Annotated in this window: 188 protein-coding genes, 4 tRNA genes, 1 other RNA gene and 12 pseudogenes (1 of these 205 cut by a window edge); 118 read left to right on the forward strand and 87 right to left on the reverse strand. The window is 33.8% G+C overall.

From position 1 onward, the window contains the following. Positions 1-765: 765 nt before the first annotated feature. Entirely contained in the window at positions 766-1,221 is a 456-nt protein-coding gene (locus OPR29_RS01070; protein WP_007302039.1) for an Hsp20/alpha crystallin family protein, read from the reverse strand. Between the two features lie 372 nt (positions 1,222-1,593). Here OPR29_RS01070 and OPR29_RS01075 point away from each other — a divergent pair, with 372 nt between their 5' ends. Continuing rightward, positions 1,594-2,301, forward strand: a complete 708-nt coding sequence (locus OPR29_RS01075; protein ID WP_265025303.1) for a pyridoxine 5'-phosphate synthase — start codon at positions 1,594-1,596, stop codon at positions 2,299-2,301. Here OPR29_RS01075 and OPR29_RS01080 read toward each other — a convergent pair. The 3 genes from OPR29_RS01080 to rplM all read right to left on the reverse strand — a co-directional run bounded on the left by OPR29_RS01080 (position 2,294) and on the right by rplM (position 3,658). Beyond that, positions 2,294-2,605: an HU family DNA-binding protein gene (locus tag OPR29_RS01080; RefSeq protein ID WP_265025304.1), complete on the reverse strand. Its 312-nt coding sequence runs from the start codon at positions 2,603-2,605 to the stop codon at positions 2,294-2,296. The two genes, OPR29_RS01075 and OPR29_RS01080, sit on opposite strands and share 8 nt — an antisense overlap. A gap of 145 nt (positions 2,606-2,750) precedes the next feature. Beyond that, the gene (gene rpsI / locus OPR29_RS01085; protein ID WP_052264863.1) at positions 2,751-3,152 is read right to left on the reverse strand and encodes a 30S ribosomal protein S9; all 402 of its coding nucleotides are present in this window, start codon (positions 3,150-3,152) and stop codon (positions 2,751-2,753) included. A 47-nt stretch (positions 3,153-3,199) separates the two neighbouring features. Then, positions 3,200-3,658 carry a 50S ribosomal protein L13 gene (gene rplM, locus OPR29_RS01090; protein WP_006014941.1) on the reverse strand — a complete coding sequence of 153 codons (459 nt, stop codon included), beginning with the start codon at positions 3,656-3,658 and terminating at the stop codon, positions 3,200-3,202. Between the two features lie 104 nt (positions 3,659-3,762). On the opposite strand from rplM, the gene OPR29_RS01095 reads away from it, so the two are divergent. The 4 genes from OPR29_RS01095 (at position 3,763) to OPR29_RS01110 (ending at position 7,802) form a co-directional block, all read left to right on the forward strand. Continuing rightward, positions 3,763-5,013 (forward strand): TolC family protein, encoded by a 1,251-nt coding sequence (locus OPR29_RS01095; RefSeq protein WP_230608990.1) that lies wholly within the window; start codon positions 3,763-3,765, stop codon positions 5,011-5,013. A 10-nt stretch (positions 5,014-5,023) separates the two neighbouring features. Further along, on the forward strand, positions 5,024-5,539 hold the full coding sequence (locus OPR29_RS01100) for a PopZ family protein (protein ID WP_007302034.1): 516 nt from the start codon (positions 5,024-5,026) through the stop codon (positions 5,537-5,539). A 75-nt stretch (positions 5,540-5,614) separates the two neighbouring features. Next, the gene (locus OPR29_RS01105; RefSeq protein ID WP_064085440.1) at positions 5,615-6,193 is read left to right on the forward strand and encodes an RlmE family RNA methyltransferase; all 579 of its coding nucleotides are present in this window, start codon (positions 5,615-5,617) and stop codon (positions 6,191-6,193) included. 169 nt (positions 6,194-6,362) lie between these two features. Next, complete coding sequence (locus tag OPR29_RS01110) at positions 6,363-7,802, forward strand: magnesium transporter (protein WP_265025305.1); 1,440 nt, start codon at positions 6,363-6,365, stop codon at positions 7,800-7,802. Between the two features lie 588 nt (positions 7,803-8,390). Here OPR29_RS01110 and OPR29_RS01115 read toward each other — a convergent pair. Further along, positions 8,391-9,968, reverse strand: coding sequence for a lysine--tRNA ligase (locus tag OPR29_RS01115; protein ID WP_265025306.1), 1,578 nt, complete (start codon positions 9,966-9,968; stop codon positions 8,391-8,393). Between the two features lie 64 nt (positions 9,969-10,032). On the opposite strand from OPR29_RS01115, the gene OPR29_RS01120 reads away from it, so the two are divergent. The 9 genes from OPR29_RS01120 to OPR29_RS01160 all read left to right on the forward strand — a co-directional run bounded on the left by OPR29_RS01120 (position 10,033) and on the right by OPR29_RS01160 (position 25,523). After that, complete coding sequence (locus OPR29_RS01120; protein ID WP_006015054.1) at positions 10,033-10,329, forward strand: type IV secretion system protein VirB3; 297 nt, start codon at positions 10,033-10,035, stop codon at positions 10,327-10,329. A gap of 9 nt (positions 10,330-10,338) precedes the next feature. Further along, a complete protein-coding gene (locus OPR29_RS01125) occupies positions 10,339-12,744 on the forward strand; it encodes a VirB4 family type IV secretion/conjugal transfer ATPase (protein ID WP_010402460.1) in 2,406 nt (801 codons plus the stop codon). Continuing rightward, complete coding sequence (locus OPR29_RS01130) at positions 12,737-15,319, forward strand: TrbL/VirB6 family protein (protein ID WP_265025307.1); 2,583 nt, start codon at positions 12,737-12,739, stop codon at positions 15,317-15,319. The genes OPR29_RS01125 and OPR29_RS01130 overlap by 8 nt, the downstream gene beginning before the upstream one ends. 17 nt (positions 15,320-15,336) lie before the next feature. After that, entirely contained in the window at positions 15,337-17,709 is a 2,373-nt protein-coding gene (locus tag OPR29_RS01135; protein ID WP_265025308.1) for a TrbL/VirB6 family protein, read from the forward strand. Further along, on the forward strand, positions 17,706-20,687 hold the full coding sequence (locus tag OPR29_RS01140) for a TrbL/VirB6 family protein (protein ID WP_265025309.1): 2,982 nt from the start codon (positions 17,706-17,708) through the stop codon (positions 20,685-20,687). The genes OPR29_RS01135 and OPR29_RS01140 overlap by 4 nt, the downstream gene beginning before the upstream one ends. A gap of 81 nt (positions 20,688-20,768) precedes the next feature. Next, complete coding sequence (locus OPR29_RS01145; RefSeq protein WP_265025310.1) at positions 20,769-24,023, forward strand: TrbL/VirB6 family protein; 3,255 nt, start codon at positions 20,769-20,771, stop codon at positions 24,021-24,023. Next, entirely contained in the window at positions 24,007-24,636 is a 630-nt protein-coding gene (locus OPR29_RS01150) for a WD_0853 family protein (RefSeq protein WP_012481862.1), read from the forward strand. Before OPR29_RS01145 ends, OPR29_RS01150 begins: the two co-directional genes overlap by 17 nt. A gap of 104 nt (positions 24,637-24,740) precedes the next feature. Further along, entirely contained in the window at positions 24,741-25,289 is a 549-nt protein-coding gene (gene rsmD, locus OPR29_RS01155; RefSeq protein WP_007302024.1) for a 16S rRNA (guanine(966)-N(2))-methyltransferase RsmD, read from the forward strand. An 87-nt stretch (positions 25,290-25,376) separates the two neighbouring features. Then, complete coding sequence (locus OPR29_RS01160; RefSeq protein WP_164819305.1) at positions 25,377-25,523, forward strand: hypothetical protein; 147 nt, start codon at positions 25,377-25,379, stop codon at positions 25,521-25,523. Between the two features lie 484 nt (positions 25,524-26,007). Here OPR29_RS01160 and OPR29_RS01165 read toward each other — a convergent pair whose 3' ends face one another. Further along, positions 26,008-26,538 carry a hypothetical protein gene (locus tag OPR29_RS01165; RefSeq protein ID WP_214303240.1) on the reverse strand — a complete coding sequence of 177 codons (531 nt, stop codon included), beginning with the start codon at positions 26,536-26,538 and terminating at the stop codon, positions 26,008-26,010. 134 nt (positions 26,539-26,672) lie between these two features. Between OPR29_RS01165 and OPR29_RS01170 the strand changes: the two genes are divergently transcribed. Together OPR29_RS01170 and OPR29_RS01175 are read left to right on the forward strand one after the other, a co-directional pair. Next, complete coding sequence (locus tag OPR29_RS01170) at positions 26,673-27,281, forward strand: superoxide dismutase (protein WP_007302021.1); 609 nt, start codon at positions 26,673-26,675, stop codon at positions 27,279-27,281. 1 nt (position 27,282) lies between these two features. Continuing rightward, positions 27,283-28,557: a M16 family metallopeptidase gene (locus OPR29_RS01175; protein ID WP_064085407.1), complete on the forward strand. Its 1,275-nt coding sequence runs from the start codon at positions 27,283-27,285 to the stop codon at positions 28,555-28,557. On the opposite strand, the gene OPR29_RS01180 is transcribed toward OPR29_RS01175, so the two are convergent. From OPR29_RS01180 to nuoE, 3 genes are all read right to left on the reverse strand, one after another. Next, complete coding sequence (locus OPR29_RS01180; protein ID WP_265025311.1) at positions 28,554-28,871, reverse strand: WD_0736 family protein; 318 nt, start codon at positions 28,869-28,871, stop codon at positions 28,554-28,556. The two genes, OPR29_RS01175 and OPR29_RS01180, sit on opposite strands and share 4 nt — an antisense overlap. Before the next feature lie 104 nt (positions 28,872-28,975). After that, a complete protein-coding gene (gene tgt / locus OPR29_RS01185) occupies positions 28,976-30,187 on the reverse strand; it encodes a tRNA guanosine(34) transglycosylase Tgt (protein ID WP_265025312.1) in 1,212 nt (403 codons plus the stop codon). Further along, a complete protein-coding gene (gene nuoE / locus OPR29_RS01190; RefSeq protein ID WP_265025313.1) occupies positions 30,188-30,688 on the reverse strand; it encodes an NADH-quinone oxidoreductase subunit NuoE in 501 nt (166 codons plus the stop codon). A gap of 256 nt (positions 30,689-30,944) precedes the next feature. On the opposite strand from nuoE, the gene OPR29_RS01195 reads away from it, so the two are divergent. From OPR29_RS01195 to tnpA (OPR29_RS01205), 3 genes and pseudogenes are all read left to right on the forward strand, one after another. Then, the gene (locus OPR29_RS01195; RefSeq protein WP_265025314.1) at positions 30,945-33,176 is read left to right on the forward strand and encodes a hypothetical protein; all 2,232 of its coding nucleotides are present in this window, start codon (positions 30,945-30,947) and stop codon (positions 33,174-33,176) included. Between the two features lie 157 nt (positions 33,177-33,333). Next, positions 33,334-33,682, forward strand: an RNA gene (gene rnpB / locus OPR29_RS01200) — RNase P RNA component class A. A 194-nt stretch (positions 33,683-33,876) separates the two neighbouring features. After that, a pseudogene (gene tnpA, locus OPR29_RS01205) lies at positions 33,877-34,295 on the forward strand (IS200/IS605 family transposase). Positions 34,296-34,588: 293 nt separating this feature from the next. On the opposite strand, the gene OPR29_RS01210 reads toward tnpA (OPR29_RS01205), so the two are convergent. Then, on the reverse strand, positions 34,589-35,359 hold the full coding sequence (locus OPR29_RS01210) for a response regulator transcription factor (RefSeq protein ID WP_007302014.1): 771 nt from the start codon (positions 35,357-35,359) through the stop codon (positions 34,589-34,591). 323 nt (positions 35,360-35,682) lie between these two features. Between OPR29_RS01210 and OPR29_RS01215 the strand changes: the two genes are divergently transcribed. From OPR29_RS01215 to OPR29_RS01230, 4 genes are all read left to right on the forward strand, one after another. After that, positions 35,683-36,660 (forward strand): NAD(P)H-dependent glycerol-3-phosphate dehydrogenase, encoded by a 978-nt coding sequence (locus tag OPR29_RS01215; RefSeq protein ID WP_007302013.1) that lies wholly within the window; start codon positions 35,683-35,685, stop codon positions 36,658-36,660. Positions 36,661-36,736: 76 nt separating this feature from the next. Then, on the forward strand, positions 36,737-37,162 hold the full coding sequence (locus OPR29_RS01220; RefSeq protein WP_007302012.1) for a phosphatidylglycerophosphatase A family protein: 426 nt from the start codon (positions 36,737-36,739) through the stop codon (positions 37,160-37,162). Beyond that, entirely contained in the window at positions 37,152-37,943 is a 792-nt protein-coding gene (locus OPR29_RS01225) for a GNAT family N-acetyltransferase (RefSeq protein ID WP_019236659.1), read from the forward strand. The genes OPR29_RS01220 and OPR29_RS01225 overlap by 11 nt, the downstream gene beginning before the upstream one ends. A 35-nt stretch (positions 37,944-37,978) precedes the next feature. Continuing rightward, a complete protein-coding gene (locus OPR29_RS01230; RefSeq protein ID WP_265025315.1) occupies positions 37,979-39,115 on the forward strand; it encodes a hypothetical protein in 1,137 nt (378 codons plus the stop codon). Positions 39,116-39,118: 3 nt separating this feature from the next. On the opposite strand, the gene OPR29_RS01235 is transcribed toward OPR29_RS01230, so the two are convergent. The 6 genes from OPR29_RS01235 to OPR29_RS01260 form a co-directional block, all read right to left on the reverse strand. Then, positions 39,119-39,907, reverse strand: a complete 789-nt coding sequence (locus OPR29_RS01235) for a succinate dehydrogenase iron-sulfur subunit (protein ID WP_019236657.1) — start codon at positions 39,905-39,907, stop codon at positions 39,119-39,121. A gap of 54 nt (positions 39,908-39,961) precedes the next feature. Next, positions 39,962-40,420: an rRNA maturation RNase YbeY gene (gene ybeY, locus OPR29_RS01240; protein WP_007302008.1), complete on the reverse strand. Its 459-nt coding sequence runs from the start codon at positions 40,418-40,420 to the stop codon at positions 39,962-39,964. After that, the gene (locus tag OPR29_RS01245) at positions 40,414-40,812 is read right to left on the reverse strand and encodes an EVE domain-containing protein (protein WP_264336848.1); all 399 of its coding nucleotides are present in this window, start codon (positions 40,810-40,812) and stop codon (positions 40,414-40,416) included. The genes ybeY and OPR29_RS01245 overlap by 7 nt, the downstream gene beginning before the upstream one ends. Then, positions 40,812-41,996, reverse strand: a complete 1,185-nt coding sequence (gene ftsZ / locus OPR29_RS01250) for a cell division protein FtsZ (protein ID WP_213863995.1) — start codon at positions 41,994-41,996, stop codon at positions 40,812-40,814. Before ftsZ ends, OPR29_RS01245 begins: the two co-directional genes overlap by 1 nt. 238 nt (positions 41,997-42,234) lie before the next feature. Then, a complete protein-coding gene (locus OPR29_RS01255) occupies positions 42,235-42,729 on the reverse strand; it encodes a hypothetical protein (protein ID WP_265025316.1) in 495 nt (164 codons plus the stop codon). A 77-nt stretch (positions 42,730-42,806) separates the two neighbouring features. Then, positions 42,807-44,318, reverse strand: a complete 1,512-nt coding sequence (locus OPR29_RS01260) for a YifB family Mg chelatase-like AAA ATPase (protein WP_265025317.1) — start codon at positions 44,316-44,318, stop codon at positions 42,807-42,809. A 120-nt stretch (positions 44,319-44,438) separates the two neighbouring features. Between OPR29_RS01260 and OPR29_RS01265 the strand changes: the two genes are divergently transcribed. After that, positions 44,439-45,209, forward strand: a complete 771-nt coding sequence (locus OPR29_RS01265) for a polysaccharide deacetylase family protein (protein ID WP_264376914.1) — start codon at positions 44,439-44,441, stop codon at positions 45,207-45,209. 20 nt (positions 45,210-45,229) lie between these two features. Then, the gene (locus OPR29_RS01270; RefSeq protein WP_265025318.1) at positions 45,230-46,786 is read left to right on the forward strand and encodes a penicillin-binding transpeptidase domain-containing protein; all 1,557 of its coding nucleotides are present in this window, start codon (positions 45,230-45,232) and stop codon (positions 46,784-46,786) included. Positions 46,787-46,885: 99 nt separating this feature from the next. On the opposite strand, the gene lon is transcribed toward OPR29_RS01270, so the two are convergent. The 5 genes from lon to OPR29_RS01295 form a co-directional block, all read right to left on the reverse strand. Continuing rightward, the gene (lon, locus tag OPR29_RS01275) at positions 46,886-49,342 is read right to left on the reverse strand and encodes an endopeptidase La (RefSeq protein ID WP_265025319.1); all 2,457 of its coding nucleotides are present in this window, start codon (positions 49,340-49,342) and stop codon (positions 46,886-46,888) included. A 15-nt stretch (positions 49,343-49,357) separates the two neighbouring features. Further along, positions 49,358-50,635, reverse strand: a complete 1,278-nt coding sequence (clpX, locus tag OPR29_RS01280; RefSeq protein WP_007302000.1) for an ATP-dependent Clp protease ATP-binding subunit ClpX — start codon at positions 50,633-50,635, stop codon at positions 49,358-49,360. Further along, the gene (gene clpP, locus OPR29_RS01285; protein WP_265025320.1) at positions 50,635-51,261 is read right to left on the reverse strand and encodes an ATP-dependent Clp endopeptidase proteolytic subunit ClpP; all 627 of its coding nucleotides are present in this window, start codon (positions 51,259-51,261) and stop codon (positions 50,635-50,637) included. Before clpP ends, clpX begins: the two co-directional genes overlap by 1 nt. An 11-nt stretch (positions 51,262-51,272) precedes the next feature. Further along, positions 51,273-52,616, reverse strand: coding sequence for a trigger factor (gene tig / locus OPR29_RS01290; RefSeq protein WP_007301998.1), 1,344 nt, complete (start codon positions 52,614-52,616; stop codon positions 51,273-51,275). Positions 52,617-52,771: 155 nt separating this feature from the next. Next, positions 52,772-52,853 (reverse strand) — tRNA-Leu (locus OPR29_RS01295). 256 nt (positions 52,854-53,109) lie between these two features. Between OPR29_RS01295 and OPR29_RS01300 the strand changes: the two genes are divergently transcribed. Further along, on the forward strand, positions 53,110-53,709 hold the full coding sequence (locus OPR29_RS01300; RefSeq protein WP_019236651.1) for a BON domain-containing protein: 600 nt from the start codon (positions 53,110-53,112) through the stop codon (positions 53,707-53,709). A 211-nt stretch (positions 53,710-53,920) separates the two neighbouring features. Here OPR29_RS01300 and OPR29_RS06045 read toward each other — a convergent pair. Next, positions 53,921-54,103: pseudogene (locus OPR29_RS06045) on the reverse strand (IS5/IS1182 family transposase); the annotation flags it as partial. 325 nt (positions 54,104-54,428) lie between these two features. Next, positions 54,429-55,280 carry a peptide chain release factor N(5)-glutamine methyltransferase gene (gene prmC, locus OPR29_RS01310; protein ID WP_019236648.1) on the reverse strand — a complete coding sequence of 284 codons (852 nt, stop codon included), beginning with the start codon at positions 55,278-55,280 and terminating at the stop codon, positions 54,429-54,431. Between the two features lie 433 nt (positions 55,281-55,713). Between prmC and rpsL the strand changes: the two genes are divergently transcribed. From rpsL to OPR29_RS01370, 12 genes are all read left to right on the forward strand, one after another. After that, positions 55,714-56,088, forward strand: coding sequence for a 30S ribosomal protein S12 (gene rpsL, locus OPR29_RS01315; protein WP_010406837.1), 375 nt, complete (start codon positions 55,714-55,716; stop codon positions 56,086-56,088). Between the two features lie 5 nt (positions 56,089-56,093). Beyond that, entirely contained in the window at positions 56,094-56,570 is a 477-nt protein-coding gene (gene rpsG, locus OPR29_RS01320) for a 30S ribosomal protein S7 (RefSeq protein ID WP_006014699.1), read from the forward strand. A 21-nt stretch (positions 56,571-56,591) separates the two neighbouring features. Further along, the gene (fusA, locus tag OPR29_RS01325) at positions 56,592-58,667 is read left to right on the forward strand and encodes an elongation factor G (protein WP_006014698.1); all 2,076 of its coding nucleotides are present in this window, start codon (positions 56,592-56,594) and stop codon (positions 58,665-58,667) included. Positions 58,668-58,679: 12 nt separating this feature from the next. Next, a complete protein-coding gene (gene tuf, locus OPR29_RS01330; RefSeq protein WP_265025099.1) occupies positions 58,680-59,852 on the forward strand; it encodes an elongation factor Tu in 1,173 nt (390 codons plus the stop codon). 12 nt (positions 59,853-59,864) lie between these two features. After that, positions 59,865-59,937 (forward strand) — tRNA-Trp (locus tag OPR29_RS01335). Between the two features lie 19 nt (positions 59,938-59,956). After that, positions 59,957-60,157 (forward strand): preprotein translocase subunit SecE, encoded by a 201-nt coding sequence (gene secE, locus OPR29_RS01340; RefSeq protein ID WP_007301991.1) that lies wholly within the window; start codon positions 59,957-59,959, stop codon positions 60,155-60,157. After that, positions 60,147-60,983: a transcription termination/antitermination protein NusG gene (gene nusG, locus OPR29_RS01345; RefSeq protein WP_010406831.1), complete on the forward strand. Its 837-nt coding sequence runs from the start codon at positions 60,147-60,149 to the stop codon at positions 60,981-60,983. The genes secE and nusG overlap by 11 nt, the downstream gene beginning before the upstream one ends. Positions 60,984-60,985: 2 nt before the next feature. Further along, a complete protein-coding gene (locus OPR29_RS01350; protein WP_007301989.1) occupies positions 60,986-61,426 on the forward strand; it encodes a 50S ribosomal protein L11 in 441 nt (146 codons plus the stop codon). A 4-nt stretch (positions 61,427-61,430) separates the two neighbouring features. After that, on the forward strand, positions 61,431-62,084 hold the full coding sequence (gene rplA, locus OPR29_RS01355; RefSeq protein WP_265025321.1) for a 50S ribosomal protein L1: 654 nt from the start codon (positions 61,431-61,433) through the stop codon (positions 62,082-62,084). 12 nt (positions 62,085-62,096) lie between these two features. After that, a complete protein-coding gene (gene rplJ, locus OPR29_RS01360) occupies positions 62,097-62,615 on the forward strand; it encodes a 50S ribosomal protein L10 (RefSeq protein WP_007301987.1) in 519 nt (172 codons plus the stop codon). Positions 62,616-62,641: 26 nt separating this feature from the next. Further along, positions 62,642-63,043: a 50S ribosomal protein L7/L12 gene (gene rplL, locus OPR29_RS01365; protein WP_007301986.1), complete on the forward strand. Its 402-nt coding sequence runs from the start codon at positions 62,642-62,644 to the stop codon at positions 63,041-63,043. Between the two features lie 58 nt (positions 63,044-63,101). Next, positions 63,102-71,621 (forward strand): DNA-directed RNA polymerase subunit beta/beta', encoded by an 8,520-nt coding sequence (locus OPR29_RS01370; RefSeq protein WP_265025322.1) that lies wholly within the window; start codon positions 63,102-63,104, stop codon positions 71,619-71,621. Between the two features lie 34 nt (positions 71,622-71,655). On the opposite strand, the pseudogene dusB reads toward OPR29_RS01370, so the two are convergent. Next, positions 71,656-72,606, reverse strand: a pseudogene (gene dusB, locus OPR29_RS01375) (tRNA dihydrouridine synthase DusB). Positions 72,607-72,618: 12 nt separating this feature from the next. Continuing rightward, on the reverse strand, positions 72,619-74,106 hold the full coding sequence (locus OPR29_RS01380; protein WP_265025323.1) for a Ulp1 family isopeptidase: 1,488 nt from the start codon (positions 74,104-74,106) through the stop codon (positions 72,619-72,621). 136 nt (positions 74,107-74,242) lie between these two features. Between OPR29_RS01380 and serS the strand changes: the two genes are divergently transcribed. Beyond that, positions 74,243-75,523, forward strand: a complete 1,281-nt coding sequence (serS, locus tag OPR29_RS01385; protein WP_264336778.1) for a serine--tRNA ligase — start codon at positions 74,243-74,245, stop codon at positions 75,521-75,523. A gap of 33 nt (positions 75,524-75,556) precedes the next feature. Continuing rightward, a complete protein-coding gene (gene purD / locus OPR29_RS01390; protein ID WP_213864009.1) occupies positions 75,557-76,828 on the forward strand; it encodes a phosphoribosylamine--glycine ligase in 1,272 nt (423 codons plus the stop codon). Positions 76,829-77,057: 229 nt separating this feature from the next. Here the strand turns inward: purD and OPR29_RS01395 are convergent, their stop codons facing one another. Beyond that, a complete protein-coding gene (locus OPR29_RS01395) occupies positions 77,058-77,552 on the reverse strand; it encodes an RDD family protein (protein ID WP_264685579.1) in 495 nt (164 codons plus the stop codon). Between the two features lie 134 nt (positions 77,553-77,686). Here OPR29_RS01395 and icd point away from each other — a divergent pair, with 134 nt between their 5' ends. The 3 genes from icd to nth all read left to right on the forward strand — a co-directional run bounded on the left by icd (position 77,687) and on the right by nth (position 81,149). Continuing rightward, a complete protein-coding gene (icd, locus tag OPR29_RS01400; protein ID WP_214303269.1) occupies positions 77,687-79,105 on the forward strand; it encodes an isocitrate dehydrogenase in 1,419 nt (472 codons plus the stop codon). 82 nt (positions 79,106-79,187) lie between these two features. After that, entirely contained in the window at positions 79,188-80,489 is a 1,302-nt protein-coding gene (locus OPR29_RS01405) for a molecular chaperone DnaJ (RefSeq protein WP_213864012.1), read from the forward strand. A gap of 21 nt (positions 80,490-80,510) precedes the next feature. Then, positions 80,511-81,149 (forward strand): endonuclease III, encoded by a 639-nt coding sequence (nth, locus tag OPR29_RS01410; protein ID WP_007301977.1) that lies wholly within the window; start codon positions 80,511-80,513, stop codon positions 81,147-81,149. Between the two features lie 141 nt (positions 81,150-81,290). Here nth and OPR29_RS06050 read toward each other — a convergent pair. After that, positions 81,291-82,176, reverse strand: a pseudogene (locus OPR29_RS06050) (IS5 family transposase). Positions 82,177-82,652: 476 nt separating this feature from the next. After that, positions 82,653-84,173, reverse strand: a complete 1,521-nt coding sequence (purH, locus tag OPR29_RS01430; RefSeq protein ID WP_007301976.1) for a bifunctional phosphoribosylaminoimidazolecarboxamide formyltransferase/IMP cyclohydrolase — start codon at positions 84,171-84,173, stop codon at positions 82,653-82,655. A gap of 152 nt (positions 84,174-84,325) precedes the next feature. Between purH and OPR29_RS06055 the strand changes: the two are divergent. Next, a pseudogene (locus OPR29_RS06055) lies at positions 84,326-84,409 on the forward strand (WPE palindromic element domain-containing protein); the annotation flags it as partial. Positions 84,410-84,455: 46 nt separating this feature from the next. Here OPR29_RS06055 and OPR29_RS01440 read toward each other — a convergent pair. After that, positions 84,456-85,412 carry an IS5 family transposase gene (locus OPR29_RS01440; RefSeq protein WP_213863789.1) on the reverse strand — a complete coding sequence of 319 codons (957 nt, stop codon included), beginning with the start codon at positions 85,410-85,412 and terminating at the stop codon, positions 84,456-84,458. Between the two features lie 306 nt (positions 85,413-85,718). Here OPR29_RS01440 and OPR29_RS01445 point away from each other — a divergent pair, with 306 nt between their 5' ends. Continuing rightward, complete coding sequence (locus tag OPR29_RS01445; protein ID WP_264687506.1) at positions 85,719-87,506, forward strand: AAA family ATPase; 1,788 nt, start codon at positions 85,719-85,721, stop codon at positions 87,504-87,506. A gap of 242 nt (positions 87,507-87,748) precedes the next feature. After that, complete coding sequence (locus OPR29_RS01450) at positions 87,749-89,089, forward strand: ankyrin repeat domain-containing protein (protein WP_010406927.1); 1,341 nt, start codon at positions 87,749-87,751, stop codon at positions 89,087-89,089. Between the two features lie 914 nt (positions 89,090-90,003). On the opposite strand, the gene OPR29_RS01455 is transcribed toward OPR29_RS01450, so the two are convergent. Beyond that, positions 90,004-91,032, reverse strand: coding sequence for a class I SAM-dependent methyltransferase (locus OPR29_RS01455; RefSeq protein WP_026097238.1), 1,029 nt, complete (start codon positions 91,030-91,032; stop codon positions 90,004-90,006). 82 nt (positions 91,033-91,114) lie between these two features. On the opposite strand from OPR29_RS01455, the gene OPR29_RS01460 reads away from it, so the two are divergent. Beyond that, positions 91,115-91,507, forward strand: a complete 393-nt coding sequence (locus OPR29_RS01460; protein ID WP_007302103.1) for a hypothetical protein — start codon at positions 91,115-91,117, stop codon at positions 91,505-91,507. Then, complete coding sequence (locus OPR29_RS01465) at positions 91,508-91,789, forward strand: DUF2610 domain-containing protein (RefSeq protein WP_052264858.1); 282 nt, start codon at positions 91,508-91,510, stop codon at positions 91,787-91,789. Here the strand turns inward: OPR29_RS01465 and dapD are convergent, their stop codons facing one another. Further along, positions 91,790-92,632: a 2,3,4,5-tetrahydropyridine-2,6-dicarboxylate N-succinyltransferase gene (gene dapD, locus OPR29_RS01470; RefSeq protein ID WP_052264857.1), complete on the reverse strand. Its 843-nt coding sequence runs from the start codon at positions 92,630-92,632 to the stop codon at positions 91,790-91,792. Between the two features lie 38 nt (positions 92,633-92,670). Here dapD and OPR29_RS01475 point away from each other — a divergent pair, with 38 nt between their 5' ends. After that, positions 92,671-93,081 (forward strand): zinc-ribbon domain-containing protein, encoded by a 411-nt coding sequence (locus OPR29_RS01475; protein WP_007302100.1) that lies wholly within the window; start codon positions 92,671-92,673, stop codon positions 93,079-93,081. A gap of 208 nt (positions 93,082-93,289) precedes the next feature. After that, positions 93,290-95,089 (forward strand): succinate dehydrogenase flavoprotein subunit, encoded by a 1,800-nt coding sequence (sdhA, locus tag OPR29_RS01480; protein ID WP_264336878.1) that lies wholly within the window; start codon positions 93,290-93,292, stop codon positions 95,087-95,089. Here sdhA and OPR29_RS01485 read toward each other — a convergent pair. From OPR29_RS01485 to rpmE, 9 genes are all read right to left on the reverse strand, one after another. Then, positions 95,061-97,109 carry an ankyrin repeat domain-containing protein gene (locus OPR29_RS01485; RefSeq protein WP_265025325.1) on the reverse strand — a complete coding sequence of 683 codons (2,049 nt, stop codon included), beginning with the start codon at positions 97,107-97,109 and terminating at the stop codon, positions 95,061-95,063. The two genes, sdhA and OPR29_RS01485, sit on opposite strands and share 29 nt — an antisense overlap. 249 nt (positions 97,110-97,358) lie before the next feature. Then, complete coding sequence (gene gmk, locus OPR29_RS01490) at positions 97,359-97,967, reverse strand: guanylate kinase (protein ID WP_010406904.1); 609 nt, start codon at positions 97,965-97,967, stop codon at positions 97,359-97,361. A 35-nt stretch (positions 97,968-98,002) separates the two neighbouring features. Beyond that, positions 98,003-99,769 carry a pentapeptide repeat-containing protein gene (locus tag OPR29_RS01495; protein WP_265025326.1) on the reverse strand — a complete coding sequence of 589 codons (1,767 nt, stop codon included), beginning with the start codon at positions 99,767-99,769 and terminating at the stop codon, positions 98,003-98,005. Next, positions 99,753-100,727, reverse strand: coding sequence for an ankyrin repeat domain-containing protein (locus tag OPR29_RS01500; protein ID WP_265025327.1), 975 nt, complete (start codon positions 100,725-100,727; stop codon positions 99,753-99,755). Before OPR29_RS01500 ends, OPR29_RS01495 begins: the two co-directional genes overlap by 17 nt. Before the next feature lie 661 nt (positions 100,728-101,388). Continuing rightward, a complete protein-coding gene (locus OPR29_RS01505; protein WP_264375708.1) occupies positions 101,389-102,276 on the reverse strand; it encodes an aspartate carbamoyltransferase catalytic subunit in 888 nt (295 codons plus the stop codon). Positions 102,277-102,356: 80 nt separating this feature from the next. Further along, positions 102,357-103,373: an extracellular solute-binding protein gene (locus OPR29_RS01510; protein WP_265025328.1), complete on the reverse strand. Its 1,017-nt coding sequence runs from the start codon at positions 103,371-103,373 to the stop codon at positions 102,357-102,359. A gap of 123 nt (positions 103,374-103,496) precedes the next feature. After that, on the reverse strand, positions 103,497-104,669 hold the full coding sequence (locus tag OPR29_RS01515; protein WP_265025329.1) for a hypothetical protein: 1,173 nt from the start codon (positions 104,667-104,669) through the stop codon (positions 103,497-103,499). 91 nt (positions 104,670-104,760) lie between these two features. Then, positions 104,761-105,546: an NAD kinase gene (locus OPR29_RS01520; RefSeq protein ID WP_265025330.1), complete on the reverse strand. Its 786-nt coding sequence runs from the start codon at positions 105,544-105,546 to the stop codon at positions 104,761-104,763. Positions 105,547-105,567: 21 nt separating this feature from the next. Continuing rightward, positions 105,568-105,780: a 50S ribosomal protein L31 gene (rpmE, locus tag OPR29_RS01525; RefSeq protein ID WP_006013575.1), complete on the reverse strand. Its 213-nt coding sequence runs from the start codon at positions 105,778-105,780 to the stop codon at positions 105,568-105,570. Between the two features lie 125 nt (positions 105,781-105,905). Here rpmE and fabD point away from each other — a divergent pair, with 125 nt between their 5' ends. Next, entirely contained in the window at positions 105,906-106,874 is a 969-nt protein-coding gene (gene fabD / locus OPR29_RS01530; protein WP_265025432.1) for an ACP S-malonyltransferase, read from the forward strand. A 52-nt stretch (positions 106,875-106,926) separates the two neighbouring features. Then, positions 106,927-107,673 (forward strand): hypothetical protein, encoded by a 747-nt coding sequence (locus OPR29_RS01535; protein WP_265025331.1) that lies wholly within the window; start codon positions 106,927-106,929, stop codon positions 107,671-107,673. On the opposite strand, the gene gpmI is transcribed toward OPR29_RS01535, so the two are convergent. Continuing rightward, complete coding sequence (gene gpmI, locus OPR29_RS01540; protein ID WP_265025332.1) at positions 107,668-109,176, reverse strand: 2,3-bisphosphoglycerate-independent phosphoglycerate mutase; 1,509 nt, start codon at positions 109,174-109,176, stop codon at positions 107,668-107,670. The two genes, OPR29_RS01535 and gpmI, sit on opposite strands and share 6 nt — an antisense overlap. 195 nt (positions 109,177-109,371) lie before the next feature. Between gpmI and OPR29_RS01545 the strand changes: the two genes are divergently transcribed. After that, complete coding sequence (locus tag OPR29_RS01545; RefSeq protein WP_213864013.1) at positions 109,372-110,109, forward strand: leucine-rich repeat domain-containing protein; 738 nt, start codon at positions 109,372-109,374, stop codon at positions 110,107-110,109. 87 nt (positions 110,110-110,196) lie between these two features. Here OPR29_RS01545 and OPR29_RS01550 read toward each other — a convergent pair. Together OPR29_RS01550 and alaS are read right to left on the reverse strand one after the other, a co-directional pair. Next, positions 110,197-110,268: transfer RNA gene (locus OPR29_RS01550), tRNA-Asn, on the reverse strand. Positions 110,269-110,471: 203 nt separating this feature from the next. Continuing rightward, a complete protein-coding gene (gene alaS / locus OPR29_RS01555; protein ID WP_265025333.1) occupies positions 110,472-113,111 on the reverse strand; it encodes an alanine--tRNA ligase in 2,640 nt (879 codons plus the stop codon). Positions 113,112-113,329: 218 nt separating this feature from the next. Between alaS and OPR29_RS01560 the strand changes: the two genes are divergently transcribed. From OPR29_RS01560 to fmt, 6 genes are all read left to right on the forward strand, one after another. Then, positions 113,330-114,286 (forward strand): hypothetical protein, encoded by a 957-nt coding sequence (locus OPR29_RS01560; protein WP_265025334.1) that lies wholly within the window; start codon positions 113,330-113,332, stop codon positions 114,284-114,286. Between the two features lie 289 nt (positions 114,287-114,575). Continuing rightward, positions 114,576-115,325, forward strand: coding sequence for a hypothetical protein (locus OPR29_RS01565; protein WP_007302083.1), 750 nt, complete (start codon positions 114,576-114,578; stop codon positions 115,323-115,325). A 211-nt stretch (positions 115,326-115,536) separates the two neighbouring features. Next, positions 115,537-115,980: a PAS domain-containing protein gene (locus OPR29_RS01570; protein ID WP_019236701.1), complete on the forward strand. Its 444-nt coding sequence runs from the start codon at positions 115,537-115,539 to the stop codon at positions 115,978-115,980. Positions 115,981-116,078: 98 nt separating this feature from the next. After that, on the forward strand, positions 116,079-116,285 hold the full coding sequence (gene rpmI / locus OPR29_RS01575; RefSeq protein WP_006013548.1) for a 50S ribosomal protein L35: 207 nt from the start codon (positions 116,079-116,081) through the stop codon (positions 116,283-116,285). 21 nt (positions 116,286-116,306) lie between these two features. Beyond that, a complete protein-coding gene (gene rplT, locus OPR29_RS01580) occupies positions 116,307-116,672 on the forward strand; it encodes a 50S ribosomal protein L20 (protein WP_007302081.1) in 366 nt (121 codons plus the stop codon). Positions 116,673-116,691: 19 nt separating this feature from the next. After that, positions 116,692-117,591: a methionyl-tRNA formyltransferase gene (fmt, locus tag OPR29_RS01585; protein WP_012481877.1), complete on the forward strand. Its 900-nt coding sequence runs from the start codon at positions 116,692-116,694 to the stop codon at positions 117,589-117,591. Between the two features lie 87 nt (positions 117,592-117,678). Here fmt and OPR29_RS06060 read toward each other — a convergent pair. Next, positions 117,679-117,759: pseudogene (locus OPR29_RS06060) on the reverse strand (WPE palindromic element domain-containing protein); the annotation flags it as partial. A gap of 86 nt (positions 117,760-117,845) precedes the next feature. Here OPR29_RS06060 and OPR29_RS01590 point away from each other — a divergent pair. Together OPR29_RS01590 and OPR29_RS01595 are read left to right on the forward strand one after the other, a co-directional pair. Then, the gene (locus OPR29_RS01590) at positions 117,846-118,802 is read left to right on the forward strand and encodes an IS5 family transposase (protein WP_213863789.1); all 957 of its coding nucleotides are present in this window, start codon (positions 117,846-117,848) and stop codon (positions 118,800-118,802) included. Between the two features lie 164 nt (positions 118,803-118,966). After that, the gene (locus OPR29_RS01595) at positions 118,967-119,167 is read left to right on the forward strand and encodes an ankyrin repeat domain-containing protein (protein ID WP_230609266.1); all 201 of its coding nucleotides are present in this window, start codon (positions 118,967-118,969) and stop codon (positions 119,165-119,167) included. Between the two features lie 349 nt (positions 119,168-119,516). On the opposite strand, the gene OPR29_RS01600 is transcribed toward OPR29_RS01595, so the two are convergent. From OPR29_RS01600 to OPR29_RS01615, 4 genes are all read right to left on the reverse strand, one after another. Beyond that, complete coding sequence (locus OPR29_RS01600) at positions 119,517-120,107, reverse strand: COQ9 family protein (RefSeq protein WP_052264643.1); 591 nt, start codon at positions 120,105-120,107, stop codon at positions 119,517-119,519. An 18-nt stretch (positions 120,108-120,125) separates the two neighbouring features. After that, positions 120,126-121,658 (reverse strand): Mur ligase family protein, encoded by a 1,533-nt coding sequence (locus OPR29_RS01605; RefSeq protein ID WP_052264644.1) that lies wholly within the window; start codon positions 121,656-121,658, stop codon positions 120,126-120,128. Between the two features lie 150 nt (positions 121,659-121,808). Further along, positions 121,809-122,519 (reverse strand): triosephosphate isomerase, encoded by a 711-nt coding sequence (locus OPR29_RS01610; RefSeq protein ID WP_052264645.1) that lies wholly within the window; start codon positions 122,517-122,519, stop codon positions 121,809-121,811. Between the two features lie 24 nt (positions 122,520-122,543). Then, positions 122,544-122,616 (reverse strand) — tRNA-Thr (locus OPR29_RS01615). A 77-nt stretch (positions 122,617-122,693) separates the two neighbouring features. On the opposite strand from OPR29_RS01615, the gene rsmA reads away from it, so the two are divergent. Further along, positions 122,694-123,488: a 16S rRNA (adenine(1518)-N(6)/adenine(1519)-N(6))-dimethyltransferase RsmA gene (gene rsmA / locus OPR29_RS01620; RefSeq protein ID WP_019236635.1), complete on the forward strand. Its 795-nt coding sequence runs from the start codon at positions 122,694-122,696 to the stop codon at positions 123,486-123,488. A gap of 123 nt (positions 123,489-123,611) precedes the next feature. Next, on the forward strand, positions 123,612-125,099 hold the full coding sequence (gene guaB, locus OPR29_RS01625) for an IMP dehydrogenase (RefSeq protein WP_012481851.1): 1,488 nt from the start codon (positions 123,612-123,614) through the stop codon (positions 125,097-125,099). Between the two features lie 265 nt (positions 125,100-125,364). Here the strand turns inward: guaB and rho are convergent, their stop codons facing one another. From rho to OPR29_RS01640, 3 genes and pseudogenes are all read right to left on the reverse strand, one after another. Further along, the gene (gene rho / locus OPR29_RS01630) at positions 125,365-126,771 is read right to left on the reverse strand and encodes a transcription termination factor Rho (RefSeq protein ID WP_265025335.1); all 1,407 of its coding nucleotides are present in this window, start codon (positions 126,769-126,771) and stop codon (positions 125,365-125,367) included. A gap of 194 nt (positions 126,772-126,965) precedes the next feature. Further along, positions 126,966-127,571, reverse strand: coding sequence for a cell cycle transcriptional regulator TrcR (locus OPR29_RS01635; protein WP_007301964.1), 606 nt, complete (start codon positions 127,569-127,571; stop codon positions 126,966-126,968). A 103-nt stretch (positions 127,572-127,674) separates the two neighbouring features. Then, a pseudogene (locus OPR29_RS01640) lies at positions 127,675-128,447 on the reverse strand (IS5 family transposase). A 189-nt stretch (positions 128,448-128,636) separates the two neighbouring features. On the opposite strand from OPR29_RS01640, the gene OPR29_RS01645 reads away from it, so the two are divergent. The 5 genes from OPR29_RS01645 (at position 128,637) to trpS (ending at position 133,518) form a co-directional block, all read left to right on the forward strand. Further along, positions 128,637-130,436 carry a peptidylprolyl isomerase gene (locus OPR29_RS01645; protein ID WP_265025336.1) on the forward strand — a complete coding sequence of 600 codons (1,800 nt, stop codon included), beginning with the start codon at positions 128,637-128,639 and terminating at the stop codon, positions 130,434-130,436. Positions 130,437-130,570: 134 nt separating this feature from the next. Beyond that, positions 130,571-130,885, forward strand: coding sequence for a 30S ribosomal protein S16 (gene rpsP / locus OPR29_RS01650; protein ID WP_006015540.1), 315 nt, complete (start codon positions 130,571-130,573; stop codon positions 130,883-130,885). A gap of 10 nt (positions 130,886-130,895) precedes the next feature. Then, positions 130,896-131,882, forward strand: a complete 987-nt coding sequence (locus tag OPR29_RS01655; RefSeq protein WP_265025337.1) for a polyprenyl synthetase family protein — start codon at positions 130,896-130,898, stop codon at positions 131,880-131,882. A gap of 61 nt (positions 131,883-131,943) precedes the next feature. Further along, entirely contained in the window at positions 131,944-132,504 is a 561-nt protein-coding gene (locus tag OPR29_RS01660) for a nucleotide exchange factor GrpE (RefSeq protein ID WP_007301960.1), read from the forward strand. Between the two features lie 15 nt (positions 132,505-132,519). Beyond that, positions 132,520-133,518 (forward strand): tryptophan--tRNA ligase, encoded by a 999-nt coding sequence (gene trpS, locus OPR29_RS01665; protein ID WP_064085384.1) that lies wholly within the window; start codon positions 132,520-132,522, stop codon positions 133,516-133,518. 7 nt (positions 133,519-133,525) lie between these two features. Here trpS and OPR29_RS01670 read toward each other — a convergent pair whose 3' ends face one another. Beyond that, the gene (locus OPR29_RS01670; RefSeq protein WP_265025338.1) at positions 133,526-134,893 is read right to left on the reverse strand and encodes a hypothetical protein; all 1,368 of its coding nucleotides are present in this window, start codon (positions 134,891-134,893) and stop codon (positions 133,526-133,528) included. A 392-nt stretch (positions 134,894-135,285) separates the two neighbouring features. Between OPR29_RS01670 and OPR29_RS01675 the strand changes: the two genes are divergently transcribed. Both OPR29_RS01675 and OPR29_RS01680 read left to right on the forward strand, forming a co-directional pair. Beyond that, the gene (locus OPR29_RS01675) at positions 135,286-137,961 is read left to right on the forward strand and encodes a 2-oxoglutarate dehydrogenase E1 component (RefSeq protein ID WP_265025339.1); all 2,676 of its coding nucleotides are present in this window, start codon (positions 135,286-135,288) and stop codon (positions 137,959-137,961) included. Positions 137,962-138,113: 152 nt separating this feature from the next. Next, positions 138,114-138,407, forward strand: a complete 294-nt coding sequence (locus OPR29_RS01680) for a hypothetical protein (protein WP_264375694.1) — start codon at positions 138,114-138,116, stop codon at positions 138,405-138,407. Positions 138,408-138,629: 222 nt separating this feature from the next. Here the strand turns inward: OPR29_RS01680 and OPR29_RS01685 are convergent, their stop codons facing one another. The 3 genes from OPR29_RS01685 to OPR29_RS01695 all read right to left on the reverse strand — a co-directional run bounded on the left by OPR29_RS01685 (position 138,630) and on the right by OPR29_RS01695 (position 141,430). Beyond that, positions 138,630-139,223 carry a TIGR02217 family protein gene (locus OPR29_RS01685; protein ID WP_265025340.1) on the reverse strand — a complete coding sequence of 198 codons (594 nt, stop codon included), beginning with the start codon at positions 139,221-139,223 and terminating at the stop codon, positions 138,630-138,632. 53 nt (positions 139,224-139,276) lie between these two features. Beyond that, entirely contained in the window at positions 139,277-140,467 is a 1,191-nt protein-coding gene (locus OPR29_RS01690; protein ID WP_265025341.1) for an OTU domain-containing protein, read from the reverse strand. 222 nt (positions 140,468-140,689) lie between these two features. Then, positions 140,690-141,430, reverse strand: a complete 741-nt coding sequence (locus OPR29_RS01695) for a DsbA family protein (RefSeq protein WP_265025342.1) — start codon at positions 141,428-141,430, stop codon at positions 140,690-140,692. Between the two features lie 394 nt (positions 141,431-141,824). On the opposite strand from OPR29_RS01695, the gene OPR29_RS01700 reads away from it, so the two are divergent. From OPR29_RS01700 to OPR29_RS01715, 4 genes are all read left to right on the forward strand, one after another. After that, positions 141,825-143,708: a DUF3857 and transglutaminase domain-containing protein gene (locus OPR29_RS01700; RefSeq protein ID WP_265025343.1), complete on the forward strand. Its 1,884-nt coding sequence runs from the start codon at positions 141,825-141,827 to the stop codon at positions 143,706-143,708. Positions 143,709-143,755: 47 nt separating this feature from the next. After that, complete coding sequence (locus OPR29_RS01705) at positions 143,756-145,243, forward strand: UbiD family decarboxylase (RefSeq protein WP_052264652.1); 1,488 nt, start codon at positions 143,756-143,758, stop codon at positions 145,241-145,243. A gap of 40 nt (positions 145,244-145,283) precedes the next feature. Continuing rightward, positions 145,284-145,811 carry a phospholipase D family nuclease gene (locus OPR29_RS01710; RefSeq protein ID WP_007301949.1) on the forward strand — a complete coding sequence of 176 codons (528 nt, stop codon included), beginning with the start codon at positions 145,284-145,286 and terminating at the stop codon, positions 145,809-145,811. Positions 145,812-145,895: 84 nt separating this feature from the next. Continuing rightward, on the forward strand, positions 145,896-146,438 hold the full coding sequence (locus OPR29_RS01715; RefSeq protein ID WP_007301948.1) for a hypothetical protein: 543 nt from the start codon (positions 145,896-145,898) through the stop codon (positions 146,436-146,438). A 214-nt stretch (positions 146,439-146,652) separates the two neighbouring features. Here the strand turns inward: OPR29_RS01715 and lgt are convergent, their stop codons facing one another. The 4 genes from lgt to OPR29_RS01735 all read right to left on the reverse strand — a co-directional run bounded on the left by lgt (position 146,653) and on the right by OPR29_RS01735 (position 148,899). Further along, positions 146,653-147,444 carry a prolipoprotein diacylglyceryl transferase gene (lgt, locus tag OPR29_RS01720; protein ID WP_007301947.1) on the reverse strand — a complete coding sequence of 264 codons (792 nt, stop codon included), beginning with the start codon at positions 147,442-147,444 and terminating at the stop codon, positions 146,653-146,655. A 6-nt stretch (positions 147,445-147,450) separates the two neighbouring features. Further along, positions 147,451-147,900 carry an SsrA-binding protein SmpB gene (gene smpB, locus OPR29_RS01725; protein WP_007301946.1) on the reverse strand — a complete coding sequence of 150 codons (450 nt, stop codon included), beginning with the start codon at positions 147,898-147,900 and terminating at the stop codon, positions 147,451-147,453. Between the two features lie 88 nt (positions 147,901-147,988). Next, positions 147,989-148,378, reverse strand: a complete 390-nt coding sequence (locus tag OPR29_RS01730) for an ankyrin repeat domain-containing protein (RefSeq protein WP_406848650.1) — start codon at positions 148,376-148,378, stop codon at positions 147,989-147,991. After that, positions 148,375-148,899, reverse strand: a complete 525-nt coding sequence (locus tag OPR29_RS01735) for an ankyrin repeat domain-containing protein (protein WP_265025344.1) — start codon at positions 148,897-148,899, stop codon at positions 148,375-148,377. The genes OPR29_RS01730 and OPR29_RS01735 overlap by 4 nt, the downstream gene beginning before the upstream one ends. A gap of 103 nt (positions 148,900-149,002) precedes the next feature. Between OPR29_RS01735 and OPR29_RS01740 the strand changes: the two genes are divergently transcribed. Next, positions 149,003-149,524 (forward strand): Na+/H+ antiporter subunit E, encoded by a 522-nt coding sequence (locus OPR29_RS01740; protein WP_006015458.1) that lies wholly within the window; start codon positions 149,003-149,005, stop codon positions 149,522-149,524. Here OPR29_RS01740 and OPR29_RS01745 read toward each other — a convergent pair. Continuing rightward, entirely contained in the window at positions 149,517-149,933 is a 417-nt protein-coding gene (locus tag OPR29_RS01745; protein ID WP_007301944.1) for a hypothetical protein, read from the reverse strand. The genes OPR29_RS01740 and OPR29_RS01745 overlap by 8 nt on opposite strands. Positions 149,934-150,199: 266 nt before the next feature. On the opposite strand from OPR29_RS01745, the gene purN reads away from it, so the two are divergent. Further along, positions 150,200-150,766, forward strand: a complete 567-nt coding sequence (purN, locus tag OPR29_RS01750; RefSeq protein ID WP_265025345.1) for a phosphoribosylglycinamide formyltransferase — start codon at positions 150,200-150,202, stop codon at positions 150,764-150,766. On the opposite strand, the gene OPR29_RS01755 is transcribed toward purN, so the two are convergent. From OPR29_RS01755 to ribF, 4 genes are read right to left on the reverse strand one after another with little or no spacing between them, the layout of a single operon-like run. Further along, positions 150,760-152,082, reverse strand: coding sequence for a M16 family metallopeptidase (locus OPR29_RS01755; protein ID WP_265025346.1), 1,323 nt, complete (start codon positions 152,080-152,082; stop codon positions 150,760-150,762). The genes purN and OPR29_RS01755 overlap by 7 nt on opposite strands. After that, on the reverse strand, positions 152,069-153,397 hold the full coding sequence (locus tag OPR29_RS01760) for a M16 family metallopeptidase (RefSeq protein WP_012481845.1): 1,329 nt from the start codon (positions 153,395-153,397) through the stop codon (positions 152,069-152,071). The genes OPR29_RS01755 and OPR29_RS01760 overlap by 14 nt, the downstream gene beginning before the upstream one ends. A 4-nt stretch (positions 153,398-153,401) precedes the next feature. After that, a complete protein-coding gene (gene lspA, locus OPR29_RS01765) occupies positions 153,402-153,878 on the reverse strand; it encodes a signal peptidase II (protein WP_007301940.1) in 477 nt (158 codons plus the stop codon). Then, on the reverse strand, positions 153,875-154,807 hold the full coding sequence (gene ribF / locus OPR29_RS01770; protein ID WP_254229758.1) for a riboflavin biosynthesis protein RibF: 933 nt from the start codon (positions 154,805-154,807) through the stop codon (positions 153,875-153,877). The genes lspA and ribF overlap by 4 nt, the downstream gene beginning before the upstream one ends. 68 nt (positions 154,808-154,875) lie before the next feature. On the opposite strand from ribF, the gene OPR29_RS01775 reads away from it, so the two are divergent. After that, entirely contained in the window at positions 154,876-155,247 is a 372-nt protein-coding gene (locus tag OPR29_RS01775; RefSeq protein WP_006015443.1) for a glutaredoxin, read from the forward strand. 95 nt (positions 155,248-155,342) lie between these two features. Further along, entirely contained in the window at positions 155,343-156,215 is an 873-nt protein-coding gene (locus OPR29_RS01780) for a hypothetical protein (RefSeq protein ID WP_007301937.1), read from the forward strand. Positions 156,216-156,454: 239 nt separating this feature from the next. On the opposite strand, the gene lepA is transcribed toward OPR29_RS01780, so the two are convergent. From lepA to OPR29_RS01795, 3 genes are all read right to left on the reverse strand, one after another. After that, positions 156,455-158,251: a translation elongation factor 4 gene (lepA, locus tag OPR29_RS01785; protein ID WP_265025347.1), complete on the reverse strand. Its 1,797-nt coding sequence runs from the start codon at positions 158,249-158,251 to the stop codon at positions 156,455-156,457. A gap of 81 nt (positions 158,252-158,332) precedes the next feature. Continuing rightward, complete coding sequence (locus OPR29_RS01790) at positions 158,333-159,355, reverse strand: hypothetical protein (protein ID WP_265025348.1); 1,023 nt, start codon at positions 159,353-159,355, stop codon at positions 158,333-158,335. A gap of 85 nt (positions 159,356-159,440) precedes the next feature. Continuing rightward, complete coding sequence (locus OPR29_RS01795) at positions 159,441-160,817, reverse strand: malonyl-CoA decarboxylase (protein WP_019236618.1); 1,377 nt, start codon at positions 160,815-160,817, stop codon at positions 159,441-159,443. A 282-nt stretch (positions 160,818-161,099) separates the two neighbouring features. Here OPR29_RS01795 and OPR29_RS01800 point away from each other — a divergent pair, with 282 nt between their 5' ends. Next, complete coding sequence (locus OPR29_RS01800; RefSeq protein WP_026097226.1) at positions 161,100-161,792, forward strand: TerC family protein; 693 nt, start codon at positions 161,100-161,102, stop codon at positions 161,790-161,792. Positions 161,793-162,012: 220 nt separating this feature from the next. On the opposite strand, the gene guaA is transcribed toward OPR29_RS01800, so the two are convergent. The 4 genes from guaA to ccmC form a co-directional block, all read right to left on the reverse strand. Then, positions 162,013-163,575, reverse strand: a complete 1,563-nt coding sequence (gene guaA, locus OPR29_RS01805; protein WP_052265035.1) for a glutamine-hydrolyzing GMP synthase — start codon at positions 163,573-163,575, stop codon at positions 162,013-162,015. 227 nt (positions 163,576-163,802) lie between these two features. Next, positions 163,803-165,269: a type II secretion system protein GspD gene (locus OPR29_RS01810; protein ID WP_265025349.1), complete on the reverse strand. Its 1,467-nt coding sequence runs from the start codon at positions 165,267-165,269 to the stop codon at positions 163,803-163,805. Between the two features lie 564 nt (positions 165,270-165,833). Then, on the reverse strand, positions 165,834-166,430 hold the full coding sequence (locus OPR29_RS01815; RefSeq protein WP_241653902.1) for a hypothetical protein: 597 nt from the start codon (positions 166,428-166,430) through the stop codon (positions 165,834-165,836). 339 nt (positions 166,431-166,769) lie between these two features. Then, complete coding sequence (gene ccmC, locus OPR29_RS01820) at positions 166,770-167,480, reverse strand: heme ABC transporter permease CcmC (protein WP_007301928.1); 711 nt, start codon at positions 167,478-167,480, stop codon at positions 166,770-166,772. A gap of 142 nt (positions 167,481-167,622) precedes the next feature. Between ccmC and OPR29_RS01825 the strand changes: the two genes are divergently transcribed. Both OPR29_RS01825 and ykgO read left to right on the forward strand, forming a co-directional pair. Next, positions 167,623-168,441, forward strand: a complete 819-nt coding sequence (locus OPR29_RS01825) for a pyruvate, water dikinase regulatory protein (RefSeq protein ID WP_265025350.1) — start codon at positions 167,623-167,625, stop codon at positions 168,439-168,441. A 61-nt stretch (positions 168,442-168,502) separates the two neighbouring features. Next, positions 168,503-168,631: a type B 50S ribosomal protein L36 gene (ykgO, locus tag OPR29_RS01830; RefSeq protein ID WP_006015378.1), complete on the forward strand. Its 129-nt coding sequence runs from the start codon at positions 168,503-168,505 to the stop codon at positions 168,629-168,631. A gap of 212 nt (positions 168,632-168,843) precedes the next feature. On the opposite strand, the gene OPR29_RS01835 is transcribed toward ykgO, so the two are convergent. Beyond that, positions 168,844-169,032: a hypothetical protein gene (locus OPR29_RS01835; RefSeq protein WP_007301926.1), complete on the reverse strand. Its 189-nt coding sequence runs from the start codon at positions 169,030-169,032 to the stop codon at positions 168,844-168,846. 329 nt (positions 169,033-169,361) lie between these two features. Next, positions 169,362-171,401, reverse strand: coding sequence for an ATP-dependent DNA helicase RecG (gene recG, locus OPR29_RS01840; protein ID WP_265025351.1), 2,040 nt, complete (start codon positions 171,399-171,401; stop codon positions 169,362-169,364). Between the two features lie 144 nt (positions 171,402-171,545). Between recG and OPR29_RS01845 the strand changes: the two genes are divergently transcribed. Beyond that, positions 171,546-172,562 (forward strand): hypothetical protein, encoded by a 1,017-nt coding sequence (locus OPR29_RS01845; protein ID WP_265025352.1) that lies wholly within the window; start codon positions 171,546-171,548, stop codon positions 172,560-172,562. A gap of 326 nt (positions 172,563-172,888) precedes the next feature. Here OPR29_RS01845 and OPR29_RS01850 read toward each other — a convergent pair whose 3' ends face one another. Then, positions 172,889-173,137, reverse strand: coding sequence for a hypothetical protein (locus OPR29_RS01850; protein ID WP_007301923.1), 249 nt, complete (start codon positions 173,135-173,137; stop codon positions 172,889-172,891). A 363-nt stretch (positions 173,138-173,500) separates the two neighbouring features. Between OPR29_RS01850 and OPR29_RS01855 the strand changes: the two genes are divergently transcribed. From OPR29_RS01855 to OPR29_RS01865, 3 genes are all read left to right on the forward strand, one after another. Further along, positions 173,501-174,055, forward strand: a complete 555-nt coding sequence (locus OPR29_RS01855) for a hypothetical protein (RefSeq protein ID WP_264377991.1) — start codon at positions 173,501-173,503, stop codon at positions 174,053-174,055. Between the two features lie 219 nt (positions 174,056-174,274). Next, positions 174,275-175,501 carry a tRNA (N(6)-L-threonylcarbamoyladenosine(37)-C(2))-methylthiotransferase MtaB gene (gene mtaB / locus OPR29_RS01860; protein WP_265025353.1) on the forward strand — a complete coding sequence of 409 codons (1,227 nt, stop codon included), beginning with the start codon at positions 174,275-174,277 and terminating at the stop codon, positions 175,499-175,501. A gap of 59 nt (positions 175,502-175,560) precedes the next feature. Next, positions 175,561-176,475, forward strand: a complete 915-nt coding sequence (locus OPR29_RS01865; protein WP_265025354.1) for an outer membrane protein — start codon at positions 175,561-175,563, stop codon at positions 176,473-176,475. A 279-nt stretch (positions 176,476-176,754) separates the two neighbouring features. On the opposite strand, the gene secD is transcribed toward OPR29_RS01865, so the two are convergent. Next, entirely contained in the window at positions 176,755-178,269 is a 1,515-nt protein-coding gene (secD, locus tag OPR29_RS01870) for a protein translocase subunit SecD (RefSeq protein WP_265025355.1), read from the reverse strand. A gap of 263 nt (positions 178,270-178,532) precedes the next feature. Continuing rightward, the gene (locus tag OPR29_RS01875) at positions 178,533-178,739 is read right to left on the reverse strand and encodes a hypothetical protein (protein WP_265025356.1); all 207 of its coding nucleotides are present in this window, start codon (positions 178,737-178,739) and stop codon (positions 178,533-178,535) included. A 119-nt stretch (positions 178,740-178,858) separates the two neighbouring features. On the opposite strand from OPR29_RS01875, the gene hemC reads away from it, so the two are divergent. The 4 genes from hemC (at position 178,859) to pyrE (ending at position 182,451) form a co-directional block, all read left to right on the forward strand. Continuing rightward, complete coding sequence (hemC, locus tag OPR29_RS01880) at positions 178,859-179,737, forward strand: hydroxymethylbilane synthase (RefSeq protein WP_064085264.1); 879 nt, start codon at positions 178,859-178,861, stop codon at positions 179,735-179,737. Further along, a complete protein-coding gene (murB, locus tag OPR29_RS01885) occupies positions 179,728-180,612 on the forward strand; it encodes a UDP-N-acetylmuramate dehydrogenase (protein ID WP_265024785.1) in 885 nt (294 codons plus the stop codon). The genes hemC and murB overlap by 10 nt, the downstream gene beginning before the upstream one ends. A 68-nt stretch (positions 180,613-180,680) precedes the next feature. Next, positions 180,681-181,859, forward strand: coding sequence for a dicarboxylate/amino acid:cation symporter (locus OPR29_RS01890; RefSeq protein ID WP_213863765.1), 1,179 nt, complete (start codon positions 180,681-180,683; stop codon positions 181,857-181,859). Between the two features lies 1 nt (position 181,860). Continuing rightward, the gene (gene pyrE / locus OPR29_RS01895; RefSeq protein WP_213863764.1) at positions 181,861-182,451 is read left to right on the forward strand and encodes an orotate phosphoribosyltransferase; all 591 of its coding nucleotides are present in this window, start codon (positions 181,861-181,863) and stop codon (positions 182,449-182,451) included. Between the two features lie 81 nt (positions 182,452-182,532). Here the strand turns inward: pyrE and OPR29_RS01900 are convergent, their stop codons facing one another. Next, entirely contained in the window at positions 182,533-182,721 is a 189-nt protein-coding gene (locus tag OPR29_RS01900) for a hypothetical protein (protein ID WP_017531751.1), read from the reverse strand. A 223-nt stretch (positions 182,722-182,944) separates the two neighbouring features. Here OPR29_RS01900 and tnpA (OPR29_RS01905) point away from each other — a divergent pair. Beyond that, positions 182,945-183,363 (forward strand): annotated as a pseudogene (gene tnpA / locus OPR29_RS01905) (IS200/IS605 family transposase). A 16-nt stretch (positions 183,364-183,379) separates the two neighbouring features. Here tnpA (OPR29_RS01905) and OPR29_RS01910 read toward each other — a convergent pair. Next, positions 183,380-183,811 carry a hypothetical protein gene (locus OPR29_RS01910; protein ID WP_250147183.1) on the reverse strand — a complete coding sequence of 144 codons (432 nt, stop codon included), beginning with the start codon at positions 183,809-183,811 and terminating at the stop codon, positions 183,380-183,382. A gap of 154 nt (positions 183,812-183,965) precedes the next feature. Between OPR29_RS01910 and ligA the strand changes: the two genes are divergently transcribed. Continuing rightward, the gene (ligA, locus tag OPR29_RS01915) at positions 183,966-185,921 is read left to right on the forward strand and encodes an NAD-dependent DNA ligase LigA (RefSeq protein WP_213863763.1); all 1,956 of its coding nucleotides are present in this window, start codon (positions 183,966-183,968) and stop codon (positions 185,919-185,921) included. Positions 185,922-186,025: 104 nt separating this feature from the next. Here the strand turns inward: ligA and OPR29_RS01920 are convergent, their stop codons facing one another. Beyond that, on the reverse strand, positions 186,026-187,219 hold the full coding sequence (locus OPR29_RS01920) for a hypothetical protein (protein ID WP_265025357.1): 1,194 nt from the start codon (positions 187,217-187,219) through the stop codon (positions 186,026-186,028). 706 nt (positions 187,220-187,925) lie between these two features. Here OPR29_RS01920 and OPR29_RS01925 point away from each other — a divergent pair. Then, the gene (locus OPR29_RS01925) at positions 187,926-191,354 is read left to right on the forward strand and encodes an ankyrin repeat domain-containing protein (protein WP_265025358.1); all 3,429 of its coding nucleotides are present in this window, start codon (positions 187,926-187,928) and stop codon (positions 191,352-191,354) included. Between the two features lie 116 nt (positions 191,355-191,470). Here OPR29_RS01925 and OPR29_RS01930 read toward each other — a convergent pair whose 3' ends face one another. The 3 genes from OPR29_RS01930 to OPR29_RS01940 form a co-directional block, all read right to left on the reverse strand. Further along, the gene (locus OPR29_RS01930) at positions 191,471-192,427 is read right to left on the reverse strand and encodes an IS5 family transposase (protein WP_213863789.1); all 957 of its coding nucleotides are present in this window, start codon (positions 192,425-192,427) and stop codon (positions 191,471-191,473) included. A gap of 158 nt (positions 192,428-192,585) precedes the next feature. Further along, entirely contained in the window at positions 192,586-193,344 is a 759-nt protein-coding gene (locus OPR29_RS01935; RefSeq protein ID WP_007302888.1) for a cell division protein FtsQ/DivIB, read from the reverse strand. Then, positions 193,325-194,278: a D-alanine--D-alanine ligase gene (locus OPR29_RS01940; RefSeq protein WP_012481821.1), complete on the reverse strand. Its 954-nt coding sequence runs from the start codon at positions 194,276-194,278 to the stop codon at positions 193,325-193,327. Before OPR29_RS01940 ends, OPR29_RS01935 begins: the two co-directional genes overlap by 20 nt. Before the next feature lie 564 nt (positions 194,279-194,842). Between OPR29_RS01940 and OPR29_RS01945 the strand changes: the two genes are divergently transcribed. Then, positions 194,843-195,109, forward strand: a complete 267-nt coding sequence (locus OPR29_RS01945) for a hypothetical protein (RefSeq protein ID WP_007302779.1) — start codon at positions 194,843-194,845, stop codon at positions 195,107-195,109. A gap of 29 nt (positions 195,110-195,138) precedes the next feature. On the opposite strand, the gene OPR29_RS01950 is transcribed toward OPR29_RS01945, so the two are convergent. Then, a complete protein-coding gene (locus OPR29_RS01950; RefSeq protein ID WP_254229739.1) occupies positions 195,139-195,516 on the reverse strand; it encodes a ferredoxin family protein in 378 nt (125 codons plus the stop codon). 61 nt (positions 195,517-195,577) lie between these two features. Between OPR29_RS01950 and dprA the strand changes: the two are divergent. The 19 genes and pseudogenes from dprA to OPR29_RS02045 form a co-directional block, all read left to right on the forward strand. Next, positions 195,578-196,456 (forward strand): annotated as a pseudogene (gene dprA / locus OPR29_RS01955) (DNA-processing protein DprA); the annotation flags it as partial. 87 nt (positions 196,457-196,543) lie between these two features. Next, on the forward strand, positions 196,544-197,224 hold the full coding sequence (locus OPR29_RS01960; RefSeq protein WP_264376282.1) for an IS6 family transposase: 681 nt from the start codon (positions 196,544-196,546) through the stop codon (positions 197,222-197,224). Between the two features lie 47 nt (positions 197,225-197,271). Then, positions 197,272-198,117, forward strand: a pseudogene (locus tag OPR29_RS01965) (ankyrin repeat domain-containing protein); the annotation flags it as partial. After that, positions 198,117-199,949 carry a phage terminase large subunit family protein gene (locus tag OPR29_RS01970; RefSeq protein ID WP_265025361.1) on the forward strand — a complete coding sequence of 611 codons (1,833 nt, stop codon included), beginning with the start codon at positions 198,117-198,119 and terminating at the stop codon, positions 199,947-199,949. The pseudogene OPR29_RS01965 and the gene OPR29_RS01970, both read left to right, overlap by 1 nt. Further along, a complete protein-coding gene (locus OPR29_RS01975) occupies positions 199,942-200,166 on the forward strand; it encodes a gpW family head-tail joining protein (protein WP_007302777.1) in 225 nt (74 codons plus the stop codon). Before OPR29_RS01970 ends, OPR29_RS01975 begins: the two co-directional genes overlap by 8 nt. A gap of 26 nt (positions 200,167-200,192) precedes the next feature. Beyond that, on the forward strand, positions 200,193-201,224 hold the full coding sequence (locus tag OPR29_RS01980; protein WP_096097252.1) for a PDDEXK nuclease domain-containing protein: 1,032 nt from the start codon (positions 200,193-200,195) through the stop codon (positions 201,222-201,224). Beyond that, positions 201,224-202,630, forward strand: a complete 1,407-nt coding sequence (locus OPR29_RS01985; RefSeq protein WP_265025362.1) for a phage portal protein — start codon at positions 201,224-201,226, stop codon at positions 202,628-202,630. Before OPR29_RS01980 ends, OPR29_RS01985 begins: the two co-directional genes overlap by 1 nt. A 23-nt stretch (positions 202,631-202,653) precedes the next feature. Beyond that, on the forward strand, positions 202,654-203,685 hold the full coding sequence (locus OPR29_RS01990) for a S49 family peptidase (protein ID WP_265025363.1): 1,032 nt from the start codon (positions 202,654-202,656) through the stop codon (positions 203,683-203,685). A 142-nt stretch (positions 203,686-203,827) separates the two neighbouring features. Then, positions 203,828-204,199: a head decoration protein gene (locus OPR29_RS01995; protein ID WP_214303461.1), complete on the forward strand. Its 372-nt coding sequence runs from the start codon at positions 203,828-203,830 to the stop codon at positions 204,197-204,199. Positions 204,200-204,224: 25 nt separating this feature from the next. Further along, positions 204,225-205,229, forward strand: coding sequence for a major capsid protein (locus tag OPR29_RS02000; protein WP_214303341.1), 1,005 nt, complete (start codon positions 204,225-204,227; stop codon positions 205,227-205,229). Between the two features lie 82 nt (positions 205,230-205,311). Next, the gene (locus tag OPR29_RS02005) at positions 205,312-205,617 is read left to right on the forward strand and encodes a head-tail joining protein (RefSeq protein ID WP_265025364.1); all 306 of its coding nucleotides are present in this window, start codon (positions 205,312-205,314) and stop codon (positions 205,615-205,617) included. 1 nt (position 205,618) lies between these two features. Further along, positions 205,619-206,119, forward strand: coding sequence for a phage tail protein (locus OPR29_RS02010; protein ID WP_264374787.1), 501 nt, complete (start codon positions 205,619-205,621; stop codon positions 206,117-206,119). Beyond that, positions 206,116-206,589 (forward strand): hypothetical protein, encoded by a 474-nt coding sequence (locus OPR29_RS02015; protein ID WP_253308731.1) that lies wholly within the window; start codon positions 206,116-206,118, stop codon positions 206,587-206,589. Before OPR29_RS02010 ends, OPR29_RS02015 begins: the two co-directional genes overlap by 4 nt. Further along, a complete protein-coding gene (locus OPR29_RS02020; RefSeq protein WP_047759504.1) occupies positions 206,576-207,040 on the forward strand; it encodes a phage baseplate assembly protein V in 465 nt (154 codons plus the stop codon). Before OPR29_RS02015 ends, OPR29_RS02020 begins: the two co-directional genes overlap by 14 nt. After that, a pseudogene (locus tag OPR29_RS02025) lies at positions 207,037-207,283 on the forward strand (PAAR domain-containing protein). The gene OPR29_RS02020 and the pseudogene OPR29_RS02025 overlap by 4 nt, the downstream one beginning before the upstream one ends. A 2-nt stretch (positions 207,284-207,285) precedes the next feature. Further along, positions 207,286-207,621, forward strand: coding sequence for a GPW/gp25 family protein (locus tag OPR29_RS02030; RefSeq protein WP_264374786.1), 336 nt, complete (start codon positions 207,286-207,288; stop codon positions 207,619-207,621). A gap of 2 nt (positions 207,622-207,623) precedes the next feature. After that, complete coding sequence (locus OPR29_RS02035; protein WP_226080699.1) at positions 207,624-208,424, forward strand: baseplate assembly protein; 801 nt, start codon at positions 207,624-207,626, stop codon at positions 208,422-208,424. Positions 208,425-208,687: 263 nt separating this feature from the next. Beyond that, positions 208,688-209,854 (forward strand): phage tail protein, encoded by a 1,167-nt coding sequence (locus OPR29_RS02040; protein WP_265025365.1) that lies wholly within the window; start codon positions 208,688-208,690, stop codon positions 209,852-209,854. 168 nt (positions 209,855-210,022) lie between these two features. Then, complete coding sequence (locus OPR29_RS02045) at positions 210,023-210,688, forward strand: ankyrin repeat domain-containing protein (RefSeq protein ID WP_265025146.1); 666 nt, start codon at positions 210,023-210,025, stop codon at positions 210,686-210,688. On the opposite strand, the gene OPR29_RS02050 is transcribed toward OPR29_RS02045, so the two are convergent. Beyond that, positions 210,653-211,522, reverse strand: a complete 870-nt coding sequence (locus OPR29_RS02050) for an ankyrin repeat domain-containing protein (protein WP_265025145.1) — start codon at positions 211,520-211,522, stop codon at positions 210,653-210,655. The genes OPR29_RS02045 and OPR29_RS02050 overlap by 36 nt on opposite strands. Before the next feature lie 148 nt (positions 211,523-211,670). Next, positions 211,671-213,110 carry a hypothetical protein gene (locus OPR29_RS02055; protein ID WP_265025144.1) on the reverse strand — a complete coding sequence of 480 codons (1,440 nt, stop codon included), beginning with the start codon at positions 213,108-213,110 and terminating at the stop codon, positions 211,671-211,673. Positions 213,111-213,915: 805 nt separating this feature from the next. Here OPR29_RS02055 and OPR29_RS02060 point away from each other — a divergent pair. The 3 genes from OPR29_RS02060 (at position 213,916) to OPR29_RS02070 (ending at position 224,934) form a co-directional block, all read left to right on the forward strand. Then, a complete protein-coding gene (locus OPR29_RS02060; RefSeq protein ID WP_265025366.1) occupies positions 213,916-216,642 on the forward strand; it encodes a hypothetical protein in 2,727 nt (908 codons plus the stop codon). Then, the gene (locus OPR29_RS02065; RefSeq protein WP_265025367.1) at positions 216,627-218,714 is read left to right on the forward strand and encodes an ankyrin repeat domain-containing protein; all 2,088 of its coding nucleotides are present in this window, start codon (positions 216,627-216,629) and stop codon (positions 218,712-218,714) included. The genes OPR29_RS02060 and OPR29_RS02065 overlap by 16 nt, the downstream gene beginning before the upstream one ends. Positions 218,715-219,333: 619 nt before the next feature. After that, positions 219,334-224,934: an ankyrin repeat domain-containing protein gene (locus tag OPR29_RS02070; protein WP_265025368.1), complete on the forward strand. Its 5,601-nt coding sequence runs from the start codon at positions 219,334-219,336 to the stop codon at positions 224,932-224,934. A gap of 67 nt (positions 224,935-225,001) precedes the next feature. Here the strand turns inward: OPR29_RS02070 and OPR29_RS02075 are convergent, their stop codons facing one another. Both OPR29_RS02075 and OPR29_RS06065 read right to left on the reverse strand, forming a co-directional pair. Next, positions 225,002-225,982: an IS481 family transposase gene (locus OPR29_RS02075; protein WP_019078870.1), complete on the reverse strand. Its 981-nt coding sequence runs from the start codon at positions 225,980-225,982 to the stop codon at positions 225,002-225,004. 214 nt (positions 225,983-226,196) lie between these two features. Continuing rightward, positions 226,197-227,116, reverse strand: a pseudogene (locus OPR29_RS06065) (IS110 family transposase). Between the two features lie 650 nt (positions 227,117-227,766). Between OPR29_RS06065 and OPR29_RS02095 the strand changes: the two are divergent. From OPR29_RS02095 to OPR29_RS02105, 3 genes are all read left to right on the forward strand, one after another. Further along, positions 227,767-228,468, forward strand: coding sequence for a hypothetical protein (locus OPR29_RS02095; protein ID WP_265025369.1), 702 nt, complete (start codon positions 227,767-227,769; stop codon positions 228,466-228,468). Positions 228,469-228,689: 221 nt separating this feature from the next. Continuing rightward, the gene (locus OPR29_RS02100) at positions 228,690-229,493 is read left to right on the forward strand and encodes a hypothetical protein (RefSeq protein ID WP_264685015.1); all 804 of its coding nucleotides are present in this window, start codon (positions 228,690-228,692) and stop codon (positions 229,491-229,493) included. Positions 229,494-229,593: 100 nt separating this feature from the next. After that, positions 229,594-230,686, forward strand: the 5' portion of a protein-coding gene (locus OPR29_RS02105; protein ID WP_265025370.1) for a porin. The gene runs 68 nt beyond the window's last position; the window shows 1,093 of its 1,161 coding nt (coding positions 1-1,093); the start codon lies at positions 229,594-229,596; the stop codon falls past the right edge of the window.

Consider the following 230,686-nt stretch of genomic DNA (forward strand, 5'->3'; position numbering starts at 1 on the left):
AAATTTCAGCAAAAAATATATAAGTTTATTTTTGCTAGCTCTTTATTCATATAGGAGGGTTTATGTCTAGAATTCCTGATACTTGACTTTTATTTTTAAGTTAAAAAAACAATTGGCGCCTATGGTTTTCACATTAAATCATTTTAAATTGTTAAAGTTAATACGGGCTTTTTTTGCCTTTTTTTATTGGTATTTTTTTCATATTTTATTATATCATTATACTGTGGTACCATATAGACTTCAGTTTCATGATAAGGGGAGCAGGCTCCGTCTCAGCTATGGAATTAAAAAATGACTATGCATAAGATCTAATGGTGTGTCTAATCTATAGATAATTTTTTGTATTGCTAAGTTAATATTTTACATATCTGTTCAGCAAAGTGGTAAAATAAGGTAGACGAGAAAAGACAACTAAATGAGTGTCATGAAAGTAGCTTACACGTAGCTGTAGGAATTTCATTTTTTAAGGTAAATTACACAGCAAATATTGTCATTCAAGTAGCTGACACTGTAATTCCAGCTTCTATAATGTCATGCCAGTGCTCGACACTGGCATCGAGCAAAATTTATCACAAACAAGACAACATTTTCAATTAAAAAATCAGTGTCTGGGTGCTAAGATGACACCTTCATAAGGGAGCCAGCATCAGCTACTTTCATGACACTCATTTAGTTGTCTTTTCTCGTTTACCTTATTTTGCCACTCTGCTGAACAGATATTAAAATAGCAAGCCTCAAGGTCAGAAGCCTGCTATTACTTACTGATTACTTTACATCAATTTTCTTGATGTGTTTCTCTGATTTAGGTATGGTTACATGCAATACCCCATCTAAAAAGTTGGCAGATACCTTATCTTGCTCTACATTTGTTGGAAGTTGAATAGATCTATAGAAAGAACCATAGTACCTTTCTTTGTGGTAAAACTGCTTATCTTTTGATTCATTATCACATGTTTTTTCACCCTTCACTATTAAGTTATCGCCAGATATACTAATGTCTATGCTTTCTTTAGGAATACCTGGTAACTCTAATGATAGGCAATAGCTTTCCTTTGTTTCATAAAGGTCACAAACTGGTAGTAGGCTACTGCCTCTTTTAGAAAGCTCTGGGTTCCATCCTGTAAAGAAGCTATCAAATATGTCATCAACGGCTCTTTGTAACCCTCTTACACTAAAATTATCACGATTATTGTTTTTATTTAAATGAACTATATTACTCATGTTGTACCTCCTTTTACTAATACATGCATTACATAATCACTCCACTTATTAATTTCAATCCTAAATCTAAAATTTTTTAGATGCGAAAAATTTTCCCCGTTTACTATAACTTGATTATGAGAAAAAATCTTATTTGGATTACCACGAGTAGTTCTATAAACTAGATTAACTGTAAAAAAGGGCAAGTGTATGCAAATTTATTACTTCTCTTTCCACTTCCACAATCAAACAATTTTGAATGTTTCTTATTTGACTTGCCAACAATGAGAATTGGTATAACTGCTAGCTCCGTCTTTCAGCTATGGCATTAAACAATGACATGCATAAGATCTAATAATATGTATAATTTATAAATAATTTTTGAGGTAAATTGTGAAATTGGGCGTTAATATTGATCACGTTGCAACCCTTCGCAACGCACGTGGAGCTTCTTATCCAGATCCATTAAAAGCAGCAAAAATAGCTATTGATGCTGGAGCAGATTTTATCACCGTACACTTACGAGAAGACAGAAGGCATATCAGAGATGAGGATGTATTCAATCTAAAACAAAACATTAGCACTGAGTTGAACCTTGAAATTGCAGCTACGGAAGAAATGCTCAAAATAGCAAAAGAAGTAAAACCCTACTCGATTTGTATAGTACCAGAAAAAAGAGAAGAATTAACAACCGAAGGTGGCCTGAATATCGTGAATATGCACAGTAAACTTTCTGGTATAATAGAGGAAATGCATAGCTTTGACATAAAAGTCTCACTGTTTATCGATCCAAATATTAATCAACTAAAATATCTTGAGAAGCTAGAAAGAAAGCCTGACATAATAGAAATTCACACGGGGGATTACTGTGATAATCCATCAGAAGAAAAATTAAAACTTATTACTAACTCTGCAGAATACATTAATAAGCTAGGAATAGAATTCCACGCAGGACATGGCATAAATTATAAACATGCTAAAAGAATAAAAGAGATACCTCACATCTCAGCTCTTAATATAGGCCATTCTTTAATCAGCGAGGCTATATTTCATGGCTTACATAGTGTAACTAAAAAGATGAAAATGACAATATCTAAATAGCTGATGCTTTCTCTTTGTTATTTAAAGCACTTGAAAGAGCTTGACTTGCTTTAAACCTTACTCTTTTCCTTTCAGGAACGGTCATAATCTCACCATTTTGAGGATTACGGCATTGTCTTTCCTTACTTATAGCAGTAGAGAATGTCCCTATTCCATGCAAACGTATTTCACCTTTACGATTTAGATCGTTCTTGATTGTTTCCATAAAAATATCATGAAGCTTACCCAAACTAGCTTTTGTTATATCTATACCTTGACTAGAGCACTCTTGACTCAGTTGGTTTACTATATCTTCTTTACTCATAAATTACCTTAATATTGAAAAATTACATAAACAGCATATTATGCTAATACCAATAGTCAACTAAATTCGTCATAAAAAGAGAAAATGTCATAAAACCTTGTAAGAACTTGTATAATATTTACAAAAAAATACCATTATGAAACAATTATCTCTTAGAAAACTGACATTTTTTCCGAGCTTTATGTTGACCATATTTCTTACGCTCAACAACACGTGAATCTCTAGTTAGGAATCCACCCTTACGTAATATAGAGTGTAGATCTTGACTTATACTACTTAAAGCTCTGCTTATTCCATGAGCTAAGGCACCTGCTTGGCCAGATAGTCCTCCACCTTTTACAGTTGCAAACACATCATACCTATCTAACATAGAAGTTACTATGAATGGCGCTTTAATCATTTGACACACTGATTCTCTTTTAAAATAAGAAATTAAATCATCTTTTTTATTAACACTAAATTTTCCACTTCCTGGCTTTATCCATACTCTTGCTACAGATTCTTTCCTTCGACCTGTGGCATATGAACGACCAAGTGAGTCAATCATTGCCTTTTTTGGCTGATCATTATTATTTATTTTCACTTTTTACTCCATTATTTCTTATTTTTACGATTTAAAGAGGCAAAATCTATTTTTTCAGGTTGCTGTCCTTGATGCTTATGTTCTGAACCAGAATAAACATACAAATTTTCAAACCGTCTACGTGCCATAGGACCATCATCAAGCATTCTTTTTACTGCCATTTTTATCACACGCTCAGGGAATTTGCCATTTAAAATATTATCTGGAGTAGTTTTCTTTAAACCACCAGAATAACCTGTATGCCTATAGTAGATTTTATCTTTAAGTTTCTTTCCGGTAAAATGTACCTTTTCTGCATTAACAATAATTACATTATCTCCACAATCCATATGAGGTGTGTATTCAGGCTTATGCTTTCCACGCAATAGCGCTGCTACAAACGCTGCAAGCCTTCCTACTACTAATCCTTCTGCATCTATAACAAGCCATTTTTTATCGACTTGTTTCTCTTTTAAGAAAAAAGTTTTCATATATCAATACATAACAGTAGATTATGATACACTGAGTTGCTTGATAGTGTCAACAACATTAGTTATTGATTATTAAAGTAATTTATGCTAATAACTTAAACAACATGCTAGAAAGCAAAATGTTTCGATTGATTATTATACTTATAATTGCTTTTGGTACTATAGGTTGCTATGCAATCGATTTGGAAGAAGCCATAAGCAAAGCTATCAAAAACAGCTCAAAAATAAAGTCTCAGTTTTACCAATATAAGAGTGCTGAAAAACAGCTGAAATCTTCTGGATTGGCTGGATTTTTACCTGACATTAATTTACAATATAATTTCGATAGTAATTTTAATATTATTAACGATCGACAAAACTCTGGAAAGCGTCTAACATTAAGCCAAAGAATAATAGACGGTGGGGGCACTTTTGCTACATTTAGCCGATCAAGTCATCTTCTTAAAGCAGCAAAAATTAGATTTCAGCAGTCAAAGCAAGAAGTTGCACTCAGCGCTGTGAAAGCATATGTTAATGTTTTACAAAAGGCAGAAATATTAAAACTGGGGGAACATAAAGAACGTGTTTCTTTAGAACATTTGTCAGCTATGAAAAAACGCTTTTCTCTTGGAGAAGTTACTAATGCTGAGGTTTTATTCGCAAAAGCAAAATTTTCATCTTCTATATCCAAAAGAGTTGATGCTGAAGGTGAATTAAAGCTCGCTAATATTGCTTACTATCATTTAATTGGTGAAGATGCTGATAATCTTCACGAGACTAATGGTAAACTACCTTCTATACCAGAATTAAATGAATGTTTACAGTTAGCAAAAACCAACAACTTGTCCCTAAAAGCAGCTATTTATAAAAAAAGAGCTGCTGGAATGGAAGTGATTGCTGAAAGTTCCAAGTGGCTTCCTTCTTTGAATCTAAGCGCAAGTAAAAATTTTGGAAAGGACAATATAAAATTAGACACGTTACTAGAAAATGTGAATGTTGTCTTTACTCTTGATATTCCGATCTTTAAAAGAGGAGTTAATGTTTTTGGTGTTAGTAGAGCTAAAATGGATGCAAAACAATCCACTTACGATTATTACGAAGCAGTAAAAAATATAGAACAAGCAGTTATAAATGCTTGGAATAACGTGCTGACAGCAAAAGCTATTATTAAAGCAAGTCAAGAAGCAGAAAAAGCAGCAGCTTTAGCATTGGAAGGAGTTGCGCAAGAAGTAAACTTAAATTTAAAGAGCACAATTGATCTTTTGGATACTGAAGATGAACTATTTAAAGCACGTTCCGATCTAATTCAGGCAAAAAGCAATTATGTAATTAGTGTTTACAACTTGCTTTTTATGATAAATAGTATAAACCTTTAAATTTAATGGTATGAGCGATAATCAATCTGTAAAAGATATACTAGAAGATATAAAAAAAGCTATATCGGGTAAAAATCCAAGTGGTGATAGAGCAGAAATAATAGATGAAGATGATGACGTATTATGCCTTGAAGAGGAGTACCCAGAAGACATCGAAGAAAAAGAAAATAGTGAAGAAGAGAATAATTGCCAAAGTGAGAAAATGAATAACCAATTTAATAGTTACAACTCAGAAGAGAAAAATTTGTATGATAATATCCAAATGAGTAATAACAAAGTGAGCTATCAAGAACAAAGTAACGAGCATTTAGTTTTAAAAGAAAATATGGAGGAAATTAAAACATTGCTTGAAAAGATGCAAAGCGAACTACGGCATAAACAACAAAAAAGAGCGGATCTTACTGTTGAAGAATTAGTTGTATCTCTTTTAAAACCTCAGCTTTCAGAGTGGCTGAATAAGTATCTACATGCATTGGTAAAAGAAGTAGTTGAAAAAGAGCTCAAAGATATAATCAATAATAAGTAGGTTATTAGTATAAAGACCAGAGTAAAAACAGCTAGAGGTAGAAAGTTATCTTCAACAAGATGGCTACATCGCCATTTGAATGATCAGTATGTGCAAAAAACCAATAAGGACGGTTATAGATCGCGCTCGGCATATAAGTTAATAGAAATAGACGATAAATTTAAACTACTCCAACAAGGGCAAAAAATTATTGATCTTGGCGCTTTTCCTGGTGGATGGTCACAAGTTGCATCTAAGAAAGGAGCGAGTGTGATTGCTGTTGACATAAAACCAATAAACGCAATTAGTGGAGTAGAGTGTATACAGTGTGATATTATCAGCGAACTTGAAATTTTAAGAGAAAAATTCAAGGATCACAAATTTGATGTAATTTTATCTGATATGGCACCAGAATCTTGCGGTTTAAAATCGTTAGATCATATCAGAATTATGCTTTTATGCGAAGCAGCGCTCAATTTTGCAAAGCATTTTTTGAATCATGATGGCAAATTTGTAGTAAAAATTTTTCAAGGAGAGTCTGATAAAGATTTCTGCAATGAGCTAAAAAAAATGTTTAAAACAGTAAGATACTTCAAACCAAAGTCAAGTAGATCTGAATCTACAGAAATGTATTTGGTCAGCTTAGGCTTTATTGGTAGCAACTCTTCTATATAGAAGATACTTACAGAAACGTTGACGAATCTTATCCTATTAAACTGAAGATTAATAACGCTCGCACAAAAGCCCCTTTTTCTTGCTTGAGTGTTTATGATAGTTAATTAAATTCTTGACTTTATTGCTTAAGTATATAATAATTAAAGTATATTATATAGGAGAGTTTGATATGACAAAGTATGAAGATTTAACAGCGGAACAAAAGAAATTATATGATCGGTTAAAGGATGTGATAGAAAGTGAACAGGATATTACTCTTACTCTTGAAGAAATTAAAGAAGCAGAGATATTAAAAGAAGTTCTTACTACTGCAAATATAATTGAAGAGTTAGAAAATGGTACGAAGTATAATCTAACACTGCTTGGCTATGCTATGAATTTCAATAATTTTAAGGAAACAATCAAAGTTATTTTAGAAAAAATTGAAGATAAAGAAAAAGTTCTTACTACTGCAAATATAACTAAAAAGTTACCAAGTGGTACAAAGTATAATCTAACACCGCTTGCCTATGCTATGAATCTCATTAATTTTAAGGAAATAATCAAAGTTATTTTAGAAGAAATTGAAGATAAAGAAAAAGTTCTTACTACTGCAAATATAACTACAAATTTACCAGGTGGTACAAAGTATAATCTAACACTGCTTGGCTATGCTATGGCTTTCAATAATTTTGAGAAAATAATCAAAGTTATTTTAGAAGCAAGTGAAGATAAAGGAAAAGTTCTTACTACTGCAAATATAACTAAAAAGTTACCAGATGGTGCAGAGTATAAGCTAACACCGCTTGCCTGTGCTATGCATTTCAGTAATTTTGAGGAAATAATCAAAGTTATTTTAGAAGCAAGTGAAGATAAAGGAAAAGTTCTTACTACTGCAAATATAACTGAAAAGTTACCAGGTGGTGTAGAGTATAAGCTAACACCGCTTGCCTATGCTATGAATTGCAATAATTTTAAGGAAAAAATCAAAGTTATTTTAGAAGAAATTGAAGATAAAGAAAAAGTTCTTACTACTGCAAATATAACTGAAAGTTTACCAGGTGGTACAAAGTATAATCTAACACTGCTTGGCTATGCTATGGCTTTCAGTAATTGTGAGAAAAAAATCAAAGTTATTTTAGAAGCAAGTGAAGATAATAATATGTTAGAAGAAGTTTTTGCTCGTGTAGAAGGAAATGATCGTCAAAGACTTCAGGAGATTTTAAAAACATTAAAAAGTCAAGAGCAAGATGAAGGGCAAGAAACTAAAATTGATAATTGGCTAGCAAGACTTGCAAATAGCATGTCTAATTGTGAAAGTAATGAAAAGCCTTTAGTGTCTGAAAGTAGCGTGCCTAGAACTGAAGAAAATATAGTAAAAACTACTAATAAATCAATAATGATTGGTAGTGTTTGTGGTGTTGTAGCTGCATTAGCAGTTGGTGGTGGATGTTTTGCTGCTGGTGTTGCATTACCAATATTGACTTTAATTGGTATAGCTATTGCTGCTTTCGTACTTACAGGACTTGTTACTGGTGGTATTACGTATGAAGTGTGTAAGCCTTGTAATGAGCTAAATGAAGTTGATTTACAATCAGAAATTTCTTCAAAGTCAAGTGTAACAGTGTAGTTAAGTAGAAGGAAGAAGTCTCTTCTTCCTTTTCAAGTAGCTGACACTGATTTTCATCCAAAATAGTTTCATTCAAGTAGCTGACACTGGTTTCTTACCAAGAAAAACTTAGCATAACTTTTGTGCTCAAAAAAACTTCTGGATTCCAGCATCAAGTGCTGGAATGACATGGTGAAATATTATTCAAGTAGCCTCTGTCTCAGTGTCCATTTGGTGTCATTCAAGTCAGCTCTCTTCTTGTCATCCCAGTACTGGGATTCAGAAAACTGACCAGGTTGGTCACGCGCTGGCTCTCTAAAATTACTTTAGCTACAAATATTAAGAAATTTACTAAATAAAAAAAGACAAAAGAATCCCTGTATAGCGAGTTTTAATAATGTAAATTGATAATGTGCTAACAAGCGCGATTTGGCTGAATGTAGAAAAAATAAAAAAAGCTGCTATAATTTTATGTAATTTGCCAATAAACACCTGAATTTTGTCGTTGAGCCCAAAAACAAGGATAAATACCTTTATTAGTATAATAAGGAAAGTGGGAAGGTTTGTCAAGTAATAAAACTAGAGGGCTCAAATGAAAGAAGGTAAACTCTAAAGTGTACGTTCAGTAGCACTTTCTATAAGAGAGATTGTATTATCTATCCCATAAAGCTTTATAAAAGATCCCATTCTAGGACCGGTTTTTTGGCCAAGCAGCGTTTCATATAGCAACTGAAACCAATCGCGTAAGTTATTGTAATTATGTTTTTTTCCGATGGAGAAAACCTGAGATTGAATCTCTTCAGCAGTGGCTGTAATAGGCAGGGAATGTAGGTTGTTCTTTAAATCTAGTAACGCTTCTTTCTCTTTTTCGTTTGAAGCTTTATACGCTTTTGTTGGCTTGATAAAGTCGTGATAATACCTAACTGCAAAATCCGAAAGCCTATCTAGCATTTTGTTGCTTTCTGGTGTAACGTTTGGTGCATAAGTTGATATAAAACCCCAAAGAATCTCTTTATTTTCAGCATTACAAGCTGCTGCCAGGTTTAAAAGTAACGAAAAATTTATGCCTGAAGTTTCTACGTTTGGAACTTTACCCTGGTGGATGTGCCATACAGGGCTATTTACATCCTTTTCTTTACTTTCATTATAACGCTTAGCAAACTCTAAATATTCATCAGTTGATTTTGGTATCACATCAAAATATAAACGTTTAGCTTTTTTAGGACTCTGAAAGATGTATAACGCTAAACTCTCTGTGGGTGCATAAGTTAGCCACTCCTCAATTGAAATACCATTTCCTTTTGATTTTGATATCTTCTTTCCTTCTTTATCAAGAAATAACTCATAGCAAAACAAAAGCGGTGGCTTTTCTCCAAGTATTTTACATATTTGACTTGAAAGCACAGCAGATGGAGTCAAATCCTTTCCATGAGCTTCGTAATTAACTCCGAATGCAGCCCACCTCATCCCCCAATCAGGTTTCCATTGCAGTTTACATTTTCCTTTTGTCACTGGAACTTCTATTTTTTCCCTGTTTGGGTCTTCATACGTGATTGTTCCTTTATCTGTATTTGTTTCAATTACTGGAACTTGTAAAACTTGGGAAGTTTTTGGGCATATCGGCAAGAATGGACTGTAAGTCTGCTGCCTTTCTTCCCGAAATGATGGAAGCATTACGTCCATCACTTTATCATAATTTTTCAGCAGGAGTAAAAGTTTTTCATCGTAAACACCAGATTTATAACACTCTGTTGCACTCCTAAATTCGTATTCAAATCCAAACAAATCAAGAAATTTACACAACAACGAATTCATGTGATGACCATAACTCTCATGAGTGCCAAATGGGTCAGGTATCATGGTTAATGGCTTGTTCAGATTCTCTCTTAGCATTTCCTGATTTGGTACATTATCTGGTATTTTTCGCAAACCATCCATATCGTCGGAAACTGCAATGATTTTGGTTTTTATACTAGGAGCTATTTTTTTTAGAGCGTTTGCAATAACTGTGGTACGAAACACTTCCCCAAAAGTACCAATATGTGGTAAACCCGAGGGACCATAACCAGTCTCAAATATTATCTCTTTTTTATTAGGGAATTCTTGTAGTATTTTTTCTGCTTCTTGAAATGGCCAGCTTATAATCATTGAATTTAAATTAATTATCTTACCTAAAGTGCTATTCATTTCAATAGATTTTTAATTAATGATGTAGTATTAGTGTTAGAGCTCTTATTAGAAGGTTAAAGATATGTCTACTGGCAGCATACAAACGAATCAATTATTTAAAGGTCTTACAAGACCTGCAATGCTCTTTGGTGTGAGTTATATGTTTGCAATATTAAACGTTCTAATTTGCATGCTAATTTTCATTAATACAAATGATCTTAGAGTAATTCTCCTGATGTTACCAGGTATACATGGACTTGGCTATATAGCTTCTGCAAAGGAACCGTTGTTTATTGAGTTATTTATGGTAAAGTTGGGAAAATGTTCCAAATGTTTAAATCGGTTTTATCATGGAGCCAATTCTTATGACATTACTTGATGTTATGCAATGTTGAGATTTAGAGCTATTCAATCAAAGAATAAATCTATTCTAAGTAGAGAGGTTCACGCTGCCGAATTTATACCTTATTCTTGCTATTGGAATAGTACAACCTTGATAACAAAGCAGAATTGGTTAGTTAAATTTATAAAATTAAATGGCTTTGCGTTTGAAACGGCCGATGATGAAGACTTGGTGATACAAAATAATATCAGAAATCAGATGCTAAGAAGCATTTCATCTCCAGCATTTAGTTTGTACTTTCATACCATCAGACGTAAGAAAAATATTTTTTCTGATGAATTTGCAAATCAGAGTTTACCAAATTTTTTTGCTAACCATGTAAATCTAAAATGGAGAGAAAAACACGCAACTAGGCAATCTTTTATTAATGATTTATACATTACGATTATTCGTAGGGCAGATACAAAGGGAGTAGAATTTTTATCACATCTACTGAAAAAATTTGGGCATGTAACTTCAAAACATGCTTGGGAAAGTGATATGCGTGATACCTATGAAGATTTAGAGGAAACGACAAATCGTATAGTAACAAGCCTTAGGAATTATTCGCCTAAAGTCCTTGGAGTAAAAGAAACTCCAAACGGACTGTTTTGTGAAATAATGGAGTTTCTGTCTAGAATTGTAAATTGTGGCTTTGTTACAAATACGCTTTTTCCACTAAAAACTGAAATATCAAGATACTTACCAGTTCATAGGTTATTTTTTGGCCATAAGATGATACAGGTTGTGACTCATAATGAAAGTAAATATGCTGGAATAGTTAGTATCAAAGAATATGGAAATAATACTTCCGCAGGAATGCTTGATTCTTTTTTACAACTTCCTTATGAATTTATTATCACGCAGTCTTTTCAATTTACAAATAGGCAAATGGCAATTGCGAAAATGCAGATACAGCAAAATCGTATGATACAATCTGCAGATAAAGCTATTTCTCAAATAGCAGAAATTTCTCATGCGCTTGATGATGCAATGAGTGGTAAAATTGCGTTTGGTGAACACCATTTAACTATCTTATGTATAGAAAAAAGCCCTAAATCATTGGACAATGCTTTATCATTGGTTGAATCGGAGCTTTCTAATTGTGGTGTTTATCCTGTTCGTGAGAGGGTTAATCTAGAACCAGCATTTTGGGCGCAAATTCCTGGTAATTTTGATTATATAGTAAGAAAAGGTACAATAAGTAGTCTTAATTTGGCCGGTTTTGCATCTCAACATAATTATCCTACTGGTAAAAAATTCAATAACCACTGGGGAGATGCTGTTACAGTTTTTGATACAACATCTGGCACTCCATTTTTCTTCAACTTTCATATAAGGGATGTTGGACATACTATGATAATTGGGCCAACAGGTGCTGGCAAAACTGTTTTAATGAATTTTTTATGTGCTCAAGCAATGAAATTTTCTCCAAGAATATTCTTTTTTGATAAAGATCGCGGTGCAGAAATTTTTTTAAGAGCACTTGGTGGTATCTATACTATAATAGAACCAAGAACTAAGACAAATTTTAATCCTCTGCAACTTGACGATACTCCTGATAATAAAACATTTTTGATGGAATGGATAAAATCTTTAATTTTAGTGTACAACGATAAATTCACTTCAGAAGATATTGCTAGAATTAATGATGCAATTGAGGGAAATTTTAAATTAAAAAAAGAAGACAGATTTTTGAGAAATCTTGTACCATTTTTAGGGCTTGCGGGTCCTGATACTCTAGCTGGAGCAATATCTATGTGGCATGATGATGGCTCTCATGCTGCAATATTTGACAATAAAGAAGATTTGCTAGATTTTTCAAAAGCAAGAGTGTTTGGCTTTGAAATGGCTAGCTTGCTAAAAGATCCTGTTGCTCTTGGGCCGGTCTTGATTTATTTGTTTCATAGGATTAGTATATCGCTTGATGGCACTCCATCTATTATTGTTCTTGATGAAGCATGGGCGTTAATAGATAATCCAGTTTTTGCACCTAAGATAAAAGACTGGTTGAAAGTGCTGAGAAAGTTAAATGCTTTTGTAGTTTTTGCTACTCAGAGTGTTGAAGATGCAAGTAAAAGTGCTATTAGTGATACGCTTGTACAGCAGACAGCAACACAAATTTTTTTGCCAAATCTGAAAGCTACTAGTGTCTATCGAGATGTTTTTATGTTAACTGAACGTGAGTACATACTGATCAAACACACAGATCCAAGTACTAGATTCTTTTTAGTAAAGCAGGGAGTTAATGCTGTAGTAGCTAGAATAGATCTGAAAGATTTGGATGATGTGGTCAACGTGTTATCTGGACGTGCGGAAAGTGTTCTATTGTTATATGATATACTGAAAGAAGTCGGAGATGATCCAAAGATGTGGTTGCCTGTGTTTTATCAAAAGGTGAAAAATGTTTAAAACTAAACTGTCATTACTGTTAGTTGCGATATTTTTGTTAAATATAGATTTTTTGCTCTCGTATCCAGTGTTTGCAGATACAGTAAGTGGTACTGACAAAACGGAATTTGTTAGCAGATTTAATTCTACTGGCAGCTTTAGTCGTGCTTCTAATCCTGACTGTAAGGCGTTTGAAACAGCTGCAGCAGTTGCTGGGATAGCAATTGCTATTGGTGCAATATTTACTGGTATTGTTTTGATTGTCTCTTCTGCTGGTTTATTTACTGCTCTTGTTATCGTTGGAATGATAGCTGCAATTGTTGGGGTTTGGAAGGCGATAGGAGGACTTGTTGTTTGTGAGCATAGTTTTGTTAAACACCCAGTTGCACGTGATCATGATGGAAAGTATAAAGATTTCGAATTCTCAAAATCAGAATACTCAAAATATTCAGATTGCACAAATAAGAATTATCAAAAGGAAGATGAATATTTTAAATGTTTTGATGGGGCAAATAGATCAATAGAAGTAGGTAGAAAAATAGAGAAGGGCATTTTAAACTCCATACCTGACCAAAATACTGGTGGTTATTACTGGCCAAAAAACGGTGTGCAATACAGTGAATATATAGAAGTATGCCATAGAAATCCTTTAACATTTAGCAGATTGTTTTGGTTAGATACATCAATAAAAGCAGACTTTGATGTTAGAGAGAAGGACACTGGATATGAAGGTGGGTCATGGTCTCCAAAAGTTGATGGTGATCTGGAATGTAAAGTTCTTAAAGCAGGACAAAGCGAAACCATACATGGGTCAACATTCAAGGCAGTAAAAAAAATGGACAGATTGTGTGTGGAGCTGGCAAGTGTGAGAATGCTTGGTATCAAAATGACTCCTTGGCCGCAAGGGGTTGATATGGGATGCACAGAATTGCCACCTGACCCACTTGCTCCTATGTGTGAAAAATCTGTGATGATATTCAAAAATAAAGATGGTACAGGTGAATATGAGGAAGATCTTAATGATTCTAAAAATAAGGACAAAGATTACAAAACTATTATAAGGGAAAAGAAAGGAGAGGGAAAAATTTTTGTAGGTTATAATAATGCCAGTTGTTTTAGCCAGTATGTCTCTGAAGCTTGCTACAATCAGGCAGGGAGTAAATCATTAGCTCCTCTTCCCATCACTTCTATGATAGTGCAATGCATTAAGGAATCGTTAGATAATTTAGTTGCAGGTATTGATTCAAGTGGCAGTCCACTTAACGATCAAAATGGACATAACAAGGGCAGTTTCTTATCTGTAGCACAGAAAAAGCTAAAAAACACCGTAACTGCTGTCTTAGTTTTGGCTTTAATACTGTTCTCTATAAAAGCCATGTCTGGTGGTGTTCGCAGTCCTCAAGAAATGTACATGTTGATTATTAAGTTTGCTTTAGTGATTTACTTTACAACAGGTAGTACCATGTCTCATTATTACGGAGAATTAACAAAACTTTCAAATGGTTTGTCGGAGATAGTATTGCAAGCATCATCTGAGAGCAAAGGTATATGTAATTACGAAGCAGGCAAAGATTATGAATACATGCGTAAAGTAGATGGAAAAAGAATATCTTACAGCTATCTTGCTCCTTGGGATAGGCTTGATTGTAGAATTTTATTCTATTTAGGTGCCCCTTTAGATGGAATTGGTGGCAAAATTGGTACTGGAGGTGTTGCAACGTTAGCGGTCTTGCTTGGCGCTGCTCCTGTCTTGTTAGTTGCAGGTTCGGTGATTGGTATTATTTTCGCTGGTGGACAAATTTTAGTAGCTCTTGTCTGTATATTTATGGCCATTTTGATGATGATGGTTATTTTATGGATGTGCTATGTATTTATCTTATCTTTAGTTGCGCTTAGTGTAATTATCATCTTATCACCTTTATTCATTCCTATGGTTTTGTTTCAACATACTAAAGGATATTTTGATGGTTGGCTAAAAGAGTTAATTACCTACAGTTTATACCCAGTTATCCTCTTTGCATTTCTATCTTTTATGTTCATAGCATGTGATAAAATCTATTTTAAAAATTTAAATTTTAAACCGGACGAGTTATATAAAAATGAACAACCGGACAAGTCATATGAAAAGAAACAAGCAGAAATCTCATATAGCAAGAAAAAACAGTGGTTTAAATTGAAAGATGGGGAATGTGATAAAAATGAAACTACTCTCGCATGTATGATGCAAAATTATAGCTTTAAAAAGAGCAGCATACTTGGTCTATTCGACTTTACATACATGGAGTTTGGCAGCTCTCTAATCGGAGAATTATTAAAATTGTGTTTAGTATTATTCCTCTTTTACCACTTTTTAAACGTTCTTCCTGGCATGGCTGCTGAGCTTGCTGGTAATCACAGAGCAGCACTTGGTTCAGGTAGCACTCCTGCACAAATGGTGAATAAAGCTTTATCTGCTGCCAAAGCTGCTGCTGGAGGTGCTGGTCAAGTTGCTGCTGCGGCTGTAAATAAGGCAAGAGGGGCTATTGGAGGAGGTGGAGATGATAATAAGGGATCGGGATCTTCCTCTAGTGAATCTATAAAATCAGGTGGAGAGTGAGCGCAGGTGAGTAACAGATGTTTGAACATTTGAGCAACCAAAATTTGGTTAAGCTATGCATAAGTTTTGTGATACTCTTTTTATTATCTGGGTGCGGGTGTATTAAGCCAGAAGATTCATCAGGCTTGCGTGAGAAATTGGATATAGTGTCAACAGAGCAGAAATGGGTTGATTCTGGAGTCTATATTTCGGATAAAATAAAAGTAACAGAGATTAATATAGTACCTAATAAGGTTAATTTTTGTTCGCAATATAAAGATTTTGCAATTGAACCTGGAGTAAGAAACGTTACATTACCGTTTGCGCTTAAAGCTGGCGATGCGATAAGCTTTAGTGTTGTTGGAAGTAAAATGTGTAAAAACAATAATGGCATGGTCACCTGCAAAAAAATTGACGAAAATTGCGGTGAAGGGGAAAAGGAGTATTTTTCACATGTTTTAAATCAAGAGAAGTGTCAAGGTGAAATATGTCCTAATAAATATGAAATAGGCAATGCACAATGGTTAAATGGAAAAGAGTACTGGTCTTCAGAATTAGATCAAAGTGAAAGAGAGGAAATTAGAAATGTCATCGACTCTATAAAACAGCAAGGGGAAAATGTAGACTGTAGCAAGCTTTCAGAGAGCAGTGCAAGTAAGATAGATACGCGCATTTTAAATTTACTCTGTGGACGTATATGTAAATTTTCTTTCGGCAGCGGAGAAAAAGGTTGCGTATATATTGAATACAATAGTATAGAAGGTGAGATATTCAATACTTTAAATTCTAGAGGTGAATCTGTTATTGCTGAAATTATTGATAACGTATTAAAGGAAAAACGGGTAAAAACTGACATTACACTATTACGTGTTCACATGGATAATGAGGAATTTGAACACATTCCAGGAGGCGGTATATGTATTAACTGTGATCATAAGATAGATCGTAACCATCCAAAACCAGAGTTAACTTTTAGTTTAGGTGATGGTAAGGGCAAGGGTGGTTTCAATATAAGAGTAACGAAGAACCATAGTCTAAAAAACAACTTATATATACATGTTTCTGATAAGTTTCCTGAGCACAATCCTGGTGAAATTCTGGGGGATATACCTGTGGATATCAGTGAAGTTCATAATACTGAGTATATGGAAAGATTAAAAGAAAAGCTAAAAGACAAGAGTGGCACTATATATTACGGAATAAGAGATCATGGCTGTGATTATAAGAAAAATGAGGGTCAGTTTAGTATTAACCTTACAACTAAAGAGCCACCTGTAAGAACTTTTAGTGCGATATATAATTTTTTTGATGAAAAAGTAAAAACTGCATTTTTCGGTTCTAGCTACAAAGACACTAACGCGATTCACTCTGATACTAGACCTGTGAAGTCTCTTTATCAAAGTTTTGTAGCATCAAATAGAACAAATACCATCAGATCTACAATAGTGTCGTTATTAGTATTATATATAGTTTTATACACCCTTTATTACTTTTTTGGATTGTCTCATGCTTCTATATATGAATTTTTAATTATATGTGTAAAGATAGGAGTTATTACCCAATTGCTGAACGATAACAGTTGGAGTTTTTTTTATAACAATGCATTTTCTATTTTTGTTAATGCTCCAAAACAGTTAATAGAAATAGCAAATTTCAGAGGTACAACATCAAATGTTTTTGAATTTCTTGATTTACCGCTCAATAGGTTTTTATCAGCACACTCAGTGTTACTAATAGTATCTCTTATATTCTCCGGTCCTTTGGGTATTGTATCGTTTTGCTTGGTGATTTGGGGTTTGATAACAGTGAGCTTATCGATGTTTAACGCCTTATTTTCTTTTATCACATCTATAGCAATAGTTGCATTATTGCTTTCCTTGGCGCCTCTTTTTATTATTTGCCTTCTATTTGGATATACTAGACAGATGTTTCACAATTGGGTCAAAAATTTAGCAAGATTTGCAATTCATCCGGTAGTGCTTTTAATTTTTATATCATTAATAAGCCAGGTTATGGATTATATTGTGTATTCGGTCTTTAATTTTGAGGTCTGTCCTACATGTATACTTAATCTTAACTTAAAGATTTTTAATCCTTGTATTATTTATGGTTATGCTTCCAAACATGCACCTAATATCACCGCTATGATGGCTTTTGTGATTTTGGGACATGCTATGAAAGCTTTAGTTGAGGCATCTTCAACAATATCTGATTCGTTGTTTGGTGTTTATGTGGCAAGCGAACCAGGAAGGCAATATCAGCAAAGCTTAATGGGAACAGTAGGTTTAGATGAACAAAGTATCCAAAGAAGAGCAGGTCAGCAATCTGGTACACCAAGTCGAAGACCTCAAATACCACAATCAGCTCAAAGATCAGCACCTAAAATACCGACAAACACAGGAAATCAATGATGAGCAGAAAATCATTATTATTGATACTATGTCTTGTAATTACTGGCTGCACAATGGATTGTGTTGAACCTGGGCTGCAGAGCAGAAATACTAGTGTCAGTATAGATGTTCCAGTTCGTGAAGCTGGCGAAGGAGTTAAAATTCATTGGGTTGATTCTGGTCAAGTAATTAGCAAGGATGAGAAAATCAAATTTACTCTTGGTGGGTCAGTAAATTTTTGTCCTCTTAAAGAAGGGAAAAATCCAAAGAGAGTACTTGTGCCCGCTGTATTTTGTGCTAATGATTTAATACCAAATTACAGTAATAAGTTAACTGATAATGCTAGTCTTGATGAACGAGAAATATGTGGGGATATAGGCTTTGGAAATAATGAATTCTATAGCAATAGACGTTATGTAGATACTGGAATTAAAGCAAATCCTGGTGATAAGTTAAGCTTTAGCTTAGTTCCCAGAGAGATAACGATTGATTATGACAATCCACAAGGAAAAGGTATCAGTTTTGATGATAATTGCTATAGAACTGAAAAAGGGGATGAAAAAGATAGAGCTACAATAAGAGACATGCTAAACGGAGGAAAGTTCTTTTGTGGAGAAAGTGGTAAAAGAACTGTAGTAGAATTTCCGCCGCTGAATAAAGAAGAAATGAATAAAAGAAGAGTGCTAGTTGGCAATGGCTACACTCCATATGATAATAAGGTACATTTTAATAAGGATTATATTCAAAATTCATGGATAAATGGTGCGTTGTTAGATCTACGACGAACTAAAATAGGACTGAATGAATTATGTAATGGGAAAAGGTGTGATTTTAATGAGCTGAACAAATACAGTTCTTATGAACTTAATTGTTACTATAAGAATATATGTTACAACGCAAAAGGTATAGGGGAGAATTGCGTCTCTTCTATAAGGTATGAGAAGTATGATAAAGGAAATACATGTGACATGTATTCTCACCTTAAACGTATTGAGGATGAACTAAAAAAGATTGAAGAAAATAAGAGGGATTCTAAGCAGATTGACATTAATTTAATATCAAATTCTAAATTAAACTTCAAAGAGGACAGAGGAGATATTTCTTGGGCCGAAGCTCTTGTTGCAAAAATTGGCGATTTTGATGATCAGGATACTGCTAAAGGTATTCAATGTTTTCCAAATGAGAAAGGTGCGAAAGGAGATAATGTATGTTCACAGATTAATTATAAATTTGAAGATTACTCTCTGAGATTAAATCATGATTATAAAATAAAAGGTATAACACCTGGTAGTAGTGTAATGCTTGCTATAGCAAGCAATGGCAATTACTTTCTTCATAGAGGTGGATATCATGTTGAAGTAACTAGATCATGTAACTTTGATGGTGGTAAAAAATTGTATGTGTACTTAGGTGATAATCCGCCAAGGGATCCATCTGCTCGAAAGACTAATGATTTCAAAAAAGTAAGGAAGTTAGATAAAATAACAGAGGATAATGTAGACTATTACATAATAGATGGAAGTCATTTGGTAAATGAAGAGTCTAAGAAAATATATTTTGGTATTAATGTAGAAAACGTAGAGAAAGATGATATTACGGATAAAGATAGCAAATATTATGAAGATAACAAATACACAGTAAATTTATTTTTAAAAAGAAAAATAAACGATTTTATTTCATCAACTATAAGAAATATCTTTTGTATTGCAACAGGAAGAGAATGCCCCTCATGTGATACAACAGCAAGAGAAAAATGCTCCTCATGTACTGAGACAGCAGGGAAAAAATGCGAAACAGGAATTGTAGGTAGTGTTGAAGATTTATACAAAGGATATGCAAGAGGCCTTCTACAAGGAGTAAGAGCTTTGCTTATTCTATACGTTATATTTACTGTTGTTGGCTATATGCTTGGAACAATACAATTAAGTAAATTCGATTTTATTATAAGAATATTCAAAATAGCATTTATAGCTTTTGCTTTTAGTGATAGAAGTTGGGAATTCTTTGGTACAACTTTGTCTGGGCTTTTTGTTGAGGGTAGCATTTATTTAGTTGATAGTTTTTCTGGCTATATAGGAGAAGGAGGTAAAAAATTTGCATTCTTAGATTTAACAGCGGGAGTATTATTTACAGGAGAAACATGGCTGAAATTTTTATCTTTAATGCTATCAGGACCTTTTGGCTTTATTGCATTTTTGGCAATACTTTATGCCACTTTTGTGTTTTTAAGATGCATTATTAGTGCTACGTTTAAGTATGTAATATCTACTATTTTAGTGGCATTTTTATTGTCATTGGCACCTTTATTTATCGTATTTATTCTATTTCAACAAACTAAAACATTATTTGATAATTGGATAAGAACGCTGGCTCATGTTTCATTGCAACCAGTCATTTTATTTTCATCCTTGTCTCTTTTAAATCAGTTAATGTATTCAGTTCTATACAACCTCACAAATTTTTCTGCATGCTATCAATGCTTAATTAGTGTAAATTTTTTATCGTATGATCTGTGTCTTATGAAATCAATATTACCTCTTGGGTATAGTCCTGGTACTAGTGTTGATGTTGCGCTCAGTACAGGAGAAAGGGCTGGTGGGCACTTTGCAGCATTACCTATAGATCTAATCCAGGCATTTATATATCTCATCATTGCTAGTGCAATGGAAGCTTTTGTTTCTATATCAGAAACTATGGCGCAGGCGTTGTTCAGCTCTGGTTATGGAGTTGCTCAAAGTGTTAGTCATATTTCTAGGAGCGCATCACAAGCTATGCTGTCAACTGTTGGCCTTGATGATAGAACCCAAAATATGATACATAACATCAAGCAGGGAATGAGTAAAGATCGTAGCAAAATTGAAGCTAAATTGCCTGATACACCAAAGCAAGCAGATGGGAAAGGGAGTGCTGGCAGAGAAATGAGCAAATCTGAAACACTAAGCCAGCCAGATAAGCAAAAGGATTCTGATAAAACAAAAGGACAAGTCAAGGAAGATTGATGAGATATATGGAGTAACTAATTAAAAAGATATTTGAAGTAAGGTTTTAGAAATTTATTCTGTATTGGAAAAAGTTTAGGTATGCAATCACGCTTAGGCAAATGTTGGTTTAGGTTATTAATTTTGGTAATCTGTGTTCTGGTTACAGGTTGTAGTAAGAATGATATGCCTTTTCCAAGATGTATATCTGCTGATTATTTTGGTCCTGAACCCATTGCAATTGGTGCTCATTTTCCAATCGGTCATGATGCGTTTTTTCCAGAAGGTGAAAGTGGAGAACCTATTGATCCTGAAACCGGAGAAATCAATTATGGTTTTCACCCTAATCAAGTAGTGAAGTGGAAGGATACCGGCCTTGAAACCAATGGAGATAGTTTAGTAGTACGAGTAAATGGTGCATGGACATCTTGGAGCAATAGTAATAAGAAGAAATCTCAAAGTAGTTATAGTTTGGAAAGTTTGGAGCAGTTAAAATATGCAACCAAATTTGAAAGAGGGAAAGGTGACAACAGTCTGCCTGACTTTCACTTAGTTTGTAATGATTATAAACCTAGCATACAAAAATTTTCAAGTAAGCCTAAAGAAAGTTGCACTGTAAAGTGCAAGTGCATTAATGAAGATGATAGCGCAAATACAGTATCACGTGGTGCTCCATGTTGGTTTACTAACGGCCATGGTGCTTATCTTTTATTTAAAAGGCCTAGCGATTCTAGTCCTAACGAAAATTTAAAATCCATGCGTAACCCTGAGTCTCCTACTGTACATCTAGGTTACAATTCCGTAGCGGAAGATGGAAGTGGGCTTTTTACTTTAGACAGAGATAACACCACATTACAGGACAGGAGTTGTAATACGGTGAGGTTAGAAAAAGGATGGAAAATATATGTAAAGATATTAGATAGATATTATCTAGATAATGCAGGTGGCTACTCTTTTGAATTTTTGAGCGGAGTGCAGAAACCAAGTAACTTTGGATTTTTTGATTACATTTATAACTATCTAAAATGTGTATTATTGATTAACGAAAATTGTAAAAAGCATTTTGATAGCAATGATCCTGCAGCTGCACAGGCGATGTTCGAAAATATAGCTGAAAAAAGTACGAGCTTTCACAATTTTGTTCTTTCCTTGCTTGTTCTATTTATAGTGATTTCATCGCTTCTTTATCTTTTTGGAATGATAAGAGAAACTAAGCATGATATGCTCATCAGAATGATGAAAATCACTCTAGTAATAGTGCTTATATCTCCTGGAAGTTTTAGATTTTTCTATGATCATTTTCTTGTTTTATTTGTTAAAGGTCTTGAACAATTGATAAGCATAATTACTAATTTTGCTCCCAACATGAACACCGGAGGTAATTCAAACGTTGCTCAAGGAAATGAAGCTAAATTGTTTAGCTTCATGGAGGATATGTTTAATAAGTTTTTTGCTTACTCTGTTTGGAAAAAGTTTGCAGCATTTTTACATTATCAAATGTGGGCAAGTCTCCTTATGATACCGGCAATTTTTATAGGGATTGTCTTATATTTCCTGCTGTGTATGTATGCTTACATAATATTCCTTTCTGGTTTTATGGGTATAGCTTTTCTTGTAGCTATAATGCCGCTATTCCTAATCTCTATTTTATTTTCACCACTGAAAAGTCTATTTGAGGGTTGGATAAAATTCTGTATTAGTTTCTGTTTGCAATCAATTATGATATTTACCCTGCTGTCATTACTTGCTGCGATGATAATGAATACCTTTTATAAACAGTTAGGCTTTACTGTGTGCTATAATAAATGGCTTGAAATAAAGTTATGTGCTCCAAAATGGGTATTTGGTGGTTTTTGTATAATTGATAAAGAATACTTTAGCTGGACTCCAGGGCAAATTTTTGTACCTTATGCTATTGGAGAGGCTTCTACATTGAACGTAGATAAGAATATAGAAGGTGTAGAAAAACTAAGCAGAATAGGTGGTACAGTAAAGTTTACTGGTGGCGCTGGATATATCCCTCTTCCACCAGATTACATTAATAAAGGTTTTCGTTATATAGATTATCCTTTCTTTAATCCAATTCCTGGAACTAAAGATAATCCAGCAGACCACTATATTGCGGAAAGTGATATGATAGTTAGTAATGGCTGTAGTGCAAAAGATCTAGTACGCTTAACAAATAGTTTATCTCATGCATCAGAGAGGGCTGACATTATATTACTGATCAACAATATAGAGAAAAGGATAGGTGATGTTAGTGAAATAATAAAACGCTACTGTCAAGATATAAATAAATGCAATAGTTATAGGGAAATAATTAATGAAATAAGATCTTTAGTGCGGAGTGCGATAAAAAAACAAGGTTGTAGAATACTGAAACTTCATGATTTATATAAGGATCCCAACAGTGAATACTGTCAGAAATGTAAAGATTGTGAGGATTGCAAAAATTATAAAGAAAATAGTGATTACCAAAGGGTGCAAGACATACAGAGAGGTTATTTAATCAACGCAGGAGAGATCTTTGTATTGTTCTTGCTTTCGTTTTTGATGTTTTCTTTGAAGGAGTTTGTACAACAGATGGGCTCAAGCATTGCCGGTGGTGGGTTTGGTGTTTACAATATATCTAGTATGTATCAAGCATCACCTGTGACTGGTTTAATGCAGGGATTAAAACAACAGATGCAAGATAAAATTGGTGGAGGGCTAGAGTCTTTAGGTAATTGGGCTACTCATGTACCGGACAGATTAGCTGGAGGTACAGCTAATTTGCTAGGTAGAATACCAGGAGTTGGGGGTGTGCTGAAATATGCTATTAATGTGCCACGTAAGCTTGTAGGTGCTACTATTGAAGCAACAAAATTTGCAACATCACCTAAAAATGATGTTGATAAGCTTGAGGAAAAAATCTACAGGGCGTTTGGAATTGATAAAGAAGATATTGCACATAGAAGAATTGATAAATATTTAGAATATTATAAAGGATATGTAGGATCACATTTGGGCTATACAATAGAAGATGCTATGAAGTTTACTTGGGAACATGGTCTCGACTCTATAGGAATTAACCCTGCTACAGGAGAAAAGGATGGTTACCAGCATAATCTACTCTATAGAGCAAAAACATATAGACGGGAATTTCTTGAGAAGCTTCATGACTACACTATTGGCCGCAAGAGAGAACCAGAAGAAGATGAATCATCAAAAGAAAATAAGCCTAATCAATCAAATCGAAAATTAGGTACGGAACCAGAAACCCTAAAAAACACTACAGAAGCTATACGTGCCGGAGAAGATAGAGAGCGTCAAGATAATGAAAGGAATGAGAACATAGAGAATGATGAAGAATCGTAATTTCAAAGGGCTAAGTTATTATGGTCTTCAGCAAGACGAAGATGGTAATATCAAGTTAAACGATTACAATGATGTTTTAAATGCGCGCAGAGCGAGGGTAGATTTGTTACTAGATAGCACTAAGCAAGGTGATGTTAGTCTTTCAAAGCTAAATAAAGCTCTGAATGAGAGACTTATAGATGATAAAGGGCTATCGTCAGAATTTGACAAAGAAGACAAAGAAATTGCACAGAAGGAGCTTAAGATGTTCTCTATTTTAGACGATCTTGATAATCTTGCAAACATTGAAAGTGAAGATCTATTAGAGGTTAGTTTGTTACTATCAGATCTTAGTTTTATAGAGAGAAATATTGTGTTGAATGCCGATCAGAGTTCTGATCTAATAGGGTTCAAAAATCTATTTATAGAAAAAAAAGCATCTGGTGAGGAATATAGTGATGAAGAGTATCACAATTTCCTCGATAGTATAGAGAAAATCAATACTTTAATTAAGTTAGAGTTAGAAAGTAGAATTGAAGGGATGGGTCATGATGAAAAAAACAACCATGATGATTTACAAGACGAGATTGGTCGTGCAATCAGTATAGAAAATAAATCAAAGAAAAGCGATTGATCTTGCGTTCCTCCACAAGCAAACTTCTTTCTATTAGACTGCTGAAGCTATGTTGACATTAAATGTGTATTATAAATAATTAGTTAACTTCGAACTTGTTTTATATGTTACGTGTTATTGCGGGTAAATATCGTGGAAGAAAAATAACTACAGGCAAGAATTTAGCTGCACGGCCCACTATGAGTAGTGTCCGAGAAGCAATATTTAGTATACTTTCTTCAAGAAAACCTATTTATAACCTAAATGTACTTGATTTATTCTGCGGAAGTGGCTCTTTTTCATTTGAAGCACTTTCTCGAGGTGCTAAACATGCATTCATGGTAGATTCAGATTATTACAATTTGCAACTGCCTAAAAAAACAGCAGAAGATTTTGGAATTACGAACGATATCACGTTAATTTGTTGCAATGCTAACGGATTACCAAGACCTATTTCAAAGTGCGATATAGTTTTTATGGACCCACCTTATAATATCAATCTGGTTAACTCAACTTTAGACGAGTTAGCTCACTCAGGCTGGTTAAATGATAATGCGTTAATAATTCTAGAAATGAGGAAAAATGAAGGTTTTGAGTGCAATAAAAACTTCAATATAATTGTGGAGCGTACCTACGGTATTGCAAAAATAATTTTTCTTTCTTCACTCACTTGAATTTCTTTTGTAAACATCTATAGCTAAGCTAAGTAAGATTTTTCCGAGGACTGAAAGAAAAAATCAATTCGTTTTGGTGGGAATACGGTGTGTAACAGCAAATCAATACGAGTTGATATACTAGAAGAAGCAGTATGGAAAGAAATGAAGATGGTACTCAAAGAACCAGAGGCAATGACTAAGGAATATCAGCTCAGACTCGTAAAACATGAAAGTACGCAAGCAAAGGATTAACTTGAAAAGCGTGCAAGTAAAATAGAACAAGGTATAGAAAAATTAGCTTATGTATATGCAAGGGGTCATATAACGAAGGAAAAGTATGACTTAGAAGTTGAGAGCATGGAAAAGGAGTTAAAGGAATCAGAGATCAAAGGGAAGAAGCTATCGATGAAAAGAGTCTACAGAGAGAATTAGATTTTATCACAAACAGTGTAGAAAGTTTTTCCTCTGAGAGAGCTTAATCAAGCAGACTATGAAACTAAACTTGATATAATAAGAAAGTTAGTTCAACGCATTGAAATTGACGATGATAACGTACATATAGTGTTTCGATTGAAAGAACTTACTCTCGAAAGGCAAAAAAAAGTGTTCAACATTGTATCGGGATGCCAGTGTCAGCTACTTGCATGACATCCTCTTGCTTCTATAGGTGTCTTTATCTCGTCTACTTTATTTTGCCACACAGATACAATGGTTTCACATGCACTTGGTAGGCTATCTATTTTGACAAAGAAGGACTACCAACACCTTCAGCGTTTGCATCACTAAACTTACTTGCTACTTTATCAATAGTCCAAACGAGTGGCGTAACAACGAGCGCAGCAGCCCAAATAACAGCACTAACAACATAACTCAAAACTGTGTTAACAAACTGAGCTAATGCACTACTATGGACACGTGCCTTACCTGACAACATGGATGAATAATCTATCAACGATTTTGTACTGTACTTAAGATCACAACCATCTGTTACTTTCGCTAACCCTTTTGCCGGCCAATATGATAGATACGCCAATGCTAGATATAAAGGTTGTAGGGCTATATTAGCTAATGTATAAGTAGTAAGATAAGTCAGAGAATGACACCTCAAACTACCAAAAGCTACATTTTTCACTGGCTCAATAACACTATTAATATAATAAACGGACTTATAGAAACTATTTTGTGGAACTTCGTTACCTTCAACGCTTTTTCTAGGAATATCTCCGAACTTAGCATATCTACTAAAATTCTTGAATAAACTTGACATATTACCCCTCTAAAAATAAAAAATAATTACCTTGTCAGTATAGTTCATTTTAGAATAACTGCAATAAACATCTTACAAATTATGTGTTGCGCAAAAGCACATATTAACATACCATCGAAAATAAAGAGGTCAGCATGAGTTTTACTTTACCTGAGTTGCCATATGATAAAGCAGCTTTAGAACCTTACATATCTGCAAATACATTGAATTTTCATTATGATAAGCACCATAAGGGATATTTAAATAAACTCAACGAACTGGTTGAAAACACAGATTATCAACATATGGAAATTGAGGAATTAGTAACGAAAGTTCATGGAAATAATAATACAGTTCCTATTTTTAACAATGTAGCACAAGTTTGGAATCACACTTTTTATTGGAATTCAATGAAAAAAAATGGTGGTGGTAAACCTAAAGATGATGGTCTTCTAGCAAAAAAAATTCAAGATGATATTGGTGGCTTTGACAAATTTTGTGAAGAATTTTCAAATTATGGAGTAAGCCAATTTGGTAGTGGATGGGTGTGGTTAGTGCTTGAAAAAGGAAAACTCAAAATCACTAAAACTCCAAATGCGGATCTACCGCTAATTTATGGCCAGGTGCCACTACTTACTATGGATGTATGGGAGCATGCATACTATTTGGATTGCCAAAATCGCAGAATTGACTACATAAAAGTTTTTCTTGATCATTTGATCAATTGGGATTTTGTAGAAGAGAATTTAAAGAAGAATATATAAGATGAATATACCACAAGTAACAAAACTAGATAATGGTCTGCGCATAATAACTGAGAGAGTGCATGAAGTTGATTCCGTAGCTTTAAATATACGAGTTGGTGTTGGCAGTAGAGCTGAAAGTGCAAGTCAAAATGGAATATCTCATTTCCTAGAGCACATGGCTTTCAAAGGAACAAAGACAAGAACTGCTTTTGAAATTGCAAAAGCTTTTGACGATATAGGTGGAGCCTTCAATGCCTGCACCGGTAGAGAAAGCACCAGTTATTATGCAAAGGTTCTTAAAAAAGATATAAAAACTGGCATTGATATATTAATAGATATATTAATGAATTCTACATTTCCAGAGGATGAATTGGAACGCGAAAAGGGTGTTGTAATACAAGAGATTTTTCAAACTAATGATTCACCGAGCGATATCATTTTTGATAAGTATTTTGAAGCAGCTTATAAAGATCAACCATTTGGTAGGTCAATCTTGGGTACGCAAGATACTGTTAAATCTTTTACTCGAGCTAATCTAGATAACTATATAAATGAGCATTACTTTGGCGAGAACATTATATTTGCTGTTGCAGGAAATGTTGAACATGAGGAGGTTGTTCAATTAATCAAAGACTTTCTCTCAAAGATTCATTCAAAAGAGCTAAAAAAAAGCGAGAATGCAAGTTATACCGGTGGTGAGTATTTAGAACATCGTAAATTAGATCAAGTACATTTATTAATTGGTCTACCTAGTGTTTCTCGTGATGATAATAGATATCACACATTCAAAGTTCTTGATGCCATACTGGGAAGCGGAATGTCATCACGCCTATTCCAGGAAGTAAGAGAAAAGCAGGGGCTTGCTTATTCCATTTACTCATTTAACTCTAGTTATGCTGATACAGGAATGCTTTCGATTTTTGCTGGTACAGATAGCAGTAATCTAGATAAGCTTTTGAAAGCCATAACGACAGAGTTGAAGAAATTGTCCACAGACGATCTGAAGGAAGAAGAAGTAAATAGAGTAAAAGAGCGAGTAAAATCCCAAATTTTAATGTCACGCGAAAGTGTTAGCTCGCGTGCTGAAACGTTAGGACACTACTACGGTAACTATAATAAATACATCAGTAAAAACGAATTAATAGAAAAAATTAGTGCTGTTACTATTTACGATATAAAAAAAGCAGCAGAAGAATTGCTATCTCAGCATGAAAGAATTACTTTAGCTGCGATTGGAGAAATTAATTCATTGCCAAGTTACGATAAAGTGGTTTCTATGCTTAGTGTACTTTAATTATGTTGCTTATGCTCACTAAAAAGTTCAATGAATGGTTGCAAAATCCTTTCTATAAAAAGTTTGCTTTCTGGTTCATCGCATATACCACTAATCATTTTATTGAAAGTTTTTTCGCTGTTTTGTAAAAATAAATAGCTTTCTACTGATTGCATAATAGACAAGGCAGTTAAAATTCCTCCTATCACTAAACAAGAAGCTATAGCAGGTACGGTACCCACTGCAATTCCAGTTGCGATTAATGATAAACCAGCTAAGAGTGTAAAGGCTGAAACGCAAAACGCTATTTGATGTTTTTCTTTATTTTTAACCATAAATGCCTCACAAAAATTATATTTCTAGTATATCCGTATATATAATGTACTGTCAAGTTTTTAAAGAAGATTAAAAAATGCAACGCACATGTGCAAAATATGAACTAGGTATATAATTCACAATGCAGCGGTATTTCACTAATCCAATTATTTTTTTCCTGATCTAGCCTATCATTCAATATTGCTTGTCTTATTGATTCCATCAACTTATTCATGAAGAAAACATTGTGAATGGTAACGAGTGTATAAGCCAGCAACTCTTTAGCTTTCAGTAGATGGTGTATATAAGCTCTTGAATGTTTTCTGCAGGTAAAGCACAAACAATCACTCTCAATTGGGTTATCATCTAGTTCGAATCGTTGATTTCGCAAATTAATATGCTCTTTGCACTTTGAAGAAATAGAATCTCTATTTTTTACTTTAACAAGCGCGCCACCATGTCTTGCGAGGCGAGTTGGATGCACGCAATCAAATGTATCAACTCCAAGCTCTACTCCACGAAAAATGTCTACAATTCCACCAATACCAAGCAAATGAGTAGGCCTATCTTTTTTTAAATGTTCCATAGTAAAGGAAACTACATCATACATCTGCTCTTTACTTTGACCAAGTGATCCACCTATTGCTTGACCAAAAAATGGCAAATCGTTGATAAAATCACAACTTTCTCTACGCAAATCTTGATACACTCCGCCTTGACTAATTCCATAAAGCACCTGTTTGCCATTATTATTTTTTTCAAATTCATTTAAAGAACGTTCAGCCCATCTATGGCTCATGAGCATCGATTTCCTTGTGTACTCCTTGCTGACGTGAAATGGAGTACATTCATCTAAAACTAAGATTAAATCTGCACCTAATTTTTGTTGAATTTGTATCGACTTTTCAGGAGTTAGACAATAAGTTTTACCATTTATGTAAGAACGAAAAATTGCCCCATCCTCGCTAATTTTGATCAGAGTTTTTTGTTTCTGTCTTACTCCCTTTATCTCTTCTGAAACTGATCCGTGTCCTAAACTAAATATCTGGTATCCACCAGAATCAGTGAGCATTGGCCCACTCCATCCCATCATCTTGTGCAAGCCACCAAGCTTTGCCACAGTATCCTCTCCCGGTTGGAGCATTAGGTGATAGGTGTTGGAAAGTATTATCTGAGTACCTGCTTCTCTGATTCTCTCGATATCTGCAGCTTTAATAGCAGCTTTGGTTGCACAAAATATAAATGCTGGTGTTTCTATACTTCCATTTGGAGTTTTGATCGTTCCAACTCTTGCAGAACCTGATTGCTTGGTTATCCTAAACGAGAACTTTTCCATCTATTTACTTGAAAGTTCTGCTATGATATTTTCCACTTTTTCAGGAGTGAGGTTTTCATAAAAATCGTTATTGATCTGTACAACAGGGGCATTAACACATGCACCAAGACATTCAACTTCCTTTAAAGTAAATAGATTATCTTTAGTGGTTTCACCGATATTGATTCCAAGCTTCTTTTTAAAGGTACTTAAAACTTCCTCGCTATTGCATAACCAGCAAGGAGTTGTTCTACAAACTTGTATTAGATATTTACCTACTGGCTTTAAATTATACATGGTATAAAAATTTACCACTTCATACACGCGAATATGTGGAATATGAAGCATGTCAGCAACGTAGCGCATGGCAGATTCAGGAACCCATCCGCATTGTTCTTGTACTAGATACAGTAAAGGCATAACAGCGCTTCCTTCTCTACCTTTAGGATACATCTCTATAGACTTTTTTGCTTTGCTAAGATTGTCTGGTGTAAAACTAAACTGCTCTTCTTTCTCTTTCATCTAATAAGGTTCATGTAAATCTCAACAAATTATACTTGAAGAGTTAACAATTGCAATTGTTGGTTTTTTGAGCTCTACAATATTATATCTGTAGAGTGGGTGCACTCAATTTGTGAATTCTTTACTGCTACTCATTTTCCATATTTCGCTTTGCAGATTATAAAGGTATTAATTTCTTAATTTTAGTTAAAATTTTCATTGACATTAACACGCAGAAATAATCATAATAGCATTTATTAAGATTTTAAATATAATTATGCCTATATTAAGTAGATTATTTGGAGTTAATACAACTATACTGAAAGTTAAAGAAGCGATAGGTTTTAATCCAAAAAACGTAGGGTTGATTGAAGGAAATGGAGTTACTTATGGACTCAGCTATCAAGATAACGGCAATGGAAGCAGTAGAGTAAAGTTACTTATTAGCTCACTATATCAATCAAAAACATACGAGTGTGATACAGGTGTTAACGTAGCAAATGAATTTAAGGGCCAATTATCTCCCACACTAATAGAAAATTCAGCTGAAGTAGATAAAGTTGGAGTTATCTTTCCTACAGAAGAAATTAACAAAAAAGAAAAGTGCATCAAAGGCTTAACATTCAACACTTACGAAATCAAGCATTCAACTAATGTTCCCTTAGTTGAATACGTAGGAAAAGTAAAATTGTACAAGAACATTGATATAAATAATCTTGCAAATGAAGACAATAGTTACTTTCAACCAAAAGCAGTAAAAGTTGGTAATGGTAATGTCATTGTAATTGCTCATAACTTAAAGGATCAAATTTTAGTTTCTTGGTACTTAGAATTAAAAGTAGATGGAAAGTTCAGAGCTTTACCTGGAAAAGCAGGTATTATAGAAAGAAAATTATTCAAATTTGACAATCCAGGGCAATTAGTACTAGATGAAAATACGATGCTTTATGCACAGATGAGAAAGATTACTAAAAATCAAGAAGTAAGAACAAACATTTTTAAATTTGATGTGGCTGAAGTAGTTCAGAATCTGAAAGATAGAAAGGGAGCTAATGACTTTTTGCTTGGTAATAAAAGCGGCCAATTAAATATAGCACCATCTACTATCTATAATCCAGGAAAAATAAACTTTTTACAGTATGTAAGACGAACTGAAGGTGATGATTTAGTTGCTTTTCTTGCGAAAAAACAATCTTCTAATACGCAAGAATTGCATTTAGCAAGGCTTGCTAAGAGAGGACCAAAATCAAATTTTACTGTTTGTGAATGTGAAGATCCTATAGAACAATTGTATGTTAAAGACAATGGTCAAGGAGGTTTTATCGTCACTGTGGTAAGTGGAGAGAGTATTATAACTTTTAATAGAGAGAGCTCTGGAAAATCTTCTGAAGCAACGATAATACCGACAAGCAGTATCAAAGCTCTCAGTGATTTTGTTAATATCATTAACGGCCAATTGATGCCTAGTATTATTTCCAGCAGTACTGTGGCTCCTATAACTGTTACAGAGACGGTTGTGACTTCTAAGAAAACGACGACTGCTGCAATTACTAGCACAACAGAAACCGACACTGTAAAGACTACCAAATTAACAACAGAAGCATCAACTATCATTGTACCAACTTCCACAATGAGTAAATCTTCAACAGAGTCAACAACTCAGGCAAGTACAGTAACAGTGGAGTCAACAACAGTAGCATCAACTACCACTGCACCTACTTCTACAACGAGTAGGCCTTCAACAGAGTCAACAATTCAAACAAGTACAGTAACAGTGGGGCCAACAACAGTAGCAAAAACAACTACTACTCCACAAGCGACCACAGTTGCTACAACGTCAACTAGTGTGCCTTCGGAAACTGAGACAAGTACTGTAAAATCTACAGCAGCGACTGTTGAGTCAACTTTTACAGCAAGCAGTACTACGATGAGTAGGCCTTTAACAGAATTAACAACTAAGATGAGTACGGCATCAGAATCAACAACAGTAGCTGAAACTATTGCGACCTCACAAGCGACTATGATTACTACAATGCCAACTAATGTGCCAACAACAAACTCAGAGGCAACTATACAAACAGTGTCCACTATATCAAATACTGGAACAAAGGTAACAACTCCTTTGTTCACTACAACTTTACTTCCTCAAACTACTCCTTCACCACAGCCCGCTCAGCTTGCTATAGAGTCTAATAGGGCAGGAATGATAGGTGGGTCTTTGGTTGGAGCGATAATAAGTATTGCTGGAATTATAGGATTCATAACATACAAATATGTTAAGGGTCGTAATTCTGCCCCTGTGTTAGAACTAACTAATTTCAATGATAGAAGGCGATCATCTTCAAGTGGCAATAGCGATGAAGAAATTTTTATCGCTAATAACAGAATGAGACATATATCTATGCGAACTATGGATCAATCTGAAACAGTGCTAAACAGTATATCGGTGGAGAGTAGTAGTCGGTCAAGAAGTAGCTCATCGTCTTCAAGCGGTGGACCAGGATCTTGACTGACTGAGCTAGAGTCTAAAAGTGAAAAAAGCTTATCTTGGGATAGCGATGATGTACCGGAATATCACCTTTAGCTATTTGTCTGAATGTTTTTAGTATGTAGACTGTTAGGAAATTTTCTTTTGCTTTTATGATTTTAATGTTAAAGTATAATTCCTAGGTGCAATAAGTAGCTGCTGTTGTGTGATAAACACAGCAGAGGAAAGTCCGAGCTCCAAGAAAAGGTAGTGACGGGTAACGCCCGCCGGAGGTAACTCCAGTTATAGGGCTACAGAAAATTACCGCCTAAATATTATTAGGTAAGGGTGAAAAGGTGTGGTAAGAGCACACCATAACAATGGCAACATTGGTAGTCAAGTAACCAACACTAGGAGCAAGATTAAATAGAAGTAGATTTTATGTTTTTCTCATATCTACTCGGGTAAATCGCACGAAGTAAATGGTAACATTTACTCCAGATAAATAGCTACATAAACAGAACTCGGCTTATATTTCACCTAGGCAATGCATGAATGTCAGCCATACTATGTAAATGTATCAAACATTTCACATACCCTGTACGCTCAATTTGACCACCTATATTCCTTTTACTTCTTGGCTTATCTCTTTATTTTATTGTCCCAAATTTGGGAGAAAAACCCTGGACTTGAAGTCCATCCTTTTAAGAATATAATTTTAAGGTGAAAAATCTGAAAGAATGTGGAATATTATAGAAAAAGCAGTCACTCTGTATATATATCACATAGTGTGGATAACAAAATATCGATATCCAGTACTAGTTGGAGATATTGGACAGAAAGCTAAAGAAGTTGTACAAGAAGTATGTGCAAATAATCAAGTAGAAATTATCAGAGGTAGAGTTGCGTCAAGTCATGTACACGTATACGTTTCTGTACCCCCATACTTAAGTATTAGTAAGTTAGTGCAGTTAATAAAAGGAAAAAGTTCCAGAAAAATCCAGCAAAACTTTCCAGAGCTAAAAAAGAGATATTGGGTTGTGGGCAGTAGGCTACTTTGTCAGGACTAGCGGAAATGTAACTGACGAAATGATAAAAAATTATATTGAAAATCACTCTAAAAAAGAAGATAAATTTGGTGACTTTCAAGTCGAAAGTTAGCATTCTATGCTCTCTCTCAATCTTTGGATTTTAATCCATAGTGGTTGAATTCCTTTTGAACTTAACAAAGCTTGAATTTTAACCGAGCTTTTCCTTTAACTAGTCATTCTCTATCTCTAAAGCCTTACTTTCTTACCTATAACTTTTTAGCTCCGCTTCCAACTTTTCTATCTTTTGTTGCAAATCTTTGTAAAGTTCTAAAAGACTGACCACGTTACCTCACTTTTAGGATTAGTTTTTATCTTACTAAATCTACCTTTTCGCTTCTTCAATCAACAAGTAAATAAAGCATTTCATGCGCTGTCCTTGACTTGTTCTGCTTGATAGTCACTACTGCTTTCGCTTATATTAACACTAGAGTATTCTTCATCGTCAACATACTCTTTTAGAACATATCCTCTACCCCAAACGGTTTCTATGTGGCTTATTCCGTCATTTGCACTTTCAAGTTTTTTACGTAATTTACACATAAAAACATCAACTATTTTGTTGTCTGAAGGTTCGTCCAAGCCATTGTAAAGATGGTTTAAAAACATTTCTTTTGTCAACACTGCTCCTTTACGCAATGCCAGCAATTCTATCATGGAATACTCTTTGTTAGTAAGGTGAACTGTTTTGCCTTTTACCTCAACAATCCTGTGATCAAAATTGATATTCATATTACCAATCTTTATCACTGATTCGGGATGGCCTTTAGTACGTCGGACTATGGCCTTAATTCGAGCTAATAATTCGCTCTTGTGAAATGGCTTGGTTAAGTAATCGTCGGCACCATACCCAAGTCCTTTAGCTTTATGGTTGGCAGCGGAGATACACGAAAGTATTAAAACAGGAACTTTGATTTTTGCACTTCTTAATCTTAACAGTATATCATATCCATCAATATCACCAGGCAGGTGTATATCTAGAATAACTAGATCGTAACAGTCTCCACCCGAGGAAACCATATTATTGTTATAATCTTGTGCAGAAGTAACAACGTCGCAAAAATGTCCATCAGAAGTTAAGGCATTAACTACAGTCCTTGCACTTACTTGATCATCTTCAATTAATAATATACGCATATTTTACACCCCATAAATAATTTATAATTTTAGTAATATATATAACCAAGGAAAGTAACAAATCAAATTTTTATTAATGAATAATAGAAATTACACTTATTAATTAATAGTTAATGTGTCGTTCCAAAATTATACAAAGAGATCTAAAATACAATAGATATACTATAATAATACTATTTTTAGTAAATATTGAATAGAAGCTATTTTTATTAAAAGAATACTTAGGTTAATAGATATTTAAACTATTTTATACTTTTATGTTATATTTTTAATTTACTTATTCTACAGTTTTAAATTATAAGTAATACTTTCAGGAATATTGAGTGGTAATATCAGTTTTAGGTGCTGGCGCATGGGGTACAGCAATTGCGATTTCATTAAGTGGTAAGAAAAATGTAATTTTGTGGACTCGCAATAAGGCCATATTTGAATCAATTAAAGAGAAAAGAGAAAGTGACAAGCTACCTGATTGTCCAATTTCTGATAATGTATCAGTAAAATTAGCTATTGAAGATGCAGTGAATGCTTCAGTAATAATTCTAGCTGTTCCCACTCAGTCTCTAAGGGAGATATGTCATCAATTGAATGATTGTAACCTAAAAAAAAATGTAGCAATAATTTTGGCTTGTAAGGGAATAGAAAAATCTACATTAAAATTACCTAGTGAAGTAGTCAATGAAGTTTTACCTAATAATCCTCTTGCTGTTTTTTCTGGTCCTAGCTTTGCTATAGAAGTTGCAAGAAAATTACCATATTCGATGGTTCTTGCATGTCAAAATGAAGTATTAGGTTTAAAATTAGTATCAGAGCTACAGCAAGAAAATATTAAATTGTACCTTAGTAGCGATGTTATAGGAATACAGGTTTGTGCAGCGTTAAAGAATGTTTTTGCTATAGCATGTGGGGTTGTTCTAGGTAGGTTTGGGTTTAATGCTCATGCAGCATTAATTACGAAAAGTATGAGTGAAATTAAGGCTTTATACTCAGCAAAAGTTGGTGACGGCAATGTAGATATAAATACACTACTTGGACCAGCATGCTTAGGCGATTTGGTTGTGACATGCACATCATTAAATTCAAGAAATCTATCTTTTGGATCTAAAGTAGCTAATAGTAATGGTTCTAGTGCTCAGCAGATTTTATCAGAAGGTAAGTCGGTAATTGAAGGTTTTAACACTGCTAAGTCTGCATTTGATTTAGCAGAAAAGCTAAAGATAAAAATGCCCATATGTGAAGCGATCTATAGATTGCTATATGAAAATACTTCTATAGAAGATACTATTTCTGTTCTTGTAAATTAGTTTTATATTTCGGTATATTGTGAAATTTTTATATAAATTAATATCAACATGGTGGCTATCTGGCACGGTAAAACACATGCCAGGTACTATAGGCAGCTTGGCTGCTTACCCAATTGTTCCTATATTACTCAATGACAGAATTTTAGGTACAGCAATTATTTTTTTTTTATTCTTAGTTGGATTATGGTCTACAGGCAATTATATACAACATTACAAAGCTCCGCATGATCCAAAAGAGGTAGTAATTGATGAAGTAGTTGGTCAGTTGCTGACAGTACTTCTAGTTTCAATATTATTAGAACAAGAAATGAATAGCTCTGTATTGTTGGTGTGCTTTTTCTCCTTTAGGTTTTTTGATATAATAAAAGTGTGGCCTATAAATTTGATTGATAAAAATACAAAAGGTCCTTTAGGTATTATGCTAGATGATGTTGTAGCTGCAATTTTAGCCTTTGTTTTTATAGGAGCCTTTTATTGTTTATTGTTGATTTATGCAGAATAAAAAAATTTGTTATTCAAGCTTAATTATTCAGAACCTAAAGGATTATATACTTTATGCAACGAATTTGTCCAAGTGGGAAATACATGACGAATTTGATAATGTTATATTTACAGTAAATGGTACCAGAGAATCGTTATTTAATTTTGTGTTTTGTGAAGATCAATGTACTGAGCTTTCCATATGCAGAACTCTAGATTATCTCAAAGCACGAAATATAGAAGCAACATGGATAATAAGTCCACGTATAAAAATAGGGGGTATTTTAGAAAAATGCGAAATAAAACACGTTAACGCACCAAAAAAAGTTTTACTCAATATAAAAGATTATTTTTTGCCTGATGATGCTGTTCCAAATTTGAAGTTCAATGTTGTAAATAGTAGTGAGCTCTTAGAGCAATTAGATTTACACACTTCTAAAATTTTTTATCATAGAATTAGTATTGTTAGCACGTTTTTTCGCCAATTATCGAATTATGATGATAAGAGCTCAAGGTTAAGATTTTTTCTTGTAATGCTAAATAACGAAATTGTTGGAACATGCGGTCTTTATATTCAAGACAGCATAGCTGGTTTTTATAGCGATGGAGTTTTACCAATTTACAGGGGTCGTGGAATAGGAACTCAAATGGTTCTAGAAAGAATAAAGATAGCTAGGCAATTTGAATGCAAATACATAGTAGCACATTGCATGAAATCTTCTGTAAACCTTTATAAGAGATTAGGCTTTAGGGTATTTGGCAATCTTCACTTATATACCTCTTCAGTACAATCTCTTTGCTGAGAGGTTACAAATTTTTATATTTGTTTTGGAATGCCATGTTTTTTTTGTATGAAATAGTTTTACTACTAATTCTAGTATTCTTCTTTTTCTCATATTCTAAATTAAAAATTAGTAATAAAATTAAGGACTTACAACATCAAAATGTTATCATAAATAATTTAATAGATACTGTGAATGATGGATTTTATATTTGGGACGCAAAAAAACGTATAGAAAAATTTTCTCCCAATTTACTAATTTTGCTTAATACTGTTTTTTATTCATTTAATGAGTTTGTAAATTTTTTTGAGCAATCAGAAAGCTTAATTAAAAGTTTTGCTGAGGCAAAGGAAATAAATAAATCTTTTACTCTAGATTTAAAGTCAAAAGACAGTGAGGTTTATTGCACATGTTATGGTAAAAGCATAATAGATTATTCTAATAATGTGATTGGTGTGTTGTTATGGATAAGGAATATCTCCGATTATAAGATAAAAGCTAATGAACTTGAGTTAGAAAATAGTAAGCTTATGCGAGAATTGGAGAGCTATAAAAAAATTTTTGACTCTTTACCATTTCCAATACTGAAGCACAATAAGAATAAAAAAGTAAGGTTTTATAACTTATTTTATGATAAATATATAGGCAGCTCTAAAAAATTTACTGTTGCGAGTGGCTCCTATAACGTAAAACCAGGAGAGTGTGTAATAACTTACAAGAACGAACCTAAGGTTTTTAATTTTGTTGAAGTTCCAATGCAAAATTCTAATAGCATAGTAATGTATGGAAAAGATATTAGTGATGAAAAAAAATTACATACTGAGCTAAGCAATTGTTTAGCTGCACAAGAAAGTTTGCTTGAGAAGCTATCGATTGCTGTAGCGATATATAGTAAGAATCAAAAGCTAAAATTTTATAATAATGCTTTTATAAAAACTTTTCAGTTTGATCCAAAATTTTTGGAGTCTTATCCAACTTATCACGAGATTATGCTTCACCTATTTGAATCTAAAAAGCTTTTAGGAAAAAAGGATTTTCAAACTATTAATAATCAAAGACATGAGTTGTTTAAAAGATTACTGGAATCATATGGTGAAACAATACATTTCATGAATGGAAGAACGTTTAGAGTATTAACAATACCCTATGCTTCAGAGGGTCTACTATTTTCTTACGAAGAGTGCCAGAAATAACACTCAAATTCCTTCTCTCTCTACCATAAGCTGTTTTACTTTCGCTATCGCTTTTGCTGGGTTAAGCCCTTTCGGGCAGGTTTTTGTACAATTCATTATTGTATGACAACGATACAACTTAAATGGGTCGTTTAAAGAAGCAAGTCTTTCTTCTTTCTTATTATCACGACTGTCAGCAATCCATCTATAAGCTTGCAGTAATACCGCTGGCCCTAAAAATTTATCACCATTCCACCAATAGCTTGGGCAACCAGTCGAACAGCAAGCACATAGTATACAATCAGACAGACCATCCAATTTTTTTCTATCTTCAGGAGATTGAAAGTATTCTTTATTTTGTAAGGCAGATTTATCTGTTTGTAACCAAGGTTTAATCGATTTGTATTGCTCATAAAATTGGCTTAGATCTGGAACTAGATCCTTTACTATATACATATGAGGTAGTGGATATATTTTTACTTCACCTTTTATATCATGTATAGATTTAGTGCATGCGAGAGTGTTGGTACCATCAATATTCATTGCACAAGATCCGCATATTCCTTCTCTGCAAGAGCGTCTAAAAGTTAAGGTTGAATCTATTTCATCCTTTATTTTTATTAATGCATCAAGTACCATAGGGCCACAATTATCCATATCGATAAAAAATGTGTCTATTCTTGGATTTTTATCATCATCAGCAGACCAACGATAAATTTGAAATCTTCTAATATTTTTTGCTCCAGTAGGAGTAGGATAAACCTTGCCCTTTTTATTAACTTTAGAATTTTTTGGTAAAGAAAACTGAACCATATTGCTTACCTTTTACAGCTAAAACCCCTTTTTTGTAAATAACATATTTTGGTATTATCTACCATACTTTTCCTTTTCAAATTCAAGCAAAGCTAAAATCTTGCTCTCTAAACTTTTCATTATAATTTCTTCATCTTCTTTTTGATGATCATAGCCAAGTAAATGCAGCAATCCATGAACTAACATGTGTGCAGTGTGAGTGAGGATAGATATACAGTACTCATGAGACTCTCTTTCTATTGTATCTACTGCAATTGCTATGTCTCCTAGATCACATTCACTAGATAACTGTTCGCATGGAAATGATAGTACATTAGTTGGCTTATCTATTTCTCTAAACTTAAGATTAAGTTGATGTAGCAAGTTATCATCAGCGAGAGCTATTGATATATTTGGTTTATAATGATCTATTTTTAATTCTTTTAGAGAAGCATTAATAATATTTAATACAAAACTCTGTGGGTCCTTCGTAATACTATGCCACCTCTTATCAAGAATGCTCACTTCTAACATTCGCTCATCCTTATTATTTCATTCCACTCAGTCTCTAAAACCGGAGAAACTGATAAACGTGATTGTTTTAATATAACCATATTTTTTAAAAGTGGGTTTTGTTTTATACTACTTAACGTGACTTGATTATTTAAAGGTTTTAAAAGCTTTACATTCACTAGTCCAAATTTGGAATTATAAACATGATAATACTCCTTTAATACTTCAACTATTCCAAGTATAACTCTCTCTTTACCTGTATGATAAAAAAATGCAAGATCACCTAATTTCATAGCTCTCATGTAATTTTGAGCTTGATAATTGCATACACCATTCCACTGCGTCACCTGCTCCTTTTCCATTTTTTGCCAGGAGTATTCGCTTGGTTCTGACTTTAGTAGCCAAAATTGCATTATTTTTTTCTTCTTAAATAAGCTGGTATATCATAAACATTGCTGCCCCACTTAACTCTTTCATTTGTTTGCTCAGTTGAAGCATATTCTTTTGTTTCTGATATTGGAATTTGATTATAAGGCCATTTAAAAATTTTTTCCTCTGCTGGGATCTTGTTTTGATTAACAGATGAATTGTCGTTACAGCTATCAATGCCAGTTGCAAGAACAGAAACTCTAACTCTTCCCTCCATCGCCTGATCAAAAGTGGCACCAAATATTATATTTGCATTTTCATCCACTTCTTCACGCACTCTATTGGCTGCAGAATCAACTTCAAATAGAGTCATGTCTCCACCACCAGTAATATTAATCAATATTCCTTGCGCACCTTTCATTGATACATTGTCAAGCAATGGATTAGATATCGCAGCCTCTGCAGCACTAATTGCCCTATCTTCTCCTTCTGCCTCTCCAGTACCAATCATTGCTTTACCCATCTCACTCATTACTGTTTCTATATCAGCAAAATCAAGATTAATCAGTCCTGGCATGATCATTAAATCAGTTACTCCTCTTATGCCAATATGCAGAACATTATCGGCGAGTTGAAATGCGTCAGCAAATGTAGTTTTCTCGTTAGCAATTCTAAATAAATTTTGATTGGGAATGACAATAAGTGTATCTACGTATTTTTGCAACTCTTCAAGTCCAAGCTCTGCAATGCGCATACGTCGCACACCTTCAAAACCGAACGGCTTAGTTACAACTCCAACAGTCAGTATCTTTTTTTCTTTTGCTCCTTTATCTTTAACTACCGCTCTTGCTTCTCTGGCTGCTTTTGCAATTACCGGTGCAGCACCTGTTCCAGTACCACCACCCATCCCTGCTGTGATAAAGAGCATATGGCTATCTTTTATATGCTCCATAATTTCATCAATTGATTCTTCTGCTGCACCTTTACCAACATCAGGTAAAGCACCAGCACCAAGACCCTTAGTTAAGTTGATACCAAGTTGAATTTTTTTATCACACAATGACTTCTCTAACGCTTGAGCATCGGTATTTGCTACGACAAAATTTACCCCTTGCAAATTGGATTGGATCATGTTGTTTACAGCATTTCCGCCAGCACCACCCACTCCCACAACGGTAATCCTTGGGTGTAATACAGGTAGCTCTGGTAAACTAAGGTCAATTGACATTTAAATTTTACTCAAATATTAGTGAATTCACTTGATAACAAGTTACTGCTTTTTTAACAATATGCAAACATTTTTCATTTTGACATACGCAAACAGTAAACAAGATTTACTTATTCTTAACATTGTTAATCAGTAGGTGTAATAATTGCAGGCTTCCAAACAACACTACTTGGAATGCAAAAAAAATTGTAAAAAAGGGATAGAAACCTATCCCTTTAACTTTGTTGAAACTGCTTTATTATTTTTGTTGTTGTACCAATTCAACTATTCCCGCAACTTCATACAATGCTGATAATGGATCTTTATCATTAGCAGCAAGTAGCTTACCACCATTAACTTTAGGCTTATCACCGTCTTTTTCACAAGCATTAAGTACTGCTTCTTTGACTCCCTCAATTTGAACTGCCTTATTACTGTTCTTATATGCAAGCATAGGTGCAGCTATTATAGCTGCTACTGCAGCAAGAACTACTAAACTAGCAACAAGTGGATGAGCAACTGCAAATGCAGACATTGCAGTAATCGCAGGACTAACAAGTGTTGCAGCTTTTGTTCCAACTGTACCAACAAAAGTTGCATAAGCTGGACTTAAAAAATAAGCAGCTGTAAGAGAAATTGCTGTTGCAATTGCTACAAAAGTGGCAGCTGTTTTATACGGGTGGTCTTTTACAAAACCACAACCATGGTTATAAACTTCTTTAGCTTTACCCTTGATTTTTTCTACTATCAGCATAACTTTACTCCAAAAATATTAAAATTTCACTAATGGTAGTATATGACAAAAAAAAGCTGCCTGTCAAGTAAATTAATTTATTTATACATTCTTATTCTGTAATTCAGCGCCTCTGCAATGTGTGCTCTTTTTATTTCCTCACTTTTTACAAGATCTGCAATGGTTCTTGCGACTCTTAATACGCGTGTATAGCCTCGATTAGAAATATAATTTTCTTTCAGTACGTATTTTAGCAATTCTAACCCTTCCTGATCTGGTTCAGTGAATTTATTTAATGCTTCACCACTGACTTCTGCATTGCAACGAATATTAAATTTACTATAACGCTCAGTTTGAATTTTTCTTGCTGCTATCACTCTTTTTCTAATATTTTCAGTGCTTTCTCCTTCTGAAGAAATTTCAGGAGAGAGTATACTAACGTTTGGCATTTCAATGCATATGTCTATTCTATCAAGCAAAGGTCCTGATATTTTATTTCTATAATCTGTGCCACATTTTGGAGCTTTGTTGCACGATCTACTTGCATCACCTAAGTAACCGCACCTGCAGGGATTCATTGCAGCTATAAGTTGAAAATTAGCTGGATAAGTAATGTGAGCATTTGCACGTGCAATAGTAACTTTTCTATCTTCAAGTGGTTGGCGTAGAGAATCAAGCACAAGCCTTGGAAATTCAGGTAGCTCATCAAGAAATAACACACCATTGTGAGCCATGGTGATTTCCCCAGGCTTTGCATTTTTTCCTCCTCCTATCATCGCTGGCATGGAGCATGAATGATGAGGTTCACGAAAGGGACGAGTTACTTTAAATGTTTCGTTACCGGCTTTTGTTATGCTAGAGATAATATTCACATCAATCATCTCTTGTTCAGTCAAATCGGGTAATAGCCCTATAAATCGCTTAGCAAGCATTGACTTTCCAGTACCAGGAGGTCCAACAAGAAGCATATTGTGTCCACCTGCTGCTGCAATTTCAGCTGCTCTTTTTGCAACAACTTGACCTTTAATATCCTTTATATCTGGAACTGAATTTTTTTCTTTGGGCGCAGCGCTATAGTTAAAAGTTACCGGCTGAATTAACTGCTCACCCTTAAAATGTCTGATAATATCGGTTAATTTCTCTATAGCCAGAATAGAAACATTCTTTACCCATGAAGCTTCTACTCCATTTCCCCTTGGGCAAATTACTCCTTTATTTACCTGTTTTGCATTGATTGCTGTTGGAAGTACTCCTGAGATTGGTATGACTCTGCTGTCTAGTGCAAGCTCGCCCATGATTATATAAGACTGAACTTTTTCAACTGGTATCACATTCATTACAACAAGTAATCCAACAGCAATAGCTAAGTCATAATGACTACCTTCTTTAAGCAAATCCGCAGGGGAAAGATTAACCGTAATCCTTTTTGGAGGTAACAGAAGATTGATTGAATTTAACGCTGCTCTGATACGCTCTCTGGATTCTGCAACAGTTTTATCCGGCAGTCCAACAATATTAAAAGCTGGAATACCATTTGCCATGTGAATTTGTGCATTAACATTTACTGTGCTGGTTCCCTGAAGAGCAACGGTATTTATATTTGCAATCATACTATATTATATAAAGTTATTAATATAATATATTGACAAAGTAACGAAGTAAACAGTAGCTGTTAAAAGTGGTTTAATTTAGCAAAAAAGTGTAGTACTCTATCACTTTGCTGATTATATATGTTTATAAGAATAATCGCTTTTCTTTTGCTATATTCAAGCGCAGTTTTCTGTAGTGATTGTAACTTTAACTTACCGTATCGTGGGCTCAGTTGTGATTTGGATCTATCATATAGAAATTTAAGTAATATAAAGAAATTATTGAATAACAAAGATAAGTTCGTTGCACTTACGTTTGATGATGGACCGTCTTATAATAGAGCAGGAGATATTATTAATATTCTGGAGAGCAATAAAACAAAAGCGACATTTTTTGTGCTTGGTGGACGTATAAATAAAAAAACATATGAGATAGTAAAGAAAATCCATGAAGCAGGTCATGAGTTAGGCAATCACTCTTGGTCGCATAGGAAGTTGACATCACTTTCAAGTGAGGAGCAATTGCAAGAACTGGAAAAGACAAATATAGCAATTAAAAATGTAACAGAACAGAGTGTAAAATGGTTTCGTCCACCATATGGATGTCACAATGATAATTTGATCGAAAATACTAATCGATTAAATATGTGTTCCATACTATGGACAGTTGATTCTCTGGATTGGCAAGGTGATAAATCAGAGATTTTGGTTGAAAGAGTTTTAAGCAATGTACATAATGGAGCGATTATATTGTTCCATGATCACGATAACAAATCAAATACAGTTGAAGCTTTACCTCAGATTATTGAAATACTAAAAAAATCGGGTTACAAACTTGTTACCTTAAGTGAGTGGGAAGAAAGGGTTTGTGATGTAGTGAAAGCTAGAAATGTGCCAATAAAAGGAGGATGAGTGCGTTCTAAAGGAATTCTATGTGGACAAAAAACAAGGTCTTCAACCGTAGGTTATTCATATTAGGTGGTATTCAGCTTACTATTTCTGCTATTTTTAGTTGTAGGTTGTATACTTTACAAGTACGAGATAGACAAAAATATGAAGTGCTATCCAATAATAATAGGATAAAAGTTGTTACTATTGTGCCTAAACGAGGCAGGATTTTGGATAGGAATAGCGTTGAACTTGCAGTAAACAAAATTTCGTATATTGTTTTGTTTGATGGGCAAAAAACCTTTACTAGGGAAGTTGATTTCCAGATGTTATCAGAAATTAAACCTGATGCAACAAAATCATCAGATACAAAAGTAACTGCTCTTTATAAACGTTATTACCCGTTTGGTTCGATATGTTCTCATATAATCGGATATACAAAAAGACAGCAAGACATAAATGAAGCAGGGGTTAGTGGAATTGAATATACATATGATCATGTATTAAAAGGCAAGACCGGAAAATCTGAGCAGGAAATAAATTCTAAGAAGCGTATCATGAGAGAGTTATCTAGCATACCGCAGCAAGACGGACAAGATATACAGCTGACAATTGATGTTGATTTACAGAAGAAAATTGCAGAGATATTTAAAGACCACCAAGGTTCCACAGTGGTAATTGATGTAAATAACGGAGAAATTTTAGCATTATATAATTCACCTTCTTACGATAATAATCTTTTCACTAGCAGATTATCAAATGAAACTTGGAAAAATTTAAACAATTCTTCATTACCGCTTGTAAACCGTGCATTATCATATCAAATTCCACCTGGTTCAATATTTAAAATAATAGATGCGCTTGCGGGTTTAAAAGATGGAATAATAACACCAGAAGAAAAGTTCTCGTGTAGGGGATATATGAAAATAGGTGAACGAAAATTTCGTTGCCTAAAAAGCAAAGTCCATGGATATGTATCTTTAAACGAGGCAATGGCCTTCTCATGCAACACTTACTTTTATAATATAGGAAAAAAAATAAATGTAGATTCTCTACTAGAAATGGCTAGCAAATTTGGTATAGGAAGTGGACCATTAATTGGAATGTTTAAGGAAGAAGCCCCGGGATTGTTGCCTGATGTGGATTGGCGTGCACGCAAGCTATATTCAGAGTGGTATTTAGGTGATACTATTAACTTAGTTATAGGACAAGGGTATTTACTTACAACGCCATTACAGCTTGCGGTTCTTGCAGCGAGGGTTGCAACAGGAAAGGAGGTAATTCCCCACATTGAGATGAGTAAACCAGGGCAAGACTTTCTTGATATTGATGTGAATCATGAGCATCTTAGTGTGGTTCGAAAAGCTATGTTTGACGTGGTGAATTCTAACTATAGAAAAGGACTAGGCAGTATACAAATTGCTGGCAAAACCGGTACACCAGAGATAAACTCTAAAGGTGAAAGTCATAAATTGTTTATCGCTTATGGCCCCTACCATGATCCGCGCTATGCAATCTCAGTGTTTATAGAACATGGCAAAACTCCACGCCAAGATGTTGCAATTGCTAGTGAGATATTGCAATATATGCTTGAAAAATGAACTTATGAAATTGCCATATATGTTACTTGTAATTTATATATTCAAATCAGAGCTTTGAGGTTAAAAAAAAGAAACGCAAATTGCATAAACCTTTTCAATTTAGTGCTTTAATGTTTCTAACGCAGAGAAGGTACTATCTTTATTTTCTATGGAGGAAGGTAGACTATTTTGATTATCACCATCAATTGAAGTAATAGGGCGAGTTAAAGCAATTTTTATAACTTCATCAATATTCTTAGCAAAAATTACGTTGACCCCTTCTTTAATATTTGCGGGAATCTCCTGCATATCTTTCTCATTTTCACTTGGTATAATCACAGTTTTGATTGATCCTCTTAGCGCAGCAAGCAATTTTTCTCTCAAGCCCCCGATAGCCAAAACTCTACCGCGCAATGTTACTTCGCCTGTCATAGCAACACTTTTGTTAACTGATATATTTGTCATGAGAGAAACAATAGACGTACATACTGCACTGCCAGCAGAGGGACCATCTTTTGGCACAGCACCTTCAGGTACATGCAAATGTATATCATTATTTTGGAATTTTTCGGGCTTTATACCGAAAAATAAACAATTTGATCGCACATAACTATACGCAGCTTTTATAGACTCTTGCATAACTTCTCCAAGCTTTCCTGTATATTTTATCTCCCCCTTACCAGGAATTAGGACTGACTCTATCATCAAAATATCACCACCTGTTTCAGTATAGGCAAGACCAGTTACTATCCCTACCAAACTCTCATTTTCTGCAATGCCAAAGGTATACTTACGTACCCCTAGATAATCTTGTAAATTACCAATCTCTACGGATATTTTCTTATTTTTATCAGTTAATATTGCTTTAACTGCTTTTCTCATGAGTTTTGCAAGTTCCCTTTCCATGCTTCGCACGCCGCTTTCACGTGTATATAAACGTATCAACTCGTATAATGCTTCATTGGTTATTTCCCACTCCTTCTGATGCAAACCATGCTCTTTTTTTAATTTTGGAATAAGGTGATGTGTAGCAATACTGATCTTCTCGTCTTCGGTATACCCAGATAATTGTATAATTTCCATCCTATCACGCAAAGGATGCGGTAAATTTAAGCTATTTGCTGTGGCTACAAACATTACACTTGAAAGATCAAACTCAACTTCCAAGTAATGATCTGTAAAATGTTTATTGTGCTCAGTATCCAAAACCTCAAGTAATGCAGATGCAGGATCACCACGCGAATCAGAACCCATCTTATCTATTTCATCAAGCAGGAAAAGCGGGTTGCATGAATTAGCTTTTTTCATGTGTTGAATGATTTTACCAGGCATTGAGCCAATATAAGTTTTCCTGTGTCCTCGTATTTCAGACTCATCACGTATACCACCAAGAGATATGCGAACAAAATCTCTTCCTACTGCTTTTGCCATAGACTTAGCTAAAGAAGTTTTACCAACACCAGGTGGTCCAACTAAGCAAAGTATAGGACCCTTTATCTCTTTTACTCTCTTTAATACTGCTAAAAATTCTATTATTCTATCTTTTACTTTCTCTATGCCATAATGATTTTCATCTAAGATTTTTTTAGCCGCATTTAAGTTAATTTTTGCATCTTTGTACTTTCCCCATGGCAAATCAAGCAACCAATGCAAGTAACTAGATATAACTGTTGCTTCAGGAGAAATGGGATTCATTTTCTTATATCTCTTTAAGTCAGTTATGGCTTTCTCTTTTGCTTCCTCAGAAAGCTTTGTTTCATTTATCTTTTTTTCAAATTCATTGAGTATATTCCCTTCATCTCCATTTTTAAACTCACCTAATTCTTTCTGTATAGCTTTTAATTGCTCATTAAGGTAGTAAACTTTTTGAGTACTTTCAACCTGTGATTTAATTGTCTTATACAAGCGGTTTTGTGCACTCAAAATACTTATTTCTCTCTCAATAAGAGCAAAAACTTTTTTTAAACGCTCTTTTGGGTTATAAACTTCAAGTATGTTTTGCTTGTCTGATACCTTTATATTTAAGTACGAAGCTATCATATCTACAATTTGATTAACCTCTTTAACTTGATCAATGGGGTCAATAATAATCTCGGGCCGACTTTTCTTGCTTAGTTTACACCAATTGTCAAATGCATCTATAACAGAACGCCTTAAAGCTTCTAAATCAATATTATCTTCATTTTCTCCATACTCATAATGACCATCTAACGCTACTCTGGCCTCTAACAAAGTGTGAGAGCTAATATATTCTATAACTCTTCCCCTTCTTACCCCATGAATCATGACTTTTACTGCATTGTCAGGCAGTTTTATTAATGGTTGTATAATGTTTGCTAACACACCTACTTCATAAAGATTCTCTGGCTCTGGATTATCAATAGAACCATCTTTTTGTGCTATGAGAAAAATCTCGTTTTGGTGACTACTGCTACTTATTGCATACTCTAGTGCATGAACAGATTTTTCTCTACCTACGAATAAAGGCAACATTATATTTGGAAAAATTACTACATCTCTTAGAGGTAATACTGGTAATACAGTAGAATTAAAGTTTACAGCACGTCCAATACTCATAATATATGCCTCAAATTAATCATTAACCGTTATAACACTACCCTTATTATTATGATTAATCGTCACTTTGCCTAATTCTACCATTTTCTTAGTAACCGTTATAGTGCTACCTTCAAAACCTCCGTTGCCGGATATATACATAACATCAAGCAAAAGTGACTCTAAGATAGCACGTAACATCCTTGCACCTGTTTTATAGCTTATAGCTTTTTTAGCAATAGCTGATATTGCTTCATCTGAAAACTCAAGGTTTACTTTACTAAATGCAAGCAATGCTTTATATTGTTTTACTAGCGCATTTCTTGGCTCTGTCAACACATGTATTAAATCTTCGTGATCCAGCTCATCTAGAACAGCAGTTATTGGAACTCGTCCTACAAATTCGGGTATCAAACCGAATTTGATTAAGTCCTCAGGTTGAGCATCGCGTAAAGCATTTTTTTTCTTTTGTGCTTTAGACTGACTTATATCTGCTCCAAAGCCAACTGATGTTCCCTTTTTTCTTGCCTCAATAATTTTATTTAGGCCTTCAAAAGCTCCTCCACAAATAAATAGTATATTACTAGTATCTACTTGTATAAACTCTTGTTGCGGGTGTTTTCGCCCTCCTTGTGGCGGAACATAAGCAACTGTACCCTCCATAATCTTAAGCAGAGCTTGCTGGACCCCTTCACCTGAAACGTCACGGGTTATTGAAGTGCTTTCAGATTTTCTTGTAATCTTGTCTATTTCATCGATAAACACTATACCATGCTGTGCCTTTGCAACATCATAATTTGCAGCTTGTAATAGACGTGACAACACGCTTTCTACATCATCACCTACATAACCTGCCTCAGTCAAAGTTGTCGCATCGGCCATAGCAAATGGCACATCTGAAACTTTAGCAAGTGTTTTTGCTAGCAAAGTCTTACCAGAACCAGTAGGGCCAATAAGCATTATATTTGACTTCTCAATTTCAATATCACTTATAGAATGAAGTTGCACCATGGATTGACAATGGTTATACATAGCCACAGATAAAACGTGTTGCGCATGTTCCTGACCTACAACATGCTTACTAAGAAAAATTTTTATATCTTCAGGTTTCTTTAGTAATAGCTTCATATCAGATATATGATCTGAATTAAAAGCTCTCTCTTTCTTTTGACTTATTGCTTTATGGGATAACTCTATGCATTCATTACAAATGAACACCTTTAAACCATCTGAAGAGTTAGTAATCAATTTATCTACTTCGTTTTGTGCCTTGTTACAAAAAGAACAGTAGTGTAAATCATTATTGTTATCCATTAAACTACCTTTTGTTTAACTTTAATATTTTCAATCTTCATATCTTTACGCTCAGCTATTACTCTGTCAATTAAGCCAGTTTTCATTGCTTCTTCAGGATCCATGAATTTATCTCTTTCCATCATTTCTTCAATTTTTTTTAGTGAATTTCCAGTATGTTTTTCATAAATTTGATTTAATTTTTTCTTAACTCGCAAAATTTCATTAGCATGTATTTCTATATCAGTTGCTTGCCCATGATAACCACCAGATGGCTGATGTATCATAATTCTTGGATGAGGTAGCGAGTAACGTTTACCCTCCGCACCAGCTGTAAGCAACAAAGAACCCATAGATGCAGCTTGACCTATACACAAAGTTGAAACGTCTGGATTTATATACTGCATTGTATCGTAGATCGACAAACCAGCAGTTACAACACCACCTGGTGAGTTAATATACATACAAATGTCTTTATCGGGATTTTCCGATTCTAAAAATAAAAGCTGTGCTACTATTACGCTGGCCATGTTGTCTTCAATAGGGCCAGTTACGAAAATTATTCTTTCTTTTACTAGCCTTGAATATATGTCATAAGCCCGCTCACCGCGACTAGTTTGTTCAACTACAATTGGTATAAGAGTCATACCTTTTCCTATCAAATATTATCAAATAATTCCTTTAATTCTTTCACAGAAACAATCTGTTCTTCTTTACTAGCTTTTTCTATCATATAATCCGTCACTTTATACTCAAGCGCTTGCCCTCTAACTAATTCCTGAAATTGTCCATCTGATTTAAAATGTTTAAATACCCTGTCAAATGATACATCTTTACTGACATATTGATTTACAATAACATTCATAATATCACTTTGAGTTAATGATATTTCATGTTCTTTACTGAACTCCATGAATAGCATTGCAAGCTTTACGCGTCTTTCAGCTTCTTTACACGAATCATCTTTAGCATTCAACTCTCTTTCCACTCTCTGCTGTTCCTGTTTTACTACTTCTATAGGCAAATCAAAACTATAACTAGCATCCAAACAATCAAATAGCTCTTTCTTAATTAAGAGATCTTCCATTTCTTTACACTGATTATCAATTACTTCTTTTACATGATCTATTAGCGAAGAATGATCTTCAAAACCAATTCTCCTAGCTATTTCATTATCACTTTGCAAATCTTTGGCAATCTGAATGTCATTAACTCGAACAGAAAAAGCAGCCTCCTGTCCCGCAAGGGAAATTACCTGGTAATCTTCAGGAAATCTCAACTTAAAGCTTTTTGTTTCCCCTTTTTTCATGCCAATTAATTGATCTTCAAAACCATTTATAAATGTTCCAGATCCTAAATTAACAGTAAAATTTTTGCCACTTCCACCTTGAAAGAGCTTATTTCTAATTCGCCCTTCAAAGTCAATTATCAGTTTATCCTCGTTTTTTGCTTGATAAGAAGCATCATCAACAGAGACAAAGTTAGGAAATTTTGTTTTTATAGAATCAATAAATTCTTTTATGTCTCCCTCTTTGATTTTTGCCTTAACTTTCTTCAAATTTATTTTATCAAGATCTATTACTGGCACTTTTGGCATCGATTCAAAAGATAATTTGTACAGAAAGTCACCTTTTTTATCCTTTTTATCAAGGTTTGGTAATGACATAATATCAACCTTAGGATGGATGTGAGACTTAACTTCGATTTTTTTCATTAAATCACTTGAGCAATAGTCAATCGTATCGTTTATCACATATTCCAAAGCTTCGTTTTTATAATTTGTAATAACAAGATCGTAAGGCATCTTTCCTGATCTAAATCCAGGAAATTTTGCATTCTTCGCTATTTCTTGTAATCTAGAGTTTATCTTTTGTTCTATATAATCACTACTAACTGTGATTTCATACTCATACTTTAGTTTATCTACACTAAGTTCCTTATAGGTATATATATTACTTAATGTATCTGCTTCGACTGCATTTTGAGGTATATTACTAGACATTACAACCTGTTATCAATATTTTATTTATGTTTTAATAAAGCCATTTTACCAGAATTTAAGTTAAATACAATCCTTAAGAACAGGTTCTTATACAAACAAAAGTGTACTTAGTGATTATAAATTTTCTCTTAAAACCTGAGTTACATGACTTTAAGTGCGGATAGAGGGACTTGAACCCCCACGAGCAAGCTCACCAGGACCTAAACCTGGCACGTCTACCAATTTCGCCATATCCGCAAGAGCCCTTCATTAACTTATAGATAACCACTTCTGTCATCTTATGCAATTTAAAGATTAGATTTTAGTACCACAGACTGAACTTATAATACTGGTTAACTCCACTATGAGTCTAAGCCTAAATTACTTTAACTAACACTATTAAGATAAGTACTGTCTTAGAAATATTCAAGGCTTATTCAATTTATAGTATTTACACAATAAAAAAAGCTTATTAATATTCTTTAATTAAGGCTCTAAACTCTGGAAATTAATAATGAGATTAATAGCAAGCTTCTTACTCGCAATTTTTCTGATTACACAGAGTGGCTGTACGACTCTTGTAAGTGGTATAGTGGTAACAGCAACTGCAGCGGCTACAGCAATAACAATGCAAGATAAATCCTTGGGAAACATTATTGATGATACAACTATAGTAATAAGAATCAATAAGGGACTCTTAAAACACGGACTGTTCTCATCTATAAAAGTTAAAGTGAGTGAAGGAAGAGTATTACTCATTGGAAATGTTGATAATCATGAAAAGCAACTCACAGCAGAGAAAATAGCTTGGCAGCAAAAAGAGATTAAAGAAGTGATAAATGAAATAAGAGTCACACCAATTAAAATGACTTCTATGCTAGATGTTACTGTAGATGGTATGATAACAGCAGAGATAAGCACGAGGCTTCTGGGAAAAAGAAATATTAAATCAATTAATTATAGCGTTAATACAGTTGATAGAGTCGTTTATTTGATGGGTATAGCTCAAAATAAGGCGGAATTAAAAGCTGTAATAGCAATTGCAAGAAAAGTAAAAGGAGTAAAGCAAGTTGTAAGCTATGTGAGATATAGACATAGCAAATTGCGTCATTGATGAAAATTTACTTGAGTGTTAGTACCATGTAGCTAAGCCATAAAACTCCTTTACAAATTTCGTCAGTTCACTCTTATGGTATGTATAACAATGCTACAGAAAATAATATCATAGAATTCAATAGAATAATTCCTAGAAAATCTCTACATACTAAAAAAAGTAAAATGCTATTTAACACTCCCAAGCTTAAGAATAAATAGCAAACATCTATATCTCGTGCGATATGGCGTTTTATTCCTGAGATTTTTTTACCAGCGTCATAGCCTTTTTCTTCATCAGTGTCTGCGTTCTTTACACTCTGAGTGTCAATTATGCAAAAGCTGATTTTTTCTTTCCAAACATTGTTTTGTCGGACCACACTAACTATTTTTTTTAACATGCACTCCAAAATACTTTTTTTTTATTTCCTTTTACTTTTTCACTCCATTTTTGAAATAATCATAACAATTGCGCCGTTTTGGGAAACTCTTTTGGTAGCATCCTCCACTGATAACCACTTTTTAGGGCGTACAACACTCCGCAAAATATATTCATACAAATCAAGTTTTCTTGGTTTTGTTTTTTCCACAAGACTCCAGATCTGGTGAAATAATCTCAAACTTCTCTCGACTTATGTCACTTGGGTATACACTCCTCATATATCCTAATTTATACACTCTATTTCTTACTTTATGCCTTTCTTGAGATTATGAACAGGTTCTTAGAAAGCTAGCGTTCTACTAGTCATGTTCTTTATCTTGCTTTACAACAATGCATCTTTTCATTCCAGCCAAGTCGTATACGTATTCCTGAAAAGCCAGTCCATATAAGGGTATTATTTTGTCAATATTGCTCTGATCTTCGCCTATTTCCAGTATCGCAAACCCATCTTTTTTAAGACACTTTTTCAATATTGGAAAAATACTCAGGTAACAGCTCAATCCATCGATACCACCATCAAGAGCAATTCTTGGCTCTTTTTGCACTTCAGCTTGCAGATTTTTTAACTTACTTCTTTTAATATATGGAGGATTGCTTATTATAAGATCAAATAAATCTCTACATTCTGTCCACGAATTTGGAAATATTTTAGCTCTGTTGAGAAGATTATGTTTCTTTGTGTTCTGGCAGGTAATTTTGTATGCTTCCAGGCTTTTTTCAAAACCAACTCCAATAGCATATTCATACTCACTAAGTATGGAGATCAACAAACAGCCTGTGCCTGTGCCAAAATCTGCAATTTTTATTTTTTGCTTCTTATTTTGGTAATATTTTAACACTGTTGAAATTACTGTCTCACTATCTGGTCTTGGATCTAGAACATGTTGGTTAACTATAAAATTTTTACTCCAGAATTCACGATTACCTATTATTTGCGATATTGGATATCTTTCTGCTCTTTTTTTTGTTAATTTCCAGAATAGAAGCTCTTTGTTTCTTGGTACCTGATTGGTGTGATTCATGATTGTGAATGATCTTTCTACTCCAAGTACGTACTGCATGATGATTTCACAATCCAAATGTGGTGATTCAATTCTATGTGATGATAGTAGCTTTGACCCTTCTTTAATTAAAGCGCTGATTGTTTTCATTATTCTAAAAACGTGTTCCTTGTATGCAAGAACAGCAAAATTGAGTATAGAATTTTGAACTTAGGGTAGCTGCATTAAATCTAAGTGTCAAGAGTAGGATTGTAAAAATCATCTGGCTTTACTGGTAATTCGGTTAGTATTTTTGCATTAATGTTAGAAACTCTTGGCTCTATTATAAGGATTATTTTCTGCATATTCTTTGATAGCCATCACAGTATATTACTTGTTCCATATCTATATTAATTCGACCACAGCAAGTGATAATTTCTTAATATTAAAACCAATATGCGCTTTAGCATATAATTATCAGTAGCTTTCAAAGCAATTGGGCTGAGATTATTAGAGTAGTAATGTTTATTTTTATATTGACTATTGAGGTTTATTATTTTATAACTAAGACTTAGTTATTTTCAGAGTTTTAAATTTACAGTATATGCCTACGATAAATCAATTAATATGTAAGGGTAGATCAGGGTTAACTCGCAAGAAGAAGGTGCCAGCTTTGGGAAAATGCAATCCTCAAAGAAGGGGTGTTTGCACTAAGGTATATACTACAACTCCTAGAAAGCCTAACTCAGCACTACGTAAGGTAGCTAGAGTAAAGATTAGTGGATACGGTGAAGTGACGGCTTATATACCTGGCGAAGGTCATAATTTACAAGAGCATTCCGTTGTTTTAATACGTGGTGGGCGAGTTAAGGATTTGCCGGGTGTACGTTATCACATAATAAGAGGTGCTCTTGATCTACGTGGTGTGCAAAATCGAAAGAAAGCCCGTTCGAAATATGGTGTAAAGAAATCTGGTTAAAATTTATGGCACGTCGTAATAAAGCAAAAAAAAGAACAAGCCCTGACTCTCGTTATGGTAGTGTCTTGCTTATGCGTTTTATTAATATAATTATGAAATGTGGTAAAAAGTCTATTGCAGAAAAGATTGCTTATAGTGCTTTGTCCTTAGCTGAAAAGAAAATAGGCAAAGATGCCTTATCAATTTTTGAAACAGCAGTAGAAAATGTTACCCCTTCTATAGAAGTACGCTCTCGGCGTATTGGTGGTGCAACTTATCAAGTCCCTGTTGAAATTCGTCAAGATAGAGCAATTTCTTTGGCATTAAGGTGGATTGCTAGAGCAACTTCTGCTGCTCGCAAAAAGAGTGGTAGAACTACTGTTTATTGTTTGCAGTCTGAAATATTAGATGCTTATAATAAATGTGGTGGTGCATTTAAGATGTGTGAAGAAAAGTATAAAATGGCTGAAGCTAATAAGGCATTTTCTCATCTTCGTTTTTAATATTAGCTGATTGATTGTGGTATGGAAGTTTTAATATCTAGGTATAGAAATATAGGAATAATGGCTCATATAGATGCTGGCAAGACCACCACAACAGAGCGTATTTTATTTTATACTGGTAAACAAAATAGGATTGGTGAAGTGCACGATGGTGCGGCTTCTATGGATTGGATGGAGCAAGAGAAGGAGCGTGGCATTACAATTACCTCTGCTGCAACAACATGTTTTTGGAATGATCATAGGATTAATATAATAGATACTCCTGGTCATGTTGATTTCACTATTGAGGTTGAGAGATCTTTGAGGGTTTTGGATGGTGCAGTTGCTGTATTTGATGGAGTTGCTGGAGTTGAGCCTCAGTCTGAAACGGTTTGGCGTCAAGCTGATAAATATACCGTTCCTCGTATCTGCTTTGTTAATAAAATGGATAGAATAGGGGCAAATTTTTATCGATGTATCGATATGATAAAAACGAAGCTTGGCGCATCACCTTTAGTTATTCAGTTGCCAATAGGAAGTGAGAAAGATTTTAAAGGCATAATCGATCTTATTTCTATGAAAGCTATTATATGGCAAGAAGAAACATTAGGCGCTAAATTTTCTTATGAAGATATTCCTTCTGATTTGCTTGATAAGGCTCAAGAGTATCGAAATCTTTTATTAGATGCTGCAGCTGAAATGGATGATGAGGCGATAAATACTTACTTTGAATCTAACGATCTGCCAATTGATTTGTTGAAAAAGTGTGTGAGAAGCGGGACCATTAAAGGAAAATTTGTCCCTGTATTATGTGGGTCAGCTTTTAAAAACAAAGGCGTGCAATCACTTTTAGATGGTGTGGTTGATTTTTTACCCTCTCCTATTGATGTTGATGTAATTATTGGAACTGATCCTAAAGATTCAGAAAAGAAAATTGAGATCAAACCTTCAGAAAAAGAGAAATTCGTTGCTCTTGCGTTTAAAGTGATGACGGATAAATTTGTAGGTAGCTTGACGTTTATTCGTATTTATTCCGGTAAGTTAAAATCTAAATCTGCTGTGTTAAATGCTGGAAAGAATGAGACTGAAGGAATTGGTAGAATGTTGCTTATGCATGCAAATAACAGAGAAGATATAAACGAAGCTAAAGTTGGTGATATAGTTGCCTTAGTTGGATTAAAGAAAACAATTACTGGTGATACTTTATGTTCATCTGATTTTCCTATACTATTAGAGCGTATGGAATTTCCTGATCCTGTTATTGAAATTGCTATAGAACCGAAAACCACCTCAGATCAGGAAAAATTAGGTGTTGCTTTGAATAGATTGGTTGCAGAAGATCCTTCTTTAAGGATGTCAGTAAATGCAGAGAGTGGGCAGACTATATTGAAAGGTATGGGTGAGCTGCATCTTGAGATTATTATTGATAGAATGAAGCGCGAGTTTAATGTTGAAGCTAACGTTGGTGCGCCTCAAGTTGCATATCGTGAAACTATCACTAAATCTGTTGAAATTGATTACACTCATAAAAAACAATCAGGTGGTGCTGGTCAGTTTGCTAAAGTTAAAATAAAATTCGAACCTCTTGAGCCTGGTTTTGGCTTTCAGTTTGAAAGTAAAATTGTAGGCGGTGCTATTCCAAAAGAGTATATACCTGGAGTGCAAAATGGCTTAGAGTTGATAAAAGAAGGTGGTATAATTTCCGGCTTTCCATTGATTGATTTTAAGGCTACTCTTCTTGATGGTGCTTTTCATGATGTTGATTCTAGTCCTTTGGCTTTTGAACTTGCTGCTAAAGGTGCTTTTAAGGAAATGGCAAATAAAGCTGGTCCAAAAATGCTAGAACCTATAATGAAAGTGGAAATCATTACTCCTGAAGAATATATGGGTGATGTTATGGGTGATATAAATAGTAGAAGAGGCAGTGTTGTTGATATGCTGGATTTAGGTAATAATAGCAAAATAATTACTGCTTCGGTTCCTCTTGCAAATATGTTTGGTTATATAAATGTTTTGCGTTCTATATCTCAGGGAAGAGCTCAGTATAGTATGCATTTTTCTTGTTATGAACAAGTGCCACAATATGTGGTTGATGAGTTAAAGTTAAAGTATAATTAAAGGTTAGTAATTATGACAGCGATAGTAGAAGCATTTGGAAAGCCGCATGTAAACGTGGGAACGATAGGACATGTGGATCATGGGAAGACAACGTTAACAGCGGCGATAACAAAGCATTATGGTAATTTTGTAGCATATGATCAAATAGATAAAGCGCCAGAAGAAAGAAAGAGAGGTATAACAATAGCAACAGCGCATGTTGAATATCAAACAGAAAAGAGACACTATGCACACGTTGATTGCCCTGGACATGCTGATTATGTAAAGAATATGATAGTAGGTGCAGCACAGATGGATGCAGCGATATTGGTAGTGTCAGGGGTTGATGGGCCGATGCCACAAACGAGAGAGCATATATTGCTGGCAAAACAGGTGGGTGTTGGATATATCGTGGTATATATAAATAAAGCTGATGTTGCTGATGCTGATATGATAGATTTGGTAGAGATGGAAGTGAGAGAGTTGCTGAGTAAGTATGGATTTCCAGGTGATGAAGTGCCTATGATAGTTGGGTCTGCGTTAAAAGCATTAGAGGATGATAGTAGTGAGTATGGAAAGAAATCAATAGATGAATTGATGGAGAAGTTAGATGAGTATGTGGCAGTACCTCCAAGGCCTATAGATTTGCCGTTTTTGTTGCCAATAGAAGATGTATTTTCAATATCGGGCCGAGGGACGGTAGTAACAGGAAGAATAGAGAAGGGGGAGATAAAGACAGGGGATGAGATAGAGATAATAGGTCTGAAAGCGACGCAAAAGACGATATGTACTGGTGTTGAGATGTTTAAGAAGTTGCTAGATAAGGGAAGTGCAGGACTCAATGTAGGAATACTACTAAGAGGAACAAAGAGAGAAGAAGTGGAGAGAGGGCAAGTATTGGCAAAACCAGGGACAATAACCCCGCATAAGAAATTTAATGCGGAGGTGTATATATTGAAGAAAGAAGAAGGAGGAAGGCATACACCATTTTTTGGAAATTATCAGCCACAGTTTTATTTAAGGACAACGGATGTAACTGGGAGCATAAAATTGCTAGATGGAAAGGAGATGGTAATGCCAGGGGACAATGTAAGTATAGAAGTGGAGTTGCAAGTACCAATAGCAATGGATAAAGGATTACGTTTTGCGATAAGAGAAGGTGGTAGAACTGTTGGTTCTGGCGTTGTTTCGGAAATTTTAGAGTAAACTTTGAATTATAGGAGTGTAGCTCAATTGGTAGAGCGCTGGTCTCCAAAACCAGAGGTTGTAGGTTCAATTCCTATCGCTCCTGCATTAATATTATGGTAGAAATGTTAAAAAACCTGTATGTTTTTTTTTGCGATATAAAGCAAGAAATAAGGAGAATTGCTTGGATAAAAAAACAGCAGGTATTGTCATCTTTGTTTATTGTAATAACTGTTATATTATGCTTTTCGATTTTCTTTTGCTTCGTAGATTTTATGTCTCTTTACGTAATTAAGACTTTATTTGGAATTATTTATGGAATATAAGTATAAATGGTATATCATTAAAGTCGATTACGGGTATGAGAAGGATATATGCGAGTTGGCAACCAATACTGTTTACTTTAAGGAGGTGTTTATTCCTTATCAGACAGTATGTGATGTAAAATCTGATATAAAAGAGTTATGTGAAGTATATATATGTATGCATCTGTGTGATGAAAGCAAAAATATTTTGAATCAAATGACTGGGTTTTGTGGTGATGAGTCTGGTCATTTTGAGATGATTTCAGATGATGAGGTAATTTTAAAACGTAAGGAATTTAATAGATATAAGTGGTACATTTTAAGAGTTGCCTCTAATTATGAAGAGAAAGTGCGCCAATATATATTAGAAAATTCTATGAGATTGAATATTAATAATTATTTTAATAGGGTTTTTATTCCTTGTGAAGAATTAAGTGAGATGGATTTAAAATCTAAAAAAAATGCTAAACGAAGGAAGTCCTTTCCTGGTTATGTCTTTTTATACATGAATTTATGCGATGAGGTATTAAATTTTATTAATAATATACCAAAATCTCTTAAGGTTTATGGATTTTTGAAAAATGGTAATGTTCCAAAGGTGATTGAGGATAATGAGATTCGCTCAATGTGTAGTGCGCTTTACAATGCTCAAGAAACGAAAAAGTTGAGTTATGGTTATGAGAAAGGTGAAAAAGTAAAAATTAATGATGGTCTTTTTCAAAATTTTACTGGTAAGGTAGATATGGTAAATGATGAGAAAAAAATTATTAATATTGAAGTATCAATCTTAGGTAAGCCAACAATAATAGAGCTTGATTTGGCTCAAGTAGAGAAAATAGAGGATTAATTATGAGTAATGTAGTTGCTAAGATTAACTTGCTTATGGAAGCTGGAAAAGCAGTTCCAGGACCGAAAATTGCTTCAGTACTTGGCCCGCGTGGTATACCTGTTCCTAAATTTTGTGAAGCTTTTAATAAAGCTACTAGCGCTGCTAACGCTAGTTATAAAGTAGGTGATTTAGTAACAGTGAGAATTTCCATAAAGGATGATCGCTCTCATGATTTTACTGTCAGCGGTCCGCCTGTGGCTTATTTGCTTAAGCAGGAAGCTAAATTAAGTAAAGCTTCTGGTAATTCTGGTAAAGAATTAGTGGCTAAATTATCTATGTCTGCTATCATTAAAGTGGCAAAGTGTAAGATGGTTGATATGAAAGTGGATAATGAAGATTCAGCAGTGAAGATGGTTATAGGCACTGCAAAATCTATGGGTATAGAAGTTGTGGAAGGTTAGGTAAATGAGTACATATAATGATAATTCTAAGCAATGTTTGGAGAAGGTTGTTGAGTCTGCTTCAGCAAAATTTAATGAATCAGTTGATATCGCAGTCAATTTAGGTGTAGATTCACGTAAATCTGAAGAGCAGGTGCGTGGTACAGTAGTTTTGCCTAAAGGTATCGGGAAGAATATTAAAGTAGCTGTTTTTGCTCAAGATAAACATTTATTAGAAGCTGAAAAAGCTGGTGCTGATATTACAGGAGGAGAAGATTTAATTGAAGAGATAAAAAAAGGTAGAAAGTTGAATGTTGATTGGTGCATCACTACTCCTGATTTCATGGCAAAAATCACTCCTATTGCAAAAGTATTGGGTGCTAAAGGGCTGATGCCTAACCCTAAATTTGGTACTGTGACTTCTAACATTGCGGAAGCTACTAAAACCATTAAGTCTGGTCAAATAAAATTCAGGACGGATAAAAAAGGGGTTATTCATGGTAAATTAGGAAGTATTAAATTTGATATTGATGATTTGCTGGAAAATTTAAAAGCCTTTCTTAAAGTAATTAGAGACAATAAACCTGCTTCTGTGAAAGGAGTTTACTTTAAAAGCGTTTTTTTAAATTCAACTATGGGTAAAGCTCATAAAATAAACAAAGTAGAAGATATAATTTAAGGGAGCGAAATTGTGAAGCGTAAAGATAAGGATGAATTTATACAAAACATAATGAATGTGTTTGTAAATAATGATTTCTTAATATTGGTAAATTTCAAGTCTATGAATGTTAGCAATTCATTAATTCTTAGGAATAGTCTAAAATCTGTAATGGGTGGGATGTTAGTAGTTAAAAATACTCTAGCTTGCTTGGCTTTGGAAAGGACTGGTAAATTTTCTTATTTATCAGGTAAATTTTCTGGTTCTGTTGCTATTATATATTCTAGTGCTATAGTAGAAGCTGCAAAGTTAATAGTTGATTTTATTAATGCTAACAAAGAAAAAATGTCTGTGATTTGTGCGGCTCATATAAATGAATTGTTAACAGTGGAAGATGTTAACAAATTGGCTAAGCTTCCCTCTCTGGATGAATTGCGTGTTAAAATTATGCGTTTAATATCTTATGATATTCCTGCTCGGTTAGCATTGTCTATTAATTCATCTTCTATGAGGCTTATGAGAGTTTTGGATTACTATAGTTCTAAAAAATAAATTTGTTGTTAAATAAGGTGGTCAGTATGAATAATGTAACAAGTGATTTGGTTGATAAAATATTATCTTTAAATCTATTAGAAGCTTCTGAACTTGTAAAAGTTCTAGAAGAAAAAATAGGGTTGCCTAGTGGTTCTTTTCTTGGTGGAGCTGTTGGTGCTGGGGTGCCTATTAGTGATAATGCTAATGCTCCTGTTGCTCAAGAAAAAGCTGAATATAAAGTTGTAATCAAAGAGATTGATGCAAGCAAAAAAATAGGAGTGATTAAAGCTATTAGAGAAGTTAATTCTACATTGAATTTAAAAGAAGCGAAAGAATTAGTTGAGTCTTTACCCAAAGATTTGACTGCTAATGTTTCTAAAGACGAAGCAGAAAAAATAAAGCAAAAACTTATTGAAGCAGGAGCAACTAAAGTTGAGCTTGAATAAAATGTTAGTATATTAATTTTATGTTGATATAGCTCTTTTAATTAGTGAAGGTATTTTAATGGTTGATTCTTCTTATATGTGTGCTTCTAGTGCTTTTGTTCCTAGAGTTTCTTATTCCAGGTCGATTGATTTAAAAGATTCTTTGTTGGATTTGGTTAAAGTCCAAAAGGGGTCATATAATTCCTTTACTCCTAATAATGAGAGTAATGAAAGACTTGAAGCTATCTTTCATACAATTTTTCCAATATCTGATCCTTTGCATAGGGCTACTATCGAATTTTTGAATTGTAGGGTAGATGATCTTAAGTATAGTGAATCTGAATGTATAAAACGTGGTATAACTTTTTCTGCTCAGGTTATTGCTTCTATACGTCTTGTTATTATGCAGGATGGTGTTTCTCTTGAAAAATATCAAGAGATTAAAGAAGATGATGATCATTCTAAGCTTGCAACTGTTATAAAATCTGCTGAAGAGCAGGAGGTTCGCTTTTGTGAACTGCCTATGATGACTGATAAAGGTACTTTCATCATCAATGGCGTAGAGAAAGTTATCGTTTCACAAATGCATAGATCTCCTGGAGTGTTTTTTGATAGTGATAAGGGAAAAACTTACAATTCTGGCAAATTGATCTATTCTGCTAGAGTGATTCCTTATAGGGGTTCTTGGCTTGATATTGAGTTTGATGTTAAAGATCATTTGTATTTTCGTATTGATAGAAAGAGAAAGTTGCCAATATCAGTTTTATTAAAGGCTTTGGGCTTATCAAATAATGACATACTTAATAAATTTTATGAAAAAATAGAGTATATAAAACATAAAAGTGGCTGGAGAGTACCTTTTTCCCCTGATAAATTCAAGGGAGTGAGGCTTCCTTTTGATTTAAAGAATGTTGAAGGCAATGTGTTACTTAAAGCTAATGTTCGTATTACTTCAAAATTAGCTAAAAATCTATATGATAACGGATTGAAAGAGTATCTAATTCCTTATGATTCTATATGTGGTTTATTTCTTGCAGAAGATTTAATAGATAGTGCTAGTTCTACAAAAGTCTTATCTGCTGGTGAATCTATAAAATTAGAGGATATAAAAAAGCTTGAATTATTATCTATAGATAAAATATCAGTGTTGAACATAGATAATGTTTCTGTTGGACCTTACATATTAAACACACTTTTCTTAGATGAAAACATGTCTTATGAGAACGCTCTATATGAAATATATAAGGTTTTGCGTCCTGGTGAAGTTCCTGTTTTAAAGATAGTAGAGGAGTTTTTTCGTAATCTTTTCTTCAGTTCGGAATATTATGATTTGTCTAACATTGGTAGATTAAAACTTAACTCTTGCCTTGGGTTAAATTATGAGGAAAATTTAACTACTTTAACACATGAAGACATTATTGAAATTATAAGAAAAATAGTATTGTTACGTGATGGTCAAGGATCTGTAGATGATATTGATCATTTAGCAAATAGAAGAGTCCGTTCAGTTGGAGAGTTTATAGAAAATCAATTTAGAACTGGATTATTAAAATTGGGACGGGCAGTAGTTGATTCTATGTCTACTTCTAGTTTAGATAAAGTCTCTCCATCTGATTTTATAAATCCAAAAGTGTTAACCAATGTCTTAAGAGATTTTTTCAACTCTTCCCAATTATCTCAATTTATGGATCAGACTAATCCATTATCTGAAATAACACATAAAAGAAGGTTGTCAGCGTTAGGTCCTGGTGGTTTAACAAGAGAGAGGGCGGGATTTGAAGTGCGTGATGTTCATCCAACTCATTACGGAAGAATTTGCCCTATTGAAACTCCTGAGGGGCAGAATATAGGCTTAATTAATAGCTTAGCTATATACGCTCGTATTAATAAATATGGGTTCATTGAAAGTCCTTATAGGAAAGTAGTTAATAAGGTTGTTACTGATCAAATTGAGTATCTGTCTGCTATAGATGAAGGTTTATATTATATAGCCGATACCAGCGCAAAGCTTGATGAGAACAACTGCTTTGTTGATGATATGTTATACTGTAGGTATGCTGGTACCTTTGTAATGGTAAATAGTAATCAAGTAAGTTACATTGATTTATCTCCTAAGCAGGTAATATCGGTTGCTGCTTCTTTAATTCCATTTTTAGAAAATGATGATGCTAATAGAGCGTTAATGGGTTCAAATATGCAGCGTCAAGCTGTACCTTTATTGAAGCCTACTGCTCCTTTGGTTGCTACTGGCATGGAGTCTTTCGTAGCTTCTGGCTCTGGTGCTGTAGTTTTAGCAAAACGTGGTGGCATAGTTGACAGCTCAGATAGTAACTCTATAGTTATACGTGCTTTTGACAAAGGAGGAATTAACTACTTGGATGTAGATATTTATCATCTAAGAAAATTTCAGCGTTCTAACCATAATACTTGTATTAACCAGAAACCACTGGTGCATGTAGGTGATTGTGTTAAGGAAGGTGATGTGATAGCTGATGGTCCTGCTATTAATAACGGTGAATTGGCACTTGGCCAAAACTTGCTAGTCGCTTTTATGTCTTGGCAAGGTTATAATTTTGAAGACTCAATCATTATTTCTAGTGAAGTTGTTAAAAAAGATCTATTTACTTCTATTCATATAGAAGAATTTGAATGTGTTGTACATGACACTCCTTTAGGGTCGGAAAAAATAACTCGTGCCATACCCGGTGTTAATGAAGAAAATCTTTATCACTTGGATGATAGTGGTATAGTAAAGGTTGGTACAAGAGTTGGTCCAGGTTATATTTTGGTGGGGAAAGTTACACCTAAGCATTCTCTTTCATTGCCTCCTGAGACAAAATTGTTAATGACAATTTTTGGTGAAAAGTCATTTGATTGTGTGGATTCCTCTTTATATACATCTCCAGATATTGAAGGGATAGTGATTGATGTGCAGGTCTTTACACGCAGAGGGGAAGAAGAAAACGAAAGGGCGTTTCTTATTAAGCAAAAAGAGGTAAATGATTTTGAGAAAGAGCGGGACCATATAATCAATGTTATTAATCAATATTTCTATGATGAATTAAGAAAAATTCTTATTAATTCTGGCTCGCAAGATCGAGAAAGTATTAATTTTATTGAACGTGAGGGATGGTGGGATATAGGATTGAAAAACCAATCTATTTCTAAGCAAGTTGAGAGCTTAAAAAAAGATTTTGATGAAAAAGTATCACATGCGATAGCAAACTTTAAGCGAAAAGTAGAAAAATTGCATGAAGGCTATGATCTGCCTCAAGGTGTGTCGATGTCAGTAAAAGTTTTTATTGCTGTAAAACATAGTTTGCAGCCAGGGGATAAAATGGCTGGTAGACATGGAAATAAAGGTGTGATTTCTCGAGTTGTTCCAGTAGAAGATATGCCTTATTTAGAAGATGGTACTCCTATTGATATTATTCTTAACCCTCTTGGCGTTCCTTCGCGAATGAATGTAGGTCAAATATTGGAAACGCATGTAGGTTGGGCTTGTAAAAAATTAGGAGAAAAAGTAGGCAATATTCTTGATGAGATCAATAAAATCAAACGTGCTTTTTGTGAGGCAATTAGATCTCTCAGTGATGATGATTTTGAAAAATTTGCAGCATTATATCTTGATAATAAAAAATTTGAGGATATTAATGATGATGAAATAACGGCTTCTATTTTAGATACGCCTAATAAGGATGAATTAAATAATGAATTGACTACATTAGTAGAGAATTATTTCAACTCTTGTAAAGATGCACACAGTAGTTTACGTCACTTCCTGATTGAGGTTTATAGTTGTGGCAGTAATTTATCTATTTGTAATAACATTCGCGATATTAATGATAATCACCTCATTGAATTTGCGTATAAGTTGCGTGATGGCATTCCTGTTACTGCACCTGTATTTGAAGGTCCAAAAGATGAACAAATAGTAAAGCTATTTGAACTTGCTGGATTGGATAACTCTGGGCAAGTTGTATTATATGATGGTTGCTCGGGTGAGAAGTTTGATCGCAAAGTTACAGTTGGTTACATGTACATGCTTAAGTTGCATCACTTAGTAGATGGTAAAATTCATGCGCGTTCAGTAGGACCTTATAGCTTAGTTACTCAACAACCTCTTGGAGGAAAGTCTCATTTTGGTGGTCAGCGTTTTGGTGAAATGGAATGTTGGGCATTGCAAGCCTATGGTGCTGCTTACACTTTGCAGGAAATGTTAACTGTGAAGTCTGATGATATTAATGGCAGGGTTAAGATTTATGAATCGGTAATAAAAGGTGACAGTAACTTTGAATGTGGAATTCCTGAATCCTTTAATGTCATGATAAAAGAGTTGCGTTCCTTGTGTTTTAATGTGGATTTGAAGCAAAATGACATAGTAATTGAAGATATATCTCATACTAACATCGCGCAATCTTTTAATGAGGTTAGCATTTCCATTGCTAGCCCTGAAAGTATTAAACGTATGTCTTATGGAGAGATAACAGATGTTTCAACTGCAAACTACCGTACATTCAAAGTTGAGAAAGGTGGATTATTTTGTCCTAAAATTTTTGGTCCTGTCAATGATGATGAATGTTTATGTGGAAAGTACAAAAAAAGAAGACATAGGGGCCGTATATGCGAAAAATGTGGAGTAGAAGTTACATCTTCTAAAGTAAGAAGAGAAAGAATGGGTCATATAGAGCTTGCATCTCCTGTTGCTCATATATGGTTTTTGAAGTCACTTCCTTCAAGAATTGGAGCATTATTAGATATGTCTCTTAGAGATATCGAAAGTATTTTGTATAGTGATAATTATGTTGTAATAGATCCTCTTGTTTCCTCTTTTGAAAAAGGTGAAATTATTAGTGAGAAAGCTTATAATGAAGCTAAAGATAGCTATGGGGTCGATAGCTTTATAGCTATGCAAGGTGTTGAAGCTATAAGAGAATTGCTAATACGCCTTGATTTACATGAAATTAGGAAGAATTTAAGACAGGAGTTAGAGTCTGTTGCTTCTGAAATGAGAAGAAAGAAAATTATAAAGAGATTACGTATTGTTGAAAATTTTATCAAGTCTGGAAACAGACCTGAGTGGATGATACTTACAGCTATACCTATTTTACCACCTGACTTGCGTCCCTTGGTATCGCTTGAAAGTGGTCGACCTGCAGTTTCTGATTTAAATCATCATTATAGAACTATTATTAATCGAAATAATAGATTGAGAAAATTGTTAAGTTTAAATCCTCCTGAGATTATGATTCGTAATGAGAAAAGAATGTTACAAGAGGCAGTTGATTCTCTTTTTGATAATAGTCGTCGTAATGCTCTGGTAAATAAAGCTGGCGCTACTGGATATAAAAAGTCTATTAGCGATATGCTGAAAGGAAAGCAAGGTCGTTTCCGTCAGAATCTTTTAGGAAAAAGGGTGGATTATTCTGGACGTTCTGTAATAGTTGTTGGTCCAACTTTGAAACTAAATCAGTGTGGATTACCGAAAAGAATGGCTCTTGAGCTATTCAAGCCTTTTGTTTACTCAAGGCTTAAAATATATGGAATGGCTCCAACTATTAAATTTGCTAGTAAGTTAATAAGAGCAGAAAAGCCAGAAGTTTGGGATATGCTTGAAGAAGTAATAAAAGAGCATCCTGTTTTGCTAAATAGAGCGCCTACGCTACATAGGCTTGGTATTCAGGCTTTTGAGCCAGTCCTTATTGAAGGTAAAGCAATACAGCTTCATCCACTTGTTTGTACAGCATTTAACGCTGACTTTGATGGTGATCAAATGGCAGTACATGTGCCAATTTCATTGGAAGCTCAACTTGAAGCTAGAGTGTTGATGATGTCAATTAATAACGTTTTAAGTCCTTCTAATGGAAGACCGATTATAGTTCCTAGTAAAGATATAGTGCTTGGTATATACTACCTAACTTTACAGCAACTTAAGAAGGATGATTTACCACTTTTTTGTGCTTTTTGTGAAGTTGAGCATTCCTTAAACAACGGTACTCTGCATATTCATTCTCATATAAAGTACAAAATGGAACACATCAATAGCGATGGAAACATTCAGTATAAAACTATTTGTACAACTCCTGGACGTTTAATATTATGGCAGATTTTTCCTAAACATGAGAATCTAAGCTTCGATTTAATAAATCAGGTATTAACAGTTAAGGAAATAACTAGTATTGTTGATTTAGTATATCGTAGCTGCGGTCAAAGTGCTACAGTGGTATTTTCTGATAAATTGATGACACTTGGCTTTGAGTATGCTACATTTTCTGGTACTTCTTTTAGTCGTTGCGATATGGTCATACCTGAAACTAAAGCTACACACGTTGATTATACAAGGGGTGAAATTAAGAAATTTTCTGCACAGTATCAAGACGGACTAATCACTAAAAGTGAGAGGTATAATAAAGTTATAGATGAGTGGTCTAAGTGCACAGATATAATAGCGAATGATATGTTAAAAGCGATATCTCTGTATGATGAAAATAGTAAGTACAATTCAATATATATGATGGTTAGCTCCGGTGCAAGAGGTTCTACTTCCCAGATGAAGCAGTTAGCAGGAATGCGAGGGTTAATGACCAAACCTTCTGGTGAAATTATAGAAACACCTATAATTTCTAATTTTCGCGAAGGATTAAATGTATTTGAATACTTTAATTCTACTCACGGTGCGCGTAAAGGTTTAGCTGATACTGCACTTAAAACTGCAAACTCTGGATACTTAACTCGTCGCTTGGTTGATGTATCTCAAAATTGCATAGTTACAAAACATGACTGTAAAACGAAAAATGGCCTTATTGTAAGAGCTATAGTTGAAGGTAGTACTATAGTTGCATCTCTAGAGAGTGTTGTACTGGGTAGAACAGCTGCAAATGATATATATAACCCAGTAACCAAAGAGTTATTATTAAAAGCAGGGGAACTAATTGATGAAGGTAAAGTAAAGCAAATCAACATTGCAGGTCTTGATGTTATAAAAATTAGATCGCCTTTAACTTGTGAAATAAGTCCTGGTGTGTGTTCTTTGTGTTATGGAAGAGACCTTGCAACTGGTAAAATTGTTTCAATAGGTGAAGCAGTTGGTGTTATCGCTGCTCAATCTGTTGGAGAGCCAGGTACTCAGTTAACGATGCGTACTTTCCATATAGGTGGGGTAATGACTAGAGGTGTTGAATCCTCAAATATTATAGCTTCTATTAATGCTAGAATAAAATTAAACAATAGTAATATAATTATAGATAAAAACGGAAATAAAATTGTGATAAGCCGTTCCTGTGAAGTCGTTTTAATTGATAGCCTTGGTAGTGAAAAATTGAAGCACAGTGTGCCTTATGGTGCTAAACTTTATGTAAATGAGGGTGAGTTAGTAAAAATTGGTGATAAAGTTGCGGAATGGGATCCGTATACACTACCTATTATTACGGAAAAGAGTGGTACAATATCTTACCAGGATTTAAAAGATGGAATTTCAATCACTGAAGTGATGGATGAATCTACAGGGATATCAAATAGAGTAGTAAAAGATTGGAAATTGTACTCTGGTGTAGCTAATTTACGTCCTCGTATTGCACTGCTTGATGATAATGAAAAAGTAATAACACTTTCAAGTGGTGTGGAAGCATGTTACTTTATACCAGTTGGTGCAGTGCTTAATGTACAGGATGGCCAAAAGGTTCATGCAGGTGATGTTATCACAAGAACGCCGAGAGAGTCAGTTAGAACTCGTGATATTACTGGTGGCTTGCCTAAGGTTATAGAATTATTTGAAGCACGTCGTCCTAAAGAGCATGCTATCGTTAGTGAAATAGATGGCTATGTAATGTTCTCTGAAAAAGACCGTAGAGGAAAACGCAGTATAGTAATTAAACCTGTAGATAAGCAAGCTTCTCCAGTTGAGTATTTAGTATCAAGAAGTAAGCATGTAATAGTTAATGAAGGTGATTTTGTGCGTAAAGGTGATTTATTGATGGATGGCGATCCTGATCTTCATGATATTCTACGTGTGCTTGGGTTAGAAGCGTTAGCACACTATATGATTTCTGAAATACAGCAAGTTTATAGATTGCAAGGTGTGCGCATAGATAACAAGCATTTAGAAGTGATCTTAAAGCAAATGCTACAAAAAGTAGAAATTACCGATCCTGGTGATACTATGTACTTAATTGGAGAAAATATTGACAGGCTGGAAATTGATAGAGAAAATGATGCTATGGATAACTCTGGAAAACGACCTGCTCATTATCTTCCTATTCTGCAGGGAATTACTAGAGCAAGCCTTGAAACTAATTCCTTTATTTCTGCTGCCTCTTTCCAAGAAACAACAAAAGTACTTACGGAAGCAGCATTTTGCGGAAAGAGTGATCCTTTGAGTGGGTTAAAAGAAAATGTTATAGTAGGAAGGTTAATTCCTGCTGGTACGGGTCTGATTATGAATAAGGTGAAAGCACTTTCGCTTTGTGAAAATATAGATAAATATGAAAAATATTTTGATATTGAGACTTATGACGAAAAATTGCTGAGTGATAATAGTTATCAATTACATTCTGATGAAGAAGAGAGTGTGGTGGCATCGCACTATGATCAGTCAAATTGAATATATCTAATGAGGTAGTATGTTTAATCTGTTTTTAACTAAAAAAATCGATTATATTTTCTTTCACCTCTGTGCTGTCTATTATGTTATTTACTCTTACACGAAATTCAGATGAGTTTTGAAGCCCGCTACTGTACCATCCTATATGTTTGCGGGCCATCTTTATTCCTGTATCGCTTCCATAGTACTCAAGAATACTGTCATAATGCTTGAGTATTATGCTTAATCTCTCTGAGGCTGTTGGCTCAGAAACTTTATTTCCACTCAAAAAGTTTATTGCTTGATTAATCAGCCAAGGTTTGCCGTAAGCACCACGACCTATCATTACTCCATCTGCCCCAGATTCTTTAAGTGCACTTTGAACATCATTCAAACTCTTAATATCTCCATTTACTATAACTGGAATTTTTACCTGCTCTTTAACATTTCTAACGAATTTCCAATCTGCTTGACCATTATAAAGCTGTGCCCTTGTCCTTCCATGTACAGTAATCATCTTTGCTCCCAAATCTTCTGCAATTTTTGCCAAGCGCGGAGCATTACGATTTTCGTCATTCCATCCAGTACGCATTTTTACTGTAACTGGCACACTCACTGCCTTGACTACAGCTTCTATTATCTCAGCAGCCTTTTTTTCATCACGCATAAGTGCTGACCCTGCGTAACCGTTTACAACTTTTTTAACTGGACAACCAAAATTTATATCTATGATTTTTGCACCCATGCCCTCATTTAACTTTGCAGCTTCCGCCATAACATCAGGCTCACAACCAGCAAGTTGTACAGCGGTTAGTTCATCGACTTTTGCTTTTTGCATGCTCTGGCGAGTTTACATGATCATAGCTCTGCTTGCAATCATTTCTGAGACTAGCAAACTTGCACCAAGTTTCTTTACAATACTCCTAAATGGATAGTCAGTCACTCCAGACATTGGCGCTAAAATAACTGGAGAATCAATCGTCAAACTTCCTATTTGTAGGGACATAGATTTTATAGATTAATTACTTAAGCCCAAACGTCTTGCACACGTTGTAGTAACATTTTGAATAATCGAACTTATGGTAGATTGTGCCTCCTCTTTCTTACTATCTTCAGAAATGAGCTGCTGTATAGTATCATGTAAAATTCCACCTTCAGCAATGGATTCTTTCCACTCTTCATCCTCCATAAGTGCTTTTGCGAACTCTCTTCTTTTTTCTTGCAATTCTTCTGGCTTAGGCTTGTACTTTGATAACTCTCTGTCAATTTCATCAAATGATTTATCCTCGTTGAGCATTTCCGTAATCCTATGAGCATTTTCTAAAGCAAATACTCCACAATTACAGCCATCTTTTTGCTGATCAACCGCAGAACTCTTTATGCTATCATTTCCTATCTCTAAGGTTTCCTGCAATATGCCCACTATATAACTAGTATCAATTGGCTTACTAACTAATTTGTTTTTGTGTTTTCTTGCGCAATTTAATGTTTCTTGAACATCATCTTTTTTTTCCTTAAGGCTGACATTGTCTGGATTATTTTCTTTTTCCCTTATCAAATCTCCGATTTCATTGCCTAAAGGCTCCACACATTCCGCAGTAATCTCATTAGCAAGACTTATATCGTCTTTTACCTTTCCTTCAACCTCATTTGGTAATTTATTACCAAATGAGTCACAATAATAAGCTCTAAATTGTCTGTTACCATTACATGTGACTATCAGTGTTACCCAATGATTTCCTCCTAAATTAATAATCGAGGCAAAGATTTTTTTTGTGTTCCCTTGTTCTATTTTATACTCTTTCAGTTTTGAGTTTAAAGTACTCACATCACCAGGAATACAAAAAAGTATGTTGCCACTTGAATTTTCTGAATAGTTATATACAGCTCTTGCAATATGAGAAATATCATGTTCTTGTAGCCAGTAATAGTAATTTTCTCTATTTGTCTGATGCATAAGAGTTTGTAAATCTTCATGAAACTCCTTGCCACCCAAACCACTATCTCCTGAAGCATTAGAATTTCTACGACTATTTTTACTTGAGGCAGGTTCACTTCCTGGTACAATACCACTATCTGTAGATGGAGAATAGGAATTTCTACGTACCCTCTTATCCGAATCATTTGTTTGTCTTGATATAGTATCTAGTCCACTATCCAGTGATTTACTTCTTGTGAATTTTTGCTCTTTTGGACTCTTTTCTTCCTTTACAGTTCCTTTTCCATCAACATAATCTTTTACCAAGTAAAATAAAGGTTCAATAACCATCTTGTATGTTGCTGTAAGCACTATTCCCATTAAAATCCAAACTATAGGGTTGGAGATGAGCATAGCAAGTGGTAAGGTTAAGAGGAAAGATCCCATTATCAATCCCAAACAGCCAATGGTAAATGTAGTCGCCAAATATATACAAAAAGCGTAGACAGCAAATCTTCCACTAGCCTTAAGTTTAGTGAAGTGAGTACTCTCTTTAAATGTATTGTACTTTTCTCGGATGCCCAACATGTTATATTTTATGAATACTACGTTAACTAATTCTAGCAAATTATGAAGGTAAAATCAATATTAGCATTTATATGTAAAAATATTGAGCATTAAAAGCTTTTGAAGTACAGTAATGATGTTAGTAATAGCACAACATATGCATGATATAGAACATATACGCAAAAACCCTGAAGGATTTGAAAAAGCAATAAAAAGCAGAGGGGTGAAAGAATTTACTACAGAAGAAATATTAGAGATTGACCATAAAAAAAGATCACTGACTACTAAATTGCAAGCTTTAAATAAGCAACGCAATGAGATCACGGAAGAAATAAAGAGGCTTAAAATGAACAAAAGCTCCTGTGAAAATGAGGTAGAAGTGTCAAGAAACATAACAAATGAGATAGAAGCAATCAGCTTAAAAGAGCAAACGGAGAAAGATAACTTAATGAATATCTTATCTAACTTACCAAATATCTCTGCACAAAACGTGCCAATAGGTGAAGATGAGAGCTCTAACGTAGAAATCAGAAAATATGGAGAGAGAAGAAAATTTGATTTTACACCAAAATTTCATTATGAACTCGGAGAAAGGTTAGGCTTGATGGATTTTGAACAAGCAGCAAAAATTTCTGGATCAAGGTTTACAATATTAAAAGGACAGTTAGCTAAGCTTGGACGAGCATTAATAAATTTTATGCTGGAAACACATGTTAATGAATTTGCCTATACTGAGGTGTATCACCCAGCCCTGGTGAAAAACGAGGCGATGTATAACGTTGGTCAGCTACCAAAATTTTCTGATGACTCATATTTAACTACCGATAAATTAAGATTAATTCCCACAAGTGAAGTAGTTTTAACAAATTTAGTTGCTGACAAAATAATAGAAGAAAAAGAACTGCCTATTCGTTTTACTGCATATTCAGAATGTTTTCGTAAAGAAGCTGGCAGTGCAGGACGAGATACAAGAGGTATGATAAGGCAACACCAATTTGGTAAAGTGGAGTTGGTAAGCATCACAACTGAAGACCAGTCAAAAGACGAGCTTGAACGTATGACTAGTGTTGCCGAAGAGATATTAAAAAAACTAGAATTACCGTACAGAGTAATGCTACTTTGCAGTGGCGATATGGGTTTTGCTGCACAAAAGACTTATGACATAGAGGTATGGTTACCTGAGCAAAATAAATATAGAGAAATATCAAGCTGCTCAAATTGCGGTACGTTCCAGGCAAGAAGAATGAACACTAAATACTTCTTAGAAAATGACAGAAAAACAAAAAAATACGTTCACACTTTAAACGGCTCAGCTTTAGCCATAGGAAGAACAATTGTTGCCATAATGGAGAATTATCAAAATTCCGATGGGTCAGTTACAATACCAAACGTGTTGCAAAGATACATGAGTAATGATACTGTTATAAGCAAACAATAATTTTGACATATATAGAAAAGCGAGGAAATAAAGATGAAGGTTTTGGTTATAGGTTCTGGTGGGCGTGAGCATGCTTTACTTTGGGCTCTAAAGAAGTCTCCTATCTTGACTAAGTTATATGTTACTCCTGGTCGCCCGGCCATGGAGAATTTTGGAGTTCTTGTGAATATAAATATTCAAGATTCAGTGGATGTTACACAATTTTGCAAGAAAGAAAATATAGAGCTAGTAATTATTGGTCCAGAGCAACCGATAATTAATGGACTTGCTGATGATTTAACTGCGGAGGGGATAAACGTTTTTGCTCCAAGTCAAGCAGCTGCAAAACTTGAGGCATCAAAGTCTTTTACGAAGGAACTATGTAAACAATATGGTATACCGACCGCCAAGTATGAACGTTTTATTGATGAAAGGTTAGCTAAAAATTTTGTCCGTAGTAATAAAATAAAATTGCCGCTTGTAATTAAAGCAAATGGAATTGCAGCAGGGAAAGGTGTCATAATATGCCACACAGAAAATGAGGCTTTTTCAGCAATAGATTCAATGCTAGTGGAGAAAAATCTTGGTGAGTCAGGTGAAGAAATAATCATAGAAGAGTTTTTAATTGGAGAGGAAGTAAGTTTTTTTGCTCTTATTGATGGGTTGAAGGTAGTAACCCTTGGGTGTGCAAAAGATTACAAGAGAGTTGGTGAAAATAATGAGGGACAAAATACTGGAGGCATGGGGTCATACTCATCACCTTCGATTATAAGTAAGGAGATGGAGCAAAAAATTATCCAAAAAATAATATATCCTACAATTCAAGCACTGACTAACATGGGAACATCCTATAAAGGAGTACTCTTTGCTGGTTTAATGATTTGCAAAGATAGTCCAAAGCTTCTTGAGTATAATGTTAGGTTTGGGGATCCGGAAATACAATCTATGTTACCTAGACTTGATCCAAATTGTGATTTGCTAAAGTTGATGTTATCAGTTGCAGAAGGCAAGTTAAATACAAAAATGGTGGAGTTTAATCACAAAACTACAGTTTGTGTAGTCGTTGCAAGTAAAGGCTATCCTGGTGATTATCAAAAAGGAGAGGTAATTAAAGGATTGGATAAAATTGAAAACATTCCTGGAGTGCTAGTATTTCATGCTGGTACTAAGCTAGATGAAAATGGTAATTGGATTTCCGATGGCGGAAGGGTACTAAATATAGTAGGAGAAGGAAACACTGTGGAAGAAGCTAAAAGTAAAGTGTACTCAGCATTAAATTTTCTAGAATGGTCAGGTGGGTTCTTCAGGTATGATATTGGTAGTTAATTTAGCTCATGCAGAAACGAAAAAAGTCACTTTGCAAGCAGTAAACTAAAGAAAAACATGATATCTGTTCAGATTCATGTGAAACCAGTGCTTCTTTTCTTGTCATGAAAGTAGCTGACACTGGGATGACACCCTCTATTATGCAAATTACCTGCTAATTGCAATGTTCGTACAGATGTGGGTCACGCGCTGGAATAACACCCTTGGTGGTAACAACTAAAGAAAAACATCAACTAGGTTTATATTCTATTACTACTGTTTTTGCAATTTTGTCATTAAGGAACTGTTTATGCTTATCAAATGTTGCAAACAATATGATAATAATTGGTAAAATTATAAATAGACTAGAAATACTCAATATTGTATAAAAAATTATAAAATATAACACTCCAAAAGTTCCTGTTCTGATTATTGTTTGTGTTATAGTGATTTTTTCAAGTGTATTTTTGTCTTTTATATGCATACGAAGCAATAATTGTCCCGGAGTTCCGCCGAATTCTATTATCGTAAATGCATAAAATATTAATTCCAATATCAACCCTATTACTTGTATAGCTACTGCTTTATCTAAAATCATTTCAGTTACATTGAGTGATAGAGAATATGCTAAAGTAAATCCAATGATAAATCCGATAACAAACCCCATTCCCTGTACTAAAATATAATCGATTGCAAATGCAAAAATACGTCTTGTAATCCCTGCATAACTTATTTTAGTATCCATACACTTTCCATATTTTGCAATGCTATAACCAGTATAAAAGTTCATTATTAAATAACCGTAAATATGCTATTTTAGCAACATTGACCCACTTTATTATTTGAATTAACATTAAATCATTTACAGTTAAGGAAGTTATGTCAACATCAGTCACAGTTGCGTATGGTGATGGTATCGGACCAGAAATTATGGAAGCGGTGCTGTCGATATTGCGTGAAGCGAAAGCAGAGATCTCAATAGATATTATTGAAATAGGGGAGCGTGTTTATAGTAAGGAATGGTCTCATGGAATTTCTCCGAGTGGTTGGGAATCTATCGAAAGGACAAAGATATTACTCAAATCTCCAACAACAACCCCTCAAGGTAAAGGGCACAAAAGCTTAAACGTTGCACTCAGAAAGAACTTAGGGCTGTATGCAAACATTAGACCATGCATTTCGTATCACCCTGTTATAGAAAATAAATTCGATAAATTTGATGTTGTTGTAATACGCGAAAATGAAGAGGACGTTTACACCGGAATAGAGCATAGGCTCACTGGTGACTCGTACCAATGCACTAAAATTATTACTAGATCTGGCTCAGAAAAAATATGCAGGTATGCTTTTGAATATGCGAAAAAACATAACAGAAAGAAAGTAACTTGCCTGACTAAAGACAACATAATGAAAATGACTGACGGCGCTTTTCATGCAGCGTTTGATCGTATTGCAAAAGAATATCCGGATATAAAGGCGGAACATTATATAGTTGATATTGGAATGGCACGTGTTGCCACAGAACCCGAGAATTTCGATGTTATAGTAACTGAAAATCTATATGGCGACATATTATCAGACATAGTAGCACAAACCTCAGGTTCTGTAGGGCTTGCAGGAAGTAGCAATATAGGTAATGAATATGCAATGTTTGAAGCGGTTCACGGCTCTGCTCCTGATATTGCAGGAAAAAATATAGCTAATCCTTCTGGTCTTTTAAATGCCGCAGTACATATGTTGGTCTATATTGGTCAAGTGAGTACTGCAAAACTAATCTACGATGCATGGCTCAAGACTTTGGAAGATGGAGTACATACCGCTGATTTATATAAGAAGAAAAGGAGTAAGCAGAAAGTTGGTACCAAAGAATTTGCAAAAGCTGTTATAGATAATCTAGGGAAAAAACCCACAACGTTATCTGAGCTTATAATTAGCAGTGATTCGGATAGTAAAATAAATAAAGTACAAGACAATTACGAACAAGATTACAAAGTTAAAAAGCTAGTGGGTAGTGATATAACGCTTGCTTGGGACAAATCCAACAATTTTGATCAAATAGTTAGGTTATTTGAATCGAGTAATCTGAAAATGATAGCAATATACTCAAAAGGACTTGCAATTTGGCCAGGAGGCTCAAAGTCTTCAAGTGACCAAATAATCTGCAGGTTTATTGCAAATAATGAAATTACAAATAGTGATGTGAATAACTTGCTAATCAAATTTGAGGAACACAATTTTGATGTGGTGAGAATGGATAAGTTGTATTTGTATGATGGGAAAGAGGGTTTCTTCTCTTAGTGGTTGCTTGATATTTTTATGCTTGTGTGAAACATTAAATATATTATACTAATAGCATCGTGTATTTATGTGAGGTGTAGTAATGAGTCAACATTTTAAGTTAACTGGTCAGGAGTTTTATGATAGTAATGGTCTGTTTAACGTACTAGAGATAAAAGCTGAACAAATTGTAGGTAAAGATTATCAAGCTCTTAGCAAGTTTCTGAAAAAACAATATAATAAATTGATACTTGTAAACCATCCTGACAAAGGTGGAAACAAAAATAGATTTGATCAGATTTATAAAGCTTATCAAGAGCTAAAAAAGTACATTAAACCTTTGGAGTCAGGAAATCCTTGTGTTAAAGTCAGCGTTGATGCTGAAAGTAATGGACGTTTAACGGCAAGAGAGTTTCACTATAGGAGAAAGTTGTTTAACGAGCTAAAAATCAGTGAGGAAGAAGCTGTAGGTAAAGATTTTGATGGGTTGATTGCTATACTAAAAAGAAATGATTGTTCGTTTGGAGAAGACCTAAAAAGCTATAATGAACTTCAGGCTCAAATAGAGAGGATTTTGCTAAATCCAAATTTAGATAATTTTCAGAGGAGTGTACAAAGTGCAAAGTTAATGCAAGAGTTATATCAATATATAGCAAAGCCAAGCATACAATTATTCAATTATATTTCTCCTCTAAAGGAAAAAAAGAACCTAGTAGATGAGGATAAAAAAGAATTAGCGTTAAGATTTATAGAACGTAAAAATGCCTTACTATTTATTCGGACTCTTAGTGTTCTACCCTTAGGCCTGTTAACTACAGTTACTATAGGTTGCTATTTTTCATGGTGGATCATAGCATTTAACATCGCTATTAGTAGAGCCTCTGGTTTATTAGTGAATTATTATATGGAAAAGTATAAAAATTCAGAAATTTCTACTGATGAATTCATGAGTAAAATGAGCTATATCGAGCTAAGTAGTAAGCTTCTTATCAACTATCCTTTAGCTGCTTTTTCTGTTTATTTAGTTACAATAAATTTCATTGCTAATGGATTAACTGTTGGTGGAGCTGTACTTGGTCCACTATTGTTATTGGCAGTATTAATTGAAATGTTAGCTCCTGTTTTCTCAAAAGGCTGTGAAATATATGCTGACAAGCACACAAAAGATTTACTAGAAGAGGATCCAAGAGATAGAGTGCAAAAGGAGACTGATCTGTTAGGACGGTATGATCCACGAAGGCTATTAATGCCGATAATTATGCCTCTTGTTAGAAAGTGTTTTGCAGAAGTGGCAAGCAAATTTGCTGAGAGGAATTTTGATGAGGTAAAAACTGATATGTCTGATGTTAATACTGAAGGACTATCTAATCCTCAAGCAATTGAATTTGCACAGCAAACAGTATAGTATAAGCTTTTAGCTCTATGCATGGACTCAAAAAAAGTAGAATTAATATTTGAAAAATTTCAACAGTCAAATCCTGCGCCAAAAATAGAGCTAAATTATACCAATCATTTTACGTTATTAGTTGCAATAGTTCTGTCAGCGCGGACGACCGATATAAGTGTTAATAAAATTACAAAGGAGCTATTTAGTATCGCTGATACGCCAGAAAAGATGTTGAATCTTGGGCAAAGTGAGCTGAGAAAATGCATAAGCAGTATTGGTTTATATAATTCCAAAGCAAAAAATATAATCGGGCTCAGCAAAATATTGATTGAGAGGTACAATAGCAAAGTGCCTACTAATTTCGATGATTTGGTATCTTTACCAGGGGTTGGGAGAAAGAGCGCTAATGTGTTCTTAAATTCAGGGCTTGGTATTCCAACATTGGCAGTTGATACTCACGTTTTTAGAGTGAGCAATAGAGTTGGGCTTGTGAAAGAAAAAGATGTACTTAAAACAGAGCAGTCTCTTTTGAATGTAGTGCCAAAAAAATACCTACTTTATGCTCATCATTGGCTAGTTTTACACGGTAGATACATTTGCAAGGCACAAAAACCTTTGTGTGAAGCGTGCACAATTCATGATTTATGTGAGTTTGAATGCAAGAGGTATAAAGTCTAGCACAACACTTCGATATTTCTTACTTTTATCATCCAAGTAGCTGATCTCTATGATGGTGTCAACCGAGTAGCTTACACTGGGATGGCTTTGTTGCATCGCTTATCGGATAGTGGGTAAAGCATAAAAAATTCATGAAACTACCTAAAACTTAGCCATGCCAATATCAGTAAATTTATTGAGTAAGTAACATTTTATTAGCAACTCTTTTTCTCGATTTACTTCAGATCTATTTCTAAAACTAAACCCAAATATTTGCTTTAATCTTGAAAAAAATCCTTCAATATATGACCTTTTTCCATAAACTGCTTCCTTCTTCCACTCTTTCACACCGTCTTTACCACATAATCTAATGGCAGCATTCCTTTCAGCCATATAATCCAATTTTGTATGCTCCGCTGCACGATTTTTCGGTAAAATTTTGTCTTTATATCATATTTTTTGCACAATTTATAAAGCTTGATAGGCTCTGTCTGCATATAATGCTTTTATAGCATGCTGAAAGCTGAGCAAGTCGCAAGCACCATAATGGTCGGAGTAGGCACCATTGCTATATTGTGCAGCTATAGCTTTTTTACTATTTATACTCAATATTACGTGTAGCTTTCTTACCTGTTTATAACTGCGATACTTCGCTATTTTCCTTACTGTGACCAGGTGTATTATCTGATACTTGTACTGTCTATGGCAATTTCAATATCTTCCATATTGTTTTTATCAACTCTGCAATCATTGATCTTAATATTGAAACCTTCTTGAAGCCTGCGAATAGCTAATGACTGCTAACTACTTGCTGCAAATATCCTTTTATAAACCCTACCGTTTGTCTTAAGCCAATTCTAAAGAGACTAGCGACTATATGCACTAAAATCACAACTTTATTACTATAAATATAATTTCCACCTCGCATTTTGGGGCTATTTTCGTACCAATTTTCTATTGCCTCATTAATAAAATGAAAAATATTTCCTCTTTCTTGCAGAAATCTGTTATATCCATGGCAGTTACTGACTCTCATTTTTTGTGACATATTTTTCTTTCGTAGGTTAAATGCCTGTTTTATAGTGAATTTCGTCAGTAACTTCCAGTTCTTTTTATCTGAGCTATGCAACAAAGCCCACTGGAATCCAGTCTTTCTTACCAACAAAAACTTAGAATAACTTTTGTTCTTAAAAAATTTCTAGATTCCAGACTCATGTTTCAATGTTAAACAAGGTACAATAGAATTGAGTAGGGTAATTTCTAGGGAATTATTATATTCTAGAAAAAGTAAAATGTCATCCAGATAGGCTAATGTACAAGGTAAGCTGAATGTCTATAAGGAAAAACAGCAAGGCATTTTAGGATTTGCTATAAATCGCATCAGGAGCTCAAGAGTACAGTTTACAATTACAGATAGGTATAGTTGAGTTTAAAGTAACTACATAAATTTACTACAATTTTCATACCTATAAGCTGCTATGCAACAAAGCCCTGTGTGGGTATAATTTTGACAGGATACAAAGCTTAATGGAGAAAGTTACGAACATCAGTGAAAAACATGGCAATTTTATTCTCATTTGCAGCTGCTATCACGTCTTGATCTTTCAATGAGCCACCTGGCTGAATTATAGCTGTAATTCCATGCTTTGCACTTTCTACTATACTATCTGGAAATGGAAAAAATGCATCTGAAGCAAGCGCTGCGCCTTTACATTTTTCACCTGCTTTTTTTACTGCAATATTCACACTATCTATTCTGCTTGTTTGTCCTGCACCGATGCCAATAGCACAACCGTCTTTTGCTATCACTATTGCATTGGATTTTACATGTTTACATATTTTCCAAGCAAAAATAAGATCTTCCTTCTCTTTTTTTGTTGTAGTGCATTCTGTCACTCGGTTTATTTCTTCTACTTTTACTGTATGGTTATTATTTTCTTGCACTAAGAACCCGCCAACAACATTTTTGATTTGATATTTTGCATTTTGCTGAAGAGATTGATGAATAATCACTCTTAAATTTTTCTTTTTTTGTAAAATTTTTAGTGCCTCATTGTTTACCGATGGTGCTATCATCACTTCCAAAAATATCTCGTTTAATTTCTCTGCTAGCTTTAAATCTATCTCCCGATTGAAAGCAACTATTCCACCAAAACTGCTTATTTCATCACATGATAGAGCTTTTTCATATGCTTTTAAAGCACTATCACTAACAGCAGCGCCACATGGATTATTGTGCTTTATTATCACTGCTGCAGGTTCTTGAAACTCAGAAATTATGTTAAGTGCAGACTCTATGTCGACTATATTATTATAGCTCAACTCTTTTCCATGTATTTTCTCCAGTGGATACTTGCTAAATTGATTGCTATAAAATGCAGCTTTTTGATGAGGATTTTCACCATATCTGAGTCCTTGTGCTTTACATCCATATAAAGTAAAAAACTCTGGTAACTCATTGCTTTTACCCTGTGATAAAAACCAATTGTAAATATTAGAATCATACTGTGCAGTCAGAGCAAATGCTTTAGTTGCTAGATGTTTTCTATATTCTAATGTTGTCTGATTGTTATTTTTGATCATCTCAGCTTTCAGTGTTTCGTAATCTTGAATGCTAGAAATCACTGAAGTGAAATGAAAGTTTTTTGCTGTAGCTCTAATTAATGCTACTCCACCTATATCTATTTGTTCTATGATTTGCTTCTCACTTGAGTTGCTATTAACCGTTTTCCAAAATGGATATAAGTTAGTTATAAGCAGATCTATCGGCTTAATTTCTAGATTCTGCATTTCCTTTTCGTGCCTTTTTCGATCACAGAGTATTCCTCCATGAATTTTAGGATGTAAAGTTTTCACTCTGCCATCTAGTATTTCTGGAAATTGTGTGTAATCTGAAACTTCTTGCGTTTTTATTCCCGCACCTGATAGCACTTTATAAGTATTCCCTGTTGAGAGAATTTCTATTTGTTGCTGCATCAAAAACGATGCAAGTTCAATTATATTTGTCTTATCGTATACTGATATTAAAGCTCTTTTAATTTTCATATGGAAGGTTTCTTAAGATTATATCTAAGAAAAGAAAATTTGTCTATATATAGCTACTACGTCATACCACTGCGGTATCTCGTTGTAGATTCCGCTAACAAGCACATAGCTGTACGAACATTGTGATACAAGAGATCAAGAAAGATGTCATCCCAGTCCCCAGACACTGGGATCCAGAAAACTTCACTTTAAATGAGCACACCAGGTGGCTGTACAATAGAAACTGGATTCCAGTTGGCTTTGTTGCACAGCTCTTCGGATAGTGGGTAATGTATAATAAATTCATGAAGCTATATCAAACTTAGCCATGCCTATTTCAGTAAATTTGTTAAGCAAATAACACTTGAGTAGCAGTTCCTTCTCACGATTAATCTCAGATTTATTCCTAAAACTAAATCCAAATATTTGCTTCAGTCGCGAGAAAAAACTTTCTATATAAGATCTCTTCCAATAATTTATCTCTTTTTTCCACCTCTTCATACCATCTTCATCATATGACTTTATGAGCTTGATTGTAGAATTTCTCTCATTCATATAATCCAACTTTGGATGCTCTACTGCATTATTTTGCGGAGGAATCCTTGTCTTTATGTCAAGCTCATCGCACAGTTTGTATAACTTCTTTCGATTATATGCCCTATCTGCATATATCGTGCTTATGTTATACTTGGTATCCACTCTTTCAATAAGATCACAGGCTCCATAGTGGTCGGAATAAACTCCACTACTGTATTTTGCAGCTATAACTTTTTTACTACCTATCTCTAGCATTACATGTAGCTTTCTTGTTTGCTCATAGCGGCGATACTTTCTATCTGTACCATTTGCCTTACTATGGCCTGGAATATTATTGTAGATGCTGATACCTGTACTATCTATAGCAATTTCAATATCTTCCATATCGTTCTTATCAACTCTGCAGTCGTTGATTTTGATATTAAGCTTTTTAAACCTTCTTGAAGCCTGCGAATAGCTGATAATTTGCAAAATTTTCCCTATTTGCTCAAGATATTTCTCTATAAATCCCACTGTTTGCCTAAGACCAATCCTGAATAGATAGGTTATTATGTGAATTAGAATCACTACTTTGTCGCTGTAGACATTGTTGCCACCTGCTACTTTTGGACTATTTTCGTACCAATTTTCAATGGCATCGTTGATATAATGAAAAACATTTCCCCTTTCTTGAAGAAATTTGTTATATTCATTGCAGTTACTGACTTTCATTCTTATTGGCATATTTTTCCTTTGTCGGCTAAATATCTATTTTATAACAAATTCCATCAGTAACTGCCTGTTCTTTCCTTGAGTGGTGCAACAAAGCCCACTGGAATCCAGAAATTTTTTGAGAACAAAAGTTATGCTAAGTTTTTGTTGGTAAGAAAGGCTGGTGTCTGGGCACTGGGATGACAGTAGTGTGAGATGGGGCTACTTGGATCTAATTTGCTATTCACAATCCAATTATTAACTTGTTTAAATAAATATTGAATTTTTATTTTAATTATATAATAATTAAATATATCATTTAAGATTAAAGATGAGATTATGACAAGTGATCAATTACTAGCAGAAGTACTGAGTATAATTAACGATAAGACAGATTTAAATGAAGATAATATAATTCAGGAAATACAAGAAGAACTAGAGAAACAGAATCAAGATCTACATGAAGAGTGGAAGAAAGTTAAATTTGATGTAAATCATTTATTTAGTCAAGAACTTACATTGTTGCACGTAGCTGCTAGAGGTGGCTTTGAAAACGTAGCAAAAGTCCTGGTAGCAGGAGGAGCTGATGTTAATAAGAAAGATAGTAAGCGCGAGAAGATTCCTTTACATTTAGCTGCTGAAAATGGTCATGTTGAAGTAGTAGAATTTTTCTTAAATAAAGGAATAAGTGTTAATGTAATGGATAAAGAGGGCAATACCCCTTTGCATTATGCTGCAGATAATGGAAGTAGAAAAACAATATCAATTCTAATAAGAAAAAATGCAGATCCTTGGTTAAAGAATTTTCATGGTAAAACTCCAGTGAATATTTATGCATTCAAGCATCCTAATGGCTCTGGATACTTAATGCAGCTGAAAAAAGCGAAAATTCAAGGTTATATCGTTTTTGGCTCAATGTTGTTGTTAGGTGCTGCTATGGCAACATCAATTGTTGCGGTTAATTTAATTGTACCTGATGTGCCTGTATTAAAGGTGTTATTGTGTGTAAGTATTTTGTATGCATTTGCATCTATAGCTAAATATATTACGTACAAAGCGGCTGAATTGGATGCTAAAAATGAGATTAAAAACGAGCAAGATTCAAACATAATAAATATTGAAGAAGTGAGTGATGAAAAAAAATCGGTTAATAAAGCAACGCGCTCAAAAAAATTAAATGATCTTGTTTGTGCAATAAAAGGCTCTTCTAGAATAGAGATAGTTGATCCAGACAAGCAGAAAAAAGTAACACTTGATGATGTTATTGTTTCAGAGGAAGTAAGAAAAGAGTTAAAAATGATTTGTGGTCATATATCAGAGAAGAAGAAAGCTCTTGAAATGCTAAGTTGCAAAATGCCAACAGGCTATATTTTATACGGTCCACCTGGAAATGGTAAAACTCTTATTGCTCGTGCAATTGCATGTGAAGCTAGTGCTAAATTTATTAGCGTTTCTGGATCTGAATGTATGCAAAAATATGCTGGACACAGCGCGCATTACATAAAAGATCTTTTTGCAAAAGCGAGAGAAAATGCTCCTTGCATAGTCTTTATAGATGAAATAGATGCTGTTTGTACAAAACGTAGTAATAGTGGACGAAGTGATGAAGAACACAACCGAATTGTAAATCAGTTTTTATGCGAGCTTGATGGTTTTAATCCTATAGAAGGCGTGACAATCATTGCTGCAACTAATCGTCTAGAAAGTTTAGATGAAGCAGTAATTAGATCAGGTCGCCTCTCTAAACATATTGAAATTCTTTTACCAGATAAAAGCCTACGTGAAAAAATATTGGGTCTTTATACGGAAAAAGTGCCAATGGCACCAGATGTAAATCTAGCAAAACTTGCAGAAGAAACTAATGGTTTTTCAGGAGCTGATCTAGAAAATTTGGTAAATGAAGCAAAACTTCATGCTGTAGATCAGATTTGCGAAGAAGAGTCAGAAGATGAAGAGCTAAAAGTGACAGTGAACATGGATGATTTCAATAATGTACTTAAAGATCTTAAATCTAAAAAGGTTGAGGTTAAGAATGAGAACGAGGCAGTGAATGATTTTATAGAGTTTTGTAAAAATATTTCAAAATGTACAAGTTCGAGCAAAGATTCTTCTTACTTAGCTACATAGAAAACATATGGATCTCCTTATTGTAAAGCAGGAAAGTGATTCAGCAAATGTAAATGCAAAAGTAGAGATAGAGTACAAAAAAAGCAGGTAAAATTTAGTTGTGTTAGATAGATTTTGACTTTCTGCCCTTTTTCTTACCGTTTATCGCAAATCTCCCTAACGTTTATATCTCTCTTACAGATTCATTCAAACTTAATTAAGTGGGAGTATTGTTAATGCGAAAAGGGTTTAATTAAAATGGTATGGCGTGTGAGGAAGACATACATCAATTGGTAGAAAGTGGATTTGATATTAACTCAAAAGATGTAAGCGGAGTCACTCTCTTGCATAAGTTTACAAAAGAAGGCGATTTAGTTGGAGTAAAATCATTATTAGAGCACGAAGCTGACTTTAATGTTGTGGACAATGAAAATAGAAATCCACTGCATTATGCTATTATGCATGGACACAAAAAAATTGCTAAACTTCTTGTTAATCAACTGACAATTAATTCTAGAGATAAAAATGGATTTACTCCACTTCACCTTGCTACACTACAAGATGACACAGAATTAATGGATTTTTTAATAACAAAAGGCGCAAAAATTAATGAAAAAGATGCTGAGGAAGGCTATACTCCTCTTCACATAGCTTCATTATACGGTTCTAAAAAGAGCGTCCAGATTTTAATTGATAGCGGAGCAAATCTTGAATGTGAAGATAACAACTTTCGTACTCCTTTATTTTTGACCATTTATCAATGTACTACACATTATGAAAGTAGAGCAGAGATTATAGAATATCTGATAAAGAAAGGTGCAAACATAGAAGCAAAAGATGCAGAAAATAATACTACGCTTTTTCTAGCAGCATATAACAACAAAATGCAACTGGTAAAGCTTATTGTAAAGCAAGCAAAAGCTAAGTTAAAAGAGTTTATTTGCACAAAAAATAAACATGGTTTTGATGCACTGGATTGCGCTATTAAGCATAATAATAGGCAAATGGTAACATTTCTTGTTTCAAAGGGAATAGAAGCAGATGACCAAGATTGTAGCGGTAACACCAGGTTACATAAAGCTAGCTATAATGGTGATACTAAAGCAGTTAAGTTCTTATTGGAGCTTAAGGTAAACGTTAATGCCGTCACTAGATGCAACAGAACTCCTCTGCTACTTGCAGCTAAAAAAGGCCATGTAGAAATTGTAAGAATGTTGTTAGCAGTAAAAGCCAATATGAATATTTGTGATCAACAAGGTTTTACACCTCTGCATCTTACTATTCAAAAGGATTATTTTGATATAGCTCAGCTATTAATAGAAAAAGGGGCAATTAATTGTAGTAATGATTATACTGCAATAGATATGTTTATTGACAAGGCTCATAGCAAAAAAAATATTGAAGAAAATTACAAAAAATTTTGTAGGTTTTTGATGCTTTACTTGAAAGAGCTACATAGTAAACACAAAGCCTTTTGTGTACTTTCAATCCTAGCTCTAAGCTTAACAATTATAGGTTTACCATTTATTTTCAAGCCTATTATTAAATATAGAGAAAGAAGTAAAATATATAAAAAAATTAGGGCTATGCTGATTTATATTTAAGTATAACAGGAGAACTAAGCTAATATATGACAATTATCTGCTCGATAAAAATGGAATTAAATGTATCCGTTTAGCAGAGTGGCAAAATAAAATAGACAAAACCATAAAAATAAATGGTGTCATGCAATTTGAGCTTCGGCATAGATCCCACATAAATTTTTTGGTACATATTTTTTCAACATTAATTTCGTATTCCATTCAAAGAATATTAATATTGGCATATAAGTATGAATATTATGCTAATATAATTACTTTTTAGGTATACATGGCAAATTTATGCCTGGAAACAGTTTTTCCTACACTTTCTTTATAAAAATCACAGGCGCCTGTTATTAGCTAAAGTAAAGGTCAAGTATCTGGAATTCTGGACATAAAATCCTCCTGTATAAAAAGATTAGAAAAAAATGCAGCGCACATATGACAGACCGCTGAAAAAGATACGCTACGTTTTTTATTGAAAAGTTAACTGAAAGTCTGCAGACAAAGATAGATTTTGAGCTCTTAAAATATCTCTAATCGTCATTATAATCAGATTCAAAATATGCGGAAGTAATTTTTTTTGACAATAGATTTCTTGCATAACCAAGTGTCATTCCAGCTGGGATCCAACTAAACACTTTACAACGTTTTTTGCGCGAAAAGGCTGGATGCCAGTGTCAGCTACTTGCATGACATCGTCTTGGATGAAAATCAGTACGTGATGCACCAAAAATTGTGCATCAAAAGGGTGTCATTTGAGTAACTTTTTTGTTGTCGTGCCAGTGTCAGCTACTTTCATGACACCTATTTGTTCCTATGATAGTCTTATCTGTCTATCTTATTTTGCTACTCTGCTGAACAGATACGTTTTTTTTACCTTTTTTATTCTGTAAATTTTTTAGTATTTGTATGTTTAACATAAGAACTACACAAGACTACAAATGGTGAATCAGCATTACCTTAAAGAGAGTACCCATATTTTCAGTTAACCTTAAAAATTCACTGAAGATCTTATTCTTCTGTTCATTACTTGCATTTTCCATTAAAGCTTGCGCTCTTTCCTTTATACCAAACAAATATAAAAATTCTCTTTGAGTTAAAATCTCACAATTTAAGTATTTTAATGAATCTTTTAACGCTTGAAAGTTTACAAGTGCAGTAATATCACTGTTACCAATATTTTCAAGAAAATTAGCATACTGATGCTGCCTTATCGATTGCAAAGTGCTCTTATATTCAGGATATACATAACCATAATCTATAATCAGGGCAGCTCCTCCGTTATTGACTATCTTATTCTCAAGTTTCTTTAATATTTCGATTCCGGCTAGGCATACTTCCACTACTGCACCATTGAAACCCCCTGTCATTCCAGTCTGGAATCCAGTTTTTGGTCTGGTTAAGCACTGGAGTGACAATGAAAGACTGCCATCATCTTGTTTTATTACTCTATTTTCATACCACTGCCCATCACGATAAATAAATTGGTCAATTGGAAGGGCGTCAAATAACTCATTTGCAAAAAAAATAGTTGGCTGATTTGGTAAGTTGTCGACATCTGTGTGCCAATTAATATCTAATCCCTTTAATTTTTCCTTTTGTATTTTCTGTAAAATAGGGCTTATCTCAACTAGATGAATGTCCATTGAGCTAAAAAAACAGCTATATTTTTTGGTGACTCTTATTACATCATGAATGAGTGTTCCTTTACCTGGTCCAAGTTCAACTAGAGAAAATTTTGATGGCTTTCCTAATTTTTCCCATGTATTCATTATCCACACTGCAATTGTTTCACCAAATAGCTGACTAATTTCAGGTGCAGTAATGAAGTCACCATCTTTGCCAAGTGGTAATTTATTCATGTAATAGCCGTACTCTTTATGATATAGAGCAGCGTTCATAAAATCACTGATAGATATTGATCCTTGGCTTTTATCAATTAATTCGTGTATATAAGTGAGCATATTATTAATAAACATTTAACTATAGCGTGCCATACTATAAAATAGTGGAGTATTTATATATATAATATAAGTTTAAAAACATATGAGTAGTATTCCTTTGGTTATGGACAATCAAGATACGGATTATGTTACCCTTATACCTCAAGATGATGGTATTGAATATAAATTTAAAGAAGCTATCAATTTTGTAGAAAATAAGGTTGTAAGTGCTGATGGATTAACTTTAGCGGAGGTATTTCAAGCATTGGTTCAAATGTTGAATGGTGATCTAGAGTTAGTAAAAAAAGTGTTAGCATATACTAATATTATGGTAAAGCATGGAATGAGGGTAGCAAAAGAGTCACAGCTAAGCAGAGCCGATGTTCGTCGAGCTTTAGAAGGCAAAGAAAGTGTGTTTAATAGGCAAGATTTTATCAAAAAACCACCTCTTGTATCTTCTATAAAATCGGTTAAAAAGAAAAGTAGAGGTCTTTAAATGGTTGAGTCTATAAAAAAATTTACTGTACAGTGTGATTTCAAAGGACAGAATGCACCTTTTGCAGTATATATAGGAAATCCAAAGGGTGATACTCATCCAATTCACCATCAAGATTCATGGCTTGCAAAGGAGCGTGGAGGAAACATTCCTAATAAAGTTAAAGAAAGTTTGCAAAAATTATACAAGCTGTCTCAAGAAAACGGGATCTCTTTTCCAGAATTATGCGCATATGCCATTACTATAGTTAGTAATAATGATAAAAAAAGTGACGGTAAGTAGTTAGATTCTCAATATTTCATTTATAGAAGTTTTTGATCTCGTCTTCTCGTCCACTTTTTTTACTATAACTGCGCAATAGGTTGAAATGTTGTTTTTAGGTGGAGTAGATCCTGGTACAACTACAGAGTAAGGTGGTACTTCACCATAAAATATCTTGCTTGTTTCTCTGTCAATAATTTTTGTTGATGCTCCAATAAACACCCCCATACTAAGGACTGATCCTTCTCTTATTATAACACCTTCGGCTACCTCACTGCGCGCTCCAATGAAGCAATTATCTTCTATAATGACTGGAGAAGCTTGAATGGGCTCAAGAACTCCGCCTATTCCCACTCCACCGGAAATATGGCAATTTTTTCCTATTTGTGCACAACTACCAACTGTTGACCAAGTGTCTATTATTGTGCCAGAATCAATGTATGCACCAACGTTGATAAAGCTTGGCATTAGAACAACATTTTTACCTATGTAAGCAGATTGGCGGACAAAACATCCAGGAACTGCTCTAATTTTTGAATGGTAAAATTTTTCTTCATTCCATTCACTAAACTTACTACCGATTTTGTCAAACCAGCAATTGGTGTTGTCTATTATTTTGCTTTCCTCAGTGAGGAAATGTAATAATATTGACTGCTTTATCCACTTATGTACTATCCATTCTCCACTTGATAGCTTTTCTGCTACTCTAATTTTACCACTGTCAAGTAACTCAATTACCTCTTTGATTATTAATCTTGCTTCGTGTTTTAGATTATAGTCGTTAAGTTTTTCTTTATCTTTCCAAATATTTTCTATCTCATCTTGTAATTTTTTAGTTGCAAATTTTTCATTTATTATATACATATTGATATCAAATTTATATTATTTTATACGTAAGCACTATGAAAATACAATGTCATAATTGTACTAAAACTTACTTAGTATCTCGTGGGCAAATAGGTGAATCTGGAAGAAAAGTGAAATGTACAAACTGCAATCACATGTGGCATGAGTATCTAAAAGAAATGTCAAGTGAATTGTGCCCTGCTGGTATACAAGAAAAAAAAGCTAACTGGAGGCAAAGTTTAACTCTAGCTTTTGCAACAGTTGCAGGGTTATGCGTTATAATTGTTGGTGGTATCTTTCCAGGAGAGGTAAGTAAGATATATAAAGCAGTTAGTTCATATAAAGATTCAATAAGCCATAAATTAGGATACAAAAAAGTGCAAACGGAAAATTCAAGTGCGAGAGAACTTGTTGTAAATGAGTTTTATCAAGATTACCTTTTTCTATCTAATTTTAGATCTAATTAAATAGGCATAAGTCATCAATGTTATGCAAATAACTACACTTATTCCTTTATGATAGTGTCATTCCAATTTCAGCTACTTTCATGACGCCCTATGGTTGTTATTACATCGTTTACTATAGATTTGTTTCAGAAGCTTACATCCAGAAAACTTGTATAGATTTTTTCTACTTCTGTGATATTATAAGCCTGTGATGATAAAATAAGTGGATATGGATAAGTCAGCGTATGAAATCATAGAGCATGAGTATGATGTGGTGATAGTGGGTGCAGGTGGAGCAGGGCTTAGAGCAACACTTGGAATGGCTGCAACTAATTTTTCAGTTGCCTGTATTTCTAAGATTTTCCCTACACGGAGTCATACAGTTGCAGCACAAGGCGGAATTAGTGCAGCCTTGAGCAACATTGCTGAAGATGATTGGCGCTGGCATGCGTATGACACAATAAAAGGTTCAGACTGGCTTGGCGATCAAGATGCAATAGAGTATATGTGTAAAAATGCTGCCAAAGCTGTGATTGAACTTGAAAATTTTGGTGTACCCTTTTCTCGTACGGAAGATGGAAAAATATATCAGCGTGCCTTTGGTGGAATGACAACTCACTTTGGTAAAGGAAAATCGGCTCAGCGTACTTGTGCAGCAGCAGATAAAACTGGGCATGCAATTCTTCATACTCTATATCAGCAATGTCTTAAATTTAACGCTGAATTTTTTGTCGAATATTTTGTAATCGATTTGATTATGGACAAAGGGACATGCTGTGGGGTGATAGCTTGGTCGCTGTGTGATGGTACGTTGCATAGATTTCGTGCACATTCTGTGGTAATAGCAACAGGTGGTTATGGACGTGTTTATTTCTCTGCAACAAGTGCACACACCTGCACAGGTGATGGTAATGGCATGGTGGTGAGAGCTGGGTTGCCACTTGAAGATATGGAATTTGTGCAATTTCATCCAACAGGAATATATGGCTCAGGGTGCTTGATGACGGAAGGATGCCGCGGTGAAGGTGGGTACCTCGTTAATTCTCAGGGTGAGAAGTTTATGGAACGTTATGCGCCAAAGGCAAAAGATTTGGCTTCTCGTGATGTAGTAAGTCGAGCAATGACAATTGAAATTAGAGAGGGAAGGGGAGTTGGGCCAAAGAAAGATCACATGTACTTGAATATATCGCATCTTGATCCGGAAGTGATCAAACTCAGATTGCCAGGTATTAGTGAAACAGCAAAAACCTTTGCAGGAGTTGATGTTACTAAAGATCCGATACCTGTTATTCCAACTGTTCACTACAACATGGGCGGTATTCCAACCAACTATCATGGGGAAGTGATCACGTTGCAAAAAGGTAAAGAAGAAGTGGTAGAAGGATTATTTGCAATAGGAGAGGCAGCATGTGTTTCTGTACATGGTGCAAATCGACTAGGTTCCAACTCGCTTCTTGATCTTGTGGTTTTTGGTAGAGCTGCCGCGCTTAGGGCAAAAGAAAAATTGAAACCTGATACACCACATAAAAAATTGCATTCAGACTGCACAGACTTGATAGTAGATAGATTTAATAAAATGAGATTTGCTTCCGGAGAGTTCAAAGTAGCAAAAATACGAAGTGAAATGCAGAACACTATGCAGAAATATGCATCGGTATTCCGTGTTGCTGAAGTTTTAGAGGAAGGTAAAAAAGCTATAAAAGAAGTAGCAAAAATGATGCCTAACATTGCAGTTGAAGATCGTAGTATGATATGGAATAGTGATTTGGTTGAAGCTCTGGAGCTTGCCAATATGATTCCACAAGCAGTTATTACCATGGAATGCGCAGCTAATCGCGAGGAAAGCAGGGGTGCTCATGCTCGTGAAGATTTCCCTGAACGTGATGATAAAAACTGGATGAAGCATACTATAGCATGGCTTAAAGAAGAGAAAAGCCAAGTTAGTGTAGAAATTGACTATAAAAAAGTTGCTGAAAAAACTCTGAGCGATGAGATTGATTTCATCGCCCCGGAAAAGAGAATTTATTAGTTAACCCATCTGGTTTATTTATAAATTGACGTAGTATTGATACATAGCTCATTTGAGTAGCTGGGCTTTCTTTATGCTCCGATTGATTTGACGATCTTTGTACTTCTTGCTCTGCTGAGTTGTTAGCTAAATTTTGTTGTTCAGTAATATTTTCAGGTTGTTTTGCAGCTAGGTGATCATCTTTACGGCTTTGCTTATCGTTGGTTAATTCCTTAACAGACTTCCTAATGCCGCTAAGTCCCAAAGTGAATATCAGACAGACCACTCCTGTTATAGCTATGATGGGTAACGCTGCTCCAATTGCAATTTGTCCTTGAAAGCAAGAAAGTGTTACCATTGTAATAATAGTAGTTGCTACTGTGATTGCTAACAATACACTAGCTCTCCTGCCCGGATCAATGCATTTCCATACAGCAGATGCTCCTTTTTTTACACCAGAACCTAGCTTTTTAATGCCTGATTGACATTTTTTCGAAGCAGTTCCACAGTGGTATTTTTCCTCAAGCTTCTCTTTTAGTTCTTTAGCTTTCTCCTGTGCTTTCTGTGGAGTATTTGAACAATCTTTTAGATCGCGTAAAGTTAAATAGTACTTTTTAGTATGGAATTCTGGATCTTCTAACCATAAAGAATCAGGGTTAGCACCGTTTTGTAATAATGCTGCACAAAACTTTGTTGTATTATCATAATTAGTTGCTAAATCAAAAATTGTTTCTTGCGATAGGTATTCGATACTTTTTTTTTCTGCTTTTTTCTTTAGTGCTAATTCTAGAGGTGTATTGCCTTGCCTGTTAGTTGCTTTTATAGCTTCATCTAATTTATCTTCAGATATTTTTCTTTCTTTTACTAAGGCTGATATTAATTTCAAGCATGTAACTTTTTGCTTCCCTCTCAGCAAGGCAATATGGTGTAAAGCATTATTACCATCTGTATCTTTCAGGCTAATATCTGCTCCTTTTTTCAATAATTCCTTAAAAGATTTTTCATCTTTATCTTTAATTCCTAAATGTAGTTGATAATTATCATTACTATCTGGAGTATTTATGGTATGGGCTATAACTTCTTCAACTTTTGTTTTTATTTCTGGTTTTCGCTCAGCCAATTTTTCTAAAAATTTAAGATAGTATTCATTTTGCTTTTTAGATAATTTTTCTAAATCCTCTGTAGGTAAGCTTAGCTTGGCTCCATACTTTAACAATTTTGCAAGAAACTTAAGTGTGTTATCGTTATCTTGGATTGTGTGAGAATCATGTTTCCCTTTTATTATCTTGTTAATTAGTGCTACCTGAAAAGGAGTCTTTCCTTCTTGATTTTCACTATCAACAAGTTGTACTAAATTTTTCTCGTTAGCTATTTTTATCAAGGTATCTAGAAACTTAAGCTTTTGTTTCTTTTTGAGCGATGCAATAAGGTGTAAAATATTATTTCCTTTTTCATCTGTTATGCCACTGATATTTGTGCAATCTTTTAGGTATTTTCTAAATTTCCTGTTGTTTCCATTTTGGATTGCATTTAGTAATTGAACGTCATTATCAGAATCCGATATTCCGTTTATTCCATCTTCAAAATCGCTATCAGAATCTGATATTCCGTTTATTTCATCTTCAAAATCGCTACCGTAGCCACTGTCTTGTTCGCTGTGCCTACTAAAACAACTTTTAGTGACTTCAGAAATTACTTGTTTTTTTGTTTCATTTGATATTCTTTTCGATCGTTCTATTACTTCACCTAGCACTGGAAGGAAACATTGGACATAATATCTGTGATATTTTTCCTGTTCTCTAAGCGATTCTTCTAATTTAGTTAATACTTCAGGACTAGCGCCTTCCTTAAATAACCTTTTACATTCCTTGAGTGTTCCATCTCGACTTCCTGGTTTTTTATGCTGATGTTTTTCTTTTTTTACCTTTCTCTCTATAATATTATACAATTGCTTGTCTTTTTTATCTTGTTTTTCATTTTTGTTTATACATTTGTCTAGTTTATTTGCATTACTAACTAATACACTTGAATCTATAACCATATAAAAACCTCAATATTAAAGCTATTTGGCGTTAGCGCTTCAACTAACAACCTATTGAATTGGACTTTTAAATTGAGCTAGATGTTATCGAAATATAGGTGGAAAGCTAGTTTCTATTAGAAAATCTGTTGTCATAATTAAATCCCCACTTTAGCACTTGTCTACTATTTTAACTATTTTATCTTAAAAAATAATAAATGTGGCTAAACTGTGAAGCATGAGTGCTCTGAAAGAGACAAACCAATGTTTTTATAGATCTTTCAAACTTGATTTTTCTTCTAATTTTTTAAGCATTCCTTTACTTAGTATTGATTTTATCTCTTCTACGCTTTTATCAAGATCATCATTAATTATTACGTAATCATATTTATTACTTTTACTTATCTCTTTTTGCGCTTCGGCTAATCTACGCTCTATTTCAATTTCATCATCACTATTACGCCTTTGTAGACGCAGTCTAAGCTCTTCCATTGAGGGAGGTAGTATAAAAACACTTACAACTTTTTCTCTTAAGATTTCAAACAAATGAAATGCTCCTTGCCAATCTATATTCAGTAAAACACTTATTCCACTGCTCAGGTTTTGTTCTATAAAATCTTTTGGTATACCGTAAAAATTCTCAAAAACTTTGGCATATTCAAGCATTTGACCAGCCTTACATAGTTCGTGAAACTTTTCTTCAGTAACGAAAAAATAGTCTTTTCCGTTTACTTCACCGGGACGAGGTTTGCGTGTAGTCATAGAAACAGACATAACTAAATCAGTTGATTGCTCAAGTAATTTTTCTGATATAGTAGTTTTTCCAGCTCCAGAAGGAGAGGATAGAATCAGTAGTATGCCCTCATTTTTTACGGTCATTTTTCTTTATTTAACAAGTACATTATAGAGCTTTTTTAAGACTTTGTATTTTTTGAATCAAAGTTTAAAAGACTAGAGCCCTCTAAATTAGAATTTGATAAATTGGCATCAATAAGAGAGGAATTATCAAAGACAGTATAACGTAAATCGGCTTTTTCAAGATTTGCCTTATTCAAATTAACGTTTACAAACTTTGCTCTGCTTAATATTGAATTAGAAAAAATAGCATTTTCTAAATTCATATCTTTAAACTCAAAGTAAGAATAATTTACATCAAATTTTTCACCCTGCGATATTTTCTCTTGCAGATCTTTAATTGAAGTTATAGCACTCTCTAGACCTGTAATTTTGCTCTGTCCCTGATTGTCAATCATAATTGAATTATCAAATTTGCAATCTGTTAAATGAATATCAGCAATTGAACTTTTATATATGCTTGAAGAGAGGAAAGAGACATCACTCACTGTTGAATTATTCAAATTGCTAAGAAAAAAACTAGTCTTTCTAAAGGCATTATCATAAAACACGGAGGATTTGAAATCACTTTCAATAAAGTTTGAATTAGTGACTTTTGACTTAGACCAGCTCGAATTATCAGCTAATAATTTGAAGAATATTGAATTTTCTATCTCACTCGAATCCATATTATGGTGGGAAAGAGTACTATTATAAATTTGAGAGTCTTTAATTTTTGTCTTATACATTGAAGTTGTGGAAAGATCTGAATCTTCTATTTTTGCAGAGGTAAACAATGAATGGTCAAAGAACGAACCATTCATGTCAGAATTCACAACTTTAGTATTATGAAACTTTCCATGACAAATGTTAGCGTTATAGGTATTAACTTTATGCAATTCACTAAAACTAAAATCAATATTAGATAAATCAGCATCCTGAAGGTCTGATTCGAAAACATATGCATGTTTTATCTTGGAACCATTTAGTATAGATTTAATGAAGTTTGAATTATCCCCTTTCACATAGGAAATTTGTGAATTGCTTAAATTGGCTTTTTCAAAGTTACTATCAACTATAATAGAAGCATTAAAATAGGCGTTCGAAAGATTGCTACCTGTAAAATCCAATTTTTTTATTTTAGCACCGTATATATTAGCGTTTTTTAGTGAAGAGAATTGTATCTTGAGCTTGTGTGCATCCACTCCAAAGAAACTTGCATTGTCGAAATTATTCTTCTGCATAACAGTGTCGTTTATTTCACTATCACTAAAATTGATGTAGCTGGCACTTGAGTTTGATAAATTGGAGAAATTCATTTTTACATTCAAGAATTTGGTATGCAAACCAATTATATTACGCATACTTACTTTGTTGAGATTAGAATTGACAAAATCAGCATAACTGATATTAGATTGATCAAATATGATATCTGTTAGATTTGTAGAAGCAAATTTTGAAAAACTTAAATTTGTGCCTTTTATTTTAACACCATGTAAATTAGCATTGGAAAAATTAGCACCACGCAAATCAACATCGATAAAAGACACATCTGATAAATCGGTGTTAGAAAAATCGGCACCAATTAAACTTACTCCATCAAAAATAGATTTGCTTAAATACAATTGACTAAAATTAGCACCATTTAAATTAGGACCAAAACCTTTCTTAAAATCTTGTGGTATGCCTGCTTTGTTGCACTGTACTAAAAATTTAGCAAAATCTTTTGTATTGTAAGATACGTATTTTACATCGTGCAGAGCACTTAAAAAATCATTGATTGCATCATCTCCATAGCATAAATGACCAACTAAAATTAATATCAAAAGTCTAATTATCTTTTGCATCGCAGGTACTTTCTTTTGTTTTTATAGCAAAGTTATACATCTCTGAGTCTTCTTCATTGTTTATTTCTTTATCCTCTAAAAGGTATGGCATCATTTCGGCAATTGCGTTTATTATGTTGATCTGATTCCTTTCGATTGCTATTTCAATAGGGGACTTAAAATTATTATCAACTACTCTAGGATCAGCACCTTGTAATAAGAGAAAGCGAACTGTGTCTATTTCACCTTGTTTCACTGCATAAATTAGAGGAGTATCACCCAATTTATTTCTAAATCTTAGTATTTCTTGAATTGTTAATCCAATTTTTTCTAGCTTATTTATTACTCCTCTTAGACAAATTAAGTTGCCCTTCTTGATGCAGTAAAAAAATTGCTTACTGTAATCATCAGTAAATATAGTTTTAGGAAGGTGCTCGTTTAGGCTATCATATTGTCTTTTATATATAGACTTGCTTTTATGTTTTTTTATTTCTTTGTTTAGCTTTGTCCATTTTTCGCTTTCTTCATTTTTTTTGTTTACAGGTGTTATATTGTCAGGCTGTTCTTCTTTCTTTTTCTCTGTTAATTGGCTTGTTGAAAGTTCGGTGTCTTTTTTGCTAATCTCCTCTTCAGGCTGTAGGTTTGTTTGATTATTGTGACTGATTTTCTTCTCTTCAGGTTCTTCTTTTTTTTCTTCTGATAAAGGACTTGTTAGAGCTTTGGTATCTTTTATATTAGTCTCCTCTTCAGACTGTAGGTTTGTTTGATTACTTGAAGGTACTTCTTCATTGATTACATTTGTTGGGTCTGTGATTTCTTTGAGTTCGCTCAGAAGCGGCGAAGTTTTTTCAGCATCAGTGTTGCTTTTCGATACGTCTTCTTGATTTATACTGCTTTCATTTTTATTTTCTTCAGGCTGTTCTGCAGCAAGCAGGTTAGATATAACAATTAATAGTATGAAGAATGCTTTATATTTCATAAACATTGCAAATATAGGCTTAATTAAAATGATACTATAATCAAATGATTAATCTACAGTAAAAAGTGCTTTAGTTATTGTACAAGTATGATTATGTAAAAATTTATTTTTCTCTTTTATCTAGGTTTTATCTGAAATTGTCATTCGAGTAGCTGACATACAACTGTACGGACATTAAAGAAATCAGTATACAGCTGTATGAACATTGTGGTAATTTGCGTACTAAACAATGTCATCCCAGTGCTCCGACACTGGGATCCATTTTCCATCATCATTAGAAACGTTATATTTTAGCATAACTTTTAACTCACAAATTTAACTGGATGCCAGTGCTGGCTACTTTTATGACATCTATCATTTTATGTTTATAGTATTTTTTGCAAATAAACGTTCGTAGTTGTAAATTAAATGCAAAAAAATACTTGACACATTTGGTAAGTTGATTATTATCAGTAAAAATGAGGGTATTTTAGAGCTCGAAATCCACCTTATTCAAGTCTGCAGACTTTTCAATTAATTTTTCAATAAAAAATATAGCACAGTCTACTTCAGTGCGTACACGTACGCTTAATTTCTGTCATAAGGTGTGTTATATTTTTCTAAATCTTTTCTTTATAGGAGGGTCATTATGTCTAAAATTCCTTAAACATTAATTTTTAACTTAAACATTTATTAAATAGTGCAGTACTGCCTTACGCGTTGCTAATCCAAACTTTACTTGCTGTAAAATAACACAATCTGCTATATCATTGCTAATCTCGATACCTCTATTTATTGGTCCTGGGTGCATAACAATTGCATCTGGTTTTGCGTGCGATAGTTTTTGTGCATCAAGTCCATACAAGTGAAAATATTCTTTTTCTGAATAATTATTATTCATGCGCTCTTTTTGCAACCTTAAAAGCATAATTACGTCAGCATCCTTTATACCTTCAGTTAGTGAGTAGTGAAGTGAATCTACTTCAGAAAAATGTTTACACATCAAAGCTGGTGGTGCAACTAAGCTTATTTTTGCTCCAAACATTTTTAGCAATCTTATATTTGATCTTGCAACTCTACTGTGCAAAATATCTCCACATATCACAATTTTGAGGTTTTTTATTTGCTTTTTATGACTGATAATTACGAGATAATCTGCAAGAGCTTGAGTTGGGTGTTCACTGCTTCCATCGCCTGCGTTGATTAGCGAGCAGTTGACATGCTTTGCCAATGTATTAATAATACCACTACTTTTATGCCTGATTATCATATAGTCAGGATTCATTGCATTTAGTGTTTTTATCATATCTTTTAGATCTTCCCCTTTGTTAATAGAAGAAGATTTTATTGGTAAAGTTATAACATTTGCTCCAAGGCTCTTTGCTGCTATTTCAAAAGATGCGAGCGTACGTGTTGAATCTTCAAAGAATAGGTTTATGACTATTTTATTTTTCAGAACATGACTATTTTCAACTTTTTCTTCAAGGTATTGGTTGGCTAATTTAGTTATATTTTCTACATCACCGATTGTGAGGTCTGAGATATTTAATAAATTCCTTCTCTTGTCCATAGCTCCTTTTTTGAGCTTATTCTACTTTCTTAATTTCAATTACACAACTGTAAAGTAAAGTAGAAGGAAGCTATAAAATTTTATTTCCACTTACATTCATCTGCTATCATAACAGCCTCAAAGAGATGCTTCTCAAGCTCACTTATAGGCAGAGTACTTTGTAGGTAATTTCCCCAAGATTTTAACACATCAGAAGTTTCAATACCTTCAACAATAGGATATTCTTGATTTTTTTTAGCATATAGCTCTTGAGCCTGTTTGCTTACAAAAAACTCCAATAAAGCTATGGCATTTTCTCTGTGTTTTGCGTTTTTTGTTACTGCTGCACCACTAATATTCACCATTACACCATCACTCGGAAAGAAAGCTCCTAACTTTTCTGTGATATTCTTTTTATTTTCTGATGAAAGGATTCTTGCAAAGTAGTAGCTATTTACTATTGCAACATTGCCTTCACCAGCGGCTACAGCATAAATTTGATCTGTGTCACCACCGCTTGGTTTTCTTGCCATGTTGCTTACAATTCCACTCACCCATTCTTTTGTTTTTTCAAAACCATTTTTTGCAATCATAAAAGCGATCAATGATCGGTTATATGGACTTGTGGAAGAGCGTACTAATATTTTCCCTTTCCATTTTTCATTCGCTAAATCTTCATAGGTACTTAATTCCTTAGGATCTACTGATTCTTTATTGTAAACCAATATTCTAGCTCTTTTTGTGAGACCAAACCAATAATCTTGATTATCTCTAAATTTTGCAGGTATGGCATTTTTTAGAGTCTCTGAATCCACTTGAGATAAGAGCCCTCTTTTTTTGGCTAAAATCAAATTCACTGCATCTGCAGTTAAAAACAAATCAGCTTCACCGCCATTTTCCATACGTGAAAGCAATTGGGAATAATCGTCAATGATATAACGTACCTTGATGCCAGTGGTTTTTGTAAAATCATCAAACAAACTATGTACTAATTCTTCTTTACGAGATGAATAAACGTTTACTACTTGTGAATCATCAATTCCGCTATTTTTATATAAAAAATTAACGACTATCAATAAAGCCGCTACTAAAGATATAAATATTAAACCTTTTTTCATAAACAAACCCCTTCCTTGTCATCATCTCAAGCTATCAAAATAGCAAGGTCTTAGCAAGTGTAAATCTTCAAAACGTTGCAGTTACAGTACTGGAATAGCGATAAAAAGAAGTACGAGCCAGATTTAATTAATAATATAAGTAATATCTGGATGGCCACATCGTTCAGCAACTACTTGTAACAATTTTGAACTAATCTTTTCTTGACTGCTTTTTACAGTTTTAATAGCTGTTTCATTAGGATTTTCACTATTAGCATCTTTTGTATCTAATAACAAGTAATCTTTAAAATCAGTTTTGCTCCAATGATGAATTGTGCAAGCTAAAGTGAAAAGCAGTAGAGTGCCTGAAATTGCAACGATTGGCCAGTAAATAGTAGGATTTGTGTATGAACTTACTATGTTGCTCAAACCACCTGTTGAATAAAGTGCTAAAGGGAAGGTTATGTTTCCAGTAATAAGAACTGTTCCTAAGATAGGAAGCCATATTCTATCATTGATTAATGAATTTACTTTACTCTTGTAATAGATTGGCTGGCCTGTAAGTTCTACGATGTTTGAATTACTTTTTGCTTTTTCTGGAAGAGAGTGAAACGTAAAGTAAACACGATTACCGTTGCTATATTTTAATACCAAAGACTTGATGCATTTCTCATCTTGCTTAAGTGTATCTAATATCTCACCTAAAACTTCTTGAGTGTCTCTTTTTGTAATCTTGTGCTCCTTAGTACGGACTGCTTGCATAAGTTCCCACGTAATTCCCAAGACTAAACAAGACGCTAATACCACGCCGAATATAGTAACAGGATTTACGCTGCCGATGAATCCAATGAATTCTCTTTGCTTCACAGCTAAAACGATTGCTGTAATACAACACGCCGTAACAAGGCCTACAAAAGGCATTGTAACTTTCTTCTTTTGCATCGTATATTTTACTTTCTGTAAAAATCTGTTTGTCTTTTTATTATCTCCAAGCAAGGAGTTTTCAGAGTCATCTGTTTGATATGATGGTGGAGGAGAAGGTGATCTGCTAACTGATACACTACCTGAACTCTTTTTCGAAGTTTTTTTACTTCTATCTATTGATGCATAAAGAGGTTCTGAACTGTTCACATTCGATCCTTCTTGCCTTTCTTCATAAGAACTTGATTCGCTAGCCGAACTTGTATGTTGTAAAATTTCATTTTCACCATTTGTTTGTTTCGTTGTTTTGCGAGGTTGTGGTTGTGGTAGAATTGTTTGTTCTATTCCACCTCTTTCAGTTGTTCTGACGTTTCCTACGTTTGCTGATTCAGGCATATTTGCTCCAAAATTAATCACTATATTGTGTTGATTACGTTATAATTATTAAGATATGGTAAATACTAATTTAAAGATAAGTATGAAGAATTTAGTATAAAAATTGCTTATCAAAAATCCTCTCGTCTAATGAGCAATCTTTATCAAAAAGCAGAGTGACTGTGTTTTCGTGATCTTTCTGCATTTTTATCTGCGATATATCAGGAAATTCCTTGTAATCTGATACTACAAGTGCTGGACGATTTTTCACATCATTGATATCAATTTGCACTATTGTATCATTTGAGATTAGCGCTCCATTCCAACGCCTTGGGTAGTAGCTATTAATGGAAGTCAGTGCAAGTAAATTTGAATTAAGTAGTAAGATTGGCCCACCGGCAGAGAAGTTATATGCAGTGCTACCTGTTGGGGTAGACAATATAATTCCATCTCCTCTGAATTTTTCTACTTTTAGCTTATCATTAATGGTAATATTCATCTCCACTATTTGATTTGCATTTCTAAAGACATACACTTCATTTACTGCGATGTAATGGTGTTTTTTGCCACTTATGTCTGTGGCTTCCATTTTTAGTAAAGTTAGCTGAGTAGGAACTGCATGTTCTATATGATCAATTAGATCTTCAAAGCATTTATTCATCAAAAATCCGACGTTACCGGTATTTATTCCATACACATGTATATCTTTATTTCCTATGACGTAGTTGTGTAGGGTGCGTAGCATAAAACCATCGCCACCAACAACTATCAGCAGATCAACTTCATGCTTACCTGCTTCTGCTATATTGATAAAATTGAGTTTCTGTAGTAGTTTAGATACTTCCTGAGACTTGGGTAGCGAAGAAGCAATATAGCCTACATTTTTATATTTATACATGTTAAATAAAGAGGGGAGGAACTAAAAAAGACTCCCGTATTTATCATTAAACTTAGCTATTTTACTATCCTTCTCCCCTGAACCGCTTGTCAAACTTCCAGTCCATGCAGGATGAGTAAGAGGATCTCTATCAAGCTTTATTCTTTGACCTTCTTTTCCATAAGTGGAATAAGTTTCAAACTCTTGACCATCTGTCATAACTATAGTAACTTTGTGATAATCGATTTCTGCCATTGTTCTTACAAATTTCTTACCAGCTAAGATTTTAGTGAATCTGGTTCATTTGGTCAATCATTATTGTGAAATATTGACAAAAAATAAATAAAGTAGTATTCTCAATGAAGAATGAAAAATTTTTTATGATTTTTGCTTTTCCTGGTCAGGGCTCCCAATTTGTAGGAATGGGAAAGAGCTTATATGATGAATTTTCAGTTGCAAGGCAAGTATTTGATGAAGTAGATGACGTATTGGGTAGAAAGCTGTCTCATTTGATTTTCAATGGCCCTATTGAGAAATTAACTATCACGGAAAACGCTCAGCCAGCTATAATGGCAGTGTCAATTGCAACGCTACGTGTTATGGAGCATGTGCTTGGTAAATCTCTTCACAATGTTCAGTATGTTTGTGGGCATTCAGTTGGCGAGTATACAGCGCTGTGTGCTGCAGGGGCATTGACGCTTGAGTCTGCAGTCAAATTGCTAAAAGTTCGTAGCGAAGCAATGCATGAAGCTTCACTAAAATGCAAAGGTGGAATGTTTGCTCTACTTGGAGCAGAAATAAGTGAAGTAGAAGGTATATTAAAATCAGCTCAAATTGATTGTGAAATTGCAAACGATAATGGTGGTGGGCAGGTAGTGGTGAGTGGTACTGCAGAGGCTCTTGAGGTCTTACCTGATTTATTCAAAAACTCAAGTGTCAAGAAAATGATAAAATTACAAGTTAGTGGGCCTTTTCATTCATCTTTTATGAAACCTGCTGATGAAAAACTTCTGGAATTTTTAAAAAGCATCAACATAACTCGCCCTTCGATTCCTTTTGTATCAAACGTTACAGCTAAGGAAGAAAGTGATCCAGAGATCATAAGAGCTTTGCTCGCTAAGCAAGTTGTAAGTAGAGTAAGATGGAGAGAGATGGTTTTATATATGACAAGCCATGGCACTAATAAGTTTGTTGAAGTTGGCCCTAACAAAGTTTTATCCAATTTAGTTAAAAGAATTGACCAATCTATCAGTGTGAAAAATATAGATAGTATTGGTGATATTAATAGCTTCTTTGATGAATCATTAATGTTGACAGCAAAAAATTTAAAAATAAAAGCTTATAACTAACATAAAGTAAAATTTGTACTATTTTTTTGCTTTGATTATTGATAGCAGCGGAATGTCAAACATCGACACTAAAGAATATGATCTAGCGTTGGGTGGTACCACGGTTAAGCTTTTTATTAAAAGTAGCGATACAAGTGGGATCAATTTTATTAATGTGCATCAAAATGAAGTAACTTCAAAAGGGGCTGGTGAGCATATACTCCAGCAGTTTGGTGGAAGAATGCTATACATTACTCATGGTGATGGTACTCCGCGTAATGTAGAATTTTACTTAAATGGTGAGCGGTATGAATTCGATCCCAATCGCATGTTTGATGATGTAGGTGCAGAAGCTAGCTTAAGAGAGTTTGGCAGTGTTTCAGAAGATGCTTTGAGAGCTGTTAGAAACTTTGCAGAAAGAATTTTAGATTTTTTACTTCCTGGTCAAGATCACGTTATCGCTCTGCACAATAACTACAATTCTCCCAGCTACTCATTCAAGAGCTATTTTTCCCCACCACTTTCTCATGATGTGCTAAAGATTTCTCCAGAAGTGTGTCCGGAAAGTGGAACGGGTGAGTTTTTCTATACGACAGTTGAAGATTGGTTCGATGCTTTAAAACAGAAAGAAATTTTTAATATAGTATTGCAAAATAACAAAGCAGTTGAAGATGATGGTTCTTTATCTGTATATGTAGGGAAGAATAATATTCGGTACTCTAATGTGGAAGCTGAGCATGATCATTTAGAGCAGCAAATAGATATGCTATCTTCTATACACAGTGTTTTATTTCCTCAACCCTTAACAATAGAGTTATAGCAACATGGAACGCACTAACGAACTACCTGTCATTTCATTTGGCTTTTTGAGTCCAAGTAGCTGTAAAATAGTAGGAGCAATATCAGATAATTTTCCATCTCTCAGTTTTAAATTTTCACAAGATATAATAAATGGAACTTTATTTAGAGTGTGCGCTGTGTGAGGTGTGTTATTTTCTTCATCGAACATACATTCCACATTACCATGGTCTGCTGTAACAATGAGTGCAGTATTACCCACTTCTTTGACAACGCTGAGTACTTTTGCAAGGCAATCATCTACAGCGAGCACAGCTTGCTTGGCTGCTTTTATATTACCTGTGTGTCCCACCATATCAGGGTTAGCGTAGTTTACAACTATCAGCGCAAATTCTTGAGAATGAATTTTTTTTACAAGCTCTTCTGTGAGCTCAAAGGCTGACATTTCAGGCTGCAGGTCATAAGTTTTAACTTTTGGTGAAGGAATTAGTATTCTTTCTTCACCAGAAAAAGGTTCTTCTCTTCCACAATTAAAAAAGAAAGTCACATGCGCATATTTCTCAGTTTCTGCAATGCGCAGTTGCCGTAATTTATTGTCTTCTATTATCTGTCCCAAAGTGTTGGCAAAAGATTCAGGAGGAAAGAGATAAGGGATTTTTAAGTCCGCTTTATATTGCATCATACTTAAAATTGAAGAGAATTTTGCCACTTCAGTATAGCCTGCTTTACCAAGACAAATACTTGCCAATTGTATCATTCGATCAGCACGAAAGTTAGCCAATAGCAATCCATCTTCTGGTTTTATACCTTGATAATCGCCTATTATTGCGGGCCTGATAAATTCATCGGTTATATTATTTTGATAATTTTCATCAATAAGCGATACTGCATCATCATAACGAGGCGCCTTTGCAAATGCGATGGCTTCATAAGCTTCAATTGTTCTTTCCCACCTATTATCACGGTCCATAGCATAATAACGCCCAGAGACAGTGGCGATTCTTATATCATTTTCCTTTATGCTTTCTGTAAATTCTTGAATGCATCTTTTCCCTGAATTTGGCAATGTATCTCTGCCATCTAAAAATGCGTGTATTACAACTTTAATTCCGCGCTGTGATATCTTGTTTGCTAAAGCTGAAATGTGCTTTTGATGCGAATGAACACCACCATCTGATATCAATCCCATTATATGGCATATGCCATTCTTACTTTTTAGATCATTAATAAAATTCTGTAGATTTGCATTATTTTCTATCGTTTCGATTTCTTGATTAATACGCTGAAGGCTTTGCATTACCACTCTACCACTGCCAATATTCATATGGCCAACTTCTGAATTGCCTATTTGGCCTTCTGGTAATCCAACATCAGTTCCACAGGCAGATAAACTGCACTTTGGATAATTAGAGCTAATATGTTGCCAACAAGGTGGATTTGAATTGCTAATAGCATTGTATTTACTATTTTCTATTCCATTACCCCAGCCATCTAGTATACATAAAACGACTGATTTAAAGTTCATATAAAAGTTAACATCGAAACCCTCAATGGTACCAAAAACAAACTCTTCTCACAACTTTTGTGTTAAAATAAGAGATAGAAAAAGCTGCTTGGAGGCAATGGTATATGAAGTTTTTCATAAAATATTTTATTAAAGTGATTGACAGTTGCTGAAGTGTTTACTAAAACACTTGCATAGCTTTAATAGTGAGGTCAAATGAGTTATAGCCAATATGTAAAGGATAATACTTTAGCAACATCAGGTGCTATAATTAATGTTGATAGATTAGTAAACTTTTTAAAAAGCAATACAAACATTACAAGACTTATTTTACGATGTTCAAAAATTAATTATGAGGTTATAAAAGAATTAGCTCAGCTTTCTCATCTTACTTCACTTGATCTAAGTTGCAGTTATGTTGGTACAGAAGGTGCAAAGATTTTAGCAAGCGGGAATCTTATAAATCTTACTTCGCTTGATTTAGGAGGAAACGAAATTGGTGATGAAGGTGTAGAGGCTTTAGCCAGTGGAAATCTTACAAGTCTTACTGAGCTTAAATTATATGATAATAAAATTGGCGATAGGGGGGCAAAAGCTTTAGCAAGTGGAAACCTTCAAAAGCTTATTTTACTGAGTTTAGGATGGAATGAAATCAGTAATGAAGGTGCAGAGGCTTTAGCAGCAAGTGGAAACCTTAAAAATCTTATTACACTTAAAGTATATGATAACAGCATTAATTACAGAGATGTACAGACTTTGGCGAGTGGAAATTTGGTGCGTCTTACTTCGCTCATTTACAATTATTGCAGTATTGATGAAACATTGCCAAAAAATGTCCTTCCTCAATTAAAAAGGAAATGTAATAAAAGAAAAATAGGAGAGGAGCCAGATAGCAAGCTAAGTGAAGCGCAGACATCTTTGCATTTTGACAGTAAAGGCTTTAAAACTATATAACTTCACACGTTTTGTCTGTTTAAGAGACAAAAAAAAGGTAGTGAATTTTGGGCTAAAAGTGAAATGTACAGATTGTATAAAATAGTGCTCCCCGGGCCGGATTCGAACCAGCGACCAATTGGTTAACAGCCAACTGCTCTACCACTGAGCTACCGAGGAATAAACTGCTTTCAACTTATCACATTGAACGCCGATTGTAAACGATTTTTATGTAGACTTTAGACCTAGATATCATTCCAGTGCATGGAGCTGTAATCTAGTTCTTATTACCTGATATGCTCATTTGACAGTTAAGTCTTCTCTACCCCTATTTGCATAATACCTTCGTTTACGGTTAAAAGATATCGAGGTAGTAGGGTGTATTAGTTTTTGCAAGCTGTTATTTTGCTATGGATTGCTGTAATGGCATCATCTATTTTATTGTTATCACAGCCTGTTTGGGCAAGTTCGGCATTTCCACCGCAATCCCTTCTGGTTACAGTAGATACTAGCTCTTTTGCATTGATCTTATTAGTTAAATCTTTACTTACTTTGACAATCAAAACTGTTTTATCCTTTTCTGTTACCATGAAGGCTATTACAGTTTTCGGTTTTTGTTGCTGTAGAGCAAATTCCCTTATGATACTTCCTGGAACGTCAGTAAAAGTGTGGCTTACGAAATTTATTCCATTTATTTCAGTACTTTTTATATTTTCTACACTGATAATCTTTTTATAAAGATTTTTTATTTTGGTTTCAAATTCTTTGCGCTCTTGGCTTAAAATACTGAGTCGACTTATTATTTCATTTACTGGTGCTTTTACGCATTCTGCAACTTTTTTTAAGCTAATTTCGTTATTGCGTACATAATTAATTGCTTCTTGACCGGTTAAAGCTTCAATTCTTCTTACTCGAGATGCAACGGAACATTCTGCTGCTATCTTAAACAAACCAATTTCTCCGGTACGCTCCACGTGTGTACCACCACATAATTCTTTTGAATCTCCAATTTTTACAACCCTAACATTATCACCATATTTTTCACCAAATAAGGCCATCGCTCCTTCGTCTATTGCCTCATCCATACCTTGAACTTTTGTGGACGTAGAAAGATTTTCTCTGATTAGAGAGTTTACTATATCTTCTACTGAAGACAGCTGATCCTGAGTGACTGGCTTATTGTGACTAAAGTCAAATCTTAGTCTATTTGGTACGACTAGAGAACCTTTTTGAGTAACGTGATCACCTAAGATTTTTCTGAGTGCAAAGTGTAGAAGATGTGTAGCTGAATGATTTCTTCTTAAGTCTTGTCTTCTTTTTTTGTTAATACTAGCTGTAACTGTATCACCTTTACGAACTGAACCAGACTCCACTATACATCTGTGTAAATATAGGTCATTAATCTTGTTGGTATTTTCCACTATGATTACGCCTAAATCTGGTGTCATTCCAGCGCGTGACGCTGGAATCTGGATCCCAGTATCAAGTACTGGGATGACAAGAAGGAACTTTCCAATATCTCCCACTTGTCCACCTGACTCTCCATAAAAAGGTGTTTTATCAAGTATAATAGTTATCTTTTCTCCTTCTTTTGCAGAATCAATTACTTCATTTTTAGAGGAAATTATTGCGAGTACTGTTGCATCCTTTACTTCATCACGTTCATAACCAACAAATTCCGTTTTGCCAAACTGATCGATTAAATTAAACCATACTTGTTCAACAGATTTTTCACCAGATCCAGTCCAATTAGCACGTGCTCTTTCTTTTTGCTCTTTCATTGCATTATCAAAACCTTTTTGGTCAAAATTTATTTTCCTTTCTTTCAAAATATCAAGTGTGATATCCAAAGGAAATCCATAAGTGTCATATAGTTTGAATGCTGATTCTCCAGATAGAGTGTCACCTGATTTTAAATCTGCAGTGAATTTGTCCAAGAGATTAATGCCTTTCATTAAAGTGTCTTTAAAGTTTTCTTCCTCTGATTTTAACGTTGTTTCTATTAAGCTTTTAACTCTGATTAGCTCTGGATAAGCATCTCCCATATAAGCCAAACTTGTGCCATCTATGAGTGCAGGAAAAACAAGGTTCAATAGAGAATCATTATATCCAAGTAGGTGGATATAACGTGCTGCTCTCCTGATCAATCTGCGTAGTACATAATTTCTTCCTTCATTTCCAGGAAGCACTCCTTCTGCGATGAGAAATGCAGCTGCACGAAGGTGATCTGCGATAATCTTATGAGCTACTTTATTTTCCGTATTTCCACAGTACTCTTGCGATTTACTTACCAGAGCAGAAAATAGGTCAATATCATAGTTATCATGAACGTTCTGCATAACAGCTGCTATTCTTTCAAGGCCCATTCCGGTATCGATGCATTTTTTTGGTAATTTTTGTAAATTACCTTCTTCATCTTTATTAAATTCCATGAACACCAGGTTCCAAATTTCAACAATTCTGTCGTCTTCATGTAAAGCGGAATTTCCATGATCGTAAAAGATTTCAGAACATGGGCCACATGGACCAGTATTGCCCATGCTCCAAAAGTTATCATCTGTTGTAATTCTTATGATTTTATCATCTGAAAAGCCACTTATCTTACGCCAAATTTCATATGCTTCATCATCAGTGTGGTAAACAGTTATGGATAGTCTGTTTTTATCAAGAGACAATTCTTCAGTAATAAATTTCCACGCAAATTCTATCGCAGTTTCTTTAAAGTAATCACCAAAGCTAAAATTTCCGAGCATTTCAAAAAATGTGTGATGCCGAGATGTATAGCCAACATTTTCAAGATCATTGTGTTTACCACCTGCTCTGAGACACTTTTGACTTGAGACGGCACGTTTCATTTCAGTTTTTTGCGTGCCGGTAAAGATGTTTTTGAACTGTACCATACCAGCATTTGTAAACATGAGTGTTGGATCATGCTCTGGAATCAAAGGAGAAGAAGGAACTTGCTCGTGATTATTATTTACAAAAAATTTTATAAATCTTTCTCTAATTTCGTTTAGCTTCATCGTTTTTACTGAGGTTATCTATGCATAATAAGTTGTAACAGAAGTAAAATCAATTTATCAATCTAAATATTAATATATACATTACTTAGTATAATAAAAGTAACTTTTACATAAAAATTTTAATAAAAAGATATAGGTTTAAATATTTTATCCACTAACATAGAGAAGTATTTGTTAATTCAAATAATATTTTTGTTAATTAATTTAAGGAGTGTGAAATGCCAAAAAAATTCCAAAACACTAAGAATAGCATGCGAAAGAGAGAAACAACAAATAAGCAGGAGATGGATGGTCCAACAATTAGAATTGTATCTGACTTGGAAAGTATAAAACAAAACAGAAGAGTAGAATTTTTAATTAAAGGAGAGAATTTAACAGTAAAAGACCTCTCTATATCTTCTAGAGCAGCTGAGATAGGCTTGGTTACAGGAATAGTAAATTCAATAGACATTCCTCAAGCAATTCGTGAATCGACAATAGATGGAATTATTTTAGGTCTTAAGAGTGGAGAAATAGAAAAAAGTAAAGAATATAATTATAGAGAATTTAAGAAAATATATCTAAAAAACCTTGTAGATGAATTGGGTAAGGATAGTTCAAAAAAGCTAAAAGAAAGAACTGATGAAAATAGCCAATTGAGAGAATCTACTACTGAAGAAATTGATTATCAGATGCAGGAAGATGTAACTATCGAATCAGCTTCTTTAACAAAACAAGAATTCGATTTTGCATCAAGCAAAGTAACTACTAAAGAGATTAATGACGTAATAAATGAAATAGAAGAATCAAATGCTAGTTATGGAATTACTCCTGAAGATATAAGTAGTGTTTCCCGTTTTGATAGTAATTCACAAGAAGTGTTAGATCATTCTATATTTAATAGCACAGATGTGGAAGGGCCTAGATTACCCGAAATAAATGGAGGACAGTATATAGGAATAGCAGGGATTGCTGGTGGTATATTTGGTGGAGTGCTAGCAGTAGCTTTTGCAGGATTAGGATACTTTGTATGGCATAGAAAAAATAGGGAAGGTAGCTACGATGTTGAAAAAGCGATGAAAAACCTTCCTGAACAAGCTCAACTTGAGCATTCCGGATCTACATCAGAAATAGAATCTTTGCTCAGCAATGCTACATCGGTAGCACATCTATCTTCTCAGATTAGTGTCGAGTAAGATTCCAGAGTTTGATGGCACAACAGTGCCATCAACTTAGCTCTTACAGCACTTATATGCTCTGGAACCAAAGGAGAAGAAATTTTCCTGTCTTACAAAAAATTTTATAACTCTTTCTCTAATTTTATATCGTTTTTACTAAGGTATAATAAATTGCAATGAGAAATTCAGATATTAATATATGTATTATTTAGTATAATAAAAATATAAAAATCTTAGTGAAAAGATGTGGACTTAAATAATTTATCTTTTATACATAAGGAAATATTGGTCAGCTTGGGGGTCATATATGTCAAGAAGATTTAAAAATACTGTAGGAAAAAAAAGATCAATCAATAAGGAAAAAAGGAATAGATGGATTAGTATTGAATCAGAATTGCGAGATGTAGAACAAAACAGAACAATATATTTTCTATTGGGAGGAGGTGATTTAAAACTTAAGTATGTATGTATGCTTGACGATACATCTTATCGTATTCTTGTTGCTGAAGGAGAAATAGTGCATGCAGAAAATCCAAAAGTGATGATTGATGATATTGTTTCTGATCTCAAGAGTGGAAAAATACGAAGTTATAAAAGATATAATGCCAAAGAGTTTTATGAAAAGTATCTCAAAGAGTTTTTGAGTAATGAGAACTTGCAAAAGCTGGAAGCTGGTGATATTGAAAATACAACAGCAGAACTACCAAACTTAAAACAAGTAATGGAAGAAATGAAAAAATCAAACGCTAGCAATGGAATTACAATGCGAAATATAGAAAGTGTTCAAAATACGACGAATATTTTGGGTAATCCTATGATTCATGATACAAACTTGAGAGAGTTTAAATTATTGGAAACACCTTCAAACGAGAAAAATAATATAGTGTTCACAGTAGGTATGTTAGCAGTAACAGTAGCTTTGGTAGCAGCTGTACCATTTAAATGTTGGTTTTATAATAGAAAAAATAAAAGCCATAGTAGTGCTAAGGAAGAAACTCCATCTAGTTATTTATTAAGTGCAATAACTTTAGAAAGTGGAACTAATTCTATTCGTTAGCCAAAATATTGCAAAAATAGAATTTTTTTATTATTTTTTTACAGTTTCCTCATTTAATAATTTTTATGCTCTAATTATTATACTTAATTTATCATTACCTGTTGTGTAAACAGGATGAGAATTTTCAATAATCTACATCCTTTAGTAAGAAAAAATCAATACATTCACGATAAATTTACCTCATATCTGTGTTTTATATGTGGAATTTCGAATGGAAAATTATGCAGGCAAAGAAAGAAGAATAGTGAATATAGTTACTCAACATTGGAGTGATATAAAAGGATCAGATAGAGAATGGCCAGAAAGACATGAAATAGACACTGCAGAAATCATGGAGTCATGGCAGCATTGTTTTATCATTGAAGTTAAAGATCGAGGTTATATTTGTGAAAATGCAGGAGAAAAAGCTATTGAATTCTATGGTTTTGAAAAAAAGATGTACATCGATGATAAGTATGCAATTGATGCACCATTTTTGCGGTTATATAAAATAGATGCAGTTATTGATAAACTTGAGACTGTAATAGAGAGTAAATGCTCAATTAACGAAGAGGAAGAAAGTGAAAGTGTTAAAATAAGGCAAGTATTGCTACCAATTGGGAATGAAGAAGGTATAACACATATACTGGGTGTGATTACATTCAAGCTGCTTTAAAATACAATTTTAATTTGATTCTTTAATAAAATTATCTATACTCATACTTAATTACTAATAAAGAACTAAATAGTGGTGTTTGTAAATTTGTTTAGAATATGACGAAAATAAAATTAAAAACAAAATCTTCTGTCAAAAAGCGCTTTCACCTTACAGCTAAGGGTAAAGTCATCTCTACTCAGTCAGGTAAGAGACATGGCATGGTAAAAAGAAGTAAATCTAATATTCGTAATCAACGCGGTACAACGATTCTCAATAAATCTGACTCGCGTATAGTTAAACTTTATATGCCTTATGGTATTTAATAAAATGGAGGTAAGATAAAAATGGCTCGGATAAAGCGTGGAACCGCTACTCATGCTCGTCATAAAAAGGTATTAAAATTAGCAAAGGGTTATAGAGGACGGGCAAAGAATTGTTATAGAATTGCATTACAAAGGGTTGAAAAAGCACTACAGTATGCTTATAGAGACAGAAGAAATCGCAAGCGTGATTTTCGTGGTTTGTGGATAATACGTATTAATGCAGCGGCAAGAGAACATGGACTTACTTATGGTAGGTTTATGCATGGTCTTAAACTTGTTGGAGTTGATTTGAATAGAAAAATTCTTGCTGAGATGGCTGTTAATCATAAGGATGATTTTGCTAAATTAATAGAAACTGTAAGTAGTAAGTTAGCAGAAAATTCCTAAAGCAAACACACCTGAAAACATGAGAATTATTTTCATGGGGTCACCGGGGTTTGCTGTTGGTGCGTTAAACTTACTATTGAAATTACAGAGTGAAGTAGTAGCAGTATATACCAAAGCTCCAAAGCCTTCTGGACGTAGGCAGAGGTTAACAAAATCGCCAGTACACATCGTTGCTGAAAAAAGTGACATAGAGGTATGTACTCCTGCCTCTTTAAAATCTTCGATAGAGCAAGAAAAGTTTGGAAATTTTAAGCCAGACGTTGCAGTTGTTGCTGCGTATGGATTGATACTTCCAAAAGAAATTTTAAATATTCCCAAATATGGTTGTATTAATATTCATCCATCATTGCTGCCTAGGTGGCGCGGTGCAGCTCCGATACAGCACACAATTTTAGCCGGAGATCAAGAAACCGGAGTTAGCATTATGCAGCTAGATGAAGGATTAGATTCTGGCCCTATTTTAAAACAGAAAAAATTTCTTATTGAAAAAAGCGATAATTATAAGACGTTGTATGATAAATTGTCTGAATTAGGTAGTGATTTACTGCTGAAAGTACTAAACGAAATTGAAAAGCAAGTTCCCTTAAAACAGAGCGATAACGATGCGTGCTATGCTGACAAAGTAAAAGACTATAAAATTTACGCAAGTGACGCCTGTGAAATTGCTTATAGAAAGGTTAAAGCATTTTATCCAAAAGCATTCATTAAGGTAGAGAATAAACGTATCAAGATACTTGATGCTGAATTTGAAGCCTTCACTTCAGGACAAGGTGAGATCATTAATGATAATATGCATATAAGTTTAAAAGGTGGTACTTTAATTCCTAAAGTTGTACAAATGGAAGGAAGAAATCCTTGCGATATTAAAGATTTTGTTCGTGGCTTAAAATCAAGTTTAACAAAAAAATTTATAGAATAGACTACTTTGAAAGGAGAGTGAGGAGAGCTAAAGCAACTTCTACAATTTGGTATTCCGCTGCTTGTTAGCGGAATCTACAACAAGATACCGCGTTTTGGTGTACGAACATTGCAATTTGCAGGTAATTTGAGTAGTAGATGGTGTCATTCCAGTGCTTGACACTGGAATGGCTTTGTTGCACCACTCAAGGAAAGAACAGGCAGTTACTGATGGAATTTGTTATAAAATAGATATTTAGCCGACAAAGGAAAAATATGCCAATAAGAATGAAAGTCAGTAACTGCAATGAATATAACAAATTTCTTCAAGAAAGGGGAAATGTTTTTCATTATATCAACGATGCCATTGAAAATTGGTACGAAAATAGTCCAAAAGTAGCAGGTGGCAACAATGTCTACAGCGACAAAGTAGTGATTCTAATTCACATAATAACCTATCTATTCAGGATTGGTCTTAGGCAAACAGTGGGATTTATAGAGAAATATCTTGAGCAAATAGGGAAAATTTTGCAAATTATCAGCTATTCGCAGGCTTCAAGAAGGTTTAAAAAGCTTAATATCAAAATCAACGACTGCAGAGTTGATAAGAACGATATGGAAGATATTGAAATTGCTATAGATAGTACAGGTATCAGCATCTACAATAATATTCCAGGCCATAGTAAGGCAAATGGTACAGATAGAAAGTATCGCCGCTATGAGCAAACAAGAAAGCTACATGTAATGCTAGAGATAGGTAGTAAAAAAGTTATAGCTGCAAAATACAGTAGTGGAGTTTATTCCGACCACTATGGAGCCTGTGATCTTATTGAAAGAGTGGATACCAAGTATAACATAAGCACGATATATGCAGATAGGGCATATAATCGAAAGAAGTTATACAAACTGTGCGATGAGCTTGACATAAAGACAAGGATTCCTCCGCAAAATAATGCAGTAGAGCATCCAAAGTTGGATTATATGAATGAGAGAAATTCTACAATCAAGCTCATAAAGTCATATGATGAAGATGGTATGAAGAGGTGGAAAAAAGAGATAAATTATTGGAAGAGATCTTATATAGAAAGTTTTTTCTCGCGACTGAAGCAAATATTTGGATTTAGTTTTAGGAATAAATCTGAGATTAATCGTGAGAAGGAACTGCTACTCAAGTGTTATTTGCTTAACAAATTTACTGAAATAGGCATGGCTAAGTTTGATATAGCTTCATGAATTTATTATACATTACCCACTATCCGAAGAGCTGTGCAACAAAGCCATTCCAGTGTCAAGCACTGATCTTCAATCTCCCTACATCTCTGCGTCACGCACTGAAATGACACCCTGAAGCTTTAGCTATAAATATTAAGCAAGCAAAAAAAGGCAAAAGAAGCCTCATGGAGATAGTTGCTCCACTCTTTTTACTTGATGCTGCTCAAGCAGGTCACTTGGATGTAGTAAAATACTTAGTAGAAATAGCAAACGCAGGTGTTAATTATGTAGTTAGTACTCTTAGTCTACCTCATTTTGACTATGAAAAAACTTCTCTTGGAAAAACTGCTCTAATGTTTGCTGCTAAAAGTAGTCATTTTGTATAGTTTTATCCAACTCAGACGTAGTTTAACCCTAGAATTTATCCTTTGCAATTGTAATAAGGTCTATAAACTACTGCAAATCCAAATTTCTATTTGATCTTACATTCTTATTGTAATAACCTCTATGGATCACACAGCATTAGTCGTGTATCTGAACAGATACTTTTGTACATGGATCAGCTTTATGTGTATCAATTCTGTCTACTTCAAGTTTCCAGCAAAACTACTTTCTAATGTATTGCTTTCAATCAAGTTCTTTGTTAAGCTCACTGTTAGTGGATGTCAATTATCTTAACATAAAAATCAAGGCAGCTTTAGGTATAAATACGAGTAACTCGTATAAGTAAAGAGGCTATAAGAAGTTTCTTACCATTCTATTCAAACGGGTTTTAAACTTTTGAAATGTCATGACATTGTTGATACGTTTGTCAAGAAACGACAGGGTATCTGCAAAATCTTCTGAATAATCATTGATAAAAAAAAGTATCGTACTTAAGTACACTCCAGCTAATATTGCTCTTTTTGTATAGTAGTTAAAATCTGTTGATTGATCATGAATGCCATACCAAATCGCGCTAACAGTTCTGTACAAGAGTTTACTAGAAAAATATGTATTTTGGGGTAATATAGAGAATGATAAAACATTTTTTAAAAACTCTCTGTAATTTTGTAACTTAGCATAGTTTGAAAGGCGTATTTGGACAGCTAACTTTATCCGCTCTCTTACCTTCATATCTTCTAAATTGGAATTCCAAAGTTCAGTTTCCATTGAGCTATTTAAGTCCTCTGCTATGTACTCCAAAGCACTATATATTCCATTTTGAAATTTACAAAAACTATTGGCTAGGTTAAGGTTCGTGCACACTTTCAATAAGGTTGCATCACTTATTCCTTCAAATGGAACAACCTTAATCAGCTCATCTACTATTAACTTTTGTTCCATACAATATTATACTAAACATCACATATAATTATACCTGAGATTTTCAAACATTCTGCAAAATGCTTCACCGCGCTCTTCAAAATTTTTCCACTGATCAAAAGAAGAACATGCAGGAGAAAGTAATATCGCTACTTCTTCTTTGCTATTTATGGCCTCTTCAAAAGCCAGTTTAAATGCGTTTTCTAGATTATAGCACTTCATATAATCTATTTTGTTCTCCATAATGTTTGCAAAAACTTCAGTTGATTCTCCAATAAGAAAAGCTTTTCTAATCTTGGTGAAATGCTTGCTTAATGATTCTATTCCGCCTTTTTTGCTTTTTCCGCCAACAATCCAGTATATGTTTTTATAAGATAAAATTGCCTTTTCGGTCGATTCTGCATTGGTTGCTTTGCTATCGTTGATAAAAAGTACATTATGTATTTTGCCAAGAAATTCATTTCTGTGTCTTAGCCCTGGAAAGGATTTGATTTCATTGACAATAGTGCTGCTATCTACTCCAAGTAACTTGCACACAGCGTGTGCAGCTACTATATTTTCTACATTGGATACTAGGTTTACTTTCATATCACTCATTGATAAGTTGTGATTCTCTAGTTTTAGCGAGATCTCCTGAATCTCAGCACTCCTTTTGTCATCCAAGTAGCTGACACTGGGATCCAGATAATTTCGATCTATACCAGTAATCTGTTCACTATAATCAAGCAAATTGTTATCTGCCAATGATATTAGATCTCTTGCACTACCCTCTGTCATCTGGGTAGTTGGCAATGGTTTTTCTTTTCTGGTCACGCGCTGGAATGACACCAGGGAATATGTTACTGAAATTGGAATTTTGTTCCCAGTGAATTTATTGAATACATCAGCGGTAATTTTGTTATCACATCCTATCACGGCAATCTTGCTACTGTTTATCAGTTTTAATTTAGTTGCTATGTAGTTATTCATACTTCCATGTCTATCTATGTGGTCTGGTGTGATGTTTAGCAATACAGAAATGTCTACATTAATTTTATTTATTAGCTCCAATTGAAAAGAGGAGAATTCAATTACATAAATTTCTGCATCTCTTTCTAAATCCAAAATAGGCACACCTAAATTCCCGCCAATAGCTACTTTTTTCCCTGTGGATTTTAATATGTGCCCTATTAGTGACGTGGTGGTTGATTTGCCATTTGTTCCTGTAATGCCTATAACCTTCTGATTTGTAGTTTTAGTTTCAAGAAATAGCTCAATGTCTGATTTTATTTTGCAGTCAAAGCTTCTTGCAAGTTTTACTACCCAATGCGTTGGTATTGGCACTCCAGGGCTCAAAATTAGTGTGCTTATCTCATGCCAATTATACTCATTGGGATGAGTAAAGTTACACTCTTTATATATCTTTTTTGCATTTGCTATTTGCTCTTTATTATCATCCCATGCATATATTTTTGCACTGCTTTTTGTTAGAGCATTAATAACGGACAAACCAGTTTTACCAAGGCCGAAAACCGCAACACTTTGATTTTTGTATTTGTTTAGTTGCACTTCTAGATAACTTATGCGAACCATTTTATAAAGATATAATACAAATTATAATGACTTCTTCCATAGTTTTTGGCAGTGCTTAACTTTATTGTCACAACCTTAGCCAATAGAAAACTCCTTGACACATTTTGCCAGCTCCCTTGCCATGACAATAAGAGTATTTATCCTTTAGAATTAATTAAGAGAAAGTTTTTTCTCGACTTGTTGTATAATTTGATAAAAGTGATCAAAATCTAAGCTTGCACTACCAATTAAAACTCCCAATAGATTTGGAATACTGAGCAAGTTTCCTATATTTTCTGAGCTGACTGAGCCACCATATATAATGTGTTTTTTACCAGTACACAATTTTATTATCTCTATCACCTCAGCAATTGCGTCATTATTTGGCACATTTCCTGTTCCTATTGCCCATATCGGTTCGTATGCTATGGTATATTCACCTTGTGTTGGCAAACGGTTTTTGCATTGATATTCTATTACTTCTTTTGTTTTTTTATTTTTATAATCTTCTGAGTTTTCACCTACACAGATGATTGGGTGTAATCCTGATTCTATTGCTGTTTTCGATTTAAGTTTTATTTCACTATCTTTTTCATGAGCCCTTTCAGAATGTCCAAGTATTACGTAACTACATCCTAGTTCCTTCAACATTCCTGCACTAATTTCACCTGTGTAAGAACCGAACTCTTTATGATGGCAATTCTGTCCTCCTATTTTAATATTGTTGTTCAACTCTATATTGCTTGGAAATGATGTAAAAGGAGGGCAAATTACTAATTTAGAGGTAATTTCGTTGCTCTTGTTGTTAAGTTTGCCTATAAAGTTAACAAATGAAGAACGTGTTCCATTCATTTTCCAATTTGCTACTATTAAAAAAGACATCAATTTTTCTTATATGAATGAGAGTGCCGGCTGTCGGACTTGAACTGACAACCTACTGATTACAAGTCAGTTGCTCTACCAATTGAGCTAAGCCGGCATTAAATACACTGACAATATACAATTATTGATGAATTTTCGTCAACTAATTTTTAAAATACTGCATACTAAGATCATATGAAAAAATTTTTACTGAAGCCAAAAAAGAGTCTAGGGCAAAATTTTATTTTATCGAATGAGATAATAAAAAGAATAGTTGCCTTAGCTGGTAGCCTGAAAGATTTTAATGTTATTGAAATTGGTCCTGGGTATGGTGCGTTAACAAGAGAAATATTGGCATATAATCCAAAGTTTCTACTTTCTATAGAAAAAGATAGTAGTTTAGTGAAACATCACGAACAATTGCTAAATGAGCATCAGGGAAAATATAGAATTATAGAAGCAGATGCACTTAATGTTGTAGAAAAAGAGCTGGTAGAATGTCCAGTCAAAGTCATTGCTAACTTGCCTTACAATATCTCAGTAGCGTTATTTTTAAAGTGGTTAAATAATATAAAATTTTTTACGAATTTGACGTTAATGTTCCAAAAGGAGGTAGCAGAGCGTATTACAGCAGAACCTAATTCTAAAGATTATGGTTCCCTATCAGTGCTAAGCCAGTTACTATGCGACATAAAAAAGGAATTTGATATTGAACCTAAGGAATTTTTTCCAAGACCAAAAGTATATTCTTCAGTAATTACAGTAAAACCTTTACCCACTCCAAGATTTGCAGTAAATTTAGAAACCTTAACAAAGCTAACACGTGCTGTGTTCGCTCAAAGAAGAAAGATGCTGAGAAATAGCTTGCAAAGTATAACTAGTGATGTCTCAACTACTCTTGAGAATGCTAAACTGAGTGGAGACGAACGTCCAGAAAGCTTAACTATTGAGCAGTTCTGTTTGCTAGCAAATAATATAATTATGCGATAAATATATTAGGAGCTACATACCTCTTCTATCCTATTTTGATCTAAAAATAGCTGGAGCCAGGCTAATTTTGCAAAAGCTCTATTGCAATTTCATTAATTGGCGTATAAGCTTTAAATAAAGCATATGAAAAAAATGGAAGCTTGTTATTCGTTTGACGATGTACTTCTCTTACCGGCCTATTCTGATGTATTGCCTCGTGATGCAGACACAAGAACTTATCTAACAAATAATATAGAACTAAATATCCCTCTCATATCCTCTGCAATGGACACTGTCACTGAATCAGGCTTTGCAATAGCTATTGCCCAACATGGTGGAATAGGTTGCATACATAAGAATTTATCAATAGATGAACAAGTGTTAGAAGTAAGAAGGGTGAAAAAATATGAAAGCTGGATCGTGTATAACCCAATTACAATTTCCCCAGATAAAACAGTTGCAGAAGCAGTTTCATTAATGAGAGAGTATAATTATTCCGGCATTCCTGTAGTTGATCAACGCAAGTTAGTGGGAATTTTAACTAATCGAGATGTGAGGTTTATTGAAGACCAGAACATGAATATAAAAGTTTCCGAGGTAATGACAAAAGATAAGTTAGTAACAGTTCGAGAGCAGGCAGTAAATAGCGCCTCAGCAATGAAATTGTTGCATGCAAATAGAATAGAGAAGCTTTTGGTTGTTGATGAAAATTCTTGTTGCATAGGTCTAATCACAGTTAAAGACATCGAAAAATACAATAGATATCCAAATTCATGTAAAGACAGTAAAGGTCGACTCAGAGTTGCCGCTGCAATTGGTACTGGTAAAAAAGACGGTATAGAAAGATGTGAAGCTTTGGTCGAAGAAGAAGTTGATGTGGTTATTGTAGATACCGCTCACGGTCATTCCGAGAACGTTATCAGCACTATTAAGGAAATAAAAAAGATGTATCCGAATACGCAATTAATCGGCGGAAATATTACAACAAAGGAGGCTGCTGAAGCGTTGATTGATGCTGGTGTTGATGCAGTGAAAGTTGGAATAGGGCCAGGATCAATTTGTACTACCAGAATAGTTACAGGCGTTGGTATGCCACAATTCTCTGCGATCAAGAATATTGCAGAGGTTTGTAAAACAAAAAACGTCAGACTAATTGCTGATGGTGGAATAAAATATTCGGGAGATGTTGCAAAAGCTATTGCAGCTGGTGCTGATACTGTGATGATAGGTTCAATCTTTGCTGGTACTGAGGAAAGCCCAGGTGAGATTATCATGTATAAGGGTAGAGCATATAAGGAATATCGAGGAATGGGATCTATTAGTGCAATGAAACGAGGGTCAGCTAGCCGTTATTTTCAAGATTCAAAACTTGATTTAGTCCCACAAGGAGTAGAAGCAAGAGTTCCTTTTAAAGGTCCAGCTTCAGGAGTGATCTGTCAGTTAATTGGTGGGTTGCAAGCTGCAATGGGTTACACTGGCAACCGTAATATAGAAGAGATGAAAAAAAACTGCAAATTTGTCACTATTACTTCATCAGGGTTAAGAGAAAGTCATGCTCATGATATAATCATTACACAGGAAGCTCCAAATTACGCTTACCAAGCATCTAATTTATCATCTGATTCAGAGTAAATACAATCCCCTTTTGAGTGGGTCATTTCAACACTGGTACACAATTGATATTAATATTAAGAGTCAAAAAGATGTCATCTAAGTGGCTGACACTGGAAAATCGATTGTAAATAAACTGACTACATAAAATTTTTGATCAAAATCAGTGCTATAAGTTGGAATAGCAACTTAAGGTAGATTGCCAGCTTAATATATTTTGATAAATCCAAATTATTTTAGCTATAAGAGAGCTTTGCTTTTTTGCTCCATCAGAATTGGCTTACTTTTAGTGATTCATGGAGTTAAAAAAGTCAGCATTGCTCTTTGTTAAAAGTAATTTGTCACGTAAAAACTCCATTGCTTCAACAGATCCCATAGGGTTAAGTATCCTACGCAATACCCATATTTTATTTAGTATGGCCTTATCAACTAATAGCTCTTCCTTCCTTGTTCCGGATTTTGTAATATCAATAGCAGGGAATATACGTTTATCAGCAAGTTTTCTATCTAGTATAATTTCAGCATTACCTGTGCCTTTAAACTCTTCAAAAATAACATCATCCATTTTTGAACCAGTTTCTATAAGGGCTGTAGCGATGATTGTCAAAGAACCACCATTTTCAATATTACGAGCTGCTCCAAAAAAGCGTTTTGGTCTTTGCAGCGCATTTGAATCTACACCGCCGGTTAGAACCTTTCCAGACGAAGGAATGACTGCATTATAAGCACGTGCAAGACGAGTTATAGAATCAAGCAAAATCACTACATCTTTTTTGTGTTCAACCATTCTTTTAGCTTTTTCTATTACTATTTCAGCAAGTTGGACATGACGGTAGGCAGGTTCATCAAATGTAGAGCTTACCACTTCACCCTTTACAGAGCGTATCATATCTGTCACCTCTTCGGGTCTTTCATCTATAAGTAATACTATTAGTTCTATTTCAGGATGATTTGTAGCTATAGAGTGAGCCATTTGCTGAAGCAATATCGTTTTTCCTGTACGAGGTGGAGCAACTATCAATGCTCTTTGTCCTTTTCCAAGAGGTGTAACTATATCTACAGCACGCATGTTTATATCTTTTTTATTATCTCCGCTACTGTTGTTTTCAAGGATGAGGCTTTTTTCAGGATAAAGCGGAAGCAAATTATCAAAATGGACGTACTTTCTTAATTCACTGATTTCAGTAGAGTTTATACTTTGAACCTTAGTTAAAGTAAAATATCTTTCTTTATCACCAGGTGGCCTTATTTCTCCACATGCCATATCTCCTGTACGTAAATTAAACTTCTTTATTTGGCCATTGGAAATATAAACATCATCGGTACTTGGAGCATAATTTGCACTTGATGAACGTAAGAAACCAAAACCATCAGGCAATATTTCCACTACTCCACTTCCTGTGGTTATGCCTCCTTCTTCACTCATTTTCTTCATTAAACTGAATATCATTTCCTGTTTTAGCATCCTGCCATTGCCTTTACCACTAGTTGAAATTTTTCTTTCTTCAGCTAGCTCTAACAATTCTTCTGCTGTTTTCTCTTTCAATTCGCTCAGGTCCAATGTTTTCTTGTTTTTTTCAGCACCTTCACTGGTCATTTGTTTTACTGCGTCAGCATTATGAATTTGTTCGCTTTTTTCAGGTTGACCTACAACCCCTTCTTTTGCTAAGACATCTTCATTGATTGTTGTCATAATCCTCCAAAAATTTTAATTGATGCTTACTAACCTAAAACGTGAATATAAAACAATAAATTAGGCTGAGCTAGTTTTCAGTGCGTATTTAGACTTAATTATTATTAAACTAGATACTTTACTTGCATTATACTGATAAAAACTAACAAGTCAAGTCAATTTAATATTAACAAAGTACAAGAATTTGAGAATCATCAATAGCTATTATTTATATTTTTTAATCTTTGTTTCTTCTCTTCTTCTACTTTCGCTTTTTCTACTTCCGCTTCTAAATTTTCCTGGCTACATAAACCAAGTAGTACAGGATCTTGAGGTTTGATATTGAGTATGTTATGATGAGATCTATCTCTTACCTGCTCAACTGTGTAATTTGTTGTACCAACTAGCTTAGCTATTACATTATTGTTCAAGATAGGAAATTTTTTTACCAAATAATAAATCGCATTAGGTTTATCTCTACGCCTTGCTGTGGAAGCAAAGGCAAGAAAGCTAATCGTCTTTGCCCTTTTTTTCATATTTTTTATAATCAAATTTGGTACACGATTTGGATTTTTTTTGCAATTATCGATTTCTTTTTCAGTAATTATTTCAGAAATAATAGGGTCATACTTTTCAACTTCTATTTCCTCATCAGCTATGTCTTGTACTTTTTCAAGGGATAACTTGCAACATTGTGCTATTTGATCAAAAGTTAAGCTAGTGTTATCAACCAACCAAGCAGCTACTTGCATGAGAAATTGTTCATTTCTATCTTTATTGTCTTTAGAAGATTCCATTGACATCGAAAAAACATCTCCCATTTTAATATTCCTTTACTGTTATAGAAATAAAATATAAACCATTAAAACTAAAAAAGCATTAACTTTGTCATCCAATGGCTTTTTGGTTTATATTTCTTATCTCTTAGAACCTGTTCATAATCTTTTGAAGAGGAAAGAAGCAAAAGCAAATTTGTAGGCTAGTATTAAATTTACGCTCGCAATTTTTCCAAAGTCGCCTACATTTTTCCAACCAGGCAAAAGAAGATCTCTCAACAACCCATCTTTTTGGCAATACAGCAAAGGTGCTTCACCTCAACAGTTGCACCAATAGTTACTTTTATCTGTGTTGCAAAATTTTCTCCAGTGTAGCCTGCATCAACCAGTATGTTTTTAACTTCAGAGAGACTTTCTTTAGCATTTTTAACCATTGTCAAAGCACTGCTACGATCAGTTATTTCTGCCGTTGTTATATGAATTGCGTGTGTCAAACCTTGTGTATCAACTGCGATATGACGCTTTATTACTGAAATTTTCTTGCCAGCATCATAACCTTTTTCTTCAGCAGTATCGGTATTTTTTACACTTTGGGCATCAATGATGCAGAAGCTTGTTTTGGTATTTCGACCACTGTTCTCTCCAACCAATTTTTTTAAAGACAATTTCTAGAACATTTTCTCTATCTTCATTCGTTTTTTTACTCCATTTCTTGAAGTAATCGTAAAAATTTCGCCATCTTGGAAACTCTTTTGGAAGCATTCGCCATTGACAGCCACTTTTTAGTACATAAAGCACACCACAAAATAACTCATATAAACCTAATCTTCTTGGCTTTGTTTTCTTTCGCACGCTTTCTAAAATTAGTCTAATCTTTTCGAATTTTTCACAACTTATGTCACTTGGATATGTATTCCTCATACTTTACCTCATGTCAACTATACCTCATCTTACCATATTCAGAGATCACTTACAGGCTCTTAGGTTAATATAAGCTTCCATTCAATTTAATACACTACAATATTACATATATTAGCTAATTTGTTAATAGATTTACAAATATTAAATTATTGCTATTCTAAATTTAAGTGTTAGTTAACTAAGTTTACAATGAGTATTAGAAATTTTTTTACCAAGGCAATCGTTCTCCTTTTAGTTTGCTTATTAATCTTTATGGGGATTGGCAATCTTTTATCAAATGATGATGAAAGGAAAGAATTAGCTAAAGTAGGAAAGGAAGTTATAACATCAGATGAATATAAATTACTATATCAAAATTATAAAAAGCAAATTTCTGGATCTGATGTAAGTAAAGAACAAGTAAAAAAGCTGAAATATGATTTACTTAACGCACTTATAGAGCAAAAACTATTGTTTAACCTAATTAGCGAACTTGGATTAAAAGTTGGAGAAGAATCTATCAAAAGCCACATAAAAAATACCAAGTACTTTCAGGACGATAAAGGAGAATTTGACCATAATAAATTCCATCAAACTCTAAATAGCCTGCATATAACAGAAAAGGAATATATAGAAAAACTAGAGAAAATCCTGCCTGCAATGATGTTCATGACTTCGTTATTTAAAGATAATTATCCGGTAACTTTTGGTGAGAGTGTTGATGAGCAGATATACAAAAATCGCTACCAAACTAGAGTAGTTGATATTGTTAAAATAACTGAGAATGCAATTACAGACGTTCCTGAACCAGATGATCAAGCCTTACTTGATTTGTATGAAAGAAATAAGTCCAATTTTTATTACCCTGAGTATCGAACTGCGCAATACATTTCTCTGGATCAAAAATATTTTGAAGATCAAATCAGAATTTCAGATGAAGAGGTTGATAGTATAATAGAACATCAGGAACTTAAAAATCAAAGAGACATATTCAATGTGATATTTCCTACCAAAGAAAAAGCTGAAATAGCAAGAAGAGCACTTGAAGAAAGTAAAGCAAGCTTTGAACAAATAATAGAAGAGTTTAATAAAGTGAAACTCGATGAAACCAGAGTAAATAATATAACTAAGGATTTCTTACCTGAAAATATGAGAGAAAAGGTATTTGCTCTCAAAACAGGTGAAGTAAGTGAAGTTTTAACAAGCAATTTTGGATGGCACGTAATAAAGGTAGAAAGCATACATCAAATCTCTGATGAAGACTTGGTTGATTTAAAAAAAGACATAAGGTCAGTTTTAACCAATCAAAAGTCTTTTGAAAAAGTCAATGATTTCATAAATCAAGTGAATTATAAGATATACAATGGTGCAACGATTGAAGAAATCTCCAATAATTACAATTTACCTATACAAACCATTGGTCCAGTAGATGCTAGTGGGAAAGACCAAAGTGGTAATGAAGTAGGAAATTCCAGTGATTTCATTTCTTTCATTTTTTCACGCGAGAAAGATCAGAAGAATTATTTTAAGGGTGTTGGAGATACTGTTGTTGGTGTAAAAATCAGTGATATCGTTCCTCCTAAATTACAAAATTTTGAAGAAAGTAGGGAATCAGCCATAAAGCTTTGGCGTAGTGAATTTATAAAAGAAAGAATGTTTAAAATGGGACAAGAAGTAGCAGTTCAACTAAGAGAAAAGACAGATTTGGAAGAAATGCAAGGTATAAAATTGGTTAAAGGCCAGCAAATACAACGCAATGAACAAAACTACCCTTTTTCTTTCATAGAAGAGATTTTCAATATGAAAACAACTAATTCGGTAACAGATCCTATTCAATACAATAATGAAATTATAATAGGCGTTCTAAAAGAAATGCATTCATCAAATGGTAAATTAAACATGCTTGACACCGGAAAACGTGTGATGATATCGCTAAAGGAACAGTTAATTAGCTATCTAAAATCAAAGTATAGAGTAGAAGTTAATCATGCTATGATTGATGATATATAAAAAAGTTTATTATCTTCCTTTTATGAGTGATTGGAGGGGGCTATATTGTATTTTTAGGTAAAAGAGGTACAATTAGTTTGACTTGAGCTGTTTATTGTATTTAAATTGTAATTAATATATGAATAAAGGTTGACATGGCAGTTAAAATAAGGTTAGCAAGGTTTGGGGCAAAGAAACGTCCTTTTTATAGGATAGTTGTAGCCGACTCACGAGCACCAAGAGATGGGCGCTTTATTGAGAGAATAGGACAATATGATCCAATGTTGCCAAAAGACAATAAAAATCGTGTTGTGGTAAAAGCTGATAGATTAAAACATTGGCTAAGTGTAGGAGCGCAAGCAACTGAAAGGGTAATGTGGTTCATTAAAAAAGGCATAGTAGATTTAGAAACAGAATCGAAAAAAATAGAAAAGAAAAAAGTTGAGAAAGTACAAGGGCAAGAAGCATAAGTCCTCTTAAATGCTAAACACTGATTTAACAAAAAGTAGTAAATTAGATGATATTGTATCTTCTGATTTATTGGCTATGAATGACTTTATCTTCAAAAATGTCAATGATGAAGGTACTAAGCTTGCTACCGATATTACATCTCATCTTATTAATTCAGGAGGAAAAAAGATAAGGCCTAAGCTCATTTTTATTATGTGTAAAATGCTGAATTACTCTGGAGAGAGTAGGGTCAACATTGCTGCATCGGTAGAATTTATACACAACGCTACTTTACTTCATGATGATGTGCTTGATGAAAGTAAGGCACGCCATGGAGTTGCAACAGCAAATAAAATTTGGGGGAATAAATCAAGCATTTTAGTTGGTGATCTATTATTGACCTTAGCATTTAGATGGCTTATAGAATGTGGGAATTTAAGTGTTCTCTCTATTTTATCTAAGGCATCTAATTTGCTTGTCAAGGGTGAGATAAAGCAGATGACAACGCGTTTTGACCCTAGCACAATTAGGAAAAATTATTTTAATATCATTGGAGAAAAGACAGCATCTTTATTTTCTGCATGCTCCGAGGCTGCATCAGTAGTATCTGGAGCCACAAGTGACGAAACAGAGAGGCTAAGGAATTTCGGGTTTAATTTTGGTATGGCATTCCAAATAATTGATGACGTGCTAGATTATACTGCTAATCAAGGCACTTTAGGAAAGCAACTTGGAAAAGATTTCTTTGAAGGTAAAGTTACTTTACCTTCTATTATAGCATATGAAAAAGGCAGTCCATCAGAACAAAAATTCTGGGAGAAATCTTTTTCTTCAGCTAGACACAATTTTGACCAAGCATTACAATATATTAATCATCATAATGCCATTCATGTTTCTATGGAAGAAGCTAAACACTATATTAATATGGCGCAAAGTAATATTGATACTTTTTCTGATTCTCTTTATAAAACTGCTTTGATTGACTTTTTAAATGCAAGCATAGAAAGACAAGGATAGCTAACGCTTGATATTTTTGATTGATTGTTATATATTTATTAAGTTTGTAAGGGTGAATGATATGTCAGATAGTAATAAAGAGAAAAAAAAGAAATTTGCAGATATGGTCAGTAAACGAAAAGGGGATGATCAAGAAGATCAGCAAACAGGTGATTTAAGTGAAGAGCTTAATATATTAAAAGAACGTGCAGTTCAGCTTGAAGATCATTTACGTCGCGCTGTTGCGGATAATGAAAACGTTAAACGTATAATGCAAAAGCAAATTAGCGATGCAAGTGATTATGCAGTCACAAAATTTGCACGTGATATGATCGACTCTTGTGACAATTTAAAAAAAGCAATGGAAAACTTGAAAGATGGTGATCCTATTCATGAAGGAATAAAAGTGGCGCACCAAAAGATTGTGAGTGATCTAAAAAAACATGGAATAGAAGAAATAGATCCAATAGGTAACTCTTTTGACAGCAATTTACATCAAGCTGTTGTGGAAAGAGAAGATAATGAAAAAGAGCCTGGCACTATTGTAGAAGTACTACAAACTGGTTATACCATTAAAAATAGGTTGCTTCGTCCTGCAATGGTTATTCTTTCTAAAAAATCTGCTGATTGCGAAAGTAACTAATAAAACACTCAAGGTATGGAAGAAGTTGTCTTCTCAGGTATTCAGCCAAGTGGAGTATTACACTTGGGCAATTATCTTGGTGCAATTAAGCAGTGGATAGGCTTGCAGGATAAATATAAATCTCTTTTTTGTGTTGTTGATCTGCATGCAATCACAGCAAATAAGCTTCCCGCAAATGAATTAAAAAATAATATTTTTAAAGCAGCAGCAACTTATATTGCATGTGGAATAGATCCGGAAAAGTCGATTATTTTCAATCAATCCGCAGTTAGTGGTCATGCAGAATTGGGCTGGCTGCTAGGGTGCTATACACCAATTGGTTGGCTTAATCGTATGACTCAATTTAAAGATAAGGCTGGAAGCGATAGACAAAAAGCTTCTCTTGGGTTATATAGCTACCCAGTACTTATGGCTGCGGATATATTGCTGTATCAAACTAAATATGTTCCTGTTGGCGATGATCAAAAACAGCATTTAGAACTTGCACGTGATATTGCATCAGCTTTTAACAATCATTATAAATGTAGTCATTTCATCATACCTGAAATCTTAACTTTGGATTGCACATCAAGAATAATGAGCTTAAGAGATGGAGCAAGCAAGATGAGCAAATCTGATTCTTCAGAATACTCATGCATTAACCTTGACGATACAGATGACTTGATTGTCAAGAAAATAGAAAAAGCAAAAACAGATTCAATTCTAGGCTTTGATTTTGCTACTTTAAAGTGCCGTCCAGAAGTAAACAATTTGGTAAACATTTATTCAGTGCTTAGTGATTTAAATGTGGAAAAAGTGTGTGAAGAAGTGAATAAACATGATATGAAACACTTTAAAAAAGAGTTAGCTGACTTAATCATCAGTGTTATATCACCCATACGTGAGAAGTTGAACGGTCTTTTGAAGGATCAGCTCCATTTACATAAAATATTAAAAGAAGGTACAGAAAAAGCAGCAGAGATTGCAAATAACAATATAAAAAAGATCAAGGATATTATAGGGTTTGTTCAATAGGTTACAACTATTTCTTCCCATGGCTTTCAAATCGTGCAGCTATTTTCTTTACACTAACATGAGTGAGAAGAGGTTTTTTACTAACCGGAAGTTTAGAATCGGACTTTGCTGTTATGGGGTTCATTTTAGATCTTTTATTTCCTACCGGAAATGAGTGAGATTGGGAGGCAGTTTCTTGCGATGGTGCAGGATCTTTCTTCATACCGATATCTGCTTGTGTTGCAGGGGTGGCTTTGCTCTTAGCAACTTGATTTTGCTCAAACTTTCCTACTATTGACTTTACTCTACCGTCCTTCTTGCTATTTACTTTTTCTTTTATAATAACCGCTTTTACTTCTGATGATGCTTTATCAGCAGATTTTTTCAGGATTGGTTTACTTTCAGCTGATTTTTGCGAAGTCACTTCTACTATTATTGGTTTCGTGCTCACTTGTTGATCAACAATATCTAGCCTTTTAGGATTTGACAGTATTTCAGATTTATCTTCTTTAGTTTCTTGCTTAATTTCTTGATTGGTAGCGTTTAGCGCTGGTGGCTCTGGAGCCTGTCTCTTTTTATATCCTCTTCTTGTTCCTGCATTTTTCTTAGGTTTCGTTTTGTGAGTTGGCTCCTTTTTAGCTAACTTTGAGTCTTCCGAATCTTTTGTTGAAGATTTACTACTTTTCTCTTGATAATTTGATATTTCCTCATGTCCAGACTCTTCACTTAATGAACTTTCATAGCCTGAATCTTCAGGAGATACATTCTCTATTTCTGGTTTAAAGTGTACCTTTTTTGAGGCAGTAGGAGGTGGCGGAGGTGCTGTTGTTGGCCGTTTTATTCTCTTCATAACTAATTTTCCTACCGGCTGTTTTCCTTCTTGCAGCTTAGGAGTATCTTCCTTCTGCTTTGATGTCGTTTTATTTTCCGTGCTTACTTCGTATGATTTATGTTCTTTATTGCCTTTTCCACTCTGTTTCGAATCTAAAATTTCTTTAAGTCCTTTCTTGAATAGATTAATTGTACTTAAAATATTTGTGTATTCGGCTGCTTTTTCTATAGTGAAACCTGATAATTCATCACCAACAAAATTTTTTATGTCATTATCATTAGTTGGAATATCTTTTCCCAAGACTCTATCTAATATCCCTTTTAATGTTCCAATAAAACCGAGTGGCTTTGTGCTCAAAGGTTCTACATAATTATTCAAGTCGCTATATATAACAAATTTGGCTACATCTTTTGCGTTGTTTGTAAAATTCTTCAGAGCTTGAGATAAATCTTTCAGTGTTTCATCATATTGTTCATTAATTTTTTTTGTATCCTTCAGCTTTATGACTCTTATCAAAGAATTGAGATTTTTATCATAATTGTCACTTTTAAATAGATCACTCATACCAATTACTGTTTATCGTTTACTTAAATATAAATTCAAAGTATTAAGACCGAGTAAATGTTATATGACTTATCCTCTGACTCATAAACGCTTGCGTTCCTTAATGTGCAAAAAATTTCAATAATCTTCAATCAGCAATAGTATAGAAATCCAAAAAACAAGTAGCTAACACTGGAATCTAGGAATTATGATTGGGCACAAGTTGATGAGTATAGTTGTTTTATGTTGAAATACAGCATTTATGGAAAGATTAGATGTCAGTCTAGAATGACACCCTTTCTGGAAAACTCGGATTACAGTGTTTGTATAACTTAATAATTAGAAACTAAAGGAGTTCTTTTTTAAAAAACTTAAGTTATACTTATAAGTATTTGATATCTTTTGTAGTGATTATGCTAAGTCTAAGCTGCCTTTATGGTGATAATGCAGAATTTGTAGAAGAAATGTATAGCCGTTATCTGCAGGGCGATAAATCAATCGGGGAGGATTGGAATAGGATTTTTTCAAGCAATTTAGAAATGAATAAAACGGAAGCCTGCAATGCACAGCACGCAGTCAAGTCGGATGATTCAATTTCTAGCTTAGCAAATTTCTTCAGATCTTACGGTCATTTTTTTGCGGACTTAAATCCATTATCACCGCATGTAAATAAAGAAATAGATTATCAGAAATATTTGAATATCTCTCCAGCGCATGATGCTGAAATATATAGAGATATTTACTGCAAGAACATCGGGTTTGAATTTATGCATATTTCCTCTTATGAGGAAAGAGTGTGGCTGCAGGAGAAAATTGAAAATCAGGTCTATACGCTAAGCCCTCAGGATAAAAAAGAAATACTAAGGCACTTGATTGAATCTGAGATGTTCGAGCAATTTCTCCATATGAAATTTCCTGGATATAAGCGTTTTTCTATCGAAGGTGGGGAGTCAGCCATTGTTGCAATTGAAAGAGTTATTAGTGATTCTGCAGCTTTTGGTATTGAAGAAATAGTTCTTGGTATGGCCCACCGAGGACGGCTTAATGTTCTAACCAAAGTTATGGGGAAAGAATATGCGGCAATGCTGTCTGAATTTCAAGGCAATCTTGCATACCCAAGTGGTCTTGAGGTATCTGGTGATGTCAAATATCACCTTGGTTACTCTTCTGATCGAGCACTTGCTGGTGGTAAAAAAATACACTTAAGTTTATGTCCTAACCCATCTCACCTTGAGGCGGTAAATCCAGTTCTAGCTGGAAGAGTAAGAGCGAAGCAAAATATAAGATCTGTGCTTGGAGTGTCAATTCATGGTGATGCAGCTTTCATCGGGCAGGGAGTGGTTGCCGAAACCCTTACTTTGAGCAACATTGAAGGTTATACAGTAGGTGGTATCGTGCATATTGTTATTAATAACCAAGTTGGTTTTACCGCCAACCCATCCTGCGCACGCTCATCTTTTTATTGCACTGATGTAGCAAAATCAATAGAAGCTCCAATATTTCATGTTAATGGAGATAATCCAGAAGCTGTGAGTTTTGTTGCGAATTTGGCAATGGAGTATGTGCAGAAATTTAAAAAGGATGTGGTGATTGACATAATATGCTACCGCAAATATGGCCATAATGAAGGCGATGAGCCAAATTTTACTCAGCCACTTATGTATAAAGCAATATCAAAGCATAAAACTCCAGGCACGCTGTACGAAGAGAAGCTGACTGCAGAGAAAGTGCTAGGTAGCGATGAAGTAAGTAAATTACGCAGCGAATTTAGAACAAGATTGGATAAAAGCCTTACTGAGTCAACGACTTATACTCCGAAGAAAGCTGACTGGTTTGATGGAGTGTGGTTAAAACTCAGGAGAGCAAAGTTGAACGATTTGAGTGAATATTATACGGACTCTGGTGTTTCACCAGATGAGCTAAAAAAATTGGGCGTACACATAAATAGCAATATTCCAAGCAGTTTTAATATCAATAATAAGGTCAGAAAAATACTTGATGGAAGAATAGAAAGTATAAATTCCGGTAGCAACATAGACTGGGCAACTGCTGAAAGTCTTGCATTCGCGTCATTGCTTAGAGAAGGAATAGGAGTGCGCTTGTCAGGACAAGATTCTGGTCGCGGCACCTTCTCGCACCGTCATTCAAGACTTATCAATCAAGCAACGGAGGAAGAGTTTATTCCACTAAACAACATAAGTGAGAAGCAAGCTCGCTTTGAAGTTATAGATAGCGCACTATCTGAGTATGCTGTGATGGGTTTTGAATATGGATATAGCCTTGATTCTCCTTATTCACTTGTGCTCTGGGAAGGGCAGTTTGGTGATTTTGCAAATGGCGCGCAAATTATGATCGACCAATTTATCTCATCTGCAGAAACAAAGTGGTTGCGGTCAAGTGGTCTAGTTCTACTTTTGCCTCATGGTTATGAAGGGCAGGGGCCTGAGCATAGTTCTGCTCGTATAGAGAGGTTTTTGCAGCTCTGTGCAGAGGATAATATGCAGGTGGTTAATTGCTCTACTACTGCGAATTATTTTCATGCTTTACGCCGACAAATTAATCGAGATTTTCGTAAGCCTTTAGTGGTGTTTACACCTAAATCACTATTGCGTCATAAAAGCGCAGTTTCTAACCTTTCTGACTTTGAAGGAAAATTTCTTACGGTAATTCCAGAGTGTAGAACAGGTTTAGTTGCAAGTGATAAAATACGTAAAGTTGTAATATGTAGTGGTAAAGTTTATTACGACATAATTGAAATGCTTGAAGCACAAAAAATAAACGATATAGCAGTAGTGCGTTTAGAACAATTTTATCCATTCCCGGCCGATAAACTAAACAATGAACTCGAAAAATATAAGAACGCTGAAATTATATGGTGTCAAGAGGAACCAAAAAATATGGGAGGATGGTTCTTTGTCAACCCATTGATAGAAGAGGTATTGTCTGGCCTCAATGCTCAAGCAAAAAGACCTAAGTGCATTGCAAGACCTGCTGCTGCATCTCCTGCATGTGGTTATGCTAATATCCATGTTCAGCAACAAGCAGAAATTTTGAAGCAAGTTGTGCATGTACAATTGTGCAAACACTAAATGGCAATTGGTCAGGCTCATTAATTGTACCTAGATAACTTATAGCAATAAAAAAATTTCCATATCACAAAGAAGATTTTGGCAAGCAAAACTAGTTTACAGATTCTTAAACTTTATATTCTATAACTAGAATAAATTTTAAGGAGTATTTTATGAGTAATAATAACACTTTTCCATTACAATCCCATGCTATTACAAAAAAAGAAGAGAGACCAAATTCTCGAATAGAACTTAAGGTTGAAAATGACGAGCTTATTGATGTCAAAACAGGTGAATCTACTGGCAAAAATTATGAAGAATGCTTTAAAGTTATGCTAAAGAATAAAGATAATATTACACTTAACCAATACGATAGGCTTGAAGGAGAGTGCAATGATAGTGAATGCCAAGCTTGTATGGATGCATTTAATGCTGCTATAATAACAGTTACCTGGATTGAAACTTAAGACGTAAAGGTAGAGAGGCATTTTTAAGAATAAAATAAATGGAGTCAGAAAAATCAGCGAATATATTTTCGAATATTGTGCTTAATCTGAAATCAATAGTGCTCAATAGAATTTAGACATAGGCTCGTTGAGCCTATGTACACCCAGATAACTTACAGCAACCCTCGATAAATATATGGTTGATTACTGAGGCTTAGCATTGCTTATGGTAGCCCACTTAATTTATTTCACTTCCACCAAGGGAATATTGTTCCAGCTATTGCTGCCATAGTTATCAATAGAAGCGTTTAGGTAATCTGTATCAAAGCGTACTGGTACATCAAATTCGAAGCTTGCGGTGATTATTGTGCCTTTTGCTGGTGGTTTCATAAATTCTATTTCTCCAGTTGAATAATTTACTGAATATTTTTCTGTCTTTTCACCATCTAGGTAAATTTTTATTGTATCATGCACTGGCTTTTTAATAGTTCGTGTATGCTTGTCTTTTCCACTTATGTAAGTTTTCATCAGTTGAAAGATCGTTTTTTTATCGTCTCCTATGCCAATTTCTTGATTGATAACTGTAAAGTCTGACCAATCCTTAAAACGAAATCCTATTGCTTTACCTTTTCGTGCCTGAAAAAATGTTATGAGTTCTGTTAGCTGCTCGTTTGACCTAACTCCATAAGCTATGTTATACCTGGCACGTGCACGAGACCAATTAATATTGCGCTGCTCACAGCCATTATGAGTTGTTACAATGTCAGTGGAAAATTCCGGTCCTCCAGTGGAACCATAAGATATATTTTCTGGAAATCTAATTTCTGTAAATGACATATGCCCTCCTGTAAAAATAAAATTGAGTTGATATAGATGAAGTAGGAAAGATCTTAAATTTTTGAAGCTGCTTTATCAATCAGGCTATAAATTTTAAATCCCGTTTCTTCTAAAAAAGTAAAGGTGTTGTTTTCTCCTACCTTACCTTTCAGTTCGTTAATGTCTTGATGACTCTGCGTTAACTGATATGCACAAATACATGCAACAACTAAAGCCACTCCAGCAAAACATGCTAAAGGCATTGGTTGAGTAAAAACAGCAGCTATAGCAGATGCTGTGAATGCTATAGCTGTTATTACAGCAGCTATGCTATAAATAGCTTCTCTTCTGTAACAACTATTGATTAATTTCTTTTCTATTGCCTCTTGTTGTGTTTCTTGCCCTTGTTGATGAGAAATAGTAATTACTGTATCTGTATGAATTGGATCACTAGCGCTGGTATCAATTCTCTCTTTTTGTGTTTTTTGTTCTTTATGATCTTGCGCAATTGCTGCTTTGCTAGTTCTGATATTATATTGTTCTTCTTGCTCTGATTGATCAGAAGCAGGAACTTCTTTCACCTCACCAAAGATTTCTTCATTAGAAACTGGTTGACTTTCTGTTATATCTTCAGAAATTTCACTTAGGAGTGGCACAAAATGCCTCATGTAATTCACTACTCCTACAGTTTTTTTGCTACTATCTATCTCTAGTTGATTGAGATTTATATCTTGTATAAAAACTTCTGGATCATCATCATGTGCTGTAATTTTAGTTACCGTAACTTTTTGACTATCTTCCTCTATTGAATAAATATAAAGTTCCACTTTGTACTTGTCGCATATCATTCTACCTTCAATGTTTGGACGACCCCATATAGGTGCGTCAGCTGTATGTGTATTAGTAATATACTCTAAATATTTGAAAAAAGACTTCGCCTTGTCTTGCTTATTAAGTCCATTTTCGCTTATTACTTCTCCATCCGGATCTTTTTGAGGTACGAAATACTCTCCGGCATCTCTTATTACCGCTTTATAAACCCACTGATCTGGCTTTTTGTTTGCTCTAGCATAATCTGCGCAGTCTTTTCTTAATGATTTTGCAGTAAAACGATAATCAGGTTTTATGTTTAATTCATTCAATCCTTGAGCCACAGAGTCAAAAAAGCAATCCCCTGTCTTTATAGCAGCCCCGATTTTTAGCTTTTCAGGATAAGCGCTCTTTAGATTATGCAATAAATCACTTGATTTTTTGAAAAAGAGCAATTGGCTCTCTTACATAGTTAGAATCTCTCATGTTATAACTCCAAAATAATAATTGTATTTTAATAGATTAACCAGCCTAGGAAGGCTAATTACTTAAGGTCGTGCTGTGTTGCAAGCAAACATCACCTACTTTTCTTGAACTAATATGTAGCCTATACATATTGTTACTTACTATATCTTAACTATACTTAAACTCTCTTGTGCTGTCAAGCAGGAAATTTATTAATCTTTTAACTCATTCACTTTTTTACGTAATATATTCAAATCAGTTTTTCCTACAAAAAGACTATCTCCTATTATCAAAAAAGGTGTACCGCCTACTCCCAAATCCCTTACTAAAAGTTTGCTGTTGTTTATCATTTGCTCAATTTTGTCTGCATTATTTTTCATAGAGTTGTTAAAATCGTTCTCGTTGATCCCTATATTTTTCACTATACCTAATATAGTTTCATCTGAAAATTCTCCTCTGTGATCTAGTGCAGCGTAGTGAAAATCTAAGTACTTTTCTTTATCGATAAAATAAGTTGCTAAAGCACCTTTTGCTGCCTTTAAAGAATTGTTACCAAGTATTGGAGCATCCCTAAAGATATACTTAACTTTGCCATCATTGATCAATTGTTTTACATCGTTCTTTATAGCTTTGCAATATCCACAAGAATAGTCAAAAAAACCTACAGCTATGATATTGCTATTTTCATTTCCTGAGTAAGGATAAGTAGAGTCGAATATTTCATTTTTATGCTGAGAAATTTTATTTTTGGTTGCATTAGCATAACTATTTTTAGCTGACTCTTCCTGGAGAGCTTTTAGAACTCTATCAAAATTTTTACTGATGTAATTATCCAATCTCTCACCTATATAATCATCATTTAAGTTCTGAATGCGGTGTGAAAGCCAATTGTTTATTACTGGTAAACTTGCTACTGCAAGTATAAAAATCAATAAAAATGGTATTTTAGACATACACTTACTTAAAGAATACAAATATTAAAGAAATGCTCAATGTTAAAACATTTTTATCAAGAAATGCAAACTTTATATATGTTATATCAGAGAATCTGGTGATATTAAGTAACGAAAACTTGTGTAGAATAAGGCATTTGAGAAATTTAAGCAATCCTTACCGCCGCGTATAACAATTGTAACCGCGGCGGTAAAAAAGTTGATTATTTTATAACCGCTGCGTATAATACTGACAAACACGGCGGTGAATTATATGAGCGAACCAATAATTGGTAGAGAGAAAGAAATAGCCATTCTAGAAAATAAGCTTCTTCCCTAATCAGTTGGCTGTTTGTATTGTAGGTGGCATTGTACAAGTCTAGTAAAATAATTTTTCAGTAAATGTGGTGACGTAATGAAATTTCTAAAAACTATCTTTAACTTAGCATTACTAGTATTTTTCATGTCTACTATAGCTGAAGCAAGGTGGGCTAAGTACGAAGATGCTTCCGTTGAGGTTGAATTTTCTAATGTTAACATTAATGTTAATAGAGATGGTACCTATGAAACGGAAGTAGAACTACAAGCAAAAATACTCAAGGAATCCGGACGTGATAGGTTCTCTCTATACAGTCTTGTTTACAATGATGATAGTGCAGATTTTACTGTTTTAGAGGCTAAAACAACTTACAACGGAGAAGAATATATAGTAACTGAAGACATGATGGAGGATAAACCGCTGGCTAGCCCTAGCAAAGGTTTCGATCAGTTAAGGCAAGTAACCATCTCATTCCCTAAAATAGAAATTGGTACGGAAGTATATTTAAGATATAAGCAAGTTAACAAAAAGGTTCCCGTTGATAATTTTTATGGCTTGAGCTTTTCGTATTATGGGGATTATTTACAAGCAGAAAATACTAAAATCAATTCTGAATTGCCTCTAGAGATTAAAGTTAATGATCCAAGAAGCGTATTAGAAATTGCTGAGGAAAAAAAGGATGATGTACATTCTATAAGCATTGCTTTAAAGAGAGCAGTTTATGAAAACACAACAAATGAACCACATAATGGAATATTGAACATAAAACACAACACTTGGGTATCACTTTCAAGCTTATCTGAATGGGAGGATTTAGCTAAAAAATTAGCTCCTGGATATCATAGCGTCATCAATCAGCCGCTTCCTGCAACTTTTGAAGCTATAGCAGAATTTGCTGCCAATGAGAGTACCGATGAGGAGAAAATTAATGCAGTTACTTCTTTATTGAATGAAAAAGTTCAGTACATGGGAGACTGGCGTACAGTGTCAGGAAAATATTTCCCGAGAGATTTAGAGAAAATTGCTGATTCTCAAGTTGGGGATTGCAAGGACTTTTCTGCCAGCACAGCTGCTATTTTACAAGAACTTGGTTACAAAGTTCAACCTATTTTAGTTATGAGAGGAACTACTAATACTTCTAACTCTGAAGCATTACCTAATATGGGTAATTTTAATCATGTGATGCTCAGAGTAACAAATAGAGGTGGGAAAATATATTGGATTGATCCAACTAATACCGTCAGTATGGCACAGGGTATTTTTCCAGACATTGCTGATAGAAACGCTTTAGTACTCGATTCTGAGGAAGCGGATTACATAAAAATTCCTGCTGTACAAGGTGAAAATTCAAAAGTGATATCCCATAGTGAATTAACTATAGAAGATAATGTTGTAAATGAATATGGCCAGCTTACCGTGCAAGGGGAAGCAGCCTTAGGCTTAACAGGGGTTGGATTGTATTATTCAAATGAGCAATTAAGGGATTCTGTTTTTCGTATGATTAGTGGAGTATATCTTGATGAAGAAGAAAAGAAGTTCTTAGAATTGCCTGACCTTACTTTACGTAATGTAGAAGATCTTACAATCAAATATGAGTTTCAGCAAAAAAATAAGATTTTTAAGACAAATCTAGGACCTGCTTTGAATTTAGGAGATAATTGGCTTAATGATGTTGTCAATACAGCTTCTGACCAAGTGTCAGATCTTTTTATTGGTGTTCCTAAAACTAAGGAAAGCCATATGATAATAAAAGATATCAAAATTAAAAATTGTGAAAATTTGAATTTTGAAATAAATTCTCCTTGGTTATATGTAAATAGGTTCTGTAAATATCAAAATGATGGAACCGAATTTAGCAATTTAATAACCATAAAGAAAAGCTTTATTACCAATGAAGAATTAAAGACTGCTGAATATAAAAACTTAAAAAGCGAATTGGAGAATAATTTTTCTAGAGCCTCTATAATAATAAGTGAATGAGTTGTGCTGGGAAAAGCACTTCTTAAAAGGCTTAAAATTTTTAAAATATGTACAATAACTTACGCGACTTCATCAGAGCATTAGAAGAAAAAAAAGATCTAATTAGAATTAAAAAAGAAGTTTCAACTATTCTTGAAATGACAGAAATTCATCGTAGGGTTTTGTCAAACAAAGGACCAGCTATCATCTTTGAAAATGTTGTCACAGAAAATGGCAAAAATTCAATTCCCGTTTTAGTGAATTTATTTGGTACTATTGAGAGAATTGCATTCGGACTTGGTATAAATTCTGATGAATTAAGGGATCTGGGTAAACTTCTAGCATTTTTGCGATCACCTGAGCCACCAAAAACCTTCAAAGATGCTGTGAAAATGTTTCCTCTACTAAAAGTTGTATTGTCGATGCGGAGCAAAGTTGTGAGCAAAGCCCCATGTCAAGAGGTGGTGCTAACTGGGGATGAGGTGGATCTTAGTTTGCTACCTATTCAGACATGCTGGCCAAACGAGCCTGCACCGCTTATCACTTGGCCACTTGTGGTAACAAAAGGACCAACAGCAGACAAGCAAGATAATTTCAATCTTGGAATATATCGTATGCAGGTTGTGAATAAAAAAACGACTCTCATGCGCTGGCTTGCACATCGTGGTGGTGCAGGTCACCATAAACGGTGGAAGGAGAGGGGACAAAATATGAAGTTTCCTGCGGCTGCTGTGATTGGTAGCGATCCTGCAACAATTATTGCTGCGGTAACTCCGGTGCCGGAGACTTTATCAGAATACCAATTTGCCGGGCTGCTGCGAAAAAAACCACTTGAGCTTGTAAATTGTAAAACTATTCCTCTTCAGGTTCCAGCTCATGCAGAAATTGTTTTGGAAGGATATGTAAGTTTGGATAATTACCAAGATGAAGGGCCATATGGAGACCATACCGGTTACTATAATGCTGTTGAACAGTTTCCTGAGTTTAACATCACTGCAATTACAATGCGCAAAGATCCAATTTATCTCAGCACTTTTACTGGCAAACCACCTGATGAACCATCAATTCTTGGTGAAGCACTCAACGAAATCTTTGTGCCGATTCTTATCAATCAGTTTCCGGAAATAGTAGATTTTTATCTGCCCCCAGAAGGTTGTTCATATAGAATAGCGGTAGTGTCGATAAAAAAGGCTTATCCAGGGCATGCAAAAAGAATTGTTATGGGCACACTATCTTTTCTCAAACAGTTCTTATACACGAAATTTATTATAGTTGTTGATTATGATATAAATATACGTGATTGGAAAGAGGTGATGTGGGCAATGTCAACAAGAATGGACCCTGTGCGTGATACAATTACGATAGAGAATGCCCCAATTGATTATTTAGATTTTGCTTCCCCTGAAAGTGGTCTCGGAGGTAAAATAGGGTTTGATGCAACAAACAAACTTCCACCTGAAACCAAACGAGAATGGGGAAGAAAAATTGAAATGAGCGAGGAAATAATAAAGAAAGTTACAGAGAAGTGGAAGGAATATGGGTTGACAGATGATTAAACTATGATGTAGACTACCGCCGTGTATTTAGGTGTGGTTTGTGAGGCTTTTATATCTTTTATTTTTGTCGGCATGTTTTTCTCTGTATTACTATGTGGGTCCTACATTCTCGCCTTGCCCAAAAGCAACAGTTTGCTTCTCACCTGAAGAAGACTGTGCTGTACCGATAATCAGCGAGATAGACCAATCTAAAGAATCTATCTTAGTTCAAGAATATACATTTACTCTTGGAACAGTTGCAAAATCTTTGATTAACGCCAAAGAGCGTGGTGTTGATGTTAAAGTCGTCTTAGATAAATCACAACTCCATTCAAAATATAGTGTCATAAGCGAATTGTTTTCAAATGGAATACCGATTTGGATCGATAATAAGCCAAAAATTGCTCATAATAAGGTAATAATTGTTGATAATCAAAAAGTCATCACAGGATCGTTTAACCTCAGTAAGACAGCTGAAAAGGGAAACGCTGAAAATTTATTAATTATTGAAAATTATCCTGAATTAGTCCAGCAGTATGTGAAGAACTGGGAAATACGAATGTCACAATCCTATCAATATGCTCCCTAGATACTTGATATCAAAAAAAGTCTTTTTATTGATAGATTTAATTTCTTGTGATATAATAAATTAAAAGGTTTTAAGGGGTAGGTAATGGATTACATAAATGATGCTGCTGATAGTTACGCTGCCATTCATGATTTTTTTCAAAATAATGGTGTTGGAGATTACAAAGTTCAATGCAATTATGGTGGTGTACCGTATGCTACTGACAAATATGTACATTCTGGAGACAAATTTTGGAGCAATAATTTTATAGACTCACATTTTGGAAGGGAAATAAAAATGTATCCTCAAAGTGAGCTTTTAGCTAAAGAGTATGCTGGTAATACACTACCGGTTTCAATATCACTAGACAAGGATCTAATAAAAATAAAAGAATGTCAGAAAAAAACTAAATTTGTAGAACTAGAAGGGGAATCAGGTGATATAGTATATGATAAGCAAAAGCATATAAAGTGCTACACGACAAAGTTATCATATGACGATGTTTCTGTTCATAATAAAAACGAAGTTTCAATACTGAATATTAGATATGATGTGCCAAACGATCCAAGATACAGTTTAAACATAGCCTTCACAAAGGTTAATGATAATAAACCAGGGTTTTGGCAAAAGTTTAAAAATATGTTTTAATAGAGTAGCTTCTAAATCAAGGGGATTTTGTTGAAAAATGAATATCTACTTAATAATGAATTTGGTCAGTAGCTACTAAGTTTGTTTCATAGCTATGCAACAAAAGGTTTGTGCCCTCACGTTTATTCTCTGCAACACGAAAAGTTCGTACAGTTGTACATGCTATGTAGTAGATAAACTTCTACTATATTTTTTTATTCAACTTACCTCTTGTCTATTGAATAGATTTTGTATTAAACCTAAAATTCAACGCACCTAAATATATAAGCATTCCCAACAAAATCATAGGTATAGAAAGCAACTGTCCCATAGTTAAATTGAACCATAAATAGCCAATTTGATAGTCTGGCTCGCGGAAAAATTCAACCATAAAACGTGCTACTCCATACAACATAACTGCAACTCCAGTTGTTGCACCATAATACAATCTCATTTTGTTCAAGTAAAATAGTGAATTTACAACTACGAAAAGTAGCGCTCCTTCAAAAAATGCCTCATAAAGTTGGCTTGGATGGCGCAATAAATTATCACCACTTTCTGGAAATACCATACCCCACGGCATAGTTGTAACCCTGCCAAATAACTCTCCATTTATAAAATTACCTATGCGGCCTAGAAGTAAACCTATCGGAACTCCACAAGAAATTAGATCCAGTGTGTAAAATATAGGAATGTTATGTCTTCTACAGGAGATTATTACTGCAAGCAAAACTCCTATAGCACCGCCATGAAATGACATACCTCCTTCCCAGGTCTTTAGTATTTCGATAGGATTGCTTATATAGAGAACTGGATCATATATCAATACGTACCCAAGCCTACCTCCAAGGATAATGCCTATAATAACGGCTGTTAATAACGAATCGTAAAAATTCTTAGTAAATATTTTTTGATTGTCTAGCTTATGTAAATACCAATATGCAAAAACTATACCCAAAACATATGCTAAAGAGTACCAATATATAGAAACAGGACCGATGCTAAAAATAACTGGACTTAAAGACATATTTTACTACAAATTATTCTTAGACAATCTACTTTTCTCACGTTCCCACTCTCTCTGCTTTATGGTTGCTCTCTTATCATAGAGTTTTTTTCCTTTCACAATGGCAATTTTAGTTTTTGCCAACCCTTTATCATTAAAATAGATAGAAAGTGGCACAACAGTTATTCCAGAGGTTTTGATTTGACCAATTAGCTTATTTATCTCTTTTTTATGCAAAAGCAATTTTCGTTCTCTTTTTGGCTTGTGATTCTTTTGGTTTGCAGCTTTATACTCTGCGATATGCATATTGTTTAGCCATATTTCACCTTTTTTTTCAGTAACGTAAGCATCAGAAATGTTTGCTTTTCTTTCCCTTAGTGATTTCACTTCACTACTTAAGAGGATCATACCTGCTTCAAATTCTTCTAAGATAAAGTATTCAAACCTTGCTTTTCTATTTTCTGCAATAACTTCCATATCTAAAGATATCTTTAAGCTTCAATATATTACAGAACTTTTGGTTTAATTCATAACAAAACAATTATCTCAGTAAATGCAAGTTTGGTTAAAAAAGCTCCAATCTTCCTGCAAGTGTAATTTGTTCCACTCTTCCTACTGCCATTTCAGCCCTAGGACTAGCATTACCTGACAAAGAACTTATCACATCTTTGCAGCCCCATTCAATAGCAAAGTGTAAAGGAGCATATCTATTATTGTTCTGTTTACTAACATATGCCCCACTTTCAATTAAAATATCTCTTATACTTTCATGATCGCTAGCAAAATGCAAAGGAGTGCGTCCACAACTATCCCACACATTAACACATGCTCCATGTTCAATCAGAGTTCTTACTATGTTTTCATTATCACTTTCAGCAGCAAAATGCAAGGGAGTGCTTCTATAATTATCCCACGCATCGACGTATGCTCCGTGTTCAATTAGAGCTATTACTATGTTCTCATAGCCACTCTTAGTAGCAAATGTAGAGGAGTGTGTCCATCATTGTTCTGCGCGTTAACATCTGCTCCACATGCAATTAGAGCTCTTACTACACTTTCATTCCCACCTTCGGCAGCAAGATGTAAAGGTGTACATACATCATTGTCCCACGCATTAACATTTGCTCCACTTTCAATTAAAATATCTAATATGCCTTTGTGGTTCCATTCAGCAGCAAAATGTAAAGGAGTGCATCCATCGCTGTCCCATGCATCAACATATGCTCCATATTCAATTAGAGCTATTACTATGTTCTCATAGCCACTCTTAGCAGCAAAATGCAACAATGTAGTTTCTACAGGATCTAGATCACTATGTGTAGTGAATATATGATTGATATTAAATCCACTATCTTCCCACCTCCGTAAATCAATTCTTTCTAATTTTATTTTTATTCGTTCAACTATGTTGTTCTTGCTTAAACCTGAAGTATCATTTATTTCTTCAAGCATTTTTAGAAAATCATCAAGCGTCATAATCTCCACTACTTATTAAAATAACTTGGTTATTATGTTCTTTGACACAAAAATCAAGAACTTTTTATTTTTCTAAAAAATCATTTAAGTTATACTCCAAATCATGAAAGTCAGGCAAAATATTAAGTTTTTTTCTCTATCATTTGTGATTTTGTCTTCTCTATGGATTACATTGTCTGGTTATTTTGAGCCTTTTTTTATTCTCTGTGGAGTATTTTCTTCTGTGTTCACATTGATTATCTTTAAAAGGTTAATTGATGCTGAAAGTGCCCTTAGTCAAATTCTAAATGATAGTGGTAGGCTGTCACTTTATCAGCTTATAAGTTATATACCTTGGCTAATTTACCAAATTATTTTTTCAAGTATTTATGTAACAAAAAAGGTGCTACGATTCAAATCTACAGTTGAGCCAATTGTTATTGTAAGAGAATGCATAGGACATAATGATAAGACCATTGCATTATTTGCTAACTCGGTTACGATTACTCCTGGAACTTTAACTATCAATGTTGAAAAGAAGCAGAAAACATATTTATCTACCATATGTTTGATAGATAAAGATCTTGAAAGTGGCATTTCTGAAATAGAAGGTAAAGTCTTAAAAATGCTACACCTAGTTAAGTAATTGCTTTAAATAAGTTAACAGCGTCTCTGTATTCTCTTCTTAGGCTTTCAAGCATTTCTTTTGGAAGGCTATCAATAACAGTAGAACATAAATAATTGTACAAATCTTCTAGCCTTGATATGTTATTTTTCTTCTTGCTGTTGAATTTGTACGGAAAAATGCCCTCCATAATTTCAATATCAACAACCTTATTTAAAAATGCATTTTCACTTGTTATGCTTATTCTTGTAAGTATAGTATTAATTTCAGGTTCATTACTCGTATAAATATCTGATAATTCTGCCATTTTAATGACGTATAAAGTTACTACTTTTGATAAACAATTATCAGAATATTCACAATTTTTTATTACCTCCCACTGAGTAACCTGAGACTTGCTTGTTTTTGCATTGCTTGGTAATTTATTCATTGAATTTTCTCCATTTAATTCAGTGTAGTAAATTATACTAATACTTTGTTAAATAAATAATAACGCAGCCATAAAAATATGCATTTATTTACCATAAATTGTATAATATTCCTAAAATGAAATGTTAAAGTTACTTCAAACTGAATGATTTCTTTAATTCCATGTTATTCAGCAGTGTAAAATATTGCTACACAATAGTATTTATTCTAAAATAAACTTTCCTTTTGAGCTATTTTATTAATATCCATTCTTACGGCTGCACTAAAATGAAAAAGATAAAACTCGGAATACTAATTTCAGGTAGAGGATCAAACATGCAGGCTTTAATAGAAGCATGTCAAGATCAGAATTTCCCTGCTGAAACTGTGTGTGTTATCACAAATAATAGTGAAGCTGGAGGCCTTAAAATAGCAAAGCAAGCAGGAGTTTCAGCGTTTGTTGTTGAAGATAAGTCACTTGATACTGATAAAATTCATGAAATACTTGTTCAACATAAGGTTGATTTAATTTGCCTTGCAGGGTTTATGAGAATTATAAAGGCCAATTTCCTGAATAAATGGCATAACAAAGTTATAAATATTCATCCCTCTTTACTTCCGTCATTTAAGGGCCTAAATGCTCAGGAGCAAGCTCTGAAAGCGGGTGTAAAAATTACAGGATGTACTGTGCATTATGTTACTCCTGAAATTGATGCTGGAGCCATAATCGCTCAAGCTACTGTTCCAGTGTTACCAAATGATGATGTTCACAGTCTCTCAGAGCGCATTCTAGCTGAAGAGCATAAGTGTTATGTAAAAGCAGTAAGATCAATAGTAGAAGGTATTAACTATTGACCTTGAGCGTTTCTTCCAACTTCAACAAAAAATAAATTTTCAGGATTCAGTAAAGAACTTGCCAGCTTGTTTACTTTTTCCAATTGAACATCATTAATGATATTTGCATAATTATTTATATGGTTAATATCACGATCATCTATCTGCATACTATCCAGTAACGTTGCTGTATTCGCATTATTGGATAGAAAAGAGAAGATAAGGTTATTTACTAAACTGGTTTTTGCATCCTTGAATAATTGTTCGTCAATTCCTTCCTCTTTTATTCTGCTAAATGTATCTTTTACTGCTGATATAGCTTTGCTAGCAGTGGAACTATCAGTACTCATAAATCCAGATATAATATTTCCATGCTTATTAGGAACATTACGTGCACTAACACCATAAGTAATACCTAGATTTTGTCTCAACTCTTTCATCAGTATTGAGTTTAGACTCATACCACCAAGCGCATTAATCAAAACACTAGCATTATAGTAATTAGGGTCTTCATATGCTATGCTTTTTTGAGCAAAAAGTATTACACTCTGTGGTATATCCATAAAAACGCTCTTACTTTCTGCAGGCCCAAATTCATTTTTTACAGATACCTTCCTAACTTTCGATCTTTTTGATGGTAACTTAGATAAATATTTATCGAGCAGCGTACTAACTTCTTCTTTTGTTGCACAACCAACAATACTAATAACGATATTATCCTTAGTAAAACTACGCTTTATGTATGTTAAAACATCGTCTCTAGTAATGTTCATTATAGTGTCTAGAGTTCCATATGGATCTCTTGAGTAAGGATGTTTTTTGAACAACAATGTATCTAACTCTTTTGCAGCAATAAAATAAGGGTCTTTTTCAAAATTATTAAAGTTTACTTTGGCTTTTTCGAATACTCTATTTAACCCCTCAGGATCAACTTTAGGGCGCATTATAGCATCACTCAGTAGTGAAATTGCATCCTCTAGATTCTCAGATAAAGTGTTTAATGAAACCCTAAATGCTTCTAAACCAGCAGTAAAATTTAAACTAATTCCTTTATCCTCAAGCTTTTTCGCAAAATCTTTGGCATCATTTTTTCCTGCTCCTTCTTGAATTACAAGAGAAGTAAACCAAGCAAGCCCCTGCTTTTCTGCACTTTCATACACACAACCTGCATCTTTGAATGATATATTAAGTGAAACTTTTGGTAGATCATGGTTTTCAACAAATAAAAACTTAAATCCTTTATTAGTAGTAACCTCCTCTATATTTAAGTGACTGCTTGCTTGCAAATTAAAGCCTAGACAGAAAAAAAATAGAAATACATATTTACTTATCTTCATTATTACCTCCTTTTGGTAGCAAACGACCAACTAATTTATTAGTAGAAAAGATAGCGTGAACTTTATTATTTACATCCTCTAGATTGACATCATTAATTTTGCTATATGAAATGTCTATTTCATCAAGTGGAATACCTAGTGCTAGACGTGGTATATAAAACATTGCTATATTAGTTAAATCAGATAGATTATCAAGCTGTGCTGCTTTGTATTTAGACTTTGTACTTTGCAACTCTTCACTTGTTATTCCTTCAGAGTTAAAGTGATTAATAGAATTTTCTAACTCTCTTGCAACAGCATCCAAATTCACCCCGCTTTTTGGAGTTACCCGAATCTCAATGTAACCATTACTAAAAGCTAAGCTATTATAATAAGCAAACACTTCTACTGCTACATTCTTATCTAGAACTAAATCTTTATATAGCTTACTAGACTTGCCATTCCCCAAAACATCAACTGCCAAATCAACAGGAAAAGTTTCACTTATTTGCTCAAATAAAGGAACACTATAGCGAAAGTATAAAACTGGCTCTTTTACTTCAGTGCTTTCTAAAATTACCGATATATCTGCATTATGTATTGAATCTTGGTTCGGATAATGCTTCACTACAGGCTCAGCTTTAATTGCACCATATTTTTCCTTTGCTAATCCCACTACTTCTTCAAATTCTACATCACCAACAACGAGCAGTATAGCATTACCTGGATGATAATAGTTATCATGAAACCTTGTTATGTCATCTTGATTGTAAGTTTTAATATCGCTCTCCCAACCAATAACAGACCTACCATAACCATTACGATAAAATGCACTGTTCATTTCCTCCCATAGTAAAGCTTCAGGATTATTATCAAATCTCATCTTTCTTTCTTCTAATACGATATTTTTTTCTCTATCTATTTTGTCTTGAGTAACATCAAAATTGCCCATTCTATCTGCTTCAATTTCCATTGCTAGTGGTAAATCTTTTTTGAGAACTAATTCGTAGTAGCAGGTGTATTCTTTAGTGGTAAAAGCATTAAATTGGGCCCCAATGCTGCCCAAAGTGGATTCTATGTCTTTAAATTTTCCTGTAGTTTCAAACATTAAGTGTTCAAAGTAGTGAGCCAAGCCTGCTTTGCCAATTGGGTCATCCATTCCCCCAACTTTATATATTATTGCATGAAAAACAGCTGGAATTCGGTGATTAGGTACTACATAAACATCCAATCCGTTACTGAGCTTAGCATGCTTTATGATTTCAGCTTCCAAAGAAATCGGACAAATGAAAAAAAACACAGATAGTATAAAAAAACTAAAGAATTTGCGAAGCATTATTTCATTCCTCATTTTGCTTAGAGATAGACCTATCATATATATACCACTTATATAACAATGTACACATTCCACAAACTATAGATAGATCTGCTAAATTAAAGGCTGGCCAATACCAATCATTGATATGAAAATATATGAAGTCATATACAGCTCCCCAATAGATTCTATCAATTACATTTCCGATCGCTCCACCAATCATCAGAGAAAAACTAAGGTAAATTGACTTATCATTAGATTTATATATCAAGTATGCAAGTATACCAATTATTAATATTGAACATGCTGAAAAAAAGAAGCTGCCATGCGGCAGAGTACTACACATTCCAAAGCTAATTCCTGAATTCCAAACTTCAACTAATTTCATAAAACTAGTAATCTCGATTGACTCCCCCTCATCAATCAAAGAGTTTATATACAATTTACTTGTTTGATCGAATGATACTATAATCAATATAATAACTAAACATATCCTTTTCATAAGTTTATCTTTAACTGGTAAGCCTTCATTATATCACGGTCTATCTGTTTTGTTAACTCGTTAATACTATGGAATTTTTTTTCTGCCCTAATAAATTTTAAAAGTTGTATGTCAACCTTAAAATTGTATACATTTTCGTTGAAGTCAAATATATGCATTTCTACTATAGGTTTTTTTAAGTCCTTAAATGTAGGTCTCATACCAATGTTGACTACTCCATATAGCCAACTTGAACTATTTTCAGAAAATGCAACTTTGGCGTAATATGTACCAAGCTTAGGTTTTATCATGTAATCTTCTATCGGAATGTTTATGGTTGGAAACCCTATTTCTCTACCTCTACATGCACCTTTTGTTACAATACCAGAAACTTGATAAGACCTACCAAGCAATTTATTAGCAATTTCTATTTCGCCTTTTTGTAAACACTCCCTGATTGAGGAAGAAGAGCAAATTTTTCTATCGATTATCAATGGCTCTAATTTAGTTAAAGAATATTCATACACCTGAGAATATTTTTCTAGAGTTAATATGTTACCCAATCGTTTGTGACCAAAAGTACAACTTTCTCCAACAGTTATATGTTTAGCACCATACTTCTTTACCAAAATCTTACCAATAAAGTCATCGCAGCTAACCTCAGAAAAACCTCTACTAAAATTAATAATATACAAGTAATCTATACCATAGCTGCTGATTAGTTCCTTTTTTTGTTCTTGGTCTATTAACCTAAAATTGTTCCTACTAAATAAAACAGTTGATGGGTGAGGCTCAAAAGTTAAAACTGCAGAGGGTAATCCTCTTTCTTGTGCTACCTTCTTTAGATTGGAAATTGCAAACTTATGTCCTAAATGAACGCCATCGAAATTTCCGAAAGTTAGTGCCACATTATCTTTTATCCCTTGCTCACAGTTGTAAATAATTTTCATACAATTTGATATTTTATATATATTTTTTATATATAATAGTTGTATTTTATGAACTATGGAGATAAATCGTGAAAAACACTAAAGGAAAAGTTGTAATATATGTGAAGAAGTACTGCCCATTCTGCAAGAAAGCAAAAGAGTTATTGGATGAAAAAGGTGTGAAATACGAAGAAATTGATGTACTTAGAAACTCGGATTTGTTTGACGGTATAAAATCAAAATATAACGTCAGGACAGTTCCACAAATTTTTATTACTGATGAAAATGGTGATTATGTACATCATATTGCTGGATGTGACAAATTGATGGATCTTGAAAAAGAAGGAAAGTTGGATAATATGTTAAATAACAATGAAGATAGCATTAATGCAACAGCTTACACAAGCGGCAGTGATGAACACGAGGGATGTAATATAATACATAATGAAGATTTTATGTGATTTTTTTGTCTTACTGTTGCTGGCATACCCACTTTAAACAATTTTTAATGAATTAAAAATACAATTCATCTAGTGAGTTTTTTTAGTGGGAAAAAATGATAAAAAATATTATAATTGTTAGCAAAAACTTAATTAGTATTGAATTAATTAACAAACAAGATTTAGAGAGTTTCATCAAGATTTTCACAGTGCTTGATAAGCATATAGCAGCTAAAACTCTTTTTACAGAAGAAGTGACAATAGAGTATAAACAACACAATTGCATAGAAGTTGTTGAATTGATAAAAGATACAGGTTTTACATATCATGATGTTGAGAATGTGTTAAATCACCTAAGTAATCATGGAATGAAAGTACCAAGTAGCGTTATAGCAAGCACCCTTTCTTCTTCATACAATCACGCACTTGAGTCTAAGGATGTAGCATTTGCCTGTTCTAAAGGGTTGCCACAATTTTACATCAGGGTAAATAAGAATACCTTTATAATGACTCCTATAAGTGAAGAGAATCTGGAATTGAATTCGCAAAATAGCAAAATGCTTATAGAGTCATTAAAGAGCGAAAAAAGCACTTATGATTGCATAGTGGAAGAAAATATCATCAAAGTTATAGTGCATTCTGAAATACATCAGGCTATAAACTCGATTATAAAATCACTGATAAAGTCTTGCCTTTTAGCAAGAGATGAAGAAGAAAAATTCAAAGAGAAATTGAGACAACTTGCTTTTAAAGATCAAGCTTTCGTTGAGTATTCTAGCATCAAAACCATTCATAGATATCCGAATAACCATCCTCTGAGAAAGCATGAAAGTGTTATTAAAGATATAGAAAATATTTTATGTGATTTCATAATAAATGAGAACAGCGGGTTTGCTATAGAGCGGTTAAATAGACTGGGCTCAGAAGTCTCTCCAAATACTCCAAGAATCATCACTAAAACTATAGATAAGCTTGTTAAGTTTCACTAAAATGTTGTTGGAATGGTTTTAGCCAATGTCTACATATATCTGATTTTTACTGATTGAGTGGAGCAATTGAGCTGCTCTCTGTCATCCCAGCGTTTAACACTGGGATGATTTCGTTGTATGGTATCTTATATAGTGTTTTACAAATTCACATAGCTATTTCAAATTTACCCATATCAATGTCAGTAAATTTATTGAGAAAATATCACTTAGTTCTTTAAATTTATGTTTTTGAATATATATTAATCATTTATTTTCAAAGCCTCAATAAAAGCATTTTGTGGAATGTTTATGTTTCCCACAGAATGCAATCTTTTCTTACCTTTCTTCTGCTTTTCAAGCAGCTTCATCCTTCGTGTGACGTCTCCACCATAGAGCTTGGCTGTTACATCTTTTCTATACGGGTTAATCGTTTCTCTAGCAATAATTTTTCCGCCTACTGCCGCTTGAATCGCGATTTTATATTGCTGGCGTGGTATCAAGTCTTTCAAACGTGCACATATTTCACGGCCTCTTTTTTCTGCCCTGCTTTTATGAACAATGCAGGCTAACGCATCCACAGGTTCTCCATTAACTAAAAAACTTAATTTATCTATCTGACTTTCCTGATAATCGGATATTTCCCAATCTAAACTTGCATATCCCTTGGAAATTGATTTTAGTCTATCGTAAAAATCAAAAACAACCTCAGACAGCGGTAATTTATACTTCAGTAGTGCTGTTGTCGTATTACCAACATAAGATAAATCCTGCTGTTCTCCTCTCCTCTCTTCACACAGAGATAGAATCTCTCCTAAATATTGATCAGGTACCATTATAGTTGCAGTGATCCACGGTTCTTCCACTATTTCAATTTTTGTAGGGTCTGGCATATCGCTTGGGTTATGGATATTTAAAACTTTACCATTTTGTGTTGCAACTTTATATATAACACTCGGTGCAGTTGCTGTTAGATCTAAATCAAATTCTCTTTCGAGTCTTTCTTGAATGACTTCAAGATGTAGCATTCCTAAGAAACCGCAACGAAATCCATAACCTAGGGCATTTGACGTTTCAGCATCAAATGTAAAACTAGCATCATTTAAATGTAATTTTTCTAGTGCTTCCCTTAAATATTTAAAATCATCTGTGTTATTGGGAAAAATACTGCAAAATACTACAGGATATACTTCTTTAAAGCCAGGTAATGCCTTGCTGCACGGCCTTTTCTCTTCAGTAATAGTGTCTCCTACTTTGCAGTCTGCTACTTCTTTCATTGAAGCAGTTATAAAACCAACTTCACCTGCTGAAAGTTCACCAGTCATAACTTTTTTAGGAGTGAAAATACCGATATTATCGACCTGATATGTAGCATTATTAGACATCATAACGATTCTCATGCCTTTTTTTAGTACTCCATTTTTAACTCGCACTAAAATTACTACTCCTAGGTAAGGATCATACCAACTATCAACTAAAATTGCTTGCAGTGGAGCATTTGTATCACCTTGAGGAGCGGGAAGTTTTGTCACTATAGCTTCAAGTACATCCTTTATCCCAAGACCAGTTTTTGCCGATATCAAAATTGACTCAGTTGCATCAATTCCGATTACCTCTTCAATCTGAAGCTTTATCCTTTCTGGATCTGCAGCAGGAAGATCGACTTTATTAAGCACAACTATTATCTCATGATTATTGTCAATTGCCTTGTAGACATTTGCCAGAGTCTGAGCTTCAACTCCTTGGCTGCTATCTACTACCAAAAGTGAGCCTTCACATGCGGCTAAGCTTCGGCTGACTTCATATGAAAAGTCAACATGACCTGGTGTGTCCATGAGGTTGAGGCAATATTTATTACCATTATTTGCAGTGTAATTGAGTTTTACCGTTTGTGCTTTGATTGTAATTCCACGTTCACGCTCTATATCCATTGAGTCAAGTACCTGATTGGTCATTTCCCTTGTCTCAAGACCGTTACATTCTTCTATCAAACGATCAGCAAGAGTTGACTTCCCATGATCTATATGTGCTATTATTGCAAAATTTCTTATATTGTTCATAGATCTACTTATTTAAGTAGATCTATTTTACATTTTAAGTATTACAAGAGCAATTACTTATATCTCTCTTTGCTAAAAACATTAAGCTGTCCTTGCCAATGGACGGCAATGCTCATTAGCTGATGCTTGCTTCACTGTGCTACTTGGATCTTCTTGCTGTCTACACGTTTTTACTGCATCAGCAAGGCTTAGGTAAGCATCACCAACTTTAATCTTTACATCTTTATTTTTTTCTAAATCCGCATCAGTTGGTCTATCACTTATTATTCTAATACTATCATCACTGTTAGCACCTAATGTAATGCTACATTCCTTTCCGTCTACATACCAGTTAAACTTTATTCCATATTGAACTGTGGTACCTATATGATAATATCTAATCCCCTCATGTATTTTACCACTGATAAATTCTTTTTGATCTCCACTTGAAAGAAGAAAACCGGCAATATTGTTTTCTTTACAAAAATCACTATTTAAAAATTCGCTTACTTTAATATCTGTGCTTTTATTGTCTTCTTTTAGCTTAATTATTGTATAAAGAAGGTCTGAATTACTATCCCTTTTGATTGACATCGCATCAATAGTGCCGTTTTCTATATACTTGCTAAACTCTGCTTTAGCTTTCTCTTCTAACTCTTTTTTCCTTGCTGCACTTTGTTCTTGTTGTTGCATGTTTTCTAGCACTTCTTTCATTTTTTTTTGGAGTGATTCGATATCCTGGATTAACCCGGATTCATCAAAGTCGAAGATCACGAATGCTTGGCCCAATCTTGTCTTCAATTCTTTAATTATGTTTACTATCTTTAAGATAGACTCTAAGTTTTGATAATGTACAATAATTTTTTGAGCATTTAGGCTACCCTTATTGCCATCCCAGTCAGAACTAATGTTATCAAATATTGAATTAAGTCCTTTATAAATGGTTATCAATTCATTTGATTCCTCTTCGCCTATTCCATTACTTTTAATACTGCTAATACAATTATTGAATAACTCTATCTCTTTAGAATCTGCAAATAATACACCATACAATTTTTTATGTGCTACTGCATCTTGTATCTTTTGTTTTAGTTTCTTTAATTCTTCTAATTCATCACTATTCATACATTTTACCTCATAAAACTATTCAATATTATATACATAAACATTAGGGAATGTTAGCACTTTCTATATGCTTGCGCACTTCCTATTATTCCTTTAACATAGCTGACACTTTTTTTGAATGAGAAATCACTTTATTAATCATATAATTCTCATGATTGTTATCTATTTTAGGCAGCTCATACAGATAATTCACCATTATTCCGGCTGACTGACTAATGCCTTTTTCAGAAGTATCAGCCATCCAGTTGATTTGTTTGATTGATGCACCATTGCTTAAATGAAAGTGTGCTACTGGATCATAAGCACCTCCACCACTGCTTTTAACCTTTAGCAAATAATGTGCACAAAGTTTCAGTAGGGACTGTTTTTCGCATTCAATGTTAGTTTTTATGCTTTCTAAAATTTCTGTACCTGATTGTTTTATATTAAGCTTACCTAATAAAGCTACGTCTTGATTTTTTAGCCATTTTGTAAATCCAGGAACTGGAGAAAGAGTTGCATACACTTTTACGCTTTTAAATTCTTGCGATAGTTTTTCTACGACTCTCTTTATTAAAAAGTTACCGAGGCTAATTCCAGATAAACCAGTTTGAGTGTTTGATATTGAATAGAATATAGCAGTACTTGCACTGCTTGGGTCACTTGAAGGAACTGACTCGTCCAAAACGTGTTGAATACTATCTGCAATCTCATTCATCAGTGCAACCTCTACAAAAATTAAAGGTTCATTTGGTATTTTGTAATGAAAGAAAGCAAAACAGAGATGATCAGAATCTAGTCTGTTTTTTAAGTCACCCCAAGAGGAAATTTTATGTACAGCTTCATATTTTATAAGTTTTTCCAACAATGATGCAGGTGAATCCCAGGTGATTTGATGAAGATCAAGTAGATCAACATCAACCAAAGTACAAAGTATACTTTTTAATTCGTTTTCTAGTGGACTTAGACTTTTATATTGATTCTTCAGCTTGAGTACATCAGAACGCATATCAACAATAAACTTAAGGCCCTCCGGTAAGGAGATAAACTGCTTCAATATTTTAGAGCGTGGTGATTCAAGGACTTTTATTAAGTCTTGTTCAAACTTATAGCTCGACTCAGAATCTTGATTTTTCTTATATACTTTCATTTCTTCATCTATTTTCGTTTTATCCGGATTGAACTTTTCTGCCAGGGTTTGTAAAAATTTTATTTGACCTGCCTCTGATAAACTCAAGTACAAATTACCAAGAGATACGGTGTTCTTACGTGCTGAGACTTCACCCCCCTTTGGGTTTAAGCATTCGTTCATCTTCAAGACTAAACTATCGACATCGCGACTACTACTTAAATCAGGGCCAATATTGCCAACCCATGACCTTACAGCATCTGCTACTTCACCTAATATTTTAAAAAATCCCTTTGTTGCTTTCTTATCTTCAACTTTTACTATATCAGTTTTTGCTAATGATTCTTTTGTCATATGTTCCTTTTATCGTGTATCTATCTTAATTTAAAGAAAAATCTTAGTCTATAAAGAAGGCATATATTTTCATGGTACAACTATTTTACAATCTATTTAAAATTTTCGTAAAGAGAGTTAGATTTTTAATTTCATTATTTCTCTTACAAAAGTACTTTTATTATAAAAATGCCCTTTTGCCTCTTTCTTTTCCGGGTAAGGCTGATTTTTTAATTACCTAGTCGAAGTTACTTAATTTTTACACATCTATTGTAAAGTACAAAATCTGACTTTGGAATGAAAATGCTAGCTGATGCTTGGACTTTATTGATAATTACGCTACTTGAAACTATACTTGGTATAGACAATTTAATCTTTATTTCTCTAGCAATAGATAAGGTGCCAAATCTGCTGAGAGAAAGAGCCCGCCTTATAGGTTTTGGCTTAGCGCTATTGATGCGTTTTGTAATACTATTTTTTACATCATATATACTATCAATGCAAAAGCCTATATTTCACGCTGTATCGCTAGATATCTCAGTAAAGGATTTACTTATGATTGCAGGAGGGTTATTCCTTATTGTTAAAAGTTCTATAGAGTTATGGAGCGAAATTTTTGTACATAAGGAGAACAAAACAAAGGCAAATGTTAAATCACAATTTTTTTTAGTTGTGCTACAAATTATATTAATAGACTTAGTTTTTTCGGTTGATTCAATATTAACTGCCATAGCATTAACTCACAATATGATAATCATTGCCATAGCATTTACATTTTCCATATTAGCGATGCTATTTTCATCAAATTATACCGCTCAGGTAATAAAATCCAACCCAAGCTTAAAAGTAATTGCCATTCTATTTATTTTACTCGTCGGTGTATATCTAACACTTGAAGGGCTTCACATAGAACTACCAAAAGCATATTTGTATTCTTCATTTATGTTTGCAGTGCTTGTGGAAGCTATAAGCAAAATAAAGACAATGCGGCCTTGAAATTATTTTGCACAAGGCAAAAGTCTAATTTTTATTCCGGTGTGTGACGAATATCTGTACGAACATTTCGATGTCATCCGAGTAGCTGACACTGGTTCTTTTTTTCTGGATTCCAGCGTTACGCGCTGGAATGACATTAAATAGTTTTCCTTAAAATTTGAGTTATGCAACCAGCCTCTTTGGTGTGATTCGAGTAGCTGAAACTGGAATGAAATTATTGCTACTCCCACTCAATAGTTGCTGGTGGCTTGGAAGTTAAATCATACACAACTCGATTTACTCCGGAAACTTTGTTAACAATTATACTACTGACGTCTTGCAAAAACCTCCAAAATACTAACGAATGTTGATCTTTATTTTCAAATGGAAATGCATCAGCTGTCATGCCATCAGATGAAGTCACAGCCCTTAAAGCGCAAACATATCCGTATGTACGATTATCTCCCATAACTCCCACAGTTTTTACTGGTAACAGTACAGCAAAAGCCTGCCATATTTTATCATACAGATCATAATTTTTCATTGTGTTGATATATATTTCATCTACTTCTTGCAATATTCGTACCTTTTCTTCATCAACCTCACCTATGATCCTCACTGCAAGTCCAGGCCCAGGAAATGGATGTTGAAATATTATCTCATCTGAAAGCCCAATTTCTTTGCCAAGCAGCCTTACTTCATCTTTAAAGAGATAGCGTAAAGGTTCTACTAATTTCAGATTCATTTTTTCTGGCAACCCACCAACATTGTGATGAGATTTAATTGTACTAGTGTTTCCTGAAGCGTGCCCTGATTCAACTACATCAGAGTAAATGGTGCCTTGCATTAAAAAATCCACATCACCTATTTTTTTTGCCTCTTCTTCAAATACTTCGATAAAAGTATTGCCGATAATTTTTCGCTTTTCTTCCGGATCAGTTATTCCCTTTAACCTACTTAAAAACAAGTTTGATTTATCAACGTAATTTATTGGAATTTCTTTTAACATAGCAGTGGTCTGGCTCTTACGCAATAACCCAGTATCGATAAAAATACAGTTTAATTGTTTTCCTATAGCTTTGTGTGTAAGAACTGCTGCAACACTTGAATCAACCCCCCCACTTACTGCAGCAATTACTTTTTTCTCCCCTACTAAGTTTTGAATTTTTTCCTTCTGTTTTTCAATGAATGACTTCATTGTCCAATCTCTCTCACAATTTGCAATATCTAAGAAATTAGAGAGAAGTTTACTACCATTTGTCGTAGGCTTAACTTCAGGATGGAACTGAGTGCAGTAAATCTTCCGCTGTTCGTTGGCAATTATTGCGATTGTTTGATTTATTATACCTGAGGCAATAGCAGTAAATCCTTGCGGTATAGTTTCGACACTGTCTGCATGGTTCATTAGCACATCGACTTCGGAATTAACGTCCCAAGTATCCTTTATAATTGGGGATTCTTTTAGTATCTTGATTTTAGTTTTGCCAAATTCCTGATTGAATTCTTTTCTTACCTTTGCCCCGAAATAATGACAAATGAGTTGCTGTCCATAACATATTCCAAGTATAGGAGTGTTTATTGTTTCGTTAAGTTTTATAATTTTATGTGCTACTTCACTTACTTCAGAGCAATTGTCATTTACAGATTGCGGTCCTCCAGAAAAAATAAATCCATTGAATTTTGATACTGTTTCGAAATCGATATTGCTTGGAAATATTTCACAGTAAACGCCCATTTCCCTGATTTGTCTTGCAATAAGCTGTGTAAACTGTGAACCAAAATCAATAACGGCAATTGCTGACAATGTGCTCCTCCATATTATTTAAAGCAATATTTGATAATAAAGAAAACAATAAAGTAAGTAAACTAAGACCTGTTTAAAAACTTTAATATATGACTAAAGTAACTTAAATTTACTGCAACAGATTTATGATTAAGCTGTCTTAATTATCATTCTGATACTCTCTTCTTATCATAATAGCAACCCCAACATCTTTCCTTAAGTTGATGCCATTGCCTGAACGGATACGTTTAATATATATATAAATTCCTATCTTTTATATCTAATAAACCAAGTGTTGGTACGATTGTTGCTTTCAGGAAGATGACGGTTTCTACTGTCTTAGCCAGTTTTTTTGACTTTTGATGCAATAAGTTTTGGTTATCTTTTCTATGCTCTATAAGCCCACCAATTACCATAGCTTCGCCGCTCTTAATTTTTAACGTAGAGTGCATTTCTCTGGTTTCAATAATTGGAATGTCACTATTTAATTTCATTTTATTCTGTTGTGCGACATATTCTATATTTGGGTCTTTAGTGTAATTGTTAATTCTTGATAAGGTTGGGTGTATATCCATAAATATTTCGTTAGTATCAATGTTAATGCTTGGGTGGATTATTAACACCACACCTATTGGAGTGCTATTCATCTTGGTAATTAAGGCATGATTGGAGTTTCCGGTATCTTTCTGTATATCGGAAGTAAAATAGATATGGTTTTTAGTAAATGAAATCATTGCTTGCTGATTATTTATAGCATGTACTCTAGGGCTTGAAATTACGGTTGAAGTGCCAAACTTGTCTAAAGTTTTTACTAAATTTTCTAAATCAGAGTTCATTACCAGGCTAGTAATGGAACTATCTTGATTTGTTATAGATTTTGTTTCATTATGCAAATCATTTAAGTTGATACCAGAAAGGTATTTATCGTCTAATACAACTTCAACTATTTTGGCCTCGATCATTACTTGAGAAGACGCCAATTTCTTAACTTTATTAATATATTCTTCAACAGCTTTGTGAATATCTTTTCTAGCATTTAGAATAATGACACCAGCTTCTCTGTTGGATGAAAGAAATTCACCATCATCCACTCCATTAACATCCATTATTGCATTTAAGCCTTTTTCTAATGAACTCCATAAGTCACTGCTATATTGAGACTTTCTAACATTCCTGTCAGCATCGCTGCTTGTAACATTGCCACTAACGACAAAATTGCTTTGAGCAGAGTGTTGAATATTGATGAAGTCTACGTAATAATTTTGTGCATATGGCAAATCTTGTTCAATTCTAATTACACCATTATTCATTGAGTAACGCAATTTGGCGCTGTTGGCTATATTCTGAATTACTTCGTTTATGTTCTTATCTTTTAGCTTTAAAATAATATTACCTGATATTTTGGGATCTATGTCTAAGTTAACGTCAGAAAGTTTTCCTATCTCAATCAGTAAATCCTTTACTGGTACTTTTTCATCAACATTAATCGAAAGAAACTGATTACTGGTTGTAAGATCGGGAAACTCTACCGGTAAAGGTATCATTTCTGGTATTGCTGGTTCGTTATTCTTCAAAGGAGTATTATATTGTTGCAACGAATAATCGTGCTTATAATTGTCTATATTAACAGAATTTTGCTTGTTAGGTAGATGTGTACAAGAAATAATGAAAAGGAGTATTAAACATTTTAAAATAGCCATGAGGGCAGCATACAAATCTATACTAATAGTTTTCTATAAAAATGTTAAAAATGTATTTAATTGTATCCGTTCAGGGGAGTGGTTTAAGAAATGATAGATAGGAGATTATGAAAAGGGTTTAGCCGCATGGAAGTGGGATGAAAAGAAGCACTGGTTTCACATGCGTCTGAACAGACACCATTTTACAGCATTTTAAATTTGTCCTGTGCAATGTTTGTACAGTTGCGATAAAAATTACTTGACAAATTTTGACAGCTTTGTTATTTTGATAGTGAAGATATTCTAGAGCTCGAAATCTATCTTCGTCTGCAGACTTTTCAACTTCATTAATTTATAATCTCTAGTTAAAGTATATTGTACTTATGTATAGATAACTTCTATCATAGCTATATACATTTTTCTGAGTTTTTTTGTATTACTTAGGAGGATCATCATGTTTAAAATCATGGATTACGCATATCATTGACATAAATGCCTTAAAAGGACAGATGGTACCTACGTCCTCTTTATATAGATTATGTATTTGTTCAGATACGACTAAATTGTGTCTAGTGTAGAAAAAATTAGACAAATTCAGCCTTATATAGAACCAAATTCAACGGAAGTAGAATTATCCTCATTTCCATAATAGTAAGGATTTGCTTCTTGCGTATTATTAACAGCAGTTTTTAATAGTACTTCCTTATCACTATTCCATGCAACTTTCTCCATAATTGGAATATAATCCTTACACTTTTGATTATCTCCACAATCCTTGATTTTACTATCATCATTTAGATAACGCTTCAATGCATCATAGTATACTTTAGTGTTATTACCCTCTTTATCTATCATTTGTCCTAAGGTATTAACAAGTATCAATGGTGCAACTTGTTTTGCTTTTACAACACTTGTTTCACTGGACTCTCTAAAGAGATTAGGACATGCTCCTCTGGAAAAAAAGCTCTTGTTGAATTCTGGATTACTACGGTAAACGTTCGGGTAACAGAAACTCTTAATCTCTTCTTCTTGACACGCTAACTCTATTTGATCATCCACACATTTTTCACATTCTATATTACCAAGCCAGGATATTGAATTAAGATCCTCTGTAAAGGCAAATTTAAAATTTACTGCACCATAATTACCATTTGCTCCCTCTTCTATATATTTTGCAATCTTAGGATTACTGTACATCTCAGGATATAATTCCTTTAGTAAATCAGATGCACTAAAACCTTGACAACCTATCTTATTATCAACTTTATAAAAATGAGAATATGGCCCACAATTTTCATACTTGGAACAATCTGAGGTTACTTTTCGAGATGTAATTTCTCCATTTTCATTCTCTCCTTCATCAGTAACAGGTTCGCCCGTATCAATTTCACCTTCTCTATCGGTAACAGGTTTATCTATACCACTTCCTTTTTTACATTCTTCAGCTATTTTTTATACCACTCAGTCTCTGCTGATGATTGCTCTACATTTTAATTTCCGTAGCTGTTCACAACATTACACTCTGGAACTATATACCTAATATCGCATGCTGATTTCTCTCTTTATCTTCTGCAAATTAATTAAATGAAGGGCATTAAGTATCCACACTACTAAAAAAAGTGTGGTACAAAATATAAACATTGCAATGAGTGGCAGCAGTAAAGAACCTTCTATTGCTACTCCACCTTTTCTAAAAATACTTGCTGGCTGATGAAGAGTAGACCATAAATTCACAGAAAATTTTACTATGGGAATATTTATAGCACTAAAAATGGCAAATACTGCTGATGATTTCTCTGCTCTTGCTTGATTATCAAAAGCGCTCCACAATGAAAGATAACCAACATACAGAAAGAACAAAATCAGCATTGAAGTAAGCCTTGCATCCCATACCCACCAAGTACCCCATGTTCCTTTTCCCCAGACGCTACCTGTGATTAAGCATATTGCCGAAAAGACTGTCCCTGCAGGAGCAGCAGCATGTGCCAAAACACTAGCAACGCTATTGTTCCACACCAATGAAATGAAACTGAGTGATGCAATGAGTCCGTATATTCCAAGAGCAAGCCATGCAGAAGGCACATGAAGATACATAATTCGTACAATTTCTCCTTGTTTATAATCTCCTGGGGAGAAGAATAATGCCAAGAACATTCCAATTAAAAAACATGCGAAACAAATAACCCCAAGCCAAGGTAGAGCTTTTTTAGTAAAAGAAGTGAAATTTGTAGGCTTTAATAAAAACATTTGTTTTGAGAATAATTGTGTTAAGAATTTATCAATTAGTTTGAGTTTTATCAACAAGATAGTTTTTCTATATTTACGTAGTATAATAAATTAGCACAATTTCAGTAGCAGATTGCTTGCTATTATTTTTAGTATAACGTTGATGACCCTTAAAAAGCTTAACCTACACTTAGTGTCAGATTCAAGTGGTGAAACTGTTATATCAGTTGCAAAATCAGCCCTGAAACATTTTCGTTCTGTAGAAACTATCGAATATGTTTGGTCTTTTGTAAAAGAAGAAGAGCAGATCGATAAAATTCTGGAGGAAATTGAGAGAAAAAGTGATGAGCATAACTTTGTTATATGCACTATTACTGATGATGGGCTCAGAAAATATCTAAAAGATAATTGTATCAAGTTAAAAATTCCATATCGAGCAATATTATCACATATTATTAGAGAAATCTCATCCTATCTTGAAATTGAAAAGGATGAAAAACTTGACCTGTATACTGAAATAAATAACGAGTATTTTCAGCGTATTGAGGCAATAAACTATACCATCAATCACGATGATGGACAAAATATTCAAGATATTGATAAAGCCGATATAATTTTGGTTGGAGTTTCACGCACATCAAAATCTCCCACTAGTATGTATTTAGCTTACCGAGGCTATAAAGTTGCAAATGTTCCTTTTGTTAGCGAGATACCCTTTTACGTCGACTTAGCAAAATTAAGAAATAAACTGACTATAGGAGTAACAATAGACGTAAGAAGGCTAATAGAAATACGCAAAAATAGACTGACTTCAATTAATAATGAAGGTAATAATATATATGCTGACCCTAGAAAAGTAGAAAAGGAAATTAAAGAAGCAGAGGAGTTCTTTAAGCAAAATAACTGGCCAATTATTGATGTTACGCAAAGGTCGATCGAAGAAGTATCAGCAACAATTATACAATATTTTAATAAAATTTAATCAATTGACTAACTCGCTGTAAGTGATAATAATGTAAGGTAATTCTATTCTTACTGTAGATATGAAAGTTAAAGGATCGCTAAAATCTCATCGTAACAGAGATAAAAATTGTAAAGTTGTGAAAAGGGGTGGTAAGGTTTATATTATAAATAAGGTAAAGCCAAGATGTAAAGCGCGTCAAGGTTCTTAGCTTTTTGTTTTCCTTTTTATGTCATATGTTTTTCATATGGAAGCATGGTTAGAAAGAAACAAAAACTGTTGTATAGCACTGCCCATTTCTTCTCTTACATTATATTTTGGTATTAACATGATTACAGGCAGACGTGGCTTGTTAACATTAATTAACTTAAAAAAAAGAAATTAATTACGTGCGTCAACAAGTCCATGAATTTTAGTTCCACCCTAAGCCCTCTTGAGCTTGAGAATTTTTTCTATATATAGGCTGAGCATGAATGACATCTGATCATCAATTATGCAAATCTTGTTGTGCATACTTAAGTCATTTTGCCAAAATTCCCTTTTTGCATCACCTTTTAAACCTCTTGTGTATACTTCTGTAATTGTGGTAAATTTTTGATCATTGGCAGCCACTTCTCCACACTGCTTCCATACATATTCTCAACTTCTTCTCGCTTTTACTGTGTATTCCTTTTGTGCTCTTTAAAACGGTACCTTCTATATATATATTTATTGTCATTAGGCTAAGTTACCGCTTTTTTTCCATTTTTATACTTCCTGCCCTTGATTAATTTGACCTGCTAACATTTTGTTTACAGGGCCTGCTATTAACTCTGCACAATTTATTCTTATGGTAAAAACTTCTTCTTCACTCTTATTTTTCCTTAACTTGACGCATATGGTTTGTTAAATACTCCCGTCTGTCAAGGAATTTCTACTCATGAAGGTTATGGCTTGGAAGATTACTGAAATTTTGAAAAATGTAGTCTACTTCTATATTCAAATATATCAAGCAGTAATTCAAAATTAGCTATTGTACCTTTTGCACTATTATATGCAAGGTTGAGCAATTCTCTGTCCTCATATAAATCAGCAAATTTAAACTCCATGCACCCTGATTGTTTTGTGCCTAGAATATCTCCGCTACCCCTCAGCATCATATCCTTTTCAGCAATATAAAATCCATCTTGTGACTCACACATAATCTTTAACTTTGAATACGAACTTTTACTGAGATTGTCATATAACAGTACACAAAAAGACGGTTTATTTCCTCGTCCTACTCTACCTCTTAACTGATGTAATTGCGATAACCCGAACTGCTCTGCATTCTCTATAATCATAATAGTTGCATCTGGTACATCTATGCCAACTTCTATCACAGTGGTTGCAACAAGCAGAGAAAATTCATTTCTCTTGAAGGAAAACATCACTTGATCTTTCTGCTCTTGAGTTAGTTTTCCGTGTATTATTCCGACTCTATCAAAAAATGTCTTTTGTAGTTCCTGAAAGCGCATTTCTGCTGCGGCAATATTGAGTTCTTCGTTTTCTTCTATGTATGGACAAATCCAATATGCTTTTTCGCCTCTATTTATAGCATTTTTCAGTCTTTGAATAATATCTGATACTTTTTTAACGTTCATAATAACGGTTTTTATTGGCAACCTAGATTTTGGTTTTTCCCTTAAAATAGAACATTCAACATCACCATACATAGCTTGCTGCAAGGTTCTTGGAATGGGAGTTGCAGTAACAAAAAGTATATCGGTATTTTCTCCTTTTCCTACCAACCGATTCCTCTGTATCACTCCAAATCGCTGTTGTTCGTCTATGACTGCGAGTCCTAAATTTTTAAATGTAACGTTGGCTTGAAATAATGCATGAGTACCAATTACTATATTTAAAATACCACTTGCAAGTTCGTTCATAATAATCTTTCTTTCCTTGCGCGCAGTTTTACCGGTAAGCAAAGCAACTTTTATATCAGTACAAGATAGAGCTTCTTCGATCCAATTATAATGTTGCTCAGCCAAGATAGTAGTTGGTGCCATTAGAGCTGCTTGCATGTTATTTTCTACCACATTCAGCATCGCAAAGAGTGCAACTACAGTTTTGCCACTCCCAACGTCACCTTGCAGCAGACTTACCATGCGGTATTTGGATTTTTGTCTCTCTGAAATTTCATCTATCGCTCGAATTTGATCATTTGTTAATTGGAACGGTAATTCATTTAAGACCTGCTCTTTGTATTTACTCAATATTATAAATTCTTTTCCCTCTTTTTTTACATGATTTTCCCTTGCAAGCTTTAGTGCCAACTGGTACGCAAATAGCTCATCATAAGCAAGTCTTTCTCTGCAAACTTCTGCTTCTGCGAGTGAGCTCGGTCTGTGCAATCTTATGATGCTTTCTTTCCAATTCAGCCATTTCTTTTGCTTGATTAATGTTTCATCTATCCACTCTGGCAAATCAGGCAAATCTTTTAGATTAGAACTTATTATGTTTCTAATGCTCTTGTTAGTAATACCGCGACATAATTGGTAAATTGGCTCTATGCAGGCTATTTCTTTAAATTGATTGATATCAGACAACATGTAATCTGGGTGAGTAATTTGCCAATGTTCGGCAAACTTTTCAAGTTTACCACTGATTACTATATCTGTTCCAACTGGAAATAATTTATACAAATATTTAACTGAGTAATTAAAAAAAACTATAAATAAATACTGACTTTCACTTTCAACGATTATTTTATATGGCCTACCTCTAACAGTGGGGCGCTGGTGCTCATACACTTTTGCCACAAAAGTTGTAAATTCTCCCACTTGAGCATCAGGTAGTGATTTACTTCTATCCACATAACTGAGCGGCCTATAAAACAGCAAGTCCATTACTCTGTCTCCGCCGCAAAGTTTAGTCAATATTGCGGAATGAAACCTTGGTATATTCTCAATTTTACTATTTAGAAAAGTCAGCACACTTGACTGCTCATCAACATTCATACTGTGTAAAACCGTTTATTCATAATAGAGCCTTACTAAAATCCTGTCACCCTATTATGACTGTCTATGTTAACTATATTATTGACATATTAACTATTTTTATGTATTATTATACTATCAGCAATTCATATCAAAGTATTAACAATGAACAACTCTATACAGGAAAAAAAGGGAAATCCAGTAGTTACACTAAAAGCTCAGGCAGAAAAGTTTGATTTCAGTAAGTTAAGAGCTTCAAGAGATAATAAAGCAGCAAATTCTGGTGAAGCTATATATAAAGATTTTGACAGAATGGACTTTGTTATTAAAGACAGAAATATAGACAAAATCTTAATTAAAGCGCTGGTAAACAGAAATAAGGAAGGATTTGATAAGATTTGGGAAGAATATTGTGAAGATCCGGAAATCCCTAGTGATAAAAAAACTGATCAATATAAAGAAGAGATTAAAAGATTTTACGATTTAGGCAAAGAACACACGCATCTATTACCGAAAGAAGGAGATAAAAACAAGAGTTATCGTGCATTTGCAAAAGAAGTTTTTAAGGAAATATTTGAATATGCCAACGCTCAGGTTCCAAGTGACTCTATCTTAGAGGAATTGGTTACCAATTGTAATCAGGCAGGGTATGAAGCTGGTGTATTTATAGAATCTCAATTTGCACTTAGCCAACATTCATTGAAAATACTCTCACCTAAAAAAGTTATAAATATCTATTATGTTGACCAAAATAATGTGAGTGTTAGATCTGATATGACATTACCAATACTCTCCCAAGAGAGTGATGTTCAATTAGGTGACAAGGTATGCGATCTATCCAGCTCACTAGAATTTACACTTGAATCTCAAGATGGGAAAGATGATGTGATATATAAAGATGGCAAATTGTCACTTACTGTGCCTAGAAAATTGAGAGATTACAAAATTGATGGCAGAAGTTTATTTGATACCATTAAAGAATATTTCTACAAATTCTGCGAGAAGTTAGGATTCAAGTTTGAAGTAGAAATAGAACACAATTTTGAAGAAGAAGATTCTTTATATGAAGGTGAGGAGTATAACTTTGAGGGAGCACGTCTTGTGTTTCAAGAACAACCTCAAAACTATATAGAAGATCCAGATGTGGATCCTCTTAATAAAAAACGTGAAATTTCACCTTGATAATATGTACTAGACGCAACTTAATCTGACAGAAAAACTAATGTCAATCTCTATGTTTGATGCTACTAATATTTTTCTAAAAAGCAATATGCTTGCTATCAAGAAAAGTCTGCATAGCAATATTTACCTAAATGAGGCCTTGTCTCAATTCCTAAATATAGCTGTGATTTTCTGGTTTATCATAGCCCATATCAGTCAAAATGTGCGATAATAGCACCATCAAAGAAAGATATATTAAAAAGATTAGCGGCAGTAATTGCAGTTTTCTCTGTTTGCCATAGCAACTCTTGAGTAGGTATCAATAATAATGATAATCTATATATCTGCTATAAAACCTCGAGATCCGTAGAATAGGGCTGACTAAGGTTCTCATACATTCCTGTATGCTGAGAACATAAAAGCTCTTTTGATTCTATTCCTAAATCCTCAAGTATTTGTTCCTGTTCAGCTATAAGTTCTAATAGCCCTGTTCCACTTTCACTTACTTCACTTCGTTCAAGACACATAAGTTCTGTTAACTCTGCTATGTCTTCTCTAGAAAGCTGATTTTTTTCAGAAAAAGTTGCTTCACTCATATGGTCCTCTTTTTGATATAAAGAGTATCTTATACAAGAGAATAACTAAAATAATCTAAACTCTTGTGTCATATTTGTAGCTTGGTGTAGTTATATGGTACATTTCAGATAAGAGTACTGATTATCTAATTGTAGGAGAAGACCTAGTCAAAATATAAAAAAGCAGTGGAATTGGGGGTGGTAAATTCAGAAGTGTCTGAATAACTGTGTGAACTAAGTTCGGAGGAGAATAGTATCAAGAAAGGAGAAAATTATATGGTCTTACCTTTATTGATGTATTAATTGAGAAGAGTTCTTAAAAGTTAATGTTTTGTTAGTTGTTTCATACTAAAATAGGCATATATAAATAATTAGGAGAATGTTATGCGGTCTAATTCCAATTCACTTAATAAATACGGATATGTATCTGATGCAAATGGATTGTCTCACCAACAAATGGGAATGTATGATGATTTAGGGAGATATGAAGTTGCTGATGAAGATATGATGTACCAAAAAAACTATGGTATTATTGGTGATAGTTTAAAAAAAATAACAAATCTGACTGGAGATACAGCAAAGAGTATAGCAGATTACCTTATTAAACCTGTTAGTGATCAGGTTGCAAAGCAAATCGTTGTTCCATTAGGAACGGAGATTATAAGTAAAATTGTCGTACCTATTACAAAGAAAGTTGCAGAACAAAATCAAGACATGATAAAAGAGCTAACAGATAAACTCATGGTTCGCGTGGAAGATTTTGCTCGGTTACAAATAGAAAAATTAAAAGAAGACGTGAAGCAAGAGATAACATCAATACCAGGTAAAGTTTTAGAGAAGATAAAACCTTCTTCATGGCTTCCATGGAAAGCAGAAAGTTTGGATGAAGCTTATTCTGACACTTATGTACCAAATGATATAGATGAATTTGCATGGTAGAGCTTCAAGGTTTAGCAAAATGTTTTTTGGTTTATATTTGCTTGAGGTTAACATCATTGGCATTAAGCTTTTTTTAATGCTAAATGATCTTACTGTATATCTACAAATTCTTCCTGTGATTTTCAACTCTAGAGGTTATGCTTAAATTATAATATCTACCAAAAAAATAGTCATTTTGCTTGGATATTTGATATAATTTAGATCTATTAAAGCAAAAGCATGAATGAAGTAATAACATTTGGTTGTCGTCTAAATTTCTACGAGAGTGAGTTAATCAAAGAAGCATTAAAAAAAGCAAAGAGAGAAAATGTTGTTGTAGTGCATAGCTGTGCAGTGACAAACGAAGCAGAACGCCAAGTGAAGCAAAAAATACGTAAGATCTATAAAAACGACCCAAGTAAAGAAATTATCGTAGTTGGCTGTGCCGTTCAATTAGATCCTAAATCATATAGTGATATTCCTGGTGTAAGTAAAGTGCTAGGTAATCAAGACAAGCTCAGAGCTGAAAATTATCTACTAAATAATGATGAAATCTTAGTCATTGATAACCAAGTAGAACCTATTCTCATTAATGGATTTGAAGATAAATCAAGGGCATTTATTGAAATTCAAAATGGTTGTAATCATAGTTGTACATTTTGCTCAATTACTGAGGCAAGAGGAAATAATCGATCTGTGCCAGTAAACAATATTATAGAGCAAATTAAGATTTTTATAGAAAATGGGTATCAAGAAGTGGTGTTTACAGGTGTTGATATTACTGACTTTGGTACAGATTTGTTTGGTAAGCAATCACTTGGTTCGATGGTTAGGAGAGTTTTAAAGGATATACCACAGTTAAAGAGACTAAGACTTTCCTCTATTGATGTTGCTGAAGTTGATGATGAACTAATGGATTTAATAGCTAATGAGTCAAGACTTATGCCTCACTTACACTTGAGTCTACAGTCTGGTAATAATTTAATACTAAAGAGAATGAAACGTCGTCACAATAGAGAACAAGTGATAGAATTTTGTCATAAAATGAAGAGCTTAAGACCTAATATAGCATTTGGCGCTGATATTATTGCTGGATTTCCAACAGAAACTGATGAAATGTTTCAGGATACAGTTGATTTACTGAAAAAAATAAATGTAGTTTATCTACATGCTTTTCCATATTCAGAGCGGAAAAACACACCTGCTGCACGGATGCCACAAATATCAGAGAATGTACGTAAAGAACGAGTAAAGCATCTAAGAGAAATAAATAAAGAAATGATGAGCAGTTTTTATCAATCTTTGCTCGGCACTGAGCAAAGCGTTTTGGTTGAGCAGAATAATATTGGTAGAACAGAAAATTTTGCATTAATAAAACTTACATCAAGAGTTCAAGCTAAAAGTATTGTGAAAGCTCATGTTAAAGGAATAGAAAATAATTGTTTAATTGGAAATATTATTTCTTAATTTTTGTACATTAAAGGAATATATGATATAGTAGTTATACTATAAGTGATAATTCATTTATGATAATTAGAATATCTATTGCTTTATTTTTCATCTTCATTCCGTGTGTCTATTTTTTTATTACTTATATCAGTAACAATACACACATTGAGCAAGTGCAGCCCTTAAAATTAGAAACGGACAATAATGAAAGTGTGATACATTCTGAAGAAGTTACTGAAAAAGAAGTGCCAATAAAATGTCAAGAACTTGAAAGTAGTTCACCTTCTGTTTTCCAAGTAGCTAATCAGAAAAATATATGGCCAAGTATTGCAGATCAAGCTGAACCTACAAAGGAAAAATCAAAAAAACTTGATTTCTATGTTAGTGCTCATGGTGGTAAGATATATTCTGATAGCTCAGAAGTATTTGTGGAGGGTATACGTGCAATAGGAAAAAGAATTCTTGCTTTAGCTGAGGGCCGTTATGGTGGTTTTCTTTTAGACCTATTCTTAGGAGATGAAATTAAAAACATAAAAAAATTTAACGGTAAAATTGATTTTCAGTGGCTTAGCAGCATATCTGTAGGTTACTATGCTGGAGAAAATGGCCGAGTTGATTTTGAGACCATGTATTCTAAAGTCAATATTGAAGATAGTAACTCTCCTCCGGTATTTGATAAATCAGCAAGTGTATCTGCATTCTTATTAAATTTTTACTATAACCCTAATGTTCAAAATACTCAATTTGCTCCGTATATTGGTCTTGGTATAGGATCAACAGTTTTTAGATTAAAAAGGATTGATAAATCATCTAAAAATTTAATGCCACTGAATGTTCCTTGGCTTGTTTATCAAATAAAGCTTGGTGTTGATTACTCAGTAATTCCAGAAGTTAAAACCTTTCTCGGCTATCGTTACTTTAATATTCCAACACCTATTGCAGACGATATATCCACTCATAATATTGAAGTTGGTTTGATGTTTAATTTTTAGTAATAATATCTTTTCAATTCTAATATCCTGATTTCCATTCAGAAATTTGATAAATCTATCCATATCTTTAATCTTATGGCCATATCCTTTGTGATAGCCTGAAGATGGTTTCTGTTTCTTTTTTCCTTTTCTTCCACAAATATATTGGTTTTATGCTCACTAAATTGGTGAGCATGTTACAACGTTTTTGACGACGAAAAGACTGGATAGCTACTTTCATGACAACCATTTAGTTGTCTTTTCTCGTCTATCTTATTTTGTCACTCTGCTGAACAGATACTAAAGTACTAGCTTTTGTGGGTTGATGCACAATTCTATCAGAAGTTTTGTGACTATAATTGCAGAAAACATCGAGCATAAAACTCCTATCGATAAAGTGATAGAAAATCCTCTAATTGCTCCGCTACCAATAATGAACATTATTCCTGAAGCAATTAGTGTAGTGAGGTTTGAATCAAGAATTGTTTTTATTGCGTTTTTAAATCCTTCTTCAATGGCACGAGCTGTTCTTTTTCCTGCTCTTATTTCTTCGCGGATGCGTTCAAATATTAAAACATTTGCATCCACTGACATGCCAACAGTTAGCGCAATTCCAGCAATTCCAGGGAGAGTAAGAGTTGCTTCAAGTAAGGTAAGAATGAGTAGTATAGAGATTACATTAAAAACGAGTGCAACAGACGCTAATAAGCCTAATTTGCCGTAAGTAATGATTATAGATAAACCAACGGCTATGATAGAGATTATTGCTGCAATTTCTCCTGCTTTTATTGACTCTTCTCCAAGGCTTGGACCAATGTTTTTTTCTTCAATTATTTTAAGTGGTGCAGGTAGTGCACCTGATTTTAAAAGTATTGCAAGTTCACTCGCTTGTTTTTCAGTGAAATTACCGCTAATTTCTCCCTCTCCATTTAGAATAGGTTCACGTATTGTTGGTACAGTTAAGACTGTGTTATCTAAAACAATTGCAAAAGGCTTTCCTACATTTTCTTTAGTAATTTTTGCAAATTTTTTACTTGCTATGCTGTCGAATTTGAAATGTACTGTTGGTTTACCTAAATTGCCAAATCTAACTGATGCGTTAACTAATGAACCACCGCCTATTTCAGTTTTGCGGAATATCGGGTAGGAATTACCCAAAGAATCCTTGAGCATAATCGTAGTGTCATGATCGATATCTTGCATTTTAGCTACATTGGTGTTTGCCAAATGGAAGGCCAGCTTGGCTGTTTTGCCAAGCAGAGATTTTATCTGCTGAGTGTCTTCTACTCCAGGAACTTGGACTAATATCTTATTTTGTCCTTGTTTTTGCACACTTACTTCCTTAGTACCAAGCTTATCTAAGCGTCTTTGAACATTAACTATTGACTCTGAAACTACTTCATTGATTAATGAATTCTTATAATGCGGTTTATATGAAATGAAAATTGCAGTATTTTTTCTACTCAATTCTAAATTTGGGTTTATTTTATGTATTAACGTTGAAACTTTTTTGTAATCATCAATATTATTTAAAGTTACAACCACTTGTTTATCGTTTTTTGCGCTAAATTCAATCTTTTGTGTTAACAGACCTTCTTTTATTTCATCGGTTAGCATGCTTAGTTTCTCTTTGAAGTAAAAATCTAAGTCTACATTTAGAAGCAGAGATGATCCACCTTTCAGGTCAAGCCCTAAATTTATTCTCTTTTTTGAGGTAAAGAACTTATTATCAATAAAATTTGGCAGTATTATATATAAGGACAGCAAAAAAATTAGTAACACTGAAAGAGATTTAACTGTGAGCTTGTTTAGCATAAATTTAAACTATACTTAGGTACAGTGTAAACTGAATGGTTGCTAATCACAAGCACCTAAATGAAAAGGTCCGTGAAAGATAAAAAACAAGCCTAGAACCAATATCTCTATAATTGATTTTGTTCTTCTAGAACATCATTTATTGAAGCAGTATAAACACATGTATTAGGTTCAGAGTTGGCTCTCAGATTCTCTGTTTGTTTTGTCTAATTTTGTCAATTGCAAGGTAAGTGCATAAACCAAGTGTTAAGAAAATAACTATGCTAAGTAGGTATGTGATTAGCAAGAAATTTATTATAACTTAAATCTTTCCAACCGAGAGGACTAGATAGAGAGGGGTGAGAGGAAAATCTGGGAATTGCTACTACTGCACTTAATGCTGTTAGAATAATAGCGACAGTAGTACATACAAGAGGTAAAATATTCTTTTTATTAAATCTGCCATTAGAATCTTTTAAAATATCAAACATACATACTCCTAGATTACTAAATGTTCGTGATACTAAGGGCTAATTGTAAAATGTTCAATAACTAAATTGGAGATAATAAAAAATGGGCATAGAATATAGACATATAATATGAAGGATATATGCTAGTTAAAATAGGTACGAGAGGAAGCGACCTTGCGATCATCCAAGCTTTGGAAGCAAAACAAAGATTATTAGAGTCTTTTCCTAATCTATCCGTTGAGATCATTAAAATCAAAACTTCTGGTGATAAATATGCTAATGTAACCCTTGCTGAAATAGGAGGTAAAGGACTGTTCCTCAGGGAGATTGAGGCTGAATTACTCAAAAATAATATAGATATGGCGGTTCATTCGCTAAAAGATGTACCTGCGTTTTTCTCGAAGGACTTAACAATTCCTTGTGTTTTAGAGAGGATAAGTCCATGTGATGTATTTATTTCTCATAAATATAAGAGCCTAAAAACTTTGCCACAGCAGGCTACAATTGCAACTTCTTCAATAAGAAGAAAAGTTCAGCTGTTAAATCTCAGGCCAGACTTAAATGTAGTGACACTGCGTGGAAATGTGACAACTAGACTGCAAAATCAGAATTTTGATGGAATGATTTTAGCTGAAGCAGGGCTGATAAGATTAAAAAAATATCACTTAATTACAGAGGTATTGCCACCAAAAGTCATGTTAAGCGCAGTAGGGCAGGGGGCAATTTGCATTCAATGCCGAAAGAATGATATAAAAGTTATCGATCTTTTAGAGAAAATTAATAATAATATGTCTTTTATAAGGGCAAAATCAGAGCGCAGTTTCATGAAGACAGTAAATGGTTCATGCTTTACACCGCTTGCAGCTTTAGCAGAATATGTGAGTGAAAACATGCTACATCTTTATTGTATGTTAGCGGGCGAGAGAGTTATATACTTTACTGAACGCACTTCGTTTGTAGAAGATGCAGAAAAAATGGGTATGGATGCAGGATTAGAGTTAAAATCAAAATGCTTATAAGCTTACCTAAAGTATGTGGAATCTACCGTTATAATGTTTCAATGTCTAAAATGACTTGGTTAAATGTTGGTGGCCAAGCTGATGTACTATTTAAGCCACGTGACATTGAAGATCTAATGTGCTTGATAAAAGATGCGGAGTTACCAATTAGCGTTATCGGTGCAACATCCAACATAATAGTGCAAGATAGTGGCATTCGAGGAATAACGGTGAAATTAGGTAAGGAATTTGCGTATATTAAATGTAAAGATAATAGCTCCATAGTTGCAGGTGGTGCTGCACTGCTTAGTAACCTTGCATACTTTGCCGGAGAACAGCAAATTAGTGGGCTTGAGTTTCTTGCTGGAATTCCAGGAACAGTTGGCGGTGGGGTAGAGATGAATGCAGGTGCATATGGTAGTGATATTGCGAGTGTTGTAAAATTTATAAGGGCAGTGAATCTAGAAGATGGAAATTTATATGAATTCTCCAGCGAAGAAATGGGATATTTTTATCGTGGACATAGTCTAAAAGGCAGGTGGATTTTTATTGAAGCTGAATTTAAAGGAGTAAGTTCAGAGTATGAGCTTATATTGCAAAGATTGAAAGAAGTTATTGATAAAAAAAATAAAAGTCAACCAGTAAGAGGAAAAACTGCTGGTTGTATATTCAAAAATCCAATAGGCTGCAAGGCATGGAAACTGATTGATGAGTCTGGCTGCCGAGGATTAAGTAACGGTAGAGCTAAAATTTCTAAGAAACATTGTAATTTTCTACTCAATTACAATAATGCAACTGCACTTGACTTAGAAAACCTTGGCAACAGAGTACAAGATGCAGTAAAAGATAAATTTAACATTGAACTTGAGTGGGAGATAAGAGTGTTAGGTAGATAGCTGCTGCTGATTATCTTAACCTAATTCCAAAAATTATTGTATAATATTATTTTGAGGTTTTATTTTCAATGCGCAAACTTGCAATATTCTTTTCTATACTATTTGCAGTTGTCGCTTACTATTTAAATAATGAAGTGATATTTGAAGTAGCAAAGCTATTTAGTGATATATTCATCAGTTTGTTGAAATTAATCAGTTTACCTTTGGTTTTTCTATCTATCGTATCCACAATTTCAGGGCTTAAAGACTCAATTGAAATTAAAGTATTACTTAAGAAGACGCTGTTTTATACGCTGCTTACAACCATTATAGCTGCATTTGTTGCGCTATCTTTCTATTTATTCATAGATCCAGTAAGAAAAAATTTCATAAGTAACACAATAGAAAGTGTGAGTGACAGCAACCACAATTACTTCTCATACTTAAAATCACTCATTCCATCAAATTTTGTGCAAGTTTTTCTTGAAAATAACGTTATTGGCAGCATATTGATTGCTTTTTTGATGGGTGGAGCTATTATTTCGCTCTCAAAAGAAAAACAGGATATATTACACCAAATATTCTCTGCACTGTTTGATACACTTCTTAAAATTGCTCAAGGGTTGTTAAAGTTTATTCCTCTTGCTGTATGGTCTTTTATCACATGTTTTTTATACGAGTTAAAAGGTGGCAGCGAATTCCATAGTCTTTTTTGGTATTTTGCTTGCATAATGTCTGCAAATTTCGTGCAAGCATTTGTGATTTTACCACTACTCATGTGGTATAAAGGTATATCACCAATTCAGACGCTAAGGGGAGTTATGCCGGCACTCATACTGGCATTTTTTTCTAAATCATCCAGTGCGACACTACCGACAACCATAGACTGTGTGCAAAATCAGCTAAAAGTGCCAAAGAAATTGTCATCTTTTATTCTACCAATATGTACAACTATCAATATGAATGCGTGTGCTGCATTTATTTTAATCACAGTGATGTTTGTTGCGGAGATGAATGGGCACACATTTTCCTTAAGTGAGATGTTCATATGGATTTTCTTAGCTACAGGAGCTGCAATTGGCAACGCTGGAGTGCCGATGGGGTGCTATTTTATGGCAACTAGTTATTTGGTATCAATGAACGTTCCTTTGTACATTATGGGGCTGATTTTACCTATTTATACAATCATTGATATGTTTGAAACTGCAATAAATGTTTGGTCTGATGTCTGTGTAACGCAGATAATTAATAAAGAATGTAAAACTTAGAATGATACTAGACAATCCGATAATAAAAGAGTTTGAAGAGGCTGGTGCGATTTTGCACGGACATTTTGTACTCTCGTCAGGGCTGCACAGCAACACTTACATACAATGCGCTAAAATTTTTGAAAATCCAAGCAGAGCAATGAAGGTTTGTGAGCTATTGGCAAATAAAATAAGAAAAGAGCTTGTTGAACCCATAGACTTAATACTATCTCCTGCAATTGGTGGAATAATTGTGGGTTATGAGATTGGTAGACAGCTTGGAATCCGAACAATATTTTGCGAACGTGTTAATGGTAAATTTGAATTACGCCGTGGATTTGAGATTAAACAAGGTGAGAAGATATTACTAATTGAAGATGTGATTACCACAGGTAAATCTTCACTTGAAGCAGTAAAATGTGCAGAAGAGAAGGGAGGTAAAGTTGTTGTTGAAGCTTCTTTGATAAAGAGAAGTAGTGAAACAAAACTACCTTTTTCTATTATATCTTTGATTGAACTGAACATTCAAAACTATAGCGAGAAAGAACTGCCAAGTGAGTTAAAACAATTACCCATAACGAAACCTGGGAGTAGAGAATATTTAACAAAGTAATTCTATATAGTATATTTTCTCTTGGTTTAGCTAAGGGTTTTATGGGTTTTTTAAATTTTGCCCATAAAACCCCTTTCATGATTAAAAATACACTAAATCTTGGTTTTCACATGTTTCATCTCGTGCAGCAGAAAACAATAAGTCTGCACTCTCATTCAAACTATTTGCAGCAGTCTTTAAAACCTCAGATTTTGCTTCTATAAGTTCGCATTCAATCTTGTCTATTCTTGTATCCAAATCCCTATGTGCATTTTCGATTAACTTATTCATTTCATATTCTAGAAATTTGCTTGATTTTTCACTTTGTTCAGTGAGGAAATCACCTATTTTGCTTGTGATTTCAGGTTTGATAAGACTTTCAATTTTTCTTCAGTGTATTTTTTTACTGCTTCTTCTACCTGAGTTTTTATTGTCCCAAATTTGGGAGAAAAACCCTGGACTTGAAGTCCATCCTTTTAAGAATATAATTTTAAGGTGAAAAATCTGAAAGAATGTGGAATATTATAGAAAAAGCAGTCACTCTGTATATATATCACATAGTGTGGATAACAAAATATCGATATCCAGTACTAGTTGGAGATATTGGACAGAAAGCTAAAGAAGTTGTACAAGAAGTATGTGCAAATAATCAAGTAGAAATTATCAGAGGTAGAGTTGCGTCAAGTCATGTACACGTATACGTTTCTGTACCCCCATACTTAAGTATTAGTAAGTTAGTGCAGTTAATAAAAGGAAAAAGTTCCAGAAAAATCCAGCAAAACTTTCCAGAGCTAAAAAAGAGATATTGGGTTGTGGGCAGTAGGCTACTTTGTCAGGACTAGCGGAAATGTAACTGACGAAATGATAAAAAATTATATTGAAAATCACTCTAAAAAAGAAGATAAATTTGGTGACTTTCAAGTCGAAAGTTAGCATTCTATGCTCTCTCTCAATCTTTGGATTTTAATCCATAGTGGTTGAATTCTGGCTTTAGCAAATCTGCAACTTCTGGTCCTACTTTTTTCACTGCTTTTTCAGCTGCATTTTTTGCTGCTTTTTCAGCGTTTGCTTCTACTGACTTTACTGTCTTATCAATTGAAGTCGATATTTTTTTTTCTATTTGATTAGCTTTTTCGCTAGCTATTTTGTTAGCTTTTTCTTCAGCTAAAGTTAGCATTTTTCCTTCTATTTTTTTTACTTCATCTTGAGCTGCTTTTCTAGCTTCTAGTTTTAAATCGTTACCCATTTTAGATATTACTTGATTCGCAGCTTCTTTTGCTGTTTTGCTTATACCAAGAATTTTATCAAACATTCCTGCACGATACACTTGAGAGCCGAAGTTTGATTCGTCAGCCAAATTTTTGTAATTGTATTCTTTCATAATGTACTCCTTAATTTAAAAACTATACTAACATTAATATACAAGTACAAAAATTATATTAATATTAGTATTGCTTTTCAGGGCAGTAGTATAAATTTATAGTACCTTTTGAAAAAATTCATGACTTGACGGCAAAGAGCATTATATTGGTATCATGACTGACTTGGAAAAGATGAGAGAAAAACTGCAAAATCAAATTAATTATCATAATATCTTATATTATCAAAAAAGTAAGCCAGAGATAAGTGATGCTGAATATGATGAACTGAAAAAAAAGTTAGCTGCAATAGAGCCAGAAGCTTATGCAACACAAGATAGTGTTGGTGCTCCGCCTGATGAGAGATTTTCTAAGGTGGAACATCAAGAACCTATGCTTTCTCTTGAGAATGCTTATGATGAACAAGGTGTAGAAAAATTTTTGTCTAAAATAAAGAGATTTTTAATTGCAGATGAAATAGAGATATTATGTGAGCCAAAAATTGATGGATTGTCATTTTCTGCAATTTATGAAGATGGGAAATTTGTTAAAGCTGCAACTCGAGGTGACGGTTTTGTAGGAGAGGATGTAACTCACAATGTTGCAACAATAAAAGGCTTTCCTAAGTTTTTACAAGATGTGCAAGGAAGACTAGAAGTAAGGGGTGAAATATATATCAGTAACAGCGACTTTTTAAAGTTAAATGAAAATAATGAATTCGCTAATCCTCGAAATGCAGCTGCTGGTTCTTTAAAGCAATTGAATGCGAACATTACAGCAAAAAGGCCTCTTAGATATTTTGCTTATTCTTTAATTGGTGGAATAGAGAAAAGTCAAAGTGAAGTACTAGAAAAACTTGAGAAACTTGGTTTTTGCGTAAATGAGCATCGTTCCTTAACAAGTAGTTTGAATGGAATGCTAAAGTTCTATAACGAGATCTATGATTGTCGTTATAACTTGGATTATGATATCGATGGGATAGTCTATAAAGTGAATGATTTGGTGCTACAAAGTCGTCTGGGAAGTACACACAAAGCGCCACGCTCAGCGCTTGCATATAAGTTTTCTGCGATTTATGCGAAGACAAAGTTAAATAAAATATTTATACAGGTGGGTAGAACGGGGGTTTTAACTCCAGTTGCAGATTTGGTACCAGTTAATATTGGCGGAGTGCTAGTTAGCAGAGCAAGTCTACATAACCAAGATGAGATAAAACGTAAAGATATAAGAGAAGGAGATGTTGTAACAATTAAAAGAGCTGGAGATGTAATTCCTCAAATTGTCAAAGTAGATGAAGGTTCTCGTCATGCAAATATGCCTGAATTTGTGTTTCCTGACATATGTCCTGAATGTGGTAGTAAAGTGCAGATTGAAGGAGTTGCAGTAAGATGTCCTGAAGAATTTAATTGCAAGGCTCAAATAGTAGAAAAACTAAAACATTTTGTGTCAAAAGATGCATTTGACATTGTTGGCCTTGGTGAAAAACAAATAAAGTTTTTTTATGATCTGGAACTAATAAGACAAATTCCAGACATTTTTATTTTAGAGGAAAGATTAAAAGAGTTTTCCTTAAAAGAGCATCATGGTTGGGGCGAGAAGTCAATAGCTAATCTATTAAGTGCTATACAAAGCAGAAGAGTAATCTCTCTAGATAGGTTCATATTTTCTTTGGGTATCAGATTTATCGGCCAAGTTGTAGCAGAATTGCTCGCAAATTATTATGTATCTTATGATAACTGGTATAATTCGATGTCATCAAATGATGTTGAGTTGGTAGGTATAGATGGTATAGGAGAAAAAGTAGCTGAATCTTTAAAATCGTTTTTTTCTCAGGAACGTAACATTAAAATGTTAAATGATCTTACTGCATATCTGCAAATTCTTCCCGTGAGCTCCAACTCTAGCGATTCTTTTTTGAATAACAAAATTATAGTGTTTACTGGTAAGCTACGTGCTATGAGTAGAGGGGAGGCAAAAGTAAGAGCTAAAGTTTTAGGGGCAAAGATCAGTTCAAGCCTTTCTACTAAAACTGACTATTTAATTGCAGGAGAAGATCCAGGTTCAAAATATAAAAAAGCAATGGAATTGGGTGTGGAAATTTTAGATGAAGAACAGTGGAACAGATTGTGCTAAACACAACTTAATCTGACGGGAATGAATTAACTGATAGAAGAATTGAAAACTAATATCAGACTCTTATTTAATACAATTGAACACTCCTTGCTCTTTATAAACAGTTATGCAACAAAGCAAGTTAAATAGCTAAGCACCCCTCTAATATATGATTTCTCTTTAACTTTTTCTAAATATGGACTAGGTAATTCTTCCTTATCTACAGATTCGAAATCATCTTTCTCAAGAAACAACTCATGTATTATTTGTGCTAGTATCATAAAGTCTTTCTTTTTAGGGGACTGAACAAAGCCTGGATATTGCTCATCATGTGCAGTTTTTTCATAAACAGATTGAATGAAAGTAGATATTCTTTTTTCTAATTTTCTCAAATTTTCTACCAATTGCTTTTCCCCTGGTAAAGGTATTTGAAGCTTTTTTTGCTTTAACACCTCCTTTTCTGATATGTGACCAGAATCGTTAATAAACTTACGTGTTATTTGCTCTAACCTTTCCAAGTCTATTTCTGTATTATAATAAGAAAGAGCTGGATAATTTTCATCTTGGCACAGCTTATTATGATAATCAGAAGCTTCAATAAACTTATTTACTATTTCTTTTAATTCTTGTAAATCATTTAGCTTTTGATTGAAATCAAGATATTTTTTCAACTCCATCCACCACTCATATTTAGCAGATTTTTCTTGTTTTTCTATTTTATTTTCTAGCTCTTCTACTACTTTGCTATCTGCAAATGCTTTTATATATATTTCTTGAATAACAGAACAGAAATTTTTTTTAGAGAACTGTCCTGTACATATATAATTAATGGTCTGAAGACGCTCATTTTTTATCGAGTATGTTAGTATATTAACTAAACTCTTTAAAAGAACTTGCTGCCCTTCCGGATTGTTTTTTATATTCTTTTCAACTAAGTTCAACATTTTTTTTATCAGTCGTTTATTATCAATTAATGAGACTATAGCCAAAATTGTTTCGATCTGCCCTACTTTTCTACTAATGATCTGATTAAGATTTTTTTCATTGAGCTTGGCAATATCATTGCTTACAAGTATAAAGGCATTTTTATATATTTCCCGAATAATTGAGAATTGTGAATCAGGGTACTCGCGCCTATTTCTAGTAGATTTTTGTGTAAAATGTTCGTATAGGTTTGTAACAATTGAAACATCTGGTTTATTTATAGCTTCCCTTAAAGAAAGAACTAACATTTTCTTTAAGTTAGCTTGTTTATCTATATCAATTAAAAGTCTAGGATCACTTTCTACAGCTAATATCTTTTTCCACCATAAAGTCATAACTTTTTTATTAAAATAATATAGCTTAATTATTAACTATATCTATGAGAAAATCAAGAATTATGTATTTTTTTATATTTTATATAGGATTATTAATATTCACTTTAGTTTCAGAAACATACTGCAAATTAGAATCATAAAAATCTTTAATGTTCATTTTTCCAAAAACGCAAAAAAAGTACCTACCTTTATGAAAACAAGCCTATAAAAATATGGTTGTAAAAATGGAAGCCTAAAATCATTGCAACAAAGTTAGGCAAATTGGTTCATATGTAAATTTAGTGAAAGTAAACCAATATAGCTGATTTCATGGTATAGCAAAATCACTATATTGAAAAGTTTATATGGTACACCAATTGATTCTAAAAAAAATGTTTTCACACTAACTGGTTTTGGGTGCTGGAAGTGACCAAATTACTTAAGTTGTTTAATACTGAATGAGTATAAATTTATTTTCTTCTACTAATCGTACATGGCCCAGAGTGGACAAATGGGAAGATTATACTATTAAAGATCTATAATATTAGAGCTCTGCCTAAAAAGTAAATTCATTAACTTTTATTCCACAACTTTGCAGTATTACTTATTTAATGATGAGATAAGAATTACGTATTAATAAATAATATAGGTTAATATAATAATAGAAATATTGATATATTAATAATATTATTATACTCTTAATATAATTAAGTAATTAAGAGAAGTTATGAGTATTGTATTGTTTTATGAGAAGTTTAATGATGAGGCTTTAGATAATGGTAAAACTCCTTTAAGGGGAAAGTTTAATGAAATAATTAAAGATTTAGAGGAAAATAACAGTACAAGCCAAGGGAATATAAAGTTAATAAAAGGTGATGGGAATATTGAATATTTTCGAGCTAAATTAAGTGATAGTGACAGATTACTCTTTACAGGTATAAAGATTGATAACAAAGATGCTTTTGTTATTTTAGAAGTAATTCTGAATCATGATTATCATAAGTCTAAATTTTTAACAAATAGAGAAAAAATAAAAAACATAGAAATAGTAGATAAAAACAATGAAGAAATTTCTGATAATGTAAGTACATTGGAGATTGAAGATGCTCCACAAGTTAGTTATCTCGGTAAATTTATTACTTTTAGTGCAAAGCAAGAAGATATAGTTGAAAGGGTTAAATTACCTTTAGTTATCAATGGAGCTGCTGGAAGTGGAAAGACATCAGTGGCTTTAGAGAGCCTAAAAAGGATAAAAGAGAAGTTTGAGGGAGGAAAAATTCTATATATTACCAAATCCGAAAATCTTGTAAAAGAATCGAAAAAGTTACTTGAATACGAATACTACGATGATGAGTTCAAGATTGCTGCTCCAGAAGAAATTGATTTCTTATCTCTTCATGAGTTTCTTGAAAAGCAAGCAGAAGATATAAAAAGAAAGAAGCCAATCAATAGAAGTAAGTTTTTTTTATGGTTCAACGAAATATGCAAAAAAGATAAATTTAAAAAGTATAAAAAAGACGGAGATAAAATATTCGAAGAATTTACAGCTGTGATAGGTGGAAGAAGCTTATTAGGAGAAGATGGAAAAGATAGGTATGCTAAATTAGGAGACAGACAATCTATGTTTTCTGTAGACGAAAGGAACAGTGTTTATGATTTTTTTAAAGAGTACAGGAAGTTTATAGAAAAAGATTCAGAGTATTATGATCCTAATCTTGTTACTAATAAGTGCATTACAGAAGGAATGTATGATGCGATTGTTGTAGATGAAGTTCAGGATTTAACTGAGAGCACATTAGATCTGGTGTTAAAGAGTTTAAAAGATGAGAATAAGAGTAACTTTTTACTATGTGGTGATGTTAATCAAGTAATACATCCTAGTTTTTTCTCTTTATCCAAGTTAAAATCTTTTCTTTGTCAAAATAGATATATAGTTGACCAAGGGTCAGAAGTTTTTTATACCCTTGAGAAAAATTATCGTAATAGCGAGCAAGTTATTGAATTTGCCAATCGTATACTACATCTTAAGAATTATTGTTTTGCTTCAGAAGATAAAATAACAGTAGACAACGCTTTTCTCATGAAGAGTGAGACTAAGAACAAAGGGAACGTTGGCTTTATTATTGATGATAAAAAAGAAGAAATAGCAAAAAAAGTAAATGAATCTATAAATTGTGCTGTTTTAGCTCTGGATGATGAAAGTAAAAAAAGTGCACGTCAGTTATTTGATACTCCACTTGTGTTTAATATACATGAAGCCAAAGGCTTGGAATTTGAAAATGTGATTCTTTACAAGTTTACATCATGTAAAGCTTATAATGAAATATGGAATATAGCATGTCCAAATAAAAGTGAGGGGGAGATAGATAATACTATTAATAGAATTCGTGATTCATATAACGAAAGGGAAGTTAACACTTCAAGAAATAAGGATAAGAAAGATAAGTCTTTGGAGAAATATAAATTTTATATGAACGCTCTGTATGTTGGAGTTACTCGTGCTGTTGATAGTGTATATATTATAGATGATGAGAGTAATTTATTGAAAATAATAGAGCCAAGGGAAGAAGGTAATGTAAATATTGAGCAAGAAGAATCTAGTCCTGAAGAATGGAGAAATAAGGCACTAGAGTTAATAGAGAAAGGAAACATAGAGCAAGCAGAACTTATAGCAAGAAAATTGCAAAACGAAGGAAAAAAAGAGTATGCTGAAGAGATTATGAATGTATTGAGAGCTAAGGGGTATCATGAAGAGAATCAGATCTTGGATAAGAACAAGTATACAAATTCAGTGTTAGAGAGTGATATAAGTTCTAGGTCTTCACAAAGCTCAGAACATGAAGGAAAAGATGATGATATTATCAAGCTTCAGAATGAAAATAATCAAAATAAAAAGAAGAAAGCTAAAAAATATCATCAAGTTCAAAAGGTAAAACCACAGCTTTCTTTAGAAGATAGTACTAATAGAAAACACAATAGCAAAAAGCCTCATAATGAAAAGCGTGAACAGAACCAAGGTAATGATCAGGAGAAGGAACCATTAAAGAAAAATAAGGAGTTAATGAGTGTAATATGTAGAGACAATATAAACCAATTTAAAAAAATGGATATATCCCAATATAGTGAACTAGAAATATTCATTTTAGCTTTTTCTAAAGCTAGTTTTAAAATAGTTAAATATTTAGTTAAGGAAAAAAAATCTATTATTGATGCTAGGAATAAGAAAGGTTTTACTTTTTTACATCTTGCAGTACGCATGGGTCATTTGGATATAGTTAAATTTCTTGTGAAGGATTGTGAATTTGATGTTAATGCTAAGTCTAAGGAAGATGTGACTCCTTTACATTTTGCAGCACTCATGGGTCATTTGGATATAGTTAAATTTCTTGTGAAGGATTGTGAAGCTGATGTTAATGCTAGGACCAAGAAAGGTTTTGCTCTTTTACATTTTGCAGCAGGAGAAGGTAAAAATAATGTAGTTAAATTTCTTGTGAAGGATTGTGAAGCTGATGTTAATGCTAGGAATAAGGAAGGTTTTGCTCCTTTACATTTTGCAGCAAAAAATGGTCACGTAGATATAGTTAAACTTCTTCTCAAGAACAAGGCTGATGTTAATGTTAAAACTAAGGAAGGTAGTACTCCTTTGTTATTCGCACTAGATTGTAGACATTTCGAAGTGGCTGACCTTCTGCTTGCTGATCCAAATATTAATGTTGATTCTATAAAAGCTGCATCTATTAACAAGGAAAATAAAGAAGGCAAAGAAAAATTTTCTCAAAAATTGCGACAGGATTATAATTTGTTTCAAAAGGTAAAAGAAGCATCAAATGAAAAGGATAAGGGTAAGCTAGATGAATTGCTTGTAGAGATAGAAGAATTACTGGAATCAAAAAATAAACATGGTTTCAAACCAAGCTTAAACTACTCTCCAGATGGTAATAATGAAAATACGACTATTGAAATTGCTATTCAAGCTGGTGGAAAGTTATTAGATCTTTTATATGCTTATGCTAAGAAGAATATAGGTACAGACACTGAAATATTTAAACGACTCAAACATGCTAAAGAAAACTCTCAGTCTAAGAGAGATCTTTGTGATGTTTCTGTTTTAAAACATTCTACTCCAGATCAAGGCTTTTTGTTTAGTAATGGTTAATGCTTCCTTCTATAATGCAAAACCCATACTTACCCAACCTAATCAATTACTTGCAATCTGGATTCCAGTGGGCTTTGTTGCACAGCTCTTCGGATAGTGGGTAATGTATAATAAATTCATGAAGCTATATCAAACTTAGCCATGCCTATTTCAGTAAATTTGTTAAGCAAATAACACTTGAGTAGCAGTTCCTTCTCACGATTAATCTCAGATTTATTCCTAAAACTAAATCCAAATATTTGCTTCAGTCGCGAGAAAAAACTTTCTATATAAGATCTCTTCCAATAATTTATCTCTTTTTTCCACCTCTTCATACCATCTTCATCATATGACTTTATGAGCTTGATTGTAGAATTTCTCTCATTCATATAATCCAACTTTGGATGCTCTACTGCATTATTTTGCGGAGGAATCCTTGTCTTTATGTCAAGCTCATCGCACAGTTTGTATAACTTCTTTCGATTATATGCCCTATCTGCATATATCGTGCTTATGTTATACTTGGTATCCACTCTTTCAATAAGATCACAGGCTCCATAGTGGTCGGAATAAACTCCACTACTGTATTTTGCAGCTATAACTTTTTTACTACCTATCTCTAGCATTACATGTAGCTTTCTTGTTTGCTCATAGCGGCGATACTTTCTATCTGTACCATTTGCCTTACTATGGCCTGGAATATTATTGTAGATGCTGATACCTGTACTATCTATAGCAATTTCAATATCTTCCATATCGTTCTTATCAACTCTGCAGTCGTTGATTTTGATATTAAGCTTTTTAAACCTTCTTGAAGCCTGCGAATAGCTGATAATTTGCAAAATTTTCCCTATTTGCTCAAGATATTTCTCTATAAATCCCACTGTTTGCCTAAGACCAATCCTGAATAGATAGGTTATTATGTGAATTAGAATCACTACTTTGTCGCTGTAGACATTGTTGCCACCTGCTACTTTTGGACTATTTTCGTACCAATTTTCAATGGCATCGTTGATATAATGAAAAACATTTCCCCTTTCTTGAAGAAATTTGTTATATTCATTGCAGTTACTGACTTTCATTCTTATTGGCATATTTTTCCTTTGTCGGCTAAATATCTATTTTATAACAAATTCCATCAGTAACTGCCTGTTCTTTCCTTGAGTGGTGCAACAAAGCCATTCCAGTTTTAAGCTACTCGGATGACAGAGAAAGGGCTACTTGCATGAAATGAAAAGGAGCACCGAGCAGATCACTTCTTCACAAAGATCTTATCAGCAACACGCATATCAATTATGCTCCAATTGCTAAAAGTAAAGTCGGTTGTATTTTGCAAGTGGCTTAAATAATCCCATGCGCTATAAGGATTATCTTCAGGCAATTTTACTGTGGAACTGTCATCGAGTATGATATTCCATCTTCTATTTCCTACATAAATACAAGAAGAAATATGATCACTTAATTGAGTTTTTCTCTCTAGTATATCTTTAATGAATTTTAGATTTGATAACGAATTTTGTCCTTTAATTACAACGAGGTTATCTATCGGGTAGTCATTTACGATCACTTTACCTTCAGAATCAATTACTGAAGTTCTGTTATCATCTTTCCAAAGAGCGAAAGGTGTATGTTCATCTACATCAATGTGTAAGGTATTAGGTAAAATTCTATAAATTTTTACATATTTTATCCATTTGCTTACAGATTGTATATTATCTGTTAGTTTTGAGAGTGATACATACATGATAGGTTGCGTTCTATCTACTAAACTTAGAATGTCCTTTTCATTTGTAAATTTGTTTCCAGTAACGGTTACTTTGTCGATTAAAAATCCATTGCTAAGTAATAAGCTCGATAAGCGATTGTTACACCAAGTAAAGTAGTAATTGAATCGATTTGTTATTTTATCAAGTGAACTATAAAGTACTAATGTGAGAAAAAGTGCAGTGATAATAACAAGAGCGCACTTGCGCAAAAAACTTCTTTGGCTTCTAGTAACATTGTTCAACATCGGCTTGATCTCTAATATTCCTGTGGTGTAAACTGTCTTCGACAATAATTTTGACTAATTCATTAAAATCAATTCCTCTTGTCAATTTTGCAATTTCTGGTACTAACGACAATTCAGTAAAGCCAGGATGTGTATTAACCTCAAGCATTTTTAAAGTGTTATTTTGGGGATTATAACGGAAGTCTGAGCGGGAAACAGTTTTACATCCTAAAAATTGATGAACTTTTAACGCGTGTTCCAAGGTTATTCTATATATGTTGTTAGGAATTTCAGCAGGAAATATATGTTCTGCAAATCCATCTGTATACTTTGCTTCATAATCATAGAATTTATTTTTCGGTCGTATTTCCATAGTGCCAATTGCTTCATTCAGTAATACAGCAGTATGTAACTCTATACCCGGTATGTATTCTTCTATGATCATCTTTTCCATTATAGTAGAACTATTATTTTTCAGCTCTAAGTAATCCTCATGTGAGAAAATCATGTGTACTCCAATGCTTGAGCCTTCGTTAATCGGTTTTAAGACGTACGGATAATCAACTTTAATATTATTTTTTAGCACATCTTCTCGACTAATTACATAGCCTCTTGGAGTGTCGATATTAAGAGAATGGAATATATGCTTTGACATCACTTTATTCATAGCAACAGCCGAAGCCATAACTTCTGAGTGTGTATATTTTATACCTAAAATCTCCAGTAAACCTTGAATACAGCCATCTTCACCATAAGGTCCATGTAGGGCAATAAAAGCAAGAGCGGGATTAGTTTTTTTAAGCTTTTGAGCAATGTTGCTATCAACATCTATTTCTATTGCATTATATGAAAGGCTATCAAGCGCCTTCTTTACTGCTTTTCCGCTCATAAGCGATATTTCTCTTTCGCAAGAAAATCCACCACTTAAAATTGCTATATTTGGAACCATAAGCACCCTAATATTTTGCTATATATCATATATAAAAGATACTTTTATCTTCAATAGAAAAAACGCTTTGAAAAATTCCACAGCTGTACAGATATTGAAACTTGCAGATGGTGTCATGCAAACTGGTTCCTTTATGATCAGACACCAGATTGCAAGTAAAACTGGAAGATCTTTTTCAGTAATATTCTTTAAAAATTTAATTTTGTAATCCACTTGATTTCCACTTTACATCTTTGTAATCAACTGTTTCTACACCTTCAATGTCATATTGATCAGCAACTACAGATAGTTCCATTTCATGATCTATTAAATAGTCTTTCTGCTAATTCTTGAGTGGGCTGCTTAGTAAACTCAACTAGCTTAGCAAAATGCTGTAAGGTTTTTTTACTGAAAGATACATTAGCGTTTGCCGTAAGTTTTACCAAAGTTCATGAGTAATTGTACAATATTTTCCTGAAATTTTCAATAAAGTAAACTTATCTGGAAAGTAATTATGCTGATATAAATATTACAATTTTATTAACACATAAATGCTACCGTGGCGTTAGTTTTTTAATTTAGGAGTATATTATGGTTATACCTACACAAAACTCGAATTCATTAACGTTTCAGGCACGTAACCTATCTCATATTTGCCACAAAAACTGTGAAGAGGCGTTCAATGAAACAGACAAACCTCTATGCAAGGCTAGATGTGACGTTTTCTTTCCAGTGCCTGAACCTCGTTCACAAATTAGTGAGAAATTAATAGATATTGCAAACAATCTCCGTTTTGAGAGTGCACAATTATCGTCTATGGCAGATGAAATAGACGCTTACAATTCAATGTCTATTTAATCAAAAAAATGTAAGTCTATTTTTGTACTCTATGACCCTAAATTTTCATCAAAATAAGCTGTCTTATCCTTTTTTTCTTTATACTCTTCTGCTGTATCTAGGGGTTGCTTTTTAGCTGTAATGTTTGGCCATTTTTGCGAATATTCTACGTTTATATTGTAAAATGATTTAAAGATTTTTTGTTCATTATTCAGTAAGCCTTCATCTAGCTCTAGAATATCTTTTATGGAATCATCAGTTACAATTGCATCTACTGGACATTCAGGTATACACACTCCACAATCAATACACTCATCTGGGTTAATCACGAGCATATTTTTACCTTCATAAAAGCAGTCAACTGGACATACTTCCACACAGTCTGTATATTTACATTTTATGCATTTATCTGTAACAAAATGCGTCATAAAACACTGTATATTTACATTATCTTGGGTACACTAAATTGATAAGAAATTCAAGCCTTTTATGAAGATAAATAAATTAAATAACGAAGAATTAGAAATATGGCTAAGCTTGGCTAGAACTGTGGGACCAGTAAAGTTCTTTAGTATACTTAGAGCATGTGGGTCGCTATATGAAGTGCTTAAATATCTTAATAAGTTGACTAACAAGGATTATGGAATTCAAAATGCACGAGAAGAAATTAAGAATGCAGAAAAAATTGGAGCTAAAATAACACCAGCATGTGATCCAGATTACCCTGACATTTTAAGGAATATCTCTGGTTTTCCTCCTGTAATAACTACACTTGGTGATGTATCATTATTAAGTCGTGAGATAATTGCAATAATCGGTGGACGTAATTCTTCAATGAATGGAAGAAATTTTGCCAATAAGTTGGCACTCGATTTAAGCCAAGCTGGTTTCATCATAATTTCTGGGCTTGCAAGAGGGATTGATACTGCAGCAAACAGTGTAATATACAAAAATTACCCCACTATTGCTGTTACAGCAAGCGGAATTGACGTAGTATACCCAAGAGAAAATTTTGATCTATACAAAAAAATTACTGAAAATGGCGGATTAGTAATGACTGAGCTTCCATTTGCTACTAAACCAAAACCTCAGTATTTTCCTCAAAGGAATCGAATTATATCTGGTCTATCGCTGGGTGTTGTAGTGATTGAAGCATCGAAACGTTCTGGCTCTCTAATAACAGCAGATTTTGCTTTAAATCAAGGGAGAGAGGTATTTGCAGTTTCTGGTTTCCCTCTAGATTCACGCTGTAGTGGTAGTAATTATTTAATTAAAAACGGTGCTAAGCTTATCGAATCCGCTGATGACATAATAGAGAGTATTAGGTTTAGTTTACCTCCGCAGCAAAAAAACCTATTTAATGTTGAGGGTTCTGTCGCATCTATAAATCCTGGTATGTAACATTTGTAGGAAAGTAGAAAAGAAGTGATATGATCATCTAAAAAAAAAGCAAAGATGTTTCGTATTAGTTCAAAATTATTGCCATATTTCAAAGGATTTAGCTTTTCAGCAGAGATAATAATGTTATCTGTATATATGAAATGTAGATTCTCTTTGAGCTATCGAGATTTGGAAGAAATGCTGAGTATAAGGGGAGCAAAAATTGATCATGCTACGTTACAAAGGTGGGTTATCAGATTTGTGCCACTGATAGATGAAGCGGTAAGGAAAAGGAAGAAGCAGGTTGGCAGTAGCTGGAGAATGGACGAGACCTACGTTAAATTAAACGGCAAATGGGTTTATCTATACAGAGCACTAGATAGTCTTGGTAATACTGTAGACTTTCTGTTGTGTGCTCGTAGAGACAAGTCTGCGGCACTTGCGTTCTTTCGTAAAGCCTTTAGAGAGAATAACCTGCCTGAGAAAGTAGTAATTGATAAAAGCGGCAGTAATACTGCTGCTCTTGATGATTTGAATACAGAAATTTCTGAAGATTGTAGAATCATGGTTTTTCAAATAAAATATCTAAATAATATTGTCGAACAAGATCATAGATTTATCAAAAAACGAATAAAGCCAATGCTTGGTTTTAAGAGCTTCCACTCCGCAAAGATTACCATTACCGGCATAGAAAATATTCGTATGATTCAAAAAAGACAAATTATCGGGGCTAATGATAATGTTTCTACTTTTTAGAATTTTGCTATGCTAATTGCTCTATAACTCCCATAATCCCAGTTTAACGATCTTCTTGTACCACAATTTATAGATGCGACAGAACCAATAAAACACCACTACATTATGCTGAAAGACTGAAAACAATAGAAGTTTTACTAACGCGAGAAGATATAGACCCTCTGGTAAAAGACGATAGCGGCAAGACACCATTTGATTACGCTAAACCTGAGATAAAGAAGGCTTTGATGAGTAATAAATACGGTTCTGAAAAGAATAGTCTACTCCATTTAGCTGCACAAAGAGGAGAAATTGAGATTGTAGAATCTATTTTAAAGGAAGAAATCAATATTGATATTGTAAATAATAAAGGTCTATCACCGATTTACCTTGCTGCGGAAAAAGGGCATTTACATGTAGTAAAGTTATTGCTGAAAAAAGGAGCAAATTATACACCTGTTCTGCACTTAGCAATCAAGTCAAATAATTTAGAATTACTTAAAGTTTTATTTAATGAAAAAAATGGAGCGTTACTCTGCAGAGATACCGTTGTTAACTTTCCAACCCTTCATAATAAATATATAGCACAGAGAGAAATAGCAGATAAAAGAATGAAAAAACATAATAATATTATGTGCATCTGTATTACAGTTAGCGCAGTAGCAATGGCAGCATATATAGGTTTAACGGTAACAGCAATAAGCAGTGCAATCATTTTTACAACAATAACATGGGTATTTGCGCTTATTATAGCAATAATGGTAAGTGAGATGAGCAAAAGATATATAGAAAACGAATTTCAGAAAAAGATGTTTATGGAATTAGAAGGGCAAAAAGGAACAGAAAGTGTCAGATCAGAAATTGATAGTGTTGAAGTAGAAAGTTTACACAACAGTTGTTTGAGTGGAGTATAATGATCTACAGTGCCAGTTTTTATTCAGGATTAAAGCCAGATCCACTACTTAAAGTATCAGAGTGGGCGAATGAGTATCGAGTTTTAGCGCCAACTGCAGCATCAGAGCCAGGAAAATGGAGAACAGAGAGAACTCCTTATTTAAAAGAAATCATGGATTCACTTTCTCCTTCTTCACCTGCAGAAAAAGTAGTATTCATGAAAGGAGCGCAGATTGGGGGAACAGAAGCTGGTAACAATTGGATAGGCTATATCATCGATCAAACACCAGGGCCAATGCTAGTAGTACAGCCAACAGTTGAAATGGGAAAACGTTGGTCAAAAGGAAGATTTGCGCCACTGATTGAAAGTACACCATGTTTAAAAAGTAAAGTAAAAGACCCAAGATCAAGAGATTCAGGGAATACTGTACAAAGTAAGGAATTTCCAGGTGGAATTGTAGTAATAACAGGTGCAAATAGCAGTGTAGGACTTCGCTCTATGCCAGTAAAATACCTCTTTCTTGATGAAATAGATGCATATCCAGGAGACTCAGGAGGAGAAGGAGATCCAGTACTGCTCAGCATAGCTCGTACCAATACATTTGCACGGCGAAAGATCTTTTTAGTATCAACGCCAACGATTCATGGAATAAGCAGAATTGAGAAAGAATTTGAAGCAACAGATAAGAGATATTTTTTTGTACCATGTCCGCATTGTAATTATTACCAAATATTAAAATGGTCACAAATAAAATGGGAAGATAAAAATCCAAATACAGCACACTATATATGTATAGAATGTGGTGAAAAGATAGAAAATCATCAAAAGACAGAGATGCTTGAGCGTGGAGAATGGAGGCCTACTAATAGAGTAAAAGGTGAGAAAAAAGGATTTCATCTTTCAAGTCTTTATAGTCCAGTAGGCTGGTATAGCTGGACTCAAGCAGTAGAAGATTTTCTTCATGCAAAAGAAAGTGAACAATTACTGAAGGTTTGGATAAATACTACACTTGGAGAAACCTGGGTAGATAAAGGAGAAGTACCAGACTGGAAGCAATTATTTAACAGGAGAGAATTTTTTCAGATTGGCACAGTACCAAGGAGAGAAGTGGTACTTACTGCAGGAGTAGATGTCCAAAAAGATCGTCTAGAGGTGGAAGTTGTAGCATGGGGAAAAAGTCGTGAAAGTTGGTCAATAGACTACCAGGTATTTGAAGGTGATACTGGAGGAGGAGAAGTATGGGGAAAACTTTCGGAGCTCCTCAATCATCATTTTATCGGTGAAAATGGTCTTGAATACATGATAAGTATGATGGCGGTTGATGCTGGGTATGCGACACAAGAAGTATACAATTGGGTAAGAGGTCATCAAGGCTCTGGAAGAGTAATGGCAGTAAAAGGTGTAAATAAAGCATTAGTACCACTTAGCAGCCCAAGTAGAGTTGATATAACAGTTGGTGGTCAAAAGCTAAAAAGAGGAATAAAGCTCTGGCCAGTAGGAGTATCGATATTAAAATCAGAGCTTTTTCAACTACTTAATGTTTTAAAAAACGGGGAAAAAGAAAAAGTGTCAGCAGGATATTGTCATTTTCCGGAGTATGCACCTGAATATTTTAAGCAGCTAACGGCAGAGCAATTAGTCAGCAAAGTAGTAAAAGGTTATACCAAACAAGAGTGGCAAAAGGTAAGAGAAAGAAATGAAGTACTAGATTGCCGAATTTACGCAAGAGCAGCATCAATAGCACTTGGGATTGATCGTTGGCCAGAGAGTAAATGGAATAGTTTAAGTGGAAAAATAGAAAGTAAAAAACCTAAGAAAGTAAGACAGAGTAAGTGGCTGGAAAATGTATAACGAAGAGTATTTAGTTCAAGTCGAAGAAGCGATAAAGAAGCTGCAAAACGGAGAGCGAGTAGTATCAATTGCATATGGTGACCATGTAGTGAGATATGCTGAAGTTCAGATAAATGATTTACTAAACTTAAGACAACGTATTAAAGCTGAGCTAAAGATTGTTGGAATGAAACCGAAGAGAAAGATTGTTTTTTCAACGAGTAAAGGGATCATATAATGATAAAAATCGTTAAAAGGAACCGTATGACAAAAATTATAGCAAAAGAATATACAGAATTTTTAGAGCAGCTCAAAGAACAGATTGCTACTAGTCGTTATAAAGCAGCACTAGCAGTAAATAGCAAACTCATTGTGCTTTATCACTATATTGGTACAGAGATCTTAAGGCGCCAAAAAGAACATGGTTGGGGTGCTAAAATCATAGATCAGCTAAGTAAGGATTTGAGAAGCGCATTTCCAGAAATGAAGGGATTTAGTGCTAGGAATCTTACTTATATGCGTCAATTTGCTGCAGAATATCAAGATACTGAATTTACGCAGCAGGTTGCTGCACAATTGCCTTGGTTTCATATTGTAGTTATTTTAGATAAAGTAAAAGATCCAAAAGAAAGACTATTTTATTTTCAAAAAGCTATAGAGCACGGTTGGTCACGTAGTATAATGGTGATGCAAATCGAACGTGAATTGCACAAACGTCAAGGAAAAGCTGTTACTAACTTCAAAGATAAGTTACCTTCTCCCCAGTCAGATTTAGCACATTATACATTAAAAGATCCATATATTTTTGATTTTTTGAGTATAGGAGATGACGCTCATGAAAGAGAAGTGGAAAAAGGTCTTGTAGGCCATGTAGAGAAGTTTTTGCTTGAGCTAGGGGAAGGATTTGCATTTGTAGGTAGGCAATTTCACTTAGATGTTGGAAATAAAGACTTCTATATTGATTTATTGTTTTACCATTTAAAGTTACGTTGCTTTGTAGTAATTGAGCTAAAAGACAAAGATTTCAAGCCAGAATATGCAGGTAAAATGAATTTTTATCTTTCAGCCGTTGATGATTTACTAAAGCACGAGACAGATCAACCATCTATAGGATTAATTTTATGCAAGTCAAAGGATAACGTGCTAGCTAAGTATACACTGAAAGACATAAATAAACCGATAGGGTTGGCAGAATATAAAATTACTGAAAATCTACCAGAGAATGTAAAGACAGCCTTGCCAACAATAGAAGAGCTAGAGGCTGAGTTATCCAAAGTTTCAGATAAGGAAAAGTAATGCTGTTAAAATCGTTCAAGCAATTATTTAGCAAACCAAAGATAAAAAGTTTAGCATGGGATGCAGCGGGCTCAGGAAGAAGGGTAATGTATTGGCAAGGAGAAGCGGGAAGCATAAATAATTTGCTTTCTCAAAGCCTTGAGCACCTGCGTAGTAGATCACGTGATATGGTGAGAAAAAATCCATATGCAGCAAATATAATTGATACGATAGTAAGTAACTCTATTGGAACAGGAATAAAACCACAATCAAAAGCAAGAGATGGAGAATTTCGCAAAAAAGTACAAGAATTATGGCTAAAATGGACAGATGAAGCAGATAGCTGTGGAATAAGTGATTTTTATGGATTACAAGCTCTAGTATGCAGAAGTATGATAGAGGGAGGAGAATGTTTTGTACGTCTGCGGATCCGAAAACCTGAAGATGGTCTGTGTGTACCTCTGCAATTACAAGTACTTGAATCTGAACATTTAGATAATAAAACAAATCAAACTTTAGCAAATGGTAACATAATCCGTAATGGCATTGAGTTTAACAGGCTTGGGCAAAGAGAGGCATATTACTTATTTAGAGAACATCCAGGAGAAAGCTCGTTTGGAGAATCAGTTAGAGTACCAGCAAATGATGTTTTACATATCTATAAACCTTTAAGACCTGGACAAATTAGAGGGGAACCTTGGCTTTCTAATATACTGCTGAAGCTTTATGAGCTTGATCAATACGATGATGCAGAGCTGGTAAGAAAGAAAACTGCAGCAATGTTTGCAGGGTTTATTACAAGGCTCGATCCTGAAGCAAATATCATGGGAGAAGGTGAAGCAAGTGAGCAAGGAGTAGCACTATCTGGCCTAGAACCTGGAACAATGCAGCTTTTAGACCCAGGAGAAGACATCAAATTTTCGGAACCATCTGATGTTGGAGGAAGTTATGAAGCGTTTATAAGACAGCAACTGAGGGCAATAGCAATAGGTACAGGAATAACATATGAGCAGCTAACAGGAGATTTAACAGGTGTTAATTATTCATCAATCAGAGCTGGATTAATAGAGTTTCGTCGTAGATGCGCTATGCTGCAACACAACATTATGGTATTCCAGTTTTGCAGACCAGTATGGAATAGATGGCTAGAGTTAGCAGTGCTTTGTGGAGAACTGAGTATAGATGAAAAAGTAGTAAAAGCAGCGAAAGAAGAAGTAAAATGGATACCACAGGGATTTGATTGGGTGGATCCACTGAAAGACCAGCAAGCACAGCAAATGGCAGTAAGGAATGGATTTAAGAGTCGATCGGAAGTAGTATCAGAAATGGGTTATGATGTAGAAGAAATTGACCAAGAAATAGCAGAAGATCAAAAGCGAGCTAATTCTTTTGGACTTTGTTTCGATTGTGACGTTAATGTGCCATAAAATACAATAAGGGGAGGAAGGTGATGTGGATAAATAAACCAATAATGGTAGAGAGAAGAAGTTTTGAACTACTATCATTATATAACAGCAAACAACCTATCTTTAAGAATTTAAAGCATTTTCATATAAATCCAAAAGGAATAGCAATAATACGTATTTATGGAGTTTTGACAAAAAAAACAGAAGCTTTTGATCATATTTTAGACATGACTTCGTATGAAAATATTCATGAAGAGATAGAGAGTGCTTTAGAAGATAAAAGCATAGAGACGATTCTACTTGACATAGACAGTCCAGGAGGGGAAGTAAACGGTGTCTTTGACCTAGCTGATTTTATTTATGAATCAAGAGCAAAAAAGAGAATTATTGCAATAGCAAATGATGATGCATATTCTGCTGCGTACGCTATAGCCTCTAGCGCTGAAAAGGTTTTTGTGTGTAGAACCTCTGGTGTTGGAAGTATAGGTGTTATTGCAAGTCACATTGACCAAAGCGGTTTTGATGAAAAGCAAGGAATAAAATACACAACTATTTTTGCAGGCAAGAGAAAGAATGATTTAAATCCACATGAGCCAATGACGTCTGAAAGTCTGGAAAGCTTACAAAAAGAAGTAGACCGACTATATGAAATGTTTGTGCAGCTAATAGCAAGAAACAGAGGTCTTTCAATTGAAAAGATTCGATCAACAGAAGCAGGTCTATATTTTGGCGAGAAAGCAGTAGAAATAGGTCTTGCAGATGGAGTTACAACATTTTTTGAATTTATTAACAAAGGAGAAAATACTATGAATAAACAAACTACAACTGACCTAGAAACTGATAATTTAACTAAGTATCGTACTGAAGTTGTTGAATTAATACGTTTATGTAACTTATCACGAATGCCAGAGAAAATAGGAGAATTTATTGAGCAGGGCGTAAGTGTTGAGCAAGCAAGGGAGGTTTTAATGGAATTACTTGCAGAGAGAACGAAGAAGACAGAGATACTGAGTGCAATACCACAGAATTCGCAGGAAGATTTGATGACACAGGTAGCGAAAAGTCGGTGCATTTAAATTTTATAACCGCCATATATAGTGCTCTGCGGTAAATAAGTGTCCAAAATGCGCCATAATGGCTAATTATAAGGTAATAACCGCAGTGTATAGCAGTTATAAACACGGCGGTAAAAAAAATAAAAAAAGGAGAGAAAAAGACATGATAAGTATAACTGAAGGAAATAATTTAGGCGATCTTCTGAAATATGAAGTGTCCAACCTATATTCAAGAGACCAAATAACAGTAGCTAAAGGTCAAAATCTTAAGCTTGGTGCAGTAGTTGCCAAAAAGACGGAAGATGGTTTTATTAGAGTACTTAATCCTGCTGGAACAGATGGCACACAAACAGCAATAGGTGCAATAGTAAGTGATGTAAATGCGACAGAAAATGCCAAAGCAGTAATTATTACTCGTGGTGCAATACTAGCAGATCATGCAGTTGTGTGGCCAGCAAATATCACTGAAGAACAGAAAGCTGAAGCAATAAAGCAACTTGAAGGACGAGGGATCATTGTCCGCAAGGGAGTGTAACTTAAATTAATAAGGGGGAAAAAGAATGCAAAATCCATTTACAAATACAGCATTTAGCATGACGGCACTAACAAATGCGATGAATATATTGCCGATAAATTATGGACGAGTTGAAAATCTAAATTTGTTTCCAAGTAGGTCAGTAAGATTTAGACATATTACAATAGAAGAACATAATGGAGTTTTAAGTCTACTACCAACGCAAGTACCAGGGGCACCAGCAACAGTAGGAAAACGTGGTAAAAGAAAGGTAAGGACATTTACCATTCCTCATATTCCTCATGATGATGTGGTGTTACCAGAAGAAGTACAAGGAATAAGGGCATTTGGATCAGAGAGTGAACTGAAAGCGCTGGCAGATGTAATAACTGACCATTTGCAGCTAATGAGAAATAAACATGCAATAACGTTGGAGCATTTGCGTATGGGAGCGCTGAAAGGAATAATTTTAGATGCTGATGGGTCAGAATTATTAAATCTGTACAACGAATTTAAAATAACACCAAAAGTAGTAAATTTTGCCCTTGGAACAGCAACAACAGATGTAAAACGTAAGTGTCTGGAAGTATTGCGGCATATTGAAGACAACTTAAGTGGTGAATATATGACCGGGATTCATGCTTTAGTAAGCCCTGAGTTTTTTGATGCACTTACTTCTCATACTAAAGTAAAAGAAGCATATGAAAGATGGCAAGAAGGAGCAGCGCTTCGGAATGATATGAGGTCAGGGTTTACGTTCTGTGGAATCACATTTGAGGAATATAGAGGGCAAGCAACTGATCCTGAAGGAACCGTGAGAAGATTTATAGAAAGAGATACAGGGCACTGTTTTCCAGTAGGAACAGCAAGTACATTTACAACATATTTTGCACCAGCAGACTTTAATGAGACAGTAAATACCCTTGGACAGCCACTATATGCAAAACAAGAGCCAAGGAGGTTTGATAGAGGAACTGATTTACATACACAGTCAAATCCTCTGCCAGTGTGCCACAGACCAGGAACATTAGTAAAAGTCGTTGCAGCATAACAATACTGGTAGAGTAACTACAAGTTGGTGAGGCACAAGAGGACTCTACTAGTATATACCTTATTAGCATACTTATGAAAGAATGCAAGAGAATATTAAGAGATTACTAAAAGATTGTTTTGCCCATTTAGGAGAAGTGGCTTTGTATAAATCAAAGGATAAGTCATACATGGTACAAGTATTAAAGCAACAGCCAGATAAATTATACGAGATTGGTGAAGGACAATTTGTGGAAGAAACTTTAGCGTTAGAAGTAAGTGCGTTTGATGTGTTAAGGCCAATAGTAGGAGATGTTTTTGTTATAGGTGATCGAAGATATAAAGTACACTCACCGCCACTTAGAGACAAGTCTGGAATAACGTGGAAAATAAAAGCGTATGGGGTGTAAAATGTCTGTTCATATAGAAGTTGAGGTAATAGAAAATGTAAATGCTAAAAGAAGAAAAGTAGAATTAGCAACGGTAAAGGCATTAAACAAAACGGCACTATGGTTAAAAGCGCAAGCAGCTAAGGAAATCAGTGAGGAAAAGCAGATAAAATTAAGTTTGATAAGAAAGAGATTAAGAATTTTTAAGGCGAAAACTAGCAGATTAGACGTGTTGATTAGAGCAAATCTCTATGACATTAGAGCATCGACAATTGGCAAGATACAAAAAACAAGAAGAGGATCGAAAGTAGGAAAGCATGAGTTTATAGGAGGATTTGCAGCAGTTATGCCAAAAGGAAATAGCGGTATGTTTAAACGTGAAGGAAGAGCAGCATTGCCAATAAAGGAAGTTAAATTGCCACTCGAACCTGAGGCTTCAAGGATAATAGGAAATCTTGTTAATTATGAGGTTGAGAAAGTGTTTACAAAATTTTTTGAACGTGAATTGAGCTATAAAGGATGAATTTGAAAGATTTACATGATAAAATTTGTACCACGCTGAAGAAAGAAATTTCTGCGATACAAACATGCGAAGTATATCCAGCAATAAGGAAAGAATTAGTAGCACCGGCAGTATTTATAGAATTATCAAGTCTAGAGCAAGGAAAAGATCCAGGAACAGAAGAATTAGCTCTGAAAGCAAGATTTGAAGCTAGAATAGTAGTTGATAGCACAATCGAAAATGCTCCTCTTATTGTCAGAACATTAGCTGCCGAGGTGGCAAAAGTTGTAAACAAAAATACATGGAATATAAAAAATGTTTCACCAGGAGAATTTATCTCTGCAGAAATTGACGGATTTAGACCCGAATTAGATGCATATTTGGTGTGGATGGTTGATTGGAGTCATCAGCTTCATTTAGGTAAATCGATATGGACAGAAAATAAGATTAAGCCACATACGATTATAATAGAAGAAAATGTTAGAGAGTAATTTTGCTATTTCAGAGCTGCAAAGAAAGTTAGCAAATATTGTACGAATAGGAGTTGTAAAAGAAGTAGATTATGAGAAAGCAAAAGTAAGAGTGAAGATAGGAGAACTTTTAACAGATTTTCTTCCATGGATAACTTCTAGAGCAGGAGAGGAAAGAAGCTGGCTACCACCAAGCATAAATGAACAGGTAGTAATATTGTCACCATTGGGAGAGTTATCATTAGGAGTAGTACTAGCTGGAATATATCAGCAAAATTATTCTGCTCCAGAGAATAGTGAAATGATTAACAGTTTAGTATTTCAAGATGGAACAAAGTTATTGTATGACAAAGAGAGCAAGAATCTTGAAATTTCTGTAGTGGATAAATTAAATTTCAAAGTAGGAAAATCAGAGATAGAAATGACAAAAAGTGGAATAAAACTGAAAGCAGAAAGGATCGACTTAAATTGAACAAAGGAATAGTGAGGTTAGGAGACTACTGTGGAGAAGCTATACCACATTTCTGCATTAGCGGAAGTAATAATGTTTTTGTAAACGGTAAGTCAATATGTAGACAAGGAGACAGTTTTAGTGAAGGAAGAGCATTAACTGAAGGATCAAAAACAGTGTTTGCAAATGGTCTTAGTGTAGGAAGAGTAGGAGATATGTGGGTTTAAAGTAATAAAAGGCAGTGAAAGCGTTTTTGCAAAATAGAAATGAAGGGTATGGATGCTAAAACAGGAAAAGCGTTAGAAGGAATAGAGCACTTAAAGCAGTCGATAATTGATATACTGACCACTCCTATTAACAGTAGAGTAATGAGAAGAGATTATGGTTCTCGATTATTTGAATTAGTAGATAAGCCAATAAATAGAGATTTAACTTTGGAAATCTATGCAGCAACAGCAGAAGCACTGGGGAAATTTGAGAAGAGATTTAAGTTAGAAAAAGTAAAGATTGCTGAAGCTAAAGAAGGAAAAATGACTCTTGTACTTGAAGGTATGTATCTTTCAGAAGGCAAATTCATAGGTATTAGTGGAATAGTTGTTTAGAAATGCAGACATCTAATATTATTGAAAAACTAAGCTATGAGGAAATCTTTTCCAGAATGAAGGAGGAGTTAGTGTGTAGAGATGAAACCTTTTCAGCGTTAGTAGAATCCGATCCAGCGATAAAGATTCTGGAGGTAGCAGCCTGGCGAGAACTTTTGCTCAGACAAAGGATGAACGAAGCAGTAAAGAGTAATTTACTGAAATTTGCAAGGGGAGAAGATCTTGATAATTTGGCTGAATTTTATGGAGTAGAGAGGCAGAAAGAAGAAGATGATGAACGATTTAGAAAAAGAATTAAAGCAAAAATAGTGGGCTCAAGCACGTGTGGAAGCAAAGAACACTATCGATATCATGCACTGTCAGCAGATAGTAGAGTAAAAGATGCACTAGTGGAATCAACTATACCAGGGAAAGTACAAATTTCAATCTTATCAACACAATTATCCACAACTGGCATAGTGTCAGAAGAGCTACTAGAAATTGTAAAAAAGCAGGTTACTAGAGATGATATAAGGGTTTTAACCGATACAGTAACAGTGATAGGTTGCAATATTACGGAAATAGATATTCACAGCAGAATGAGCATAAGTCCTATAATATCAGAGGAAGAAATCAAGAAGCAATTTATTAAGAAGTTTGAAGAAAGTAGAAGGCTGGGATGGAGTGTAACAAGATCGTGGATAATAGCGAATCTATTTGTAGAGGGTGTAGAAAACGTAGAATTAATAGAACCAAAAGAGGATGTTGTGGTATTGGGGAATGAGTGTGCAGTGCTTGGCCACGTCAAGTTAGATAGGATTTAAAACGTATTTTTTTTGTTTTGTGCCAGTGAGGGGATTGCGTGCAATAAGTGGTTTAAGGTTCACTGGATCCAATGTTAGGGAGACGAAAGTATTGATTTTCTTCCAGAAGTTGTAACTTGTTTTTTAAAGTATGGATAATATGGTCAAATATTATGGAGAGTGTTTTCGATATTAAGAACATCTTTATTTTTCTGCAATGATCTCTTGGTTACTCATAAGCTACCTAAATAAAGGAAATTAAAGCAACTTGAAAGAAAAGACAAATGAAAAGTTTATTACCGCCAAACGCAACAAAGCAAGAGCAAGCACTGGTTAATGCAATCGATTATAAAGTTGATCCAAGCAGGATAAGAGGATTTAAATTTAGCCTAGGGGAAAAAATATTGCCGTGGTTGATTGAGGAATATGGTTTAGAAGAGATACTGCGTTGGGTAAAAGATAGAAGAAAAGCCGTAATAGAAGGAGTAAAATTTCAAAGACTGCGAGGAACACCTAAATCACTTAAAATAGCACTCAAGTGGGCAAATATAGAAGACATTACAATCATCGAAGAACCACCCGGTAAACACTTTTTTGAGTTGCAAGTAGGGATAAAAGAGGTACCAAATGACTTCTTCGTAGATGCAGTAGTAGAACTTGCAAAACTATCATTACCAGCAAGATCAAGGCTAATGAGGATTTTCAATGATCACTATAACGTTGATAGGTTTATTTTAGATGAAAGTTTATTCGGCAGCTTATTGTCAGACTATTCAGGTAGAAAAGTTGAAAAAGATGGACCAGTATTATCGTTTGGAAGAGTAAATTTTTTCAGGTCTAGTGGTCCAGTTATTAGGATTATAGAAAACTATCTACGCGATCATTATGAACGAGCTTTAAGCAATGATATATATCGCCTAGATGTAGCAATCCTTGGAGAAACCGAGCCTCACACAAGGGATTATAAAGGCATCTATGAAAGAGATCATTTGTGGTACAACTTAAAAGCACTATATCCATTACCACAGAGTTTATTACCATCGATTAAATTTGCAAAAGCGCAGATAGTATTATCAGACAGTTGGGATTTAGGAGACATAAATACGTGCTTTCCAGTTAGTAGCGTAGAAGAAAGAGGAAATAAATTTGTATTGGGAAGCGATAAACTTTCAGGGCAGCATTGGAGTTTAAAACACAAGCCAATTTTAGAAAGGTTTAGCGTTACTCACCACTACAAAATAGAAAACTATACAGATCAGAAGATTACAAAATATGGTTTAGCAGAACACAATATTAAGTATGAAAACGATTTAGATTCAGACCAAAAAGATTCGATACATGAATTAGAAAATTACATTTTAGTATTTTACCCAGGAGTACTGAAGTGGCACGAACATAGACATTTGCACAGAAGTTGGAAAAATAGTCAAGTAATATGTCTAATAAGTTAAGTACTTATATTTAGATTCTCATATATTATATTAATATAAGGTTAAAGTGTATGAAATAAAAAGAAAAGGACTTGCTTTCTCATGCTAAAAAGGACATGACTTGAATAGCAGCAGGTAAATATAAGAAATTTGTCTGGCGCTAGAAAAGCTAATTTTGTGAGGTATGAAATGAGTTTTAGCAAGAGTAAGTTTTTTAAAGAAGTATCAAGTAACGATATTAATAAAAGAAATGAAGAAGGAGAGACGATATTGCACCAAGCAGTAGAAATCTCTGATTACAAAACAGTGAGATTATTAATAAAAAAAGGGGCAGAGGTAAATGCAAGAGATAAAAATGGTTATACACCACTACACTGTGCAGTATTTGCGAAAAGCTTAGAAAATGTAAAAGTGCTGCTAAGGGAAGGAGCAGAAGTAAATGCCACTCAATATGTCACTGGATGTACGCAACTCCACTCTGCATGCAAAATAGGAGGAGTTGAAATAATAAAAGAGCTAGTAAAAGCAGGAGCTGAAGTTAATCAACTGAATAAGTATGGTGCAACACCAATGTATTACATCTGGGAAAGTGAAAAGTATCGTCTATGTGATAGCAAAGAAAGTGAAAGGGCGAGTAAATTTCTGAGAGAAAAAGGAGGAATAACAAAAAGTAGAGAACTGACCTGCTATGGAATAGAGAGGCTAGTAGGAGAAATAGCAGACATGTTGAATGGGAGCTATATGCCGGAGTTAAAAATAATAGAGATAGAAGAAATAAGGAAGAGAGACAAATCACTAATAAAGGAAGAATGTCAAAATTTAGCAAGCAAGATAAATTCCTTGCCTAATATTTAGCACTACTTTTAGGTCTGAATCTCTTTTATGCTTACTTAAAAACTCCTTTAAATTTTTAGTGCAGTCTGAATCGAGTACAAGTAAGTCATACAATTCCTTATTCAACTTTTTCTGTTTATCAGTTAAAAATAATTCTTCTATATTATAGCAGAGTTTATTAGTTGCTATTTGTTGTGGAGTTTTGCCCTTTCTACTTGTTATATTAGGTTTAGCTCCTTTCAAAAGAAGAGAGTTTGCATTATCGTGGTGACCTTTGGCAGCAGCAAGGTATAATGGTGTTTTTCCTTTATTATCTTGTATGTTAGGATCTGCGCCTGCTTCTAAGAGTAAATCTATAGCCTGATTTCCTGTGCGACGAAATCCACCAATGTTTGCTCCTGCAATTGCATGCAATACTGTTGATTGAGATTCTCCTCTTCTGAGGTTAAGAATTACTTTTAAATCTTTATTGTTTTTATTATCATGTAAGAATTCTTCAAGGGGCTCAGTATTATCAAATGAACCACAGTTAGAAGCTAAACATTTTAGAGCACTAAGTAACTTTTTGTTTAAATTTTTTTGACTTGGTGTAAGATCATGATCTAGAGCAAACCAAACACAAATCTGTTCACTTAATCCAAGTTTGCTATCTATCAAAGATGATGGTTCATTATAGTTTCTAACTGATGGTAAATCTCCTGAGTACCACATATCATTCATCAGTTCATTTAATAAATGCTCTTTAGATGATAGATGTTCTATAATTGATTCATATTCAAAATCAGATGGCTCTGGTTTGGATTTTGGTTTTAGTAGATTGATAATAGATTTTACTATCCCAGTAGACTCACCCATACTTATCCCTCTAAGCTAAGATATATGATACATTGTATGTGATATGTAACATTAAGTCAATAACCATAATCTTTTTACTACTTATGTCGTTTGTTAAGTTTTTATGGTGAGTAATATAAGATCTTTAGACAATCAAGCAGTTTAGCATTTACCCTACAGTACGGCTTGTTGTCTGTTTTGAATTTGTTACTATCTCACACCAACTATTTTTTTTCTTTTCATTAGATAAGGTAATTTTTTCAGAAGATTGACGTAGTGTTTCATGTTTTTCAAAATATCCTCGTTTAATCGCATCATGTACTGAATATCCACCAAGTAAGCAATTTTCTCCTATTTCTTCCTTATCTTTTAATTGATCAAGTTTCTTCTTGTCATCGTCACTTATCTTTACTTCAATTTTATTGTTGTCTTTATCACTAGAACGTAGATGAATACTAATCTTTCCTACTTCAGTAGTAAAAGACATTTCAATGCCACCTTCTAAAACGTCTGTATAATTTCTTTTTCCTCCTACATTTTCAACTCTTACTATACTCTTTCCAACATGAAATATATGATGTCTAAAACTTAAATCTTTCACTTTTGGATTATTTATAACTTTTGCAACCTCAACAGTGCTATCTTGCGAATATTTTACATAAAAATATCCATTATCCATTTCTACGTGTAAAGCTTTGCCTTGGGCACTACTGTTTATAATACCTTCATCTGCTACACTTTTTAGCTTGTTATCGATTTCTTCACATTCTGCAAAAATCTCATAACTGAACCCATAAGTTGCATACAATAACTTATCATCATAAAAGGAACTGCATTTTACTCTTCCACCTTTTAATAGTAAATTACTCATGATATTGCGTATAATACCTATATTTTTATCATCTGATACACCCTCGTAGGCAGGAATATCTCTTATTCCCTTAGAAACTAAACTTGTTATAGTCTCACTATCGTCTGATAAACTCTCATAAGGTGGTAATCCCTTATGCTGTCGTATTCTATCAGGGATATTTCTTATTTCCTTAAAAATTAAACTTGTTATAGTATACTTATCATCGTTATATTTTGAATTGAGTCTTATCCCTTTTTGCAAATATTTATTTGTTATGCACTCTATACGCTCTAAAGCAGTGTTTGTAAAATTTTCATGCTTATCCCTATAACCTTGATCATTTTTTGCTACTACATCTTTTAACTCTTTACGAAATTCATCAATTAGACTTCTCTCACTTTCAGTCAGTGGTAGATCTAGCTTAATTAAAGCAGAGTCTCTTGGACTAATAGGGTAATTTTTCCAATATAAATCAATATCATCAGTTTTACTCTGATACGACAATGTATGTTTTACACATGTGTCAACAGCCTCCCTAGTTTCATGTCTCTGATCAAGGTCATAACATTCCGAACGATTACTTATTCCTTGAACAAACAAACTATAATCATCTAAATCTGTTATGTCATCTTCAGGTGTTGGTTCCTCATTGCTATTACGCTCAATTTTTGAATGCCATGGCTCAGTATTTAATTCCTCTCCTAGCTTTTGTTCACTGATAGATTCTACAACATATTTTACTGACTCTGTATCCATACTACCTCCTAGCCTAGATATAGAATATATTATGTACAATATATAATATTGGTCAAGCTAATTTCAACACAATCTTTTTACTACTCATATTTTTGTTAAGTTTTTATGGTGAGTAACAATGGAGTATGTAGATAGGTTAAAAGTTGCTTATGACTGCAAATTTGAGCTAATTTTACTATAGATTAAAATAGTTAAGACCTATATTTGATATCACTATTATTAAGAGCGTGATGGATTATGCTTTAAAGGAGTACGGAAACTGCTGAAGTTTTTACAGCAAACCTGTATGGAGCAACTTCAGCAGAATAAACAAACACATGCCAGTATTAGTAGAGAATTATTTATAAGTCAACTAACTTTTTCAAAAAATATTTTAGTGAAGATACCATGCTAGCTAAAGAATTGAATTATTGACTCTTCCTAAGATTGCAAAAAAGGTCGTATATTTGTGAGAACAAGCCGCGTAAAAATAAGGTTATAAAAATAGAAGATTTAAATTATTTCAATAAGCTTAGGCAAAAAAGTTCGTATGTAGATATGGATGAAATGGGCTAATATAGCTGATTTTAGCGCACAGTGAAATTGCCATATAAAAAAGTTCGTACTGGTTATTTGGTAGACCATGCCATCCCAAAACAAACTCTTCTCACAATAGTGGTTTTGGGTTCTGGAAATGGCTGTATTGGTTTAGTTTTAAAAATACAAACTATAATAAAATGCTAAAACATGCAAAAAATCTTGCCTTGTTAGATCTTTATTAGTCATAATAAAGTTGCATTTTACGTAATAAATATGTGGGAGTATTGTGTTAAAGACATTGAATTCTGTAAATTATTTTAAACAAGCAGTTAATCGATCTAAGTTAATAAGAGAGCAAAAAAAAGATACACTACCATCTAGTAGTCAACAAGTAACGATTGATTTAGATTTGCCAGAAGGTTTTACAATAGGGGAAGCAATTGGAGGAGGAGATTGTTTCTTTCACGCAGTTGCACAGGGACTTGAACAGCTTAAACCTCATAAGGGCTTTACTGTAAAATCTTTAAGACTTATTTGTAGGCTGTTTGCAGAGAGTCAACTTGATATTGACTCGTCGTGGCTTAAAAAAGCTTTAAAAAATGAATATAGAAGTATTTCTTATTATATTTCACGAATTGAGTTTACCGCAAATGATATTGAGAAAGGATCTAAAGTAATAGATAGATTAAAATTAAATGTACCTATATGGGGTCTACCAGAGATTGAGGGAAGAATAATTTGTATAGTATATAAGGTAAGGTTGCATTTTATTGAAGCAGCTATTAATTCTGATGGAGAAAATGTAATAATGCATCACATTATTGATAGGGAAGGTTACCAAAAGGATATATTAAATAGCGAGATTCTTAGTAAGAAAGTTTACTATACAAAAGACACTATACATATAGTAAATCAAGGAGATCTTCATTTTCAACCAATCTTAAGAGGGACAGTACAGCAAACGTCACTTTATTATTATAAAACCATGGCTAGTGAAAAAAAATTGGACAGTGAGTCTGTTTATTTTCGACAAAATTTCGAAGCAGAAATGAAAGATGTCACAGACAATCAAATGGACTGTGAAGATTATAAAGAATCTAGCCCTGGTGTAGAGGTGTTGCCTGATGAGTCAATAATGGAAGCAACAGTTGATTATGAAGACAGATTATCTGATGAAGAACTTCAGCATGAACGAAGTCAAGATAGTCCTAGAGTAACAAGAGCTTCATCTATAAGCAGCAGTAGTACATGGTATAGTGCATTGGTTGATTGTAGGTTAACGGTAGAGGATATAGGTCTTACAGATGATGAAATAGTGAAAAGAGCAACTTTTTTTGTTAAGACTTTTGTTAAAGAATTCGAAAAAAAACTATTTCAATACTCTGAAGAAGTAAAACCAGGTTCAAAAATAAAAAAAACAGGTAAAATATTAGGTCTGGCTGATTCAACTATAAAGAGTGCTATTACACCAGGTATGCGAATAATTCCTGATAAAGCAATTGAAATGATAGGTTGTCTTTCTGCAAAAGAGCATAAGAAAGGAGCAAAAAGTGTTTCTTCAACAGTTATGCCTTTAGGAGATAGCACAAGAGAGATTTTAGTAGATGCTAGTTTGGAAATTTTTCAAAAATTTGAGGGGCAGTTTACTGGGATTATGGATGTTAGTAGCCTTTCTTGGGAGAGAGGGATTGAGAAATTAGCAATAGATGCTGTATCTAGAGTAATAAATTATATTTCAGATAATAAAGAAGAACTTTCCGTTGATCTTATAACAAAAGGTGTTGTTTTAGGTGAATCAAAAGCGAGAACATTTGCTAAGCAAGTTTTAAAAAAACCAGCGAAACTTTTTAAGTCAGAAGCATTTCAGTCTGGATATAAAGTGAAAGATAAGCAAAGTGGTAAAATTTGGATAACCCCAGAATTATATACAGGAGTAGGAATAAAAAAAGTAAATTATGATACTACTGAATATTATCAGTTGAGGAAACATGATAATGCTGAAAAATATGGATATAGACTTCCTTTTACATGGGAATTAGAAAAGTGGTGGGAGGTAGACAAAAAGTATAGGCTTGTTAACTTACCTAAAGAAGAACAGTATGTGCATATTTTAAATGAGAAAAAAAAGAAAGAATTGGCTGATAATATATTAAAAGAGATTAATGGAAACGATCCAACGAAAAGAAAAGATATAGAAGAACTGTATGAAAAGATCAAGAATTTCCAAACAAAAAAAGAGGAAAGTGTACGTCCGTTTTTCTTTAATTTGGACCATTTACCACAATTCTTTGTAGAAAGAGGAAATATGTTAAAGATGTTAAACGAGAAGTTAGACATTGAAAAACAAGAAGAAATACCACGAATGGTCTTAATTCATGGAGGCTATGGAGTAGGAAAAAGTGAACTAGCTAAAAGTTATGCACATAATATAAAGAGTAAAGGTAACGTTATATGGATAAATGCCAAATCATGTAGCACTCTTTCAAATTCATTTTATAGTTTAGCTAAAAAATTAGGAATTCCTACAGAAGGTTATCAAGGTATACAAAAAATAAATTCTGGTATGGAAGGTAGAGAGCAAGTAGATTACAATGATGTTCAAAAGAAAAGAATTGAATCTATTGTTGATAATGTATATGAGAAACTTCAAGATGTGGAAAGTTATTTTATTTTTGACAACGCCAATCAATATGAGGAGATTAAAAAATTTTTACCGCCTTATGGTTTCATTTTTGGTGGAAAACAGCCTTACATCTTAATTACTTCTCGCAATAAGGATTGGAAAGAAGAGATAGAAAAGATAAATTTGGATAAAGGATTTTCTTCAGCAGAAGCCTTGATGTTTATTGAAAAAACCTTAGGAATAGATGATAACTCACACTTACAGATTGACGAGATGGTAAACTTAGTAAAGGTGTTAAATTATTTTCCATTAGCTTTGAAAGAAGCAACAAAATACATTAAAGAAGAAAATATTAGTATTAGTCAATACCTAGAATGCTATGTAAAGTAATGAAAGAATCAAATCTTGATCGTCTGAAGAAACAAGATATCTCTCCAGAATTATTTACGACTTTGCAAATCAACTTTGGTAAAATAAAAGAAGAAAAAGATGTTGGACAACAATCGCATGATATTTTAGCCTCTATGGCTTACTTGAGTCCTGATAAAATTGATACAGCAGAAATTTTTCTTCATAAGAAATCAGAAAACGATCAGCAAAAGGTTTTGGATGCACTTAATCTACTTGATAAGTTCTCAGTGATTGAGTTAGAGGAATCAATAGCAAGAGTTCATATGGGAGTACAAAAAACAATAAGATTAGAGAAAGAACAAGCAGGAACAGAAGAAGAAATTTTAAGAGAGATTATGACATCATTTTGCCTTACAAATGCAAATCACGCTATATCTGTTTGGAGTCATGCAAGTAAATATTACAGGTTAGTTAATGAATTTATTGATTCTCTTTATGATGGAAGTACTATCTTACATTTACTAGCCAAAGATGGTAATGAGAAAGTTATTAAACGTATATTAAAGAAAGTAGATTCAAATAAATTAAGTAAAATTGTTAATGCTGTTGATAAAATGAAATTTACTCCTTTAGACTGTGCTGCCATGCATGGTCACTTAAAGATAGTTAAATGCTTTATAGAGAAAGGAAGTGATTTGGATGGAGGTAATCGCGACCTTAGCCCTTTACACTGGGCTACTCTATCTGGTCAATTAGAAGTAGTTAAGCATTTTATTGACAATAAATATTGGGAGGTTGATAAGTTGAGTGGAGAGGGTGGTGCTCCTTTACACTATGCTGTTATCAGTGGTAATATAGATATTGTTAAATATCTTGTAGAAAAAGGGGCCAATGTAAATCTACAGGATGAAAGTGCAGGGCCTTTACATTTTGCTATTGAGGAGAATCGGTTAGATATTGTTAAATACCTTGTAGAGGAAGGGGGAGCTGATATAAATCTACATGATAAAAATGATATGAGTCCTTTGCACTATGCTGTTATCAGTGGTAATATAGATATTGTTAAATGTCTTGTAGAAAAAGGTGCCAATGTAAGTTCATGTGATAGAAATGGTATAACTCCTTTGTACTTTGCTACTCAAAATGGTCGTTTAGATATTGTTATCCACCTTGTAGAAAAAGGTGCCAATGTAAATCTACAGAATAAAGATTATATAAGTCCTTTTTGCCATGCTGCTGAAAGTGTTAGATTAAATATTGCTAAATACCTTATAAAGAAAAAGGTGATGAGTATGAATGTAAATCTACATGATAAAAATAATATGAGGTTTGAATGTTATGTTACCGTGTGTGATCACTTAGATAATATTAAGTACCTTATAACGCAAAGAACTAGGGTAGATCCATGGAACAAAGGTAGTGTGAGTCTTTTGCACTTTGCTGCTATACGTGGTTATTCAAATGTTATTAACTATCTTGTAGAAGAGGGAGCTAATGTAAATGAAAAGGACAAAGATGGTATGAGTCCTTTGCACTATGCTGTCATATATGGTCACTCAGGTATTGTTGAATACATTGTAGGAAAGGGGGCTAATGTAAATGAACAGGATAAAAAAGATGTGAGTCCTTTGCACTATGCTGTCATATATGGTCACTCAGGTATTGTTGAATACATTGTAGAAAAAGGGGCTGATATAAATATACAGGACGAAGGTGGTATGAGTCCTTTATTTTATGCTCTTACCATTGTCATTGGCCGCCCAGATATTGCTTGCCACCTTATTGAATATTGTTCTTTAGTGCAAGAAGAAGTTAATGTGAAACTTAAACTCAAGAATTTTTTGCATGAAAGAAAACAGAGGAGATCTGCGCATTTAAACGAGCCTAAAAAAAGAAAATTAGAAAATATAAGTGCAACATTTGAAGAAAATGCATCAAATATACAATTGCTTCAAGGTAGTCAGAATCCACCATCTGACATGTCAATGCAATTTGAAGGTCTTGCTGATAGAACGGAAAGCATTGTTAATATAAATAGTGAGATGCCCGCATATTCATTTAATAGTGTTGCTGTAGAATCTGTGAATAACAAGAACTTAAAAGGAAGCTAATTTTACAGTAAGCTATTTAATTTCATTAGGGGAATTTAAAAAAAAACAGAGAAATAAAGTAATAAATTGATATAAAGAAAAGTTCGTATGTATCGCTTGGTAAACCAATCCATCCCAAAGAAAAGTCTTCTCACGGGTAGCAGTATTGGTTGCTGGAAATGGTTGTAGTGATATGTGAAATTGTTTTAGTTTTTGTTAAATTAGTATTTAGAAATAGAAAAAGTACATTGTAGTAAAAGAATAGACGTGTTTTTACAAGCACTGGCTTTAGTTTTAAAAAAATATTAAAACATGAAAAAAGTTCTTGTTCTGCTAGATTTCTTTAGCTATAGTCGAGTTTAACATAATAAATACATGGGGTATTGAGTCAGATGCATTGTATTATGTACATCATTCAGAAAGCAATCCTGGCTTTTTTAAGAATATATCTAGTTTAGTAAGAAATCAAAAGAAAAGCACACTGTTACTCAGCAATCAAAGTTACTTGAAATTAACTTAAGGTTTCTACAGCAAATTGTTTTGGTACAGCTGTATAAGAATCAAATGTTGAAACCAATCTTTAGAAAAGAGGTTTACGACAAAATCATCAAAATATGAATATTAAAATATAGGGGGCTTTATGTTAGGTAAAGAAAATACAAAGGAACAAGTAATAGATAATCAATCTAGGTTAATAAGAATGCAAAAAGAAGACACACTACTATCTAGCAGTCAGCAAATATTAAAGCTGCCAGAAGGTTTTACAATAGGAAAAGCAATTGGAGGAGGAGATTGTTTCTTTGATGCAGTTGCACAGGGACTTAAGCAATTAAATCCTGGAACAAACTTTACTGTGAAATCTTTGAGAGAAGTTTGTAGGAAGCAAGCTTTAATTAGTCAAGAAATGAAAGAAAAGATTATAGCAGATGCTAGAAACCGTGAAGATTCTACAGTAATACTCCCAGAGCCTGGTATTAATGATGATGAATTATGGAAGACTTATTTGATTGGTATAGAATACAGTATTGAAGATATAGAAAAAATGCAGAGGGACAATAAAGACGTGTTTTTATCGTTAACTGATTTAAAGTATGGAAGTACGTTGCAGATTCCTATATGGGGTAGGCCTGAAATTGAGGGAAGTATGATTTGTAATGAATATAATATTAAGCTGCATGTTATTGAAGATCTTCATATATGTGGATGGTCAGGGTATCTTATTGATGAGTTAACATCCAAACCTGTAAGTACAGATTATAATGAAAAAAATACTATACATATAATAAATAAAGGAGGTTTCCATTTTGAGCCAATCTTGAGCGAGACACTATTAATAAGAGAGTTTACTAATATTATAGAGGATTCTAGTATTCTAGAAGATAGAAAGCTTGAAAAGCTGAAAAGTTTTTTTAAGGTATATCCGAGTCTAAACGTTAATTTTCGAGTGAATCAATGCAGTGATACACCGCTGCATATTGCTGTTTGCCTGGGAGAGTTAACAATTGTCAGATTTTTGCTAAAGATAGGAGCGCAAGTTGATGTTTTAGATGGAGAGGGAAAGACTCCTATAGATATTGCTAAAGATAATAACAGAAAAGATATCGCTAAGATACTGCAACCACTTATTTCATATGAAGAAGTTGATATACCAGGAGATGGCAGTTGCTTATTTTGGTCTGTTGCTTTAGCTTACTTAACTCCCGTAAAATTTGATGATTATGCCTTTCATGAAAGGTTTAAAGAATTATTTGCGAGCGACTATGATGTACATTCAATTCAAAGGCTAATACAAAGTAATGCAAATATTTATGAAGATAGTGTAATGAAGCAATTAGTAACGAAGACATTTCGTTGTGAGGTTGCTGATGAAGTATGTTTCAGCCAAAGAAGATTTGAAAATAAGGTTGAAATTATGGATCTTTTTGAGAGTCACAGTGGAAGTTATTTTACAGGAGGTACCTTTAAAAAAGAGTTTGAACATGAATTCGGTGCTGAAAAAATTAAGCAGTATAATATTGATATTAGTAAACTCCAACCCAATTTTTTTGACGAAAATGCAGTAAAGGAAATTTGTACTGAACTTAATAAGATAAAAAAACGTAATCAAGTTCAAGAATTTGTATTTGACACATACTTAAAGTGCATGGAACTTACTGGAGTTTGGGGTGGAAAGCATGAAATAAATTCAATGTCTGATCTACTAAATACAGCGATAATAGTGTCTCAGAAAGATTCAAAAGATCTTATATACAATGAAGAGAAAAAATACTGTAATAAAATACACTTATCCTACAAAGGAGGTAATCATTATCAATTTTATCAAGTAGAGTATTCAAATTTGATGAAGTTTGTTCTGAGTTTCATTCAATCATTTGAAACGAGGATCATTATATATGATGTGCTTGCGAGTATGCTGAGAGAGGGGAACAGAATATTTTTTGATGGAATGAACACTAATAGATCTGTGCGGAGTATTTTTGGATGTTCAATACATACAGATGACTTGGCAATGTTTGGTATGAGGGCATCTTTGAGAACAGGTAATGTAATAAAAGCGACAAAAAATTTTATTAATCTATCAGACTTAATAGAAACATTTAATGAATATAAACTGGGCTTTAGAAAAATATTAGTAGATGCTGGATGCAATATTTTTCAAAGTTTTGAAATGCAGTTTGAGAAAATAGGCTTTGATCATGTTTCAAAGATAGCAGATGACATTGTAGATAAGATCATCGAATATTATATTCAGAAAGAATACAAGGGAGATTTGAGCAAGCTAGGGATAGCTGAAACCCTTGTTCTAAATACATATTTGCAAGAGGTGTCTGCGCAGTATGGAGAAATAAGTTATAACCTTAAAGATTTATATGAAAATATCGGAATTGCAGAAGGAAGTGAAGGCTCTTTTATATATTATAGAAAAAGAAGTGAAGATAAATCTAGTCAGTATGGTTATCGCCGTTCCCTTATGGGTGAAAAGTCGAAAAGAACATATGAGACAAGATATATTAGAGTAGAAACCACAAACGTAGAACTTGAAAATTATGTGTATACCTTAGACGCTTTAGGCCTACAAGACTTTAAGGCTAAAGTGGAGAAGGTATTTTATATTGTCAATGAAGAAATTCAAATGCCAAGCAAAAAAGTAATTGAGGATCTTATAGTAAAAATTAAATCTCATATTGAACGAGAGGTAAGCGTTTTAAGCGAGTATATCTTACTTTTCTGTCAAGGATGCAAACAAAGTTTAGATATGAATATGAGATACTTAGTTGAAGGAGAAGGAATAAGGAAAGGCAAAAAGATAATAGAAAGGGCTGGAAAAAATAGTGATGTTATATATTCGATGGAAAACAATTTAAAAACAATTCCAAATTTATCTTATTATCTAAAAGTAAAAGAAGCATTTGTAAAGCATGCTGAAACAGTCGCTCAAGACTATAGCAACCTACTTGAATCAGAGCATGATAATGCAGCAAGATCTAGGAGTTTTCGGTCTAGTATAAAAAGATTATCAAATGTAAAAAAATTAGGATTTCTATTTGGTAAAATGAATTTTCAGGATGTATGTGATCCAGTAGAAGAATTCACTGGAAGGCAAGAACAAATAGATGAGATATATACAAAATTGCAGGGGGGAGCGGTAGTAATAGTAGGTCCATCTGGTATTGGTAAAACTCAATTAGCTAGAAAGTTTGTTGAAGAAAACAAAGGAGCTTATCTTCATGCCTATGAGGTGAGTACTCAAGATATATTATCCATAGAAAGTTCTTTTGCTTCCTTTACCCGAGATAGGTTAGCCATGTTTATGGAAGGAGGAGTAGGAAATAAAGAAAAGAAAAAATGCCTATTCCTTTTTCAGGGAGTTAAAAAAGAAGATCTAGAGAGGATTTTAAAGATCAGAGGTCAAAGAGGTGGTTTTGATTGCCTGTTTACTTCTTCTGATCAAGATTATCAAGATATAGCAGAAGTATCTTTAGATATTCTTGAAGAAAAAGAAGCTGTACAACTTGTCAAAATAATTTTAGAGATGGCAGATAGATCGCAAGATGAACAAATAAAAGCGCTCATAAGAAAACTAAAATGTTTTCCATTGGCTATAAATCTAGCAGCAGCATGTATTAAAAACAAAGGATCAAGCTCTTTGAGCGAAGCATTTGGAATTTTTGAATATTTAATAGAATACGAAAGGTTTAATCAGAAATTTCCACGAAACACTGGACAAAATGAATACGATAGAATATTGCAAATAACATTACTAATCTCGATGGAAACAATAGAAAAGATGAGTTCTGGAGAGAAAATTCTAAAAATTTTAAGTATTATGGCTTATTTTGATCATAGTGCAATTGATCCCAGTTTATTTCTTACCTGGATTAGATATGAGGATGGACTATACTCCATTTTCGAATTGCTAGAGCAGTATTCCATAATTTATGTAGAAGGATCAGATAAATACAAGGTTTACATTATGCATGAATCGGTCAAAAAAGTAGTGCGTTCATGGCTTAGCATAGATGAGGAAAAACACATATTAAGTTGTGTCATAGAACTGGTATCTGAAGCTGAAGGAGGATTTTTAGATGTAGTTCATCTCTTATCCTTGTTTGATCATAGTCAAAAATATGACTATCTAATAGAAGAAAATAAGAATTTTCCTTGTTTAGTTTTGAGTAGCTTAAATGAGTTACATGAGTATAAAAAAGTTATCAATCTCACGTCACAATTATATCAATTACTTGCTGTAGATGATAGATATTCAAGATTAATTAAATATGAGTTTGCCTGCGCGCAAGCTGGTTTGGGACTATATGATAGAGCGTTAAAAATCTTTCTGGATTTAAAAAAACTCGAGAAGGTAAATGATACATTTCCTTCTCTTACTTTGGATAAAAAAATACTTTCTACTTATCTCAAACAAAAAAATTATAAAGAAGCATTGTCATACGTTAAATACAATAACTTTATAGTCAATAGTTTATATGGAGAAGACATCATGGAACTTATGGAAGAACATCTAGATATAGCAGTTATTATAGCTGAAGTATTTGTGATGCAAAAAAGATATACTGATGCATTTACAACTTTGTACTATGTAAGACGACTGAGAGATGAAATTTTCCTTAAACTAGGTGATTTTTACTCCGATGATGATCCTTATCTTTATCCTTCCGAGATGTATGAACTTTATAATTTAGATACAAAATATATCTATGCCCTAGCATATTTCTTTATGGTTCAAGAAAGAAAAAAAGTAACTATAAATGAAGGAGAGTTATCACATAAAGAGGATTTACCTCGTGAATTGAGTATACAAGCTTTATTTAGGAATCTACAAGATGTTCTAATAAATCAAGAAGGTAGTCAGTACTTACAACCTGCTCCTTATTTTGTTGAAATAGAAGTAGAAAAAGTCATTCAGAGGGAATTAAGAGAAAAAACATTGCGATATTTTGAGGAAGTACTGAAGCTACAAAAAAATTATGGATTTTTAGATAATCATCCTAACGTACTATCTGTGAAGTTTTATATAGCTGTTTTACATAGCTGCTTAGGGGATAAGGAAAAAGCATTACAAGAACTCCAACAATTGCAAGAATTACAGGAGAAAGTGATAGGAGTAAATCATCCTGACACTTTAGGAACTGTAAATGCTATACAAGAATTATTTACTGAAGGTGAAGACAAGTTAACATATTTAAGAAATGAGATAGAAAAAAGAGAATCGCTCTTACAATTTGAAAAATCTGATTTGAATGCTAAGGGTGTCTCAATTTTAAAAGAGCTTTATGTAGAAAAAAATAGCGAAAGTTCTTCTTCAGTATCAAGTGAAGAGTTACTGCTAGAAAACAAAAGTTTTCTAGACACAGAGAGTACAAAAACTAAAAGGAGAAAAATGGATAATCAGCAGCAAGTCTCAGAGTTGCAAGATTGTACTTTATCAGGCTCAGTGAAGGGTCAGTGTATATCACCTAAAAGAAGAAATTTGGAAAATATGAGAGTGACATCTCTAGGTGTTCAGAAGACTGTAAATCTATCACTAGACAGAGAAGGGTTACTCATTGAGCTGAAATATAAACTGAATCATTATGACGATCAAATACAAAGATTTATACAATGGGAAAATAGCAATTTGAAAAAGTCACAGCGGCCAATATCTTCACTTAACAGCATTACTATAGAACCTACGGATAATAAGAGCCTGAGAGGAGTTACTTCTGCTGGTCAAGTTGCTTAATTTTATCTGTGTGATTCATATAGGTCATAACAACTGATTTGTCAGATTAAGTCTGAATTTTAAATAGTTAAGTAACGTTGTGTTTTTGAATTGACTTTAATCTTTGATCATGCTTGTAATTTTGCATGACAAAAGGCTCCTTTGACGGAATGTAATTTTTTTGCACTTCACTTAAACAAGGAATTGTACTTTCTAGCTCTTTATATTTTTCCCATGGAGTTTTTCCTTGAAGAGAGCTATGAGGACGTTGTCTATTATAATGGTTTTCCCAATCTCTGAGTTTAATTTGTAGGTCAGGATCCTTGATGTTAACACTACTGTAAAATTCATCTAAATCTGTACGCTGAGCTCTTTCCACTTTACCGTTTAAATGCGGGGAAAATGGCTTGATAGGACGAAATTTGATTTTCCATTTTTTCAAATATTCTTGTACCCCATAAGCAAAAAATTCCTGTCCTCTATCGGTTTGAATTCTTTGACAATGAAATGGCATTTTTTCTCTTAGTTGTTCAAGAAAATCTAGAGTGTTTTCTGCAGTACGTCTTGGGTACAATGTAACAACTTTATAACGTGTACAATCATCTATAGCGGTATACTGATAAAGTCCAGAAGCTATTTTGCATACATCCATCTGTATACGCTCTCCTGGTACTTTACAGTTGTAACGCTTTATTTGTTTGCGGTAATGACGTTTAATACGTAAAAGACTTACATCATATTTTTTGAAAACTTTGTGTATAGTAGCCAATGAAAAAGAGAGATCATGTAAACGTTTCAATTCAGTTTGAATACGTCTTGCTCCTAATTTTCTAGTTTTTCTTAAGTGGAGAATAAGTTGATCACTAGATATATTGGTTTTTTGTAAAGGTGAGGTTTTAGGCCTGCTACTAAGATTTTCTAATCCTTTTTCACCAAACTCCTTGTAACGTTTACACCATTTGCGTAAGGTAAAGCGTGAAATATTATAGTGCTGACATACTCTTCCTGCATGACCTAATTTTTTATATAGGTTTACCCAATTCAGGCGTAGCTTAACTTTAGAGTCCATTTACTTGCGGCTTTTATTGTTGATATACTTCCCACCATAATTGTAATAAGGTATATAAACTATCACAAGTACAAATTTCTATTTGATCTTACATTTTTATTGTAATAACCTATATGAATCACACAAATAAGCATTGTTCAGGAAATGTGAAAATATTAGATTTCTTGTCATTCCAGTTTCTGCTCCTGTCATTCCAGTACTGGAATCTACCGTCTTAAGCGTCAAGATAAAAACTATTGTTTTTTACCATGGCATTTAAACAAATAATGATTTTTCTTATGACAGCAACTAATGCAACTTTAGCGGCTTTGCCAGAAGCAACTAAGCACTGATAAAGAGCTTTCATTTTCCTGTTATGACGCATTGCGACCACAGCAGACATGTATAATGCTTTTCGAGCATAAAACCTGCCACCTATGATTTGAGCTTTGCTTACCTCTTCCGCTTTCATTAGTTTTTGGTGCAACTCCAATTAGACAGGCTATTTCTTTATTATCTAATCTACCAAGCTCAGGTACTTCTATGAGTAGGATACTCGCAATTTTGCGTCCAATACCTTTATAGCTAGTTAGAAGTTTGCTTTTTTCCTTCAAACCAGGGTCAGAGTCTATTATGTCTTCTATGTCTTGCCTAACTTGCTCTAATTGTTTTTTGGCAAATTCTATCTGCTTTACTATATATTTTCTGGCTTTTCCTGTCACATTATGTAAACGACACATATTTGCATCGCTTAGATTACGCTCAATTGCTCTTAGTTCTTTTAGTTCTTCTTGTTTTTGTGAAACTATACATTCTACTACCTCATCGTTTTTTGTGATAAATTCAGCATACTTTTCTAGCAATTTTGCATCTAATTTGTCTGTTTTTGCAAAATGGTTACAAGCTTTCGCAAACGCATATACCCGGTTTGGGTGAGCTCTATGAACAACTATACTATGTTCTTGTAACAATTTTACGACAAGTTTTTCATAACCGCCTGTTTACACATAATTCAACAAATATATTAACTATTTTTGACTTTATAAACTCAGATATAGCTTTTTCTGCATTTTCTATACGCTGATGTTTATTGTTGATTGAAATATCAAGTGTCTCTTTTGAAACATCAATACCCATAAAAACTGTTCTAGCCATTTTTGCACCTATAAATTATAATCAAATAACAATATAAATGATGTACAGGATTGTGATTCGATCTTTTAGGTCCCCCTACCGTTCGTACTACATTTTTTAAGCAAGGAGTGTACCGAGATTCCTACGATTTCTATCAATCCAATTGACAGCTTGCTCATTATAGCGTTGCAACTTTGATTTAATATACAATCTAATAGTAAGAGGCTAGTATCAGTACTATGGCAGGTTTTACCAATCGGAGGTGTATAAACCTCTTAACAATGTAGAGCAACATCTAGAAAAGTGGACAAGAAAGAAATATCCGAAACTTGGAAAAAGACTAGCAAGGCAACTTCTAGGAAAAATAAAAGAAGAGAATCCAAAGACTTTCTACCACTGGACATTAGGGTTAGGTCAAAAGGCTGAATAATGGAAGCTGTATAAATCGAGAGATTTACGTACAGTTTTGCGAGAGACTGACTGGGGAAGTTCCGCCGGTCTACTCTCCAAGATTTCACTTAATTCTACCAAGAGAAGCAGTACCTAATTCTTTCGCTTTGAATCTTTTATCTTTGCTTAGTAAGGGAAATGAGCTGGCTTTACCTATTATATTAAAATACCTTTCTTGCAGAACTGTATTTAAAGATTTTGGTCAAAAACTACAGGCTAAAATGGATCAAGATATAAAAGAACAAAACGATTCTAAAATTTCTCAGGAGATTGAGTTATGCAAAAAAGACATTTTAAATCTTCTCAATGGTGGTAAATCAGTATTAGACGTTCAATTGAAGCAGCGGTATAAAAAATACTATTCGTTAATAGATAATGAGATTGAAGAGTTAAAGACTCAAATTTTAAAAGAACTAGAAGATTATATTAGCAATACTAACGTTAATAAAATGTATCGAAGCCTTAATAATAAAAAGAAAAACGAAAAATCATTAAAAGAAGTAGCGTTAGGATCTTGTTCATTGGGTGGAATTTGCTTGTTAATATTTTTTTCACTTGGTTTTTTTATTTTTTTAGCAACAACCATTGACCCACCTGCTCATATGAGTATGTATAAAGTAAAGGTTTTTAGGTGTATAGGAGCTTCACCTTTAGTTTTTGCATCATTAGCACTCACAGTAGCAGGTGTAGCTTACTTAACAAGTTGTTATCTAAATCATAGTTTTACAAAAGAAATACAAGACTATATAGAGCAACCAGTAAATGTATGGATAAGGCAACTAATAATAAAGAATCAGACAATTTTCCTTCTGACAATTATGAAAAAGTACAACCTTCAGCACCGCTTGAGGAACTACTACCTTCATACGAGGAATCGTGTTCATCACCACCGTCATACGAAGAATCGTGTCACAGTAGTTTAGGTTATATTCAACCATCTAATCCAATACAGCAAAATCAGTTGTTGTGATGAAGGTATTAAAGAAAACAAGCAAAATTACATTTGTAATTTTGCTTCCTTTATCATCACTTAGAAATAGCTGGTTATGTTATGCTTGCCTATACTTGATTAAGTATATCAATAGGTAAATAAATCTTAATACAACTTTATTATACTGGTAAATACATTTTATAGAATGAAAGCATGGAAGATTTTATAACGGCAAGAAGGAAAGATGATGCTGTGATATCTGTTTCTCAGGATAATGAGAAAAAAAACGTGTTAATCTTGGGACTCAATCAAGCAGCAAGGAATTTATTAAAATGTGAAGAAGGGAATTTACTTAATAAGCCGTTAATCAATATTTTAAGTGCAAGAGCAGCTGAAGATATGAAAAGCTATTTGGAGTATACTGAAGATGGGCGCGATTTGCCCGATATATTGCCAAAAGTGATAGGCTTTTCTTTAATCGACGCTAAAGGAGAAGATATAAAAACAAAGGTAAAAGTTTTTCGCACAACGCAATTTACTAATAGCAAGATTAATTATGAGCTATTGATACGTGACATTAGCCTGTTTCATAAGCTAGCAATGTTTAGGGATAAATATCTGATGGGTAAGAAATATAAAAAACACAACTTGTTTGATATACCAGACAATGATTCAACGATTTTGGAGTTATATGTCATATTGAATTTTGCCTTTGAATATCAAATTAATGCAGTTATAGGAATAATAGGTTTAAACAGCAGTTGTAATAAGGAAAATGATACACTAAAAATTATCATAGAACATTTTTATAAAAATTGCCGTAGTGATGATTTTTTAGGATGTATTGATGAGAATAAGGTACTTTTTATTTTGATGAACTGTGATGCAAATAACACATCTAAAATAGTTAATCGTATACATTCTTCCATTAACAAGCAGTTATTAAAGCGAAAACTATCAAGCATATCAATTATTTATGGAAATATAATTCAAAAACATAGTGTGAAGAATGCTTAAACGCTTTTGTCATTAATTGGTTTGTAGTATCTAAGTTCTACACAATATAAGGATTGTTTTTTATTTCTGTTAAGCTTATATTAAGAATTTAAGCTTACCTATGAGGTTACTAATCACACTATTTTTATCATTACTTGTGGGAGGAAGTGCTAACGCTAGGGTAATTCTGGATAAGGAGATGTTTTATGTAGAACTAGATGGAAAAGTAGATTTAAGATTTGGCTACGCTTTCAATAAAGATTCTTTTAGCTCTACAAAAGACAAGACCTCAAGCTATTCAGACCTGCGCTTTCTTTATTTGCAGCAAGTTTATCCAAATACACAAATGGGGTTTAATGTTAAGGTAGGAGTTTCTGGTATTGCAAACTTAAAGGCACTAGACATAGAAAAGTTAGAAATGGAGAAGTGGTATTTTATCATAAAGAACCAGGAATTTGGATCAATTGAATATGGTAAAGGAAGTTTAGTTAGTCAGAGTATGTTAATTAACACTTCAAAAATTTACACAGCTGCCGGAGGAATAAATGGTCATTGGACAAATTACTCAAATTTGCGCGGTAATGAAAAAAAAGATAATGATCCTGGGTATGATAAAGATGAGGTATTTTGGGTAAAACCCAATATTTACAGCGACTATAATGGACTAGAGCTGAAGTTAAAACAACCAACGATAAACTATATTTCTCCTGAAATCTATAACTTTCAACTTGGACTCAGTTATGTTCCAGGAAAAAATAATTTGCAATATAACAATCTAATAGCCGCTGGTCTTTCCTATAAAAATGGCTTATCAGATGAAATAAATTTTACTACTGCTTTTACTGGTGAGTTTGCAAGAGAAAATTTAACTGATTGCTCGGATGGTACTTCTGAAAATTATAAATGCCGTAATCAATTGCTACACTGGAATTTTGGCTTGAAGCTAAAACTTTTTGAACTTGATTGCATTTTTTCGTACGGTAATGGCGGTAAATCTGGTGAGAAACGTAGTCCTGAAACAAGTAATATGAATTATATAAATGCAGGTGTTGCTTATCATTCTGATTCTCGTAAAGTGAGCTTAACATATTTTAGTAGTAGCAGGGATATTGTAGGCAAAGGTACAAACGAATTAACATCACAGGCTTTCAGTCTTGAATATCCATTAGCTCTTGGCACTTCATACTACTTCGATATTGTAAAATTTAGTACCA

The organism is Wolbachia endosymbiont (group B) of Pammene fasciana (assembly GCF_947251495.1).
GTDB lineage: Bacteria > Pseudomonadota > Alphaproteobacteria > Rickettsiales > Anaplasmataceae > Wolbachia.

Excerpts from the sequence above, each read along its gene's own strand:
- OPR29_RS01070 (WP_007302039.1), bottom strand. The coding sequence starts at position 1,221 with ATGAGTAATATAGTTCATTTAAATAAAAACAATAATCGTGATAATTTT.
- OPR29_RS01080 (WP_265025304.1), bottom strand. The coding sequence starts at position 2,605 with ATGAGTAAAGAAGATATAGTAAACCAACTGAGTCAAGAGTGCTCTAGT.
- rpsI (WP_052264863.1), bottom strand. The coding sequence starts at position 3,152 with ATGATTGACTCACTTGGTCGTTCATATGCCACAGGTCGAAGGAAAGAA.
- rplM (WP_006014941.1), bottom strand. The coding sequence starts at position 3,658 with ATGAAAACTTTTTTCTTAAAAGAGAAACAAGTCGATAAAAAATGGCTT.
- OPR29_RS01095 (WP_230608990.1), top strand. The coding sequence starts at position 3,763 with ATGCTAGAAAGCAAAATGTTTCGATTGATTATTATACTTATAATTGCT.
- OPR29_RS01100 (WP_007302034.1), top strand. The coding sequence starts at position 5,024 with ATGAGCGATAATCAATCTGTAAAAGATATACTAGAAGATATAAAAAAA.
- OPR29_RS01110 (WP_265025305.1), top strand. The coding sequence starts at position 6,363 with ATGACAAAGTATGAAGATTTAACAGCGGAACAAAAGAAATTATATGAT.
- OPR29_RS01115 (WP_265025306.1), bottom strand. The coding sequence starts at position 9,968 with ATGAATAGCACTTTAGGTAAGATAATTAATTTAAATTCAATGATTATA.
- OPR29_RS01120 (WP_006015054.1), top strand. The coding sequence starts at position 10,033 with ATGTCTACTGGCAGCATACAAACGAATCAATTATTTAAAGGTCTTACA.
- OPR29_RS01125 (WP_010402460.1), top strand. The coding sequence starts at position 10,339 with ATGTTGAGATTTAGAGCTATTCAATCAAAGAATAAATCTATTCTAAGT.
- OPR29_RS01130 (WP_265025307.1), top strand. The coding sequence starts at position 12,737 with ATGTTTAAAACTAAACTGTCATTACTGTTAGTTGCGATATTTTTGTTA.
- OPR29_RS01135 (WP_265025308.1), top strand. The coding sequence starts at position 15,337 with ATGTTTGAACATTTGAGCAACCAAAATTTGGTTAAGCTATGCATAAGT.
- OPR29_RS01140 (WP_265025309.1), top strand. The coding sequence starts at position 17,706 with ATGATGAGCAGAAAATCATTATTATTGATACTATGTCTTGTAATTACT.
- OPR29_RS01145 (WP_265025310.1), top strand. The coding sequence starts at position 20,769 with ATGCAATCACGCTTAGGCAAATGTTGGTTTAGGTTATTAATTTTGGTA.
- OPR29_RS01150 (WP_012481862.1), top strand. The coding sequence starts at position 24,007 with ATGATGAAGAATCGTAATTTCAAAGGGCTAAGTTATTATGGTCTTCAG.
- rsmD (WP_007302024.1), top strand. The coding sequence starts at position 24,741 with ATGTTACGTGTTATTGCGGGTAAATATCGTGGAAGAAAAATAACTACA.
- OPR29_RS01165 (WP_214303240.1), bottom strand. The coding sequence starts at position 26,538 with ATGTCAAGTTTATTCAAGAATTTTAGTAGATATGCTAAGTTCGGAGAT.
- OPR29_RS01170 (WP_007302021.1), top strand. The coding sequence starts at position 26,673 with ATGAGTTTTACTTTACCTGAGTTGCCATATGATAAAGCAGCTTTAGAA.
- OPR29_RS01175 (WP_064085407.1), top strand. The coding sequence starts at position 27,283 with ATGAATATACCACAAGTAACAAAACTAGATAATGGTCTGCGCATAATA.
- OPR29_RS01180 (WP_265025311.1), bottom strand. The coding sequence starts at position 28,871 with ATGGTTAAAAATAAAGAAAAACATCAAATAGCGTTTTGCGTTTCAGCC.
- tgt (WP_265025312.1), bottom strand. The coding sequence starts at position 30,187 with ATGGAAAAGTTCTCGTTTAGGATAACCAAGCAATCAGGTTCTGCAAGA.
- nuoE (WP_265025313.1), bottom strand. The coding sequence starts at position 30,688 with ATGAAAGAGAAAGAAGAGCAGTTTAGTTTTACACCAGACAATCTTAGC.
- OPR29_RS01195 (WP_265025314.1), top strand. The coding sequence starts at position 30,945 with ATGCCTATATTAAGTAGATTATTTGGAGTTAATACAACTATACTGAAA.
- OPR29_RS01210 (WP_007302014.1), bottom strand. The coding sequence starts at position 35,359 with ATGCGTATATTATTAATTGAAGATGATCAAGTAAGTGCAAGGACTGTA.
- OPR29_RS01220 (WP_007302012.1), top strand. The coding sequence starts at position 36,737 with ATGCCAGGTACTATAGGCAGCTTGGCTGCTTACCCAATTGTTCCTATA.
- OPR29_RS01225 (WP_019236659.1), top strand. The coding sequence starts at position 37,152 with ATGCAGAATAAAAAAATTTGTTATTCAAGCTTAATTATTCAGAACCTA.
- OPR29_RS01230 (WP_265025315.1), top strand. The coding sequence starts at position 37,979 with ATGTTTTTTTTGTATGAAATAGTTTTACTACTAATTCTAGTATTCTTC.
- OPR29_RS01235 (WP_019236657.1), bottom strand. The coding sequence starts at position 39,907 with ATGGTTCAGTTTTCTTTACCAAAAAATTCTAAAGTTAATAAAAAGGGC.
- ybeY (WP_007302008.1), bottom strand. The coding sequence starts at position 40,420 with ATGTTAGAAGTGAGCATTCTTGATAAGAGGTGGCATAGTATTACGAAG.
- OPR29_RS01245 (WP_264336848.1), bottom strand. The coding sequence starts at position 40,812 with ATGCAATTTTGGCTACTAAAGTCAGAACCAAGCGAATACTCCTGGCAA.
- ftsZ (WP_213863995.1), bottom strand. The coding sequence starts at position 41,996 with ATGTCAATTGACCTTAGTTTACCAGAGCTACCTGTATTACACCCAAGG.
- OPR29_RS01255 (WP_265025316.1), bottom strand. The coding sequence starts at position 42,729 with ATGCTGATAGTAGAAAAAATCAAGGGTAAAGCTAAAGAAGTTTATAAC.
- OPR29_RS01260 (WP_265025317.1), bottom strand. The coding sequence starts at position 44,318 with ATGATTGCAAATATAAATACCGTTGCTCTTCAGGGAACCAGCACAGTA.
- OPR29_RS01265 (WP_264376914.1), top strand. The coding sequence starts at position 44,439 with ATGTTTATAAGAATAATCGCTTTTCTTTTGCTATATTCAAGCGCAGTT.
- OPR29_RS01270 (WP_265025318.1), top strand. The coding sequence starts at position 45,230 with ATGTGGACAAAAAACAAGGTCTTCAACCGTAGGTTATTCATATTAGGT.
- lon (WP_265025319.1), bottom strand. The coding sequence starts at position 49,342 with ATGAGTATTGGACGTGCTGTAAACTTTAATTCTACTGTATTACCAGTA.
- clpX (WP_007302000.1), bottom strand. The coding sequence starts at position 50,635 with ATGGATAACAATAATGATTTACACTACTGTTCTTTTTGTAACAAGGCA.
- clpP (WP_265025320.1), bottom strand. The coding sequence starts at position 51,261 with ATGACTCTTATACCAATTGTAGTTGAACAAACTAGTCGCGGTGAGCGG.
- tig (WP_007301998.1), bottom strand. The coding sequence starts at position 52,616 with ATGTCTAGTAATATACCTCAAAATGCAGTCGAAGCAGATACATTAAGT.
- OPR29_RS01300 (WP_019236651.1), top strand. The coding sequence starts at position 53,110 with ATGAGATTAATAGCAAGCTTCTTACTCGCAATTTTTCTGATTACACAG.
- prmC (WP_019236648.1), bottom strand. The coding sequence starts at position 55,280 with ATGAAAACAATCAGCGCTTTAATTAAAGAAGGGTCAAAGCTACTATCA.
- rpsL (WP_010406837.1), top strand. The coding sequence starts at position 55,714 with ATGCCTACGATAAATCAATTAATATGTAAGGGTAGATCAGGGTTAACT.
- rpsG (WP_006014699.1), top strand. The coding sequence starts at position 56,094 with ATGGCACGTCGTAATAAAGCAAAAAAAAGAACAAGCCCTGACTCTCGT.
- fusA (WP_006014698.1), top strand. The coding sequence starts at position 56,592 with ATGGAAGTTTTAATATCTAGGTATAGAAATATAGGAATAATGGCTCAT.
- tuf (WP_265025099.1), top strand. The coding sequence starts at position 58,680 with ATGACAGCGATAGTAGAAGCATTTGGAAAGCCGCATGTAAACGTGGGA.
- secE (WP_007301991.1), top strand. The coding sequence starts at position 59,957 with ATGTTAAAAAACCTGTATGTTTTTTTTTGCGATATAAAGCAAGAAATA.
- nusG (WP_010406831.1), top strand. The coding sequence starts at position 60,147 with ATGGAATATAAGTATAAATGGTATATCATTAAAGTCGATTACGGGTAT.
- OPR29_RS01350 (WP_007301989.1), top strand. The coding sequence starts at position 60,986 with ATGAGTAATGTAGTTGCTAAGATTAACTTGCTTATGGAAGCTGGAAAA.
- rplA (WP_265025321.1), top strand. The coding sequence starts at position 61,431 with ATGAGTACATATAATGATAATTCTAAGCAATGTTTGGAGAAGGTTGTT.
- rplL (WP_007301986.1), top strand. The coding sequence starts at position 62,642 with ATGAATAATGTAACAAGTGATTTGGTTGATAAAATATTATCTTTAAAT.
- OPR29_RS01370 (WP_265025322.1), top strand. The coding sequence starts at position 63,102 with ATGGTTGATTCTTCTTATATGTGTGCTTCTAGTGCTTTTGTTCCTAGA.
- OPR29_RS01380 (WP_265025323.1), bottom strand. The coding sequence starts at position 74,106 with ATGTTGGGCATCCGAGAAAAGTACAATACATTTAAAGAGAGTACTCAC.
- serS (WP_264336778.1), top strand. The coding sequence starts at position 74,243 with ATGCATGATATAGAACATATACGCAAAAACCCTGAAGGATTTGAAAAA.
- purD (WP_213864009.1), top strand. The coding sequence starts at position 75,557 with ATGAAGGTTTTGGTTATAGGTTCTGGTGGGCGTGAGCATGCTTTACTT.
- OPR29_RS01395 (WP_264685579.1), bottom strand. The coding sequence starts at position 77,552 with ATGGATACTAAAATAAGTTATGCAGGGATTACAAGACGTATTTTTGCA.
- icd (WP_214303269.1), top strand. The coding sequence starts at position 77,687 with ATGTCAACATCAGTCACAGTTGCGTATGGTGATGGTATCGGACCAGAA.
- OPR29_RS01405 (WP_213864012.1), top strand. The coding sequence starts at position 79,188 with ATGAGTCAACATTTTAAGTTAACTGGTCAGGAGTTTTATGATAGTAAT.
- nth (WP_007301977.1), top strand. The coding sequence starts at position 80,511 with ATGGACTCAAAAAAAGTAGAATTAATATTTGAAAAATTTCAACAGTCA.
- purH (WP_007301976.1), bottom strand. The coding sequence starts at position 84,173 with ATGAAAATTAAAAGAGCTTTAATATCAGTATACGATAAGACAAATATA.
- OPR29_RS01440 (WP_213863789.1), bottom strand. The coding sequence starts at position 85,412 with ATGCCAATAAGAATGAAAGTCAGTAACTGCAATGAATATAACAAATTT.
- OPR29_RS01445 (WP_264687506.1), top strand. The coding sequence starts at position 85,719 with ATGACAAGTGATCAATTACTAGCAGAAGTACTGAGTATAATTAACGAT.
- OPR29_RS01450 (WP_010406927.1), top strand. The coding sequence starts at position 87,749 with ATGGCGTGTGAGGAAGACATACATCAATTGGTAGAAAGTGGATTTGAT.
- OPR29_RS01455 (WP_026097238.1), bottom strand. The coding sequence starts at position 91,032 with ATGCTCACTTATATACACGAATTAATTGATAAAAGCCAAGGATCAATA.
- OPR29_RS01460 (WP_007302103.1), top strand. The coding sequence starts at position 91,115 with ATGAGTAGTATTCCTTTGGTTATGGACAATCAAGATACGGATTATGTT.
- OPR29_RS01465 (WP_052264858.1), top strand. The coding sequence starts at position 91,508 with ATGGTTGAGTCTATAAAAAAATTTACTGTACAGTGTGATTTCAAAGGA.
- dapD (WP_052264857.1), bottom strand. The coding sequence starts at position 92,632 with ATGTATATAATAAATGAAAAATTTGCAACTAAAAAATTACAAGATGAG.
- OPR29_RS01475 (WP_007302100.1), top strand. The coding sequence starts at position 92,671 with ATGAAAATACAATGTCATAATTGTACTAAAACTTACTTAGTATCTCGT.
- sdhA (WP_264336878.1), top strand. The coding sequence starts at position 93,290 with ATGGATAAGTCAGCGTATGAAATCATAGAGCATGAGTATGATGTGGTG.
- OPR29_RS01485 (WP_265025325.1), bottom strand. The coding sequence starts at position 97,109 with ATGGTTATAGATTCAAGTGTATTAGTTAGTAATGCAAATAAACTAGAC.
- gmk (WP_010406904.1), bottom strand. The coding sequence starts at position 97,967 with ATGACCGTAAAAAATGAGGGCATACTACTGATTCTATCCTCTCCTTCT.
- OPR29_RS01495 (WP_265025326.1), bottom strand. The coding sequence starts at position 99,769 with ATGCAAAAGATAATTAGACTTTTGATATTAATTTTAGTTGGTCATTTA.
- OPR29_RS01500 (WP_265025327.1), bottom strand. The coding sequence starts at position 100,727 with ATGAAATATAAAGCATTCTTCATACTATTAATTGTTATATCTAACCTG.
- OPR29_RS01505 (WP_264375708.1), bottom strand. The coding sequence starts at position 102,276 with ATGGACAAGAGAAGGAATTTATTAAATATCTCAGACCTCACAATCGGT.
- OPR29_RS01510 (WP_265025328.1), bottom strand. The coding sequence starts at position 103,373 with ATGAAAAAAGGTTTAATATTTATATCTTTAGTAGCGGCTTTATTGATA.
- OPR29_RS01515 (WP_265025329.1), bottom strand. The coding sequence starts at position 104,669 with ATGCCTGAATCAGCAAACGTAGGAAACGTCAGAACAACTGAAAGAGGT.
- OPR29_RS01520 (WP_265025330.1), bottom strand. The coding sequence starts at position 105,546 with ATGTATAAATATAAAAATGTAGGCTATATTGCTTCTTCGCTACCCAAG.
- rpmE (WP_006013575.1), bottom strand. The coding sequence starts at position 105,780 with ATGGCAGAAATCGATTATCACAAAGTTACTATAGTTATGACAGATGGT.
- fabD (WP_265025432.1), top strand. The coding sequence starts at position 105,906 with ATGATTTTTGCTTTTCCTGGTCAGGGCTCCCAATTTGTAGGAATGGGA.
- OPR29_RS01535 (WP_265025331.1), top strand. The coding sequence starts at position 106,927 with ATGTCAAACATCGACACTAAAGAATATGATCTAGCGTTGGGTGGTACC.
- gpmI (WP_265025332.1), bottom strand. The coding sequence starts at position 109,176 with ATGAACTTTAAATCAGTCGTTTTATGTATACTAGATGGCTGGGGTAAT.
- OPR29_RS01545 (WP_213864013.1), top strand. The coding sequence starts at position 109,372 with ATGAGTTATAGCCAATATGTAAAGGATAATACTTTAGCAACATCAGGT.
- alaS (WP_265025333.1), bottom strand. The coding sequence starts at position 113,111 with ATGAAGCTAAACGAAATTAGAGAAAGATTTATAAAATTTTTTGTAAAT.
- OPR29_RS01560 (WP_265025334.1), top strand. The coding sequence starts at position 113,330 with ATGCCAAAAAAATTCCAAAACACTAAGAATAGCATGCGAAAGAGAGAA.
- OPR29_RS01565 (WP_007302083.1), top strand. The coding sequence starts at position 114,576 with ATGTCAAGAAGATTTAAAAATACTGTAGGAAAAAAAAGATCAATCAAT.
- OPR29_RS01570 (WP_019236701.1), top strand. The coding sequence starts at position 115,537 with ATGGAAAATTATGCAGGCAAAGAAAGAAGAATAGTGAATATAGTTACT.
- rpmI (WP_006013548.1), top strand. The coding sequence starts at position 116,079 with ATGACGAAAATAAAATTAAAAACAAAATCTTCTGTCAAAAAGCGCTTT.
- rplT (WP_007302081.1), top strand. The coding sequence starts at position 116,307 with ATGGCTCGGATAAAGCGTGGAACCGCTACTCATGCTCGTCATAAAAAG.
- fmt (WP_012481877.1), top strand. The coding sequence starts at position 116,692 with ATGAGAATTATTTTCATGGGGTCACCGGGGTTTGCTGTTGGTGCGTTA.
- OPR29_RS01590 (WP_213863789.1), top strand. The coding sequence starts at position 117,846 with ATGCCAATAAGAATGAAAGTCAGTAACTGCAATGAATATAACAAATTT.
- OPR29_RS01595 (WP_230609266.1), top strand. The coding sequence starts at position 118,967 with ATGGAGATAGTTGCTCCACTCTTTTTACTTGATGCTGCTCAAGCAGGT.
- OPR29_RS01600 (WP_052264643.1), bottom strand. The coding sequence starts at position 120,107 with ATGGAACAAAAGTTAATAGTAGATGAGCTGATTAAGGTTGTTCCATTT.
- OPR29_RS01605 (WP_052264644.1), bottom strand. The coding sequence starts at position 121,658 with ATGGTTCGCATAAGTTATCTAGAAGTGCAACTAAACAAATACAAAAAT.
- OPR29_RS01610 (WP_052264645.1), bottom strand. The coding sequence starts at position 122,519 with ATGTCTTTTTTAATAGTAGCAAATTGGAAAATGAATGGAACACGTTCT.
- rsmA (WP_019236635.1), top strand. The coding sequence starts at position 122,694 with ATGAAAAAATTTTTACTGAAGCCAAAAAAGAGTCTAGGGCAAAATTTT.
- guaB (WP_012481851.1), top strand. The coding sequence starts at position 123,612 with ATGAAAAAAATGGAAGCTTGTTATTCGTTTGACGATGTACTTCTCTTA.
- rho (WP_265025335.1), bottom strand. The coding sequence starts at position 126,771 with ATGACAACAATCAATGAAGATGTCTTAGCAAAAGAAGGGGTTGTAGGT.
- OPR29_RS01635 (WP_007301964.1), bottom strand. The coding sequence starts at position 127,571 with ATGGGAGATGTTTTTTCGATGTCAATGGAATCTTCTAAAGACAATAAA.
- OPR29_RS01645 (WP_265025336.1), top strand. The coding sequence starts at position 128,637 with ATGAGTATTAGAAATTTTTTTACCAAGGCAATCGTTCTCCTTTTAGTT.
- rpsP (WP_006015540.1), top strand. The coding sequence starts at position 130,571 with ATGGCAGTTAAAATAAGGTTAGCAAGGTTTGGGGCAAAGAAACGTCCT.
- OPR29_RS01655 (WP_265025337.1), top strand. The coding sequence starts at position 130,896 with ATGCTAAACACTGATTTAACAAAAAGTAGTAAATTAGATGATATTGTA.
- OPR29_RS01660 (WP_007301960.1), top strand. The coding sequence starts at position 131,944 with ATGTCAGATAGTAATAAAGAGAAAAAAAAGAAATTTGCAGATATGGTC.
- trpS (WP_064085384.1), top strand. The coding sequence starts at position 132,520 with ATGGAAGAAGTTGTCTTCTCAGGTATTCAGCCAAGTGGAGTATTACAC.
- OPR29_RS01670 (WP_265025338.1), bottom strand. The coding sequence starts at position 134,893 with ATGAGTGATCTATTTAAAAGTGACAATTATGATAAAAATCTCAATTCT.
- OPR29_RS01675 (WP_265025339.1), top strand. The coding sequence starts at position 135,286 with ATGCTAAGTCTAAGCTGCCTTTATGGTGATAATGCAGAATTTGTAGAA.
- OPR29_RS01680 (WP_264375694.1), top strand. The coding sequence starts at position 138,114 with ATGAGTAATAATAACACTTTTCCATTACAATCCCATGCTATTACAAAA.
- OPR29_RS01685 (WP_265025340.1), bottom strand. The coding sequence starts at position 139,223 with ATGTCATTTACAGAAATTAGATTTCCAGAAAATATATCTTATGGTTCC.
- OPR29_RS01695 (WP_265025342.1), bottom strand. The coding sequence starts at position 141,430 with ATGTCTAAAATACCATTTTTATTGATTTTTATACTTGCAGTAGCAAGT.
- OPR29_RS01700 (WP_265025343.1), top strand. The coding sequence starts at position 141,825 with ATGAAATTTCTAAAAACTATCTTTAACTTAGCATTACTAGTATTTTTC.
- OPR29_RS01705 (WP_052264652.1), top strand. The coding sequence starts at position 143,756 with ATGTACAATAACTTACGCGACTTCATCAGAGCATTAGAAGAAAAAAAA.
- OPR29_RS01715 (WP_007301948.1), top strand. The coding sequence starts at position 145,896 with ATGGATTACATAAATGATGCTGCTGATAGTTACGCTGCCATTCATGAT.
- lgt (WP_007301947.1), bottom strand. The coding sequence starts at position 147,444 with ATGTCTTTAAGTCCAGTTATTTTTAGCATCGGTCCTGTTTCTATATAT.
- smpB (WP_007301946.1), bottom strand. The coding sequence starts at position 147,900 with ATGGAAGTTATTGCAGAAAATAGAAAAGCAAGGTTTGAATACTTTATC.
- OPR29_RS01735 (WP_265025344.1), bottom strand. The coding sequence starts at position 148,899 with ATGACGCTTGATGATTTTCTAAAAATGCTTGAAGAAATAAATGATACT.
- OPR29_RS01740 (WP_006015458.1), top strand. The coding sequence starts at position 149,003 with ATGAAAGTCAGGCAAAATATTAAGTTTTTTTCTCTATCATTTGTGATT.
- OPR29_RS01745 (WP_007301944.1), bottom strand. The coding sequence starts at position 149,933 with ATGAATAAATTACCAAGCAATGCAAAAACAAGCAAGTCTCAGGTTACT.
- purN (WP_265025345.1), top strand. The coding sequence starts at position 150,200 with ATGAAAAAGATAAAACTCGGAATACTAATTTCAGGTAGAGGATCAAAC.
- OPR29_RS01755 (WP_265025346.1), bottom strand. The coding sequence starts at position 152,082 with ATGAAGATAAGTAAATATGTATTTCTATTTTTTTTCTGTCTAGGCTTT.
- OPR29_RS01760 (WP_012481845.1), bottom strand. The coding sequence starts at position 153,397 with ATGCTTCGCAAATTCTTTAGTTTTTTTATACTATCTGTGTTTTTTTTC.
- lspA (WP_007301940.1), bottom strand. The coding sequence starts at position 153,878 with ATGAAAAGGATATGTTTAGTTATTATATTGATTATAGTATCATTCGAT.
- ribF (WP_254229758.1), bottom strand. The coding sequence starts at position 154,807 with ATGAAAATTATTTACAACTGTGAGCAAGGGATAAAAGATAATGTGGCA.
- OPR29_RS01780 (WP_007301937.1), top strand. The coding sequence starts at position 155,343 with ATGATAAAAAATATTATAATTGTTAGCAAAAACTTAATTAGTATTGAA.
- lepA (WP_265025347.1), bottom strand. The coding sequence starts at position 158,251 with ATGAACAATATAAGAAATTTTGCAATAATAGCACATATAGATCATGGG.
- OPR29_RS01790 (WP_265025348.1), bottom strand. The coding sequence starts at position 159,355 with ATGAATAGTGATGAATTAGAAGAATTAAAGAAACTAAAACAAAAGATA.
- OPR29_RS01795 (WP_019236618.1), bottom strand. The coding sequence starts at position 160,817 with ATGACAAAAGAATCATTAGCAAAAACTGATATAGTAAAAGTTGAAGAT.
- OPR29_RS01800 (WP_026097226.1), top strand. The coding sequence starts at position 161,100 with ATGCTAGCTGATGCTTGGACTTTATTGATAATTACGCTACTTGAAACT.
- OPR29_RS01815 (WP_241653902.1), bottom strand. The coding sequence starts at position 166,430 with ATGTACAGTAATCCTAAGATTGCAAAATATATAGAAGAGGGAGCAAAT.
- ccmC (WP_007301928.1), bottom strand. The coding sequence starts at position 167,480 with ATGTTTTTATTAAAGCCTACAAATTTCACTTCTTTTACTAAAAAAGCT.
- OPR29_RS01825 (WP_265025350.1), top strand. The coding sequence starts at position 167,623 with ATGACCCTTAAAAAGCTTAACCTACACTTAGTGTCAGATTCAAGTGGT.
- ykgO (WP_006015378.1), top strand. The coding sequence starts at position 168,503 with ATGAAAGTTAAAGGATCGCTAAAATCTCATCGTAACAGAGATAAAAAT.
- recG (WP_265025351.1), bottom strand. The coding sequence starts at position 171,401 with ATGAATGTTGATGAGCAGTCAAGTGTGCTGACTTTTCTAAATAGTAAA.
- OPR29_RS01845 (WP_265025352.1), top strand. The coding sequence starts at position 171,546 with ATGAACAACTCTATACAGGAAAAAAAGGGAAATCCAGTAGTTACACTA.
- OPR29_RS01850 (WP_007301923.1), bottom strand. The coding sequence starts at position 173,137 with ATGAGTGAAGCAACTTTTTCTGAAAAAAATCAGCTTTCTAGAGAAGAC.
- OPR29_RS01855 (WP_264377991.1), top strand. The coding sequence starts at position 173,501 with ATGCGGTCTAATTCCAATTCACTTAATAAATACGGATATGTATCTGAT.
- mtaB (WP_265025353.1), top strand. The coding sequence starts at position 174,275 with ATGAATGAAGTAATAACATTTGGTTGTCGTCTAAATTTCTACGAGAGT.
- OPR29_RS01865 (WP_265025354.1), top strand. The coding sequence starts at position 175,561 with ATGATAATTAGAATATCTATTGCTTTATTTTTCATCTTCATTCCGTGT.
- secD (WP_265025355.1), bottom strand. The coding sequence starts at position 178,269 with ATGCTAAACAAGCTCACAGTTAAATCTCTTTCAGTGTTACTAATTTTT.
- OPR29_RS01875 (WP_265025356.1), bottom strand. The coding sequence starts at position 178,739 with ATGTTTGATATTTTAAAAGATTCTAATGGCAGATTTAATAAAAAGAAT.
- hemC (WP_064085264.1), top strand. The coding sequence starts at position 178,859 with ATGCTAGTTAAAATAGGTACGAGAGGAAGCGACCTTGCGATCATCCAA.
- murB (WP_265024785.1), top strand. The coding sequence starts at position 179,728 with ATGCTTATAAGCTTACCTAAAGTATGTGGAATCTACCGTTATAATGTT.
- OPR29_RS01890 (WP_213863765.1), top strand. The coding sequence starts at position 180,681 with ATGCGCAAACTTGCAATATTCTTTTCTATACTATTTGCAGTTGTCGCT.
- pyrE (WP_213863764.1), top strand. The coding sequence starts at position 181,861 with ATGATACTAGACAATCCGATAATAAAAGAGTTTGAAGAGGCTGGTGCG.
- OPR29_RS01900 (WP_017531751.1), bottom strand. The coding sequence starts at position 182,721 with ATGAATAAGTTAATCGAAAATGCACATAGGGATTTGGATACAAGAATA.
- OPR29_RS01910 (WP_250147183.1), bottom strand. The coding sequence starts at position 183,811 with ATGAAAGAATACAATTACAAAAATTTGGCTGACGAATCAAACTTCGGC.
- ligA (WP_213863763.1), top strand. The coding sequence starts at position 183,966 with ATGACTGACTTGGAAAAGATGAGAGAAAAACTGCAAAATCAAATTAAT.
- OPR29_RS01920 (WP_265025357.1), bottom strand. The coding sequence starts at position 187,219 with ATGACTTTATGGTGGAAAAAGATATTAGCTGTAGAAAGTGATCCTAGA.
- OPR29_RS01925 (WP_265025358.1), top strand. The coding sequence starts at position 187,926 with ATGAGTATTGTATTGTTTTATGAGAAGTTTAATGATGAGGCTTTAGAT.
- OPR29_RS01930 (WP_213863789.1), bottom strand. The coding sequence starts at position 192,427 with ATGCCAATAAGAATGAAAGTCAGTAACTGCAATGAATATAACAAATTT.
- OPR29_RS01935 (WP_007302888.1), bottom strand. The coding sequence starts at position 193,344 with ATGTTGAACAATGTTACTAGAAGCCAAAGAAGTTTTTTGCGCAAGTGC.
- OPR29_RS01945 (WP_007302779.1), top strand. The coding sequence starts at position 194,843 with ATGGTTATACCTACACAAAACTCGAATTCATTAACGTTTCAGGCACGT.
- OPR29_RS01950 (WP_254229739.1), bottom strand. The coding sequence starts at position 195,516 with ATGACGCATTTTGTTACAGATAAATGCATAAAATGTAAATATACAGAC.
- OPR29_RS01960 (WP_264376282.1), top strand. The coding sequence starts at position 196,544 with ATGTTTCGTATTAGTTCAAAATTATTGCCATATTTCAAAGGATTTAGC.
- OPR29_RS01970 (WP_265025361.1), top strand. The coding sequence starts at position 198,117 with ATGATCTACAGTGCCAGTTTTTATTCAGGATTAAAGCCAGATCCACTA.
- OPR29_RS01975 (WP_007302777.1), top strand. The coding sequence starts at position 199,942 with ATGTATAACGAAGAGTATTTAGTTCAAGTCGAAGAAGCGATAAAGAAG.
- OPR29_RS01980 (WP_096097252.1), top strand. The coding sequence starts at position 200,193 with ATGACAAAAATTATAGCAAAAGAATATACAGAATTTTTAGAGCAGCTC.
- OPR29_RS01985 (WP_265025362.1), top strand. The coding sequence starts at position 201,224 with ATGCTGTTAAAATCGTTCAAGCAATTATTTAGCAAACCAAAGATAAAA.
- OPR29_RS01990 (WP_265025363.1), top strand. The coding sequence starts at position 202,654 with ATGTGGATAAATAAACCAATAATGGTAGAGAGAAGAAGTTTTGAACTA.
- OPR29_RS01995 (WP_214303461.1), top strand. The coding sequence starts at position 203,828 with ATGATAAGTATAACTGAAGGAAATAATTTAGGCGATCTTCTGAAATAT.
- OPR29_RS02000 (WP_214303341.1), top strand. The coding sequence starts at position 204,225 with ATGCAAAATCCATTTACAAATACAGCATTTAGCATGACGGCACTAACA.
- OPR29_RS02005 (WP_265025364.1), top strand. The coding sequence starts at position 205,312 with ATGCAAGAGAATATTAAGAGATTACTAAAAGATTGTTTTGCCCATTTA.
- OPR29_RS02010 (WP_264374787.1), top strand. The coding sequence starts at position 205,619 with ATGTCTGTTCATATAGAAGTTGAGGTAATAGAAAATGTAAATGCTAAA.
- OPR29_RS02015 (WP_253308731.1), top strand. The coding sequence starts at position 206,116 with ATGAATTTGAAAGATTTACATGATAAAATTTGTACCACGCTGAAGAAA.
- OPR29_RS02020 (WP_047759504.1), top strand. The coding sequence starts at position 206,576 with ATGTTAGAGAGTAATTTTGCTATTTCAGAGCTGCAAAGAAAGTTAGCA.
- OPR29_RS02030 (WP_264374786.1), top strand. The coding sequence starts at position 207,286 with ATGAAGGGTATGGATGCTAAAACAGGAAAAGCGTTAGAAGGAATAGAG.
- OPR29_RS02035 (WP_226080699.1), top strand. The coding sequence starts at position 207,624 with ATGCAGACATCTAATATTATTGAAAAACTAAGCTATGAGGAAATCTTT.
- OPR29_RS02040 (WP_265025365.1), top strand. The coding sequence starts at position 208,688 with ATGAAAAGTTTATTACCGCCAAACGCAACAAAGCAAGAGCAAGCACTG.
- OPR29_RS02045 (WP_265025146.1), top strand. The coding sequence starts at position 210,023 with ATGAGTTTTAGCAAGAGTAAGTTTTTTAAAGAAGTATCAAGTAACGAT.
- OPR29_RS02050 (WP_265025145.1), bottom strand. The coding sequence starts at position 211,522 with ATGGGTGAGTCTACTGGGATAGTAAAATCTATTATCAATCTACTAAAA.
- OPR29_RS02055 (WP_265025144.1), bottom strand. The coding sequence starts at position 213,110 with ATGGATACAGAGTCAGTAAAATATGTTGTAGAATCTATCAGTGAACAA.
- OPR29_RS02065 (WP_265025367.1), top strand. The coding sequence starts at position 216,627 with ATGCTATGTAAAGTAATGAAAGAATCAAATCTTGATCGTCTGAAGAAA.
- OPR29_RS02070 (WP_265025368.1), top strand. The coding sequence starts at position 219,334 with ATGTTAGGTAAAGAAAATACAAAGGAACAAGTAATAGATAATCAATCT.
- OPR29_RS02075 (WP_019078870.1), bottom strand. The coding sequence starts at position 225,982 with ATGGACTCTAAAGTTAAGCTACGCCTGAATTGGGTAAACCTATATAAA.
- OPR29_RS02095 (WP_265025369.1), top strand. The coding sequence starts at position 227,767 with ATGGATCAAGATATAAAAGAACAAAACGATTCTAAAATTTCTCAGGAG.
- OPR29_RS02100 (WP_264685015.1), top strand. The coding sequence starts at position 228,690 with ATGGAAGATTTTATAACGGCAAGAAGGAAAGATGATGCTGTGATATCT.